At 52.1% G+C, this 230,686-nt stretch carries 205 protein-coding genes, 1 tRNA gene, 1 other RNA gene, 1 pseudogene and 1 other annotated feature (1 of these 209 running past the window's edge); of the genes and pseudogenes, 92 read left to right on the top strand and 116 right to left on the bottom strand.

Annotation, left to right across the window (positions count from 1 at the left end):
* Positions 1 to 1,048, top strand: the 3' portion of a protein-coding gene (gene fsr, locus SK34_RS13030) for a fosmidomycin MFS transporter (RefSeq protein ID WP_003021788.1). The gene continues 173 nt to the left of window position 1, outside the view; the window shows 1,048 of its 1,221 coding nt (coding positions 174-1,221); its start codon lies beyond the left edge, outside the window; the stop codon is at positions 1,046 to 1,048.
* A gap of 225 nt (positions 1,049 to 1,273) precedes the next feature.
* Positions 1,274 to 2,953, top strand: a complete 1,680-nt coding sequence (gene ybaL, locus SK34_RS13025; RefSeq protein ID WP_003835904.1) for a YbaL family putative K(+) efflux transporter — start codon at positions 1,274 to 1,276, stop codon at positions 2,951 to 2,953.
* A gap of 91 nt (positions 2,954 to 3,044) precedes the next feature.
* Here the strand turns inward: ybaL and gsk are convergent, their stop codons facing one another.
* Positions 3,045 to 4,349: an inosine/guanosine kinase gene (gsk, locus tag SK34_RS13020; protein ID WP_003021781.1), complete on the bottom strand. Its 1,305-nt coding sequence runs from the start codon at positions 4,347 to 4,349 to the stop codon at positions 3,045 to 3,047.
* A gap of 152 nt (positions 4,350 to 4,501) precedes the next feature.
* On the opposite strand from gsk, the gene aes reads away from it, so the two are divergent.
* A complete protein-coding gene (gene aes, locus SK34_RS13015) occupies positions 4,502 to 5,461 on the top strand; it encodes an acetyl esterase (protein WP_048233192.1) in 960 nt (319 codons plus the stop codon).
* Here the strand turns inward: aes and hemH are convergent.
* The 8 genes from hemH to SK34_RS12975 all read right to left on the bottom strand — a co-directional run bounded on the left by hemH (position 5,458) and on the right by SK34_RS12975 (position 13,702).
* Positions 5,458 to 6,420 carry a ferrochelatase gene (gene hemH, locus SK34_RS13010; protein WP_048233191.1) on the bottom strand — a complete coding sequence of 321 codons (963 nt, stop codon included), beginning with the start codon at positions 6,418 to 6,420 and terminating at the stop codon, positions 5,458 to 5,460. The genes aes and hemH overlap by 4 nt on opposite strands.
* Before the next feature lie 163 nt (positions 6,421 to 6,583).
* Complete coding sequence (gene adk / locus SK34_RS13005) at positions 6,584 to 7,228, bottom strand: adenylate kinase (RefSeq protein WP_003021773.1); 645 nt, start codon at positions 7,226 to 7,228, stop codon at positions 6,584 to 6,586.
* A gap of 232 nt (positions 7,229 to 7,460) precedes the next feature.
* The gene (htpG, locus tag SK34_RS13000) at positions 7,461 to 9,335 is read right to left on the bottom strand and encodes a molecular chaperone HtpG (protein ID WP_048233190.1); all 1,875 of its coding nucleotides are present in this window, start codon (positions 9,333 to 9,335) and stop codon (positions 7,461 to 7,463) included.
* Positions 9,336 to 9,445: 110 nt separating this feature from the next.
* Complete coding sequence (gene recR, locus SK34_RS12995) at positions 9,446 to 10,051, bottom strand: recombination mediator RecR (protein ID WP_003021767.1); 606 nt, start codon at positions 10,049 to 10,051, stop codon at positions 9,446 to 9,448.
* On the bottom strand, positions 10,051 to 10,380 hold the full coding sequence (locus tag SK34_RS12990) for a YbaB/EbfC family nucleoid-associated protein (protein ID WP_003021764.1): 330 nt from the start codon (positions 10,378 to 10,380) through the stop codon (positions 10,051 to 10,053). The genes recR and SK34_RS12990 overlap by 1 nt, the downstream gene beginning before the upstream one ends.
* Before the next feature lie 57 nt (positions 10,381 to 10,437).
* Positions 10,438 to 12,369 carry a DNA polymerase III subunit gamma/tau gene (gene dnaX / locus SK34_RS12985; RefSeq protein ID WP_003835912.1) on the bottom strand — a complete coding sequence of 644 codons (1,932 nt, stop codon included), beginning with the start codon at positions 12,367 to 12,369 and terminating at the stop codon, positions 10,438 to 10,440.
* Positions 11,041 to 11,105 (bottom strand) — a sequence feature (DnaX frameshifting element). (Overlaps the previous gene by 65 nt.)
* A gap of 210 nt (positions 12,370 to 12,579) precedes the next feature.
* The gene (gene apt / locus SK34_RS12980; RefSeq protein ID WP_003021759.1) at positions 12,580 to 13,131 is read right to left on the bottom strand and encodes an adenine phosphoribosyltransferase; all 552 of its coding nucleotides are present in this window, start codon (positions 13,129 to 13,131) and stop codon (positions 12,580 to 12,582) included.
* Between the two features lie 193 nt (positions 13,132 to 13,324).
* Complete coding sequence (locus tag SK34_RS12975; protein WP_003847534.1) at positions 13,325 to 13,702, bottom strand: DUF454 family protein; 378 nt, start codon at positions 13,700 to 13,702, stop codon at positions 13,325 to 13,327.
* Between the two features lie 69 nt (positions 13,703 to 13,771).
* On the opposite strand from SK34_RS12975, the gene priC reads away from it, so the two are divergent.
* Complete coding sequence (priC, locus tag SK34_RS12970) at positions 13,772 to 14,299, top strand: primosomal replication protein N'' (protein WP_048233189.1); 528 nt, start codon at positions 13,772 to 13,774, stop codon at positions 14,297 to 14,299.
* 14 nt (positions 14,300 to 14,313) lie between these two features.
* Entirely contained in the window at positions 14,314 to 14,475 is a 162-nt protein-coding gene (gene rsmS / locus SK34_RS23855) for a pleiotropic regulatory protein RsmS (RefSeq protein WP_003021750.1), read from the top strand.
* 75 nt (positions 14,476 to 14,550) lie between these two features.
* Here rsmS and mscK read toward each other — a convergent pair whose 3' ends face one another.
* Together mscK and acrR are read right to left on the bottom strand one after the other, a co-directional pair.
* Complete coding sequence (mscK, locus tag SK34_RS12965) at positions 14,551 to 17,916, bottom strand: mechanosensitive channel MscK (RefSeq protein WP_003835917.1); 3,366 nt, start codon at positions 17,914 to 17,916, stop codon at positions 14,551 to 14,553.
* 126 nt (positions 17,917 to 18,042) lie between these two features.
* Positions 18,043 to 18,693 (bottom strand): multidrug efflux transporter transcriptional repressor AcrR, encoded by a 651-nt coding sequence (gene acrR / locus SK34_RS12960; protein ID WP_003021744.1) that lies wholly within the window; start codon positions 18,691 to 18,693, stop codon positions 18,043 to 18,045.
* 141 nt (positions 18,694 to 18,834) lie between these two features.
* Here acrR and acrA point away from each other — a divergent pair, with 141 nt between their 5' ends.
* The 6 genes from acrA (at position 18,835) to SK34_RS12930 (ending at position 25,754) form a co-directional block, all read left to right on the top strand.
* A complete protein-coding gene (gene acrA, locus SK34_RS12955) occupies positions 18,835 to 20,028 on the top strand; it encodes a multidrug efflux RND transporter periplasmic adaptor subunit AcrA (protein WP_003835922.1) in 1,194 nt (397 codons plus the stop codon).
* A 22-nt stretch (positions 20,029 to 20,050) separates the two neighbouring features.
* Complete coding sequence (acrB, locus tag SK34_RS12950; RefSeq protein ID WP_003021736.1) at positions 20,051 to 23,200, top strand: efflux RND transporter permease AcrB; 3,150 nt, start codon at positions 20,051 to 20,053, stop codon at positions 23,198 to 23,200.
* 488 nt (positions 23,201 to 23,688) lie between these two features.
* Positions 23,689 to 24,063 carry an Hha toxicity modulator TomB gene (gene tomB, locus SK34_RS12945; protein WP_003021733.1) on the top strand — a complete coding sequence of 125 codons (375 nt, stop codon included), beginning with the start codon at positions 23,689 to 23,691 and terminating at the stop codon, positions 24,061 to 24,063.
* A gap of 27 nt (positions 24,064 to 24,090) precedes the next feature.
* On the top strand, positions 24,091 to 24,309 hold the full coding sequence (locus SK34_RS12940) for an HHA domain-containing protein (protein WP_002892050.1): 219 nt from the start codon (positions 24,091 to 24,093) through the stop codon (positions 24,307 to 24,309).
* A gap of 306 nt (positions 24,310 to 24,615) precedes the next feature.
* Positions 24,616 to 25,167, top strand: coding sequence for a maltose O-acetyltransferase (gene maa, locus SK34_RS12935; RefSeq protein WP_048233188.1), 552 nt, complete (start codon positions 24,616 to 24,618; stop codon positions 25,165 to 25,167).
* A gap of 116 nt (positions 25,168 to 25,283) precedes the next feature.
* On the top strand, positions 25,284 to 25,754 hold the full coding sequence (locus SK34_RS12930; RefSeq protein ID WP_003021724.1) for a YlaC family protein: 471 nt from the start codon (positions 25,284 to 25,286) through the stop codon (positions 25,752 to 25,754).
* 78 nt (positions 25,755 to 25,832) lie between these two features.
* Here the strand turns inward: SK34_RS12930 and ykgO are convergent, their stop codons facing one another.
* Together ykgO and SK34_RS12925 are read right to left on the bottom strand one after the other, a co-directional pair.
* The gene (ykgO, locus tag SK34_RS23850) at positions 25,833 to 25,973 is read right to left on the bottom strand and encodes a type B 50S ribosomal protein L36 (RefSeq protein WP_005125190.1); all 141 of its coding nucleotides are present in this window, start codon (positions 25,971 to 25,973) and stop codon (positions 25,833 to 25,835) included.
* Position 25,974: 1 nt separating this feature from the next.
* A complete protein-coding gene (locus SK34_RS12925) occupies positions 25,975 to 26,235 on the bottom strand; it encodes a type B 50S ribosomal protein L31 (RefSeq protein WP_003021719.1) in 261 nt (86 codons plus the stop codon).
* A gap of 188 nt (positions 26,236 to 26,423) precedes the next feature.
* Here SK34_RS12925 and SK34_RS12920 point away from each other — a divergent pair, with 188 nt between their 5' ends.
* Positions 26,424 to 27,977: an EAL domain-containing protein gene (locus tag SK34_RS12920; RefSeq protein WP_003835927.1), complete on the top strand. Its 1,554-nt coding sequence runs from the start codon at positions 26,424 to 26,426 to the stop codon at positions 27,975 to 27,977.
* Positions 27,978 to 28,028: 51 nt separating this feature from the next.
* Here the strand turns inward: SK34_RS12920 and SK34_RS12915 are convergent, their stop codons facing one another.
* Positions 28,029 to 28,382: a DUF1428 domain-containing protein gene (locus SK34_RS12915; RefSeq protein ID WP_003831033.1), complete on the bottom strand. Its 354-nt coding sequence runs from the start codon at positions 28,380 to 28,382 to the stop codon at positions 28,029 to 28,031.
* A gap of 64 nt (positions 28,383 to 28,446) precedes the next feature.
* Positions 28,447 to 29,076 (bottom strand): membrane protein YczE, encoded by a 630-nt coding sequence (yczE, locus tag SK34_RS12910; RefSeq protein ID WP_003021707.1) that lies wholly within the window; start codon positions 29,074 to 29,076, stop codon positions 28,447 to 28,449.
* 87 nt (positions 29,077 to 29,163) lie between these two features.
* Between yczE and yczR the strand changes: the two genes are divergently transcribed.
* Positions 29,164 to 30,591, top strand: coding sequence for a MocR-like transcription factor YczR (gene yczR, locus SK34_RS12905; RefSeq protein WP_048233187.1), 1,428 nt, complete (start codon positions 29,164 to 29,166; stop codon positions 30,589 to 30,591).
* Between the two features lie 59 nt (positions 30,592 to 30,650).
* Here yczR and SK34_RS12900 read toward each other — a convergent pair whose 3' ends face one another.
* The 3 genes from SK34_RS12900 to ffs all read right to left on the bottom strand — a co-directional run bounded on the left by SK34_RS12900 (position 30,651) and on the right by ffs (position 31,412).
* A complete protein-coding gene (locus tag SK34_RS12900; RefSeq protein WP_003021701.1) occupies positions 30,651 to 30,869 on the bottom strand; it encodes a hypothetical protein in 219 nt (72 codons plus the stop codon).
* Positions 30,866 to 31,117, bottom strand: coding sequence for a hypothetical protein (locus tag SK34_RS12895; protein ID WP_003021699.1), 252 nt, complete (start codon positions 31,115 to 31,117; stop codon positions 30,866 to 30,868). Before SK34_RS12895 ends, SK34_RS12900 begins: the two co-directional genes overlap by 4 nt.
* 198 nt (positions 31,118 to 31,315) lie before the next feature.
* Positions 31,316 to 31,412: signal recognition particle sRNA small type (gene ffs, locus SK34_RS23845), an RNA gene on the bottom strand.
* 84 nt (positions 31,413 to 31,496) lie between these two features.
* Between ffs and SK34_RS12890 the strand changes: the two are divergent.
* A pseudogene (locus SK34_RS12890) lies at positions 31,497 to 31,886 on the top strand (MGMT family protein).
* Between the two features lie 31 nt (positions 31,887 to 31,917).
* On the opposite strand, the gene SK34_RS12885 reads toward SK34_RS12890, so the two are convergent.
* Complete coding sequence (locus tag SK34_RS12885; protein WP_003021666.1) at positions 31,918 to 32,487, bottom strand: YbaY family lipoprotein; 570 nt, start codon at positions 32,485 to 32,487, stop codon at positions 31,918 to 31,920.
* Positions 32,488 to 32,699: 212 nt separating this feature from the next.
* Here SK34_RS12885 and tesB point away from each other — a divergent pair, with 212 nt between their 5' ends.
* Entirely contained in the window at positions 32,700 to 33,560 is an 861-nt protein-coding gene (tesB, locus tag SK34_RS12880) for an acyl-CoA thioesterase II (protein ID WP_003835934.1), read from the top strand.
* A gap of 50 nt (positions 33,561 to 33,610) precedes the next feature.
* On the opposite strand, the gene amtB is transcribed toward tesB, so the two are convergent.
* From amtB to SK34_RS12855, 5 genes are all read right to left on the bottom strand, one after another.
* The gene (gene amtB, locus SK34_RS12875; protein ID WP_003835936.1) at positions 33,611 to 34,897 is read right to left on the bottom strand and encodes an ammonium transporter AmtB; all 1,287 of its coding nucleotides are present in this window, start codon (positions 34,895 to 34,897) and stop codon (positions 33,611 to 33,613) included.
* A gap of 31 nt (positions 34,898 to 34,928) precedes the next feature.
* Positions 34,929 to 35,267, bottom strand: coding sequence for a P-II family nitrogen regulator (gene glnK / locus SK34_RS12870; RefSeq protein ID WP_003021657.1), 339 nt, complete (start codon positions 35,265 to 35,267; stop codon positions 34,929 to 34,931).
* Between the two features lie 256 nt (positions 35,268 to 35,523).
* Positions 35,524 to 37,302 (bottom strand): SmdB family multidrug efflux ABC transporter permease/ATP-binding protein, encoded by a 1,779-nt coding sequence (locus tag SK34_RS12865; protein WP_003847566.1) that lies wholly within the window; start codon positions 37,300 to 37,302, stop codon positions 35,524 to 35,526.
* On the bottom strand, positions 37,295 to 39,067 hold the full coding sequence (locus tag SK34_RS12860) for a SmdA family multidrug ABC transporter permease/ATP-binding protein (RefSeq protein ID WP_003835940.1): 1,773 nt from the start codon (positions 39,065 to 39,067) through the stop codon (positions 37,295 to 37,297). The genes SK34_RS12865 and SK34_RS12860 overlap by 8 nt, the downstream gene beginning before the upstream one ends.
* 44 nt (positions 39,068 to 39,111) lie before the next feature.
* Positions 39,112 to 39,570 (bottom strand): Lrp/AsnC family transcriptional regulator, encoded by a 459-nt coding sequence (locus SK34_RS12855; RefSeq protein ID WP_003021649.1) that lies wholly within the window; start codon positions 39,568 to 39,570, stop codon positions 39,112 to 39,114.
* A 116-nt stretch (positions 39,571 to 39,686) separates the two neighbouring features.
* On the opposite strand from SK34_RS12855, the gene SK34_RS12850 reads away from it, so the two are divergent.
* The gene (locus SK34_RS12850; protein ID WP_016149704.1) at positions 39,687 to 40,742 is read left to right on the top strand and encodes a PLP-dependent cysteine synthase family protein; all 1,056 of its coding nucleotides are present in this window, start codon (positions 39,687 to 39,689) and stop codon (positions 40,740 to 40,742) included.
* 50 nt (positions 40,743 to 40,792) lie between these two features.
* Here the strand turns inward: SK34_RS12850 and cof are convergent, their stop codons facing one another.
* Positions 40,793 to 41,611 (bottom strand): HMP-PP phosphatase, encoded by an 819-nt coding sequence (cof, locus tag SK34_RS12845; protein WP_003021643.1) that lies wholly within the window; start codon positions 41,609 to 41,611, stop codon positions 40,793 to 40,795.
* A gap of 100 nt (positions 41,612 to 41,711) precedes the next feature.
* On the opposite strand from cof, the gene SK34_RS12840 reads away from it, so the two are divergent.
* Positions 41,712 to 43,412, top strand: a complete 1,701-nt coding sequence (locus SK34_RS12840) for an SgrR family transcriptional regulator (protein WP_032936972.1) — start codon at positions 41,712 to 41,714, stop codon at positions 43,410 to 43,412.
* A 65-nt stretch (positions 43,413 to 43,477) separates the two neighbouring features.
* Positions 43,478 to 44,173 (top strand): 7-cyano-7-deazaguanine synthase QueC, encoded by a 696-nt coding sequence (gene queC, locus SK34_RS12835; protein WP_003835948.1) that lies wholly within the window; start codon positions 43,478 to 43,480, stop codon positions 44,171 to 44,173.
* A gap of 117 nt (positions 44,174 to 44,290) precedes the next feature.
* Here the strand turns inward: queC and fadM are convergent, their stop codons facing one another.
* The 9 genes from fadM to bolA form a co-directional block, all read right to left on the bottom strand.
* A complete protein-coding gene (fadM, locus tag SK34_RS12830) occupies positions 44,291 to 44,689 on the bottom strand; it encodes a long-chain acyl-CoA thioesterase FadM (RefSeq protein WP_003021636.1) in 399 nt (132 codons plus the stop codon).
* Positions 44,690 to 44,791: 102 nt separating this feature from the next.
* Complete coding sequence (locus SK34_RS12825) at positions 44,792 to 45,166, bottom strand: helix-hairpin-helix domain-containing protein (RefSeq protein WP_003835951.1); 375 nt, start codon at positions 45,164 to 45,166, stop codon at positions 44,792 to 44,794.
* A 146-nt stretch (positions 45,167 to 45,312) separates the two neighbouring features.
* On the bottom strand, positions 45,313 to 47,187 hold the full coding sequence (gene ppiD, locus SK34_RS12820; RefSeq protein WP_016149702.1) for a peptidylprolyl isomerase: 1,875 nt from the start codon (positions 47,185 to 47,187) through the stop codon (positions 45,313 to 45,315).
* A 267-nt stretch (positions 47,188 to 47,454) separates the two neighbouring features.
* Positions 47,455 to 47,745 (bottom strand): nucleoid-associated protein HU-beta, encoded by a 291-nt coding sequence (gene hupB / locus SK34_RS12815; protein WP_219352570.1) that lies wholly within the window; start codon positions 47,743 to 47,745, stop codon positions 47,455 to 47,457.
* Positions 47,746 to 47,935: 190 nt separating this feature from the next.
* The gene (lon, locus tag SK34_RS12810; RefSeq protein WP_003021627.1) at positions 47,936 to 50,290 is read right to left on the bottom strand and encodes an endopeptidase La; all 2,355 of its coding nucleotides are present in this window, start codon (positions 50,288 to 50,290) and stop codon (positions 47,936 to 47,938) included.
* 184 nt (positions 50,291 to 50,474) lie between these two features.
* The gene (clpX, locus tag SK34_RS12805) at positions 50,475 to 51,749 is read right to left on the bottom strand and encodes an ATP-dependent protease ATP-binding subunit ClpX (protein WP_003831013.1); all 1,275 of its coding nucleotides are present in this window, start codon (positions 51,747 to 51,749) and stop codon (positions 50,475 to 50,477) included.
* Positions 51,750 to 51,875: 126 nt separating this feature from the next.
* Positions 51,876 to 52,499, bottom strand: a complete 624-nt coding sequence (gene clpP, locus SK34_RS12800; RefSeq protein ID WP_003021624.1) for an ATP-dependent Clp endopeptidase proteolytic subunit ClpP — start codon at positions 52,497 to 52,499, stop codon at positions 51,876 to 51,878.
* Between the two features lie 247 nt (positions 52,500 to 52,746).
* Positions 52,747 to 54,045 (bottom strand): trigger factor, encoded by a 1,299-nt coding sequence (gene tig, locus SK34_RS12795; RefSeq protein WP_003021622.1) that lies wholly within the window; start codon positions 54,043 to 54,045, stop codon positions 52,747 to 52,749.
* A gap of 343 nt (positions 54,046 to 54,388) precedes the next feature.
* Positions 54,389 to 54,706 (bottom strand): transcriptional regulator BolA, encoded by a 318-nt coding sequence (gene bolA, locus SK34_RS12790; RefSeq protein ID WP_003021619.1) that lies wholly within the window; start codon positions 54,704 to 54,706, stop codon positions 54,389 to 54,391.
* 305 nt (positions 54,707 to 55,011) lie between these two features.
* On the opposite strand from bolA, the gene SK34_RS12785 reads away from it, so the two are divergent.
* The 8 genes from SK34_RS12785 (at position 55,012) to SK34_RS12750 (ending at position 63,948) form a co-directional block, all read left to right on the top strand.
* On the top strand, positions 55,012 to 55,590 hold the full coding sequence (locus tag SK34_RS12785; RefSeq protein WP_003021617.1) for a lipoprotein: 579 nt from the start codon (positions 55,012 to 55,014) through the stop codon (positions 55,588 to 55,590).
* Positions 55,591 to 55,634: 44 nt separating this feature from the next.
* Complete coding sequence (gene ampG, locus SK34_RS12780; protein ID WP_016149701.1) at positions 55,635 to 57,110, top strand: muropeptide MFS transporter AmpG; 1,476 nt, start codon at positions 55,635 to 55,637, stop codon at positions 57,108 to 57,110.
* Positions 57,111 to 57,568: 458 nt separating this feature from the next.
* Positions 57,569 to 58,516, top strand: coding sequence for a cytochrome o ubiquinol oxidase subunit II (cyoA, locus tag SK34_RS12775; protein WP_003847580.1), 948 nt, complete (start codon positions 57,569 to 57,571; stop codon positions 58,514 to 58,516).
* Positions 58,517 to 58,535: 19 nt separating this feature from the next.
* Positions 58,536 to 60,527 (top strand): cytochrome o ubiquinol oxidase subunit I, encoded by a 1,992-nt coding sequence (cyoB, locus tag SK34_RS12770; RefSeq protein ID WP_003021610.1) that lies wholly within the window; start codon positions 58,536 to 58,538, stop codon positions 60,525 to 60,527.
* Complete coding sequence (locus tag SK34_RS12765) at positions 60,517 to 61,131, top strand: cytochrome o ubiquinol oxidase subunit III (protein WP_003831007.1); 615 nt, start codon at positions 60,517 to 60,519, stop codon at positions 61,129 to 61,131. Before cyoB ends, SK34_RS12765 begins: the two co-directional genes overlap by 11 nt.
* Positions 61,131 to 61,460 carry a cytochrome o ubiquinol oxidase subunit IV gene (locus SK34_RS12760; protein ID WP_003021607.1) on the top strand — a complete coding sequence of 110 codons (330 nt, stop codon included), beginning with the start codon at positions 61,131 to 61,133 and terminating at the stop codon, positions 61,458 to 61,460. Before SK34_RS12765 ends, SK34_RS12760 begins: the two co-directional genes overlap by 1 nt.
* A gap of 11 nt (positions 61,461 to 61,471) precedes the next feature.
* Positions 61,472 to 62,362, top strand: a complete 891-nt coding sequence (cyoE, locus tag SK34_RS12755) for a heme o synthase (RefSeq protein WP_003835956.1) — start codon at positions 61,472 to 61,474, stop codon at positions 62,360 to 62,362.
* A 221-nt stretch (positions 62,363 to 62,583) separates the two neighbouring features.
* A complete protein-coding gene (locus SK34_RS12750; protein WP_032936976.1) occupies positions 62,584 to 63,948 on the top strand; it encodes an MFS transporter in 1,365 nt (454 codons plus the stop codon).
* An 80-nt stretch (positions 63,949 to 64,028) separates the two neighbouring features.
* Here the strand turns inward: SK34_RS12750 and SK34_RS12745 are convergent, their stop codons facing one another.
* Entirely contained in the window at positions 64,029 to 64,520 is a 492-nt protein-coding gene (locus SK34_RS12745; protein ID WP_003831002.1) for a YajQ family cyclic di-GMP-binding protein, read from the bottom strand.
* A gap of 174 nt (positions 64,521 to 64,694) precedes the next feature.
* On the opposite strand from SK34_RS12745, the gene panE reads away from it, so the two are divergent.
* Genes panE through SK34_RS12730 form a run of 3 tightly spaced genes read left to right on the top strand, consistent with a single transcriptional unit; the run spans position 64,695 to position 67,274 of the window.
* Positions 64,695 to 65,606, top strand: a complete 912-nt coding sequence (gene panE / locus SK34_RS12740) for a 2-dehydropantoate 2-reductase (protein WP_003021593.1) — start codon at positions 64,695 to 64,697, stop codon at positions 65,604 to 65,606.
* Positions 65,569 to 66,159: a protein deglycase YajL gene (gene yajL / locus SK34_RS12735; protein ID WP_003847587.1), complete on the top strand. Its 591-nt coding sequence runs from the start codon at positions 65,569 to 65,571 to the stop codon at positions 66,157 to 66,159. The genes panE and yajL overlap by 38 nt, the downstream gene beginning before the upstream one ends.
* A gap of 32 nt (positions 66,160 to 66,191) precedes the next feature.
* Entirely contained in the window at positions 66,192 to 67,274 is a 1,083-nt protein-coding gene (locus SK34_RS12730) for a hypothetical protein (protein WP_048233183.1), read from the top strand.
* Positions 67,275 to 67,339: 65 nt separating this feature from the next.
* Here the strand turns inward: SK34_RS12730 and thiI are convergent, their stop codons facing one another.
* On the bottom strand, positions 67,340 to 68,788 hold the full coding sequence (gene thiI, locus SK34_RS12725; RefSeq protein WP_003835961.1) for a tRNA uracil 4-sulfurtransferase ThiI: 1,449 nt from the start codon (positions 68,786 to 68,788) through the stop codon (positions 67,340 to 67,342).
* Between the two features lie 196 nt (positions 68,789 to 68,984).
* Between thiI and xseB the strand changes: the two genes are divergently transcribed.
* Genes xseB through yajO form a run of 4 tightly spaced genes read left to right on the top strand, consistent with a single transcriptional unit; the run spans position 68,985 to position 73,045 of the window.
* Positions 68,985 to 69,227, top strand: coding sequence for an exodeoxyribonuclease VII small subunit (gene xseB, locus SK34_RS12720; RefSeq protein WP_003021586.1), 243 nt, complete (start codon positions 68,985 to 68,987; stop codon positions 69,225 to 69,227).
* Positions 69,228 to 70,127 (top strand): (2E,6E)-farnesyl diphosphate synthase, encoded by a 900-nt coding sequence (gene ispA, locus SK34_RS12715; protein ID WP_003021584.1) that lies wholly within the window; start codon positions 69,228 to 69,230, stop codon positions 70,125 to 70,127. It begins immediately after the preceding gene.
* A 24-nt stretch (positions 70,128 to 70,151) separates the two neighbouring features.
* Positions 70,152 to 72,014, top strand: a complete 1,863-nt coding sequence (gene dxs / locus SK34_RS12710; protein ID WP_032936978.1) for a 1-deoxy-D-xylulose-5-phosphate synthase — start codon at positions 70,152 to 70,154, stop codon at positions 72,012 to 72,014.
* A 56-nt stretch (positions 72,015 to 72,070) separates the two neighbouring features.
* Positions 72,071 to 73,045 carry a 1-deoxyxylulose-5-phosphate synthase YajO gene (gene yajO, locus SK34_RS12705; RefSeq protein ID WP_048233182.1) on the top strand — a complete coding sequence of 325 codons (975 nt, stop codon included), beginning with the start codon at positions 72,071 to 72,073 and terminating at the stop codon, positions 73,043 to 73,045.
* Positions 73,046 to 73,148: 103 nt separating this feature from the next.
* On the opposite strand, the gene pgpA is transcribed toward yajO, so the two are convergent.
* From pgpA to nrdR, 6 genes are all read right to left on the bottom strand, one after another.
* Positions 73,149 to 73,667, bottom strand: coding sequence for a phosphatidylglycerophosphatase A (gene pgpA / locus SK34_RS12700; protein WP_003021578.1), 519 nt, complete (start codon positions 73,665 to 73,667; stop codon positions 73,149 to 73,151).
* On the bottom strand, positions 73,645 to 74,622 hold the full coding sequence (gene thiL, locus SK34_RS12695) for a thiamine-phosphate kinase (RefSeq protein WP_003835968.1): 978 nt from the start codon (positions 74,620 to 74,622) through the stop codon (positions 73,645 to 73,647). Before thiL ends, pgpA begins: the two co-directional genes overlap by 23 nt.
* A gap of 77 nt (positions 74,623 to 74,699) precedes the next feature.
* On the bottom strand, positions 74,700 to 75,119 hold the full coding sequence (gene nusB, locus SK34_RS12690; RefSeq protein ID WP_000801129.1) for a transcription antitermination factor NusB: 420 nt from the start codon (positions 75,117 to 75,119) through the stop codon (positions 74,700 to 74,702).
* A 19-nt stretch (positions 75,120 to 75,138) separates the two neighbouring features.
* Complete coding sequence (ribH, locus tag SK34_RS12685; protein ID WP_003021575.1) at positions 75,139 to 75,609, bottom strand: 6,7-dimethyl-8-ribityllumazine synthase; 471 nt, start codon at positions 75,607 to 75,609, stop codon at positions 75,139 to 75,141.
* A gap of 90 nt (positions 75,610 to 75,699) precedes the next feature.
* Entirely contained in the window at positions 75,700 to 76,803 is a 1,104-nt protein-coding gene (ribD, locus tag SK34_RS12680) for a bifunctional diaminohydroxyphosphoribosylaminopyrimidine deaminase/5-amino-6-(5-phosphoribosylamino)uracil reductase RibD (RefSeq protein ID WP_048233179.1), read from the bottom strand.
* Between the two features lie 3 nt (positions 76,804 to 76,806).
* Positions 76,807 to 77,256: a transcriptional regulator NrdR gene (nrdR, locus tag SK34_RS12675; RefSeq protein WP_003021571.1), complete on the bottom strand. Its 450-nt coding sequence runs from the start codon at positions 77,254 to 77,256 to the stop codon at positions 76,807 to 76,809.
* 153 nt (positions 77,257 to 77,409) lie between these two features.
* On the opposite strand from nrdR, the gene SK34_RS12670 reads away from it, so the two are divergent.
* On the top strand, positions 77,410 to 77,949 hold the full coding sequence (locus SK34_RS12670) for a SadB/YajI family lipoprotein (RefSeq protein ID WP_048233818.1): 540 nt from the start codon (positions 77,410 to 77,412) through the stop codon (positions 77,947 to 77,949).
* 298 nt (positions 77,950 to 78,247) lie between these two features.
* Complete coding sequence (locus tag SK34_RS12665) at positions 78,248 to 79,111, top strand: nucleoside-specific channel-forming protein Tsx (protein WP_003021561.1); 864 nt, start codon at positions 78,248 to 78,250, stop codon at positions 79,109 to 79,111.
* Positions 79,112 to 79,156: 45 nt separating this feature from the next.
* Here SK34_RS12665 and SK34_RS12660 read toward each other — a convergent pair whose 3' ends face one another.
* The 7 genes from SK34_RS12660 to queA all read right to left on the bottom strand — a co-directional run bounded on the left by SK34_RS12660 (position 79,157) and on the right by queA (position 85,873).
* Positions 79,157 to 79,849 (bottom strand): helix-turn-helix transcriptional regulator, encoded by a 693-nt coding sequence (locus SK34_RS12660; RefSeq protein ID WP_003835974.1) that lies wholly within the window; start codon positions 79,847 to 79,849, stop codon positions 79,157 to 79,159.
* 23 nt (positions 79,850 to 79,872) lie between these two features.
* Entirely contained in the window at positions 79,873 to 80,238 is a 366-nt protein-coding gene (locus tag SK34_RS12655) for a VOC family protein (RefSeq protein WP_048216763.1), read from the bottom strand.
* Positions 80,239 to 80,407: 169 nt separating this feature from the next.
* Complete coding sequence (secF, locus tag SK34_RS12650; RefSeq protein ID WP_003021550.1) at positions 80,408 to 81,379, bottom strand: protein translocase subunit SecF; 972 nt, start codon at positions 81,377 to 81,379, stop codon at positions 80,408 to 80,410.
* Between the two features lie 10 nt (positions 81,380 to 81,389).
* Positions 81,390 to 83,237, bottom strand: coding sequence for a protein translocase subunit SecD (gene secD, locus SK34_RS12645; RefSeq protein ID WP_003021547.1), 1,848 nt, complete (start codon positions 83,235 to 83,237; stop codon positions 81,390 to 81,392).
* A gap of 27 nt (positions 83,238 to 83,264) precedes the next feature.
* On the bottom strand, positions 83,265 to 83,597 hold the full coding sequence (gene yajC / locus SK34_RS12640; RefSeq protein ID WP_003021544.1) for a preprotein translocase subunit YajC: 333 nt from the start codon (positions 83,595 to 83,597) through the stop codon (positions 83,265 to 83,267).
* Positions 83,598 to 83,619: 22 nt separating this feature from the next.
* Positions 83,620 to 84,747 (bottom strand): tRNA guanosine(34) transglycosylase Tgt, encoded by a 1,128-nt coding sequence (gene tgt, locus SK34_RS12635; protein ID WP_003021535.1) that lies wholly within the window; start codon positions 84,745 to 84,747, stop codon positions 83,620 to 83,622.
* A gap of 55 nt (positions 84,748 to 84,802) precedes the next feature.
* A complete protein-coding gene (queA, locus tag SK34_RS12630; RefSeq protein ID WP_003835985.1) occupies positions 84,803 to 85,873 on the bottom strand; it encodes a tRNA preQ1(34) S-adenosylmethionine ribosyltransferase-isomerase QueA in 1,071 nt (356 codons plus the stop codon).
* A gap of 90 nt (positions 85,874 to 85,963) precedes the next feature.
* Between queA and acpH the strand changes: the two genes are divergently transcribed.
* Both acpH and SK34_RS12620 read left to right on the top strand, forming a co-directional pair.
* Positions 85,964 to 86,545 carry an ACP phosphodiesterase gene (gene acpH / locus SK34_RS12625; RefSeq protein WP_016149694.1) on the top strand — a complete coding sequence of 194 codons (582 nt, stop codon included), beginning with the start codon at positions 85,964 to 85,966 and terminating at the stop codon, positions 86,543 to 86,545.
* 168 nt (positions 86,546 to 86,713) lie between these two features.
* Positions 86,714 to 87,316, top strand: a complete 603-nt coding sequence (locus tag SK34_RS12620; RefSeq protein WP_003021524.1) for a peroxiredoxin — start codon at positions 86,714 to 86,716, stop codon at positions 87,314 to 87,316.
* Positions 87,317 to 87,481: 165 nt separating this feature from the next.
* Here the strand turns inward: SK34_RS12620 and SK34_RS12615 are convergent, their stop codons facing one another.
* From SK34_RS12615 to SK34_RS12595, 5 genes are all read right to left on the bottom strand, one after another.
* Complete coding sequence (locus SK34_RS12615; RefSeq protein WP_048233177.1) at positions 87,482 to 88,456, bottom strand: SEL1-like repeat protein; 975 nt, start codon at positions 88,454 to 88,456, stop codon at positions 87,482 to 87,484.
* 53 nt (positions 88,457 to 88,509) lie between these two features.
* The gene (locus SK34_RS12610; RefSeq protein WP_048233176.1) at positions 88,510 to 89,346 is read right to left on the bottom strand and encodes a hypothetical protein; all 837 of its coding nucleotides are present in this window, start codon (positions 89,344 to 89,346) and stop codon (positions 88,510 to 88,512) included.
* A gap of 548 nt (positions 89,347 to 89,894) precedes the next feature.
* Positions 89,895 to 91,763, bottom strand: a complete 1,869-nt coding sequence (locus tag SK34_RS12605; RefSeq protein ID WP_048233174.1) for an amidohydrolase — start codon at positions 91,761 to 91,763, stop codon at positions 89,895 to 89,897.
* A gap of 21 nt (positions 91,764 to 91,784) precedes the next feature.
* The gene (locus SK34_RS12600; RefSeq protein WP_003835991.1) at positions 91,785 to 92,330 is read right to left on the bottom strand and encodes an antibiotic biosynthesis monooxygenase; all 546 of its coding nucleotides are present in this window, start codon (positions 92,328 to 92,330) and stop codon (positions 91,785 to 91,787) included.
* Between the two features lie 173 nt (positions 92,331 to 92,503).
* The gene (locus SK34_RS12595; protein ID WP_003021513.1) at positions 92,504 to 93,145 is read right to left on the bottom strand and encodes a hydrolase; all 642 of its coding nucleotides are present in this window, start codon (positions 93,143 to 93,145) and stop codon (positions 92,504 to 92,506) included.
* A 273-nt stretch (positions 93,146 to 93,418) separates the two neighbouring features.
* On the opposite strand from SK34_RS12595, the gene SK34_RS12590 reads away from it, so the two are divergent.
* Positions 93,419 to 94,321, top strand: a complete 903-nt coding sequence (locus tag SK34_RS12590) for a LysR family transcriptional regulator (protein ID WP_003835993.1) — start codon at positions 93,419 to 93,421, stop codon at positions 94,319 to 94,321.
* Here the strand turns inward: SK34_RS12590 and malZ are convergent.
* The 5 genes from malZ to phoB form a co-directional block, all read right to left on the bottom strand.
* A complete protein-coding gene (malZ, locus tag SK34_RS12585; protein ID WP_046669809.1) occupies positions 94,315 to 96,132 on the bottom strand; it encodes a maltodextrin glucosidase in 1,818 nt (605 codons plus the stop codon). The two genes, SK34_RS12590 and malZ, sit on opposite strands and share 7 nt — an antisense overlap.
* Before the next feature lie 138 nt (positions 96,133 to 96,270).
* On the bottom strand, positions 96,271 to 97,644 hold the full coding sequence (gene proY / locus SK34_RS12580; protein ID WP_032948680.1) for a proline-specific permease ProY: 1,374 nt from the start codon (positions 97,642 to 97,644) through the stop codon (positions 96,271 to 96,273).
* Positions 97,645 to 97,725: 81 nt separating this feature from the next.
* Positions 97,726 to 99,045: a branched-chain amino acid transporter carrier protein BrnQ gene (gene brnQ, locus SK34_RS12575; RefSeq protein ID WP_003021501.1), complete on the bottom strand. Its 1,320-nt coding sequence runs from the start codon at positions 99,043 to 99,045 to the stop codon at positions 97,726 to 97,728.
* 405 nt (positions 99,046 to 99,450) lie between these two features.
* Positions 99,451 to 100,746: a phosphate regulon sensor histidine kinase PhoR gene (gene phoR, locus SK34_RS12570; RefSeq protein WP_016149692.1), complete on the bottom strand. Its 1,296-nt coding sequence runs from the start codon at positions 100,744 to 100,746 to the stop codon at positions 99,451 to 99,453.
* A gap of 50 nt (positions 100,747 to 100,796) precedes the next feature.
* Positions 100,797 to 101,486 carry a phosphate response regulator transcription factor PhoB gene (gene phoB / locus SK34_RS12565; protein WP_048233172.1) on the bottom strand — a complete coding sequence of 230 codons (690 nt, stop codon included), beginning with the start codon at positions 101,484 to 101,486 and terminating at the stop codon, positions 100,797 to 100,799.
* A gap of 190 nt (positions 101,487 to 101,676) precedes the next feature.
* On the opposite strand from phoB, the gene sbcD reads away from it, so the two are divergent.
* From sbcD to araJ, 3 genes are all read left to right on the top strand, one after another.
* Complete coding sequence (gene sbcD / locus SK34_RS12560) at positions 101,677 to 102,879, top strand: exonuclease subunit SbcD (RefSeq protein ID WP_048233170.1); 1,203 nt, start codon at positions 101,677 to 101,679, stop codon at positions 102,877 to 102,879.
* A complete protein-coding gene (gene sbcC, locus SK34_RS12555; RefSeq protein ID WP_048233168.1) occupies positions 102,876 to 106,019 on the top strand; it encodes an exonuclease subunit SbcC in 3,144 nt (1,047 codons plus the stop codon). The genes sbcD and sbcC overlap by 4 nt, the downstream gene beginning before the upstream one ends.
* Positions 106,020 to 106,211: 192 nt before the next feature.
* Complete coding sequence (araJ, locus tag SK34_RS12550) at positions 106,212 to 107,384, top strand: MFS transporter AraJ (protein ID WP_032950792.1); 1,173 nt, start codon at positions 106,212 to 106,214, stop codon at positions 107,382 to 107,384.
* Between the two features lie 7 nt (positions 107,385 to 107,391).
* Here the strand turns inward: araJ and mak are convergent, their stop codons facing one another.
* Positions 107,392 to 108,300, bottom strand: a complete 909-nt coding sequence (gene mak, locus SK34_RS12545; RefSeq protein ID WP_048233166.1) for a fructokinase — start codon at positions 108,298 to 108,300, stop codon at positions 107,392 to 107,394.
* Positions 108,301 to 108,391: 91 nt separating this feature from the next.
* On the opposite strand from mak, the gene rdgC reads away from it, so the two are divergent.
* Positions 108,392 to 109,303, top strand: coding sequence for a recombination-associated protein RdgC (rdgC, locus tag SK34_RS12540; RefSeq protein ID WP_048233163.1), 912 nt, complete (start codon positions 108,392 to 108,394; stop codon positions 109,301 to 109,303).
* A 50-nt stretch (positions 109,304 to 109,353) separates the two neighbouring features.
* On the opposite strand, the gene ppnP is transcribed toward rdgC, so the two are convergent.
* The 5 genes from ppnP to SK34_RS12515 form a co-directional block, all read right to left on the bottom strand.
* Entirely contained in the window at positions 109,354 to 109,638 is a 285-nt protein-coding gene (gene ppnP / locus SK34_RS12535; RefSeq protein ID WP_003021477.1) for a pyrimidine/purine nucleoside phosphorylase, read from the bottom strand.
* Between the two features lie 71 nt (positions 109,639 to 109,709).
* Positions 109,710 to 110,387 (bottom strand): AroM family protein, encoded by a 678-nt coding sequence (locus SK34_RS12530; RefSeq protein ID WP_048233161.1) that lies wholly within the window; start codon positions 110,385 to 110,387, stop codon positions 109,710 to 109,712.
* Positions 110,388 to 110,633: 246 nt separating this feature from the next.
* Positions 110,634 to 110,825 (bottom strand): protein YaiA, encoded by a 192-nt coding sequence (yaiA, locus tag SK34_RS12525; RefSeq protein WP_003021472.1) that lies wholly within the window; start codon positions 110,823 to 110,825, stop codon positions 110,634 to 110,636.
* Between the two features lie 26 nt (positions 110,826 to 110,851).
* Entirely contained in the window at positions 110,852 to 111,397 is a 546-nt protein-coding gene (gene aroL, locus SK34_RS12520) for a shikimate kinase AroL (protein WP_048233159.1), read from the bottom strand.
* Between the two features lie 186 nt (positions 111,398 to 111,583).
* Complete coding sequence (locus SK34_RS12515) at positions 111,584 to 112,039, bottom strand: YaiI/YqxD family protein (RefSeq protein ID WP_003021467.1); 456 nt, start codon at positions 112,037 to 112,039, stop codon at positions 111,584 to 111,586.
* Positions 112,040 to 112,228: 189 nt separating this feature from the next.
* Here SK34_RS12515 and proC point away from each other — a divergent pair, with 189 nt between their 5' ends.
* A complete protein-coding gene (proC, locus tag SK34_RS12510; RefSeq protein WP_003021462.1) occupies positions 112,229 to 113,038 on the top strand; it encodes a pyrroline-5-carboxylate reductase in 810 nt (269 codons plus the stop codon).
* A gap of 17 nt (positions 113,039 to 113,055) precedes the next feature.
* Here the strand turns inward: proC and adrA are convergent, their stop codons facing one another.
* The 5 genes from adrA to SK34_RS12485 all read right to left on the bottom strand — a co-directional run bounded on the left by adrA (position 113,056) and on the right by SK34_RS12485 (position 117,888).
* Positions 113,056 to 114,171 carry a diguanylate cyclase AdrA gene (gene adrA, locus SK34_RS12505; RefSeq protein WP_085954043.1) on the bottom strand — a complete coding sequence of 372 codons (1,116 nt, stop codon included), beginning with the start codon at positions 114,169 to 114,171 and terminating at the stop codon, positions 113,056 to 113,058.
* Positions 114,172 to 114,262: 91 nt separating this feature from the next.
* A complete protein-coding gene (gene psiF, locus SK34_RS12500; RefSeq protein ID WP_003021454.1) occupies positions 114,263 to 114,583 on the bottom strand; it encodes a phosphate starvation-inducible protein PsiF in 321 nt (106 codons plus the stop codon).
* Between the two features lie 97 nt (positions 114,584 to 114,680).
* Complete coding sequence (gene phoA / locus SK34_RS12495) at positions 114,681 to 116,096, bottom strand: alkaline phosphatase (RefSeq protein ID WP_003021451.1); 1,416 nt, start codon at positions 116,094 to 116,096, stop codon at positions 114,681 to 114,683.
* Positions 116,097 to 116,200: 104 nt separating this feature from the next.
* Positions 116,201 to 116,443: a sigma-S stabilization anti-adapter protein IraP gene (locus SK34_RS12490; RefSeq protein ID WP_003021448.1), complete on the bottom strand. Its 243-nt coding sequence runs from the start codon at positions 116,441 to 116,443 to the stop codon at positions 116,201 to 116,203.
* A 248-nt stretch (positions 116,444 to 116,691) separates the two neighbouring features.
* Positions 116,692 to 117,888 (bottom strand): multidrug efflux MFS transporter, encoded by a 1,197-nt coding sequence (locus SK34_RS12485; RefSeq protein WP_003021445.1) that lies wholly within the window; start codon positions 117,886 to 117,888, stop codon positions 116,692 to 116,694.
* 301 nt (positions 117,889 to 118,189) lie between these two features.
* Between SK34_RS12485 and ddlA the strand changes: the two genes are divergently transcribed.
* Entirely contained in the window at positions 118,190 to 119,284 is a 1,095-nt protein-coding gene (ddlA, locus tag SK34_RS12480; RefSeq protein WP_048233815.1) for a D-alanine--D-alanine ligase, read from the top strand.
* 23 nt (positions 119,285 to 119,307) lie between these two features.
* Here ddlA and SK34_RS12475 read toward each other — a convergent pair whose 3' ends face one another.
* Positions 119,308 to 119,526 (bottom strand): DUF2754 domain-containing protein, encoded by a 219-nt coding sequence (locus tag SK34_RS12475; protein ID WP_003021440.1) that lies wholly within the window; start codon positions 119,524 to 119,526, stop codon positions 119,308 to 119,310.
* A gap of 264 nt (positions 119,527 to 119,790) precedes the next feature.
* Between SK34_RS12475 and SK34_RS12470 the strand changes: the two genes are divergently transcribed.
* The gene (locus tag SK34_RS12470; RefSeq protein ID WP_003836020.1) at positions 119,791 to 120,114 is read left to right on the top strand and encodes a DUF2755 family protein; all 324 of its coding nucleotides are present in this window, start codon (positions 119,791 to 119,793) and stop codon (positions 120,112 to 120,114) included.
* Here SK34_RS12470 and SK34_RS12465 read toward each other — a convergent pair.
* Positions 120,099 to 121,202, bottom strand: a complete 1,104-nt coding sequence (locus SK34_RS12465; RefSeq protein ID WP_003847631.1) for a DUF1615 domain-containing protein — start codon at positions 121,200 to 121,202, stop codon at positions 120,099 to 120,101. The two genes, SK34_RS12470 and SK34_RS12465, sit on opposite strands and share 16 nt — an antisense overlap.
* Before the next feature lie 16 nt (positions 121,203 to 121,218).
* Positions 121,219 to 122,439, bottom strand: a complete 1,221-nt coding sequence (gene sbmA / locus SK34_RS12460) for a peptide antibiotic transporter SbmA (RefSeq protein ID WP_044699333.1) — start codon at positions 122,437 to 122,439, stop codon at positions 121,219 to 121,221.
* Positions 122,440 to 122,823: 384 nt separating this feature from the next.
* Between sbmA and ampH the strand changes: the two genes are divergently transcribed.
* Complete coding sequence (gene ampH, locus SK34_RS12455) at positions 122,824 to 123,981, top strand: D-alanyl-D-alanine-carboxypeptidase/endopeptidase AmpH (protein WP_003021428.1); 1,158 nt, start codon at positions 122,824 to 122,826, stop codon at positions 123,979 to 123,981.
* Between the two features lies 1 nt (position 123,982).
* Here ampH and iprA read toward each other — a convergent pair whose 3' ends face one another.
* Positions 123,983 to 124,606, bottom strand: coding sequence for a hydrogen peroxide resistance inhibitor IprA (gene iprA / locus SK34_RS12450; protein ID WP_003847633.1), 624 nt, complete (start codon positions 124,604 to 124,606; stop codon positions 123,983 to 123,985).
* A gap of 89 nt (positions 124,607 to 124,695) precedes the next feature.
* Positions 124,696 to 127,620 (bottom strand): autotransporter adhesin EhaB, encoded by a 2,925-nt coding sequence (gene ehaB, locus SK34_RS12445; RefSeq protein ID WP_048233156.1) that lies wholly within the window; start codon positions 127,618 to 127,620, stop codon positions 124,696 to 124,698.
* Between the two features lie 508 nt (positions 127,621 to 128,128).
* Here ehaB and hemB point away from each other — a divergent pair.
* Positions 128,129 to 129,103 (top strand): porphobilinogen synthase, encoded by a 975-nt coding sequence (gene hemB / locus SK34_RS12440; RefSeq protein ID WP_048233154.1) that lies wholly within the window; start codon positions 128,129 to 128,131, stop codon positions 129,101 to 129,103.
* Between the two features lie 59 nt (positions 129,104 to 129,162).
* Here hemB and tauD read toward each other — a convergent pair whose 3' ends face one another.
* Genes tauD through tauA form a run of 4 tightly spaced genes read right to left on the bottom strand, consistent with a single transcriptional unit; the run spans position 129,163 to position 132,579 of the window.
* Positions 129,163 to 130,011 carry a taurine dioxygenase gene (gene tauD / locus SK34_RS12435; protein ID WP_003021417.1) on the bottom strand — a complete coding sequence of 283 codons (849 nt, stop codon included), beginning with the start codon at positions 130,009 to 130,011 and terminating at the stop codon, positions 129,163 to 129,165.
* Complete coding sequence (tauC, locus tag SK34_RS12430; protein WP_048233153.1) at positions 130,008 to 130,838, bottom strand: taurine ABC transporter permease TauC; 831 nt, start codon at positions 130,836 to 130,838, stop codon at positions 130,008 to 130,010. The genes tauD and tauC overlap by 4 nt, the downstream gene beginning before the upstream one ends.
* Positions 130,835 to 131,602 (bottom strand): taurine ABC transporter ATP-binding subunit, encoded by a 768-nt coding sequence (gene tauB, locus SK34_RS12425; RefSeq protein ID WP_048233151.1) that lies wholly within the window; start codon positions 131,600 to 131,602, stop codon positions 130,835 to 130,837. Before tauB ends, tauC begins: the two co-directional genes overlap by 4 nt.
* A 14-nt stretch (positions 131,603 to 131,616) precedes the next feature.
* Positions 131,617 to 132,579 (bottom strand): taurine ABC transporter substrate-binding protein, encoded by a 963-nt coding sequence (gene tauA, locus SK34_RS12420; protein ID WP_003021410.1) that lies wholly within the window; start codon positions 132,577 to 132,579, stop codon positions 131,617 to 131,619.
* A 335-nt stretch (positions 132,580 to 132,914) separates the two neighbouring features.
* On the opposite strand from tauA, the gene SK34_RS12415 reads away from it, so the two are divergent.
* The 6 genes from SK34_RS12415 (at position 132,915) to fbpC (ending at position 140,709) form a co-directional block, all read left to right on the top strand.
* Positions 132,915 to 133,544, top strand: a complete 630-nt coding sequence (locus SK34_RS12415) for a response regulator transcription factor (RefSeq protein ID WP_046669947.1) — start codon at positions 132,915 to 132,917, stop codon at positions 133,542 to 133,544.
* Positions 133,544 to 135,085, top strand: coding sequence for an MASE1 domain-containing sensor histidine kinase (locus SK34_RS12410; RefSeq protein WP_046669802.1), 1,542 nt, complete (start codon positions 133,544 to 133,546; stop codon positions 135,083 to 135,085). Before SK34_RS12415 ends, SK34_RS12410 begins: the two co-directional genes overlap by 1 nt.
* A gap of 85 nt (positions 135,086 to 135,170) precedes the next feature.
* Positions 135,171 to 136,475: an MFS transporter family glucose-6-phosphate receptor UhpC gene (uhpC, locus tag SK34_RS12405; RefSeq protein ID WP_044714438.1), complete on the top strand. Its 1,305-nt coding sequence runs from the start codon at positions 135,171 to 135,173 to the stop codon at positions 136,473 to 136,475.
* Positions 136,472 to 137,503 (top strand): ABC transporter substrate-binding protein, encoded by a 1,032-nt coding sequence (locus tag SK34_RS12400; RefSeq protein ID WP_003021397.1) that lies wholly within the window; start codon positions 136,472 to 136,474, stop codon positions 137,501 to 137,503. The genes uhpC and SK34_RS12400 overlap by 4 nt, the downstream gene beginning before the upstream one ends.
* Positions 137,504 to 137,572: 69 nt before the next feature.
* On the top strand, positions 137,573 to 139,651 hold the full coding sequence (locus SK34_RS12395; protein ID WP_048233150.1) for an ABC transporter permease: 2,079 nt from the start codon (positions 137,573 to 137,575) through the stop codon (positions 139,649 to 139,651).
* Between the two features lie 11 nt (positions 139,652 to 139,662).
* On the top strand, positions 139,663 to 140,709 hold the full coding sequence (gene fbpC / locus SK34_RS12390) for a ferric ABC transporter ATP-binding protein (protein WP_003021390.1): 1,047 nt from the start codon (positions 139,663 to 139,665) through the stop codon (positions 140,707 to 140,709).
* A 108-nt stretch (positions 140,710 to 140,817) separates the two neighbouring features.
* Here fbpC and mmuM read toward each other — a convergent pair whose 3' ends face one another.
* The 9 genes from mmuM to SK34_RS12345 all read right to left on the bottom strand — a co-directional run bounded on the left by mmuM (position 140,818) and on the right by SK34_RS12345 (position 150,979).
* Positions 140,818 to 141,750: a homocysteine S-methyltransferase gene (mmuM, locus tag SK34_RS12385; RefSeq protein ID WP_048233148.1), complete on the bottom strand. Its 933-nt coding sequence runs from the start codon at positions 141,748 to 141,750 to the stop codon at positions 140,818 to 140,820.
* Positions 141,737 to 143,140, bottom strand: coding sequence for an S-methylmethionine permease (gene mmuP, locus SK34_RS12380; RefSeq protein WP_046669946.1), 1,404 nt, complete (start codon positions 143,138 to 143,140; stop codon positions 141,737 to 141,739). The genes mmuM and mmuP overlap by 14 nt, the downstream gene beginning before the upstream one ends.
* Before the next feature lie 274 nt (positions 143,141 to 143,414).
* Positions 143,415 to 144,629 (bottom strand): 3-(3-hydroxy-phenyl)propionate transporter MhpT, encoded by a 1,215-nt coding sequence (mhpT, locus tag SK34_RS12375; protein WP_048233813.1) that lies wholly within the window; start codon positions 144,627 to 144,629, stop codon positions 143,415 to 143,417.
* A gap of 68 nt (positions 144,630 to 144,697) precedes the next feature.
* Positions 144,698 to 145,711, bottom strand: coding sequence for a 4-hydroxy-2-oxovalerate aldolase (gene mhpE, locus SK34_RS12370; RefSeq protein WP_003021379.1), 1,014 nt, complete (start codon positions 145,709 to 145,711; stop codon positions 144,698 to 144,700).
* The gene (gene mhpF, locus SK34_RS12365; protein ID WP_003838629.1) at positions 145,708 to 146,658 is read right to left on the bottom strand and encodes an acetaldehyde dehydrogenase; all 951 of its coding nucleotides are present in this window, start codon (positions 146,656 to 146,658) and stop codon (positions 145,708 to 145,710) included. Before mhpF ends, mhpE begins: the two co-directional genes overlap by 4 nt.
* Entirely contained in the window at positions 146,655 to 147,464 is an 810-nt protein-coding gene (mhpD, locus tag SK34_RS12360) for a 2-keto-4-pentenoate hydratase (protein WP_003847652.1), read from the bottom strand. The genes mhpF and mhpD overlap by 4 nt, the downstream gene beginning before the upstream one ends.
* A 9-nt stretch (positions 147,465 to 147,473) precedes the next feature.
* Complete coding sequence (mhpC, locus tag SK34_RS12355; RefSeq protein ID WP_016149676.1) at positions 147,474 to 148,340, bottom strand: 2-hydroxy-6-oxonona-2,4-dienedioate hydrolase; 867 nt, start codon at positions 148,338 to 148,340, stop codon at positions 147,474 to 147,476.
* 28 nt (positions 148,341 to 148,368) lie between these two features.
* Positions 148,369 to 149,313 carry a 2,3-dihydroxyphenylpropionate/2,3-dihydroxicinnamic acid 1,2-dioxygenase gene (gene mhpB, locus SK34_RS12350; protein WP_048233147.1) on the bottom strand — a complete coding sequence of 315 codons (945 nt, stop codon included), beginning with the start codon at positions 149,311 to 149,313 and terminating at the stop codon, positions 148,369 to 148,371.
* Position 149,314: 1 nt separating this feature from the next.
* Positions 149,315 to 150,979 carry a bifunctional 3-(3-hydroxy-phenyl)propionate/3-hydroxycinnamic acid hydroxylase gene (locus SK34_RS12345; RefSeq protein ID WP_048233146.1) on the bottom strand — a complete coding sequence of 555 codons (1,665 nt, stop codon included), beginning with the start codon at positions 150,977 to 150,979 and terminating at the stop codon, positions 149,315 to 149,317.
* A 191-nt stretch (positions 150,980 to 151,170) separates the two neighbouring features.
* Here SK34_RS12345 and SK34_RS12340 point away from each other — a divergent pair, with 191 nt between their 5' ends.
* The 3 genes from SK34_RS12340 to SK34_RS12330 all read left to right on the top strand — a co-directional run bounded on the left by SK34_RS12340 (position 151,171) and on the right by SK34_RS12330 (position 152,965).
* Positions 151,171 to 151,983, top strand: a complete 813-nt coding sequence (locus SK34_RS12340; protein ID WP_003838640.1) for a DNA-binding transcriptional regulator — start codon at positions 151,171 to 151,173, stop codon at positions 151,981 to 151,983.
* Between the two features lie 135 nt (positions 151,984 to 152,118).
* A complete protein-coding gene (locus SK34_RS12335) occupies positions 152,119 to 152,424 on the top strand; it encodes a putative quinol monooxygenase (protein ID WP_003838643.1) in 306 nt (101 codons plus the stop codon).
* Positions 152,425 to 152,443: 19 nt separating this feature from the next.
* On the top strand, positions 152,444 to 152,965 hold the full coding sequence (locus tag SK34_RS12330; protein ID WP_003838645.1) for a hypothetical protein: 522 nt from the start codon (positions 152,444 to 152,446) through the stop codon (positions 152,963 to 152,965).
* Between the two features lie 82 nt (positions 152,966 to 153,047).
* Here the strand turns inward: SK34_RS12330 and SK34_RS12325 are convergent, their stop codons facing one another.
* The 3 genes from SK34_RS12325 to SK34_RS12315 form a co-directional block, all read right to left on the bottom strand.
* Complete coding sequence (locus SK34_RS12325; RefSeq protein WP_003838647.1) at positions 153,048 to 153,479, bottom strand: hypothetical protein; 432 nt, start codon at positions 153,477 to 153,479, stop codon at positions 153,048 to 153,050.
* Between the two features lie 237 nt (positions 153,480 to 153,716).
* Positions 153,717 to 154,193: a cold-shock protein gene (locus SK34_RS12320; RefSeq protein WP_003838649.1), complete on the bottom strand. Its 477-nt coding sequence runs from the start codon at positions 154,191 to 154,193 to the stop codon at positions 153,717 to 153,719.
* Positions 154,194 to 154,279: 86 nt separating this feature from the next.
* Positions 154,280 to 154,525, bottom strand: coding sequence for a YmjA family protein (locus tag SK34_RS12315; protein WP_003021350.1), 246 nt, complete (start codon positions 154,523 to 154,525; stop codon positions 154,280 to 154,282).
* Positions 154,526 to 154,902: 377 nt separating this feature from the next.
* Here SK34_RS12315 and SK34_RS12310 point away from each other — a divergent pair, with 377 nt between their 5' ends.
* Positions 154,903 to 155,679: an MBL fold metallo-hydrolase gene (locus tag SK34_RS12310; protein WP_048233145.1), complete on the top strand. Its 777-nt coding sequence runs from the start codon at positions 154,903 to 154,905 to the stop codon at positions 155,677 to 155,679.
* An 18-nt stretch (positions 155,680 to 155,697) separates the two neighbouring features.
* Entirely contained in the window at positions 155,698 to 156,648 is a 951-nt protein-coding gene (locus SK34_RS12305; RefSeq protein ID WP_048233144.1) for a GlxA family transcriptional regulator, read from the top strand.
* On the opposite strand, the gene SK34_RS12300 is transcribed toward SK34_RS12305, so the two are convergent.
* Positions 156,645 to 157,307 (bottom strand): class I SAM-dependent DNA methyltransferase, encoded by a 663-nt coding sequence (locus tag SK34_RS12300; protein WP_003847664.1) that lies wholly within the window; start codon positions 157,305 to 157,307, stop codon positions 156,645 to 156,647. The two genes, SK34_RS12305 and SK34_RS12300, sit on opposite strands and share 4 nt — an antisense overlap.
* A 110-nt stretch (positions 157,308 to 157,417) precedes the next feature.
* Between SK34_RS12300 and SK34_RS12295 the strand changes: the two genes are divergently transcribed.
* From SK34_RS12295 to SK34_RS12280, 4 genes are all read left to right on the top strand, one after another.
* On the top strand, positions 157,418 to 158,500 hold the full coding sequence (locus tag SK34_RS12295; RefSeq protein WP_048233142.1) for a LacI family DNA-binding transcriptional regulator: 1,083 nt from the start codon (positions 157,418 to 157,420) through the stop codon (positions 158,498 to 158,500).
* A gap of 121 nt (positions 158,501 to 158,621) precedes the next feature.
* A complete protein-coding gene (locus SK34_RS12290; RefSeq protein ID WP_048233141.1) occupies positions 158,622 to 161,705 on the top strand; it encodes a beta-galactosidase in 3,084 nt (1,027 codons plus the stop codon).
* A 51-nt stretch (positions 161,706 to 161,756) separates the two neighbouring features.
* A complete protein-coding gene (locus tag SK34_RS12285) occupies positions 161,757 to 163,010 on the top strand; it encodes an MFS transporter (RefSeq protein WP_003847667.1) in 1,254 nt (417 codons plus the stop codon).
* A gap of 152 nt (positions 163,011 to 163,162) precedes the next feature.
* A complete protein-coding gene (locus SK34_RS12280) occupies positions 163,163 to 163,435 on the top strand; it encodes a YceK/YidQ family lipoprotein (RefSeq protein WP_048233140.1) in 273 nt (90 codons plus the stop codon).
* Between the two features lie 44 nt (positions 163,436 to 163,479).
* On the opposite strand, the gene prpE is transcribed toward SK34_RS12280, so the two are convergent.
* From prpE to prpB, 4 genes are all read right to left on the bottom strand, one after another.
* The gene (gene prpE, locus SK34_RS12275) at positions 163,480 to 165,366 is read right to left on the bottom strand and encodes a propionate--CoA ligase (protein WP_048233139.1); all 1,887 of its coding nucleotides are present in this window, start codon (positions 165,364 to 165,366) and stop codon (positions 163,480 to 163,482) included.
* 40 nt (positions 165,367 to 165,406) lie between these two features.
* Complete coding sequence (locus SK34_RS12270; RefSeq protein ID WP_016149668.1) at positions 165,407 to 166,858, bottom strand: bifunctional 2-methylcitrate dehydratase/aconitate hydratase; 1,452 nt, start codon at positions 166,856 to 166,858, stop codon at positions 165,407 to 165,409.
* Positions 166,859 to 166,898: 40 nt separating this feature from the next.
* Positions 166,899 to 168,068 (bottom strand): bifunctional 2-methylcitrate synthase/citrate synthase, encoded by a 1,170-nt coding sequence (gene prpC / locus SK34_RS12265; protein ID WP_003838667.1) that lies wholly within the window; start codon positions 168,066 to 168,068, stop codon positions 166,899 to 166,901.
* Positions 168,069 to 168,148: 80 nt separating this feature from the next.
* Entirely contained in the window at positions 168,149 to 169,030 is an 882-nt protein-coding gene (prpB, locus tag SK34_RS12260; RefSeq protein ID WP_003021316.1) for a methylisocitrate lyase, read from the bottom strand.
* Between the two features lie 252 nt (positions 169,031 to 169,282).
* Here prpB and prpR point away from each other — a divergent pair, with 252 nt between their 5' ends.
* A complete protein-coding gene (gene prpR, locus SK34_RS12255) occupies positions 169,283 to 170,893 on the top strand; it encodes a propionate catabolism operon regulatory protein PrpR (RefSeq protein ID WP_048233138.1) in 1,611 nt (536 codons plus the stop codon).
* 32 nt (positions 170,894 to 170,925) lie between these two features.
* Here prpR and yahO read toward each other — a convergent pair whose 3' ends face one another.
* The gene (gene yahO, locus SK34_RS12250; protein ID WP_003021310.1) at positions 170,926 to 171,201 is read right to left on the bottom strand and encodes a DUF1471 family periplasmic protein YahO; all 276 of its coding nucleotides are present in this window, start codon (positions 171,199 to 171,201) and stop codon (positions 170,926 to 170,928) included.
* Positions 171,202 to 171,474: 273 nt separating this feature from the next.
* Between yahO and SK34_RS12245 the strand changes: the two genes are divergently transcribed.
* The 3 genes from SK34_RS12245 to SK34_RS12235 all read left to right on the top strand — a co-directional run bounded on the left by SK34_RS12245 (position 171,475) and on the right by SK34_RS12235 (position 174,901).
* Entirely contained in the window at positions 171,475 to 172,107 is a 633-nt protein-coding gene (locus SK34_RS12245; RefSeq protein WP_048233137.1) for a LysE family transporter, read from the top strand.
* Between the two features lie 79 nt (positions 172,108 to 172,186).
* Positions 172,187 to 173,575 carry a diguanylate cyclase gene (locus tag SK34_RS12240; protein WP_003847680.1) on the top strand — a complete coding sequence of 463 codons (1,389 nt, stop codon included), beginning with the start codon at positions 172,187 to 172,189 and terminating at the stop codon, positions 173,573 to 173,575.
* Positions 173,576 to 173,794: 219 nt separating this feature from the next.
* A complete protein-coding gene (locus SK34_RS12235) occupies positions 173,795 to 174,901 on the top strand; it encodes a 4Fe-4S binding protein (RefSeq protein WP_048233130.1) in 1,107 nt (368 codons plus the stop codon).
* A gap of 73 nt (positions 174,902 to 174,974) precedes the next feature.
* On the opposite strand, the gene SK34_RS12230 is transcribed toward SK34_RS12235, so the two are convergent.
* Genes SK34_RS12230 through SK34_RS12210 form a run of 5 tightly spaced genes read right to left on the bottom strand, consistent with a single transcriptional unit; the run spans position 174,975 to position 179,720 of the window.
* Positions 174,975 to 175,868, bottom strand: a complete 894-nt coding sequence (locus SK34_RS12230; protein WP_003021298.1) for a MurR/RpiR family transcriptional regulator — start codon at positions 175,866 to 175,868, stop codon at positions 174,975 to 174,977.
* A gap of 2 nt (positions 175,869 to 175,870) precedes the next feature.
* A complete protein-coding gene (locus tag SK34_RS12225; protein WP_048233129.1) occupies positions 175,871 to 176,818 on the bottom strand; it encodes an ABC transporter substrate-binding protein in 948 nt (315 codons plus the stop codon).
* 15 nt (positions 176,819 to 176,833) lie between these two features.
* The gene (locus SK34_RS12220) at positions 176,834 to 177,886 is read right to left on the bottom strand and encodes a FecCD family ABC transporter permease (protein ID WP_032948629.1); all 1,053 of its coding nucleotides are present in this window, start codon (positions 177,884 to 177,886) and stop codon (positions 176,834 to 176,836) included.
* Entirely contained in the window at positions 177,883 to 178,896 is a 1,014-nt protein-coding gene (locus SK34_RS12215) for a FecCD family ABC transporter permease (RefSeq protein WP_048233128.1), read from the bottom strand. Before SK34_RS12215 ends, SK34_RS12220 begins: the two co-directional genes overlap by 4 nt.
* Positions 178,893 to 179,720: an ABC transporter ATP-binding protein gene (locus SK34_RS12210; protein ID WP_048233126.1), complete on the bottom strand. Its 828-nt coding sequence runs from the start codon at positions 179,718 to 179,720 to the stop codon at positions 178,893 to 178,895. The genes SK34_RS12215 and SK34_RS12210 overlap by 4 nt, the downstream gene beginning before the upstream one ends.
* A gap of 446 nt (positions 179,721 to 180,166) precedes the next feature.
* On the opposite strand from SK34_RS12210, the gene SK34_RS12205 reads away from it, so the two are divergent.
* Both SK34_RS12205 and SK34_RS12200 read left to right on the top strand, forming a co-directional pair.
* Positions 180,167 to 182,329 carry a TonB-dependent siderophore receptor gene (locus tag SK34_RS12205; RefSeq protein WP_048233125.1) on the top strand — a complete coding sequence of 721 codons (2,163 nt, stop codon included), beginning with the start codon at positions 180,167 to 180,169 and terminating at the stop codon, positions 182,327 to 182,329.
* A gap of 177 nt (positions 182,330 to 182,506) precedes the next feature.
* On the top strand, positions 182,507 to 183,016 hold the full coding sequence (locus tag SK34_RS12200; RefSeq protein WP_003021281.1) for a hypothetical protein: 510 nt from the start codon (positions 182,507 to 182,509) through the stop codon (positions 183,014 to 183,016).
* 99 nt (positions 183,017 to 183,115) lie between these two features.
* On the opposite strand, the gene foxA is transcribed toward SK34_RS12200, so the two are convergent.
* The 3 genes from foxA to SK34_RS12185 form a co-directional block, all read right to left on the bottom strand.
* Positions 183,116 to 185,224, bottom strand: a complete 2,109-nt coding sequence (gene foxA, locus SK34_RS12195) for a ferrioxamine B receptor FoxA (RefSeq protein ID WP_085952509.1) — start codon at positions 185,222 to 185,224, stop codon at positions 183,116 to 183,118.
* A gap of 121 nt (positions 185,225 to 185,345) precedes the next feature.
* The gene (locus tag SK34_RS12190; RefSeq protein WP_044714399.1) at positions 185,346 to 186,329 is read right to left on the bottom strand and encodes a helix-turn-helix transcriptional regulator; all 984 of its coding nucleotides are present in this window, start codon (positions 186,327 to 186,329) and stop codon (positions 185,346 to 185,348) included.
* A gap of 124 nt (positions 186,330 to 186,453) precedes the next feature.
* Entirely contained in the window at positions 186,454 to 187,359 is a 906-nt protein-coding gene (locus tag SK34_RS12185; RefSeq protein ID WP_048233123.1) for a LysR substrate-binding domain-containing protein, read from the bottom strand.
* A 109-nt stretch (positions 187,360 to 187,468) separates the two neighbouring features.
* Here SK34_RS12185 and SK34_RS12180 point away from each other — a divergent pair, with 109 nt between their 5' ends.
* A complete protein-coding gene (locus SK34_RS12180; protein WP_048233122.1) occupies positions 187,469 to 188,098 on the top strand; it encodes a LysE family translocator in 630 nt (209 codons plus the stop codon).
* A 101-nt stretch (positions 188,099 to 188,199) separates the two neighbouring features.
* On the opposite strand, the gene SK34_RS12175 is transcribed toward SK34_RS12180, so the two are convergent.
* The 4 genes from SK34_RS12175 to pepT form a co-directional block, all read right to left on the bottom strand.
* The gene (locus SK34_RS12175) at positions 188,200 to 188,436 is read right to left on the bottom strand and encodes a hypothetical protein (protein ID WP_003847694.1); all 237 of its coding nucleotides are present in this window, start codon (positions 188,434 to 188,436) and stop codon (positions 188,200 to 188,202) included.
* A 96-nt stretch (positions 188,437 to 188,532) separates the two neighbouring features.
* The gene (locus SK34_RS12170; RefSeq protein ID WP_032937024.1) at positions 188,533 to 189,162 is read right to left on the bottom strand and encodes a DUF2913 family protein; all 630 of its coding nucleotides are present in this window, start codon (positions 189,160 to 189,162) and stop codon (positions 188,533 to 188,535) included.
* A gap of 322 nt (positions 189,163 to 189,484) precedes the next feature.
* Positions 189,485 to 190,846: a C4-dicarboxylate transporter DcuC gene (dcuC, locus tag SK34_RS12165; protein WP_003830889.1), complete on the bottom strand. Its 1,362-nt coding sequence runs from the start codon at positions 190,844 to 190,846 to the stop codon at positions 189,485 to 189,487.
* Positions 190,843 to 192,099, bottom strand: coding sequence for a peptidase T (gene pepT, locus SK34_RS12160; protein ID WP_048233120.1), 1,257 nt, complete (start codon positions 192,097 to 192,099; stop codon positions 190,843 to 190,845). Before pepT ends, dcuC begins: the two co-directional genes overlap by 4 nt.
* 1,316 nt (positions 192,100 to 193,415) lie before the next feature.
* On the opposite strand from pepT, the gene SK34_RS12155 reads away from it, so the two are divergent.
* Positions 193,416 to 193,673, top strand: a complete 258-nt coding sequence (locus SK34_RS12155; protein ID WP_003021255.1) for a YjhX family toxin — start codon at positions 193,416 to 193,418, stop codon at positions 193,671 to 193,673.
* A 10-nt stretch (positions 193,674 to 193,683) separates the two neighbouring features.
* Positions 193,684 to 194,430, top strand: coding sequence for an SAM-dependent methyltransferase (locus tag SK34_RS12150; protein ID WP_048233119.1), 747 nt, complete (start codon positions 193,684 to 193,686; stop codon positions 194,428 to 194,430).
* A 56-nt stretch (positions 194,431 to 194,486) separates the two neighbouring features.
* Here the strand turns inward: SK34_RS12150 and SK34_RS12145 are convergent, their stop codons facing one another.
* On the bottom strand, positions 194,487 to 195,050 hold the full coding sequence (locus tag SK34_RS12145; RefSeq protein WP_008320993.1) for a DJ-1/PfpI family protein: 564 nt from the start codon (positions 195,048 to 195,050) through the stop codon (positions 194,487 to 194,489).
* Positions 195,051 to 195,453: 403 nt separating this feature from the next.
* Here SK34_RS12145 and SK34_RS12140 point away from each other — a divergent pair, with 403 nt between their 5' ends.
* From SK34_RS12140 to SK34_RS12125, 4 genes are all read left to right on the top strand, one after another.
* Complete coding sequence (locus tag SK34_RS12140) at positions 195,454 to 196,032, top strand: agmatine deiminase family protein (protein ID WP_016149654.1); 579 nt, start codon at positions 195,454 to 195,456, stop codon at positions 196,030 to 196,032.
* Positions 196,033 to 196,535: 503 nt separating this feature from the next.
* Complete coding sequence (locus SK34_RS12135) at positions 196,536 to 198,758, top strand: EAL domain-containing protein (RefSeq protein ID WP_016149653.1); 2,223 nt, start codon at positions 196,536 to 196,538, stop codon at positions 198,756 to 198,758.
* 537 nt (positions 198,759 to 199,295) lie between these two features.
* Entirely contained in the window at positions 199,296 to 200,852 is a 1,557-nt protein-coding gene (locus SK34_RS12130) for a hypothetical protein (protein ID WP_032937030.1), read from the top strand.
* A gap of 6 nt (positions 200,853 to 200,858) precedes the next feature.
* Complete coding sequence (locus tag SK34_RS12125; protein ID WP_048233118.1) at positions 200,859 to 205,187, top strand: AAA family ATPase; 4,329 nt, start codon at positions 200,859 to 200,861, stop codon at positions 205,185 to 205,187.
* A gap of 159 nt (positions 205,188 to 205,346) precedes the next feature.
* Here the strand turns inward: SK34_RS12125 and SK34_RS12120 are convergent, their stop codons facing one another.
* Together SK34_RS12120 and SK34_RS12115 are read right to left on the bottom strand one after the other, a co-directional pair.
* A complete protein-coding gene (locus SK34_RS12120) occupies positions 205,347 to 206,735 on the bottom strand; it encodes an APC family permease (RefSeq protein WP_048233117.1) in 1,389 nt (462 codons plus the stop codon).
* Between the two features lie 343 nt (positions 206,736 to 207,078).
* Positions 207,079 to 208,497 carry a glutamine synthetase family protein gene (locus SK34_RS12115; RefSeq protein WP_003847712.1) on the bottom strand — a complete coding sequence of 473 codons (1,419 nt, stop codon included), beginning with the start codon at positions 208,495 to 208,497 and terminating at the stop codon, positions 207,079 to 207,081.
* A gap of 212 nt (positions 208,498 to 208,709) precedes the next feature.
* Between SK34_RS12115 and puuD the strand changes: the two genes are divergently transcribed.
* The 13 genes from puuD to cbdX all read left to right on the top strand — a co-directional run bounded on the left by puuD (position 208,710) and on the right by cbdX (position 221,572).
* A complete protein-coding gene (gene puuD, locus SK34_RS12110) occupies positions 208,710 to 209,474 on the top strand; it encodes a gamma-glutamyl-gamma-aminobutyrate hydrolase (protein ID WP_003838709.1) in 765 nt (254 codons plus the stop codon).
* 25 nt (positions 209,475 to 209,499) lie between these two features.
* Positions 209,500 to 210,057, top strand: coding sequence for an HTH-type transcriptional regulator PuuR (puuR, locus tag SK34_RS12105; protein ID WP_003830877.1), 558 nt, complete (start codon positions 209,500 to 209,502; stop codon positions 210,055 to 210,057).
* 138 nt (positions 210,058 to 210,195) lie between these two features.
* Positions 210,196 to 211,683: an aldehyde dehydrogenase PuuC gene (gene puuC, locus SK34_RS12100; RefSeq protein ID WP_003838712.1), complete on the top strand. Its 1,488-nt coding sequence runs from the start codon at positions 210,196 to 210,198 to the stop codon at positions 211,681 to 211,683.
* Positions 211,684 to 211,685: 2 nt separating this feature from the next.
* On the top strand, positions 211,686 to 212,966 hold the full coding sequence (locus SK34_RS12095; RefSeq protein ID WP_048233116.1) for an NAD(P)/FAD-dependent oxidoreductase: 1,281 nt from the start codon (positions 211,686 to 211,688) through the stop codon (positions 212,964 to 212,966).
* Between the two features lie 209 nt (positions 212,967 to 213,175).
* Positions 213,176 to 214,303 carry a hydrogenase 1 small subunit gene (gene hyaA, locus SK34_RS12090; RefSeq protein ID WP_071681424.1) on the top strand — a complete coding sequence of 376 codons (1,128 nt, stop codon included), beginning with the start codon at positions 213,176 to 213,178 and terminating at the stop codon, positions 214,301 to 214,303.
* Positions 214,300 to 216,093 carry a Ni/Fe-hydrogenase large subunit gene (gene hyaB / locus SK34_RS12085; protein ID WP_048233115.1) on the top strand — a complete coding sequence of 598 codons (1,794 nt, stop codon included), beginning with the start codon at positions 214,300 to 214,302 and terminating at the stop codon, positions 216,091 to 216,093. Before hyaA ends, hyaB begins: the two co-directional genes overlap by 4 nt.
* 18 nt (positions 216,094 to 216,111) lie before the next feature.
* Positions 216,112 to 216,846, top strand: coding sequence for a Ni/Fe-hydrogenase b-type cytochrome subunit (hyaC, locus tag SK34_RS12080; protein WP_048233114.1), 735 nt, complete (start codon positions 216,112 to 216,114; stop codon positions 216,844 to 216,846).
* On the top strand, positions 216,843 to 217,424 hold the full coding sequence (hyaD, locus tag SK34_RS12075) for a hydrogenase 1 maturation protease (RefSeq protein WP_032948613.1): 582 nt from the start codon (positions 216,843 to 216,845) through the stop codon (positions 217,422 to 217,424). The genes hyaC and hyaD overlap by 4 nt, the downstream gene beginning before the upstream one ends.
* Before the next feature lie 5 nt (positions 217,425 to 217,429).
* A complete protein-coding gene (gene hyaE, locus SK34_RS12070) occupies positions 217,430 to 217,834 on the top strand; it encodes a hydrogenase-1 operon protein HyaE (protein ID WP_048216796.1) in 405 nt (134 codons plus the stop codon).
* Positions 217,831 to 218,688, top strand: a complete 858-nt coding sequence (locus SK34_RS12065) for a hydrogenase expression/formation protein (RefSeq protein WP_048233113.1) — start codon at positions 217,831 to 217,833, stop codon at positions 218,686 to 218,688. The genes hyaE and SK34_RS12065 overlap by 4 nt, the downstream gene beginning before the upstream one ends.
* 88 nt (positions 218,689 to 218,776) lie before the next feature.
* A complete protein-coding gene (gene appC, locus SK34_RS12060; RefSeq protein ID WP_008321019.1) occupies positions 218,777 to 220,321 on the top strand; it encodes a cytochrome bd-II oxidase subunit 1 in 1,545 nt (514 codons plus the stop codon).
* An 11-nt stretch (positions 220,322 to 220,332) separates the two neighbouring features.
* A complete protein-coding gene (gene appB, locus SK34_RS12055) occupies positions 220,333 to 221,469 on the top strand; it encodes a cytochrome d ubiquinol oxidase subunit II (protein WP_048233112.1) in 1,137 nt (378 codons plus the stop codon).
* A gap of 13 nt (positions 221,470 to 221,482) precedes the next feature.
* Positions 221,483 to 221,572, top strand: a complete 90-nt coding sequence (gene cbdX, locus SK34_RS23825; RefSeq protein WP_003838732.1) for a cytochrome bd-II oxidase subunit CbdX — start codon at positions 221,483 to 221,485, stop codon at positions 221,570 to 221,572.
* 52 nt (positions 221,573 to 221,624) lie between these two features.
* Here the strand turns inward: cbdX and SK34_RS12050 are convergent, their stop codons facing one another.
* Positions 221,625 to 222,338: a GNAT family N-acetyltransferase gene (locus SK34_RS12050; protein WP_048233111.1), complete on the bottom strand. Its 714-nt coding sequence runs from the start codon at positions 222,336 to 222,338 to the stop codon at positions 221,625 to 221,627.
* A 192-nt stretch (positions 222,339 to 222,530) separates the two neighbouring features.
* Positions 222,531 to 224,000, bottom strand: coding sequence for a MocR-like pyridoxine biosynthesis transcription factor PdxR (pdxR, locus tag SK34_RS12045; RefSeq protein WP_003847730.1), 1,470 nt, complete (start codon positions 223,998 to 224,000; stop codon positions 222,531 to 222,533).
* A gap of 123 nt (positions 224,001 to 224,123) precedes the next feature.
* On the opposite strand from pdxR, the gene SK34_RS12040 reads away from it, so the two are divergent.
* The 4 genes from SK34_RS12040 to SK34_RS12025 all read left to right on the top strand — a co-directional run bounded on the left by SK34_RS12040 (position 224,124) and on the right by SK34_RS12025 (position 228,544).
* Positions 224,124 to 224,573 (top strand): GNAT family N-acetyltransferase, encoded by a 450-nt coding sequence (locus SK34_RS12040; RefSeq protein WP_048233109.1) that lies wholly within the window; start codon positions 224,124 to 224,126, stop codon positions 224,571 to 224,573.
* A 167-nt stretch (positions 224,574 to 224,740) separates the two neighbouring features.
* The gene (locus tag SK34_RS12035; protein WP_016149641.1) at positions 224,741 to 225,745 is read left to right on the top strand and encodes a LacI family DNA-binding transcriptional regulator; all 1,005 of its coding nucleotides are present in this window, start codon (positions 224,741 to 224,743) and stop codon (positions 225,743 to 225,745) included.
* Positions 225,746 to 225,898: 153 nt separating this feature from the next.
* A complete protein-coding gene (nhaC, locus tag SK34_RS12030) occupies positions 225,899 to 227,350 on the top strand; it encodes a Na+/H+ antiporter NhaC (protein ID WP_003838742.1) in 1,452 nt (483 codons plus the stop codon).
* Between the two features lie 12 nt (positions 227,351 to 227,362).
* Positions 227,363 to 228,544, top strand: a complete 1,182-nt coding sequence (locus SK34_RS12025; RefSeq protein WP_048233107.1) for a MalY/PatB family protein — start codon at positions 227,363 to 227,365, stop codon at positions 228,542 to 228,544.
* 165 nt (positions 228,545 to 228,709) lie between these two features.
* Here the strand turns inward: SK34_RS12025 and SK34_RS12020 are convergent, their stop codons facing one another.
* On the bottom strand, positions 228,710 to 230,188 hold the full coding sequence (locus tag SK34_RS12020) for a hypothetical protein (RefSeq protein ID WP_032941279.1): 1,479 nt from the start codon (positions 230,186 to 230,188) through the stop codon (positions 228,710 to 228,712).
* Positions 230,189 to 230,565: 377 nt separating this feature from the next.
* A tRNA-Thr gene (locus SK34_RS12015) sits at positions 230,566 to 230,641 on the bottom strand.
* Positions 230,642 to 230,686: the final 45 nt, after the last annotated feature.

Here is a 230,686-nt window from a genome sequence, read left to right as displayed (position 1 = left end):
GTTTATGCAGATCGGGATGATCACCCTAACCTTCCAGTTAGCTTCTTCGCTGCTGCAACCGGTGGTGGGTTACTGGACGGACAAATACCCGATGCCGTGGTCGCTGCCCATAGGAATGTGCTTCACGCTGAGCGGGCTTGTTTTGCTGGCCATGGCCGGCAGCTTCCATATGGTGCTGCTCGCCGCGGCGCTGGTTGGCACCGGCTCTTCGGTATTTCACCCGGAATCGTCCCGTGTGGCGCGTATGGCCTCCGGCGGTCGCCACGGCCTTGCCCAATCGATTTTCCAGGTTGGCGGCAACTTCGGCAGCTCACTGGGACCGTTGCTGGCGGCTGTCATCATCGCGCCATATGGTAAGGGTAATGTGGCCTGGTTTGTTCTGGCTGCGCTATTAGCGATTGTCGTCCTGGCACAAATCAGCCGTTGGTATGCCGCGCAGCATCGGATGAGTAAAGGAAAGCCGAAGGTCGCTATCGTTAATCCGTTGCCGCGTAATAAAGTGGTGCTGGCTGTAAGCATCCTGCTGGTACTGATTTTCTCCAAATACTTCTATATGGCGAGCATCAGCAGCTATTACACCTTTTATCTGATGCAAAAATTCGGATTATCGGTACAAAACGCCCAGTTTCACCTGTTTGCCTTCCTGTTTGCCGTCGCGGCCGGGACGGTGATTGGCGGACCATTAGGCGATAAAATTGGCAGAAAATATGTTATTTGGGGGTCTATCCTCGGCGTTGCGCCATTTACCCTCGTTTTACCCTACGCAACGCTGGAATGGACCGGGATTTTAACCGTGATCATTGGTTTTATCCTCGCATCGGCGTTTTCTGCCATTCTGGTTTACGCACAGGAGTTGCTTCCTGGGCGTATCGGCATGGTTTCTGGGTTATTTTTCGGTTTTGCCTTCGGCATGGGTGGCTTGGGAGCCGCGGTGTTAGGGCTGATTGCCGACCATACCAGTATCGATTTGGTCTACAAAATATGTGCTTTCCTGCCACTTTTGGGGATACTGACCATATTCTTACCTGATAACCGACATAAAGCCTGATTTTCTGACGGCCAAAGGTAAACTTTGGTCGTCATCACTTACAGTGACCATCAGCGTTTGCCTCAAACATCCCCTCGTAGTTTTCCGATCCGTGCTTTTTTTCCTTTAAAATCCTGTTTTCTTCAAAATTCAATAATTATTCATAAACATAAACATTAAAATTGTCATAAACTATTACTCGCAGTTTGGGTTTTTAGGATCATCACAGCAACCAAAGGAGACGGAATGCATCACGCCACCCCGCTTATCACCACCATTGTCGGCGGCCTTGTACTCGCTTTTATATTAGGCATGATTGCCAATAAACTACGTATTTCTCCTCTGGTGGGATATCTGTTAGCGGGCGTTCTGGCCGGTCCATTTACACCTGGTTTTGTTGCTGATACTAAGCTCGCGCCTGAACTGGCCGAGCTTGGCGTTATTCTGCTGATGTTCGGCGTCGGGCTGCACTTTTCCCTGAAGGATTTGATGGCGGTAAAGTCAATCGCCATTCCCGGCGCGATTGCCCAGATAGCAGTGGCAACGCTGCTGGGTATGGCGCTTTCAGCTGTATTAGGCTGGTCGCTGATGGTGGGGATCGTGTTTGGTCTGTGTCTTTCAACCGCCAGCACCGTGGTGCTACTGCGTGCGCTTGAAGAACGACAGCTCATTGACAGCCAGCGCGGGCAAATTGCCATTGGCTGGCTGATTGTCGAAGATCTGATGATGGTGCTGACGCTGGTTCTCCTGCCAGCCGTCGCCGGAATGTTGGAAAAAGAAGATGTCGGCTTCGCTTCGCTGGCTGTCGATATGGGCATTACCATCGGTAAGGTGGTGGCGTTTATCGCGATTATGATGCTGGTGGGTCGTCGCCTGGTACCGTGGATTATGGCCCGCAGCGCCGCAACCGGTTCACGCGAACTGTTTACCCTCTCAGTCCTCGCCCTCGCCTTAGGTATCGCCTTCGGCGCAGTAGAGCTGTTCGATGTCTCCTTTGCACTGGGCGCGTTCTTCGCCGGTATGGTGCTGAATGAATCTGAGCTGAGCCACCGTGCGGCGCATGACACCCTGCCGCTGCGCGATGCGTTCGCCGTGCTGTTCTTCGTTTCCGTCGGAATGCTGTTCGATCCGTTAGTCCTGATCCAGCAGCCGTTGGCAGTACTGGGCACGCTGGCGATTATCATCTTTGGTAAATCCCTTGCCGCCTATTTCCTGGTGCGCATGTTTGGTCACTCTCAACGCACGGCGCTCACCATTGCCACCAGTCTGGCGCAGATTGGTGAATTTGCCTTTATCCTGGCGGGTCTGGGAATGGCGTTAAACCTGCTGCCGCAGGCCGGACAGAATCTGGTGCTGGCAGGGGCAATCCTGTCCATAATGCTCAACCCGGTGCTGTTCGCGGTGTTAGAAAAATATCTCGCCAAAACAGAAACGCTGGAAGAGCAGACTCTGGAAGAGGCTATCGAAGAAGAGAAGCAAATTCCGGTGGATATCTGCAATCACGCCCTGCTGGTTGGCTTTGGTCGCGTCGGCAGCCTGCTGGGTGAGAAATTGATGGCTGCCGGGATCCCGCTGGTGGTTATCGAAACCTCACGTACCCGGGTGGATGAACTGCGCGAGCGTGGGATCCGCGCGGTGCTGGGAAATGCCGCTAACGAAGAGATTATGAATCTGGCGCATCTGGATTGCGCACGCTGGCTGTTGCTAACCATTCCGAATGGCTATGAAGCGGGTGAAATTGTCGCTTCCGCTCGTGAGAAGTGCCCGTCGATTGAGATTATCGCCCGCGCACATTATGACGATGAGGTGGAATATATTACTGAGCGCGGAGCCAATCAGGTCGTCATGGGCGAGCGTGAAATCGCCCGTACCATGCTGGAGCTAATTGAAACGCCGCCTGCCGGTGAAGTTGCTACCGCCAGTTAATGTTACGTGCCGGATGGCGGCGTAAAACGCCTTATCCGGCCTGCTATTGCTACGCGTAGGCCCGATAAGCGTAGCGCCATCGGGCAAGAACTCAGCGATCCCAGTACGACTCTTCAAGACTGTCTTCACGTTCCGGCAAACCGCGCGTCAGGCGCGGTGAATGCTGGTTCAGCACCTGGTAACTCACGCGGTTAGCATATTTACACACCTGGGCTAGAGACGAATAGGTCAGCCAGGTGAACTTGTGCTTGCTGGAGTTAGGCACGTTACTGCGGTGATAGCTGTTGGCAGTAATATCATGCAGCAATGCCGCCAGCGCGCCGTCGCCAGCACCGTTGGTATTCATTATCTTTTCTGGCCCGCCCATATACGGTGCAATGTGCGAATACACACGCAGCGGATTGGTACAGTCTTTATGGCGCATGGCGCGGCTGAATTCGTACTGATTGAATTCGGCAATCGCTCCAGGCAGCAGCGGATGCTGGGTTTTACGTTTGACTTCTTCTTCCGTAAAGCCCGCCATATACAGACCCGCCGGACCCGCAGTGCACAGCACCAGATCCACCCAGTCCAGCGCCTTGTCAGACGCCAGCAGCGGATCGTTCTCGCCGGTCAGCGCTTCAGCCTCTTCTTCATTCATCGCCAGAATAGAGACATGCTCTTTGAGGAATGCCTGCCACCATTGCGGGTTATCGGCAATGACGAATTTGGTGCCCAGCGTCAGTACCACCGGCACATTGTGTTTTTTAGCGTATTCAATCGCCTTCATGGTCGCTTCCGGCATCGGCTCGCCCGGCTCGCAGCGCACCAGATAGGACGTCAGCACCAACGCGGACGCTCCGGCAATTACCGATTCAGGGATGCTATCCGCCCGTAGCTTATTCATATGCCCAGGGCTGATTGCGAAGGTACGCTCTCCGGATTCACCAATCAGCGTAAAGCAACGACCAATCGGTCCATTAACGCCTTGTAGGTAGTTCAGATCGGTACGGCTGGAGGTATTGCATAAATAGCGGTACGCATAGCTGCCAATCTCGATATTGCTGCACATCACGCCCAGCAGCACCGAGCGGTCATCCGCCAGCACGGAGTAGTTGTGCATCGTGTTACCGATCGTACCGCCCGCAAACTGATGGGTGATCAAATTTTCACGCACCAGTTCCTGATAGAGCGCTTCCGCGACATCATCGGCAATCACCAGAGAATGCCCGGCGCTTAATCCATAACGTTTTACAAAGTCATCATCCACTTTGGCTTCAATATCCACCAGCGTCTGGTCGATGCCCACCACCCAGGCTGCGCTGGTTTCATTTTCTGGCTGAATTTGTTGCAACAACGGATCGCGCGCGCTGACGGGAAAATAGTGTTTGGATTTACGTTTACCGGGAAATTTCATGGTCGATTTTACGGGTGGTTAACTGAGCGATGCATGGTAGCACATTCCCTGCTGCGCATGCGATGCGACGCTGAGTTTCAATATCGGACGGTGAGATCGCAGTTTATCCGGGATTAATTTCTACAATAACTCACCTTCACAAGGAGCGTTTTATGAAGCCGGAAAACAAAATCCCCGTACTCGACAAAATTTCGGATGAAATGAAAAGCGTGGTGAATTTTCATCGCGACGATTTGCCGCCGTGGCCCGCTGCCGATGACTTCGTGGCCCAGCGCCAACACTACATTCATGAGCGGCGACTGTGGAATGCCGATGCCCCGCAGATGCATACCCGAGAATGCGTGATTTCTACCGCGTGCGGCCCCGTTGCCACACGCATCTACGCTCCGCAGCCCCAAAGCCAGGCCACGCTGTATTACCTGCACGGCGGCGGTTTTATTCTCGGTAATCTGGATACCCATGACCGTATTATGCGTTTACTTGCGCATTACACCCAGTGCACGGTGATCGGCATCGACTATTCGCTGGCGCCGGAGGCCCGCTACCCACAAGCCATCGAAGAGATCGTCGCCGTCTGCCAGTACTATCATCAACATGCTGGCGACTATTCCCTCAATATCAATACGATTGGTTTTGCGGGCGATTCCGCCGGAGCCATGCTGGCGCTTGCCAGTGCGCTGTGGCTGCGGGATAAACGCATTGCTTGCGGCAAGGTGGCTGGCATACTGTTGTGGTATGGGCTTTACGGGCTACAGGATTCACTGAGCCGACGGCTGATGGGCGGAGCGTGGGATGGGTTAACCCGCGAGGACTTGCAGATGTATGAAAACGCGTACCTACGTAGCGCTGACGATCGCGAGTCACCGTACTATTGCCTGTTTAATAACGACCTGACGCGTGACGTGCCGCCGTGTTTTATCGCCGGCGCGGAGTTCGATCCACTGATTGACGATAGCCGCTTATTATTCCAGACGTTACAGGCGCATCAGCAGCCCTGCCAGTACAAAATGTATCCCGGTACGCTGCACGCCTTCCTGCACTATTCGCGGGTGATGAAAACCGCCGATGAAGCTCTGCAGGACGGCGCGCGTTTCTTTAAGCAACAGCTTTAGCGGTAGGCGGCGGTCAGTTTAACCATCATTTCGATATGTTCCGGTGTGGCATTCAACGCCGGAATATACTCATATTGCTTACCGCCAGCCTCAAGGAAAATCTCCCGGTTTTGCACCGCTATCTCTTCCAGCGTTTCGAGGCAATCAGCCGCGAAGCCCGGACACATAACCTGGATATGTCGGGTTCCTTTCTCCGCCAGCATTTTTAACGTTTCGTCGGTATACGGCGTCAGCCAGGGTTCGCGGCCAAAGCGAGACTGGAAGGTCATCATGACTTTTTCCGGCGGCAGACCAAGCGCTGAAACCAGCTCACGCGTCGTATCGCGACAGCGCTGCGGGTAGTCATCGCCTTCATCGGCGTAGCGCTGCGGAATGCCGTGGTAGGAGAGCAGCAGTAAATCAGGTTCGCCATGTTGAGCGAATGAATCCCGGGCACTCTTGGCCAGCGCATCAATGTAGCTGCTGTCATCGGCGTAATCACGAATAAAAGAGACGCTGGGAATACCACGTTTACGCGCTAAGATGCGCGCCAGCTCGTCCCAGACTGCTGCAACCGTCGAACAGGAATATTGCGGGTACAGCGGTAACACCACCATGTGTTCCACTCCGCTTGCCAACAGTTCATCGACCGCGCTTTCGAGCGATGGCGAACCGTAGCTCATCCCCAGCGCGACAGGGGTATCAGGCAGACGTTGTGCCAGCGCCTGCTGTTGCGCCTTGCTGTAGACCATCAGCGGGGAACCGTCTTCCATCCAGATTGACTGGTACAGCTTTGCCACACGCGGCGCTCGCAGCGGCAAAATCACACCGCGCAGCAGCGGCCACCACAGTGCAGGGGACGTATCAACTACGCGTGGATCGCTTAAAAACTGGCGCAGGTAGCGCTTAACGGCTTCGGGAGTTGGGGCATCGGGAGTGCCGAGGTTTGCCAGCAGGATACCGGTTTTCGTCTGACGCATTACCGCCTCTTATCGATTCAAATTGTTGATAATTGTAGCGGAAAAGCGGTAAAGAAGAACTAATTGCTGTGAAAGGTAAGACGAGAATTTGCCTGATGGCGATGCGCTTATCAGGCCTACGAGATAATGGCAGACCTGATAAGAGGTTTATTACGCGAAAAAATTAGCCGAGGATTTTTTCCAGCGCTGCGCGCACGTCAGCCACGGCCTGAGTGCCATCAACTTTCGCGTATTTGGTGTTACCCGCCTGCGCTTCTTTAGAATAGTAACCGATCAGCGGAGCGGTCATCTGATGGTATTCCACCAGGCGCTTACGTACGGTCTCTTCCTGATCGTCTTTACGGGTGGTCAGCTCTTCGCCGGTCACGTCGTCTTTGCCTTCAACCTTAGGCGGGTTGAATTTGATGTGGTAAACGCGGCCAGAAGCAGCGTGTACGCGGCGACCGACGATACGGTCAACGATCAGTTCGTCAGGTACGTCAAACTCCAGAACGTAGTCCACGTTGATGCCCGCTTCTTTCATGGCGTCTGCCTGCGGAATAGTACGCGGGAAGCCATCAAGCAGGAAACCATTACGGCAGTCTTCCTGAGCAATACGCTCTTTTACCAGCGCGATCACCAGCTCATCAGTCACCAGCTTACCGGCGTCCATGATGTCTTTCGCTTGTTTGCCCAGCTCGGAGCCAGATTTCACGGCGGCACGCAGCATATCACCGGTGGAGATTTGCGGAATACCATACTTCTCCATGATGAACTGAGCCTGAGTTCCTTTACCCGCGCCCGGAGCGCCAAGCAGAATGATACGCATTACGAAAATCCCCTTAAAGGTTGTCGATATTTTTTAAAAAGCGCTAAACGATACCACCATCACGCAATTGGCTCAAGGAAGGTAGTCTGCGCTGAAACGGTTAATGGCGGGAAAATTGAAAATAAGGAAAGAAATTGCCGGATGGCGGTGTAAACACCTTATCCGGCCTACGATCAAAAAGATGTTGTAGGCCGGATAAGCGTTAGCGCCATCCGGCATTACATTACAGGTATCAGGATACCAGCAACTGGTTCATACGACGAATGAACTGGTTCGGGTCTTCCAGCGTGCCGCGCTCGGCAAACAGCGCCTGATCCAGCAGCAGCTCAACCCACTCTTTGAACTGTGCTTCGTCCTGAGTATCCGCCGTGCGTTTTACCAGCACGTGGTCCGGGTTCAGTTCAAAGATATATTTCACTTCCGGTACGGCCTGGCCCGCAGCGGCAAACAGTTTCGCCATCTGGGTGCTCATTTCATCCGCATCGGTGGTAACGATGGCTGGCGTGTCGGTCAGACGGTGAGTCAGACGCACTTCTTTCACGCGGTCACCCAACAGGGTTTTCACACGCTCAACGAACGGCGTCAGCGCTTTTTCCGCTTCTTTTGCCGATTCGTCAACTTCATCCGCCAGCTTGTCGATGGACTCGTCAGCTTTAGCAACGGACTGGAATGCCTTACCGTCGAACTCGGTCAGGTAGTTCATCATCCACTCATCGATGCGGTCAGAAAGCAGCAGCACTTCGATGCCTTTCTTACGCAGCAGTTCCAGGTGCGGGCTGCTCTTCGCCGCCGCATAGCTGTCTGCAGTGATGTAGTAGATTTTCTCCTGCCCTTCTTTCATTCGCGACACGTAATCTTCCAGCGACACGGTTTGCGCGGAGGAGTCAGTGTGCGTAGACGCGAAGCGCATCAGTTTAGCGATCGTTTCCTGGTTGGCGTGGTCTTCCGCCGGGCCTTCTTTCAGCACCAGGCCGAACTGCTTCCAGAAGGTCTGGTATTTTTCCGCGTCGTCTTTCGCCAGTTTTTCCAGCATCTGCAGTACGCGTTTGGTCAGCGCGCTGCGCAGGTTACGGGTGACGGTGCTGTCCTGCAGGATCTCGCGAGAAACGTTCAGCGGCAGATCGTTAGAATCTATCAGACCACGGACAAAGCGCAGGTAGTTCGGCATGAACTGCTCGGCATCGTCCATGATGAAGACACGCTGGACGTACAGTTTCAGACCATGCTTGTGATCGCGGTTCCACATATCCCACGGCGCCTGCGACGGGATATACAGCAGGCTGGTGTACTCCTGCTTACCTTCCACACGGTTGTGGCTCCAGGTCAGCGGGTCAGTGAAGTCGTGGGCGATGTGCTTGTAGAATTCGTTGTACTCGTCGTCTTTGATTTCCGACTTGTTACGGGTCCACAGCGCCTGCGCCTTGTTGATTTTTTCCCAGGAAACCACGGTCTCGCCGTCTTTTTCTTCGGATTTTTCGATCTCTACCGGCAGCGCGATATGGTCGGAATATTTGCTGATGATGGAACGTACGCGCCAGTCATCGAGGAACTCGTCTTCGCCTTCGCGCAGATGCAGAGTGATTTCGGTGCCGCGATCGTCTTTGCTGATGTCGGCTACGGTGTACTCGCCTTCGCCCGCAGATTCCCAGAACACGCCGTTTTCCGGCTTATCACCCGCAGCACGGGTACGCACGGTGACTTTGTCCGCCACGATGAAGGCAGAGTAGAAACCAACCCCGAACTGACCGATCAACTGACTGTCTTTCGCCTGATCGGAGCCCATGGATTCGAGGAAAGATTTGGTGCCGGATTTCGCAATGGTCCCCAGATGATCGATAACGTCATCACGGTTCATCCCCACGCCGTTATCGGCAATGGTCAACGTACGCTTATCTTTATCGAAGGAAACACGCACACGCAGCTCACCGTCACCTTCATACAGGTCCGGGTTAGACAGTGCGCGGAAACGCAGCTTGTCTGCCGCATCCGAGGCGTTAGAGATAAGCTCACGCAGGAAGATTTCTTTATTGGAATACAGAGAATGGATCATCAGGTGCAGAAGCTGTTTTACTTCTGACTGAAAACCACGAGTTTCTTGTCCTTTCATGTAGATCTACCTCAACAATGCCATATTCAATGGTAAAAACACGTTGAGGGTGAAATGGGGACAAGCGGGAAGGATTTCAAGCGGAAGCCGCCGTCGCGGCCTCCGTTTGTTCAGAATTTAATCTTGTGTCGTCCTGCCAGAGAGTGCGACAGCGTGGTGCCATCGACCATTTCCAGCTCGCCGCCTACCGGAACGCCATGGGCGATACGGCTGGCTTCAACGCCATATTGCATGCAAAGCTCAGCAATATAGTTGGCGGTCGCCTCTCCTTCGACCGTGGGATTGGTCGCCAGAATCAGTTCGTTGATTTGCTCAGACGCCAGTCGCTGTTCAAGACGATCCAGCCCGATATCATCAGGACCAATACCGTCCAGCGGCGACAGGTGTCCCATCAGCACGAAGTAACGTCCGGAAAATTGCCCGGTTTGCTCAATGGCGTAGATGTCCGCCGGACTCTCCACCACGCAAATCTGACCGTTTTCCTGGCGACGCGGGTTCGAACAGATGTTGCAGACGTCTTGCTCTGTGAAGGTGCGGCAATCGGCACAGTGGCCGATTTCCGACATCGCCTTCGTTAACGCCTGCGCCAGACGCATCCCGCCGCTGCGATCGCGCTGAAGCAGCGTGAACGCCATGCGCTGCGCCGACTTCGGGCCAACGCCCGGCAGACAGCGCAGTGCTTCCATAAGCTGAGTTAACAGCGGGCTGGTTTGCATCAGAACGGCATCTTAAAGCCAGGCGGCAGCTGCATTCCGGAAGAAACAGAGGCCATCTTCTCTTTCTGCGTCTCTTCAATGCGACGCGCCGCGTCATTGAATGCCGCAGCAACCAGGTCTTCCAGCATCTCTTTGTCGTCTTCCAGCAGGCTTGGATCGATCTCCACGCGACGGCAGTTATGCGCGCCGTTGATGGTCACTTTTACCAGACCCGCGCCAGATTCGCCGGTCACTTCCAGCTTGGCGACTTCTTCCTGCATCTGCTGCATTTTTTCTTGCATCTGCTGGGCCTGTTTCATCAGGTTACCCAGACCGCCTTTACCAAACATAGGCTTCTCTCTCAATCACGTTAAGGGATGACGACCGTCAAACCATTAGGCTGACGATCAAATGGGGCGAATACTCTCTTCGTCCAGCTCAGCATCGAAAAAACGACGCAGCGTCTGGATGTTATTATCCGCAATAATCGACTCACGCGCCTGCGCGAGCTTCTCTTCATAAATGGCCTGACGCCACTCCAGCGGCGTACGCACCGCAGGATTATCATCTTCAACGATGGTCAATTCAACCGTTGACCCCGTTAAGGAACTCAGTGCTTCGGCCAGTTTTTGCTGCGCGCCGCTGGAATTAAGGTGTCGCTGCGTGGAACGCAGGTGCAGGCAAACCACGTTGCCATTCTCTTCTTTCCAGGCATTAAGCGCCACCTGCTCTACCAGTTTAGGCAGCGAGAGCTGGCTCACCTGGGCGGCCCACGGGTCGCGTTCAATGGCTTCAGCCGCAAGCTTTGCCGCCAGTTCCGGCGTTTTTTCATGCTCGAGCGCTTTTTTCAGCGCTTTCGGCGTGGCGACGACTTCTTTGACTTCTGCAACAGGATTGGTCGCTTTCCAGCGATACGCTTCTTTCTTCGCCGGTGCTTTTTCCAGCGCAGAGACTGCCGGACGCGCCTGAACACGTTCCGACACCGAAGCCAGTCTTTCCAGCGCAGCATTATTCACCGGCCGCGCGCGGGAAGCGGCTGCCGGTTCACTCTTTTTTGCTTTGGTTGCTCCCTGAGCACGTTGCAGTTGACTGCGCGCCGCCAGCACCTGACTGGTGGCATCGGAAAGCGGCACATTCTGTTGCTGTTGCGCTGGCGCAGGTTGCTGCTGTGGCACCTGCGTCGGGGTCATTACCGCTGTGGGTGCGACCGGGGCAAACGACTGGCGCGGGACTTCAGGTTCCGGGAGTGGCATGCGCGGATGAAAAGCCAGCGCACGCAGCAGCGTCATTTCGACGCCCATTCGCCTGTCCGGCGCATACGGCAGTTCTTTGCGCCCAATTAACAGGGTCTGGTAGTAAAGCTGCACATCGGTAGGCGGTACAATTCGCGCCAGTTCACGCATACGCTGTTCAATGGCGGCCATATCGCTACCGAGAGCGGCAGGTGAAAGCTGAACCATGGCAATACGATGCAGCAAAGCCAACATCTCAACCAGCAGCGCTTCCCATTCGATACCACGCGCGGCGGCGTCGTTCACCAGCCTCATCACGCGTTCGCCGTCCGCAGCCACAACCGCTTCAACAAGCGAGAGCGCCTGGTCGTCGTCCAGCGTGCCGAGCATGGTGCTGACCGCGTCGGTCGAGACCTGACCATCGCCGCTGGCAATCGCCTGATCGGTCAGGCTTAGTGCATCGCGCAGGCTGCCGTCTGCGGCGCGAGCCAGCAGTTGCAGCGCACGCGGTTCATGGGCGATATGCTCTTCTTTGAGAATATGCTCAAGCTGATGGCGAATCTGTTCGACATCCAGCGCTTTAAGATGGAATTGCAGACAGCGCGACAGGATGGTCACCGGCAGCTTCTGCGGATCGGTGGTCGCCAGCAGGAATTTGACGTGCGCGGGCGGCTCTTCGAGCGTTTTCAGCAAGGCATTAAAACTGTGGCGCGACAGCATGTGCACTTCGTCGATCAAATAGACCTTAAAGCGACCGCGCGCGGGCGCATACTGAACGTTATCCAGCAGATCGCGAGTATCTTCGACTTTAGTGCGTGAGGCGGCATCGATTTCAATCAAATCGACAAAACGCCCCTGCTCAATTTCCCGGCAGTTATCGCACACGCCGCACGGCGTAGCGGTGATGCCAGTTTCACAGTTTAATCCCTTCGCCAGCAAGCGGGCGATAGAGGTTTTTCCGACGCCACGGGTACCGGAAAACAAATAAGCATGATGAATACGCCCTAACGACAAGCCGTTCGCCAGTGCCGTCAGCACATGTTCCTGGCCGACGACGTCAGCAAAGGTTTGTGGGCGCCATTTTCGGGCTAAGACCTGATAACTCATTGGCAGGCTCTGAAAGGCTGGAGGGTGGATTCACAGGAGGGTAATGCTAACACAACCTCGCAGCAACGGCGAGGTTGACACGTTATATTCGGGCGTTATCGTTGCAGTCAGTTTGGTTTCGGGCAGCGCACAGAAACCGGAGCGTACACGCAGTACGTGAGGATTTCGAGCACTGACCGGGGCCAAAATGGCAAAAAAGATAGCCCTAAATTAGTGGCCCGGGAATGGAACCAGGCTATAACAGGTCAGCCCCTGCTTTTCCAGACGCTGCTCGCCGCCCAGATCAAACAAGTTAATGATAAAGGCAGCATCGGTCACTTCGCCACCCAGACGGCGGATCAGCTTCACGGTCGCTTCAATCGTGCCGCCAGTTGCCAGAAGATCGTCCACAACCAGGACTTTATCACCCGGTTTGATGGCATCAACGTGGATTTCCAGCTGATCGGTGCCGTACTCCAGCTCATAGGTCTCAGCAATAACTTCACGCGGAAGCTTACGCGGTTTGCGTACCGGAACAAAGCCGACGCCCAGCCCCAACGCTACCGGCGCGCCAAACAGGAAGCCACGCGCTTCGGTGCCAACCACTTTAGTGATCCCCGCATTTTTGTAGCGCTCAACCAGCAATTCAATGCTGAGGGCGTAGGCTTTCGGATCTTCCAGTAAACTGGTGACATCACGGAAAAGAATGCCCGGTTTTGGGTAGTCGTGGATGCTTTTGATGCTATTTTTGAGAAACTCAAGCTGCTGTGCAGTCGCGGTCATAAGTTTGTGCCTGATTAATACAGTATTACTTCACGGCGCACTATACACTTCATCCTCGACGTATCTTGAATGATTTTGTGTCTATATTAGGGCCAAGGTTACACTTGGTTAACCTTTGACCATCTGCGCCTGTGCTCGAAAACGGTCGAATTTACTGGCTGCGAGAGACAATTGCAACAGCGATTATTGCGCTTTACTGCTTTTGTTGTTTTTCATCAATCACCGGGATCCGCCACATAAAAATCAGTAAACAGGCGAGAATAACCAGCAGCAGGCCGCGTACCCACATCATATTGACCAGCCAGAGGGAAATAGCAAACGTCACCAGGATCAACAAAATAGCGCGCGGTTTTGCTCCCGGCGGCATCGCGCGATGTTTTTGCCAGTGACGCAGATACCCGCCGAACCACGAACGGTAAAGCAACCAGTCGTGAAAACGCGGCGATGAGCGGGCAAAACACCAGGCGGCCAGCAGTATAAACGGCGTCGTCGGTAACAGAGGCAATACTACGCCCAGCGTACCTAGCACTACCGCTATCCAGCCAATGATGATTAGAATAATGCGTTGCATAATATCAGTACTTAACACAGAGAATCGCTACTTTAGCATAACAGTTCTCATTTTCATCGGAGTGTTGTTGTGAAAACCGCCATGCTGTTACAGACGCTCGAAAACCAGCTTAACCGCCTGCGACAGCGTTGTGCTCCGCTGGCGCACCACACAACGCTTAGCGCCCGCTTTGACAGGCATCTGTTTCACACGCGCAGCACATTGCTGCAGGCCTGCCTGGATGAAGCTGACGATAATCTTACTGCCCTACGTCGCGCCGTTGAGCAGCAACAACTACCACAAATCACCTGGCTTGCGGAACACCTTGCCTCACAGTTAGAGGCGATTTCACGTGAAACTGCCAGTTGGTCGCTACGCGAGTGGGACAGCTCATCTCCAGGTCTGGCGCGCTGGCAGCGCAAGCGGGTCCAACATCAGGAGTTTGAACGCCGTCTGGTTGAAATGACGCGTGAACGCAAAGAGCGTCTGGCTCAGGCTACCGGCTTTGCAGAACAGCAAAAACTGCATCGTGAAGTAGAAGCATTCGAGGCGCGACTGGCGCGCTGCCGTCATGCTCTGGCAAGAATAGAAAACGTGTTGGCGCGTTTAACCCGTTAATCCCCGGAGAATTTATGTCATTAGAGAACGCCCCGGACGAGGTCAAACTGGCCGTCGATTTGATTGTTTTACTTGAGGAAAATCAGGTTGCACCTGAAACCGTACTGAAGGCGCTGGAGATTGTTAAACGGGATTACGAAAAGAAACAGCTCTCTTCTTCAAAAAACGCGCTATAGCTGAAATGCCTGATAGCGTTGCACTTACCAGGCCTACGAATGAATCGAAGCTCGCAGGCCTGATGAGTTTTTCTATTAACCTACCGAAGGCGTCGGATCATCACCTTTAATGATATCACGCTTAACCTCGGTCACGGTGTCGCCCTTCGCGTTGTGCAGGTGCACTTCAAGCTGGTTAAAGGCGATATCAATGTCGTTTTCACGGCATAAACGATCGACCGCACGGTTCAGTTCATCAACAGTGTGGCTACGATCGCGCAGTTCACGCACGTATAAACGCAGTTCATGATCCAGCGTGCTGGCGCCGAAGGCGGTAAAGAACACAGCAGGCTCCGGATCGTGCATCACTTTCGGGTGTTCCATCGCCGCCTGCAGCAGCACTTTCTTCACTTTGTCCAGATCCGAACCGTAGGCCACGCCGATGCGGATCACCAGACGCGTGGTGGTATCGGAAAGCGACCAGTTGATCAAACGCTCCGTCACAAAGGCTTTGTTCGGGATGATCACCTCTTTGCGATCGAAGTCGGTAATGGTGGTGGCACGGATACGGATCTTGCTGACCGTTCCTGAGAACGTACCGATAGTCACGGTATCGCCGATGCGGACCGGGCGTTCAAACAGAATAATCAGACCCGAAACAAAGTTACCGAAGATTTCCTGCAAACCAAAACCAAGACCAACCGACAGGGCTGCTGCCAGCCACTGTAGCTTATCCCACGAAACACCGAGCGATCCGAAGACCGTCATCGCGCCGATGGCGATGATCGCGTAGTTAAGGATCGTGGTGATCGCATACGAAGCGCCCTGACGCATCTTCAGTCGCGAGAGCACCAGCACTTCCAACAGGCCGGGTAAGTTACGGATCAGCGCCCACGCGACCATTGAGGCAATAATCGCAAACAGCAGGCTACCCATGGTGACGTCTTTCACCACTGCCGCACCCGCTTCGGTACCGTTGTAATGCCAGAGCGTAATGCTGTCGAGATAGCTGAACACGGTGATCAAATCAGACCAAATGGCCCAGAACAAGACACCAAACAGGGCAACCATCACCAGCATAGTTATACGCAGCGTTTGCTGGTTAACCTGCTCAAGCGCGATGGTCGGTTCTTCCTGCGGTTCGGCACCTTCCGCTCCTTCTTTCACCAGGTTCTGACGACGCGCCAGCGCACGACGCCAGGCGATACGGCGTGCCGCGACGCTCAACCCACGCAGCACGGTCTGGTACAGCAGGTTCCAGAGAATGACCAGATAAACCGTTTCAATCCAGCGTCCCGCCAGACGCAGCGTGGTGTAGAAATAGCCGGTCGCCGTCAGCACCATTAATGCTATCGGGATAATAGACAGCACGGTAATCGTCACCAGACGCAGACCATGCGACTCTTTATCACGCCAGCTTTCGCGGCACATTGGCCATACCAGGAAGGCGATCAGCAGCAGGTTGAGGAAAATCACCACCTGACCCAGCACATCGTCCATCAGATTGAGCGGTGACAGTTCAGCAATGACCGACCAAAAATTAAGCGGCAACAGCGCCAGGCTAATACGCACGATTTGGCGGCGCCAATGGCTAGTTTGTTTTGCTGGCATACCAAAATGACGAATTGCCACGCCATCTTTTTCCAGCACCTTCCAGCACAAACCAAACACCAGCCAGAAGACTGTCATCTTCTTACTGAACGCCCACAATAGGTCGCTGATATTCAACTGCATGGTAAGCAGAATCAGACCTACCGCAAGGATAATCAGGCACGCCGGCAAGGCTCTGATGAGATCGATCAGAATCGCTTTTGGCGTATTGAGCTGACTGTCATTACGCAGGTTACCCACCGCAGCGGCTAATTTCGCCTGATACTCTTTCAACCATTTCAGACGCCAGCGGATTAACCCGGCAATGAGCAGCAGCGGCAATCCCGCCAGGAACGCAATAAATACTGCGGGCCACGCTTTTTCCCAGTTCACCGTGATTTTCATCGACTTAAACTGGTCTTTAAGCGTTTGCGGGAAAGCTTTGATCCAGTCCCAGTCCATCGGACGGTTACTGTTAACCCAGAAAATCTGCTGCGTGAGGATCCCTTTCAAGTTTTTCGACACGCTCATTAACTGCTGCTGGTTAATTTGCAGATTAATCGCCATCATCAGCTGGTTGCCCAGTTGCTTATTGAGCTGATCCAACAGTTCACGACGCATATCCACAACCTGCAGTAAGGCATCATGGACTTCGCCGTTAACTTCGTTGCTGTGCCCTTCTTCCAGTTTGGCGACAAACGCATCATTCTGGAACAGCGCGTCGCGCTGCTGGTTGACCTCGAACTGCTCCAGACGCAAGTCGGCGATCCGGTTGGTCATATCGGCAAGTTCATCCGCCGACGGCAGCGTTTGTTGTTGCTGATACAGAATACGCGACAGCAGCAGACTGCCTTTCAGAACGGCGATCTGTTCTTTAATGTTACGTTCGGATTGCAGCGCGCGGTCAAGCCAGTTTTTGACTTTGATATTTTGCTGCATCAGGCTGTTGCCGTTTTCGGTCGCGGCAATCAGACGCTGGCTGAGCTGATGGTTAACATCAAGCTCCTGCTTCACTAACGGATTGGACTGAATACGCTCGGCTTCATCCGGCGTGACTGCTTCCTGCGCCGTTTTTTCGGTTAACGTCAGTCGCTTGCTGTTCACCGCTTCCTGCAGGAGCTGGAGCTGATGCTCAAGGCGGTTACTGTTCGCCGTCACGTAATCACGTTGTTTTTGCAAGGTATCTTGCAAAATCGTATTACCTTCGAGGCTCTTTCGCTGTTGGTCGATCTGCGCATTCAGCAGCGCCTGCTGCGCCTGTAACAGCACCTGCTGGCTGGGGCGTAAAGCACCTTCGCCTACATTAGTGCCATCAAGTCGGTTGCGGATTTGCTGCATCTGCTGCGACGCGGTGTACATCGCATTTTGTACGCGCTCTGGCTGAGTCTGGAGCGACACCAGCTGGCTGTTATACGTGGCCAGATCGTTTTGCGAGCTTTGCAGGTCATCGAGCACCTGCGCGACGCGTGACTCAAGCTGTCGTAAGGAAAGCGTGCTCAGCGTTTTTCGCGTTTCGTCGTCATTGTCGACATCGCTGAGCGAATTTAGCGCATCCGTCGCCTGGCGCATTTTCTCCGGCGCCTGGGCCACTTTCTGGCGAAGCTGTACGGTCTCATCTTTCACGCGATCGATTTTATCCAGCGTGGCGATAGTATCGATGAGATCCTGTTGGACCAGCTTATCCTGCGCGGAGAGATCTTTTTGTTTACTCAGTGCGTCCAGTTGGCTCTGAATATCTGCTTTCGTCGGCAGTTCACCACTCTGTTGCGCCCGCGCAAATGCAGATGACTGGCAGGATAACAATAGAATGAAGAAAAGTATGCTAATAGCAATTACATGCTGTGAACGTTTATAGAGCTGCAACATAGTCATGAGAATGAATGTTTCTGAACCGGGAAAGTGACCGGAAATAGTCAAGCGGCAAGAATATCACGGCTGTGACCGGCAGAATAGCAGCAGGCAAAACGACCAGGAGAATTCCTGGTGCAGAATGGCAAACTAGCTTGTCTCTCCTGCCTGCAGGCGCAAGCTTGGACAAAGCAGACACATCTCCAGCAGCACCGCCACGTACTGACGAGCCTCATTCTTCAGATCAAACGATTCGGGAGCAAATAACCAGTTCTCCATGATCCCGGAAATATAGCTACGCATTAACACCGCTACACGACGTGTGTTCAGGTTTTCCGGCAACATGTTGACATCCATACAGTGGCGTAACGTTTTTTCTATACGGTCATAGTTTTCCAGACACAGGCTACGTTCGACTAACTGAACTGATGCTATTTCCCCGACAAATTCGCATTTGTGGAATATAATCTCCATCAATAAACGTCGGCGTTCTTCTGTCACGGTAGTTTCAAGAACGTAAATTAAAATTTCTCTTAATACTGATAGTGGATCGTCAGGGAATTTTGCCTGATACTCAGTCTCTAACTCATCAATGTTAGGTTTTGCTAGCTCCCAGATTTCACTGAATAAATCCGATTTGTTTTTGAAATGCCAATAGATTGCACCGCGCGTCACACCAGCGGCTTTTGCGATCTCAGCCAGCGAGGTGGATGAGACCCCTTGTTGCGAAAACATACGCAGAGCGACATCAAGAATGTGTTGTCGTGTTTCCTGTGCTTGTTGTTTGGTTTTTCGTGCCATAGGTCAGTGAATTTACAGGCGTTAGATTTACATACATTTGTGAATGTATGTACCATAGCACGACGATAATATAAACGCAGCAATGGGTTTATGGGCTTTAAGCCATTGATCAATTTGAAATCGGACACTCGAGGTTTACATATGAACAAAAACAGAGGGTTAACGCCTCTGGCAGTCGTTCTGATGCTCTCAGGCAGCTTAGCGCTAACAGGATGTGACGACAAACAGGCCCAACAAGGGGGCCAGCAAATGCCAGAGGTTGGAGTTGTTACGCTCAAAACTGAACCTCTACAGATCACAACTGAACTTCCGGGTCGCACCAGTGCGTTTCGTATTGCTGAAGTTCGTCCTCAGGTTAGCGGGATTATCCTGAAACGTAATTTCACGGAAGGTGGTGACATCGAAGCGGGTGTATCTCTCTATCAGATTGATCCTGCTACTTACCAGGCCGCTTATGAAAGTGCAAAAGGCGATCTGGCTAAAGCACAAGCCGCAGCAAACATTGCTCAACTGACGGTGAAACGTTATCAGAAACTGTTGGGTACTAAGTACATCAGCCAACAGGACTACGATAGCGCGTTGGCTGACGCACAGCAGGCAAACGCCGCCGTTGTTGCCGCGAAAGCTGCGGTAGAAACTGCACGCATCAATCTGGCTTACACCAAAGTGACGTCACCGATCAGCGGTCGCATTGGTAAATCATCCGTTACGGAAGGCGCTCTGGTGCAAAACGGTCAGGCGACCGCACTGGCGACCGTTCAGCAGTTGGACCCCATCTATGTAGACGTGACGCAGTCAAGCAACGACTTCCTGCGCCTGAAACAAGAGCTGGCCAACGGCACGCTGAAGCAAGAGAACGGTAAAGCGAAAGTCGAACTGGTGACCAATGACGGCATTAAATACCCGCAGTCCGGTACGCTGGAATTTTCTGATGTGACGGTAGATCAAACCACTGGGTCGATTACGTTACGCGCAATTTTCCCGAACCCGGATCATACCTTACTGCCGGGTATGTTCGTCCGCGCACGTCTGGAAGAAGGGATTAACCCAACTGCATTATTGGTTCCACAGCAAGGCGTTACCCGCACACCGCGTGGCGATGCCAGTGCATTGGTTATCGGTGCAGACAACAAAGTTGAAACTCGTCAAATTGTCGCCGCACAAGCGATTGGCGACAAATGGTTAGTCACTGATGGACTTAAGCCGGGCGACCGCGTGATTGTTACTGGGCTGCAGAAAGTACGTCCTGGCGCGCAGGTAAAAGCGCAGGAAATCACCGCTGATAACAACCAGCAAGGCCAAAGCGGTAGCCAGCCTGAACAGTCCAAGTCTTAACTTAAACAGGAGCCGTTAAGACATGCCTAATTTCTTTATCGATCGCCCAATATTTGCGTGGGTGATCGCCATTATTATCATGTTGGCAGGGGGGCTCGCGATCCTCAAATTGCCGGTAGCGCAATATCCGACTATTGCACCGCCAGCAGTGACGATCTCCGCGACCTATCCTGGCGCTGATGCCAAAACAGTACAGGATACTGTTACGCAGGTTATCGAACAGAATATGAACGGTATCGATAACCTGATGTACATGTCCTCAAACAGTGACTCCACGGGTACCGTGCAGATCACCCTGACCTTCCAGTCTGGTACTGATGCGGATATCGCACAGGTACAGGTGCAGAACAAACTGCAGCTGGCCATGCCGTTGCTGCCTCAGGAAGTACAGCAGCAAGGGGTTAGCGTTGAGAAGTCATCCAGCAGCTTCCTGATGGTTGTCGGTGTTATCAACACCAACGGCACCATGACGCAGGAGGATATTTCCGACTACGTTGGCGCCAACATGAAGGATGCCATTAGCCGTACTTCAGGCGTGGGCGACGTTCAGCTGTTTGGTTCTCAGTATGCGATGCGTATCTGGATGGATCCGAACAAACTGAACAACTTCCAGCTGACACCGGTTGATGTAATCAGCGCCATCAAAGCGCAGAACGCCCAGGTTGCAGCCGGTCAGTTAGGTGGTACGCCGCCGGTGAAAGGTCAGCAGCTTAACGCATCGATCATTGCGCAAACCCGTCTGACCTCCGCTGATGAGTTCGGCAAAATCCTGCTGAAAGTGAATCAGGATGGTTCCCAGGTTCGTCTGCGTGACGTAGCGAAAGTGGAACTGGGCGGTGAGAACTACGACATCATTGCGAAGTTCAACGGTAAACCGGCATCCGGTCTGGGTATCAAGCTGGCAACAGGTGCTAACGCCCTGGACACCGCAAACGCTATCCGCGAAGAACTGAAGAAGATGGAGCCGTTCTTCCCGTCAGGTCTGAAGATCGTTTACCCGTATGACACCACGCCGTTCGTGAAAATTTCTATTCACGAAGTAGTGAAAACGCTGGCAGAAGCAATCATCCTCGTGTTCCTGGTAATGTATCTGTTCCTGCAGAACTTCCGCGCGACGCTGATTCCGACTATCGCCGTGCCGGTGGTACTCTTGGGTACATTTGCCGTCCTGGCGATTTTCGGCTTCTCAATAAATACCCTGACGATGTTCGGGATGGTGCTCGCCATCGGCCTGCTGGTGGATGACGCCATCGTGGTGGTCGAGAACGTTGAACGTGTAATGGCTGAGGAAGGACTACCGCCGAAGGAAGCAACGCGAAAATCGATGGGCCAGATTCAGGGCGCATTGGTGGGTATCGCGATGGTGCTGTCAGCGGTATTTATCCCAATGGCGTTCTTCGGGGGGTCGACCGGTGCAATTTACCGTCAGTTCTCCATCACCATTGTTTCCGCGATGGCGCTGTCTGTACTGGTGGCATTGATTCTGACCCCTGCCCTGTGTGCGACCATGCTCAAACCGATTGCTAAAGGCGATCACGGAGAAGGCAAAAAAGGCTTCTTCGGCTGGTTTAACCGCATGTTCGATAAGAGCACGCATCATTATACCGATAGCGTGGGCGGTATTCTGCGCAGCACCGGTCGTTATCTGGCGCTGTATCTGATTATCGTTGTGGGCATGGCCTATCTGTTCGTTCGTCTGCCAAGTTCGTTCCTGCCAGATGAAGACCAGGGGGTATTCCTGTCTATGGCTCAGCTGCCAGCGGGTGCGACGCAAGAGCGTACCCAGAAGGTACTGGACGAAATGACGGATTACTACCTGACCAAGGAAAAAGCGAACGTTGAATCGGTGTTTGCCGTTAACGGTTTCGGTTTTGCTGGTCGTGGTCAGAACACCGGCATCGCGTTCGTTTCTCTGAAAGACTGGAGTGAACGTCCTGGCGAAGAGAACAAGGTTGAAGCGATTACTCAGCGTGCAATGGGCGCATTCTCGCAGATTAAAGACGCGATGGTCTTTGCCTTTAACCTGCCAGCGATTGTGGAGTTAGGGACCGCAACCGGTTTTGACTTCCAGTTGATTGACCAGGCGGGTCTGGGCCATGAGAAGCTGACTCAGGCGCGTAACCAACTGTTTGGTGAAGTCGCGAAGCATCCTGATCTGTTGGTCGGTGTTCGTCCTAACGGTCTGGAAGATACGCCGCAGTTCAAGATCGATATCGATCAGGAAAAAGCGCAGGCTCTGGGCGTTTCCATTAGTGATATTAATACAACGCTGGGTGCAGCATGGGGTGGAAGCTACGTGAATGACTTCATCGACCGTGGTCGTGTGAAGAAAGTTTACGTCATGTCTGAAGCGAAATACCGTATGTTGCCGGAAGATATTGGCAACTGGTATGTCCGCGGTAGCGATGGACAGATGGTACCGTTCTCCGCCTTCTCAACCTCACGTTGGGAATACGGTTCGCCGCGTCTGGAACGCTATAACGGTTTGCCTTCCATGGAAATCTTAGGCCAGGCCGCTCCGGGTAAAAGTACCGGTGAAGCCATGGCGATGATGGAGCAACTGGCCAGCAAACTGCCATCCGGTATCGGTTATGACTGGACCGGTATGTCCTACCAGGAACGACTGTCAGGCAACCAGGCTCCTGCCTTGTATGCCATTTCACTGATCGTCGTATTCTTGTGTCTGGCAGCGTTGTACGAGAGCTGGTCAATTCCGTTCTCCGTAATGCTGGTTGTACCGCTGGGTGTTATCGGTGCATTGCTGGCAGCAACGTTCCGCGGCCTGACCAACGACGTTTACTTCCAGGTAGGCCTGCTTACAACCATTGGGTTGTCGGCGAAGAACGCGATACTTATCGTCGAATTCGCCAAAGACTTGATGGATAAAGAGGGTAAAGGTCTGATAGAGGCGACGCTGGACGCAGTACGCATGCGTTTACGTCCAATCCTGATGACGTCACTGGCCTTTATTCTGGGCGTAATGCCGCTGGTCATCAGCTCCGGCGCAGGCTCCGGTGCGCAGAACGCCGTTGGTACTGGCGTAATGGGTGGGATGGTGACGGCAACCGTGTTGGCGATCTTCTTTGTTCCGGTGTTCTTTGTGGTGGTACGCCGCCGCTTTAGCCGCAAAAATGAAGATATTGAGCATAGCCACTCAGTAGAGCATCATTGATACATCTCTAAAGATAAGGCCGCGCAAGCGGCCTTTTTTCTGGAAAAATCATAAAAATCACTTATTGCCATTCCGTTTATTTTCTATCGGGTAAATAAGCGATATAATCCTTGCAGCCTTAAAGGCTATTCTTAAAAAAACAGCGAGAGTTCTTATTTACTTTAATAAATATTAAGATTAATCCTATCCACTGGTTTTCATTGTCGGTTGTTGCCTTTCGTTGCTAAACCTAAACAAGATAACCCGATGATTGCCCGAAGAATAAAGAAACTGTCCCATTTCGAATTGCGGCATTTATCTGTTAAAATGTAAAAATGACGTAGCATCATAATTTTACATAATTGTAATTTTTCGTGATATGACGATGAAATCTTTTTTAGAGTAGATTATAGTTAAATCATCAGGAGTCGCGGGCAAGTTCCAGGTAGTTGTTGTATCCATCCCGAAAGGTGTTCGGTTAGTTTAAGCCACTAAGAAGGGGATGCGTTATGGATGAATACTCACCCAAAAGACATGATATCGCGCAGCTTAAATTTCTCTGCGAAACTCTGTATCATGACTGTCTTGCAAACCTTGAACAAAGTAACCATGGCTGGGTTAATGACCCTACCTCTGCAACCAGCTTGCAGCTCAATGAACTGATAGAGCATATTGCAACCTTCGCACTTAATTATAAAATTAAGTACAATGAGGACAATAAGCTGATCGCGCAGATAGATGAATACCTGGATGACACTTTTATGTTGTTCAGCAGTTATGGTATTAATACGCAGGATCTGCAGAAATGGCGGAAGTCAGGTAATCGACTGTTTCGCTGTTTTGTCAATGCCACCAGGGCTAATCCTGTTAGTTTGTCTTGTTAAAAATTATTACAATCATAGGTAAGAGTTATGTCCGATAAACCATTAACTAAAACAGATTATTTGATGCGCCTGCGACGTTGCCAGACTATTGATACGCTAGAGCGCGTTATTGAAAAAAATAAATATGAATTGTCCGACAACGAACTGGCTGTATTTTACTCAGCAGCAGATCATCGCCTTGCTGAATTGACCATGAATAAGCTTTACGACAAGATTCCAACTTCTGTTTGGAAATTCATTCGCTAATTGCACTCAAGGTTAAGTCAGGTATAGCGGCACATTTGTCTGGCTGACCGTTTTCGTATTTATACCTGTCATACTTCAAGTTGCATGTGCGTTGGCTTTCCTCGCTCACCCTAGTCACGTACTAATGTACGCTCCCAGGGATTCGCTGCGTCGCCGCCTTCCTGCAACTCGAATTATTTAAGGTATACAATGGTTATTTAATTCAAATCACGTGACAATGATCACAGCAAAGAAGCGGGAACGTTCCCCTTGCTTGCATTACGTTTTACTGTGCTGAAATAACCTTCAGTACACAGGGAAATCGTAATGCGTAATGAAAAGCAAAAAATGATCGTCGGCGAATACTATCGCCCGGCAGATGAAACGCTGCGCAGTGACCGACTACGCGCTCGTCAGTTGATCCATCGCTACAATCTCACCGCTCCCGATGAAAAAAATGAGCGTCAGGCAATCCTGCATGATCTGTTAGGTCAGAGTGAGGGTGCCTATATTGAACCCTCTTTCCGGTGTGATTACGGTTATAACATCTATCTTGGTAAAGACTTTTACGCTAATTTCGACTGCGTTATGCTCGACGTCTGTCCAATTCATATTGGCGACAACTGCATGCTGGCACCTGGCGTTCATATCTATACCGCGACCCATCCGCTGGATGCTACCGAGCGCAACAGTGGCCTTGAGTTCGGAAAGCTCGTGACTATCGGCAATAATGTCTGGATAGGTGGCCGTGCAGTGATCAATCCTGGCGTCACGCTGGGCGATAACGTGGTTGTGGCATCAGGCGCAGTAGTCACTAAAAGCGTTCCAGCAAACACCGTGGTTGGGGGCAATCCCGCAAGGATCATCAAAACGCTGTGATCTTAAATGTAACTGTTATGCTAAATTGCGGTTAATCTGTTACTTTCTTAAAAGGGTATCCCCTTTTAAAATAGGGCGATCCCTCCTGAATTTTGCAGATATCATGAAGGCAAGAGATGACAGAAATACAGCGCCTGCTTACTGAAACAATCGACGACTTAAATATTCGCGAGAAGCGCGACAACAAACCGCGCTTTAGCATCAGCTTTATTCGCAAACACCCAGGGCTGTTTATCGGCATGTATGTTGCCTGGTTTGCCACGCTGGCGGTGATGCTACAGTCAGAAACGTTAGTCGATTCAGTATGGCTGCTGGTGGTACTGTTCGTTGTACTCAACGGCTTTTTCTTTTTCGACGTTGCGCCACGGTACCGCTTTGAAGATATCGACGTTCTGGATTTTAGAGTTTGCTATAACGGAGAATGGTACAACACGCGCTTTGTCCCCTCCTCGCTCATCGATACTATCCTGCACTCACCGTCCGTGGATAGCGAACATAAAGCACAGCTGCAAAAGATGATATCGCGCAAAGGCGAACTCTCGTTTTACGATGTCTTTACGCTTACCCGCGCCCAGACCACCCAGTAACGGCATCTCAGCGCAGATAAAAAAAGTGCGTTCCAGCCCAGGCAACGCACTTTAATCCCTGAAATGCTGGCAAAGAAACTAACGTCTCTTTTTACGCCCCTGTACTGCTTTAAAGCGCGGATTCGTTTTGCAGATAACGTACAAACGCCCTTTGCGTTTTACTATCTGGCAGTCAGGATGGCGCTGTTTTGCACTGCGAAGTGAATTGAGTACCTGCATTTTAACCCCGCTTAACGCCAATAAAATGACCAAAACGTTTTTGGAAACGTGCTGCACTACCTTCATTATCAAAGGTTTTTTGTTTCCCGGTATAATACGGATGCGATTTAGAAGAGATATCGAGGGTCACGTACGGGTACATTTCCCCCTCAAACTCAATTTCACGCTCAGTCTTAATGGTCGAACCGACCTTAAAGAATTCATTGGCACTGGTATCGTGAAACACCACGGTACGGTAAAAAGGATGGATATCCGGTTTCATGGCAACCTCGATTTGTTACGTTATAACATAACCGACAAAATACACCACTCTTGTACAAACCACAACCTGATTTACGCTAGAGGGAGTTAAACGGGATGATAAGTGGCCGTAAATATATGATGTCAATCGAATAGCTTTTCGGGGTTTCAGATATACTTTCCCTACGCTGTGTAAATAAGGATATCACTGTGACAACACGACATCTGATAAGCCTGGTGACTGGGGTACTGTTCCTTTCCATCCTCGCGCCTGTAGGTTTAAGCCTGTGGCTTGCACATCGTCAGGTCGAAACGAAATTTATCGATGAACTCGACATGTTCTCAACACGAGTCGCATTACGTACGGAACGCGTAGGCGAGCAGGCGAAAAAAGCATTACGCCATATTGAAGCATTTCAGGGGGTGCCTTGTAGTGATGAGCATCTGCTGGAAATGCGTCGTTTGTCATATAGCTATCGCTATATTCAGGAAGTGCTGTACCTCAAAGATAACGTTCCGCAATGCTCATCTCTGGAAAAAAGAAGCCAGGCAGACGCATTTCCACCCGCAATGAAAGTCACTCCTGATGGATATCGCGCATGGCTTACCACGCAAAATGATTTGGGCATCAAGCGCTTTATGGCAGCATTAGGGAGCGAACATTATATTGTGATGGTCGATCCGGGTTCTTTCATTGACGTCATCCCGTTTGGCTCATGGCCGATTGAAGTGACTATCATTGGCACCATGCGCAACGTCGTGGTTGCCAGTAGCGCCGATCTGCCATCGGACGTTTTGCAGCATATACAGCAAGAACGATCGATTACCCATTTTAACAAAGATGGCAGCATTTATAACGCCCGCCCCTTTCCTGAGTTGGGCATCACGATCGTAACCTGGGCGTCTACCCTGCCATTGCAAAAAACCTGGCACCGTCAGGCGCTGATCTGGCTCCCGGCAGGCATTCTTATCGGCTTGCTCACCGCCGCCTTTGTTTTGCGTATTTTGCGCCGCTTACAGTCGCCCCATCATCAGTTGCAGGACGCTATCCAGCATCGGGACATCAAAGTCCACTATCAACCAATTATCTCGCTCAAAACGGGGAAAGTGGTTGGGGCAGAGGCGCTGGCTCGCTGGCAGCAGGCCGATGGGAGTTATCTGTCACCTGAAATTTTCGTCGCGCTGGCGCATGAAACCGGGCTGACAGAGTCCCTCACCCGGTTGATTATTGAAAGCGTATTTGAAGATTTAGGCAAATGGCTGCGTCAGCATCCTGAGCAGCATATATCCATCAACCTTGAGTCAGCCGATCTGTCCTCCGAAACGCTTCCAGCCCTGTTAAGCCAGAAGGTGAACCACTGGCAACTTAAGCCTGCGCAAATCGCGCTGGAGCTAACTGAACGCGAATTTGCTGACCCAAAAAACAGCGCGCCGTTTATTGCCAAATACCGTCAGGCGGGTCATTCAATCTATATTGATGACTTTGGTACAGGCTATTCCAGCCTGAGTTATTTGCAGGATCTGGATGTAGACATTCTGAAGATAGACAAATCGTTCGTCGATGCACTGGAGTACAACAACGTCACGCCACATATCATCGAGATAGCAAAAGCGCTGAAACTTGAGATGGTGGCGGAAGGTATCGAAACCGAGAATCAGGAAACCTGGCTACGCAAGCACGGAGTGCAGTACGGTCAAGGCTGGCTTTACAGCAAAGCGCTGCCGAAAACGGAATTTATACTGTGGGCAGAAAAACGGCTTTAACATGGCTGTTGATGTTGAGATGGCTGGCGGCACGCCGCACAGCCAGTCACATCACTCTTCCATAATGGGCGCAAATCCACCGTAGATCATTCGCTTGCCATCAAATGGCATAGATTCACCGAATTCCTTCATACGGGGATCGGACATCATCTTCTGATTCGCCGCGTCGCGGACCTCTTTGGAAGGGTATTCAATCCAACTGAATACCACTTCTTCATGATCCTGCGCTTTCACAGCCATGCGAAAATCGGTCAATTTGCCGTCAGGGACATCATCTGCCCAGCACTCCACCACGCGCAATGCACCGAACTCCTTGAAAAGCGGAGCTGCTTTTGCCGCCATCGCAATGTACGCCTCCTTGTTTTCAGCGGGTACGGCAACCACAAAGCCATCAACATACTTCATGAGAAAAACCTCCGAAGTGTACTGCGCGGCAAGCCGATTCCGGCCGCGTCAGTCGAGGTTAAGTTTAGTCGCCAGCAGGCGATCGTGCCCCAGGCGTATTCCTGATGCGAATACGTGCCTGCGGCTGATGGCGAAACCACGGCAGGCAAAGCTGAATGAGCGGTCCGATAGCCAAGGCATACAGCACCGTACCAACCCCCACGGTTCCTCCCAGCAACCAACCGATAAGCAGCACCGACACTTCAATTGCGGTTCGAATTCGTCGTACTGGCCAGCCGGTACGTGCGTGGATACCGGTCATCAGACCATCACGCGGACCAGCGCCAAAACCGGCACCAATGTACAGGCTGGTTGCTAACGCATTCAGGATCACCGCTGACACCAACAGCCCGCTGCGCGCCAACAGGGATTCAAATCCCGGAATCACCAGCAGCGCGGCATCTGCCGCCAGCCCGATCATAATCACGTTGCTCAACGTGCCAAACCCTGGACGCTGGCGCAGCGGTATCCACGCCAGCAGTACCAACACACCCACGGCAATAATCACCACGCCGATATTCATCGACAATAAATTGGCCACGCCCAGGTGAAATACGTTCCACGGATCGGCCCCTAAATCGGCACGGACAAACATCGCCGTCGACACACCATACAGCGTCAGCCCGATGAACAGCTGAAGTAAACGACGCAGCATGCTTTTCCCCTCTCACTCTCAGATAACTTTCATCATCACCGCAATTGGCACTATGATTAATGTCCAGTTTTCAAAAAGTGGACTGCTATGTCATCACGCCGTTACGGAAGCCAGTCTTTGCAGCGCCTGCTCGGACACTGGCAGGAAAACCCCTCACGAACGCCCATCTGGCGACAGCTGGCAGAAGCGTTACGTCTGCTGATCCTTGATGGTCGACTGGCGCTGGATAGTCGCTTACCCGGCGAACGCGAGCTCGCTGCCGTTCTGCAAGTGAGCCGAACCACCGTCGCCAGCGCCATGGCGCAACTGCGTGAAGAGGGATATCTGGAAAGCCGTCATGGGAGCGGCTCACGGGTGATCCTGCCGGAACACATTCGTCATGTGCCTACACGAACCAGTACCGGTACAGCGCTGGATTTGTCCACGGCGGCGCTGAGTGCCGGTCCCGAAATTCACCATGCTTACCAACAAGCGCTGTTTGCGATGCCGCAGCATTTGCTGAGCTCCGGGTATCTACCGCAGGGACTGGCGGTTTTGCGTGAATCCATCGCCCGACATTATTGCGAACGCGGACTCCCGACGCAGCCCGATGAGATTATGGTCGTGAACGGCGCGGTCAGTGGCCTGGCGCTGATCCTGCGTTTACTCACCGGCCCAGGCGATCGCGTGGTGGTCGATCATCCCACGTATCCGCTGGCGATTGCCGCGATTCAAGGCGCATCATGTCGTCCCGTCGGTGTGTCGCTGCCCGAACACGGTTGGGATACGGCAGGTCTGGTCGCCACCATCGCGCAAACCGCACCGAGAATGGCCTATCTGATGCCGGACTTTCACAATCCGACCGGGCGTTGCATGGACGCTGCAACTCGCCAGGTCGTGGCAGATATTGCTGAAAGGACCCGCACCACATTGGTGATTGATGAGACCATGGTGAACCTGTGGTATGACGCCCCGCCACCACCGCCGCTTGCCGCATTCAACCGCAATGCACCGATCATCCTGCTGGGATCTGCCGGGAAAAGCTTTTGGGGAGGATTGCGTCTGGGCTGGATTCGGGCGTCGGCGCGAACCATCGCGGCGCTGGTACAAACTCGCGACACCTTCGATTTAGGCTCCCCGGTGCTTGAACAACTCGCCACCAGCTGGCTGCTGGATAATGCCGCCGACTTTCTTCCTGACAGAAGACGGCTACTCACATCGCAGCGAGATCTGTGCTCGGACCTGATGAACGCACATTTCCCGGAGTGGCAGTTTACCCAGCCACAGGGAGGACTCTCTTTTTGGGTTGAACTGCCCGATACGCTGGCAACGCTATTCGCTACGCGCGCCGAAATCGCAGGCATTCAGTTGGGAACCGGTACGCGTTTCGGTCTTGATGGTGCATTTGACCGCTTTTTGCGTATGCCCTTCACATTACCGGATGACACAACGCGTGCCGCCTTCCGGGTGTTGCAACCCATTTGGGATAACCTGCGTTTGCAGTCCAGCAGCGGGAAAATACGTAAAATAATCTAAACGACGAGTCAAAGGACTCGTCCTTGAATGCCGTGATGGACGAGGATGTCCCGGCAATATTAACGCTGAGGAGGAACCGGAAACCCCTTCAGAGAAATCACGAAATTCTCACCGTCTTTCTTAATTTTTGCCCCGGCATCACACCAGTCGGAGGCAATACGGAAGAACTCATCGCTGCCGACGTTCCAGCTCAGACGAACATGTTTCACATAACCGGAACGCAGCATTTCACAGGCTTCGCCATAATTACAGGCGGTTGAGAGCGGTTGTTGTTTCATTTTTTCTTCTTCAGTAGTCTTCGCAATGCTTTGATTTCTTTAGGAGTCAGTGCTTCAACCACGGATTCTTCCGTATGCTGGCTATCGATATCCTCAGCGGAGACTCCCGCCTCTTCAACGGCGGAAAACGCGATCAGCAGTAGTTTTTCCGTCGCGATACTTAAATTTTCACTATGCACTTCAGCGTAATGGCGAAGCTTTTCTTTTAGCGCCTCATCAATTTTGACATTCAATACAGCGGTCGACATCGTAGAAAATCCTTGTGGTCAGCCAAAACACACCGAATGTAAGACCCTGTCGTTACAGTGCGATGGCGGCGGCAAAAGCATCAAATAACATCCCCGAAACACATTGACAGCATTTGATGACATTAAAATGACAATACGATGACAAAGAAAAGAAGATAAACAGAAGGAAAATTGCCGGACGGCAGAATTGGGTGGGGGCCCTGCCAGCTACATCCCGGCACACACGTCATCTGCCTTGGCTGCTTCCTTCCGGACCTGACCTGGTAAACAGAGTAGTGTTGCGGGAGAACCAACAGAGCCCCCATTGAGAGCGTTGTTAACCAACGCGCAGGCGCATTATCACTGCTGCACCCTGTAATTGCAACCCATCCAGCATCGGATGCTGTTTTCTTGTGCAATGCGGCTTCACTCCTTCGCCGTTCAGCATTATGCTGGAGGATTAGCGCAGGAATAAATGATGGATATACAAGACACTTTCCCCCAACGCGTCTGGCAAATCGTCGCGTCAATCCCCGAAGGTTTCGTCACCACCTATGGCGATGTTGCCAGGCTTGCCGGTTCGCCGCGTGCTGCGCGCCAGGTAGGCGGCGTGCTTAAGCGTCTCCCCGAAGGCAGCACTTTGCCCTGGCATCGGGTGGTTAATCGTCATGGTGCCATTTCGCTGACAGGCCCCGACCTGCAACGGCAGCGCCAGGCGTTGCTGGCTGAAGGAGTAGTGGTTTCAGGAAGCGGACAGATCGATTTACAGCGCTATCGCTGGGTGTACTAACCCTCTCTGGGCGGAGAGGGTTACGACTGCCTTAGTACTGTGTGGGAGCAGGGACGGCAGAAGACGGATTCACCTGGGTTGGTGACGTTGACGGCACCGTGGTGGCAGCCCCACCGCTCGCCTGAACCGGTACTGCCGTTTGCTGTACAGGGACCAGCGTCAGGTCAGCTTTTGTCCCCCCCTGATTGATGACCGTCTGCACGGTATCAGTAATGAAGACCAGTTTGTCATTAACCGTAATTGCCGCACTTAGCAGAATACGGGCGTTAGGTTGAATATCAGCCGGGTTAAACGGTAATACAAAGCTGAATGGCGCTTGTTTACCTTCAGTACGGACCGCTTTTTGCGACAGCACTTTTGACGGCGCATCGGCCAGTGAAGCATCTGACAGCGTTACGGTCAGCACCGCATCAGGTGGCAAGGCCACTTTCTGGCGGATCCATACTGTACCGGAGACATTAGGCTGCTGAATTTTAGACTGTGTGTCAGCAATTGACGTATTAGGGCTTGGCGCAGGTGTCTGAATATCCGCGCTTTTATCGGCGCAAGCTGCCAGAGCGACCGCAACCGCTAAACCACTTACCATGTGCACGAGTTTCATTAAATTCTCCTTTTCATCTATGCACCAGCGAGAACTTTCCTCGCCAGAAGAGTGGTTAACAAAAACATAACGTGACTAAGTGTGGCACAAGATAGCTGTTTTTGCCTGTAATAGGCCTTTAATTCAGACAATTGCACCCATCGGACCACTTTCAAAATTGCGTTATACTCTGCCTACCTCGCTGCGAGAACGATATAACCTGGAGAGCACGTATGAGTCTGGCGCTGAAAAATTTGCTGACATTGTTAAATCTGGAAAAAATTGAAGAAGGACTCTTTCGGGGCCAAAGTGAAGACTTAGGGTTACGTCAGGTTTTTGGGGGACAGGTTGTCGGTCAGGCGCTGTATGCCGCAAAGGAAACCGTACCAGAAGAGCGTCTGGTCCATTCCTTTCACAGCTACTTTTTACGCCCCGGCGATAGCCAAAAGCCCATCATCTATGATGTAGAAGTCCTGCGTGATGGTAACAGCTTCAGCGCACGCCGCGTTGCCGCAATCCAGAATGGTAAACCTATTTTTTACATGACAGCCTCTTTCCAGGCGCCGGAAGACGGATTTGAACATCAGAAAACCATGCCGGATGCGCCGAGTCCCGATGAGCTTAAATCAGAAACAGAAATTGCCCGCTCAGTGGCGCATTTGCTGCCGCCGCTGTTGAAAGAAAAATTTATCAACGATCGTCCATTGGAAGTGCGTCCGGTTGAATTTCATAACCCCTTAAAAGGTCACGTCGCACCTCCGGCGCGCCAGGTTTGGATCCGCGCAAATGGCGAGCTGCAGGACGATCTGCGCGTCCATCAATATCTGCTGGGTTATGCTTCAGACCTGAACTTCCTGCCTGTTGCGCTGCAGCCGTACGGAATTGGTTTCCTGGAAAAAGGGATTCAGATCGCCACCATTGACCACTCCATGTGGTTCCATCGTCCGTTCAATATCAATGAGTGGTTGTTGTATAACGTCGAGAGTACTTCGGCCTCCGGTGCCCGGGGTTTTGTACGCGGGGAGTTTTATACGCAGGACGGCGTGCTGGTCGCCTCTACCGTGCAGGAAGGGGTAATGCGTAATCGTAATTGAGAATTACCGGATGGCGGCGCAAAAGCGTTGCCATCCGGCAGATTGAAACATCAAGCGTTGTAAGCGTTCTCGCCGTGGCTGTTCACATCCAGACCTTCGCGTTCCTGCTCTTCCGGTACACGCAGACCCACCGTCATATCCGCCAGCTTATAGCCAATGAAAGCCACCACACCGGACCAGACGATGGTAATCGCCACGCTTTCCAGTTGCACCAGCAGCTGATGCCCCATGGTCACGCCCTCGGCAAAGCCCACGCCGCCCAGAGAGCTGGCAGCGAACACCCCGGTCAGGATGCAGCCGACAATGCCGCACACGCCGTGCACGCCAAACACATCACACGGATCGTCCACGCGCAGAATACGCTTCAGGATGGTCACACCCCACAGGCCAGCCAGTCCCGCAACGACACCAATAATCAACGCGCCGCCGACACCAATATAGCCACATGCCGGTGTTACCCCCACCAGACCCGCAATAGCGCCAGAACACGCGCCCAGCAGAGACGGTTTGCCACGCAGCGCCCATTCACCGAAGATCCATCCGAGGATGGCTGCGGCGGTGGCGACCACGGTATTGACGAAGGCCAGTGCAGCAATCTCATTCGCCGTTCCCGCTGAACCGGCGTTAAAGCCAAACCAACCAATATAGAGAATAGCGGTACCGGTGAAGACCATCGGCAGGTTATGCGGTTTAAAGGCTTCTTTGCCAAAACCGACGCGTTTGCCAATCAGATACGCCCCAACCAGACCGGCAATCGCCGCGTTGATATGCACGACTGTTCCGCCGGCAAAATCCAACGCACCGTGGGAAGCCAGCAAGCCGCCGCCCCAGACCATATGGGCAATCGGTATATACGACAACGTTAACCATACCACTACAAAAATCAGCACCGCAGAGAAGCGAATACGTTCAGCCAGCGCCCCAACAATCAGCCCAACGGTGATGCAGGCGAAAGAACCCTGAAAAGCAACGTGAATGTACTGGTAGAAGCTCCCCGTGACCGCCGTCAGCGCGATGTTCTTCAGCAATACCCAGTTGAAGTTGCCGAAGAAATTATTCCCTTCGCCAAATGCCAGTGAGTAGCCATAAACCACCCATAGAATACAAACCAGAGCGAATGTCACCGTCACCTGAGTCAGCATCGACAGCACGTTCTTACCGCGAATCAAACCGCCGTAGAACAACGCAATGCCAGGGATAGTCATAAACAGCACCAGCGCGGTACAGATCATCATAAAAGCGTTATCTGCTTTATCCGCAACCGCCGGTGCCGCCATTGCCAGTCCCGGCAGTAGCGCCAGTGAAGCAATACCTGTTTTCATCGTTGCTATCTTCATTTTTTGGTTTCCTATCACTGTGTGCCAGAAGTTACAGTGCGGCTTCGTCGGCTTCGCCGGTACGAATACGAATCACACGTTGCAGCTCGGCGACGAAGATTTTGCCGTCGCCAATTTTTCCGGTGTATGCCGCTTTACTGATGACATCAATCACGCCATCCAGTTGGTCGTCGGCAATCGCCACATCAATCTTCACCTTTGGCAGAAAATTGACGCTATATTCAGCCCCACGGTACAGCTCAGCATGACCTTTCTGTCGGCCAAAGCCCTTCACTTCGGTGACGGTCAGCCCCTGAATACCAATAGACGACAGTGCTTCACGGACGTCTTCCAGTTTGAACGGTTTGATTACCACGGTAACCAGCTTCATAGATCCCCTCCAGTCAGAATTCAGTAGTGGCTGCAGATACACGAGAGGAATATTGCAAGGGGTGTGCCAGGAATGAAAAACGCGGAATAATTCAGGCTTGCAGGGTATTGCTGGGGGAGAAAAAGAAAAAACGCACTATGACGGTGCATAGTGCGTTACATTTTTGCACCAGATTGTTGATTGCCGGATGGCGGCGTAAACGCCTTATCCGGCCTACAAAACCGCGTTGACCGTAGGCCTGATAAGCGCAGCGCCATCAGGCGATAACCGAATCCTCATGTGCGCTGGCCGCCAGCTCTTCACCCGCCAGTTGCAGCTGATACATCTGCCAGTAACGGCCCTGCGCCGCCAGTAGTTGCTGGTGCGTACCACGCTCAACCGCCTGCCCGCGATGCAGCACCAGAATGGTATCCGCATCGACAATTGTCGATAACCGATGTGCAATCACCACCAGCGTGGTGTGTTCACGTACCGCCGCCAGCGCGTGCTGAATGGCCTGTTCAGTACCGGAATCAATACTGGCCGTGGCTTCATCAAGGATCAGTACCTGCGGCGTTTCCACCAATACCCGCGCCAGCGCCAGCAGCTGTTTCTGCCCAACGGAGAGATTATTGCCCTGCTCGCCCAGCCGGGTATGGATCCCCTCGCTCAGCCCCCGCGCCAGTGCTGCCAGTTGCACAGTCTCCAGAGCCTGCCATACCCGCTCTTCTGAGATATCACGACCCAGCGTGACGTTTGCCAGGAAGGTATCCGCCATCACCACCGGATCCTGCTGCACCATCGCGATGCCCTGACGTAACGCACTGTGGCTCAGAGAAGACAGCGGACGTCCGTCAAGGCGGATTTCGCCCTGCGTCAACGGGTAGTAACCCATCAGCAGACTGGCCAGCGTACTTTTGCCGCTACCGGTGTGTCCGACCAAGGCTACAAAGCTGCGCGAAGGCACGGACAGACTGATGTTTTGCAGCACCAGATTGTCGTCACGATAGGCAAATGAAACGTTATCCACCTCAATGTCCCCGCTCTTCAGCGGTCGATCATCGTCACCATAGCGCTGACGAGGCCCGTCCATCAGTTCGAACACTCGCTCGCCGGCGACAACCGCCTGCTGCAGCATGGATTGCTGGGTGGTCAGCTCGATCAGCGGTTCGTTCAAACGGCCGAGGTAGCTGATAAACGCGTACAGCACGCCAACCTCAATGGAGCTGCCAGAGGTAAAGCTGAACAACATCAGCAAACCGCAGAGGATCAGCGCCGAGAAAAGGCTCAGCAGCGGGCGCAGCAAAAAGCCATCCAGTCGCAGGGTTTGCATACGCGCCATATAGTGCGAGCGGCTGGCCTCCCCCATTCTCTCGCCAAATCGCGCCTGCTGGCGGAACTGCTGGATAACGCTCATGCCGTTGATGACTTCGTTAAAGCCATCGTTAATATCCGCCAGATAAGCGCGCACCCGACGCACAATCGGGGTGCTGTAGCGTTGATAAATCACCATCACCACCATCACCGCCGGGAAAATGGCCATCGCCACCAGCGCCATACGCCACTCGAGGCTGAACATCGCCACCAGCATGGCACCGATTAAGGCCGCGCTGCGCAGAACCGTTGCGACCACCGTCACGTACAGGTCGCGAATAACTTCGGTGTCATTGGTCACACGTGAGATAAGCTGCCCGACGGGCTGAGTATCAAAGGCGCTGAGCGGCTGGCGCAGCGCAGCGTCCATTACGTCAGTGCGTAACTGTTGTACGACGCCAACCGCCGCCTGGTTAAACAACAACGACTGCGCGTAATGCAGGCCTGCCGCCAGCAGTTGCAGACCGACATAGGCCGCAACCAGCCCGACAACCATCGCCAACGGCAGATTGTTCTTCGCCACCATGTTATCGATAAAATAGCTAATCAACAGCGGACCGCTGACTTCCGCCGCAGCCGCCACCCACAGCATAACTACCGCAATCACCAACTGTTTTCGCCATGGTGAACCATACGCCAGCAATCTTTTCAGGGTCGGCCATAGTTGCCCAAAACTACGCATTAGCCGCCTCCTCGTTTATTTCTGGCGCATCAGACAGTGCCGCTTCCAGTTGCTGATAGCGGTACATATCGCGATACCAGCCGGGCTGTTGCACTAAAGATTCATGCTCACCGCGCTGGGCAATATGCCCATGCTGCATCACGATAATCTCGTTGGCTTCCGTCAGAGCCGATAAACGGTGGGCGCTGATAATCACGGTTCTGCCTTCGCCCCACTGACGCAGGTTATGCAGGATCTGATGCTCGGTACGACCATCTACCGCCGATAACGCATCATCCAGAATCAGGATTTCAGCATTCAGCAGTAGCGCTCGGGCGATAGAAATACGCTGTTTTTGTCCACCAGACAGCATCACCCCACGTTCGCCCACTTCGGTGTCATAGCCCTGAGGAAGACGTAGAATATCTTCATGAACGCTGGCAAGGCGCGCCACATGCTCGATCTCTGCCTGGGTGGCCTGCGGGCGTCCTAAGGCGATGTTATTGCCGACCGTATCCGAGAACAAGAAAGGTGTCTGGCTGACCACTGCCAGACGGCTACGCCAGCTATCCAGCTGCAAGCGCGTTAACGGGATATCATGAAAGCGCACATCGCCCTCGGTGATATCAAAATGACGTTGGATCAGCGACAGCACCGTACTTTTCCCCGCGCCGGTTGGGCCACAGATGCCCAGCATCTGCCCTGGTTTAAGCCGAAAATTCACATTTTCCAGCGCCGGGTGGGTGGTTTGTGGGTAACAAAATTCGCGAATCGCCACCGCCAGCTCGCCGCGTCCTTCCGGCACCAGTTCAGTACCGTCATCCACTACCGGCGCTTCTGCCAGCATGGCGCGAATTCGGCTATACGCGGCGCTGCCACGCTCGACGATGTTAAACATCCATGCCAGCGCCAGCATCGGCCAAATCATCAGACCGAGATACATCATAAAGCTGGTGAGCTGGCCGAGCGTCAGCGAACCGTGCACCACCATCCAGCTTCCCCCGGCAATCGCCAGCAGGTTAGCCATCCCAATGGCGATATAAATCGTGGGATCAAAGCGAGCGTCAATGCGCGCCACGCGCAGGTTTTTCTTACCTGTATCTTCAGCATCAGCGGCAAATAATGCCGACTGCCGATCCTCCAGACCAAAGGCCTTGATCATACGAATACTGGTCAGGCTTTCCTGAGTACGATCGTTGAGGCTGGAAAACGCCGCCTGCGCCAGCTTAAAGCGGTTATGGAGTCGATCACCGTAACGTTTGATCATTATCGCCATCACCGGCATCGGCAGCAGCGCAATCAACGTAAGTTGCCAGCTTATCTGCGTTGACATCACGATCAGCACCGCACATCCCATGACCAGCGAATCTACCAGCGTCAGTACGCCTTCCCCGGCGGCGAATACCACGCGGTCAACATCGTTAGTTGCACGCGCCATCAGATCGCCCGTGCGGTGACGCAGATAAAACTCTGGATGCTGACGACTCAACTGACGGTAATAATCTTCCCGCAGCTCAACTGCCAGTTGGTAGGATGCGCCAAACAGCAGCACGCGCCAGACATAGCGCAGTAAATAAACCACCACGGCGATCAGAGCAATGGTTCCCACCCACATCAGCAGCCGCTCGGTGGTGAAGCGTTGTGTCGTTACGCCATCCACAATGATCCCCACCACTTTCGGCGGAATAAGCTGAAGGATAGCGATGATGATAAGCAGGGCCACCGCCCCGAGGTAGCGACGCCACTCCCGGCGGAAGTACCAGCTTAATTGAGCAAATAATCGCACGCGTTATGTCCTGACAAAATTTCCGGCAATAAGCGCCGGGAGAATTATTCAATAGGGAGAGCAGTTGTGTATTTAATCTGTTCCATGGCAAAGCTGGAGGTGACGTCAGACAGGCCCGGTACGCTGTTCACCAGGCGCTTATAAAATTCATCGTAGCTTTTCATATCAGCGACCTGCACTCGCATCAGGTAATCATACTCCCCTGCCATACGCCAGAACCCCAGAACCTCGGGCATTCCGGTCACTTCAGTGACAAAGCGGCAATACCATTCGCTGCTGTGATGCTGAGTTTTGATCAGCACAAACGCGGTTAAGCCCAGCCCCAGTTTTTCCGGATCCAGCAAGGCGACTCTGCCCAGCAGAACACCGTCATCCTCGAGCCGTTTGAGGCGTTTCCAACAGGGAGTGGTAGTCAGATTAACGGCATCTGCTAACGCCTGCAAAGAAAGGGTGCAGTCCTGTTGCAGTAAGCCAAGCAGCTTACGGTCAATTTTGTCTAGCATATCCACTCCACAGAGAAGAATTTTCTACTTACATTCTATTTTAAAGGCTAAATGGCAACAATTTTTTCCGTGCTTTTCGCTATTCTGGGCACAAAATGACAAATGGATATTTATTAATGATGAATAGCTCCTGGGTTAAAAACGCCATCAATGAAATCAACGCGGATTATCAGCGTTCTGCAGATACACATCTCATTCGTCTGTCGCTACCGGCGTTTCCGGGCATTCAGATCTATTTAAAAGATGAGAGCACGCATCCGACCGGGAGCCTGAAGCATCGTCTGGCGCGCTCACTGTTTCTGTACGGATTGTGCAATGGCTGGATCAAAGAAGGCACCACCATCATTGAATCATCGTCCGGTTCAACGGCGGTATCTGAGGCTTATTTCGCTCGACTGTTAGGGCTGCCGTTTATTGCCGTCATGCCTTCCTGTACGGCGAAACGTAAAGTTGAACAGATTGAATTTTACGGCGGTCGCTGTCATTTCGTGCAAAGCGCCTGCGAAATCTACGCAGCCTCTGAACAATTGGCGCGTGAACTGAACGGTCATTACATGGACCAGTTCACTTATGCTGAGCGCGCCACCGACTGGCGTGGCAATAATAATATTGCCGACAGCATCTTTCGTCAGATGCAGTGCGAGCCCAATCCCGTTCCCCGCCATATCGTGATGAGCGCTGGCACCGGCGGCACCTCAGCAACCATTGGCCGCTATATCCGCTGTCAGGGCTACGATACTCGCCTGATGGTAGTGGATCCGGAGAATTCGGTTTTTCTGCCCTTCTGGCAGGATCGCGATGCGACATTGCGCAGCCCGGTAGGAAGCAAAATTGAAGGTATCGGGCGTCCGCGCGTAGAACCCTCTTTCATTCCTGACGTGGTCGATGAAATGCTGCGCGTGCCGGATGCCGCCAGCGTGGCTACCGCGCACTGGCTGGAAACGCAGTTGGGTCGTAAAGTCGGCGCCTCAACCGGCACCAACATGTGGGGAACGCTGCAACTTGCCGCGCGCATGCGCAATGCCGGAGAAACCGGTTCACTGGTGACGCTGCTCTGCGACAGCGGTGAACGCTATCTGGAAACCTACTACAACCCGCAATGGGTTGACGCACACATCGGTGATTTAACGCCGTGGAAAGCGGAACTTGCCCAGTTGCTGAATACACACTAAGCAGACAAAAAAAAGCCAGACGCGAAGTCTGGCTTGCTGGAAGGGATCTCTCATTCGGGGGAATAAGGTAGATGCGGATTGTCCAGCCAATGCGTCAAAAAGTGTGACACCGCCTGATTACGGCAATGTCCAATCACCGATAAATGAGGCAGTTCAGCCATCAGTTGCGGCATTGCGTTACCCATAATCAGGCCGCGCCCAACGCTGCCTAACATTTCGCGATCGTTCATAGCATCGCCAAACGCCATACACTCGGACATTGAATATCCTAAGTGGTCACTCAATACCGCCAGCGCGGATCCTTTGTTACAGCCCAGCGGTAGTACCTCAAGGCAATCAACCGCGGAGAAACAGAGATTCGCCTGTTCTCCCAGCGCTTCATTCAGTTGAATGCGCAACTGGATCAGAGACTCATGATCGCCGCAGAAACAGATCTTCGTTACCTGATGAGCCGGAATACGTTTCACATCGACGATCTGGTAGCGAAATCCGCTATACACATGCGCCTGTAGCAGCGAGGGGATCTCTTGTCCGGTAAACCAACCGTTGTCATTAAAGACATGCATGCTGGCGGTGGTATCCCATTTCTGATGTAACACGATATCCGCAACATTCGGATCCAGATCCTGACGGTGCAACACATCGCCCTCAAGAGAGTGAATGCGCGTGCCGTTACCGGTGATCAAAAAGGCGTCCAATGAAATAGAACCCAAAATGTGGCGCATTTCCAGCACATGGCGGCCAGTGGCAAATGTCAGGGTGATATCGCGTTCACGCAGGCGCGCCAGCGTTGAAAGCGTTTCGTCACCTAAATGGTGATTCGGCATCAAAAGGGTGCCATCCATATCAAATGCAGCCAGACGAGCCATTTCTTTCTCCACACTGTGACGCGGTTAACTTGTGATTCAGTATCACCTGAGATATACGGAAGTAATAGTGAATAGATAAAATGAATTGTTCCGGGTTTATATGAGATTGTTGAATCGCCTGAACCAGTACCAACGCCTGTGGCAGCCTTCGAACGGCGAACCGCAGTCGGTGACCGTCGGGGAACTGGCCGAACGCTGTTTTTGCAGTGAGCGCCACGTGCGTACCCTGCTGAAGCAAGCGCAGGATGCTGGCTGGCTGGAGTGGCACGCCCAGTCTGGGCGTGGGAAACGCGGGCAATTACGCTTTTTGGTGACGCCGGATTCCCTACGCAACACCATGATGGAACAGGCGCTGCAAAAGGGAGAACAGCTTAGCGTGCTGGAACTCGCTCAGTTAGCACCGGGAGAATTAAGAACGTTGCTACAACCGTTTATGGGCGGCCAATGGCAAAACGACACGCCAACCCTGCGTATCCCCTATTATCGCCAGCTTGACCCTTTGCACCCTGGATTTCTCCCCGGTCGCGCGGAGCAACACCTTGCTGGACAAGTTTTCTCTGGCCTGACCCGATTTGACAGCACTACGCAACGTCCCTGTGGAGACTTAGCCCACCACTGGAATATCTCCGCTGACGGCCTGCGCTGGGATTTCTATATTCGTTCCACCCTGCATTGGCATAACGGCGATACGGTAAGCAGCACGCAGCTACATCAACAGTTGCTGAAGCTGTTAGAGTTACCTGCGCTGAATAAGCTATTTATCAGCGTAAAGCGCATTGAGGTGACGCATCCCCAGTGTCTGACCTTTATTCTGCATCGTCCCGACTTCTGGCTGGCACACCGTCTGGCGAGCTACAGCAGTCACCTGGCGCATCCTGAGCACCCGTTTGTGGGTACCGGCCCGTTCCGGTTGACACTGTTTACTCCTGAGCTGGTGCGTATCGAGAGTCATGATCACTACCATCTGAGTCATCCGCTGCTAAAAGCCATTGAATACTGGATAACCCCGCAGCTCTTCTCCCAGGATTTGGGCACCAGCTGCCGCCATCCGGTGCAAATTGCGATTGGTAAACCCGAAGAGTTACCTATGCTAAGCCAGGTAAGCAGCGGCATCAGCCTTGGTTTTTGCTATCTCACACTCAGAAAAAGCGCGCGCCTGAATACGCAGCAGGCTCGTCGACTGGTCGATATTATCCACCGTTCTTCCCTGCTACAAACGCTTGAAGTGGATGAAAATCTGATCACGCCAAGCAATGCACTGCTGCCCGGATGGAGTATCCCGCAATGGGATGAACTCGACGAGGTAGCATTACCGGAAAAGCTGACGCTGGCTTATCATCTGCCGGTAGAACTTCACGCTATGGCTGAACAGCTTTGCCATGCGTTGGCTCTGCTCGGCTGTGAATTAACGCTTATTTTTCATAATGCTAAAAACTGGGATGGCAATCATCCCCTAGCCCAGGCCGACCTGATGATGGGCGACAGGCTGATTGGTGAAGCACCTGAATATACTCTCGAACAGTGGTTGCGCTGCGATCAGCTCTGGTCACATGTATTGAATGCGCCAGCATACACACATTTGCAAACGACCCTGGATGCCCTACAAATCCAGGCCGATGAGGACGATCGCCACGCGGCTTTACAACAAGTTTTCGCCACGCTAATGCATGACGCTACCCTGACGCCACTGTTCAATTATCACTATCGCATCAGCGCGCCACCAGGGGTGAACGGCGTACGCCTGAATCCTCGTGGCTGGTTCGAATTTACCGAAGCCTGGTTGCCACCTCCTTCAGCGTGAAGAAGCTGGTCGGCGACACGCCCAGGCGCTACCATAAGGGCTTCGTTATTTTGTCAGGAAAAGCCATGAAACGTGCCGTTGTTGTATTCAGTGGAGGTCAGGACTCCACGACTTGTCTGGCGCAAGCGCTGCATCAGTATGATGAAGTGCACTGCGTGACCTTTGATTATGGTCAGCGCCATCGCGCTGAGATTGATGTCGCACGTGACCTGGCCTTAAAACTTGGCGCACGCGCGCACAAAGTGCTTGATGTCACGCTGCTCAGTGAACTGGCTGTCAGCAGCCTGACCCGCGATAATATTCCGGTACCCGATTACGAACCGGATGCGAACGGCATTCCCAATACCTTTGTGCCAGGACGCAATATTCTGTTCTTAACGCTGGCAGCGATTTACGCGTACCAGGTGCAGGCAGAGGCAGTCATTACCGGCGTTTGTGAAACGGATTTCTCTGGATACCCGGACTGTCGCGATGAGTTCGTCAAAGCCCTGAACCATGCCGTAAGCCTGGGGATGGCGAAAGATATTCGCTTTGAAACCCCACTGATGTGGATCGATAAAGCCGAAACCTGGGCGCTGGCTGATTACTGGGGCAAGCTGGACCTGGTACGCGAAGAAACACTAACTTGCTATAACGGCATCAAAGGTGACGGTTGCGGTCACTGTGCGGCGTGTAATCTGCGTGCCAACGGCCTGAACCATTATCTGGCGGATAAACCGGGAGTGATGGCGGCAATGAAGCAGAAAACCGGCCTGAAATAATTGAGCGAATAGTGCCGGATGGCGGCGTAAACGCCTTATCCGGCCTACCGACAGCATTCATCGTACACAATATCGCCCGTAGGCCTGATAAGCGAAGCGCCATCAGGCAACGTTGAGCTACTGCACCATCTGCTCCAGTTTTTCGCGTAACTCCCCTTCCAGCGGCAGCGCTTTTTGCGTTTTCAAATCAATACAGACGAAGGTAATCAACGCGTCGGCCACTACCTGCCCTTCCGGCTCCAGAGTAATTGTCTGGTTTAACACCCCGCTTTTGCCATTTAGCTGTTGCACCTGACTAGTGATGGTCAGCAGGTCGCTTAGCACCGCTGGACGACGGTAGTTAATATTTATATTCACGACCACAAAAGCGATGTTGTGTGCAGTCATCCATTGAAAGCTGTCGCTGTTTTCCAGACCATCCCAGCGGGCTTCTTCCAAAAACTCGAGATAGCGGGCGTTGTTGACGTGCTGATAGACATCAAGATGAAAACCACGGACTTTGATTTGTGTTTGCATAGCGCAGGAACCTTACGTTTTTATAAGAATATATTCAGGGTAGTGAGGTCATAACTGGTATGACCTCTCTAGTCTGGCAAATTTTCAGCGCTGTGCAAGTTATTAAAGTGTTAAAAATGCCAAATTACGCTCCACCAGCGAACTGCCCATACCCGGCACCTGCTTTAAGTCCTCCACCGTTTTAAACGGTCCGTACTCCTCACGATAGCTCACAATCGCCTGCGCTTTCTTCAGACCGACGCCATTCATGACTCGCGCTAAATCCTCCGCAGAAGCGCTGTTGATGCTTACCCTGGTGCCTTCATCGTCGCTTGCTTTAGCGGGCAGTGTGGCTTTGCTTTGTGCCGCCCCTGAGTTTTCCGCTTTGGTTTGAGTCGCCTGGCTTTTGGCGACAGGCTCAGCCGCCAATGCAGTTTGGGCCATACCAGCGCAGGTCAATGAAAGAGTGATAAGCAGGGCTTTGATTCCATGTTTCATACTGTTTTCTCCTTGTTTGTTAACAGTGGAATCACGATAGCGAGGTGCAGAACGGCAGACAAATAGCAAATATCAGAAATGGAAAAGGCCGCGAAAGCGGCCTTTGGTAGATACAACTTTTTGCAATTTTTTGCGAACTGCCTCGGTTATTGCTGCTGTTCCAGTGCATCACCGATTTTAATTTTTGCGGCTTTACGCAGGTTGCTCATCAGCGCTTCGAAGACAATCTGCGCGTTGTTCTGAGTGATCCCCTGAACCATCGCTTTCTTCTGCGCTTCAGGCATAGAACCGGCTTTCACCTCGTCCAGCGCCAACAGAACAACGTTACCCTGCATGTCGTTCGCTACGCCGTAGCTCGGCTTGTCTTTCGCTGGCAGGCTCAGACCAAAGGCAGCCTGGCTCAACGGATCCTGACCCGTACGGCTCAGCGTTTTTGCCTCGCCAAAGCTCAGACCCGCAGCTTTCATCGCTTCATCACCTTTACCGGCTTTCAAATCCGCCAGCAGTTTATCGGCATCAAGCTTCGCCTGCTGCTCTGCTTTATTGTGCTTAACGAGCGCAGTTACCTGCTCTTTCACTTCAGCCAGTGGCTTCACGGCTTCAGCTTTGTGCTCTGCAATACGCAGCACGAACGCGCGATCGCCATCCACGGTGATGATATCGGAGTTACTGCCAGGTGTACCGTTCTCGCCAACCAGACCACCATTGAAAATGATGTCAGCGACTGGTTTGAAATTCAGTTCTTCCGGCAGGCTGTCACGGCTAAACCAGCCCGTTTCAACCGCTTTCATACCTGCTGCCTGCTCTGCACCCGCCAGAGATTCGTTATCGTTGCTGGCCGCATCGCTGACTTTCTGTTGCAGCGCATAGTAGGCATCCAGCGCTTTTTCCTGCTTCACTTTTGCCGCAATGTCGTCACGGGCTTCGCTCAGCGGTTTAACCTGTGCAGGCTGTACGTCGTCAAGACGCGCAACGAGGAAACCAACGGAAGACTTAATTACGCCAGACAGTTGGCCTTTTTCTTTCAGACCGGCATTTTTCAGCTCATCCGGGGTGGTTGAATCTTCCAGCCATCCCATATCGCCGCCTTTACGGGCAGAGATGATATCGGCAGATTTTTCTTTCGCCAGCGCAGCAAAGTCACCGCCTTTATTCAGCTCGTCCAGTACCGCTTTGGCTTCATCTTCAGTTTTGGTCTGAATGATGCTATAGCGGTTACGCTGCGGCTGAGTGAACTGATCCTGATGCTGGTCATAGTAAGACTGAATATCAGCATCGCTGGCCGTCTCCTGCATAGCAGCAGCATCCAGCTTGATGTAGCTCACGCGGAACTGTTCCGGCGTCATAAAGTTGTTTTTATTCTGCTCGTAGTAGCTGGCAACTTCCTGCTCGGTAACAGACTGCTTCGCGGCCAGTGCGTTAACGTCAATCGTCGCCTCGCGCACGATCCGTTGCTGTGCGACCAGCGCCGCCAGTTCGTCCGTTTCGCCTTTCAGCATAAAGTCCGTACCGGCAACGCCGTTAATCAGCTGCTGGGTAGTAAGCTGATTACGTAATGCCTGAGCGTACTGGTCTGCGGTCATGCCCATCTGATTAACAATTGCGTTATAGCGGTTGTTATCAAATTTACCGTCGACCTGGAAAGCAGGCGTGGCAAAAATAGCCTGTTTAATCTGATCGTCGCTGATGTTGAGCTTAAGCTCGCGGGAATACTGATCCAGCAGCGCTTCGTCAACAAGACGATTCAGCACCTGCTGACGCAGCGTTTTCATGTAACCTTCGTTCGCGGCCAGCTCGGAGTATTGATCGCCCAGCTGTTGCTGCATGCGGTTACGTTCGCTGTTGAACGCATTCTCGAACTGCCCGCGGCTGATCTCCTGGCCATTCACTTTGGCGGCGAAGTTATTGCCCCCGCCAATCAGGTAACCACTCACGCCGGTCAAAATGAACGACACGATAATGATACCGAAAATAATCTTGAGCACGAGACTGTTAGCAGCCGTGCGTAAGCTGTCCATCATGGTGTAACCACACTCCGCTGTAGATGACTATACGCGTTATCTCTAAAGCCGCCTGCGCGTTGACACAACAACGGCGGCAAGGATTTTGAGTATATATGCTTCACGCAGCATAGCGTTTCCTGAACGCTGCGCACAAAGGCCTATTGTGACAAGAAACAGGGGTAATTGTCAGCCCACAACACGTAGAAAGTACCGGAATTACAAATAAAAAAGGCACATCAGTCGATGCGCCCTTGTACTTCGTCACATCCCCAAAGGGGAAATCACTTAGTTTACCGCGTCTTTCAGTGCTTTACCTGCACGGAAGCCCGGTACTTTAGCCGCGGCAATGGTGATCTCTTTACCTGTTTGCGGGTTGCGACCAGTACGGGCAGCACGCTCTTTAACGGCAAAAGTACCAAAACCTACCAGCGCTACGTCATCACCTTCTTTCAGAGATTCGGTAACAGAAGCAATAATTGCATCTAACGCACGTCCAGCCGCAGCTTTAGAGATATCAGCCCCTGCAGCAATTTTGTCGATCAGTTGAGATTTATTCACTCTTCTCTTCCTCTTTATAATTTATATCGCACCTGAATCCTTCAAAGTGCGACCGCGCAGCAGTTATATCAGGCCTGCCATGCCCTTACAACACCCGTTAATGATGGCAAGCCTAATCCGTCATCTAAATTAGCTATACAAAAAAAGGCTGGCAAGCCCGAAATGGCCTGCCAGCCCTGTTTTTATTAATGCTCTTTGCGCGAGGTCACTATTTTGCCGTCACAACCTGCATTCCAGAGGGTTCATTTTGCAACGCAAGAGCCAGAACTTCCTCAATGCGTTTCACCGGATGGATGTCCAGATCGGCAATTACGTTATCCGGAATCTCTTCCAGGTCACGTTTGTTCTCATCAGGAATTAAGACCGTTTTAATACCGCCACGGTGTGCCGCCAGCAGTTTTTCTTTCAAACCACCGATTGGCAGAACCTGACCACGCAGGGTGATCTCGCCGGTCATCGCCACGTCGGCGCGAACCGGGTTACCGGTAAGACAAGAAACCAGCGCGGTACACATGGCAATACCCGCACTTGGGCCATCTTTCGGCGTCGCTCCTTCAGGTACGTGAACGTGAATGTCGCGTTTTTCGTAAAAGTCCGGATTAATACCCAGTTTTTCCGCACGCGCACGTACCACGGTCAGTGCAGCCTGAATAGATTCCTGCATGACTTCACCCAGAGAACCGGTGTAGGTCAGTTTACCTTTACCCGGTACGCAGGCGGTTTCGATGGTCAACAGATCGCCGCCCACTTCCGTCCACGCCAGGCCGGTTACCTGACCAACGCGGTTTTCGTTGTCCGCGCGGCCATAATCAAAGCGCTGTACGCCCAGATAGTCGTGCAGATTATCGCCATTGATCTCGATATGTTTCAGCGACTTGTCGAGCAACAGCTGTTTCACCGCTTTACGGCACAGTTTGGAGATTTCGCGCTCCAGACTACGCACGCCCGCTTCACGGGTGTAGTAACGAATAATGCCTACAATGGCGCTATCGTCGACCGTCAGCTCACCTTTTTTCAGCGCGTTACGCTCAATCTGTTTCGGCAACAGGTGACGTTTTGCAATATTCAGCTTCTCGTCTTCGGTATAACCGGACAGACGGATCACTTCCATACGATCCAGCAACGGCGCCGGAATATTCATGGAGTTAGAGGTCGCAACGAACATCACGTCGCTGAGATCGTAGTCCACTTCCAGGTAGTGATCGCTGAACGCCACGTTCTGCTCTGGATCCAGCACCTCAAGCAGTGCGGAAGCCGGATCGCCACGCATGTCGGAAGACATTTTGTCGATCTCATCAAGCAGGAACAGCGGGTTTTTAACACCCACTTTAGCCATTTTCTGGATCAGTTTACCCGGCATAGAACCGATATAGGTCCGGCGGTGACCGCGAATTTCAGCCTCATCACGCACGCCGCCCAGCGCCATACGGATGTATTTACGCCCGGTCGCCTTGGCGATGGACTGCCCCAGAGAAGTTTTACCTACCCCCGGCGGCCCAACCAGACACAGGATCGGCCCCTTGATTTTATTCACACGGCTTTGGACCGCGAGATACTCAAGGATACGATCTTTGACGCGTTCCAGACCGTAATGGTCGGTATCGAGGATTTCCTGCGCCTGACGCAGGTCTTTTTTGACCTTGCTACGCGCATTCCACGGTACCTGAACCATCCAGTCGATGTAGCCACGCACTACGGTCGCTTCCGCCGACATCGGAGACATCATTTTCAGCTTCTGCAGTTCCGCTTCCGCTTTCTCTTTTGCCTCTTTCGGCATTTTCGCCGCGTCGATCTTACGCTTCAGCGCTTCGTTTTCGTCCGGCGCATCGTCCATCTCGCCGAGCTCTTTCTGAATAGCTTTCATCTGCTCGTTCAGATAGTACTCACGCTGGGATTTTTCCATCTGCTTTTTCACGCGGTTGCGAATGCGTTTCTCAACCTGCAGCAGATCGATTTCAGACTCCATCATCGCCATCAGATATTCCAGACGTTCGTTAACGTCGGACATCTCCAGCACGGACTGTTTGTCAGCCAGCTTCAGCGGCATGTGCGCAGCGATGGTGTCCGCCAGACGTGCAGGATCGTCGATGCTGTTCAGCGACGTCAGCACTTCTGGTGGGATTTTCTTGTTCAGCTTGATGTAACCTTCGAACTGGCTGATAGCAGTACGCACCAGCACTTCCTGTTCGCGCTCATCAATAGCAGGCGAGTCAAGGTACTCTGCTTTCGCAGAGAAATGCTCGCCGTTGTCAGACAGCGCTGAAATACGCGCGCGCTGTAACCCCTCGACCAGCACTTTTACGGTGCCGTCAGGCAGTTTCAGCATCTGCAAAATAGAGGCCACGGTCCCGACGGTGAAAAGATCGTTTACACCCGGCTCATCCGTTGACGCTTCTTTCTGTGCGACCAGCATGATTTTTTTATCATGGTCCATAGCCGCTTCCAGACAACGGATAGATTTTTCCCGCCCTACAAATAAGGGTATGACCATGTGCGGATAAACCACCACATCGCGCAACGGCAATACGGGGATTTCAATGCGTTCAGAACGCTCAGGATTCATAGAGCTCTCTCTTAGTTTAGTTTCCGCCAGGTAATCAGGTGGTACGACTGTGCTTCACACCACCTTTAACATGTATGTCAGTATATGGGGATGTTTCCCACACATTCAACGCCATGTTTACGGAAAAATAAAAGGGGAGATAAAATCCCCCCTTTTTAATTAAATGTCTGTATGAATTGATGAATTATTCGCCAGATGCCTGCTGTGCTTCCGGCTTACCGTAAATCAGCAATGGCTTGCTCTGGCCGCCAATCACCGACTCGTCGATCACCACTTTTTCGACGTCTTCCATAGAAGGCAGATCGTACATGGTGTCGAGCAGCGCGGCTTCGACGATAGAACGCAGACCACGGGCACCGGTTTTACGCGCCATCGCTTTCTTGGCGATCGCATCCAGCGCTTCCTCACGGAACTCCAGATCAACACCTTCAAGATTGAACAACGCCTGGTACTGCTTGGTCAGGGCATTTTTCGGCTCTTTGAGGATCTGAATCAGCGCTTCTTCACTCAGTTCGCTCAGGGTTGCCACAACCGGCAGACGACCGATGAACTCAGGGATCAGACCAAATTTGATCAGATCTTCCGGTTCGACCTGCGACAGCAGTTCACCTTCGCTGGCTTTATCAGACTGCGCTTTTACCGTTGCGCCAAAACCAATGCCGGAGCCAGTTTCAACACGGTTAGCAATCACTTTATCCAGACCGGCAAATGCACCACCGCAGATAAACAGGATCTTGGAGGTATCAACCTGCAGGAATTCCTGCTGAGGATGTTTACGACCACCCTGCGGCGGAACGGCGGCAACCGTACCTTCGATCAGTTTCAACAGCGCCTGCTGTACGCCTTCGCCGGAAACGTCACGGGTAATGGACGGGTTGTCAGACTTACGAGAAATCTTGTCGATTTCATCGATATAGACGATCCCACGCTGTGCTTTCTGCACGTCGTAATCGCACTTCTGCAACAGTTTCTGAATAATATTTTCAACATCTTCACCCACATAACCGGCTTCGGTCAGCGTGGTGGCGTCGGCCATAGTGAACGGAACGTCCAGCAGGCGCGCCAGCGTTTCAGCCAGCAGCGTTTTACCGGAACCCGTCGGACCAATCAGCAGGATGTTACTTTTGCCCAACTCAACCCCATTGCTGGTGTCGCCGTTGCGCAGACGTTTGTAATGGTTGTATACCGCGACCGCCAGCACTTTCTTCGCCTGCTCCTGACCGATAACGTAATCGTCCAGGTGGTTGCGAATTTCATGTGGCGTCGGCAGCGCACTGCGTTCACGGTGCGGTGCTACTTCCTTAATCTCTTCGCGAATGATGTCGTTACATAAATCAACACATTCGTCGCAGATATACACGGATGGACCGGCAATCAGCTTACGCACTTCATGCTGGCTTTTGCCGCAAAAAGAGCAGTACAACAATTTGCCCGAGCCATCTTTGCGTTTATCTGTCATGGGTCAAAACCTCTTCTTTGTTCTTTGTGCCGCACACGACGACGCAAATGCCATTCTCAGGCGCAAGACGCTAGTCAGCGTTGTGCCGCTCCAGGTAATTATAGCGGCACACCTGCGCACTGGGCATTAATTACGATGGGTCAAAATCGAGTCGACCAGACCGTACTCTACCGCTTCAGAAGCGGAGAGGAAGCGATCGCGCTCGGTATCACGTTCAATCTGCTCAAGAGATTGACCCGTATGATGCGCCATAAGTTCGTTCATGCGCCCTTTTACCTTCAGGATTTCACGGGCATGAATTTCAATATCCGTTGCCTGGCCCTGGTAACCGCCCAGAGGCTGGTGGATCATGACGCGAGAGTTAGGCAGGCAAAAACGTTTGCCTTTCGCCCCGGCGGTCAGCAGGAACGCCCCCATTGAGGCCGCCTGGCCCATACAAATGGTGCTGACGTCCGGCTTAATAAACTGCATGGTGTCATAGATAGACATCCCGGCAGTGATCACTCCACCAGGGGAGTTGATGTACAGGTAGATATCTTTTTCTGGGTTTTCTGCTTCCAGGAACAGCATCTGCGCCACGATCAGGTTGGCCATATGGTCTTCGACCTGGCCGGTCAGAAAAATGACGCGTTCCTTAAGTAGACGAGAATAGATATCAAAAGATCGCTCACCACGTGAGGTCTGTTCAATGACCATCGGCACCAGCGCCATATGGGGTGCAAAGTTATCTCGTTCGCCGCTGTATGACATTTCCGTCTCCTGGATAAAATTTGAAAAAACCTGCTGTGCTGATTGTAACCTTATGGACGGATTATCAGCTAGTCCCTCAGTAATGGGTACGACATCGCCATAATTCAAGCATAACAATCTTTTGTTGTAACGCTAACACTGAAACGCTGTTTTCGCACTCTTCCCATGCAAAATGCGTGACAAAAAAAAACCCGCCACCAAAAGGTGACGGGCTTGCGTACGAAATTCGAGCTAAAAAAGCGACGAATTACGCCTGCTGGTTCATCAGCTCGTTGAAGGAAGTGGCTTTTTCAGTCACTTTCGCTTTCGCCAGAACGGCTTCAACAGCCTGCTCTTCCAGAGCGACGTTACGCATGTTGTCCATCAGCTCTTTATTTTTGCTGTAGAACTCAACCACTTCTTTCGGATCTTCGTAAGCAGAAGCCATCTCTTCGATCAGGCCTTTAACGCGATCTTCGTCAGCTTTCAGTTCGTTGGTGCGAATCACTTCGCCCAGCAGCAGACCAACAACTACGCGACGCTTAGCCTGTTCTTCGAACAGTTCACGCGGCAGTTCCAGAGCTTGTTTCTCGTTGCCGCCGAAACGCTGTGCAGCCTGACGACGCAGAACGTCGATTTCGCTGTCGATCAGCGCAGCCGGAACGTCGATGTCGTTAGCTTTTACCAGACCTTCGATCGCCTGAGACTTAACGCGGTTACGCACAGCGCCTTTCAGCTCGCGTTCCATGTTTTTGCGTACTTCAGCGCGCAGACCTGCTACGGAACCATCTTCAACGCCGAAACGTTTGATGAATTCTTCAGTCAGTTCCGGCAGTTCGCGTTCTTCAACTTTCTTCAGGTTGATAACGAACTTAGCGGCTTTACCTTTCAGGTTTTCAGCGTGGTACTCTTCCGGGAAAGTCACGTCGATAGTGAACTCTTCGCCAGCTTTGTGGCCTTTAACGCCTTCTTCAAAGCCCGGGATCATACGACCCTGACCCATCGCCAGTACGAAGTCAGACGCTTTGCCGCCTTCGAACTCTTCGCCGTCTACAGAACCGGTGAAGTCGATGGTTACACGGTCTTCTGCATCAGCAGCGCCGTCTTTGTCTTTCCAGGTAGCCTGCTGCTTACGCAGGGTATCCAGCATCACGTCAACGTCAGCGTCGGTGACTTCAACAACCGGTTTTTCAACTTCAATTGCTTCCAGACCAGTCAGCTCAACTTCCGGGTAAACTTCGAACTCTACCGCGTAAGTAAAATCTTCACCCAGTTTGTATTCGCCCGGAACGTAGTTCGGTGCGCCAGCCGGATTGATTTTTTCTTTGATGATCGCGTCAACGAAGTTGCGGCTCATCAGGTCGCCCAGAACGTCCTGGCGAACAGATGCGCCATAACGCTGAGCAACAACATTCATCGGTACTTTTCCTTTGCGGAAACCGTCAATACGCACTTTCTTCGCTACGTTGACCAGCTCGCTTTTCACAGCGGTCTCGATGCTGTCAGCAGCGATAGTAATCGTTACACGGCGGCCAAGGCCTTGAGTGGTTTCAACTGAAACTTGCATCTTGTTACCTCAAAAAATCACAGTGCTCGGTCAACTCTTCTCCGCAAGCACAGGTTGTTGGCTTCGCGGAACTGGGATGTTCTCATAAGCAATCACATTCCCTGTCGTCAGAATCATCCCGAAGACATTCCGAAAAATAAGACGCGCATTATAGCGGCATCACTTTTATGAGTCGAGAACGGTTATCGCGCGTTGCTGCGGCTTTTTTCACAATTCCCGGCTAATTTTTGTCTGAATACTGTACGACTGCCCCAGAATTCAGACAAAACAAAACGGCCCGCAGGCCGTTTTCACATAATCTGTAGCAACATACTGGAAAAGCGTCGGTTGTTGCAAATCCGTTTTACGCGATGCTTCCCGCCCCACGACACGGAGGCGATGCAAAAATCGTATCCTGCAACGCTTCCCACTCCTTAATGGTGTAGGTATGCAGGGCAAGAGCATGAACGGTTGTGGAAAGCTCCGCCGTTAACGTGCTGTAAATCATCCGATGACGATTAAGAAAACGTTCACCTGTAAAGCGATCGCTAACCAGCACAACCTTAAAGTGGCTTTCAGAACCAGCCGGGACATTGTGACGATAGCTTTCATCCACAACTTCGAGGAACACGGGTTCGAACGCTGCCCTTAATTTTTCTTCTATTTGCTCACGAATCATCATGAAATTTTCCTCCGACAACGCTGAGATGTCACCCATCCCTTTAAATACTAGCCGCTTTTACCGTTTTCATTACACCTTAGCAACAAAAAATTAGCGCTTGTCTGATTTTCTCAGCCAAACGGATGAAGTTCACTGAATCCTCACTTCGATTTATTGCAAAAAGTCCGTTTATGGTCTCCACAAAGCCATAAAACGGACAACACAATGAATTTACATGCGTTACCCACTTCCCCTCATCGTTGGCGATGTTATGATGGCGGGAATTTTCTCCAACCATACAATTTAGATTCGCTGAGAGCCCTGGCATGTTTAAAAAAATCCTCTTCCCGTTAGTCGCGATGTTCATGTTAGCTGGATGCGCAACGCCGCCGACCACTATTGAAGTCTCCCCGAAAATTACCCTGCCACAGCAGGATCCAAGCCTGATGGGCGTGACCGTTAGCATCAACGGTGCCGACCAGCGTCAAGATCAAGCGCTGGCAAAAGTCACCCGCGACAACCAACTGGTTACGCTGACTGCGTCCCGCGATCTGCGCTTCCTGCTGCAAGAAGTACTGGAAAAACAGATGACCGCACGCGGTTATATGATTGGACCAAACGGCGCTGTAAACCTGCAAATCATTGTTAGCCAGCTGTACGCTGACGTGTCTCAGGGTAGCGTGCGCTATAACATTGCCACCAAAGCAGATATCGCCATCATTGCGACCGCTGCTAACGGCAACAAGATGACCAAAAACTACCGCGCAAGCTATTCTGTTGAAGGCGCACTGCAGGCCTCTAACAAAAATATCGCTGACGCCGTTAACAGCGTGCTGACCGACACCATCGCTGATATGTCTCAGGACACCAGCGTTCACGATTTCATCAAGCAGAACGCTCGTTAATTTCTGCCCATATGGCCCGGCGTTCGTCGGGCCTATAGAAGCCCATGTCCAGTCATTACTTACGTATTTTTCAGCAACCACGCTCAGCTATCCTGCTTATTCTGGGGTTCGCCTCCGGTTTACCGCTCGCACTCACCTCCGGTACGCTTCAGGCGTGGATGACGGTCGAGAATATCGATCTTAAAACCATCGGTTTCTTTTCCCTGGTAGGTCAGGCCTACGTATTTAAGTTTCTCTGGTCCCCGTTGATGGACCGTTACACGCCACCGTTTTTAGGTCGACGTCGCGGCTGGCTGCTGGCGACCCAGGTGCTGTTGTTAATTTCTATCGCCGCGATGGGCTTTCTGGAGCCTGGCACACAGTTACGCTGGATGGCCGCACTCGCAGTGGTGATCGCTTTTTGCTCGGCCTCGCAGGATATCGTCTTTGATGCCTGGAAAACCGACGTGTTGCCCGCAGAAGAGCGCGGCACCGGCGCGGCTATCAGCGTGCTGGGCTATCGATTAGGGATGCTGGTTTCAGGCGGACTGGCCCTGTGGATGGCCGATCGCTGGCTGGGCTGGCAAGGGATGTACTGGCTGATGGCAGCGCTGTTGATTCCTTGTATCATCGCCACCCTGTTAGCACCTGAACCGACTGATACCATTCCGGTACCTAAAACGCTGGAACAGGCGGTTGCGGCTCCGCTGCGCGACTTCTTTGGTCGTAACAACGCCTGGCTTATCCTGCTGCTTATTGTGCTGTATAAGCTCGGGGATGCCTTCGCCATGAGCCTGACCACCACCTTTTTGATCCGCGGCGTTGGATTTGACGCAGGTGAAGTTGGTGTGGTGAATAAAACGCTCGGGCTTCTGGCAACCATCGTTGGTGCATTGTACGGCGGGATCCTGATGCAGCGCCTTTCGCTGTTCCGCGCATTGCTGATATTTGGCATCCTGCAAGGGGCGTCAAATGCAGGCTACTGGCTATTGTCCATCACTGACAAACACATGTTCAGTATGGCGGCTGCCGTCTTCTTTGAAAACCTGTGTGGCGGAATGGGCACAGCGGCGTTTGTCGCTTTATTAATGACGCTGTGCAATAAGTCCTTCTCAGCGACCCAGTTCGCCCTGCTCTCCGCGCTTTCAGCCGTTGGTCGCGTTTATGTTGGCCCGGTAGCAGGTTGGTTTGTCGAAGCACACGGCTGGCCGACGTTTTATCTGTTCTCCGTGTTTGCCGCGATCCCCGGCCTCATACTGCTGCTGGTATGTCGCCAGACCCTGGAACATAGCTGGCAAAATGAAAGCTTTATTCCGCGTACGGAATTTCGTGGAGCGTACAGTCTGGCATTAATGACGTTGGTAGTAGGCTGCTGCCTGCTGCTGGCTTGGCTGCTGCTGTTAACCATGAATGCGCTGGATTACACCAACTTCTCCTTCCTGCCGGAACTGCTTGAAGTCTCGGTGGCGGTCGCGGTCTGCGGGGTGATTTTTGGCGGATTGCTGGATTATCTGGCTCTGCGCAAAAACCGTCTGGCGTAAAAAACCGTATTAATAAGCCGTTGTAATCACCTTGCGTAATTATAACGGCTAAATAAACAACAATTGATAAAAATAATATTTGTTATTTTGTGCGCCAAAGAATTTGGAAATTATTGACGCCTTTTATATATTTTATTTTCCTTACTCGATTCAGCCACTACAGATTTATTTTTTGTTCCCAAATTGTCTTTTTATTGATAATTAATTGTTAAACAATTGTTTTATTTTCGTATTGGTTATACCAATTGCCCTCAGCCTGTCCCCCACCTGCCTGCTTTCGTTATAACGTGATGTTGCAACAGGTTCTTAAAGTCAAAGCGACATATATTGCAACATATGTGACATGCACGGCAGAACCCAGTAACACAGATCCAAGGATGTTTACAGTAATGTAACCTTCCCGTAAAATGCCCTCACACTTTAAACGCCACCCGGTCCCGTGGAATTGAGGTCGTTAAATGAGACTCAGGAAATACAATAAAAGTTTGGGATGGTTGTCATTAATTGCAGGCACTGCGTTACTCAGTGGCTGTAATTCTGCGCTGCTTGACCCTAAAGGACAGATTGGACTGGAACAACGTTCACTGATACTGACGGCATTTGGCCTGATGTTGATTGTCGTTATTCCTGCCATCTTGATGGCTGTTGGTTTTGCCTGGAAGTATCGTGCAAGCAATAAAGATGCGAAGTACAGCCCGAACTGGTCACACTCCAATAAAGTGGAAGCTGTGGTCTGGACGGTGCCGATCTTAATCATCATTTTCCTTGCCGTTCTGACCTGGAAAACCACTCACGCTCTTGAGCCAAGCAAACCGCTGGCGCATGACGAGAAGCCCATTACCATCGAAGTGGTTTCCATGGACTGGAAATGGTTCTTCATCTATCCGGAACAGGGTATCGCTACCGTGAATGAAATCGCCTTCCCGGCGAATACTCCGGTTGAGTTCAAAGTGACATCCAACTCCGTGATGAACTCCTTCTTTATCCCGCGTCTGGGTAGCCAGATTTATGCCATGGCCGGTATGCAGACTCGACTGCATCTGATCGCCAACGAAGTCGGTACTTATGATGGTATCTCCGCAAGCTATAGCGGACCAGGCTTCTCTGGTATGAAGTTCAAGGCTATCGCAACAAAGGACCGCGCCGAATTCGACCAATGGGTTGCTAAAGCTAAACAGTCCACGAACACCATGAGCGACATGGCTGCGTTCGAGAAAGTGGCTGTGCCAAGCGAATACAACCAGGTGGAATACTTCTCCAACGTGAAACCCGATTTGTTTAAAGATGTTATTAACAAATTTATGGCTCACGGTAAGAGCATGGACATGACCCAACCCGAAGGTGAGCACAGCGCACACGAAGGCATGGAAGGCATGGACATGAGCCACGCGGAATCCGCTCACTAAGGGGCCGAGGAAGAATACGATGTTCGGAAAATTGACGCTGGATGCAGTGCCGTTCCATGAACCCATTGTCATGGTTACGATCGCTGCCATTATCATCGGTGGTGCGGCCTTACTGGGCCTAATCACTTACTTCGGTAAGTGGACCTACCTGTGGAAAGAGTGGCTGACTTCGGTTGACCACAAACGCCTTGGCATCATGTATGTCATCGTCGCAATCGTCATGTTGATTCGTGGCTTTGCCGACGCCATCATGATGCGTAGTCAGCAAGCGCTGGCTTCTGCAGGTGAAGCGGGCTTCTTGCCACCTCACCACTACGACCAGATCTTCACGGCTCACGGCGTGATTATGATCTTCTTCGTGGCAATGCCATTTGTTATCGGTCTGATGAACCTGGTGGTTCCACTGCAGATCGGTGCACGTGACGTTGCATTCCCGTTCCTGAACAACCTGAGCTTCTGGTTCACCGTTGTCGGCGTAATCCTGGTTAACCTGTCTCTGGGCGTGGGTGAATTCGCGCAGACCGGTTGGCTGGCGTATCCGCCGCTCTCGGGAATAGAGTACAGTCCAAGCGTCGGGGTCGATTATTGGATATGGGCAGTCCAGTTGTCCGGTATTGGTACAACCCTGACCGGTATCAACTTCTTTGTGACCATCATTAAGATGCGTGCACCAGGAATGACCATGTTCAAGATGCCGGTATTCAGCTGGGCGTCTCTGTGCGCGAACATCCTGATTATCGCCTCTTTCCCAATCCTGACGGTTACCGTCGCGTTGCTGACCCTGGATCGCTATCTGGGCACCCATTTCTTTACCAACGATATGGGCGGCAACATGATGATGTACATCAACCTGATTTGGGCCTGGGGCCATCCGGAAGTGTACATCCTGGTTCTGCCGGTCTTCGGGGTGTTCTCCGAAATCGCAGCAACCTTCTCACGTAAACGTCTGTTTGGTTACACCTCGCTGGTGTGGGCAACCGTGTGTATCACCGTTCTGTCGTTCGTTGTTTGGCTGCACCACTTCTTCACCATGGGTGCAGGCGCTAACGTAAACGCCTTCTTCGGTATTACCACCATGATTATCGCCATCCCGACCGGGGTGAAGATCTTCAACTGGCTGTTCACCATGTATCAGGGCCGTATCGTATTCCACTCAGCGATGCTGTGGACGATTGGCTTTATCGTGACCTTCTCAGTCGGCGGCATGACCGGCGTACTGTTGGCGGTTCCGGGCGCAGACTTCGTACTGCACAACAGTCTGTTCCTGATTGCGCACTTCCATAACGTTATCATCGGCGGCGTCGTATTTGGCTGCTTCGCAGGTATGACCTACTGGTGGCCAAAAGCGTTTGGCTTCACGCTGAACGAAACCTGGGGTAAACGCGCATTCTGGTTCTGGATCATCGGCTTCTTCGTGGCATTTATGCCGCTGTACGTGCTGGGCTTCATGGGTATGACCCGTCGTCTCAGCCAGCAGATTGACCCACAGTTCCATCCGATGCTGGTCGTTGCCGCCTGCGGTGCCGCGCTGATTGCATTGGGTATCCTGTGCCAGCTGATTCAGATCTACGTTTCTATTCGCGACCGCGAGCAGAACCGTGACCTGACCGGTGACCCATGGGGTGGTCGTACGCTGGAGTGGGCAACATCTTCCCCGCCTCCGTTCTATAACTTTGCCGTTGTGCCGCACGTTCACGAGCGTGATGCCTTCTGGGAAATGAAAGAAAAAGGTGAAGCGTACAAGCAGCCTGCGCACTATGAAGAAATTCATATGCCGAAGAACAGCGGTGCCGGTATCGTCATTACCGCCTTCGCAACACTGTTTGGTTTCGCCATGATCTGGCATATCTGGTGGCTGGCGATTGCAAGCTTCGCAGGCATGATCATCAGCTGGATTGTGAAAAGCTTTGATGAAGACGTCGATTACTACGTGCCGGTCCCGGAAGTCGAAAAACTGGAAAACCAGCATTTCGATGAGATTACTAAGGCAGGGCTGAAAAATGGCAACTGATACTTTAACGCACGCGACTGCCCACGCGCACGAACACGGGCACCACGATGCAGGCCAGACCAAGATCTTCGGATTCTGGGTCTACCTGATGAGCGACTGCATTCTGTTCTCTATTCTGTTTGCAACCTATGCCGTTCTGGTGAACGGCACCGCAGGTGGCCCAACAGGTAAAGACATTTTTGAACTGCCGTTCGTTCTGGTTGAAACATTCCTGCTGTTATTCAGCTCCATTACTTACGGTATGGCAGCGATTGCCATGTACAAGAACAACAAGAGCCAGGTTATCTCCTGGCTGGCGTTGACCTTCTTGTTCGGTGCCGGATTCATCGGGATGGAACTCTATGAATTCCATCACCTGATTGTTAACGGCATGGGCCCGGATCGTAGCGGTTTCCTGTCTGCGTTCTTCGCGCTGGTCGGCACGCACGGTCTGCACGTCACCTCCGGTCTTATCTGGATGGCGGTTCTGATGGTGCAAGTCGCTCGTCGCGGCCTGACCAGTACTAACCGTACCCGCATCATGTGCCTGAGCCTGTTCTGGCACTTCCTGGATGTGGTATGGATCTGTGTGTTCACTGTTGTTTATCTGATGGGGGCGATGTAATGAGTCATGCTAACGAGAGCGGCGGCGCATCCCATGGCAGCGTAAAAACCTACATGACAGGTTTTATCCTGTCGATCATCCTGACGGTTATTCCGTTCTGGATGGTGATGACAGGTTCTGCCTCTCCGGCCGTCATTCTGGGAACTATTCTGGCAATGGCAGTGGTACAGATTCTGGTGCACCTGGTGTGCTTCCTGCACATGAATAGCAAATCTGATGAAGGTTGGAACATGACGGCCTTTGTCTTTACTGTGCTAATCATCGCCATCCTGGTTGTGGGCTCCATCTGGATTATGTGGAACCTTAACTACAACATGATGATGCACTAAGAGCGGCGATTATGATGTTTAAGCAATACCTGCAAGTAACGAAACCAGGCATCATCTTTGGCAACCTGATCTCGGTGATTGGGGGGTTCCTGCTGGCCTCGAAAGGCAGCATTGATTATCCCCTGTTTATCTACACGCTGGTTGGGGTGTCACTGGTTGTGGCGTCGGGTTGTGTATTTAACAACTACATCGACAGGGATATCGACAGGAAGATGGAGAGGACCAAAAACCGCGTGCTGGTTAAAGGTCTGATTTCCCCTGCGGTCTCACTGGTATACGCCACCCTGCTGGGTATTGCTGGCTTTATGCTGCTGTGGTTTGGCGCGAACCCTCTGGCCTGCTGGCTGGGGGTAATGGGCTTCGTGGTCTATGTGGGCGTCTATAGCCTGTACATGAAGCGCCATTCCGTTTATGGCACGCTGATTGGCTCACTCTCCGGCGCTGCGCCGCCGGTGATTGGCTACTGCGCCGTAACCGGTGAGTTCGATAGCGGTGCGCTGATTCTGCTGGCTATTTTCAGCCTGTGGCAGATGCCGCACTCTTACGCGATTGCGATTTTCCGCTTTAAGGATTATCAGGCTGCCAACATCCCAGTACTGCCGGTGGTGAAAGGCATTTCAGTCGCGAAAAACCATATCACGCTGTATATCATCGCATTTGCTATCGCCACGCTGATGCTAACCCTGGGCGGCTATGCAGGTTATAAATACCTGATTGTTGCTGCGGCGGTGAGCGTCTGGTGGTTGGGCATGGCGCTGCGCGGTTATAAAGTGGAAGATGACAAAGTCTGGGCGCGCAAGCTGTTCGGTTTCTCCATCATCGCCATTACCGCGCTTTCCGTGATGATGTCCGTCGACTTTATGGTGCCAAACTCGCAGAACCTGCTGACTTACGTCTGGTAAGTTAATCGTCACATCTTCTATGCCGGATGGCGGCTGACGCCTTATCCGGCCTACAAAAAAGCACATTGCTTGTAGGCCGGATAAGATACGTGAGTATCGTCATCCGGCATTTTCGTTTCCAGCCGACTCCCCTCACAACCCCAACATTTGTTAATAAAGCGCATATTTACCCAGCCTGCTTAGCGCTTTACACTAGGCGCGAAATTAATACAGAGGTGGGAATGAACGATTACAAAATGACGCCCGGTGAGTTGCGCGCCACCTGGGGTTTAGGGACCGTATTCTCGTTGCGCATGCTTGGCATGTTTATGGTTCTACCGGTTCTGACCACGTACGGTATGGCGCTACAGGGCGCCAGCGAAGCGTTGATTGGCCTTGCCATCGGCATTTACGGCCTGGCGCAAGCCGTCTTCCAGATCCCCTTTGGTCTGCTCTCTGACCGCATTGGTCGTAAGCCGCTTATTGTCGGCGGACTGGCGGTATTCGTTCTCGGCAGCGTGATTGCTGCCCTCTCCGATTCAATCTGGGGCATTATTCTTGGTCGCGCATTGCAAGGTTCCGGAGCAATTGCCGCGGCCGTGATGGCGCTGCTTTCCGACTTAACCCGCGAGCAAAACCGCACCAAAGCGATGGCGTTTATCGGCGTCAGCTTTGGTATCACCTTTGCCATTGCGATGGTGCTGGGGCCAATCGTTACCCATGCGCTGGGGCTCCACGCGCTGTTCTGGATGATTGCCGCCCTTGCTACCACGGGTATCGTGCTGACCATTTGGGTCGTTCCCAATAGCACCAGCCACGTACTAAACCGTGAATCGGGCATGGTAAAAGATAGCTTCAGCAAAGTGCTGGCGGAGCCCAAACTGCTGAAGCTCAATTTCGGCATTATGTGCCTGCACATTTTGCTGATGTCCACTTTCGTCGCGTTACCAGGACAACTGGCGAAAGCCGGTTTCCCCGCCGCAGAACACTGGAAAATTTATCTGGTGACGATGCTGCTATCCTTTGTTTCCGTGGTGCCGTTCATCATTTACGCCGAAGTGAAGCGCAAGATGAAACGCGTGTTCCTCGCCTGCGTGTTACTAATCCTTATTGCAGAGATTGTATTGTGGAGCGCTAACATTCGTTTCTGGGGTCTGATTGCGGGCGTGCAGATTTTCTTCCTCGCCTTCAACCTGATGGAAGCCCTCCTCCCCTCGCTTATCAGCAAAGAATCGCCTGCGGGTTACAAAGGCACGGCAATGGGTGTTTACTCCACCAGCCAGTTTCTTGGTGTGGCGATTGGCGGTTCGCTCGGCGGTTGGGTGGTTGAAATGTTTGATGGTCAGGCCGTATTTCTGGCCGGTGCGCTGCTGGCGGCAGTTTGGTTGATTGTGGCAAACACAATGAAAGAGCCACCGTACGTCAGCAGCCTGCGTGTGGAAATTCCACCAGAAATTGCCGCAGATGACACGTTAAAGCAGCGCCTGCTGGCAAAAGAAGGAATAAGCGAAGTGTTAATTGTGGCGAAAGAGCATTCGGCCTACGTGAAAATCGACAGCAAAGTCACCAATCGATTTGAGGTTGAGCAGACCATCAGCCAGACGTGATGATTACCGGATGGTAACTAACGTCTCGTCCGGCCTACAAATAGCGTGTGCGACCTGTAGGCCGGATCAGGCATTACGACTTAATCACGGAAGTTTTTAAACTGGAACGGCTGGCCGAGATCGCCACCGCGAACCAGCGCCATGACGGATTGCAGATCGTCACGCGCCTTACCGGTCACACGAATTTCTTCACCCTGAATCTGCGCCTGCACCTTCAGCTTGCTGTCTTTGATCAGCTTAACGATTTTCTTTTGCACTGCGCTTTCAATGCCCTGCTTCAGCTTAGCTTCAACAAACCAGGTTTTACCGCTGTGCACGAAAGTTTCTGGTACGTCCAGCGAGGTGCCTTCAATACCGCGTTTCAGCAGCTTGGCACGCAAAATATCCAGCAGCTGATTAACCTGAAAATCAGACTCGCTCAGCACCTTAATCGTCTTATTTGACTCATTCAGCTCAAAAGTGGCTTCAACGCCACGAAAATCAAAGCGTGACTCGACTTCACGGCTGGCGTTATCCACCGCGTTACGGGCTTCCTGAAGATCAACTTCAGAGACAATATCGAAAGATGGCATCTTTTCCTCTCCCTTCATTTTTGATGCGAAGCATAATACCTGCAAAGTTACTCAACAGACAGCGCTATACTAGGCTGTATCCTTTCATTGTACGTGGTAGCGACATCTGCGAACAATAATAGGGTGCGGTCGATATGGATTAACACCTGGTGCTGTTGCAGGTGAGGAGGAAGAATGAAAATTACCGTACTGGGATGTGGAGCGTTAGGACAGCTATGGCTTACAGCGCTGTGCAAACATGGACATGAGGTGCAAGGGTGGCTGCGCGTACCGCAACCCTACTGCAGCGTAAACCTGATCGACACGGATGGCTCAGTTTTTAATGAATCCCTGACGGCAAACGACCCCGACTTTTTGGCAAAAAGCGACCTGCTGCTGGTCACTCTGAAGGCCTGGCAGGTTTCTGATGCGGTAAAAGGCCTGTCTGCAATTCTGCCTGAAACCACGCCCATTCTGCTTATTCACAACGGCATGGGGACGATTGAAGAGTTACATAACATTAAGCAACCCTTGCTGATGGGTACCACCACCCACGCAGCACGCCGTGACGGGAACGTCATCATTCATGTCGCTCAGGGAACAACGCGTATTGGGCCGGCGCGTGAGCAAGACGGCGATTTCAGCTATCTGGCTGAAACCCTGCAAGAGGTGCTGCCGGACGTCGCCTGGCACAACACTATTCGCGCCGAGCTATGGCGCAAGCTGGCCGTCAACTGCGTCATTAACCCGCTGACCGCATTATGGGATTGCCCAAACGGTGAGTTACGCCATCATCCTGAAAAAATAGCGCTCATCTGCGAGGAAGTGGCAGCGGTCATCGAACGCGAAGGCCACCACACATCAGCGGATGATTTACGCTATTATGTCGAGCAAGTGATTGACAGTACGGCGGAAAATATCTCATCTATGCTGCAGGACATTCGCGCCATGCGTCATACCGAGATCGACTACATTACCGGTTATTTGTTAAAACGTGCACGCGCGCACGGCATCGCCGTTCCGGAAAATGCCCGCCTGTTTGAAATGGTTAAAAGAAAGGAAAGTGAGTATGAGCGCTCAAGCACTGGTATGTCTCGCCCCTGGTAGTGAAGAAACCGAAGCGGTTACTACTATCGATCTACTGGTTCGCGGCGGAATTAAGGTCACAACCGCCAGCGTCGCCAGCGATGGCAACCTGACGATCGTGTGCTCGCGCGGTGTGAAACTGCTGGCGGATGCGCCATTAGTCGAAGTTGCTGACGGCGATTTCGACATTATCGTACTGCCGGGCGGTATTAAAGGCGCCGAGTGTTTTCGCGACAGCCCTCTGCTGGTCGAAACCGTGAAGCAGTTTCATCGCTCCGGACGCATTGTCGCGGCAATCTGTGCCGCGGCTGCCACCGTCCTCGTCCCGCACGATATTTTCCCCATCGGTAACATGACCGGTTTTCCGGCGCTGAAAGACCAAATCCCCGCTGATCAATGGCAGGACAAGCGCGTCGTATGGGATCCGCGCGTCAACCTGTTAACCAGCCAGGGACCGGGAACCTCAATCGATTTCGGTTTGAAAATCATTGATCTTCTGGTCAGTCGTGAAAAGGCTTACGAAGTTGCATCACAACTGGTGATGGCAGCGGGAATCTATAACTACTACGAGTAAATCTTCAGGCCACTCCCTTATAAGGAATCATAATGAAAGGATATCTGAGTGGAGTGGCTTTATTGCTCCTTTCCGGTTATGCCACAGCGACGCAACTCGACATAAAGAGTATTGAGTATCGCTATCCCGGAAGCACTGAAATGCAATATCGCGTGCCATGGTTTTCCTCGACGGATAACCCCAAGGTTGCGAAACGTATTAACGATTATATTTTCGCAAGCTTTATCAATCAGCTACCGGGTAATAATCCACAAACAACAGTGAACCAGTTTGCGAAATCAGAGAGAAACCCCACCGCAAACCTTGACTACACGGTTGAGTATCGCGACGCCAAAGTTCTAACTCTGAACATGTTTGTCGAAGGCTGCGGGGCATATTGCGAGTCGTTCAATGTGCCGATCAGCTTTGATTTAGCCAGCGGCGCAGCCATTACCCTTAACGATCTTTTCTCCCGCTCCACGATGGGTGAATTAAACACCCGTATCAGAAAAGATATCCGTGGCCAGATTGATACCTTTGTTACGGCGCATAATTCGCAAACACCAGAACAAATAAAAGAAGAGAAAGGTGAAGTTTTCAACTACATCGAATTCTACGCATCGTGCGCAACCTACACCGACGGTTTGTACTACATCGACAAATTCTCCCTGCAAAAAGACCATCTGGCTTTCCTGAACGGGCGCTGTAGCAACCACGCCAGCCGCGCACTCGACGAGTTGGGTGATTTCACCACGAAAATCCCAACCGCGGAACTGCAAAATCGGCTCACGCCGTACGGCCAGTATCTGACTGGAGCAAAGAGTACAACACAGGTTTCGCCAGCGCCCGGCATTGACGGCAAAGTCATGTACGGCACGCTGGGAAAAAGCATGCGTATTGTGTTGAAGGTGGACTGCAAATACGGTGATTTTTTTGAAGGGGCTTACTTTTACCAGAAATTTGGCGCACCGATTGAATTAACCGGCAAATGCGATACAGCCGACAATCAACATTATGAACTGAAGACATCTGCTGCTGAACAAGCGCAAGAGAAGATAACGCTGAAGTTAAAAGACGGTGTCTATCAAGGCGTCTGGGAGTCGAACGGGAAGACGCTTCCTGTGCGTTTTGAATAATATCGTTGCATTGCCGGATGGCGGCGTAACCGCCTTATCCGGCCTACAACACGGTGTTTACTCAATTACGGGCGATACACCTTCACGTTCTCAAAGCCCTGCTCGCGCAGATAAAGCGCCTGCAGGCGGCTCATCACCCCGCGTTCACACCACAGCAGCCAGGTTTTGCTCTGGTCCAGATCGCCGAATTTGGTGCTCAGCTTGTAGAACGGCAGAGAAACGACGTCCACGCCGTCAACCTTCAGCGGTTTATCATCCTGTTCATCCACAGAACGGATATCCAGGATCACATCGTTCGGGCCGAAACCGCTCACGGTTTCCACTTCTACCACGGTTTGCTGCGTCTGCTGGGCGATATCGCGAATATCAATATTATTCGCTTCTTCAACCACTTTATCGAGGATAGAGAAATCGAAGTTTTCTTCTTCGGCCTCAATCTTCGATTTGATCGCTTTCACCGTCGGGCTTTTTGAAATTACACCGCAGTATTCCGGCATGGTACGAGCAAAATCCTCGGTGCCAATTTCACGCGCCAGATTGATGATGTGCTCTTTATCATGGGAGATAAGTGGGCGCAGGATCAGGGTGTCTGATACGTTATCGATCAAACGCAGGTTGGTCAGCGTCTGACTGGACACCTGGCCCAGTGCTTCACCGGTTACCAGCGCCTGTACGCCGTAGCGCTCAGCGACTTTCGACGCCGCGCGAACCATCATACGCTTGAGAACCACGCCCATCTGGCCGTCATCAACTTTCTCCAGGATCTCACCGACCACCGGTTCAAAGTTGATAGCAACAAAACGCACGCGATGCGAACTACCGAAGCGATTCCACAGGTAATGCGCCACCTGTCGAACACCGATTTCATGCGCTGCCCCGCCAAGGTTGAAGAAGCAGTAGTGCACGCGGCAGCCGCGACGCATCAGCATGTAGCTGGACACGCCGGAGTCGAAACCACCGGAGATCAGCGACAGTACGTCTTCCTGCGTACCAATTGGGAAACCGCCAATACCTTCATAGCGGCCTTTAACCAGCAACAGACGGTCGTTTTCGATTTCAAGATTAACCGTCACGTCCGGCTTCGTCAGCTTCACGCGCGCGGATTCAATATGCTGGTTCAGTCCACCGCCAACATAACGTTCCACCTCAATGGAGCTAAACTCATGCTTACCACGACGCTTAACGCGTACGCAGAAGGTTTTACCTTCCAGTTGATCGCGATACTGCACCAGTGCTTTCTCGAAAATATCGTGCATATCGGTAAACGGCACGTCTTCTACTTCAAGAATGTGGTGGATCCCCGGAATACGGGTCAGCGCGTCGCGAATGTCCAGGCGCTGGCTTTCATCTTTAGCGCGAACCTCAACGTGATCCCAGTGACGGACAACGGCAAGGTCTTCATCATAGTGCTTTAAAACGTTACGAATGTTCCCTGTCAGAATTTTTATAAAGCGCAAACGCACAGATTGGCTTTTGATGGTGATTTCTGGGAACAATTTAATGATAAACTTCATGGCGGCAATGGTTCTTAGGCAAGTCTGAATGACTTGTAATGGAAAAAAATACAGCAGCCCATACCCGCGACTGCATCCAGGCGCGCAAGTATATCACCATCACGCGGCTACTGTGCACATTGCGCGTTATTTGCTTATCAGTGCGAGTCCGTTACCATAGTCTTGTGCTGCCAATACAGAGAGTCAGACATTCATTATGCCGAAGAAAAATGAAGCGCCCGCCAGTTTTGAAACCGCGCTGAGCGAGCTGGAACAAATTGTTACCCGTCTGGAAGGCGGCGACCTGCCGTTAGAAGAAGCGTTGAACGAATTCGAACGTGGCGTACAGTTGGCGCGTCAGGGACAGGTCAAATTGCAACAGGCTGAACAGCGCGTACAAATCCTGCTGTCAGATACTGAAGACGCGGCCCTTACGCCTTTTACACCGGATAATGAGTAAATGGATTTTACGCAGCAGTTACAGGCTTGCGTTGAGCAGGCCAACCAGGCACTGAGCCGTTTTATCGCGCCACTGCCCTTTCAGAACACTCCCGTGGTCGAAACCATGCAATATGGCGCATTATTAGGCGGTAAACGCCTGCGCCCGTTTCTGGTGTATGCGACCGGTCAGATGTTTGGTGTCAGCCTGAGTACGCTTGATGCTCCCGCTGCCGCCGTCGAATGCATTCACGCCTATTCGCTGATGCACGATGATTTACCCGCGATGGACGACGATGACCTGCGCCGCGGTCTGCCGACTTGCCACGTAAAATTTGGTGAGGCAAACGCGATCCTGGCCGGAGATGCGCTGCAAACGCTGGCATTCTCCATTATCAGCGACGCTCCAATGCCGGAAGTATCTGACCGTGACCGCATCGCGATGATCTCTGAACTGGCTCAGGCCAGCGGTATCGCCGGTATGTGCGGCGGTCAGGCGCTGGATCTGGAAGCTGAAGGTCATCAGGTTGAGCTGGATGCGCTGGAGCGTATTCACCGCCATAAAACCGGGGCATTGATTCGCGCCGCCGTACGTCTGGGAGCATTAAGCGCAGGCGATAAAGGGCGAGAATGCCTGGCAATACTCGACAAATACGCAGAAAGCATCGGTCTGGCCTTCCAGGTTCAGGATGACATCCTGGATGTGGTAGGCGATACTGCAACATTGGGTAAACGTCAGGGTGCTGACCAGCAGCTTGGCAAAAGTACCTATCCTGCACTTCTGGGTCTTGAGCAAGCCCAGAATAAAGCCCGGGATTTAATCGAGGATGCCCGCCAGTCGCTAAGTTTGCTGGCCGCACAGTCACTCGATACCTCGGCACTGGAAGCGCTAGCGGACTACATAATCCAGCGTGATAAATAAACCAACATATCCCATGAGCTTGCGATGAGTTTTGATATAGCCAAATACCCGACCCTGGCGCTGGTCGACTCCACCCAGGAGTTACGTCTGCTGCCAAAAGAGAGCCTGCCAAAGCTTTGCGACGAACTGCGCCGCTATTTGCTCGACAGCGTAAGCCGTTCCAGCGGGCACTTCGCCTCTGGTCTGGGCACGGTGGAACTCACCGTCGCGCTGCACTATGTCTACAATACCCCGTTTGACCAGTTAATCTGGGATGTAGGACATCAGGCTTACCCGCACAAAATACTGACCGGCCGCCGTGATAAAATCGGCACCATTCGTCAGAAAGGCGGTTTGCATCCGTTCCCGTGGCGCGGTGAGAGCGAGTATGACGTACTGAGCGTTGGGCACTCTTCAACCTCCATCAGCGCAGGTATCGGTATTGCGGTTGCCGCTGAGAAAGAAGGCAAAGAACGTCGTACCGTATGTGTGATTGGCGACGGCGCTATCACCGCCGGGATGGCTTTTGAAGCGATGAACCACGCAGGCGATATTAAGCCCGACATGCTGGTTATCCTCAACGACAATGAAATGTCGATTTCAGAGAACGTTGGCGCGCTGAACAATCATCTGGCGCAACTACTCTCTGGCAAACTCTACTCCTCGCTACGCGAAGGAGGGAAAAAAGTCTTCTCCGGCGTACCGCCGATTAAAGAGCTGCTCAAACGTACCGAAGAACACATCAAAGGCATGGTTGTGCCGGGTACGCTGTTTGAAGAACTGGGATTTAACTATATCGGTCCGGTGGACGGTCACGACGTGCTGGGGCTTATCACCACACTGAAGAACATGCGCGATCTGAAAGGCCCGCAGTTCCTGCACATCATGACCAAAAAAGGTCGTGGTTACGAGCCGGCAGAAAAAGATCCAATCACCTTCCACGCGGTACCAAAATTCGATCCATCCAGCGGATGCCTGCCGAAAAGCAGCGGCGGCCTGCCGAGCTATTCAAAAATCTTCGGTGACTGGCTGTGCGAAACCGCGGCGAAAGACAATAAGCTGATGGCAATCACCCCGGCGATGCGCGAAGGCTCCGGTATGGTGGAATTTTCACGTAAGTTTCCGGACCGCTACTTCGATGTGGCGATCGCCGAACAGCACGCGGTGACGTTTGCTGCCGGTCTGGCGATTGGCGGCTATAAGCCGGTCGTGGCTATTTACTCGACCTTCCTGCAGCGCGCCTACGATCAGGTGCTGCATGATGTCGCCATCCAGAAACTGCCAGTTCTGTTCGCCGTTGACCGGGCAGGAATTGTTGGCGCAGATGGCCAAACCCATCAAGGGGCGTTCGATCTTTCCTTCCTGCGCTGCATCCCGGAAATGGTCATTATGACCCCGAGTGATGAAAACGAATGCCGCCAGATGCTGTTCACCGGCTATCACTACAACGACGGTCCAACGGTCGTGCGCTACCCGCGCGGTAACGCGGTGGGCGTAGAGTTGACCCCGCTGGAACAACTGCCTATCGGGAAAGGTATAGTGAAACGTCACGGGGAGAAAGTGGCAATTCTCAACTTCGGTACCCTGATGCCGGAAGCCGCTCAGGTCGCAGAGTCGATGAACGCCACGCTGGTCGATATGCGTTTTGTGAAACCCCTGGATGAAACGTTGATCCTTGAAATGGCTGCCCAACACGAGGTGCTGGTTACCATTGAAGAGAACGCCATTATGGGTGGTGCTGGCAGCGGTGTAAACGAAGTGCTGATGGCCCATCGTAAGCCCGTCCCGGTGCTGAACATTGGCCTGCCAGACTTCTTCATCCCGCAGGGAACTCAGGATGAAGCTCGCGCCGATCTGGGTCTGAATGCCGTCGGAATTGAGGCCAAAATCAAGGCCTGGCTGGCATAAACCCCTCCCCGCTCCTGCTATGCTTAATTCATCACGAGCTAAGCAGGAGTGGATTGATGAAATACAACATCTTAGGAAAAACCGACCTACGGGTCTCCCGCCTTTGCCTGGGCTGCATGACGTTTGGCGAGCCTAATCGCGGCAATCACGCCTGGACGCTACCTGAAGAAAGCAGCCGCCCGATAATCAAACACGCCCTTGAGGGCGGCATTAACTTTTTCGATACCGCCAACAGCTACTCCGCTGGCAGTAGCGAAGAGATTGTCGGTCGCGCGCTGCGTGATTTCGCCCGCCGCGAAGATGTCGTGGTCGCTACCAAGGTTTTTCACCAGGTTGATGATTTAGCAGAAGGATTATCCCGCGCACAAATCCTGCGCTCAATCGACGATAGCCTCCGACGTCTGGGTATGGACTATGTCGACATCCTGCAAATTCACCGCTGGGATTACAACACACCTATTGAAGAAACCCTTGAGGCTCTAAACGACGTCGTGAAAGCCGGTAAAGCGCGCTATATCGGCGCCTCCTCCATGCACGCTTCGCAATTTGCTCAGGCGCTGGCCTTACAGAAGCAACACGGCTGGGCGCAGTTCGTTAGCATGCAGGATCACTACAATCTGATCTACCGCGAAGAAGAACGCGAAATGCTGCCACTGTGCTACGAGGAAGGCGTGGCAGTGATCCCCTGGAGTCCACTGGCACGTGGACGCCTGACGCGCCCATGGGGAGAAACGACAGCACGCCTGGTTTCCGATGAAGTCGGTATAAATTTGTACAACGAGAGCGATGAAAACGACGCGCAAATTGCCGCACGACTGACCGGTGTCAGTGAGGAGTTGGGTGTTACGCGGGCGCAGGTTGCGCTGGCCTGGCTGCTGAGCAAACCGGGGGTGGCAGCGCCGATTATCGGCACATCGCGCGAGGAACAGCTGGATGAGTTGCTCAATGCGGTGGATTTAACGCTGAAGCCGGAGCAGATTGCCGAGCTGGAAACGCCGTACAAACAGCATCCGGTGGTGGGATTTAAATAAGTATTGGCGATGGCTAATTGTAGGCCGGATAAGCATAGCGCATCCGGCACTGATTGCCCGATGGCGCGACGCTTATCGGGCCTACAACAGCCCCCCAAAAGGGTTAAATGATACCTACCGGCCAGTGATGACCGATAAAATACAAAATTCCGGCAGAGAGTATTCCGGCCACAATATCGTCGATCATGATCCCCGTCCCGCCATGCACGTTGCGATCGAACCAACGAATCGGCCACGGCTTCCACATATCCAGAATACGGAAAATCACAAATCCGGCGGCAACCCACTGCCAGTCATTGGTCGGCAGCGCCATCAGGGTAATCCACATCCCGACAAACTCGTCCCAGACAATGCTACCGTGATCGTGCACACCCATATCTTTCGCCGTTTGATGGCACAGATAAACGCCGATACAGATAGATAACATCACCACCAGTGAATACAGCTGCCACGGTAGAAAGGTCATTAAATACCAAAAAGGGATCGCCGCCAGCGATCCCATCGTGCCAGGAACAATTGGGCTCAACCCGCTGCCAAAACCGGTGGCTAGCAGGTGCCACGGATTGCGCATACTCAGGCGGCTTTTGGCGACATCTTTTTTAAGGCGCGGCAAAATGGTCATATCCTTTCCAGTCAAATGTGACGGATTTTCCATCGCGCGTAAAGTGAATGCCTTCCACGTCTGCGCTCATCTGCCCAATGCAGGTAAACGCTGCGCCGAGATTTCCCAGCGCCACATCCAGCGCACCACGGTTAATTTCCGGTACGGTAAAGCATAACTCATAATCTTCACCGCCCGAGAGCGCCCAGCGTAGGGCCTGTTCCGGCTCAACGTGCCGGGCGAATGCCGTGGAGTAAGGCAGCGCATCGACGTTAACCCGCGCGCCACAGCCGCTGGCATTAACGATATGCCCCAGATCGGAAATCAGGCCATCGGAGATATCGATAGCCGCACTGGCCAGATCGCGCAGGGCTTGTCCCTGCAAAATACGCGGCGTGGGACGCAGATGGCGTTTAAGCAGATAGTCTGCGTCTTTTGCATCTCCAACCTGCAACCGATTCTGTAAAATCGCCAGCCCCGCCGCGCTGTCTCCCGGCGTACCGGTAACATAAATCCAGTCCCCCGGCTTCGCACCAGAGCGTTTTAAGGCCCGTCCTACAGGAACGTAGCCATGGATACCCAACGTCATCGACAGTGGCCCACGCGTGGTGTCACCGCCAATCAGCTGCATATCATAGTAATTAAGCAGTTCAAACAGGCCATCACTGAAGGCTTCAAGCCAGGCTTCATCAACGTCAGGTAACGTGAGTGCCAGCGTCAACCACGCAGGATCGGCCCCCATCGCCGCCAGATCGCTCAAATTCACCGCCAGTGCTTTCCAGGCGAGATCGGTGGGATCAATGTCGGGGAGGAAGTGATTGCCTGCCACCAGCGTATCGGTACTGATCGCCAGCGTCTGTTTTTCAGGGATATTCAGAAGTGCGCAGTCGTCACCAATACCGGTTTCGACATCAAGACGAGACGTTCTTACGCGGTCAAAATAACGGGCAATCAGGGAAAACTCGCCGCATGCCATACGTTATGCCTCAGCAGAAAAAAAAGAAAAAGCCGGGGACAGCGGAAACAGGTTCCACCATCCAGCCGGCCTCGGGATTACTTTTTGTTGGGGCGAATCACAGGTGCTGCTTTATCCAGTACGCCGTTCACGAATTTATGGCTATCTTCAGCGCCGAAGGTTTTCGCCAGTTCAATCGCTTCGTTGATGGCCACTTTGTACGGCACATCACTACGTTTAGACAGTTCAAACAGCGCAATACGCAGTACGGCTTTTTCTACCTGACCCAGCTCTTCTAACAGACGAGACAGGTAAGGCTTCATTAATCCATCCAGGTACGCGCTGTTAGTCGCCACCCCGGACAGCAGTTCACGGAAATACAGAACGTCGACATCTTTAACGTCCTGTTCCGCCAGGAACTGGTATTCAACATCAGCGATGTCGTTCTGGGACAACTGCCAGGAGTAGAGCGCCTGGACGGCACACTCACGGGCGCGGCGACGAGCAGCAGGTTTCACGGATTTCCCCTTACAAAAATCAGGCCTTAATGGCTTTCAATACATTAATCATTTCAAGCGCAGTCAGTGCAGCTTCTGCGCCTTTGTTGCCGGCTTTAGTGCCAGCACGTTCGATGGCTTGTTCAATACTTTCGGTGGTCAGAACACCGAAGGCTACCGGAATGCCACTGTCCTGAGCGACATGCGCCAGGCCATTGCTTGCACCGCCAGCCACATATTCGAAGTGCGCGGTACCGCCACGGATCACCGTACCAAGCGCAATTACCGCGTCGTATTTACCGGTTTTTGCCAGTGCATCAGCGGCCAGCGGCAGCTCATATGCACCTGGAACCCAAACAACGGTAATGTTTTCATCTTTAACCTGGCCAATACGTTTCAGGGCGTCGATAGCCCCTTCCAGCAGGCTGTCATTGATAAAGTTGTTGAAACGCGCAATGGTGATGGCGACGCGAGCGTCCGGGGTAGCAACGTTAGCTTCAATAATGTTCATATTCTTCCTTCGGGTTCGATTTATGGCCCCGTAAGGGGGGCGGATTTTATCATAATATTCTGTGCGCTGCTTCCTCTAAATCAGAAAGCCTCACGCAGTCGTTAAATGCAGGCAAACGTCCGGGCCCACCTGGCGTATCTCATTGAATTTAAAATGGGGTGCGTCAGCCAGTTTCTCAAGGCCTGGAAGCACACATAATCCTCGCGCATCGCTGCCTAACAGTTTAGGCGCAACATACACGATTAGCTCATCGACCAAACCGGCCTGTAATAATGCCCCCGCGAGCGTTGGGCCTGCTTCAACCCAAATACTGTTAATTTGCTGTTTGCCCAGTTGCATCATCAGCACCACCAGATCCAGATGCCCGTTATGTTCCGGCACCTTCAGGCTACGAACCGTCTCCGGCCAGCTACCGGGGTCGTCTTCAGTCCGGACAATCCAGGTTTCTCCAGGCTGTTGCACAATACGGTGCTCCGGCGTGACCTGATTCTGGCTATCCAGAACAATGCGGATTGGTTGGCGCAGCTCTTCCTGCGGGTAACTCGCCTGAGTTGACTCCCCAAGCTCCGACCAACGCACGGTAAGCTGAGGGTCGTCTGCCAGCACCGTAGCACTGCTGGTTAAAATGGCATGGCTTTTCGCGCGCAAACGTTGCACATCGCGGCGCGCCTGTGGTGAGGTAATCCACTGGCTTTCACCGCTGGCCATCGCCGTACGGCCATCAAGCGACGCGCCAAGCTTAAGCTGCAGATACGGGAATCCCGTACGCATGCGCTTGAGAAAGCCTTTATTCAGTTGCTCAACTTCGCTCATCATCAGCCCGTGGCTGACGTCGATGCCCGCCTGCTGCAAACGGTAGAGCCCACGTCCTGCGACCTGCGGATTGGGATCCTGCATCGCCGCAACCACTCGCGATACACCCGCCGCAATCAGCGCATCGCAACACGGCGGCGTGCGACCATGATGACTACAGGGTTCAAGCGTCACATAGGCCGTTGCCCCTTGCGCTTTTTCTCCAGCCATCCGCAGAGCATGAACTTCGGCATGCGGTTCGCCCGCACGGTGATGATATCCTTCACCGACGATCTCCCCATCCTTCACAATCACGCAGCCTACGTTGGGGTTGGGGTGAGTGGTAAAACGTCCGCGCGCAGCAAGCTTCAGCGCACGCGCCATGTACAATTCATCCTGCATGGCTTAGTCCTGTAGGCGAGCAATCTCTTCGCCAAATTCTTTGATATCTTCGAAACTCCGGTAGACAGAGGCAAAGCGGATGTAGGCGACTTTATCGAGCTTTTTCAACTGCTCCATCACCAGGTTGCCAATCATCTTGCTCGGCACCTCACGCTCACCAGTCGCACGCAGCTGTGATTTGATATGGTTTAACGCCATTTCGACGTCATCCGCGCTAACAGGCCGTTTCTCAAGCGCTCTGAGCATGCCGCTACGCAGCTTTTCTTCATTAAAGGGTTCACGCACGTCGTTGCTTTTCACAACGCGCGGCATGACAAGTTCAGCCACTTCAAAAGTGGTGAAACGTTCGTTACAGACCAGACACTGCCGACGGCGGCGTACCGAGGAGCCCTCGCCTACAAGACGAGAGTCAATTACCTTAGTGTCTACGGCGAAACAGAATGGGCAATGCATACGGCGTCCTGTACCTCAGTGGTTAACAGAATCTATTTTACCCTGAACTGCCGTGACAACAAAGGCACTGCGCTTTTGAGACAAAGGATCGATGCCTTCGTGCTCAGTCCACACTACCATTATGCTATCGCGACAATGAAGGAAGTAATCACAATGACAAGACGTTACCTAAGAATTCTCCTAGTGGGAAGTCTCTTTAGTCTTAGTGCCTGCGCACAGCAAAGCGAAGTACGCCAGATGCATCAAAGCGTTAGCACATTGAATAAAGAGATGGCGCAGCTTAATCAGCAAACAGTAAAAATTACGCAACAAAATATGTTGAATGCAAAATCAACCAGCGGCGTCTATCTGCTACCGGGTTCCAAAACCCCGGCACGACTGGACAGCCAGATTGGCACTTTACGCATGTCGCTGGTAAACATTGCACCGAACGCGGATGGTACGCGCCTGACGCTACGGATTCAGGGTGAATCCAACACGCCTTTACCCGCCTTTAGCGCCACCGTCGAGTACGGGCAAATTCAGGGCACCACGGACAACTATCAGGAAGTGAACGTTCACAACCAGTTGGTCAACGCTCCGGCGAGTATTCTTGCTCCCAGCGACGTAGACATTCCGTTGCAGATAAATGGCCTCACTCCAGATCAGTTAGGATTTGTTCGCATCCACGACATCCAGCCTGTTAGCCAATAAACTTTTTTGCGGAACGTTTTGTGCGTTCCGCAACATCACTCCGCTCCATTTTGTTACTCCTCTGACATAACCGATATTTCTGGTAAAACTTGGCAACATTCATGAGAGCCAGTACAATTCGCCGCCTAAAGTACGCAAACGTGAACGCAATCGATTACGTAAATGATAGAACTGTGAAACAAGACATATTTTTGTGAACAATGATTTTTATAATAGGCTCCGAAGAATTACGAAATATTTAGAAACGCAAATTGCGCATTTTTCACTCCCGAAAGGGATTTCAAACAGTGGCATACATATGAAAAAAACATTACTTGCAGCCGGTGCAGTGCTGGCGCTCTCCTCGTCTTTTACTGCCAACGCAGCAGAAAATGACAAACCGCAATATCTGTCCGACTGGTGGCACCAGAGCGTTAACGTGGTGGGTAGCTATCACACCCGTTTCTCTCCGAAACTGAACAACGACGTGTATCTGGAATACGAAGCATTTGCCAAAAAAGACTGGTTTGATTTCTATGGCTACATCGATATTCCGAAAACCTTCGACTGGGGTAACGGCAACGATAAAGGTATCTGGTCTGACGGTTCCCCGTTGTTTATGGAAATCGAACCGCGTTTCTCCATCGACAAACTGACCGGCGCTGACCTGAGCTTTGGTCCGTTCAAAGAATGGTATTTCGCCAACAACTACATCTACGACATGGGTGATAACAAAGCCAGCCGCCAGAGCACCTGGTATATGGGTCTGGGTACCGATATCGATACCGGTCTGCCGATGGGTCTGTCCCTGAACGTCTATGCTAAATACCAGTGGCAGAACTATGGCGCATCCAACGAAAACGAGTGGGATGGCTACCGTTTCAAAGTGAAATACTTTGTGCCGATCACCCAGGTTTGGGGCGGCCAACTGACCTACATCGGCTTCACCAACTTCGACTGGGGCTCAGATTTGGGTGATGACCCGAACCGCACCAGCAACTCTATCGCTTCCAGCCACGTCCTGGCGCTGAACTACGATCACTGGCACTACTCTGTCGTAGCGCGTTACTTCCATAACGGCGGTCAGTGGAAAGGTGGGGATACTCTGAACTGGGGCGAAGGCGATTTCAGCGCGAAATCTACCGGTTGGGGTGGTTACCTGGTCGTAGGTTACAACTTCTAATCCAGACAATTTATCGCAAACAAGCCAGCTTAACCGCTGGCTTTTTTATGGCTGGTCTTCACAGCGTACTTTACGTAAAAAGTCACTTAGCGAACGCTCCGCAGATTCGCGAAAGTGCCTGTCGAGTGGCGTGATCTTCAGACATCGATCAACGCGAAAGCAACGATAATCATCACGCTTCTCGCACCAGCCAACCAGCAGCCAGTGCTCGCCCCAGAAAAATAATCCCAGCGGCTGAACGTCGCGCCACGAGAGGTTCCCGGACTCATCGCGATAATGCAGCGCCAGCACCTGCTGAGCTGAAACCGCGCGATGTATGAGATCGAACGCACTGCGTGAATGCGGCTGATTACCAAAATCTGGCGCGAAAATCCGCGTTTGCTCGGCTCTGCGCCGACTCTCTGGCGGCAATATCGCCAACACTTTTTCCTGTGCTGATTCCAGCGCCTGTGAGAGTGAATCCCCGCCCCATGTTTTCAGCAACCGAATCGCTACCATCAACGCTTCTGATTCGTGCTGGGTTAACATCAACGGCGGCAGATCAAACCCCGCCATTAAGCGGTATCCACTGCCCACTTCGCCTTCAATGGGCACGCCGGATAAAGAGAGATCGCGGATATCGCGATAAATCGTCCGTTCAGAAACTTCAAGACGTTCTGCCAGCAGCGCCGCCGTTGTCACTCGCCTGCCACGCAGGATTTGTACAATCTGAAACAAGCGGTCGGCGCGTCTGCTCATTTTAATCCTCAGTGCTGAAAATATTACGCGGGTTGATGTAAACCAACACGATTGCCTTCGCTGTCAGTAAATAGCGCAATCGTACCAATGTCCTGCCCCAGTTCGAGTGGGCCAAACACACACTGACCGCCAGCAGTGGCGACGCGTTCAAGCGTTGCAGCCAAATCGTCCGTATGCAGATAAATAATAGCGCCCTGCGCTGAAGGAGTAATACCGTCAAATTTAGCCAGCGCCCCGCCGGAAGCGGGATCCTGATGCGGAAATACGGCCAGCTCAGCGCAGTCCATATTTTCCCGACGCAAAGAAACCTGCATCACTGGTTCATAAAAAGCGATGGCGCGATCCATTTGTGCTACAGGGATTTCAAACCAATTAATTACGTTGCTCATACTTCCTCCTGCCTGTGTGGGTAATCTCAGAAGGACTATAAGACAGGGCTACTGACAGCATACTGTCAGTAGTGTGGCGACAGGAAAAGATAATTGCCTGTCGCTAATTCACAGGCAAAAAAAAATCCCGACCTTACGATCGGGATTCCAGTATCTTCACTCTTAATGGTTAAGGAAGAATCGACGGTTGATCCGCCCCTTCTTTCTCGACCTTCTGCTGCAGCATGTGCTCACGCTTCATACCCAGCTTCAGCGCCAGCGCTGATGCCACGTAGATAGAAGATGCGGTACCGATGGAAACACCGATCAGCATCGTCAGCGAGAAGCCTTCCAGTACCGGACCACCGAACAGGAACAGCATCAGAATAACCATCAACGTTGTACCGGACGTAATCAACGTACGGTGCAGCGTTTGAGTCAGTGACACGTTAAAGATTTCGTAAGGCGTACCGCGACGAATTTTGCGGAAGTTTTCACGAATACGGTCAGATACAACGATACTATCGTTCAGCGAGTAACCGATTACCGACATCAGTGATGCGACGATAGTCAGGTCAATCTCGATATGGAACAACGACAGGATCCCAAGTGTGATAATCACGTCGTGCGCCAGAGCGATAACCACCCCCGCCGCCAGTCGCCACTCAAAGCGGAAACCGACGTACACCAGGATGGAGATCAGCGCCGCCATCAGCGCCATCGCACCGGTTTGCGCCAGATCAGCCCCCACGCTCGGACCCACGAATTCAATTCGCTTCACCGCGGCGTTTTGGTTGGTGGATTCGTTAATCACACTCAACACTTTGCTGCCCAGCACCTGACCGCCGTCCGCACCTTCAGTTGGCGGCATACGTACCATAATGTCGTGGCTGCTGCCGAAGTTTTGCAGAAGCGGATCAACGAAGCCCGCTTTCTCCAGCGCATCGCGCATCACGTCCATATCGGCCGGTTTTTCCAGCGTGATTTCAATAACCGTACCACCGGTGAAATCGAGACCCCAGTTAAACCCGCGTACGCCCATCACCACGATGGCCGCAATCAGCAGGAAACCTGAAATGCCGAAAGCCCAGTAGTCCCAGCGCATAAAGTCCCAGACTTTACGGCCGTGGTTTAATTGTTCAACAGTATATTCCTGTGCCACTTCGCACTCCTCAGATTGACAGCTTTTTGACGCGCTTGCCGCCATACAACAGGTTTACGATGGCACGTGTACCGACAATCGCGGTAAACATCGACGTCGCCACACCAATACCGGTAGTAATCGCGAACCCTTTAATTGCCCCGGTGCCAACTGCGTACAGGATGATGACCTTGATCAGCGTCGTAATGTTCGCATCAAAGATGGAGCTAAATGCGCCCGCATAACCTTCGTTGATGGCCTGCTGCACCGAACGCCCGTTACTCAACTCTTCTTTGATACGTTCGTTGATCAGTACGTTCGCATCGACCGCGACGGCAAGGGTTAAGACAATCCCCGCAATCCCCGGCATACTTAGCGTAGCGCCCGGCAGCAACGACATAATACCGACAATCAATACCAGGTTAGCAATCAGCGCACTGGTCGCAATCAGACCGAACTTCTTATAGAAGAAGATCATGAACAGGATAGACACCACCAGACCGGCCAGACACGCTTCCAGACCCTGTTTAATGTTCTGCATACCCAGGGTTGGGCCGATGGTACGTTCTTCCACAATCTGAATCGGCGCAATCAACGCACCGGCACGTAACAGCAGAGAAAGCTGACGCGCTTCGTTCGGGTTGTTGATACCGGTGATACGGAAGCTGTTACCCAGGCGAGACTGGATATTGGCAATGTTAATCACCTCTTCCTGTTTCACCAGTACTGCACGACCGTTAGCATCTTTCTTACCGCTGTCTTTGTACTCCACGAACAGGGTCGCCATCGGCTTACCGATGTTGTCCTTGGTGAAGTTGGACATGATGTTACCACCCGCGCTATCCAGCGAGATGTTAACCTGCGGCTGATTGTATTCGTCCTGGCTGGAAGTAGAATCGGTGATATGGTCACCGGTCAGGATCACGCGCTTGTACAGCACAACAGGCTGACCTTCACGAGACTGTTTCACTTCCGAATCACCCGGAACACGACCCGATGCTGCAGCGGACTGGTCAACGTTGGTGTTTACCAGACGGAACTCCAGCGTCGCGGTTGCGCCCAGAATTTCTTTCGCACGCGCGGTATCCTGAATACCCGGCAGTTCGACCACGATGCGGTCAGCACCTTGACGTTGTACCACCGGCTCAGCAACACCCAGTTGGTTAACACGATTACGCAGAATGTTGATGTTCTGCTGTACCGCGTACTCACGGGCTTCACTCAGGCGCGCATCGGTCATTACAGCGCGCAGTGCATTGCTGCCCTGGCTGGAAATAACCAGATCCTGGTGACGTTTGCTCAAGTAAGAGATAGCTTCATCACGGGCGCTGCTATCACGGAAAGTGATGCTCAGACCGTAGTTATCTTCTTTGCGAACGGTAGTATAAGGAATGCCTTTTTCACGCAGATCGCTGCGCAGGCTATCGATATTTTGTTCCTGCAACTTACTCAGCGCGGTATCCATATCCACTTCCATCAGGAAGTGAACGCCGCCACGCAGGTCAAGACCGAGTTTCATCGGTTCTGCATGAATGGCAGCCAGCCAGCGCGGGGTTGCCGGAGCAAGGTTAAGCGCCACGACGTACTGATCGCCCAGTACGCCCATTAATACTTCACGTGCGCGCAGTTGGGTATCAGTGGAGTCGAAGCGCGCGAGAATAGCACCCTCTTCCAGAGCCACAGACTTAGGTGTGATTTTATCTTCTTGTAACGTTTTCTGGACCTGGATCAGCGTTTGCTCACTGGCGGCGGCACCGCGCACGCCAGTGATTTGAACAGCCGGATCCTCACCATACAGGTTGGGAAGCGCATAGAGCAGACCGACGACAATAACGACGATCAGCATGACATACTTCCACAAAGGATAACGGTTTAACACGGCAGTTCCCTTTGGGAAAACAATAAATTACAGCGCCTTCATGGTGCCTTTCGGCAGAACGGCAGCTACGAAATCACGTTTAATAACCACTTCAGTGGTGTCGTTCAGCGCGATAGCGATGTAGCCAGATTCTGCTACTTTGGTCACGCGACCCACCAGACCACCGTTAGTCAGCACTTCATCGCCTTTCGCAATGGAGTTCATCAGATTTTTGTGTTCTTTGGTACGCTTTTGCTGCGGGCGCAGGATCATGAAGTAGAAAATCAGACCAAACACCACCAGCATCAGAATCAGAGACATCGGGCTGCCCTGCGCCGGAGCACCTGTTGCCGCTACCGCATCAGAAATAAAAAAGCTCATTCAAATTCCCTCATTATTAAAATTAATCAACGTTCACAGGTGGAACTGGTCTACCCTGACGTTGGTAAAAATCAGTCACGAAGCTCTCTAATTTACCCTCTTCAATAGCCTTGCGTAAACCCGCCATCAAACGCTGGTAGTAGCGAAGGTTATGAATCGTGTTGAGACGCGCGCCCAATATTTCGTTGCAACGGTCGAGATGATGCAAGTAAGCGCGCGAATAATTGCGACAGGTGTAGCAATCACACTCAGCATCGAGCGGACTGGTGTCGCTTTTATGTTTCGCGTTACGAATTTTTACCACGCCGTCAGTCACAAACAAATGACCATTACGGGCATTTCGCGTTGGCATCACACAGTCAAACATATCGATACCGCGACGCACGCCTTCAACCAGATCTTCTGGTTTACCGACGCCCATCAGGTAACGCGGTTTATCTGCCGGAATCTGCGGGCAAACATGTTCCAGAATGCGGTGCATATCTTCCTTCGGCTCACCGACAGCCAAACCGCCGACAGCGTAGCCATCAAAGCCGATATCTACCAGACCTTTGACGGAGATATCACGTAAATCTTCGTAAACACTGCCCTGAATGATGCCAAAAAGCGCATTTTTGTTGCCGAGGCTATCAAAACGGTCACGGCTGCGCTTCGCCCAACGCAGAGACATCTCCATCGAGCGTTTAGCATAGTCCCAGTCGGCCGGATACGGTGTACATTCGTCGAAGATCATCACGATATCGGAACCGAGATCGTATTGAATCTCCATCGACTTCTCGGGATCGAGGAAAATCGGATCGCCGTTGATCGGGTTACGGAAATGCACGCCTTGTTCGGTTATCTTCCGGATGTCGCCCAGGCTGAACACCTGGAAGCCGCCAGAATCGGTGAGGATCGGCCCTTTCCACTGCATAAAATCGTGCAGATCGCCGTGCAGTTTCATGATTTCCTGCCCCGGGCGCAGCCACAGGTGGAAAGTGTTGCCGAGGATGATCTGTGCGCCGGTCGCTTCAACTTCTTCCGGCGTCATGCCTTTTACTGTGCCGTAAGTACCGACCGGCATAAAAGCAGGCGTTTCTACTACGCCACGATCAAAAACCAGGCGACCGCGGCGAGCGCGACCGTCTGTGGTATCCAGTTCAAATTTCATCTTCACTCCTGCGTCAGAAAAACAGTCCGACGTTTTAAACACTCATGCCGGAAACTTATTCCCCGACACGCTCAGAAATAGCCTGCGGATTGTACGTGATAAACATCGCATCCCCGTAACTAAAAAAGCGATATTCCGCTTTTACCGCTTCATGATAGGCGTGCATGGTGTTTTTATAACCAGCAAATGCGGAAACCAGCATAATCAGTGTCGATTCCGGCAGGTGGAAGTTGGTGACCAGAGCATCAATCACCTGATATTTATAGCCTGGATAAATAAAGATTTGTGTATCGCCGAAGAACGGCTCGATTAGATCGTTTTTGGCCGCCTGCGCCGCACTTTCCAGTGAACGTACGGAGGTGGTGCCCACCGCAATCACGCGGTTACCGCGCGCTTTCGCCGCCATCACCGCGTCCACCACATCCTGCGGCACTTCCGCATATTCGGAGTGCATAATGTGGTCTTCAATAGTGTCTACACGCACCGGCTGGAAAGTACCCGCTCCAACGTGCAGGGTGACGAACGCCATTTCAATGCCTTTATCGCGCAGTTTAGCCAGCAGCGGATCGTCAAAATGCAGACCCGCGGTCGGCGCAGCGACGGCACCCGGTTTTTCGCTGTACACGGTCTGGTACAGCTCGCGGTCGGCGTCTTCATCCGGACGGTCGATATACGGCGGCAACGGCATATGGCCAATCGCGTTGAGGATATCCAGCACGCTGCGTTCGTCGTTAAACTCAACTTCAAACAGCGCGTCATGGCGCGCCACCATCGTTGCTTTAATGCTTTCGTCATCGCCCAGCAGCAGCTCGGCGCCCGGTTTCGGCGCTTTCGAGGCACGAATATGCGCCAGAATACGTTTGTCATCCAGCATACGCTCGACCAGCACTTCAATTTTACCGCCGCTGGCTTTACGACCAAACAGACGCGCAGGAATGACGCGGGTGTTGTTAAAGACCAGCAAATCGCCAGGGTTGAGCTTATCGAGCAAATCGGTGAAAGTACCGTGCGTCAGCGCGCCCGTCGGCCCGTCCAAAGACAGCAAGCGACAGCTACTGCGCTCAGCTTGCGGATAGTGGGCAATCAGGGATTCGGGTAGTTCAAAGGTGAAATCGGTAACGCGCATGACACTGACTCAGACTAAAATAAGAGGCGGGTAGTCTAGTGCCGGGGCGTTCTCCCTGCAACCTTTACCCCTCTGGATAAACATTTAACTATGAATTTTCTTGCACATTTGCATCTCGCTCACCTTGCCGACAGTTCGCTTTCCGGCAATCTGCTGGCCGATTTTGTCCGGGGTAATCCGGAAACGCACTACTCGCCTGATGTGGTAGAAGGCATCTTCATGCATCGTCGTATCGACGTGATGACAGATAACCTGCCGCAGGTGCGTGAAGCCAAAGAATGGTTTCGTAGCGAAACGCGCCGCGTCGCGCCGATTACGCTGGATGTCATGTGGGATCATTTTCTGTCGCGCCACTGGTCGGAGATCTCCCCTGACTTCCCGCTTACGGACTTTGTGCGCTATGCCCGTACCCAGGTAACCACTATTTTGCCGGAATCGCCGCCACGCTTTATCAATCTGAATAACTATATATGGTCAGAGAAATGGCTTGAGCGCTACCGGGACATGGATTTTATCCAGAACGTCCTGAACGGCATGGCCAGCCGCCGTCCACGGCTCGATGCCCTACGCGACTCATGGTATGACCTCAATACGCATTACGATGCGTTAGAAGAACGATTCTGGCAGTTTTATCCGCAAATGATGGACCAGGCGCGGCGTAAAACCCTTTGATTGCAACCCGCATTCCCCGCCGGATAAGCCGTAGCCGTCATCCGGCAAAAGATTGATAGACAAAACCTGTCTCATTGATTGCCAGCGCCTCTTTGTCTTATTCACGAACACTCTCTATACTGGCCCGCGTTGCGTTCCAAAAACCCCTTAACATTGCAGGAGAATTATATGGTACTGGTAACTCGTCAGGCTCCGGATTTCACAGCAGCTGCGGTACTGGGTAGCGGTGAGATCGTTGAAAACTTCAACTTCAAACAGCATACCAACGGTAAAACTACCGTTCTGTTCTTCTGGCCGATGGACTTCACCTTCGTTTGCCCGTCTGAACTGATCGCATTCGACAAACGTTACGAAGAATTCCAGAAGCGCGGCGTTGAAGTTGTTGGCGTTTCCTTCGACTCTGAATTTGTCCACAACGCATGGCGTAACACCCCTGTCGACAAAGGCGGCATCGGTGCAGTGAAATACGCAATGGTTGCTGACATTAAACGCGAAATCCAGAAAGCCTACGGCATCGAGCACCCGGAAGCTGGCGTTGCTCTGCGCGGTTCTTTCCTGATCGACGCTAACGGCGTTGTTCGCCACCAGGTGGTTAACGATCTGCCGCTGGGTCGTAACATCGACGAAATGCTGCGCATGGTTGACGCGCTGCAGTTCCACGAAGAGCACGGCGACGTATGCCCGGCACAGTGGGAAAAGGGTAAAGAAGGTATGAACGCGTCTCCGGACGGCGTAGCAAAATACCTGACCGAGAACGTTTCCAGCCTGTAATTGGCATGAATCGACAAAAGGCCCGCTAGTGCGGGCCTTTTTCTGATGTCAGAACTCGGAATGCCCGATGGCGCTGCGCGTATTGGCCCTACGCGAGCAGACACTTGTTGTCTCATTATACGGCCGATGAATAATCGCATACAGGTACAAACCAAACGTTGAACATCAAGGCGCCGGCGGAACCGCATCCATTTGAACCTCCCAGGAATAATAGTCATCCTCAACCAACGTTTCTTTGATTTTTGACGCCAGCGCGACACTTCTCTCTATCTCTATTTTCGTCATTTGTAGCGGAATCAGATTTTTTAAGTTAACGTTGTTATATTCATTCAGAATATTTTCTTTATATCTTTCCGAAGCATGTCTTTTGTAACCTTCTTTATTAAAATAGATAAAGGAATCGTTAGCAATCATAGACCATGCATATGCCATTTCAATATCTCGTTTAACGCTAACACCATAAAAATAAAACTCACTCAATCTTATTTGTGCATACTGAGAACCGTGAATTCCACTCACCTTATAAGCAGAAAAACTATCTTCAAGCTCTTCTCTTGTTAAATTATCTATTCTGTTTTCCAGAGAATTTAGCTGCTTATTATTACTATCTTTATACGAAAAACCGGAAGGAAATAAAATGCAATCAGCCAGATAAGAATGGATATGATAGCCTCCCTTTATGGCATAACGAGTATAACGAATCAACCTTTTTCGTACATCTTGTGCTAACGGGTTGAAGGTCGAATTTGTCTCACCCGCACTCCATAAAAGGCCATTAGCAGCAAGCCTGCTCGCCAAGGGATACTGTAAATCAGCTAGTCGGGTGATAAATTCACTATAATTCATATTAAATACATCAGGCCGTCGAAGAGACAAACCATCATAACTCACTAATCTGTGAGCATTGCTCCTGATGAAATCATCTAAAACATCATCGTCACCAACTTCTTTCTGAATTCTGGCATACTGAATCATAGCATTTTTATCCCACAACCAGGCATGACGAATCAATTCAATAAGTTCTGTTTCATCCTCAATTTGTGGTATTTCTGGTGTTATAGCCTCTACCATTTTCCATGAATACTCAACTGTCCATAACTTATCTTGCGGAAGTAATGCGGCCGCGATGACATAATCCATATAAATTTCCTTTAGTCGCTATGAATGATATAATTTATCAACATCCAGAACATTCAAACAAAATTCAAATCATCATAGTTAAACACATCACTGGTAACGGTCCTATCTAACTTCTCACCATTTCGATATTTTCTGCATGGCCAGATCTGACCATCAACTAAGCTTTCATACTCTCTATCATTTGAAAATCGTTTCTTCACTTTACTTCCGGATTTATAGCCCCATAATAATAGCTCTTGCTTTCCAAACAAATCTATTACTACATAATCATTCACTGTTTTTCTATATTTGCAGTCTTCCAATCCGGGGCCATAGTTAAATGACGCATAAACCATTTGGCCAATAACATATGCTGATGATTCATGTCTGGAAAATGCGCGAGCAATACACTCCCCACCACTACGCTGATCTAAATCATCACTTTCATATCGACCAGATCGGCAACTATGTAATACCAAATAACCCTTTTCAGGATTCCAGATTAAATTTTCAAGAGATTCAACCACCTCAGCCGTAATATGCTCCCCCTTCTTAATTGATATCCTATCTGGATTGCTGTGAGCAAAAATATGAATTTCACACAAATCATATTTAGGTTGACCTGATTTATTTAGCTTGCAAATATCATAGAATATCGCGGTCCAAATTTTTTCGAAGTCGGCCAAACTCTTGAAGATCATCGGTCCTTTTACTTCACCTTTGGGATACTTAGATTCAAGCCGCTTTTTCTTGAATTCCGCCGCTTTCAACATCTCGGCACCACCGTGTCCACCATAGGCTATCATCACGTCATATCGAATAGGTCGTGAAATTGCAACATGAACAACATTGGGTTCACCATTGTCATTTGATCTTCTGGTTTTTCCTAAAGATATATCATTTACTGGCATTTCAGCTCCTACAATTACAATTACAATTACAATTACAATTACAAATGCTTTACTATCCAACTAAACGCGTCACCAATAATATTCATTTAATTAATAACAACTCATTATTGTAATTAATCACGCATTATTTTAACTTATGGTTAGTAATATTGTGTGAGCTACCTTCATATTTTGATTGATTTAATTATGCAATCAAGCTTTGATAGCCAATAATAAAAAATAAAATTTACACTTTACAAACAATACAAATAATCATAAGAACTACATTCTTACATTGAAAATATAACTATGTTGGTGCGGATAGAGAAGATCACACGGCCCCGGCTTTACGCCGTAGTAAGAATGGCATAGCGACCTTTAGGAAGATGGTTTTGTGGCAACCGTAGACAATTGGCTGTAGCAAAGCGAAATGCAGATGTATGAACCCCATTGCCTGATGGCACTCAGCATAGCAGGCTTACAAGGATTATCTAACTTATCGAAGTTGCGATTCTTTGTTGGCCGGATAAGACGCAAAGCGTCACCATCCGGCATTAAAAACGTTACAGTCAGAACGCGAAACAGGAACAGCCAAGCGCGCCCCAGAAAGCCCGGTCATCTGACACCGGAATGCCTGATTGACGCGCAATATCATGCTGATGACCGTGTACGCCACAGCTACCACAGCACTGATGCATCTGCACCATTGCGCCAATTTTTGCCGCAGCAGGCGGCGCTGAGCGATAGTGCCCCGGCACCTTCACCACCGGCGACCAGTCCGGCACAACCGGGATGGCTGGTGGTGCCAGCTGGGTGAAATGCCCTGCCGCATACACGACTTTGCCATCGACAATGGTCATCACTGACTCAATGCCTTTGATCTCTTCTTCCGCCACGTTGAAGTAATCTTTAGACAGCACCACCAGGTCGGCCAGTTGATCTTTCTCGATTCGCCCTTTCTTACCCTGCTCGCTGGAGAACCAGGCGCTGCCAGCGGTCCACAGTTCCAGCGCCACGTCACGCGGCAAGCGGTTGTTATCATCGTACATCGCCATACCGCCAACAGTGCGGCCCGAAACCAGCCAGTAGAGCGCTGTCCACGGATTGTAGCTGGCCACACGGGTGGCGTCAGTCCCCAGCCCTACCGGAACTTCAGCCGCCAGCATTTTCGCCACCGGCGGCGTGTGTTTGACCGCATCTTTGCCATAACGCTCGACAAAATATTCGCCCTGGAACGCCATTCGGTGCTGAACAGCAATCCCGCCGCCCAGCGCTTTAACGCGCTCGATATTCCGTTCAGTAATGGTTTCGGCATGATCGAAGAACCAGTGCAGGCCATTGAACGGGATATCACGATTCACCTTCTCAAACACGTCCAACATGCGGCTGATAGATTCATCGTAGGTGGCGTGCAGGCGGAACGGCCAGCGGTGCTCCACCAGGTGTCGCACCACGCGCTCCAGCTCATCTTCCATACCCTCCGGCAAGTCCGGGCGCGGCTGGAGAAAATCTTCAAAATCCGCTGCCGAAAAAACCAGCATTTCCCCGGCCCCATTGGCGCGGTAGAAGTCGGTCCCCTGCCCCGGTTTGAGCATATCGGTCCAACGTTCAAAGTCTTCCAGTTCCTGTTTTGGACGCTGGGTAAACAGGTTGTAGGCAATACGCACCGTCATCTGCTTGTTGGCGTGTAACTGCTCAATGATCTCGTAATCTTCCGGATAGTTCTGGAAGCCGCCGCCCGCATCGATGGCGCTGGTCAGCCCCAGGCGGTTCAGTTCACGCATAAACTGGCGGGTCGAGTTAACCTGCATTTCCAGCGGCAGTTTGGGTCCTTTTGCCAGCGTCGAATAAAGGATCATGGCGTTTGGTTTAGCGATCAACATCCCGGTCGGGTTGCCGTTGCTATCACGCACAATCTCACCGCCCGCCGGATCCGGCGTCGCTTTGGTGTAGCCAACGGCTTTCAGCGCAGCGCGGTTCAGCAAAGCCCGGTCGTAGAGATGCAGAACAAAAACCGGGGTATCCGGAGCAGCTTCATTCAGTTCTTCCAGGGTTGGCATGCGACGTTCGGCAAACTGGAATTCGCTCCAGCCGCCCACCACGCGTACCCATTGCGGCGACGGCGTTCTGTCCGCCTGGTCTTTGAGCATACGTAGGGCGTCCGCCAGCGACGGCACGCCTTCCCAACGTAATTCCAGGTTGTAATTCAGTCCACCACGAATAAGGTGCAGGTGCGAATCGTTCAGGCCCGGGATCACCGTATGTCCTTGCAGATCGACAACCTGCGTCCCTTCGGCAGCAAAGCTCATTACCCGCTCGTGGCTACCGGTCGCCAGGATCTTTCCGTTGGCAATCGCCACCGCCTCGACCTGCGGGCGTTGCCTATCGAGAGTATGAATTTTTCCGTGAGTCAGAATCAGTGTGGCAGTTTGAGACATAACAATCTCCTGAGATACCGGTCAGGCTTTTTTCAGCCATCCGGCAAACAGACGGGTTACGATGGGCATCCAGAACCAGACCACCAGCGCAACCACACAGGCATCATTGATGAGATGCAGGAGTAACGAGCCCTTCATTGCAGGCAGCACAATGCCGGTCAACCACGGCACCAGATTGGTGCTAGGAAATATCACCAGCAGGGTTATCAGAAACTGTTTCCAGCGTTTGGGCTGGCGTACATGGGGCGCTGGTGGCGTAAACCAGAATGCCGCTTCGGTACGAATTTCGGTTTTATCACCTTCCGCCAGCAGTGGGGCAATCTCTTCCACCAGCACACGGCGCGTATCGGACTGGGTCCAGTTATACAGATGCTCAAGCGTGTCGAAGCGAATAATGATATTCCACAGGTTGTCGCCATCCGCAGGGCGAATCACGTTCGCCCCGAGATGACCGGGAAACTCGGCCGCCACCGGCATAATTTTCCCCAGCCATTGCTCATACCGCTGCGCCTGCTCAGGCAGCAGGGTGTGGGTAATCACCAACGTCACATGTTTGTTCTGCGCCATGAAGGGTTCCTTGTTGAGAGGAAACAGGCCGCTTAGGCCAGGAAAGCAATACACAAAATCATTCATGGTGCATCGAGGCGGCAAGGTTGTGGATCCCCGGGAGCTTTCATAAGTAAGTGACCGGGGTACGCAAGCGAAGCCAACAAAGATGCAACATGAAGGATGACGTGTATTTAGGCTTTACGTTCTGGCGCGCCATGCACCATGGTATAGGCATAATCCACGCCCATACCGTAGGCACCGCTGTGCTCGCGTACCAGATCCATGACGGCGTCGTAGGTTTCTTTGCGAGACCAGTCGCGCTGGTACTCAAGAAGAACCTGTTGCCAGGTTACGGGTACGGCACCAGCCTGTACCATGCGGTCGATAGAACGCTCATGGGCATCCACGGACGTGCCGCCGGAAGTGTCGGTCACCACATATACTTCATAACCCGCTTCCAGCGCCATCAGTGCCGGGAAAGTCAGGCAGACTTCGGTCCACAGCGCGGAGATAATCAGTTTTTTACGCCCAGTCGCTTCCACGGCCTTCACAAACGCCGCATCTTCCCAGGAGTTCATTGAGGTGCGTTCAATGGGTTTTACATCAGGATGAACCGCTAACAATTCTGGCCAGATATATCCGCTAAAACTTTTCGTTTCTACAGAAGTATAAATCACCGGAACATTGAATATTTTTCCGGCTTTCGCTAATGCCACGGTATTATTTTTTAAAGTCTGGCGATCGATATTCGCTACACCAAATGACATTTGCGGCTGATGATCAATAAAAATAAGCGTAGAGTTTTGAGGGTCAATCAGTTCCCGAATAGACATATCACACCTTCTTAATCAATAAGTTAAAAGGCAACGGTCTGTATCTGCCGTCAGCAGCAGGATCCTGAATCAGAAAGCTTGTTGAGTATAGCGGGAAATTTCTAACGAGTTATTAAAGAAAACTTACCATCCTGTGAAACTATTAATTCTGTGTTGCGATATATCCTAAACAACATCAAAAAAATACGCATGATTCATCTAATTTATTCACTGGCATTGTTTTTCTTCATTCGGTACAACAGAAGGGTTTAATTTTCAGGAGCTTTTCTGCTTATGCGCATTAATCTGGATGTTTTGCTTATTCTCGACGCACTCGACAAACAGGGTTCATTTGCCGCGGCGGCCGAATCGCTGTTTAAAACGCCTGCGGCACTCAGCTATATGATTCAAAAGCTGGAAAGCGACCTGAATATCGAGTTGCTTGACCGTTCCGGACACCGGGCTAAATTTACCGACACCGGACAGATGATGCTGGAAAAGGGACGTTTATTGCTAAGTGCGGCAAAAGATCTCGAAAAACAGGCGGTACAGCTGAGTTCAGGCTGGGAAAAAGAGCTGGCGATTGCGCTGGACGACTCCTTTCCTTTCGCCTCGCTGTTACCCATTATCGATGAATTTCACGCGCTGAATAAGCAAACCCGCCTCAGTTTTACCCATCATACGCTGGCGGGTTCCTGGGAGGAGCTGACCCATAATGGAGCAGATATTATTCTGGGGGCGATTAATGAACCACCAACGTCAGCGGCCTGGTCCTACAAAATGCTCGGTACATTGGACAACGTATTTGTCGTGGCACCTGAGCATCCGCTGGCCGCAGCACCTGATGGCCTGACCAACGAGCAGTTGTGCCTGCATCGGGCGATTGTTATCAGCGACAGCGCCCGCTTCTGTCATCCGTTACAAACCAATCTGATGGAGGAGCAGGCGCAGATCCGTGTCGATGACTTCCACAGTAAAGTGATGCTACTGCGAGCCGGCATGGGCTGCGGATTTCTCCCCCGCCATATTGCCAGCCCGTGGCTTGCTACGGGCGAGCTGGTGGAAAAAACGGTTATCTCATTTCGCCAAAAAGACGTGGCCTATATGGCATGGCGTAATAACCGTGATGGGCTGGCGCAGCGCTGGTGGCGAGACGCGCTGCTGGCAAGCCCGGCGATTGCGCACTTATATCAATGACCTGACCATACCGAGGCGGAAATCGCCGGCAACGTCAGGATATCGTCGGCAAGCACACCTGTGCCCTCTTTGTGCTGCCAATGACTCACGCTCAGTAATGGCGAGGCTGGCAGGACCACTTCACAAGCCTGGCCACGGTTAATCGCCACTAACACGCGCTGGCGGTTTAGCACCCGTACAAACACCACCACGTTATCCTCGGCGTAAATCACCTGACAACCACCGTGGCGTAGCGCCTGGCTCTGGTGGCGTAATTTTGCCAGCCGCTGGTACAACGCCAGCAGGTTAGCGTCCTGTTTTTCAGGCTGCCATGGGAAAGGTTTGCGGCAAAACGGATCGTTGTTGCCATCCAGCCCCACTTCGTCGCCGTAGTAAATACAGGGCACGCCAGGCCAGGTAAATAGCCACACCACCGCCAGCGGTAAACGTGCGACGTCTTTACCGAGCAGAGACTTAAAGCGAGCGGTATCGTGGCTGTCGAGCTGGTTAAACATGCGCAATTGCTGCTGATGCGACAACCCCGCGCGGTAGTTATCCATCCACGCCATGCAGGTCTGAGCGTCAATGGATTGTGGGTCGTATGAAATATCGGTATTGGCGAGGAATCCCCAGAGAGGGAAAGTAAAACCGCGATAGTTCATGGCGGCATCTTCCGCGTCGGCCTGCAACCACTGGCGAGCATCGCCAAAATGTTCACCCACCACATACGCCTCTGGCTGGGTTTCTTTTGCCGCCTGCGTAATGCCGGCCACGTGTTGTAGGTTGTTACGTGCGCCTCCTGCTTCTCCCAGCATGTGCACCACATCAAGACGCCAGCCGTCCATACTCCACGGCGCTTTCAGCCAGTGACGGACGATACTGTCTTCGCCGCGATAAATTTCATTTACCAGGCTTTCCGAAGAAAAGTCCAGCTTGGGCAGGCTGGAATACCCCAGCCAGTCGAGCGCAACGCCGTCGGCTGAGAAATGATACCAGTCGCGCCAGGGGGATTCTGAGTTATGGCACGCCCCATCCGTTCCCCTACTATGCCGGTCAAACCAGGCGTGCGAATCGCCGCTATGGTTAAAAACACCGTCCAGAATCAAGCGCATGCCCTGCTGTTGGGTGTTGTGCCGCAGGCGTAGCAGCGCCGTGTCGCCGCCAAATTGCGGATCAACATGACGGTAATCTTCGGTATCGTATTTATGCACGCTCGGCGCGGTAAACACAGGATTCAGGTACAGCGCCGTGACCCCTAACGTTTTCAGGTACGGTAGCTTTTCGCTGATGCCGTCCAAATCACCACCATAGAACGTGGAGCCACCGGCCTGAGCCGTAAGCGGTTCGTCCCATTCGCGCCGCACGATGTCGTGCCCGGCCGCGTGGTGATAATAGACGTTATCCTGGCCCGCTTCACGCGACTGGCTGCGGGCAAAACGGTCCGGGAAAATTTGGTAAAAGACCTGGTCAGCAACCCACTGCGGACCGTTATCCGGCACATCGACGGCAAACTGCTCCAGACGCGCAGGCGGAAAACGGCTGAATCCCTGTGGGGTGAACCACAACTGACGATCGAGCCAAAGTAATTTAAAGCTATAGCGTCGACGAGGCTGCCCGCTGGAGAGATCGATCGCCGCTCGCCACGCGGTCACACCCGGCTGCGGCTGGCTGCGCTGCTTGTGCATAGCTAGCGAAATCTCTTCGTTATCGTTTTCTGCGCGTAGCGTCACCCGCTGGGGGGGATTTTCCCCCGCCAGCCATAATGTAATCGTCAGTTGATCTTTGTTTTGCTTAACAAATGGGGCAACCGGAAGGTGCCAGGCGTTCAACATCACGTATCCCCTTTGATGATAATGACGTCACCTTGCCATAGCGAAGTGCAGGATCACTCATCATCTTAACGTTTATTGGGGGAGGAGTTCGGGGGAGGAGAAAATTGCCGGGTAACGCAAAGCTACCCGGCAAAAATATTACTGTGCTTCAGCCAGTTGGCGCTCTCGACGGCGCTTGAATCCCCAGCCGACCAGCAGCAGGACAATCCACGCAAAGCCGACGTACAGCGAAATGCGGGTATCCGGATGATAGCCGATAAGCGCGATGATAAAGACCAGGAAAATCAGGCCAACAATGGTCGTCGTTACCCCACCCGGTACTTTAAATTTCAGCGCTTTGACCTCTTCTGGCGGCAGACGACGACGGAAAGCAATCTGTGACAGCAGGATCATAATCCACACCCAAACCGTGGCGAACGTTGCCAAAGAGGCGATCACCAGGAAGACGTTTTCCGGCATGATGTAGTTAAGATAAACCGCAAACAGCAGCGCAATGGTCATCACCATCACCGTAACCCACGGCACGCCACGACGCGACGTCTTGGCAAACATTTTTGGGGCACTGCCCTGCTCCGCCATGCCGTGTAGCATACGTCCCACACCGAAGACGTCAGAGTTAATCGCCGACAGCGACGCAGTCAGAACCACAAAGTTGAGGATCCCGGCAGCAAAGGTAATGCCCATATGCTGGAACGTCATAACGAACGGGCTACCGTCGGTACCCACCTGGTTCCACGGGTAGATAGACATAATGACGAACAACGTCCCCACATAAAACACCAGGATACGCATTGGTACGGAATTGATAGCGCGCGGAATAGATTTTTCCGGGTCTTTGGCTTCGCCTGCGGTAATCCCGATAATCTCAATCCCGCCGTAAGCGAACATCACCATTTGCAGCGACATCACCATGCCGAGCCAGCCGTTGCTGAAGAAGCCACCGTTGCTCCATAAGTTATGGATACCGGTCGGTTGCCCGCCGTTGCCAATCCCCCAAATGATGATACCGAAACCGGCGACAATCATGATGATAATGGTGGCGACTTTAAAGAACGAGAACCAGAACTCCAGCTCGCCAAACACCTTCACGCTCATCAGGTTGATGGCGCAGATAATCAGCACTACGCTGAGTACCCAAATCCAGTGCGGTACGGCCGGGAACCAGACGCCCATGTAAATACCAAAGGCAGTCACATCGGCAATGGCGACAATCAGGATTTCAAAACAATAGGTCCAGCCGGTGATATAGCCTGCCAGCGGTCCGAGGTTTTCCTGCGCATAGCGCGAGAAGGAGCTGGCTGCAGGGTTATGAACAGACATTTCGCCCAGCGCGCGCATAATAATATACGCCGCTACGCCGCCGATAATATAGGCCAGCAACACGCTTGGCCCCGCCATTTTGATGGCATCGGCCGAGCCATAGAACAACCCGGTACCAATTGCTGAACCTAATGCCATAAAGCGGATGTGCCGGGTGCTCAGCCCACGCTTTAGCTTGTTATTACTTTCCATCGATTCCTAACCTGTTAACACAATAAAAAAACCACGGGGCCATGTTAATAGCCCCGTGGTTAAAACTTATTGTCAGTGATATTAGTGTGCGCTGGAGGTCACTTGTCGACCCGCGGCGCGATCCCAGATAACTGCCAGGACCACCATCACGACTGTTGGCATCAACCACGCCAGCCCCTGCTCCGCCAGCGGTAAACGCTGGGTCCAGGCCGGTAACACGTCGCCAATTGCAGAAGCTTTAATGCCATCAAGGATACCAAAAATCAGGCTGATAAACATCGCAGGTGCAATGACGCGGGAAGAATTATGCCACCATGAGCGGGTAAAGCTTAATACAACCAGTGCGATACATGGCGGATAGATAGCCGTCAGCACCGGAATAGAAATCTGAATCAGATGGCTCAGACCCAGGTTAGAAACCACCATCGAGAAGCCGCCGAGGATAAATACCAGCGTACGATAAGACAGTGGAACGTACTGGGCAAAGAACTCTGCGCACGCACAGGTCAAGCCAACCGCGGTGACCAGACAGGCGATGAAAATCAGCGCCGCCAGCAGGAAGCTTCCTGCACCGCCAAAGGTGTGCTGAACATACGCATGCAGAATCGCCGCGCCGTTAGCAGACTGATCGACCAGAATCGCGCTATCTGAACCCAGACGGAACAGCGCGAGATACAGCAGCGTTAAGCCCACACCCGCCATTAAACCCGCCCAAACGGTGTAACGGGTCAGCAGACGCGCTTCAGTAACACCACGCGAGCGAGCGGCGTTAACGATAACAATACCAAACACCATCGCGCCCAGCGTATCCATGGTCAGATACCCGTTCACGAAACCATTAGAAAATGCCGCAGTTTGGTAGGCTTCCATCGCATTACTGATCGGGCCTGCTGGCCAGACGATTGCGGCGACAGACAGAACCACCAGCGCCAGGATTTTCAGCGGCGCCAGGAAATTACCCACCGTATCCAGCAGTTTGCCCGGATACAGCGAAACCAGAATCACAATCGCGAAATAGATAACGCTATAGATAAACAGCGGCAGCGCAGAGTCTCCGGTCAGCGGTGCAATCCCGACTTCGAAAGAGACCGTCGCGGTACGCGGGGTAGCAAATAACGGCCCAACGGCCAGATAGCAAACAGTCGCCAGTAGCAGACCAGCAACTTTACCGATAGGTGTGCTCAGTCGGTCCACACCACCACCGACTTTCGCCAGCGCGACAACGGTAAGTACCGGCAGGCCAACGGCGGTAATCAAAAAGCCAAAAGCCGCAGTCCAGACGTGTTCACCTGCCTGCAAACCAACCATTGGGGGGAAGATGATGTTACCTGCACCAACGAACAGTGCAAATGTCATAAATCCCAAAGCGATAATATCGCGCGATTTTAACTGATGGGTCATAAAGTCTTACTGCCTGTGGATGTGGTGTTGAAAATAGTAAATTTTTGCCTTTCCCTGGGGGACAATACAGCGGCATTTTTGCTCAATTCCAGCGGGAAACACTCCCGACCTGGCGCGGCGAAGAATAGTTTTTCGATTTACCGCGTAAATGCAGTCGGTATGACAGCACCTGGAGCGCAATTTAAACGCTTATAACGTTTTAAAGCAAGGTGGGATCCAAAAACCAGAACAATATAGCGATATGAAAAATGAGGTTAGCACAAAACACCATTCCATGGAAAAAGGTATGGGTAATAGTTCGAACAAAAAACAATCAAACGTCGTAAAATTCAGGAGTCATATATTGACCGCATAGAAAAAGCCAGCTTGTGCTGGCTTTTGGAAAGATAATCTTACGAATGTGCTTTAACCGTTACTTTTGGCAATCAAACGTTCCGGGATCACGAAACTAAATCGCGTCCCTTTGCCTGGTTCGCTTTCGATATTCAAACGGCTGTCGTGATGATGCAGCGCATGTTTCACGATGGCAAGGCCCAACCCGCTACCGCCCGTTTGCCGCGATCGCGCCTTATCTACCCGATAAAAACGCTCGGTCAGGCGTGGAATATGCTCGGCGGCAATGCCTGGACCGTTGTCTTCCACACAAAACTCCGCTCCCGAGGCCACATGCCTCCAGCGTACGGTAATGTGCGTTCCCGCAGGGGTGTGGTTCACCGCGTTATAGACGAGATTCGAGATAGCGCTACGCAACTGCTCCTCGTTGCCCCGCACGTTCAGGCTGTTATCGACATCAAAGGTAAACGTATGTTTATGCTGGCTCAGGGTTTGCGCTTCGTGCTCGATCACGCGCAGCATCATGGGCACATCGACTTTCTCATTCAGTTGCAACGTCGGAGCAGCTTCAATTTTTGACAGCGTCAGCAGCTGTTTCACCAGGCCTTCCATACGGTACGTTTGTTCGCGCATGGTATGCAGCGCTTTTTCGCGCGTTGTCCCTTCCAGCGGATGCTCCTGCATCATTTCCAGATAACCTTGCAGCACCGTCAGCGGTGTGCGCAGCTCATGGCTGGCGTTGGCGAAAAAGTTTCGCCGTGAACCTTCCAGTTGGTGCATCTGGGTAACGTCGCGCGCCACCATCAGCAGTTGCTTATCCGTGTAGGGCATCACGCGAATTTCCAGATGCCGTCCGGTATTGAGCACCAGATTGATAGGCCGGCTAAAGTCGCGCGTTTTCAGATATTGTGTGAATTCCGGGTATCGCAGCAGGTTAAGAATATTTTGCCCGCTATCGTCCGGCCAGCGCAGTCCCAGAACCTGCTGAGCCAGTCCGTTACACCAGAAGATACCGCCTTCTTCGGTGGTCAATACCACCGCGTCGGGTAGTGATTCCGCCCCGCTGCGAAAACGTTTGATCAGGTTACCCAGTTCTCGACGGCGTTTTTTGTTGCGCAGCTGCATTTGATGCAGCCCATATAACAACGGCTCCCAACTGCCTCGCCCCGGCGGCGGCGTCATGCTTCTGTCGACCCATAGCCACCAGGACAAACGTAATAGATTCCAGAAATGCCAGATAAGCAGGCCCGTTACCGACGCCAGTAAAAACCAGGGCAGGTAACCGAAAAAAGCGCTAAGGATAAATGCCGGTATGCAGCACAGGATCAGCTCCAGTACCAACCTTTTCCATGACAATCGTTCTAGCAAACGTCTTACTCCATAAACGGCCTAATCCATCAGGCCCTGATTCTTGTCAGTCAGAAGCGGGTCGAAAAACGATATCCCGTCCCGCGAACTGTCTGCACCATTCGATCGTGTCCGCTGTGCTCCAGCGCTTTACGTAAGCGGCGGATATGCACATCCACTGTCCGGTCTTCCACGTAGACATTGGTTCCCCAGACATGATTGAGGAGTTGTTCACGGCTGTAGACGCGCTCAGGGTGGGTCATAAAGAAGTGCAACAGTTTGAATTCGGTCGGCCCCATATCCAGCGGATCCTCGCCGGTCATCACGCGATGCGAGGTCGGATCAAGGCTTAGCCCCTGCATCTCAATAACCTCTTCCACCGCCATCGGTGAAATACGACGCAGAACCGCTTTAATACGCGCCACCAGCTCCTTGGGAGAAAACGGCTTGGTAATATAATCATCCGCACCGGTTTCCAGACCCCGGACGCGGTCTTCCTCTTCACCTCTCGCCGTCAGCATCATCACGGGGATATCCCGCGTCATAGCTTCGCGCTTGAGATGTTTAATAAACTGCAGACCCGAGCCGCCGGGAAGCATCCAGTCAAGCAGGACGAGGTCCGGCCAGGGTTCATTGAGTTGGTTCACAGCACTGTCATAGTCTTCGGCTTCTACGGGGTGAAAACCGTTTTGCTCGAGCACGAAGCAGACCATTTCACGAATTGGAGCTTCATCTTCTACGACCAGAATACGTCTCGCCATGATTTGCCCTGTTTATAATTAAATCGTTTGCCATCAATACGGTGCCATTATGCGTCAGTTTTATGACAGATTTATGAAAAGATAGCCCAGGTTTAACGCAGCCCGGCGAATTATGACAGCCCGGAGACAAGATATTACCGTCCTTGAAAGGTTATAATCCCCACCACTGTTTTATCGTCATGGAACTCTTATGCGCATCCTTCACACGTCTGACTGGCATCTGGGCCAAAATTTCTACAGCAAGAGCCGTGCCGCTGAACATCAGGCCTTTCTCGACTGGCTGCTGGAAACGGCACAATCCCATCAGGTGGATGCCATTATTGTGGCGGGTGATATTTTCGATACCGGCTCACCGCCAAGCTACGCTCGTGAGCTGTATAACCGTTTTGTCGTTAATTTACAGCAAACCGGGTGTCATCTGGTGGTGCTGGCAGGCAACCACGACTCCGTCGCCACACTCAATGAATCCCGCGATATACTGGCGTTTCTCAACACCACGGTCGTTGCCAGCGCCGGCCATGCTCCGCAGGTACTGCCGCAACGCGACGGCACGCCGGGGGCAATTCTGTGCCCGGTTCCTTTTTTACGTCCACGCGACATCATTACCAGCCAGGCCGGGCTAACCGGGCAAGAAAAACAGCAACATTTGCTGTCAGCCATCACCGACTATTACCAGCAGCAGTATCAGGATGCCTGCACGCTGCGTGGTGATCAGAATCTGCCCATCATCGCGACCGGGCATTTGACCACCGTCGGCGCCAGTAAAAGTGACGCCGTCCGAGACATTTATATCGGTACGCTGGACGCCTTCCCTGCACAAAACTTCCCTCCGGCGGACTACATCGCGCTGGGCCATATTCACCGGGCGCAGGTTATCGGCGGCACGGAGCATATTCGCTACTGCGGCTCGCCGATCGCTCTCAGTTTTGACGAGTGCGGCAAAAACAAATGCGTGCATCTGGTGAGCTTTGAAGCAGGGAAACTCAACGCCGTCGAGAATCTCACCGTACCGGTCACCCAGCCGCTTGCGGTACTGAAAGGCGATCTCGCCGCCATTACCGCCCAGCTTGAGCAGTGGCGCAACGTACAGCAAGAGCCGCCTGTGTGGCTGGATATTGAAATTACCACCGATGACTATCTGCATGATATGCAGCGTAAAATCCAGACCTTGACCGAAGATTTACCGGTAGAGGTGTTATTGGTGCGCCGCAGTCGGGAACAGCGCGAACGTATTATGGCCAATGAACGTCGTGAAACATTAAGCGAGCTGAGCGTGGCGGAGGTTTTTGACCGCCGCCTGGCGCTGGAAGAACTCGAAGAACCGCAGCGCGAGCGGCTTAATCAGCTGTTTAGCGCAACCGTACAGACGCTTGCCGGGGAGGCTGAAGCATGAAAATTCTCAGCCTGCGCCTGAAAAACCTCAACTCCCTGAAGGGAGAATGGAAAGTCGATTTCACGGCAGAACCTTTTGCCAGCAACGGGCTGTTCGCCATCACCGGGCCCACAGGCGCGGGGAAAACCACCCTGCTGGACGCAATTTGCCTTGCGCTGTACCACGAAACGCCGCGCCTGAATACTGTGTCACAGTCGCAAAACGACCTGATGACCCGCGACACAGCGGAGTGTCTGGCCGAGGTGGAATTTGAAGTGCGGGGCGAAGCCTACCGCGCATTCTGGAGCCAGAACCGGGCACGCAACCAGCCTGAGGGCAACCTGCAGGTCCCGCGCGTAGAGCTGGCCCGGTGCGCCGACGGTAAAATCCTCGCCGATAAAGTCAAAGACAAGCTGGAGATGACCGCCGAGCTTACCGGGCTGGATTACGGTCGTTTTACCCGTTCCATGCTGCTCTCTCAGGGCCAGTTTGCCGCATTCCTTAATGCCAAACCAAAAGAGCGCGCCGAGCTGCTCGAAGAGTTAACCGGTACTGAGATCTACGGCCAAATCTCCGCTATGGTGTTTGAAAAGCACAAATCAGCGCGTACGGAGCTGGAAAAACTGCAGGCCCAGGCCAGCGGCGTGGCGCTGTTAGCGCCAGAGCAGGTGCACTCTCTGACAGAAAGTTTGCAGGTACTTACTGACGAAGAAAAACAATACCTTACCAGCCAACAAACCCAGCAACAGCACCTCAACTGGCTCATTCGGCAAAATGAGCTACAAACGGATATAAACCATCACCAGCAGGCATTACAGGCAGCACTTCAGGCGCAAGAAGACGCGCAGCCGCAGTTGGCGGCACTGAGTCTGGCACTGCCGGCCAGGGCGTTACGCCCGCACTGGGAGCGAATTCAGGAACAAACGGCTACTATCGAGCGTACGCGCCAGAAGATTCAGGAAGTGAATGCTCGCTTACAAAGCAGCTTAACGCTACGCGGGCGTATTCGTCAGCAGGCGCAAATGCAGTCGACCTTGATGCTAGCCGAACAACAGACGTTAACCGACTGGCTTAATGAGCATGATCGCTTCCGCTTATGGAGTAGCGAACTGGCAGGATGGAAAGCGCTGCTGGCCCAACAGTCCGACGCCAGCACCCAGCTACGCCAATGGCAGCAGCTGCGAGAGAACGACACGCGTAAGCTCAATGCACTAACGCTTCCCGCGCTGACCCTTTCGCCGCAGGAGGTAACGGATGCGCTGGCGCAACATGCGCAGCTTCGTCCATTACGCCAGCGGCTGAGCAATTTACACGGACAAATCACCCCGAAGCAAAAACAACTGGCACAGTTACGCGCCACGCTTGTACAGCGTCAACAAGAGTTGACCCAGCGCAACGCGGTGCTTGCCGAAAAACGTCAGCGCTATAAAGATAAAAATCAGCAACTTACCGATGTGAGAGTCATTTGCGAGCAAGAAGCCCGCATCAAAGATCTGGAAAGCCAACGGGCATTGTTGCAATCCGGCATGCCTTGCCCGCTATGCGGCTCCACCGCACATCCGGCGATTGAACGCTATCAAACGCTCGAACTGAGCGTGAATCAGACGCGGCGTGAGGCACTGGAAAAAGAGGTCAAAACGCTGGCCGATGAGGGTTCAACGTTACGCGGCCAGCTTGAGGCGATAACCCAGCAACTTCAGCGGGATGAACGCGAAGCACAGACGCTTTCTCAGGAGGAGCAAGCACTTACTCAAGAATGGCTGACCGTCACCGCCAGCCTCAACGTCACGCTGCAACCGCAGGATGACATTGCCCCGTGGCTGGCCGCTCAGGAAGAGCACGAACAACAGCTTCACCAGTTGAGCCTGCGTCATACCTTGCAGGCGCAAATCACCGCGCATACCGAGCAGATTACCCAGCTCCAGTTGCATATTGACCAGCGCCAGGCGACGCTAACCGCCGAGCTTTCCCGTTATGGTCTGGCCCTTCCGCCTGAGGATGACGTCGCCTCATGGCTAAGCGAACGGGCGAACGAAGCACGAATGTGGCAACAGCGTCAGAATGAACTGACCGAGTTACAGGCCCGGATTGCCCAGCTTGCGCCGCTGCTGGAAACGCTGCCTGAAACCGAGGCGCTTTCTGAAAACATTGAGGATTTGTCGCTGGAAAACTGGCGTCAGGTGCACGACGATTGCCTCTCTTTACAGGGACAGTGGCAAACCTTGCAACAGCAGGAGGCGCAGGACGTTCAGCGCGCCGCGGAAATCCAGGCGCAGTTTGATGCCGCATTGCAGGCCAGCATCTTTGCCGATCGCGACGCCTTTATTGCCGCCCTGCTGGACGAAGAGACCTTTAATCGCCTGGAGCAGTTGAAACAATCACTGGAAGGCCAGCGACAGCAGGCGCAAACGCTGGTTAATCAGGCCCTGCAGGCACTGGCGGCTCATCAACAGCAGCAACCAACAGAAGTGGATCTCACGCTGACGGCGCAGCATCTGCACGACGCGCTGGCGCAGCTCACCCAACTGCTACGCGATAACACTACTCGTCAGGGCGAAATTCGCCAGCAGCTCAAACAAGATGCTGAAAACCGCCAGCAGCAGCAGGCGCTGATGCAGGAGATTGAAAAAGTCGCGCAGCAGGTCGAAGACTGGGGGTATTTGAATGCGCTGATCGGCTCGAAAGAGGGAGATAAGTTCCGCAAATTTGCCCAGGGGCTGACGCTGGATAACCTCGTCTGGCTTGCCAACAACCAGTTAACCCGTCTGCACGGTCGCTATTTGTTGCAGCGCAAGGCCAGCGAAGCGTTAGAGCTGGAAGTGGTTGATACCTGGCAGGCCGATGCCGTACGTGATACGCGTACGCTTTCCGGCGGCGAGAGCTTCCTCGTGAGTCTGGCGCTGGCGCTGGCATTATCTGATCTGGTCAGCCACAAAACGCGGATTGACTCCCTGTTCCTCGACGAAGGTTTCGGCACGCTGGACAGCGAAACGCTGGATACCGCCCTGGACGCGCTGGATGCGCTCAACGCTACCGGTAAAACCATTGGCGTCATCAGCCACGTTGAAGCGATGAAAGAGCGCATTCCGGTACAGATCAAAGTGAAAAAAATCAACGGTCTGGGCTACAGCAAACTCGACAAAATGTTTGCGGTGGAGTAATCGGCCAGCGGATGTGGTGTCACAGGCCGGATAAGCGCTAACGCTATCCGGCACGCTAGGTAGCACAATATTGCATACTCAGGGACGGATATGAAATGGCATTCCACTTCACTTATCCGCAAGCTATCGCTATTGGCGGCGAACGTTCGTCGCTATGACGCATATCCTGCGTCTTTCTTGTTGGCAGGTGGTATGAAAAAAGTCATTTTCTCTTTAGCGCTCGGAACATTTGGGCTGGGCATGGCCGAGTTTGGCATCATGGGTGTCCTCACTGAGCTGGCGCGAGACGTGGGAATTTCCATTCCTGCCGCTGGCCATATGATTTCGTTTTACGCCTTTGGCGTAGTGCTGGGCGCGCCCATTATTGCGCTCTTTTCCAATCGCTTTTCGCTCAAACATATTTTGCTGTTTCTGGTCACCCTGTGCGTGATTGGCAACGCCATCTTCACCCTCTCTTCCTCGTATTTTATGCTGGCGGTGGGCAGGCTGGTTTCCGGCTTCCCTCATGGCGCATTTTTCGGCGTGGGCGCGATTATCCTGTCGAAGCTGGCCCGTCCGGGAAAAGTCACTGCCGCCGTCGCGGGCATGATTTCGGGGATGACCGTTGCCAATCTGGTTGGCATTCCCGTCGGCACCTGGCTAAGCCAGGAATTTAGCTGGCGCTACACGTTTCTGCTGATAGCCGTCTTTAATATCGCCGTAATAGTCTCGGTCGCTTTTTGGGTCCCCAACATTAGCGATGAGGCAAAAGGGAAACTGCGCGAACAATTTCACTTTTTGAAAAGCCCCGCCCCGTGGTTCATTTTTTCCGCCACCATGTTTGGGAACGCCGGGGTTTTCGCCTGGTTCAGCTACGTCAAACCGTACATGATGTATATCTCCGGCTTCTCCGAGGCGCTAATGACCTTCATCATGATGCTGGTGGGATTGGGAATGGTGTTGGGAAATCTGCTAAGCGGTAGGCTGTCAGGCCGTTATACGCCGCTGCGAATTGCGGTAATAACCGACTTCGTCATTGTGCTGGCTCTGCTGCTGCTCTTTGCCTTTGGCGGCATCAAAGCCGCGTCGCTGACCTTCGCTTTCATTTGCTGCGCGGGTCTGTTTGCTCTGTCGGCGCCGTTGCAAATTTTGCTGCTGCAAAATGCTAAAGGGGGAGAACTACTGGGCGCGGCTGGCGGGCAAATTGCCTTCAATCTCGGCAGCGCGATTGGCGCGTACTGCGGTGGCATGATGTTGACGCTGGGATTTACCTACAACTACGTGACGCTGCCGGCTGCACTGCTGTCGTTTTCTGCGATGTCCTCGCTGCTGCTCTATGGTCGCCTGAAGCGCGGCGTGCAACAACAGGTTGCACCCGCGACATAACAACCGTTTATACGTGCGGCCACAGCCAGGCCGCGCCACGCACGCCGCTGGAGTCACCGTGCAACGCCTTGCGTAGAGGCGTTTCACACTCGCCGCCAAAAACAAATTGCTTCATCAACGTCGGAACGTTTTGATACAGTCGATCGACATTGCTCATTCCGCCACCCAGCACAATGACGTCCGGATCGAGAATATTCACCACATGTGCCAGTGATTTCGCCAGACGAAGCTCATAGCGGCTCAACGCTTGCTCCGCAAGAGTATCCTGCGCATTAACAAGGCTGATAATTTCACTGCCTTTGAGCGGCTTACCGCTCAGGCGCTGGTAGTCGGTGGCAAAACCGGTACCGGAAATGAAGGTTTCAATGCAGCCTTGTTTGCCGCAATAACAAGGTACTTCCTGTCGAAAACGCAGCTCATCTTCGTCCATCCACGGCAGCGGATTATGCCCCCACTCGCCCGCGGTACCGTTACCGCCCGTGTGCGCCCGACCATTCAGCGCCACGCCTGCGCCACATCCGGTGCCGATAATCACCGCAAACACGGTTTGCGCCCCCGCCGCCGCACCATCCACCGCTTCAGAAACCGCCAGACAGTTGGCATCATTTGCCAACCGCACTTCGCGATTCAGACGCGCACTCAGGTCTTTGTCAAAAGGTTGCCCGTTAAGCCAGGTCGAGTTGGCATTCTTTACCACCCCGGTGTAGGGCGAGATTGAACCGGGAATGCCCATTCCAACGGTTCCCGTCTGCCCGGTGGCGTTTTCCGCCATCTCCACCAGCATGGCGATGGTTTCTATCGTTTGCCGATAATCATCACGCGGCGTGGGCAGGCGATGGCGAAAAAGCTGTTCGCCCGCATCGCCAAGCGCAATAACTTCCGTTTTCGTACCGCCCAAATCGATACCTATACGCACTGTTTGCTCCTCTTCCCGATTAACAATGCAAGCATAGCGACAATTCGCTATCATGCCCGCTGGATTTAACGACAAGGCCGTGGAAATTATCATGCTGTGGTTCAAAAATTTAATGGTTTACCGTCTTAGCCGCGATGTTTCTTTGCGTGCCGAAGAGATGGAAAAACAGCTGGCATCAATGACGTTCACCCCTTGCGGTAGCCAGGATATGGCAAAAATGGGCTGGGTTCCGCCGATGGGATCGCACAGCGATGCATTAACGCATACCGCCAATGGCCAAATTATTATCTGCGCCCGCAAAGAAGAAAAAATTCTGCCGTCGCCGGTTATCAAACAGGCGCTGGAAGCCAAAATATTCAAACTGGAAGCTGAGCAAGGTCGCAAACTCAAGAAGACCGAAAAAGACTCACTGAAAGATGAAGTTCTGCACTCATTGCTGCCGCGCGCCTTTAGCCGCTTCAGCCAGACAATGATGTGGATCGACACCGTCAACGATCTGATCATGGTCGACTGTGCAAGCGCGAAAAAAGCGGAAGATACGCTGGCGCTGCTGCGTAAAAGCCTCGGTTCGCTGCCGGTCGTTCCGCTGACGATGGAGAACCCTATTGAGCTGACGCTGACCGAATGGGTTCGCTCCGGCACAACAGCACAAGGATTCCAGTTACTGGATGAAGCTGAACTGAAAGCGATCCTTGAAGACGGCGGTGTGATCCACGCGAAAAAACAGGATCTGGTCTGCGACGAAATCGCCGTGCATATTGAGGCGGGCAAACTGGTCACCAAGTTGGCCCTCGACTGGCAGCAGCGTATTCAGTTCGTTATGTGTGACGACGGCTCCATTAAGCGTCTGAAGTTCAGCGACGAGCTGCGCGATCAGAATGAAGATATCGACCGCGAAGATTATGCTCAGCGTTTTGATGCCGATTTCATCCTGATGACAGGTGAACTGGCGGCGCTGATTAAAAGTCTGGTGGAAGGATTAGGCGGCGAAGCGCAACGTTAAGCCGTGTTTAGCGAATGGCGACTCAATATCGCCATTCGTCATTTTTACGCTTACAAATAGCGGCAAAGATAGGATGTTGGCTCTGCTACCTGCAGATGAAACTCGCTGTTGCCCGGTACGTTAAACACGTCTCCTGCGGCATACACTTTCCACTCGGTTTCCCCTGGCAGCAGCACGTTCAGTGCGCCACTAACTACCGTCATCTCTTCAGGCGCCGCAGTACCAAAGGTATATTCACCTTCAGCCATCACGCCTACACTGGCGCGGCCAGTACTGCTGCTGGTAAAACCGATCGATTTTACTTTGCCGGAAAAGTATTCATTACTTTGAAGCATACAACTGGCCCTATCTCGTGATTAAGTTAGGAACCAATATAGGGGGCTGACGTTCCACCTGTCACGCAAAATTACGCCAGCAATTCCGAAGCCAGTCGAGCAATCAACACATTGGACAACAGAACCGGGACATCCAGCGACTTTTGCAGTAAATCACGATGGCGTTGATGAAAACCCAGGCAGTCCAGCATGAGAACATCAGCGCCTTGCTCAAGGAGATATTTTCCGGCATCAATCAGCTGTTGTTCAGAACCTTCTACTGGATTCGCCACGGCGTACACTGGCGGAGTTTGTAACACCAGCCACTTTTGTGTCTGGGCTTTGAGCAATTCAGCAACAGGTACAATGACCCCAACCTGATGCCCTTCGACAATTGAAGCCACTAACGGGGGAATAATGCGTATGGGTTCCAACAAGATACTATTGCGGGCGGTCAGACGGGTGATTGAGGCGGTACTCATCAGCAGGATCACATCAAATCCCTGATTATCGAGAACCTCCACAATGCTTTGCAGCGAGCGTTCCACTTTCTGACGTGAGACATGAGCAAGTTGGTGGTCGCTAAGCAGTGTTAATAACAGCTCGTCACCGGGTGAAGCCCCGTACTCGGCCATCACATCTTCTCGCTGCATCTGCCCCAGCAGACTGTGGTGAGTAATGTGCTGTTCATCAATATATTCCGTCAGGAGCGGTAACATCTCACACATCGGCACAACGCCAATCGTGAGGATAGCCAACGACGTACTCATTTGTTGCTCCACCGTCTTCTTACTTTGCTGTGAAATCCCGGATAAGTGCCGGGCGCTGACCTGTGCTACAAATGCTCAAAAGCGTAGCAGTAGATCGGCGGTGTATTGTGTAAAGATTCCAGATCATTCCAGTACTGGATTGTTATTGTTTAATTTTCAATTTTTACTGTATACGGCGAAATTTAAAATAATGTGATGCACGCACGGACTGGCACTTTTAAGACTCGTGCCAGAGCGGTCTTCACATCAGGTTTTATCGGGGTCTTCGTAGCGTTTTTTAGCATCCATCGCTTCCTGAGCTGAAGGATGCTCACTGATCAACGAATTCGGTTTAGGGTGATCGGCACGAAGTTGATACCAGGTTACCGTCTGGCCTGGCGTCCCTTTTTCAACCGTAACAATGGTCGCTTGACGTGGGTAAGGTGGTTGTGTCGGCATAGTTCTTCCTTTTCACTGGATGAACATTAAGTATAGACACCGCCCTGCAACCGTGGCGCTGCCTGCGCCAGTATTCCAAGAATGTCTTCCACCACCTGCGCAGGCGCATTGGTGGCATCAACGATATAGTGCGCGACTTCGCGATACAAAGCATCTCGCTGGGCGAGCACTTCCTGCACTTCTTCAGTCAACGGCTTGCCGGTTAAGGTAGGTCGTAATCCTTCTTCAGGCGTCGCCTCCAGACGATCAACCAGTACCGATACCGGTGCGCTTAAATAGATAACCACGCCGTGGCTGCGCATGTAGTGACGGTTAAATTCGGTAAGAATAATACCGCCGCCGGTCGCAACAACCGTTGCTGGTGCTGTGACAGCCTGCAGAGCGGTCGTTTCCTGGGCACGAAACCCTTCCCACCCTTCTCTTTCGACGATTTCCGCCACGGTCATTTGCACGTGCGATTGCAACCAGCGATCGGTATCAACGAACTGGAAATCAATAGCCTTTGCCAGCGCCATACCGGTTGTCGTCTTACCACACCCCCGGGGGCCAACAAGAAAAAGAGGTTGCGTCATCACAGAATTTCCCCAGAGAGCCGCCAACAAGCGGGATCTGATGCGGTTAAAAATATAATCATATCATCAAACTAGTACACAGCCAAAACCGTAAAGAAAAAATTACATAAAGAATGGCGAAATGAGTTAACCCCTACTATAACAAGAATTCACAACGAATAAAGTGTAAATAATAAATTACACACACTATTTTCTACGCTGAACTTCCAGCCACCACTTATCCAGTTCAGCTGCAAAATGCTGTCTGTCGCGGGACGAAAGGCTGTCCGGCCCCCCGGTCTGAATACCGCTAGCGCGTAGCGTATCCATAAAATCACGCATCATCAGACGCTCGCGGATCGTGGCTTCGGTATAACGTTCGCCACGCGGGTTAAGCGCCGCCGCACCTTTTTCAATCACTTCAGCCGCCAGCGGAATATCTGCCGTTATCACTAAATCACCAGCACTGCACTGACGCACAATCTCGTTATCAGCCACGTCAAAGCCCGCAGGCACACGTAATGTGCTGATGAAACGCGAAGGCGGGACGCGCAGGCTTTGGTTGGCCACCAAAACAAGCGGCATTTGCATGCGCTCAGAAGCGCGGTACAAAATGTCTTTAATCACATTCGGACACGCATCGGCATCCACCCATATTGTCATAACTTCTCCCCACTGTTGTGCTGCCGCACATTGTCGCGTGCTTTTACTTTCAGGCAAAGTGCTGTTTCTCCTTCTGAACATATTCATTCCGCGCTAAGCTTAGCTTTCCCAGGTTTACCCCAAATAATTCAAGTTACTTGAAGTAATTAGGGTATAAAACAATGAATATCATCCATAGGGAGTGACAAGATGGACAAGAAAATTGGTTTTATCGGCTGCGGTAATATGGGCAAAGCCATTCTTGGCGGCATGATCGCCAGCGGTCAGGTTCTCCCCGGACAAATCTGGGTCTATACCCCTTCCCCCGATAAGGTCGCCGCGCTACACGACCAGTACGGCATTAATGCGGCGCAGTCTGCACAAGAAGTCGCGCAGATCGCTGATATTGTTTTTGGGGCTGTAAAGCCAGGCATTATGATTAAGGTGCTGAGCGAAATTACCTCCAGCCTGAACAAAGACTCCCTGGTCGTCTCAATTGCCGCAGGCGTCACCCTCGATCAGCTTGCCCGCGCGCTGGGTCACGACCGTAAAATCATTCGCGCGATGCCAAACACGCCGTCGCTGGTGAACGCCGGAATGACCTCCGTCACGCCAAACGCCTTAGTCACGCCGGAAGATACGGCTGACGTGCTGAATATCTTCCGCTGCTTTGGCGAAGCTGAAGTCATTGCGGAGGCAATGATTCATCCGGTCGTTGGTGTCAGCGGTTCAGCACCGGCCTATGTATTTATGTTTATCGAAGCAATGGCAGATGCCGCCGTTCAGGGGGGAATGCCCCGCGCGCAGGCTTATAAATTTGCGGCACAAGCGGTAATGGGTTCGGCGAAGATGGTGCTGGAAACGGGTAAACATCCTGGCGAATTAAAGGATATGGTGTGCTCGCCAGGTGGAACCACCATTGAGGCGGTACGCGTCCTGGAAGAACGCGGTTTCCGTTCATCAGTAATTGAAGCGATGATTAAGTGCATGGAGCAATCGGAAAAACTCAGCCGCTCCTGAGTTAACACCGCCGGACGTCATGCCGCCGCTTCAGTGCGGTTACGTCCGGAATTCTTTGCTTTATAGAGCGCCATATCTGCTGATTTTAACCATTCTCTATAGTGTTCAGTTTCAGATGTCAGCGGCGCAACGCCCACGCTAATGCGCAGGTCAACCTGCGGCGCGCAAGATAAACGCAGTTGGGTAAGCCGTTCGTGAACACGAGACATCGCTGCAATCGCGCTGCTCGCCGACGTGCCACACATGATTACCGCAAACTCATCACCGCCAAAACGCCCAATCACATCGCTACCGCGTAAGGTCATCTGTAACTGGCGGGTCAGTGCAACAATGGCCTGATCCCCTACGTCATGGCCCCAGGTATCATTGATACTCTTAAAATGGTCGATATCGATGATAAGAAGCGTGGCATCACGCTGATGGCGGCGGCAATTATCAAATTCATTACGCAGCAACAGTTCCCAATGACGTCGGTTATACACCCCGGTCATCCCATCTCGCGTACTCATAACCTGTAAGCGACGTTTATGTTCTGCCAGCCGGATGAGCGTCTTATAACTCACCCAGGCAAACAGCAACGGGTAAACCACTAACACTGGCAGTGACAGCAGCACGCTCAGCTGCGTACTGCTAAAAGCCATGGGGATATCCGTTAACTGTAACGTCACCAGGCAGGAAACCACCATCAACACGGCGCCTGCGATGAAGACTCGCATACCTCCTGCGCCCATCAGGTTGATACAGATAATCATCAACAGCGCCGTGGATGGCAGCAAGTTTATCCCCATAATCCCCATCCACATCCCGGCGAGGATGGCATCGGCTTTTAAGTTGGTATATTCGCTATGCAGTGGATCGACAGCTTTACTTGCCAATTGCCATGCCAGATGTGGCCAGACAAATGCCCATCCCACCAGCAAAAGCCACCAGCCTCCGGTTATTGGCTGAGAAACTAATACCGACGCGATAGGGAAAAACATTCCCCCCAATCCCACTGCTCGCGGCAGCCTGATTCGTCGGGCAAATCGCAGACCGGAACGTTGGTGGTCATTTTGATGAAGCAATATAAATGCTTCATTTGAGACGACCTTCTTTTGATAAAAATTTTCATCATTCATCGTATTTGGGAATATTCTGAAACAAATTTCCCAAATTATAGGAAGGGGTCTGGCGGCGGAAGTATGATATTTCGGGTGAGCGATTTTATCTGCTCACCCGGAAGTGCTAAGCAGATTTTTTCAGGCAAGCACTCATAAACTTATTACGATCATCGCCTTTCAGAGACTGCTCCGTCGCCTTGACGTTGCATTCACGCATTTTCTGCTGCTGCGGCGTCAGACTCTTTTCCTCAGGCCCAGATTTACTGTTTTTCAGGCAATCACTCATATACGTCTTACGCGCATCCCCTTTTAAGGTTTGCGCCGTTGCCTGCTGATTGCAGGTGGTCATACGTTGTTGTTGCGGGGTTAATGTCTTCTCGGCAGCACCGACGGTAGTTAAAAAAATAAGACCAAAAAGCAACGTCATTAATAATGTAATTTTCATAGCACCATCCTTTTCTGAACGACGACACACAGGTAAGTTTGGCTGCTAACGATAAAAAAACCACCCGACGGCAAAAGTATTGCCGCCGGGCGTCGGGTTATTTCAGTCCTAACGCCGCTTTCATGGTGTAGAACAGGTCGGTTTGATCGGTCAGGCCAACCACATTCGCCGCATGAGGGCCATAGGCTGCAATACGCAGTTGGCTGCCGGTGTGCTCCTGGGACTCTTCTTCAGAGTTGCCATAGCTAATGACCATCACCGCACCATCTTTGGTGTTCAGCGCTTGCGTTAAACCGGGTGCTTTAGTATCCGGTGCGACTATCTGGCTGGCATGCGCGTGGTCAGCGGTTACCACGACCAGGGTGTTGCCATCTTTCTTCGCAAAAGCAAGCGCACGCTGCACCGCTTCATCCAGATCGACAGTTTCACCAATTTGTCCACACGGGTTAGCGGCGTGATCTTGTTTGTCGATTGACGCGCCTTCCACTTGCAGGAAGAAGCCTTTCTCATTTTTGCTTAACAGCTCAATCGCTTTATCCGTCATCTGTGCCAGAGTCGGCACGCTGTCGTTACGTTTTGGATTTGGCGTGCAGGTCACTACCGGCTTATCCAGATTTCCGTGATAAGACGCTTTCGGGCCTTCCCAACGCACTGGCATATTACCGTCAGAGAACAGACCCAACAGCGGTTTATCCTGATTCGCTTCGGTAATCGCCGCCAGCGTCGCGGTATCACTCACCATCTGGTAACCACGGGCCTGTGCTTGTTCACGCAGCGTTTTACCCTGCCACTCACCTGCCGTAGCGGTTTCAGTAAAAGTTTTTGCCCCGCCACCTAACGTAACATCCGCACGGGCATTCAATAATTGTTCGGTAATCGACCCTTTACCGCCTTTTTCCAGCGCGTTCGTCGGGCATTTTTCAGCCGTCACGCTCGGGCCATAGCATTTACGCGAAGTGACATGGGCAACCAGTGCGGCAGGCGTGGCATCCTGCAATTCAGCCGTGGAAACGTTACCTGTCGCCAGACCCGCCGCTTTGGCCATTTCCAGAATAGTAGCGTGATCTTTCTCATGAATATCAACGCCCAGAGCACCATTGTAAGTTTTAACACCGGTCGTCCACGCCGTCGCCGATGCTGCAGAATCTGTCACATAATCGGGCTTGCCGGTTTTCTTATCCAACGCATAATGTGTGTATTGTCCGGTCAACGGTAAAGCATCAATACCTTTAAAAAAGCCGCCCGCGCCTTCAGCATAATTTCGCGCTGCCGTTATTTCGGAATCACCCATCCCATCGCCAATCAGTAAAATAATATTTTTGGCCGGTTTGTCGTTCAGCGATTCGCGCAGAGCCGCGGTTTGGTCGGCAGACAATCGGCGAGCGCCACCCGGCGTGGAGATATCACCTTGAGCGGCACGATTATCCAAAACCGCTACAGTAGATGTTTCTGCATTAATAACCGGGGTAAACAGCAAAGGTAACAGGGCAATAGCGAGTGCGCTTTGTTTCACTTTATATTCTCCATGTATAAATACGGTAAAATTAAAACAAAGCGACTATAAGTATTTGATGTGACACTTTTATGATAATTTGTGGGTGCCCCGCCACAGATGGTTCAAAACGCTTTTGGTACGATCTCGCAAGCGTTATGTATGTTCGTGAGAAACGCGGGCATGCGGTTTACATCAGCCAGCGCCCCCTCAATTTGACGAATAAATATTTGCCGATCGTTCCACGCCATATTGCGCAGCATTTCGATGATTACCCGCTCTAACGTTTCGACCTGTACCGCCAAATCTTGCGACTCTTCTTCTTTTTGCGCGAGTTTAAGTAACAACTCAGTGACGAGGTTTTTCATTTGCCTATTCCCTTAACAAAATATGGGTCACGTTATCATTAAGGCTCACGACTGCCTAGAGGATGAAAGTTGTATTTTTATAAGTAATAAAACGATTTGCGAAAACAATCACAACACAAAATAAGGGTAAATGCGTCTTGACGCAGAATGATTCAATATAAAAAGGTAAGAAAATTAATAATCACACAAATATATAATACACAATTATGGATTAACAACGCTGACAGGCAGCGTTGTTAATCAGGAGCTCAACGCCCCCCGCGCCGACGTCGCAACGCAATAGCCAATTGCCAGATATTGATAAGCACAATGCTTGCTGTAGCAATGAACACCCAACGGAACCCCGCCATTGCCGAAACCGTCGCCCCCATTAATGGCCCGGCGACGTTGCCGAGATACATAAATGACTGGTTATAACCAAAGATGCGCCCGGTTATCTGATCGCTGGAGTATTTCACTAACAGCGTCTGCACCGCCGGCAACATCGCACCGTCGGCAAAGCCAAGCAGAAAACGGAGAACTCCCAACTGCAACGGCGTGGTGACCCACGACATAGCGAAAAACAGCACCACCGCGAAGATTAACGTCGCCATTAAAATCCGCTCAGTACCAATACGGTCGCCTAATTTACCAAGTCGAGGCGCGGAAATCAGAGCAGAAATGCCCGGTACTGAGGCTATCAGCCCGCTGAGAAAGGCAATATTCGAACTATCTGGGACCATTGATTTAATAAACAGCGCCAGAATTGGCCCAATTGAACCGTTACAAAGTTGAATCACCATGGTGGTAAAAAACAGGCTGATCACCAGCGCCGGATGTGAAAGCGAGGCAAATACGGCCTTCCCACTCAGACGTTCGCTTTTTTTAATCGTCGGACGAACGCCCTCTTTGATCAAAAACAGTGTGACCAGAAAACTCACTACCAGCAAAGCGGCGGTAATACAGAATACCGCCCGTAAGCCAACGTGATCGGCAATAAAGCCCCCCATTAACGGTCCACCAATGACACCGCTAATTTGCGCCGTCGACAGCGTACTCAGCGCCCAGCCGCTGCGTTCACGCGGAACCTGTGACGCGACCAGCGCCATCGCATTAGGAATATAACCGGAGGTTAACCCCATCACCCCGCGCAGCAGAAAAAGCTGCCAGACGTTAGTAGCAAATGCCTGTAGCAAAATCGCAATGGCCATACCCAGTGAGGCCCGCAGCAGCATTAGCTTGCGTCCTTTGCGGTCGGCTAAACTGCCCCACATTGGAGAGACAATAGCTGAAATCAGGAAGGTGACGCTGAACGTTAATCCGGACCACATTGAGAGCGCTTCATGCGAGGTCACGCCCAGTTGGGAGATATAGAGTGGTAAAAAAGGCAAGATTTGGCTAATCGCCAGTCCGGTAAAAAAACACCCGAACCAAACGGAAATAAGATTAACTCTCCAGGATTCCATAAGGACTCATAACGATAAGTAGCTGAAAACTGCGAGCAGCTTAACAAATTACTTAGCTGAATAAGGGTCCACAGGTGCGATAAATCACAGTTTAGTATTTTATCTTCCCGCTCATCATATTTGTGATACAGCTCACATCAAACCCATAATATAAGCAGGGGATTATGCTTCGCGTGCGGGCCTCTTGTTTGTTCTGTTCTATTCCCCTGTCGTCAGCCAAAACAATCTGCCAGAAGCCGAGGAAACCTGCGTTTTGTCGTGGTAATGTATGTGCTTTGCATTCATGGAATGGGTTTTTAAGATGGCAAAGTTGCGGGTAGGAATCGTATTTGGTGGTAAATCAGCGGAACATGAAGTGTCATTGCAATCGGCAAAAAATATTGTCGATGCCATCGACAAGACTCGCTTTGACGTTGTGCTGTTAGGTATTGATAAACAAGGGCAATGGCACGTCAGCGATGCCAGTAATTATCTGCTCAATTCAGACGACCCGGCGCATATTGCATTGCGACCTTCTGAGACCAGCCTGGCGCAGGTACCGGGTAAACAAGCGCACCAGTTGATCGATGCACAAAACGGTCAACCGCTGCCGACGGTCGATGTTATTTTCCCGATCGTACATGGCACTCTGGGTGAAGATGGCTCTCTGCAGGGCATGCTGCGCGTGGCAAACCTACCGTTCGTAGGTTCTGATGTGCTGGGTTCTGCGGCCTGTATGGATAAAGACGTGACCAAACGTCTGCTGCGTGATGCCGGATTAATCATCGCGCCATTTATTACGCTCACTCGCGCCAATCGCAACAGCATCAGCTTTAGCGAAGTGGAATCCCGCCTGGGTCTGCCGTTGTTTGTAAAACCGGCCAACCAGGGATCGTCCGTTGGCGTCAGCAAAGTAACCAGCGAAGCCCAATACGATCAGGCCGTTGCGCTGGCATTTGAATTCGATCATAAAGTCGTGGTGGAGCAAGGGATCAAAGGCCGCGAGATCGAATGTGCGGTACTGGGCAACGATCATCCGCAGGCCAGTACCTGTGGAGAGATTGTGCTGAACAGCGATTTTTACGCTTACGACACTAAATACATTGACGATAACGGTGCCACAGTTGTCGTTCCGGCAGCAATTGCACCAGAGATTAACGACAAGATCCGCGAAATCGCCATTCAGGCCTACCAGACACTGGGCTGTGCCGGCATGGCGCGCGTGGACGTTTTCTTAACTGCTGAAAACGACGTTGTGATCAATGAGATCAACACGCTGCCAGGCTTTACCAATATCAGTATGTATCCGAAGCTGTGGCAGGCGAGCGGTTTAGGCTATACCGATTTGATCACTCGCCTGATCGAACTGGCGCTGGAACGCCATGCTGCGGATAGCGCGCTGAAAACCAGTATGTAAACCCGCCAGGATGCCTGATATAGCTATTGGGCATCCTTTACTTCATCATCTTCAACGCGGCGACGGATGATTAATCCGGCCAGCCAAAAGCTAATCACCCAGGTGACCAGCCCTACCGCATAGGTTTGCCACCCCTGCGCTTCAAAACCGAGTAAGCCCACCACGCCGTTGAGAATAAAGATAAGCCCAATAGCGAAGGCATAATAGTGCCAGTCTCGGCGGATTTTAACAGGCAGGTTCATAACGGCTCCGGTGGATATACAACACAGGGAGGCATCCTCGCACATTTCCCCGTGGGCGTCTGTGGCCTGTGCGGAATTTCTTAAATGTAACTCAATTTCACTTAAGGTTACATAATTGTGACCACCAACAAAAAACCGAAATCCAGGAATAATCTCTACCTGAAATTACCATCATTCTGATATTGACATTGCCGATCACCTGTCAGACTCACTTTCAGTTACAGGCATTACGTCAAAAAAAGCAGGTTATTTCCGGAGGTCTTTATGGCTGATTTTACGCTCTCAAAATCCCTGTTTAAGGGCAAGCATCGGGATCCCTCCACCCTGCCCGGCAACATTGCGTATGCCGTATTTGTGCTGTTTTGCTTCTGGGCAGGCGCGCAGATTTTAAATCTGTTGGCCCACGCTCCCGGCATCTATGAGCAGTTGATGCAGTTGCAAATGCAAGAGACAGGGCGCCCGCGAGTTGAAATCGGCCTGGGCGTCGGAACCCTTTTTGGACTGGTCCCTTTTCTCGCCGGAAGCCTGATTCTTGGCGCCATCGCGGCATTCGCGCGTTGGCGCCGCCGTCATCATAACGATGACTGACCCATACATTTCGCCCGACGATCGTCCACGCGTTTAGCAAACCACGCGGTAGTCAGGTTACGTGTGATCTTCGGGCTTTCCAGTTGAATGCCAGGCAGCATTTCACGGGGAAGCGTTTTCCCCGCCTTCGCTTCCGCCAGCTTATAGACTTTCTCGTACAGCGCGGTCTCTTCAAAGGCCAGGCTGTCGCCTTTTTGCAGCTGACGGCGGATCTCACTCTCGCTCATGTCCAGCTTCCCGGCCAGTTTACGTACCGCCAGCTCCGTTTTGCCCGGCTCGCTGCTGCCATAGAGAATTAAATCACCGTCCATCGCCAGCTTCACGCCGCTGGCTTTACTGACCGCATTCTGGAAAGCTGCATTGCGGCTGGCATACCACCCGGCATTGAAATCGGCGAAGCGGAAAATTGGCGCACTGTAATTCGCCGGGTAGTTAAGCAGATGATACGTACCGAACCACAGCCCACCGCGGCGGCTAAATACTTCCTGGCGCACGGTTCCCGCCATTTTCCACGGGTAGCCGCTGGCATGCTGCTCAGCAAAGGCGATGCTAACCTGCATCGGCCCACCGGTATGCACCGGATTAAGCGAACCAAATAACGTCTGCCCCATCGGTACCATGTTGATAAAATCATCAAAGATCGCGCTAAGCTGTTTTTCGGTTTTCACCGTATCCAGGCGCTCGCTGTAGCTTTTCCCCGTTGGCGAGTTAATCTTCAGCGCGGTATGCACCACAAATAGCGGGATGTGCATACGCTCGGCACGACGATCGATCTCTTTCCAGGCGATTTTACTTAAGTTCGGCACGGCTGGATCCGCCTGGTAATTTGACTCCTGTTGCGCGACCGCCAGCACCGAACAGATATTTTCAACCGTCGGCGCCAGCTTCTGGCTTTCAAAAGTCTTTGCCAAATCCTGCGCCCATGCGTCCCGGTCTTTCACGCTGGCGGGCATTTTCTGGCGCACCACGCTCGCCACATCGACGGCTTTCTCCCCCTTTTTTAGCGGCTGCGCGGGTTGGCTACTACATCCCACCAGCACCAGTGCTGCCAGACCAGACAAGGGGTAAAGACGGGAAACCGTCGACATAACATCTCCTTATTATTTAACTCAGTGTATGGGTAACTTCCTGAATGTCCTGACCATCAAGCTCTCGTTCAAAGCTGCGCAGACGCTTATAAATAGACATCAGTTCCACTAACGTTGTCCAGGAGTTAATCAGATACTGGAACGAGCCGCGCACCTGGCCAAACACGTTGGTGATTTGCGTCATCAGGCCGAGCGTAATCGTACCGGCAACAATCGACGGAAACAGCAGGAACAAGCCGAAAACGTTATCAACCTGCAGGTAAAGAATACGGGCGATATTGAAGTACATATAGTGAAAATAGAGACGGAAGTAATTTTGGCGTACCGCATGAAACAGTTCACGCACCGTCGGTGGCGTCGCACGGTTGCCATCATCTTCGCCATAGACCAGTTCTTTACGATAGGCCGCTTCCACGCGCTGGTTTTTAAACTCCAGCCCAGGAAGTTTTATCCCGACCACGGCCAGCAAACCGGTTCCCATCAGCGACCAGACAATCGCGGCAATCACCAGGCCATAAGGCACATGTCCAACAATCGGCAGGTCAGGAACATGGGCAGAGAGCGTAACCAGTACAGGCAGGAAGGCAATCAGCGTCATAATCGCGTTGATAAAACTGACGCCCATATCTTCCAGCGTAGAAGCAAAACGCATGGTGTCCTCCTGCACACGCTGCGCTGCGCCTTCGATGTGACGCAAATGCTGCCAGTGCGCCATATAGTGTTCGTTCATCGCGGTACGCCAGCGGAACACGTAGTGGCTGACGAAGAAGTTGTTCATCACGCCAATGACCACGGCTATTAGCGCAATGCCGAGAAAAATGCCAACTTCATGATAGAACTGCTCAATCTTCACCTTGTGTGGTGTGCTGAGCGCAGTTTGAATTAGGTCATAAAATGGCGCGTACCAGGCGTTGACAGCGACGCCGACTTCAACCAGAAACCAGGTCACAAAAATAATCAGCGATGTGCCCAGAATAGACCAGTACTGCCAGCGGTGTGGGCTGTAGAGAAACCAGAACAGCGCGAACACTCCGACACAAAGAATGTAGTACGCATAAAAAATCAGATAATCCAACGACCAGAAACGCGCTGCGCTAATAGGTACGTCTCCCGACGCGCCGGTAATATGTGCAACCCAGGCTCCCCCACCTGCTTGCCAGAATACAACGGCGACAAATGCCCAAATAAATGCCGAAATAAAGAACGGCCCCGGCTTTGGGAAAAAAGACTTAAACATAGTGCTCTCCTGCTAACTTCTTATCGTTATGACGACTGCTGTGCATTTGCCACCGTGGAGTGCGGAGGCCAGACGGCTTACGCCCAAAAACACAAGCTGAAACCGAAAATTGTGACCAAAACCGAGGCACTTAGTTCGCACCTCGGTTATGAAGAATTGTTTCTGTGGTTTTCACACTCGACAACGTTCCAGTATGTGCAGATTATCACAGCGTGAGATCACAAAAGCGAACATCCGCAATCCAGGAAACTCCTACGTTTACTCATCGTTACGTTTTTCCCACTATCATTGGTTGATAAGCGCTTTGCAATACGCCGATGAGTAGTATAAATACGCATACGCACGACATCCTTTTTCACTTTCTCTAACTCATGGACACCACCGTTGAAACGTAGTCTGCTTTTTTCTGCCGCGCTGTGTGCGGCGTCATTGACATCAGTCCAGGCGGCACAGCCTATAACCGATCCGGTTTTCGCCTCCGATATCGTCGATCGTTATGCCGACCATATATTTTACGGCAGTGGTGCTACGGGGATGGCGCTCGTGGTGATTGATGGTAATCAGCGCGTATTTCGCAGCTTTGGCGAAACGCGTCCCGGTAACAACGTCCATCCACAGCTTGATTCCGTGATTCGAATTGCCTCAATCACTAAATTAATGACCAGCGAAATGTTGGTGAAATTGCTCGATCAGGGCACGGTCAAACTCAACGATCCATTGAGTAAATATGCACCTCCAGGTGCACGCGTGCCGACTTATCAGGGCACGCCGATTACGCTGGTGAATTTGGCGACGCATACCAGCGCGCTGCCGCGCGAACAGCCTGGCGGCGCGGCAAAGCGCCCGGTGTTTGTCTGGCCAACCCGCGAGCAGCGCTGGAGCTATCTCTCTACTGCCACGTTGAAAGCCGCACCGGGTTCACAGGCATCTTATTCCAACCTGGCGTTTGACCTGCTGGCCGATGCGCTGGGAGCGGCCTCTGGTAAGCCTTATCCGCAGCTGTTTGAAGAAAAAATCACCCGTCCGCTGGGGATGAAAGACACCACCTTTACCCCGTCCCCCGATCAATGCCGACGCCTGATGGTCGCGGAAAAAGGCGCCAGCCCCTGTAACAATACGCTGGCGGCAATGGGCAGCGGCGGTGTCTATTCTACGCCCGGCGATATGATGCGCTGGATGCAGCAGTATCTCTCTTCTGACTTTTATCATCGTAGCCAGCAGGCCGACCGGATGCAGACGCTGATTTATCAGCGTACGCAGTTAACTAAAGTGGTGGGAATGGATGTTCCAGGCAGAGCCGATGCGCTTGGTTTGGGCTGGGTCTACATGGCGCCGAAGAATGGCCGACCGGGAATTATTCAAAAAACCGGCGGCGGTGGTGGTTTCATCACCTATATGGCGATGATCCCACAACAAAACGTCGGTGCGTTTATCGTGGTGACCCGTTCTCCGCTAACCCGTTTTACCAATATGAGTGACGGTATCAACGATCTGGTTGCAGAGTTGAGCGGGAACAAACCGCAGGTTATTCCCGCATCCTGAGTTAATACTCAAAAGGCAAACGGTTAATGCTCACCAGTTTGCCTTTATTCATTTCAATGTAACCACCTTTACGCAAAGCCGCGAGAACCTCAGCGACAACCGAGCGGGAAATTCGCGTGCGTTGGTGAATATAGTTCATGACGCCGATACGCGAACGCAGTACGTCGTCCCATTTCATCATGGATATCAGCGTCGCGCGAATCTGATCGTAGGAGTTATTGCCGATCAACTGCAGATCTCGCAATTCAAGCATGGAATTTTGCCATGCCAACCAACAAAAAGCTTCACGCCAAAGCTGGCACTCTTCAATTATATTAATTGTTTGTGAGGCAGGTAGATGGTATCCCGTACAATCGCTTTCCGTGATTAATCTGTATTGTATATCTGTTTTCATCACGCCATCTGAAAGCCCCATAATAAATGGCGCCTGTGCAATACCGACCAGCACATTCTCCCCTCGCCTCAGGGAAATTACACCATTTAAAATGATAAAGGTATCGTCACTGTTTATATCACTGGAATAAATTATTTCTTTATCGTTATCACACTCAAAGTGTTTGCCATATTTCGACAAACATTTATCAAGCTTACCAAATTCCACAAGCGGTTTATTTGCAGACAACATCTGGGCATTCCTTGCAATAAATGCCCGTCAAATCCGTGACGGGCATTTTTCTGAGTTAGATTATCTTTTCTTTAACAACGAGAGATGTCTTACCAGGTATATTTAACGCCAACATTTGCAGACCAGTCTTGATCTACATCACCACCACCGAGGTAGTTAGCATCGGTGTAGGCGCTGAAGTTTTTGGTAAAGCTGAACTGAGTACCCAATCCAACACGTACCGCAGAACCTTCTACACCGTTGTCGATAGAATCGCCGTTTACGTCAGAATCGTTGTTAGAGTCGTCGTAAACGTAGGCCAGTTTGAAGTACGGAGTCAGCGCCTGATCTTCGCTATAGGCGAAGGTATAACCTGCATCTACACCGAGTTCATAGCGCATGCTGTCATAAGACTGACCGTCAACTTTCATGTCGTTGCTCAGCTTATAATCATCACCAGACTGGAACAGACCGGATACGCTGCCGTATGGCGTTACGTAGCCTGCGTCACCCAGCTTCAGGTCATAACCCAGTTTCAAGCCAAAGCCCCAGGCATCAGAAGAGGTGCTGCCATCAACATACTGACCGTTGCTCATGTTAGCAGACAGATCGTTGTTGAAGTGGGAGTAGCTTAAGTTACCGTCAACAAAGATGTTGTTGTCAAAGCGAGCAGAAGAGTAGATGTAGGCAGTCTGGCTATCCTGATCCACCTGACCGGTACGGTCGCTCATATCACCTTTCGCGAAGCCTGCTGCAGCACCGACAATCCACTTAGCGTTGTTACCATCAATTTTGGAATCAACACCAACCATGATGCCGTTAACATCCTGATCGTAGTTAATGGTGCCGTTATCTGCATCGAAGCTACCACCGAAGTAGCTTACCCATGCACCACCGTTATCAACCAGACCATGACGTGCGTTAGTCAGACGAGTACCAACGGTGTCTTGTTCCAGGTTCCAGATATTGGTGTTAGCAGACGGGATGCTCAGCGCCATGTTCGCGTAGTCTGTCAGTTCCATCTGCTGCAGAACAACGGTGTTACCCTGCTGCTGTGCCTGATAGGTGTAAGCACCGAGGTCAGCTTTGTTGGCTGCAGAGAAGGTCGCGTTGCTGTTCGTGTCGTTAACGTAGATCAGCTCGTTACCTTTGTAATCAGCAACAGAGCCTGCGCCGGTCGCGTTGTCGATACGCACTTTATAGTTACCGGTTGCTGCCGCGACATGGTCACCGTAGTTATCAACTTCAGACTGATCGCCTGAGGTGTCGGAATCGCCGTTACCGTTGATAGTCAGATGACCATCAGAGTTCATCGCGATCACGCCATAACCGTAGTTAGCCTGGGTCGTATCGTTGGTACGATCGTTGGTCAGGTCAGCATTCAGTACATAGTTAGTGCTGTTGATGTCGAAAACACCCGCATTAACATGGTTGTAAGCGTCGGTGTAGCTGGTCAGATTCAGCGTATCAACCTGCAGTGCATCACCTGTGCTGTTACCCACATCCAGAACACCGTTGTTGGTAACGTTGATGGTGTTGGCATACAGTGCAGCACTTCCTACACTCCAGCCAGCAGCAACATCATCAGCAATTGTGACGGTACTGTTGTCAATAGACAGGGTATCGGTCGCAACATGACCATCTTCGTTGATGTTCAGTGCAGAACCACCGGTCAGGCCAATAGTGTCGGAGATCAGGGTAGAATCACCCACGTTGACGACGGAACCGCTGTTGATGCTCAGGGTATCAATCAGAGACGTTTTGGTGGTATCCCACTGTGAAGCGCCGTTCAGCGTGACGTTGAACAGACCACTCTGGTAAACAGCGTTGCCAACCACATGACCATTTTCGTCATAAGAGGTCGTGTCGCTATCAATACCGTAGGTTGAATCTGGCCACAGGCTGTTAGCGGTGATGTCGATCAGCGTAGCGGTGGCTTCAGTACCCGCAGCGTAGCTGTCATAAACACCGTCACCATCAACATCAACCTGATGTACGGACATGGCCGCGCCAACCCACTTGCTGCCGTTGTTCAGAGTCAGATCGAGACGGTCAGTACCATCCCATCCGTTGGTATCCAGATCGGCATCGGTATCACGATAAGTATCAGCACCGTTCGGGAAGAAGTTCTCGTCAAAGTTGCTGGAGAACAGCACATCGCCCATCAGCGTGGAATTATTAAACGTGGCGCTGGTCTGCATCGCGTTATCAGCATTCGGATGAGCAATAACCGCTAATGCGACATCATTAGCGTTCCAGCCGTTACCGTTGTAGTCGCTCGCATTGCTGGTGTTGCCAAACCAACCGGAGGTACCTTCATCAGACCATGAGCCAGAGGTCAAGGTAGAATCGGTAACAACAATGGTGTTGTTAAACACTTCGCCGCTATTTACGCCAGTGCTGACGGTATTATCGTCAATATCTTCCCACTCATAACCCTGAGTCAGCGTAATACCCGCAACGTGAGAGTTGTTGGAGATAGACAGATCAACTTCTTGATCCAGCGTGATAGCCGTCCCCAGGTTATAAACGTCGACAACGTGCGTGTCAGCCGCGTCATTATACGTACCGTTGTAGGTATAATGTTCGTAGTTGTCATCAATCGTTGAGTTGATAACGTTCATCGCCAGACGATCGTAGTAGTAGTCGGTACCTGTACGGTTAGTACAATCCGTGGTCATACATTCGGATGTCACCATACCATGAATGGTACTGTTTTTAATCGTCAGGCTGTTGTTATTGGTGTTAGTAGACAGCCCATCATCCAGATAATAAGTAGAAATAACGCCGTTGACAGTAGCGTTATTGATTACCGGATAAATATCACCGTTATAAATACTATCGGTGTCGTAATTGTTCCACCCGACATATCCATCGTAATAGACGCCATCAGCATAAGATGCATCATTATAATGGGTAAACGTTGTGTAGGCGGTCCCAGAGATATCAGTAGAAGCATTCGCCTGAGAAGTGATTGCCAAAGTGCAAGCTAATGCTAATTGTGAGACTACGAGTTTCTTTTTCCAAGTGTGCATTTGTCATCCCTCCTCAGGGACGTAATATAGTTGATCCATCAATTATCAATGCAAAGAAAACATTTTATGTTTCGCAGGGACGATTATGCGGTTTCATTAAGGAAAGGTTCAATTATTCTTTGCCCGTTGTCCGAAAACGGACAACGTAATAAATCCAAGTTACGCCATTTAAGAAATATAAAAACCAACACTTTCAATCAATTAAAAGCTAACCAACATTCAAATCATACAATTCACTAATGAATCAGAACGCAAACAAATATATAGCTAATAAATAAACAAAATCTATACGCCACGCTATAAAAGCAAACACATAGATATTTAAAATAATAAAAAAATAATAAACAAAATAATGAATATAAATAAATTGCTATGCTTGTGAATAAATTGTGCTAATGATTCATCCCTTCGTTACAGGAAATCCAGATATAACGCCAACTTTCGTAAACCACACGCCCTCAGGTTCGGGTATACTACGGCCTTCGATTCCACAAACATCAGGCATACCATGACAGACCTAATCCAACGCCCTCGCCGCCTGCGCAAATCTCCCGCGCTGCGCGCTATGTTTGAAGAGACAACACTCAGCTTAAATGACCTGGTGTTGCCGATCTTTGTTGAAGAAGAACTCGACGATTACAAAGCTATCGACGCCATGCCAGGCGTGATGCGTATTCCAGAGAAGCACCTGGCGCGCGAAATTGAACGCATTGCTAGTGCTGGCATCCGCTCGGTGATGACTTTCGGCATTTCCCACCATACGGATGACACCGGTAGCGATGCCTGGAAAGAAGACGGCCTGGTGGCGCGCATGTCGCGTATCTGCAAACAGACCGTGCCGGAAATGATCGTCATGTCCGACACCTGCTTCTGCGAATACACCTCACACGGCCACTGCGGCGTGTTATGCGATCACGGCGTGGATAACGATTTAACCCTTACCAACCTCGGCAAGCAGGCGGTGGTTGCCGCCGCAGCGGGTGCGGACTTCATCGCACCTTCCGCCGCAATGGATGGTCAGGTACAGGCGATTCGCCAGGCGCTGGACGCCGCGGGCTTCACCGATACCGCTATCATGTCCTACTCCACTAAGTTTGCCTCATCTTTTTACGGCCCATTCCGTGAAGCCGCGGGCACCGCGCTGAAAGGCGATCGTAAAACCTATCAGATGAACCCGATGAACCGTCGGGAAGCGATTCGCGAATCGCTGCTGGATGAAGCCCAGGGCGCAGACTGCCTGATGGTCAAACCGGCTGGCGCATACCTCGATATTCTGCGTGATATCCGCGAGCGCACCGAGCTGCCGATTGGCGCTTATCAGGTCAGCGGTGAATACGCGATGATCAAATTCGCGGCGCTGGCGGGGGCTATAGATGAAGAGAAAGTGGTGCTGGAAAGCTTAGGGTCGATCAAACGCGCTGGCGCGGATCTGATCTTCAGCTACTTCGCACTGGATCTGGCTGAGAAAAAAATTCTGCGTTAATAACGCCTAACCGGGCCTACAGGTCGTAGGCCCGGCAAGTGAAGCGTCTCCGGTAATCATCACGCCCGATAAAACGGCTTATCTCCCAGAATCGTTGCCCGATGCATAATGCGCCGCTGCGGCAGATAATCCGCATTCGCATAATGCTGCGTCACGCGATTATCCCAAATCGCCACATCGTTGGGCTGCCAGCGCCAGCGCACCTGAAACTCCGGTTTGGTGATATGCGCGAACAAAAAGCTCAGTAACGCCTCGCTCTCTTTTTCCGTGACATCAACAATTCGCGTGGTAAATCCTTCATTCACGAACAGCGCCTGCTTCCCGCTCACCGGATGCGTGCGCACCACCGGATGCAGCAACGGTGGATGTTTAGCGACGGCCTCCAGCCAGCGCAGGTGCTCCTCTGGGGTCTTGCGATATTTATATTCCTGAAATGATTTACGGAAATCATGCTCTGCCCGCAGGCCACTCAGCAACTGACGGAACGGCTCAGACAATGCTTCATAAGCGGCAATCCCACTGGTCCACAGGGTGTCGCCCCCGGTTGATGGCAGCTCTTTCGCCGCTAAAATCGCCCCGGCAGGCGGTGTGTCGATAAAGGTGACATCGGTGTGCCAGTTGTCGTTATCCGGCGGATTATCGTTATGGGTATCCAGCACGATAATTTCTTCTACTCCTTCGGCATGCGGATAGACCGGGTGAATATGCAGATCGCCAAAACGCAGCGCCAGCGCCCGCTGTTGTTGCGGCGTAATCACCTGCTCGCGCAGAAACACCACCTGGTGGCGCAATACCGCATGATAAAGCTGTTCAAACTGATTATCGCTCAGCGGACGCGCCAAATCCGCACCGGAAATTTGTGCGCCAATATACGGCCCCAGCGGGGTTATGCTCAGACGTTCACTCATGGTACTTCTCCATGCCAGGGCGTCAGACGGCGCTGAAGCGCACGCAGACCCAGTTCTAAAATAAACGCGATAACAGCAATCACCGCGATCCCCGCCAGCACCACATCCGTTGCCAGAAACTCACCGGCAGACTGGACCATAAATCCTAAGCCTCGCGTGGCGGCAATCAGCTCTGCGGCCACCAGCGTCGACCAGCCCACCCCAAGTCCGATACGTAATCCGGTGAGGATCTCAGGTAATGCCCCCGGCAAAATAACAAACCACAGCACCTGCGCACGGCTGGCTCCCAGCGATTGCGCGGCGCGCACTCTCACCTGCTGCGCACTTTTCACTCCCGCCAGCGCCGACATCGCTACAGGGGCAAAAATCGCCAGATAGATAAGCAAGATCTTGGAGGTTTCACCGATGCCAAACCAAATGACCATCAGCGGTAGATAGGCCAGGGGCGGAACCGGACGATACAGCTCAATGATCGGATCGAGAATGCCGCGCATCGTCGGACTCAGCCCCATAGCGATTCCAACCGGAACGCCCAGCAGCACCGCCGCCAGCAGCGCGATAACAATACGTGTCAGACTCGCCGCCAGATGCTGCCACAGCGTGGCATCCATAAATCCCTGCGGACCGGCAATAACGATCAGCTTTTGTAAAACCTGTCCCGGTGGCGGTAAAAACAGCGGACTGACTAACTGCAGCGCCGCCACCGTCCACCACAAAGCCAAAATGACGGCCAACGTACCAAGGCTTAAGGTAATCTGCCGCGAGAACGGCCAGCGCCAGTTGAGCGCGCGCTGGCGACGGGGTTTATCATTAATCACCACGCTCATGAAAATGCCTCCCGTTGTTCAAAGACTCGACCTAACACGTACTCGCGCATGGCGATAAACTGCGGATCGGACTTAATGCTGCGACTCGACTCTCCAGCCACAAAGCGACGGGCGAAATTCAGCGGCAGACGCTCCAGTACCCGGCCAGGGCCTGGCGACAGCAATACCAGCTCTGTCGCCATAAACACCGCTTCTTCAATATCGTGCGTAATCAACAGCACCTGTTTGCCAGTCTCATGCCACAGCTTCAGCAGCAGGGTTTGCATCTGCTCACGAGTAAAGGCGTCGAGCGCGCCAAAAGGTTCATCCAGCAACAACAACTGTGGATTGGCCGCCAGCGCCCGCGCAATGCCGACGCGCTGCCGCTGTCCACCGGAAAGCTGCCAGATAAAGCGTTTGCCCGCGTCTTCCAGCCCGACTTTCTGCAACATCTCCAGGGCAATACGCTGACGCTGTGGTTTATCCACCCCCGCCAGCTGCAGACCAAAAGCCACGTTGTCCTGCACGTTACGCCAGGGCAGCAGACCTTCATTCTGGAACACGACCCCGCGATCTGCCCCCGGACCATCAACCCTGTTACCCGCCAGCGTGATGCTGCCATGCTGATACGGCACAAATCCGGCAATCAGATTTAACAATGTGGTTTTCCCGCTACCGGAAGGTCCGAGTACCACCAGCAGCTCACCGCTATCGAGCGTCAGGTTGATATCCTCCAGCGCCGGTTTTCCACCGTAGCTGGCGGCAAGATGAGAGATTTGCAGCATCAGCGCCTCCTTATTTATTGCACGAAGCGATCGGTCACATACTGGCTGTAATCCGTCGCAACAGCGGGGACTTTGCCCTGCTCTTTGAGGAACTGCGCGGTGTCGATAATGGCTTTGTTCACCGGTCCGGTCAGTTCGGCAGTCTGCTGTTGCGGCGTCAGGTAAGTATTACCTTTCACCAGTCCCGGCACATCCGCTTCCGGCACGCCGCTTAAACGCGACAATTTGCTGATATTCTCCGGCTGCTTCAGCCACTCATCGGGATTAGCGATATAAGGTTGCTGCGCATCGATAGCGCTTTTGGCAAAGGCTTTCACCACCTCAGGATGCTTCTCTGCAAAATCTTTGCGTACCACCCACACGTCTAGCGTCGGTGCGCCCCACTCACCAACCTGCGATGAGTCGGTTAACACCTTGCCGTCTTTTTCCAGCGCATTGACCGCAGGAGCCCAGACGTACGCGCCGTCAATATCCCCGCGCTGCCATGCGGCAATAATCGCAGGTGGTTGCAGGTTCACAATCTCCACCTGACCGGGTTTAATCCCCCAGTGTTTCAACGCCGCCAGTAGGCTGTAATGGGTGGTGGAGATAAACGGCACCGCAATGCGTTTGCCAATCAAATCTTCCGGTTTACTGATGTTTTTCTTCACCACTAGTGCCTCGGAGTTACCAAGCTTTGACGCCAGCAGAAAAACTTCAATGGGTACTTGCTGACTGGCGGCGACCGCCAGCGGGCTGGAGCCAAGATTACCGATCTGCACGTCGCCGGAGGCTAGCGCCCGGACGATGCTCGCGCCGCTGTCGAATTTGCGCCAGTCAACGGTAGCGCCGCTCTCTTTGGCAAAAGTATTATCCGCCTGCGCCACTTTGGCGGGTTCGGCGGAGGTCTGATAAGCGACGGTTACGTTCACCGCCTGCGCCTGAAATGCGATGAATGCCAGTGCACCGAGAAGTGCGTTACGCGATGAAATAGCCATGATTGTCTGCTCCCCTGTCTTGTTATGGAGGCAGTATTTCGTTGCGGCACAATTTGATAAAGGAATTAAAAATTCTGGCTAAGAACAAAGCGTTTTTAGAAAAAAAGCGGCAATAGTTAGCGATTTTGCTCATTACAGATGGAATTCGTAGGCCTGATAAGCGCAGCGCCATCAGGCACTGTTGCCGGATGGCGGCGCAAGCGCCTTATCCGGCCTACAACACCCGGCAAATTATTGCGATTTTGTTACATTCGTTACATAACTACACCTGGATGATTGCCAGCGCGGCGCTGACCGGCATCATAGACGCCATTATCAGGCAAGAGAGTAAAATCATGATTCATGTTGTGCTGGTGGATGACCATGTGGTGGTGCGTTCCGGCTTTGCGCAATTACTCAGTCTCGAAGACGATCTCAACGTTACCGGTCAGTACAGCAGCGCAGCGGAGGCCTGGCCTGCACTTCTGCATGATGACGTCAACGTTGCGGTGATGGATATCGCCATGCCGGATGAAAATGGTCTGAGCCTGTTAAAACGACTGCGGGCACAGAAGCCCGGTTTTCGCGCCATCATTCTCAGCATCTATGACTCACCCACGTTTGTGCAAAGTGCGCTGGATGCCGGCGCCAGTGGCTACCTGACCAAACGCTGCGGACCAGAGGAGCTGGTGCAGGCGGTACGATCGGTCGGTATGGGCGGGCATTACCTGTGCGCCGATGCGCTGCGGGCGCTACGCGGCGGCGAACAGCCCGCGCAGGTACTGGAAGTACTGACCCCACGCGAGCGCGAAGTGTTTGAGCTGTTGGTCAAAGGCGACAGCGTAAAAGAGATCGCCTTCAAGCTCGACCTCAGCCACAAGACGGTGCACGTTCATCGGGCGAACGTGCTGGGCAAACTGCAATGCCACAGCACCATCGATCTGGTGCATTTTGCCCTCGAACACCAGCTATTAACGGGGCATTAATGTCGCGTAGCCTTCGGCATTGGGTTATTTCTCTGTTTATTCTGCTGGCCTGGGGATCGGGCTGGTTGATGCTGTGGACGCTGGGGTTTTACCTGACCCACAACGGCCAGCAGGCGGCGCTGTTCCTGCCACACGGCGTCTATCTCGCGCTGCTCATCCTGCTTTCTCGCCGTTACTGGCCCGCGCTGGTATTGCCGCCGGTGCTGATGTTGTTCTGGCTGCACAGTGAGCAATTATTGAATGGCTATATCCTGCTGGCTGCGCCGTTAATTAGTCTGATTCCGGCGAGCATCGGCCAGTCATACTGGCACCGCTTCCCCCTTTACTGGCAGCGCTTAACGCTGCTGCTGGCCGCGGTGACGATCACCTCATTGCTCAATACCGCCCTGCTTTCACCGTTTATCCAAAGTCCGGCAACGTTAATTGGCCTGGCGTCATTTACCGGCGGCGTGCTGCTGACGCCGTTTGTCTATCTGATCTATGAATTTCTGCGCCAGCAGCACCGCTATCATTTGCTCGGATTGGATACCACCAATCCCCCGCTGCGCACCTCGCTTATCATCTGGTGCAGCCTGTTTTTTATTATTGGCATCGGCACCCAGATGGTGTTGTCGCCGGAGATCGAGCGCCTGTTGCTGATCGTGGTGTTCTTACCGAACGTGGTGATGGCGTGGAAATTTGGCTGGCAGGGCGGCGTGTTGTCCGGATTGCTCGGCAGTATGATGATCACCATCGCCCGGCAAATCGGCGTCGGGTTCAGTAATTTACTGGAGCTGGAGATTTTCCTCGCCACCCAGGCGCTGCTCGGCATAGGGCTGGGGATCGCCATCAGCCGCCAGCAGCATCTGGCGCAAAACCTGCACCATTATCGCCAGCGTCTGGAAACTGAACTGGCGGCGCGTCGCGCGCTGACCGAACAGCTGATCCGCACCGAAGAAAACACGCGCAAAAGCCTGGCGCGGGAACTGCACGACGAAATTGGTCAGAACATCACCGCCATTCAAATTCAATCACAACTGGTCAAACGCGCACCGGGTCGCGAGCAAACGCTTGAGGCGGCAAATCAGATCAACGACCTGGCCCGGCGTATTCACCACTCCACCCGCCAGCTGCTGCGCCAGCTGCGCCCACCCGCGCTCGATGAACTGTCTTTTAAAGATGCACTACATCATCTGGTGAATGAATTTGCTTTTGCTGAACGGGGTATTCGCTGTCGCTTTGATTATCAGCTAGAGAATACGCCAGAAAACGAAACGGTGCGCTTCACGCTGTATCGCCTGTTGCAGGAGTTACTCAATAACGTCTGTAAACATGCCGATGCCAGCGATGTGTCGATTACGCTGCGCCAGCAGGAACAGCGCTTGTTTCTGGACGTCGCTGACAACGGCGTGGGTATTCTGCCGGAAAAAATTCCCGGTTTCGGTATCCAGGGAATGCGTGAGCGGGTCAGCGCTCTTGGCGGCGAACTGACGCTCGAATCAAACGGCGGCACGCGGGTAATTGTTAACCTGCCCACAAATTTGCAACAAATCAGCCGCTAACCAGGAAAAAGTCTTAGCCACTCTGGACTTTCTCTCATCCTCTTTTGCTTTCACTTTCCTATAGTCAGCACAAACGGAGACAGCCATGCACGCACGCCCAGCCAGCGAAACAGACCAACAATACCGGGCGCTACGCCCTCGGCTGCTGATGTGTATGGTCATTGGCTATGCCGCGTTTTATCTGACGCGCAAAAGCGTTAACTACGTCCTCCCGGCGCTACAAACGGACCTCGGTCTGGATAAAGGCGATATCGGTCTGTTGGGGTCGCTGTTTTACCTGACCTATGGTCTGTCGAAATTTACCGCCGGCCTGTGGCACGACAGCCACGGACAACGCGCATTTATGGGCATTGGCCTTTTCGCCACCGGTGTTTTGAATGTGCTGTTCGCCTTTGGTGAATCGCTGACGCTACTGCTGGTGGTCTGGACGCTGAACGGATTTTTTCAGGGCTGGGGCTGGCCGCCCTGCGCCCGACTACTGACCCACTGGTACTCGCGCAACGAACGCGGATTCTGGTGGGGCTGCTGGAATATGTCGATCAACATTGGTGGGGCAGTTATCCCGCTGATTAGCGCCTTTGCCGCCCACTGGTGGGGCTGGCAGGCAGCGATGCTGGCACCGGGGATTATCAGCATGGCGTTAGGCATTTGGCTCACTCTGCAACTGAAAGGCACGCCCCGGGAAGAGGGATTACCGACGGTTGGGGAATGGCGGCATGACCCGCTGGAGCTGCGTCAGGAACAGCAAAGTCCGCCGATGGGGCTATGGCAAATGTTACGTACCACCATGCTGAAAAACCCGATGATCTGGCTGCTCGGCGTGTCGTATGTATTGGTCTATTTGATCCGCATTGCGCTCAACGACTGGGGCAACATCTGGCTGACGGAAAGCCACGGCGTGAATCTGCTCAGCGCCAATGCCACGGTGATGCTGTTTGAAGTTGGCGGTTTGCTGGGGGCGCTGTTTGCTGGATGGGGATCGGATCTGCTGTTCAGCGGTCAGCGTGCGCCGATGATTTTGCTGTTCACGCTGGGGCTGATGGTCTCCGTCGCCGCGCTGTGGCTGGCGCCGGTGCACCACTACGCGCTACTGGCAATGTGTTTCTTTACGGTGGGCTTTTTTGTGTTTGGCCCACAGATGCTAATTGGCCTCGCGGCAGTGGAGTGCGGACACAAAGCGGCAGCAGGTTCAATTACCGGTTTTCTCGGGCTGTTTGCCTATCTGGGGGCCGCGCTGGCGGGTTGGCCACTGTCGCTGGTCATAGAACACTACGGCTGGTCGGGAATGTTCAGTTTGCTCTCGGTCGCCGCTGTCTTTATGGGTTTATTGCTGATGCCACTGCTCATTGCAGGCATTACCCCTTCTCTCAGTCAAAGGATAAAACAATGAAACTGACGCTTACCTCTACACTAATTGCCTCCGCTCTGACGCTGGCAGCCTTCAGTAACGCAGCTCAGGCGCAGGGCCGTCTGGTGGTGTATTGCAGCGCCACTAACGAGATGTGCGAAACCGAAACCAAAGCCTTCGGTGAAAAATATGATGTGAAAACCTCATTCATTCGCAACGGTTCGGGCAGTACGCTGGCGAAAGTGGATGCCGAGAAGAAAAATCCGCAGGCGGATGTCTGGTACGGCGGTACGCTGGATCCGCAGTCCCAGGCCGGGGAAATGGGCCTGCTGCAGCCGTATAAATCACCCAATCTCGAACAGATCATGGAGAAATTCCGCGATCCCGCGAAGGTGAAAGGCAATCTCTCCTCAGCGGTTTACGTCGGTATTCTGGGCTTTGGCGTCAATACCCAGCGCCTGAAAGAGAAAAACCTGCCGGTGCCAAAATGCTGGAAGGATCTGACCAAACCGGAATACAAAGGTGAAATCCAGATTGCTGACCCGCAAAGCTCCGGTACCGCCTATACCGCGTTGGCGACTTTTGCCCAGCTGTGGGGTGAAGATCAGGCCTTTGACTACCTGAAACAGCTCAACGCCAACGTCTCTCAATACACTAAATCAGGCATTGCCCCAGCGCGTAACGCCGCCCGTGGCGAAACGGCGATTGGCATTGGCTTCCTGCACGACTACTCGCTGGAAAAAGAACAGGGCGCACCGCTGGAGCTAATTTCACCGTGCGAAGGTACTGGCTATGAGATCGGCGGCGTTAGCATTCTGAAAGGCGCGCGCAACCTCGATAACGCCAAACTGTTCGTTGACTGGGTACTGTCAAAAGATGCCCAGGAACTGGCGTGGAAGAAAGGTAAGTCCTATCAGATCCTGACCAACACCACCGCCGAGACGTCTCCTAACTCGCTGAAGCTCGACGACCTGAAACTTATCAATTACGACATGGATAAGTACGGCTCGACCGACGTGCGTAAAGCGTTGATCAATAAGTGGGTCAGCGAAGTGAAGATGGGTAAATAAGCCTACATCGGCGATCATTTGCCGGGTGCGGTGTAAATACCGCATCCGGCCTGGAATACCGGAACCGCTATGTCACACACACTTGCACTCCATCCCGTGAAAAAACGGGATGCGATATTTCTTTGGGTTTTGCTTGGCTGGCTGGCGTTTGCCCTGTTGCCAAGCTGGAGCCTGGACTACGGTCTGCTGGAGTCGACAGGCGAGGAAATACTCGCTGCCTACGGCTGGTCACAGTTCAATATCAGTTGGTTATGGTATCTGCTGCCGAGCCTGCTACTGGTGCGCCCGTTCCATGAGGCCAGGCGCGAACAGCGCGGCCGCCATTATCTTGATGCGGGCTGGGCTTTTTTCTGTATGGCGTTTATCGTCGCCAGCGCGACTCTTGAGGGGCGCGGCTTAGGCTATGCCACCATTGTGTTGTTTGTGGCACTTGGCGCGATCATGACCCTGGCGCTCACCCGTCTGGAATGGCTGGGCGGCGACCGTTTCGTCATCGGTTCGCTCACCGCGATTGTCGCGCTAATCGGTATTTTTATCGTCTGGCCGAGTATCGCTATTTTTATTCCGATGTTCACCAACGACGCCGGGGAATTTGCCCCGCTGGCGTTTATGAATGTGCTGTCGCAGGCACATATCATTCAGGTGATCCTCAACTCGATTATGCTGTCGATTGCCGTCGGCGTCGGCTGTACCTTCTTTGGTCTGGTACTGGCTATCTATACTACCCGTATCGCCAGACGCAGCGCCATAATCGGACGTATCTTCTCGATTTTGCCGATCGTCACCCCGCCGTTTGTCGTGGGTTTAGGCGTCACGCTGATGATGGGACGCTCCGGCTACATCACCGAATTTATGGTCGAATGGTTTGGCTTAACCAACACCAACTGGCTGTACGGTTTTACCGGCATCTGGCTGGCGCAGGTGCTGGCCTTCACTCCGATGGCGTTTATGATCCTCGACGGAGCAATCAAAACCATTCATCCGTCGCTGGAAGAAGCATCATACACCCTGCGTGCCAGCCACTGGCAGACCTTTAACGGCGTGTTTGTCCCGCTGCTGAAACCAGCGCTGGCGAACGCCTTTTTGATTGTGGTTGTGCAGTCGCTGGCTGACTTCAGTAACCCGCTGGTGCTCGGCGGAAACTTCGACGTGCTGGCAACGCAAATCTACTTCTACATCACTGGTTCGCAGCTCGACTACCAGGCCGCCAGTACGCTGGGTGCCTTCCTGCTGCTGTTCTCGCTGCTGGTGTTCTGCGTGCAATATATGTGGATTGGTAAACGCTCATACGTCACCGTTTCCGGTAAATCCTACCGGGGCGACGTGCAGCCGTTACCTGTGACGCTGGTATGGAGCGTGGTCGCGCTGCTGGCGGTGTGGATTGCCTTTAACGCCCTGCTGTACGGCAGCATTTTCTACGGCAGTTTCACCGTTAACTGGGGCGTGGACTACACCCTGACGTTAGCGAACTTTACCAAACTGTTCGGTCAGGGGATGAGCGACGGCGCATGGCCTTCACTGCTCGACACCCTGCTCTACGCCGGTATTGCCGCGCCGATCACCGCCATCTTCGGCCTGCTGATCGCCTGGGTAGTCGTGCGCCAGCAGTTTAAGGGCAAAAAGACCATCGAGTTCACCACCATGCTGTGCTTTGCCGTTCCAGGCACCGTCGCGGGCGTATCGTACATTCTGGCCTTTAACAGCGCCCCGGTTTACCTCACTGGTACGGCGGCGATTGTCATTATCTCGATGGTAATGCGTAACGTCCCGGTCGGTATTCGGGCGGGTATCGCGGGCTTAGGCCAGATCGATAAATCACTGGATGAAGCCTCGCTCAGCCTGCGCGCCGGTTCGCTGCGTACCATTACGCATATCCTGCTGCCGCTGCTACGCCCGGCGATCCTTTCGGCGCTGATTTACAGCTTTGTGCGCGCCATTACCACCGTCAGCGCCATTGTGTTCCTCGTCACGCCGGATACCCGCGTAGCGACGGCCTACATCCTTAACCGCGTGGAAGACGGCGAATACGGTGTGGCGATTGCCTACGGTTCCATTCTGATCGTGGTGATGCTGGCGATTATTTTCATCTTTGACTGGCTGATCGGTGAATCACGTACCTCCCGTTCAAAAGCCAAAAACCAGGCGTAATGGAGCGCACTATGACTCAGAAAAATTTCGTTGAACTGCGCAACGTCACCAAACGATTTGGCAGTAATACGGTAATCGACAATATCAACCTCACCATCCCGCAGGGGCAAATGGTGACGCTGCTCGGCCCGTCCGGTTGTGGCAAAACCACCATTTTGCGCCTGGTCGCCGGGCTGGAAAAACCGAGCGAAGGGCAGATTTTCATTGATGGCGAAGACGTCACCCATCGCTCAATTCAGCAGCGTGATATCTGTATGGTGTTTCAGTCCTATGCCCTGTTCCCGCATATGTCGCTGGGAGAGAACGTTGGTTACGGCCTGAAGATGCTCGGCGTGTCCCGCGCTGAGGTGAAAACCCGTGTCAAAGAGGCACTGGCGATGGTCGATCTGGAAGGATTCGAAGAGCGCTATGTTGATCAGATCTCCGGCGGTCAGCAGCAGCGCGTAGCGCTGGCCCGTGCGTTGATCCTCAAGCCGAAAGTGCTGCTGTTTGATGAGCCGTTGAGTAACCTCGACGCCAACCTGCGTCGCAGCATGCGCGACAAGATCCGCGAACTGCAAAAGCAGTTTGATATCACCTCGCTGTACGTCACCCACGATCAGAGCGAAGCCTTTGCGGTTTCCGATACCGTGCTGGTGATGAACAAGGGGCACATCATGCAGATCGGTTCACCGCAGGATCTATACCGCCAGCCCGCCTCGCGCTTTATGGCAAGTTTTATGGGTGACGCCAACCTGTTCCCGGCCACCTTCGGTGACCAATACGTTGATATCTACGGCTACCACCTGCCGCGCCCGCTGCACTTTGATACGCAAGGCGAAGGCATGGTCGGCGTGCGCCCGGAAGCGATCACGCTTAGCGATCGCGGCGAAGAGAGTCAGCGCTGCGTGATCCGCCACGTGGCCTATATGGGCCCCCAGTATGAAGTCACGGTGGAATGGCACGGGCAGGAGATCTTATTGCAGGTCAACGCTACGCGTTTACAGCCGGACGTAGGCGAGCAGTATTATCTCGAAATCCATCCGTACGGCATGTTTGTTCTGGCGGATGCGGCATAACGTTTTGTGGCTTTGTAGGCCGGATAAGGCGCTTGTGCCACCATCCGGCAATGCCTGATGCGCTGCGCTTATCAGGCCTACATTGAACGATGTAGGCCCGATAAACTCTCAGCTTCGCGCTTTTAGCGCGGCAATATCTTTCGGCGTGGTGCGACAGCACCCGCCAATCAACCGTGCGCCAGCGGCCTGCCACTGCGGCAGATAATCCGCCAGATGCGAACAATGCTCACCGTGATGATGCCAGGTTTTGCTCACGGCATCATACTGCTCGCCCGAGTTCGGATACACCACCAGCGGCAGCGCCGTTAAACTGTGTAAATGCTGCAACGCAGCGGTGGTGTTTTCCAGCGCAATGCAGTTAATACCTAGCGCCACCACCTGCGGATAATCCGCCAGCAACGCAACCACGTCACGCAGCGGCGTACCGTCGCTCAGGTGCTCGCTGTCGCGCAGGGTAAATGAGAACCACGCCCGCGCACGCGGATATGCAGTCAATAACTCAGCCAGCGCGCTAATTTCGGCAAAATTTGGCAGGGTTTCACAGGCCAGAAGATCGGCCCCGGCATCCAGCAAGGCTTCCACGCGCGGGCGGTGAAACGCCTGAAACTCTTCAGCGCTACGTTGGTAATCACCACGGTATTCAGAACCATCCGCCAGATACGCGCCGTAAGGCCCGACCGATCCTGCTACCAGCAGCGTGCCCGCCTGCGGGTTCTCTGCCAGATACGCTTCGCGGGCTTTACGCGCCAGCTCCACGCTTTTGCCAATCAGCACTTTCGACTGCGCTTCATCCAGATCTCGCGCGGCAAAGCCCGCCGGCGTCGCCTGATAGCTGGCGGTGATCGCGCACTGCGCCCCCGCCCGGTAGTAATCGAGATGGACTTCGCGGATAAGCTCCGGATTTTCGACCAGCACTTTGGCTGACCACAGACTATCGGCTAAGTTACAGCCACGCGCTTCCAGCTCCGTCGCCATCGCACCATCGAGCAGCAGGAAATCCTGTTTATCGAGGATGGCGCTTAACGGATTATTCTGCGACATGTTCGGGCTCCTGTTTGGTTTTACGCGGTTGAGTAAGGAAATAAGCACCATAACACACTGCCACAAACGGTAACCCGCACCACAGCGCAATTCTCTGCGCTGGATCGAATGCCAGCCCGACACAAGCCACCAGGCACAGCACAAATCCCAGTACCGGCACCAGCGGATACCACGGCGCGCGATAATGCAATTCACTCAATGCCTTACCCTGCTGCAGATGACGGCGGCGAAAGACGAAGTGTGAAGCGCAAATGCTCAGCCACACCGCCACCACCGCAAACCCGGAGATTGCCGACAGCGCGACAAATACCGTATCCGGGGCCACCACGCTGGAAAACAGCGCCAGTACACCACCGAGCATACTGACCGACAGCGCCGTCAGCGGCACGCCGTTTTTCGTTACTCGCGCAAAACAGGCCGGTAGCGTACGTTCATTCGACAGCGACCACAGCATGCGCCCGGAGGCATACAGCCCGGAGTTCGCCGCGGATAGAATAGCCGTCAGGATCACGAAGTTAAAAATATCGGCGGCGTAAGGAATACCCACCTTCTCAAACACCAGCACAAACGGGCTTTTCTCCACGCCCGCCTGCTGCATCGGGATCAGCGCCGCCAGCACAAACACGGTGCCGATAAAGAAAATAATCAGTCGCGCGATAGTGGTACGAATCGCTACCGGAATGACCTTGCGCGGGTTTTCTGTTTCTCCGGCGGCAATACCGATAAGCTCGGTTCCCGAAAAAGCAAAATTCACCGCCACCATCGTCATCAGGATCGGTAAGCCACCGTGTGGGAACCAGCCTTCCGCCGTGATATTACTCAGTCCAGGCGCGGGCGAGCCATCCTGCATCGGGATAAAACCAAAAATCGCCGCCCCGCCGAGGATGATAAAGGCGATGATAGTGACCACTTTTACCAGCGAGAACCAGAACTCCCCTTCGGCAAAAAAGCGCGTGGAGATGACGTTCAGGCCAAAAATAATCGCGCAGAACACCACACACCAGACCCAAACCGGCACCTGTGGAAACCAGTACTGCATACAGAATCCGGCGGCGGTAAAACTCGAACCCAGCGCTACAGTCCAGGTCAGCCAGTAGAGCCAGGCCACGGTATATCCCGTTGCGGGGCCGAGATAACGCGCAGCATAGACGTGAAACGCCCCGGTCTCCGGCATCGCGACCGACAGCTCACCCAGACACTGCATAACCAACCAGACCACCAGCGCGCCAATCAGATAAGCCAGCAGCGTTCCCGCCGCCCCGGTAGTGGAGATGATGTACCCGGTATTGAAGAATAACCCTGTGCCAATCACGCCGCCTAAGGAGAGCATTATCAGGTGACGCGTTTTCATTGTGCGCTTCAGTGGCGCATTTTGTTGTGTTGTTTGCATATAACCTTCTAAACGTATGGACATCTAAACATCCAAAGAAGGTTTGTTATACCGCGTTTGTTAACAGAATGCAAAGTCAACCCTGCACCAGGCGCAGATGCCCGCGCCGGGCGCTTAATATCGGATGGGGATTAATAATCAAATACAAAAAGGGCCGCCAGCTCATAACGCCTCCGTTGCCAGGCTTTATGTAAACTCTGGCAACGTCCTCACCGACTGGCGTTCACCCGGAAGTGGGAACCGTATCTCCCAGCTCATACTACCGAATGAGCGCTTAAGCACCGCTGGCAGGGATCGGCATCTGCGATTTGCGGCTCATCAGAATAAATACCGCCAGCCCTGCCAGCAATATCCCCGGCGCAGAAGCCGCCATCACCCCTACCGTTCCGGTGCCGAGCGCTAACATTTTTCCTGCCAGCAACGGACCACTCATCGCGCCCAGACGACCGACGGCGACGGCGGTTCCCACGCCGGTGGCGCGGATCTGCGTGCTGTAAAACAACGGTGCCAGCGCATACAACACGCTTTGCCCACCGGTGGCAAACATCCCCGCCACAAATCCCGCCATCAGCATGCCGCTCAATGACGATACCGTGCCCAGCGCCAGCAGTGATGCCAGCATCCCGGTGTAGATCAAAAGTGACATCACCACCGGACGCAGTTTGTCCATCAACGCCCCGAGAATTAACGTCCCGCTGGCCGCGCCGATTTGCAGAGCAAACATCACTCCTGCTGCCTGCGAGGGCTGAAAGCCCTGCTCGACCAGCAGCATCGGCAGCCAGTTGATCAGCATATACACCACCAGCAGGGTGAAGAAATAGCACAGCCACAGCAGCAGCGTGGCTGTCGCGGTGGTTGGCGCAAACAGAGCGCGCAGCGGCGCGGCAGCCACCTGCGTTTGTTGGGTATAAACCTGTGATTCCGGCAGCCAGCGCATTAACAGCGGTACCAGCAGCAGCGGGATCACCCCGCCAACCCAGAACACGGTTTGCCAGGCAGAGGCCAGACCGCTAAACCCGAGTGCTGCCGCCAGCGCCGCGCCAATCGGCACACCGCAGTACATCAGGCTCACCGCCGTACCACGAAAACGCGGGCCCGCCGCCTCAGAAGTCAGCGCGATCAGGTTCGGCAACGCCGCACCCAGCCCAACACCGGTCATCAGGCGAGCAAACACCAGCGATGAGAAATCCCAGGATATCGCCGTCGCCAGTGAGAACAGGCCGAACAGCGCCACGGAGGCAATAAGAATGCGTTTGCGGCCATAGCGATCGGCCAGCATGCCGCCCACCAGCGCGCCGGGCAGCAGCCCAAGAATGCCCGCGCTGAAGATCCAGCCCATCTGCATTTTATCCAATGCAAACGCATGGGCGATACCGACGGCAGCGATCCCAGCGGCCTGTAAATCCAGCCCTTCCATCAGGGCGACTAAAAAACACAGCCCGACGGTCAACGTCAGGCGGGATGAGGATGTGGGGGTACGGGTAGTCATAAGATGTACCTCTGAGGTCACGATGCAGGTGAATCGCGGCTGATACGTTGCCAGCCGCGTAATCATTTTTATTTTCTGTTGCGCAGATCCAACGCCACGTCGACGATCATATCTTCCTGGCCGCCCACCATCCGGCGTTTACCCAGTTCAACCAGAATATCTACCGCGCTCAGGCCATAACGCGCCGCCGCCACTTCACAGTGGCGCAGGAAGCTGGAGTACACGCCGGCATAGCCCAGCGCCAGCGTTTCGCGGTCCACCCGCACCGGGCGGTCCTGCAGCGGACGCACCAGATCGTCGGCGGCGTCCATCAGCGCATACAGATCGGTGCCGTGCTGCCAGCCAAGCTTATCCGCCGCGGCGATAAACACCTCCAGCGGCGCGTTGCCTGCGCCTGCGCCCATACCGGCCAGGCTGGCATCGATACGATCACAACCCTCTTCTACCGCAGCAATCGAGTTCGCCACGCCAAGGCTCAGGTTGTGGTGGGCGTGCATCCCGGTTTCTGTTTCCGGCTTCAGCACCGCTTTCAGGGCGCGGAAGCGGTCACGGATATCAGACATGTTCATCGCCCCGCCTGAATCGACCACATAGATACAGGTCGCACCGTAGTTTTCCATCAGTTTCGCCTGCTGTGCGAGGTTTTCCGGCGTGGTCATATGACTCATCATCAGAAAGCCGACGGTGTCCATGCCCAGTTCACGCGCATACTGAATATGCTGGGCCGACACGTCCGCTTCGGTGCAGTGGGTCGCCACGCGTACGACGCGCGCCCCAGCCTGATACGCATTTTTCAGGTCATGAATCGTGCCGATGCCCGGCAACAGCAGCGTGGCGATCTTGGCGTGCTTGACCACGTCCGCCGCCGCTTCAATCCACTCCAGGTCGCTGTGCGCGCCAAAGCCATAGTTAAAACTGGAACCCTGCAGACCGTCGCCGTGCGCCACTTCAATGGAATCCACCCTCGCGTCGTCCAGCGCTTTGGCAATCTGGCGCACGTTTTCCAGCGAATATTGATGACGAATGGCGTGCATGCCGTCGCGCAGGGTCACGTCAGAGATATAGAGTTTTTTACCGTTCATGCTGCTTCTCCTGCCTGACGAGTGAGTGACTGCGCCATTTTCTCAGCGGTCGCCAGCGCGCTGGAGGTCATAATGTCGAGGTTGCCCGCATAGGCAGGTAAATAGTGCGCCGCGCCTTCCACTTCCAGATACACCGCGGTTTTCAGCCCGGAGAACTGGCCGATGCCCGGCAGATTGACCGGTTTATCCTGCGGGATGACTTCAAACTGGACACGCTGTTTCAGACGATAGCCCGGCACGTACGCCTGCACCGCCGCCGCCATCTCATTAATCGATGCTTCAACTTCAACCTCAGAGGCCGCTTCGCTCAGCACATACACCGTGTCGCGCATCATCAGCGGCGGCTCGGCTGGATTAAGGACGATAATCGCTTTACCTTTTGCCGCGCCGCCAACCACTTCAATCGCCTTCGAGGTGGTTTCGGTAAACTCATCGATATTAGCGCGCGTGCCTGGACCCGCAGATTTACTGGCTATCGAGGCGATAATTTCGGCGTAATGGACTTTTGCCACGCGAGAAACTGCCGCCACCATCGGGATAGTCGCCTGCCCGCCGCAGGTCACCATATTAACGTTCTGCTGATCAACGTTGGCCTCCAGATTCACCACAGGCACGCAGTACGGGCCGATTGCCGCGGGCGTCAGGTCGATCAGGCGGATCGCTGGTTTAACGGCGCGCAGCGCGGCGTCGTTCTTCACATGCGCGCCTGCGCTGGTGGCATCAAAAACAATGTCGATGTCGGCGAATTCCGGCATGGCGATAAGCCCTGTCACCCCTTCATGGGTGGTGGCAACGCCCATGCGTCGGGCACGCGCCAGACCATCAGAATCTGGATCGATACCGACCATCACCGCCATTTCCAGATGCTTCCCGTGACGCAGAATTTTTATCATCAAATCGGTACCGATGTTGCCGGAGCCGATAATGGCGACTTTACGCTTACTCATGACTGACTTCCTCTTGTAACCGCCGCTGAAAAAGTGGCGGCAACTGAACCAATACCGTCGATATGGGCCTCGAAACGATCGCCCGCATTCACCGCCACCATCGGGCCTAACGCTCCGGTGAGAATGATATCTCCGGCACGTAGCGGCTCGCCGAGGCTGGCCATTTTGCGCGCCAGCCAGACGGCGGCGTTGATCGGATGTCCCAGGCATTCGCTGCCGCGTCCGCTGGAAACCTCTTCGTTGTTGCGCGTCATTTTCATCGCGCAGTTTTTCAGATCTAATCCTGCCGGACGCTGTGCCGGGCCGCCGACCACATACACCCCGCAGGAGGCGTTATCCGCCACGGTATCAACAAACTTGATTGACCAGTCACGGATACGGCTGCCGACCACTTCCAGCGCGGGCAGCACCCACTCGATGGCGTTATACAGCTCGTCAAAGGTAGTGTCGGCATTGGGCAGATCGCGGTTCAGCACCAGCGCGATTTCCGCTTCAATACGCGGTTGCAGCACGCGCTCAAACGCAATGGTGTCGTTATCGCCGTAGCACATGTCGGCAAACAGCGTACCGAAGTCCGGCTGATCGACGCCAAGCTGCTGCTGCACTTTCGGGTGTGTCAGCCCTACTTTGCGCCCGACCACGCGACGCCCGCGCGCCACTTCATACTGCACGTTGATGCGTTGAATGGCGTAGGCCGCTTCGCCGTTGTCCACACCAATCAATTCACGCAGTGGGGCGATAGCTTCCCCTTTTTCTTCAGCCTGACGTAAATCGGCGGCCAGCTGCTCAAGATTATGATTCGTCATGTCCGTTCCTTAAGGGCGTGCGAGGAAGTTCAGCACCAACTGGTTAAAGGCATCCGCATGCTCCCACTGCGCCCAGTGCCCGCAGTCGCGGTAGATATGCAGCTCAGAACCGGCAATTCCGGAGAGCAGGCGCAGACCGGCATCCATCGGCACAAAGCGGTCATTGCGTCCCCAGACAATCAGGGTCTGGGCTTTGATTTCACCCAGACGCGGGCTGAAATCCGGGAACTGTTTCGGGTTGGCCTCCAGACTCTGGACAAAGTTTTCCAGGTGATCGCGACGCGACAGCATGTTATTCAGTCGTGCCTCAAACAACGCCTCGGTCAGGTCGCTGGTGTCGAAGACAAAGATCTCCATCATCAGCTTCAGGTTCTCGATGGTCGGCTCGCGGTATAGCTGATTCAGGCGCTTGATACCTTCGGTCGGCATCGGGGTAAACAGACTCATGCCGCCCGTTCCGCCGCCCATTAGCACCAGTTTGCCCACGCGCTCCGGCCAGCTCAGGGTAAACGCCACAGCACTGTGACCGCCCATCGAGTTACCCAGCAGGTGGACTGTTTGAATATCCAATTGATCGACCACGCTTTTCAGGATGCGAGCGTTGAGATCAGATCGCGAACCGCGGTTAACGATCCCATCGCTTTTGCCCCAGCCAGGACAATCCAGCAGGATCACCCGGTATCCGGCCTGTACCAGCGGATCAATATTGCGGCTGAAGTTTGCCCAGCCCGTCGCGCCAGGACCGGAGCCGTGCAGCAGCACGACGGTCTCTTCGCCCTGTCCACAGTCATTGAAATGCACGCGTAGTGTTTCGCCTGCTTCCTGCACCTCCAGAAAACGACTGGTAGCGGCTTCGGTTTGCGGTTGATAAGTCATGATGTTCTCCTGCATATTCAGTTCTGTTTTAGTTCTGCGTAGTGGCACTCAGAGAGCCGAATCCGGCGATCCACTCCGGGATCGGGCGGTAATAACGACCTTCGCTGCGCCAACTGCCAAAGGCAGAAATGGCGGCAAAGGCGGCAACCCAGGTTTTAACTTCGTGCGTTGATTTGCCCGCCATCGCGGACAGCTCTTCGTTACTGACCGCGTCCATTTCCTGCAAACGCCCCTGCTCAAGCAGGCTCATAAAGCGGTTATCCCAGACAGGGTTCAGCGGATGCAGCGTGTTTTGATCGGCCACGAACTTCTCGGCGGCGCTGATCACCCGCTGCTGGCGCAGCTCGCGCTCGTTTTCAGGTAACTGTTTGCCGCTGCCGAGCAGGCGGTCACGCATATGGGCATCAGCCTTCGCCAGCTCCGGGACCGGCGGTTGATGCGATAGACCACCGGAGCCTAAAAACAGCACGCGCTTATTCAGCGAGCTGGCGAAACGGCCAATCGCTTCACCGAGCATGCGGGTACGCTGAAAGCCCGGCAGCGGCGTGGCGACGCCGTTAATAAACACCGGCAACACCGGCACCTTATCCAGACCGCCGAGCAAAAACTCCAGCGGCTGCGCGAAGCCGTGATCGACCTGCATGTTGTAGGACACGGCAAGATCGATGCCGCTTTTCATCACCGCGTGGGCGCAGGCTTCAGCGAGATCTGTCGGCACCGGCAGTTCCCCCGCCGCGCTGCCGAAATCGCCGATCGCCGTGGCTCCCACGCCTAAACAGAACGGCGGCATCACATCGTAAAAAAAACCGTTGTAGTGATCGGGGGCAAACAGAACTACAAGTTCCGGGTCGAACGCCGCAATACGCGCCCGGGCGCTGGCGATCACGCCGTTAACCTCGTCAAGCACAGCCTGAGCCGGGTCGACATAGCCCACCAGCGGCGAGTGGGAAAGACAGTGAAGATAAGCGTGCATATCAGGCAACCTTTTCAACAGGAATATCGGCAGTAGCGCGGGTAAGTGTCATCACCGACGCCAGTTTATTCAGGGTGCTGCCCAGGGTTTGCGGAATGGCGATGGCGGCCACGAAGCGGTCCGGGCGCATTACCACCAGCGCGGCGTTGTGCTGGGCAAACCACGCGCGCAGGCGGTTTTGCGTATCACCAATGCGGGTAACGCCGTCGTGGTTATCCTGATCGGTATGTATCTGCGTATCCGGCACGACCTGGATAAAACGCGTCCCCAGCGCCTGCCACTGTTGGATCTGCGACTCGCTCATGCCCCATAGCGGGTTACAGCCCCAGCCAATCACCGCGAAATTCGGTCCAATAACGTTGTCGAGCAGCGTCACTTCGCCCGATTCCAGCGTCACCTTAGGCTGGATAAACATCTTGCCGACCGGAGACGTTCTCGCCTCACCCTCACGCACCAGTGCTCCAACATGGTATTGCGGCATCGGCTTAAAGCGCATTTCGAGGAAGTAGCGTTTGACCGGCGGAATATAATTCAGCAGCCAGGAAACCCCGTCGCGCACCGCGCCGTGCCAGCGTTTTGGCGGCGCCAGCACGTTGCCAGCGGTCACGGAGAGATCGATCATCGCTTTGGCGTGGTCGCGGCGTTCCTGCTGGTAGGTATCCAGCAGCTCATCACCGGCTTTGCCCTTAATGACCAGCGCCAGTTTCCACGCCAGATTGAAAGCATCGCGCATGCCGCTGTTGTACCCCTGCCCCTGCCAGACCGGCATAATGTGCGCCGCATCGCCCGCCAGCAGCACGCGGTCAATGCGAAAACGTTCGGCCAGACGGGCGTTATGGGTATAAACGCGCTGGCGGATCAGTTCGACGTTGTCCGGGTTCGGCAGCACTTTGCTCAAAAGCTGACGCATATTCTGCGGTTCACTGAGCTGCGCTTCGGTTTCCCCCGGCATCACCATAAATTCGAAACGGCGCACTGCATGCGGCAGCGCAGCGGAGACATACGGGCGCACCGGATCGCAGCACAGATACACATGCGGTGTGCTGAGCGGATCGTTGGCAATATCCACCACAATCCACTGATTCGGCGCGGTTTTGCCTTCAAACGGCACATTCAGCGAGCGTCTGACGTTGCTGCCGCCGCCGTCGCATGCCACCAGCCACTGGGCCTTCACCGTTTCGCGCTGGCCGTCCGGAGCTTTCAGATTCAGCGTTACTTCACCGTTCTGTTGGCTAAAGGCTTCCAGTTCGCGGGAGAACAGGCAGCGCACGTTGGGAAAACGCGACAGCCCTTCCAACATCACCGCATCCACCAGTGGTTGAATAAACGCATTGCGGCGCGACCAGCCAAATTCGTCGGTCATCGGCTGGATATCAGCAAAGCAGCGGCCTTTCGGCGTGAGAAAGCGCATCGCGTGCCACGGCGTGGTGTGCGGCAAAACGCGCTCGACCAGCCCCACAGACTGCATGGTGCGCAACGCTTCATCGTCAATGCCGATGGCTCGGGGATAGTCGATCAGCGTGTCGAGCTTCTCCACCACCAGCACGTCAATGCCCATCTGGCCAAGATAGTTGGCCATCATTAGCCCCACCGGGCCGGCACCAGCAATCGCGACCTGAACGGTGTGCTGCACAGCGGGTTGGATATCCGGGTTTTTTGTTGTCATTTCAGAACCTCACGACTCGGACAAAACGCAATTGCGGATCCTGGTGAGGCGCAATTTGTTTTGTTAAAAATATGTGAATAATTTTTTGTTGTGCGGTCAGTATAGGAGTGAGTTTTTGCGCTACAATCAAAACATGCCTGGATGTGCACTAAGTGCACAACGTTGTTTTACCTGTAGATTTGTCAATGAATATGAAAAATGACGAGAGCACTGAGTACAAAACCGTACGCGGATTAACGCGCGGATTAATGTTATTAAATATGTTAAACCGGCTCGATGGTGGGGCCAGTGTTGGCTTACTTGCTGAGTTAAGCGGCCTGCATCGCACTACGGTCAGACGGCTGCTGGAAACCCTGCAGGATGAGGGTTATGTTCGGCGCAGCCTGTCCGATGACAGCTTTCGCTTAACCATTAAAGTCCGCCAGCTCAGCGAGGGATTTCGTGACGAGCAGTGGATTTCCGCACTCGCCGCCCCGCTGCTGGGGGATTTGCTGCGCGAGGTAATCTGGCCGACCGACGTTTCCACGCTGGATGTGGACGCGATGGTGGTACGTGAAACAACCCACCGCTTCAGCCGCCTGTCGTTTCACCGGGCGATGGTCGGGCGTCGTTTGCCATTACTGAAAACCGCATCCGGCCTGACCTGGCTGGCATTCTGTCCGGAGAATGAACGTCAGGAACTGATTGAAATGCTGGCCTCCCGACCAGGAGAAGAGTTCCAGCTTGCGCGCGAACCGCTGAAGCTCAATGCCATTTTAACCCGGGCGCGAAAAGACGGTTTTGGCCAGAACTTTCGCGGCTGGGATCAGGAGGAGAAAATCGCTTCTATCGCCGTCCCCATCCGCAGCGAACAACGTGTCATCGGCTGCCTGAATCTGGTGTATATGGCCAGCGCCATGACCATCGAACAGGCTGCGGAAAAGCATCTTCCGGCCTTACAAAAGGTGGCGAAACAGATAGAGGACGGCGTCGAGTCGCAGGAGATTTTGGTGGCCGGGAGGTGAAGTGGATCACAGTTATGCGGATCATCTGATTGATAGCTGGCATAATTCACTAACCGGCCGATATAACTTTGTGACGTCTTGTCCAAATGATATCTACATTACATAGTGTGAATTGTTTATTTGCCAGGAGGCTGCGTGTTAAAGGTCATTGCCGAAGATTTCATCAAACCTGAGTTTATTGAAACCGTTCTCCCGTTGTATCGTGAGCTAATATCGGCAACGAAGAAAGAACCGCATTGTATTGCTTACGACCTCTATATTGATGAAAAAGATCCGGGTCATTTTATTTTTATCGAAGAATGGCCAAACCATGCGGCTCTCGATGAACATTGTGCCAGTGAGCATTTCCGACGACTTGTACCGTTAATTGATCAATACACGCGACAGGAAGCACGTTACATATTGATGGATGGCGTGGTAAATCCAACGGTCACATCATAATTAAGAAATAGGATAGGTAATGAAGAAAGTACTTGGTTTACTATTAATTATGTTTTTAACAGGATGCTCCACGCCAGGCAAACCAGCCTTTTACTACCCCTGGACACAGTACAAAACGGGCATCGATATTCAGCTGCCAAAAGATCCTAAATATAATGATGCTTTCCATGGGACTTTACGCCTCGACGACGATGGCGATTATGCAATGATCGTTATTTATAACGGCGGTAATGTGGTTACCCAATTCGGCTATGTCACGAAAAGCAATCTTGAAAACTGGATCACACTTTATTCTGGCTTCTTAAAATGGGATCCAAATGATTCAGGTGTAACAACAACGTTCACCATTCCTGATACAGGCTCAACGTTTAACAAAGAATACGATGTTGAGTATCGTGTTGTTCAGAGCAAAAAGCTCTTTGTCATTAATAAACATAGCTCCGGTACTTGGTTTATCGACTTCTCAGAGATATCGATGGACGAGGCAAATGTGCAGAAAGCACTGGATGTCTATGAAGGATTACGAGGCAAGCTTAAGTAGCCAGATGCTGAACCTGGTCTCTTGTAAAGAGGCCAGGGCCATATCAATAAAGAGTGGCGTCAATAGTCTCTCCTTCTGCTTTTCATAATCGCAACATCAATTTTAATTTTTTAATATTTTCATCATCCGGAACCTGGTGTATGTCAACACAGTAGCTCTCTTCATACTCTTCAATTATTCTTTGGGCCTCTCCTCTACGGTTTCGGCCATTCATCCATAACTCATCTCTGGCATCCTGACCTATTCTCATCATGTCATAAGAGCTAATATGCGGTGGTGAGCGGCCAAATATAGCCGTGACACCGTTTTTTTCGTAATTTTCTTGTGCCAGGGAATTACCTATCTCATTAACTGCCAAACCACACTTTAGTAATTTTTTAACTTTCGTTTCCTGACTATCACAACCCTGCAAAACAAACAAACCCGCTATAATGATCACTATTTTATATATTTTCATCTTTCGCCCGAAAAATTCATATAAACTCATTACGAAGTGATCAATTCCGACAGACATTTATGTCCTCATAATGAGGTAAGCATCAGACCTCGGTTTAGTCACTTTCGGGATAACTGTATCATCTGGAATGCTTACAAAACAATTCAATATAATCAAAAGCATTCTTATGCTGCTGCAAGTGTGATTAGGGTTGTCAAAGAAAGCTATTCTTATTTCAACCCATTCACACAATACTAAACCGAAACCCGCTCTGAAAAGAGCAGTGTTTCGGCATTCATTCACTCTGAATGGGCTTCAGACCTTAAGCAGTTTCACCGTCTCGTCAATGTCGATTTCATCTTCAGAGAAAATCAGCGTCGTGCCCTGGAAGGTGGTGATAGCCAGCTTTTTCAGCGTGCGCATTTCACCAGGCTTGACGTCTGATTTTGGTCGGATGCTGTTCATCAGCACGCCGACAGACAGCACTGCATTTTCTTTGTCGATACGGGTCTCGGCAGGGACTTCTTCGCTGTAGACCAGAAATGACTTGATCGAGGTGAGCTTCAGACGCTCGCCTGCGATATAGATGTACTTGCTGTCTGGTATGACTTTTACCGCGTAGGCAGACAAGCCTTTGTTATTGGTGGTGGGCTCAAAAGTCACCGCCGCGTCTTTCTTGATCAACTCAGGATTAGCAACCTTAATCACATGAAAATAGCGATTGTCGCCGTTTTCATCTTTGATAAATCCAAAGCCTTTATCTTTAAACCACGTTGTGATTGTTCCGTTCATTGCTGTTTCCGCCTGATTAAACCTATTACTCGTAGAGTATACCTACTCAATTTGCGCGCAGTGTAAAACACAGGCCATACCTTTGGCTACTCGTTACCCCAACGATTGAGGAACTCCGCGATATCATCGATACGCTGAGCGTCGACACCGGCCACGGTTGCCATCTCCTGCTGCGCTTCTTCGCTGATCTCTTCGTTGTTCATCAAACGGGTAATCAACTGCTGGAAGTAATGCGCCAGCGCGTCACGTTCTGTGTCGCTCACCGGCTTTGCGGCCTCGGTCGCGTACTCGTCGGCGATATCATAATATTTAAGCGGAATGTCGTTGTTCATCAGTTGCTCCGGGGGGATATGCGTGTGCCAGCAGTTGCCTGCCGCGTCTGATGTGAATGATAGCATTCTTATTTCATGGTTCGCGATCTGTTTTATTGGTCACTATGCATTACATATATCAATAATGTTTTCTGGCACCACTTCGTATTTAATAAATTTTTCCGTATTTAAGTAACAGCACTCTTATTCATTTCGAGATAATGGCTGCGAATTAAATAACGAGCTACAAAGGAAATATTAAATTACTTTAATTACATAATTGATATATGTAATCTGCTATTGGCCCAATCCCATCGCTAGTCGCCCATTTGCCCACATTCATCTTCTGGACAACACTCTACGATGACGCCACTGATCCAACACGTGGAGCAAACATCATGAACATCACGCAAATCCGTAACGCCACGCAGCAAATCACCTTTGGCGGTAAAACTTTTCTGATTGATCCGATGCTAGCGGATAAAGGTACTTATCCGGGCTTTGCCGGAACGGCTCGCGCCGAGATCCGCAACCCGACCGTTGATCTGCCTGTCGATATCGACAGGCTGCTCAACGTTGATGCGCTGATCGTGACCCATCTGCATGAAGACCACTGGGATGAAGCAGCGGCTCGTGTCGTGCCGAAAGACAAACCGATTTATGTGCAAAACGATCGCGATGCGCAGGTACTGCGGGAACAAGGTTTCACGCAACTGACCGTACTGACGCAAAACACCGCGCTTGGTGATATCACCCTGCGTAAAACCGGCGGCCAGCACGGTTCGGATCGCGCTTACGCCATCCCGCAAATGGCTGAGCGTCTGGGTGATGCCTGCGGGGTTATCTTCCAGCATCCGGCGGAAAAAACGCTGTATCTGGTCGGGGACACCATTTGGCGCGACGAGGTGGAAACCAACATGCGGACTTTTCAACCAGGCGTGGTCATTCTGAACGCAGGCTTTGCCCACGTTATCGGGTTTGGCCCAATTATCATGGGCGCGGAAGATGTGCTAAAAACCCACTTCGTACTACCTGAGGCACAAATTGTGGCGACCCACATGGAGGCGATTAACCACTGTCTGCTGACCCGCGCGGCCTTGAAAGAGTACGCCCGCGACAACCAGATTGCGCAATTCATTAACGTGCCGGAAGATGGCGAAACCCTGACGTTTTAAACTCCACAGAGGAATCGTATGCAACCGCTTAACGTCGCCATTGTCGCCGTGGAAGATTTCAGCCCGTTTCACTTCTCAGTGCCGTGCATTATTTTCAGTGACAAAGTGGCGGCGAAAAAGCGCTTTGAGGTGCAACTGTGCGCCGAACAGCCGGGCATCGTTTCCTCGCAGGATGGCTTCGCCATTACCGCAGCCTACGGCTATGAAGCGGTGGAGGCCGCCGACATTGTAGTGATCCCCTGGTGGGGCACCACGGCACATCGACCACCACAAAGCCTGCTTGATGCGCTCAACCGCGCACGACAAAACGGCGCGCAAATTGTTGGGTTATGTCTGGGCGCGTTTGTTCTCGGCTATGCCGGTCTGCTGGATGGCAAACGGGCAGCTACGCACTGGGAGTTCGAGCAGGATTTTCAGGCGCGCTTTCCGGCGGCCCGTCTGGATATCAACGCGCTATACGTGGATGACGACGGTATTATTACCTCGGCAGGGACCGCTGCCGCGCTGGATTGCTGCCTGTACGTCATCCGCCAGCGTTTTGGCAGCACGGTGGCGAATCAGATTGCCCGACGGATGATTGTGCCGCCACATCGCGAGGGCGGCCAGGCACAGTTTATCGAACAACCGGTAGCGAAAAATACCCAGGATCAGCGCATCAACGCCCTGCTCGACTATTTGCGCCAGCATCTCCACGAACCGCATAATCTCGACGAGCTGGCGCAGCGAGTGATGATGAGCCGTCGTACCCTCACTCGTCATTTTATGAAGGCCACCGGGTCAAGCGTAGCAGAATGGTTGATTGCCGAGCGCCTGCGCCGTAGCCAGACGTTGCTGGAGTCCAGCCAGTTACCCGTTGAACGCATTGCAGAACAGGTTGGTTTTCAGTCGCCCGTCACCTGGCGTCAGCATTTTAAATCCCACTTTGGTGTTAGCCCGGCTGAATGGCGTAAAACCTTTCGCGGCGATTAGCCTCTTTTTTGCGCCAGCCAGACGGTGTGCCCGGCGCAGTGCGGGTCTTCCATCACCATCTCGACTACCGCAAAACCATGCGCTGACAGCAATGCGCGGTATTCGTCCGGCGCGAGGCTGGCGTGAAACAGCGGCTCACCCTCAAATTGCCCCATCGCGATGCCATTGTCCGTACCGCTGGTAAACATCAGCGCGCTGCCGGGATGGCTGAGGCGGTCAAAAATCGGGAACATCTTTTGCTGGTCCTGCTGAGTTAAATGGAAAAAACTGTCCCAGGCGATCAGACCATCGAAAGTCTCATTGAGTGCCAGTTCGCGCATATCCTGCTCCAGCCAGCGCTGTACGGGAAAAGTGTTTCGGGCCCGCGCCAGCATCGCCGGGGAACCATCAACACCGGTAAGCTGAAAACCTTGCTGGATAAAATAACCGGCAATCGGCTGACCGTTGCCGCAGCCAATATCCACAATGCTGCCCTGCCCGCCCATCACGGAAATGAATTTATCGAGCCAGCTTTTCTCGAACAAGGTGCGCGAGCGCTGGCTGGCAAAGGCATCCGCATGACGTCGGTAGATGGACAGAATATTATTTGCCGCAGAGTCGCTCACAATGTCCTCACTTTTTTCTTCTGTTAAGAAGAACGACGATAAATCCTCCAGCACACGATCCGCAACCCTGGAATGCGCCTCGCAGAACCTATGCGTAAATCCCCCAAAACCGTCCCGCTGTGGCATCATAGCGCGCAGATAACGTCATGACAGGGGTGATAAACGTGAAACCGGTAACGCTATACGATGTGGCAGACCATGCAGGTGTCTCTTACCAGACCGTCTCGCGCGTCGTTAATCAGGCCAGCCACGTTTCCGCAAAAACCCGACAAAAAGTTGAGGCCGCGATGGCGGAACTCAATTACATCCCTAACCGCGTCGCACAGCAGCTGGCTGGCAAACAGACGCCGCTGATTGGCGTTGTGACGGCGAACCTTGCCCTGCATGCCCCCTCACAAATCGTTGCCGCCATAAAATCCCGTGCCGACCAGTCCGGTGCCAGCGTGGTGATCGCCATGGTCGAGCGCAGCGGCGTTGAGGCATGTAAAGCCGCGGTCCACAACCTGCTTTCTCAGCGCGTAACCGGGCTTATCATCAACTATCCACTGGATGAAGAAGACGCCATTGCCGTGGCCGCCGCCTGCGGTACGGTGCCGGTGCTGTTTCTCGATGTCTCTGACCTGACGCCAATTAACAGCGTGATTTTCTCGCATGACGACGGCGCGCGCCTCGGTGTTGAACATCTGGTCCAGTACGGACATCAGCGTATCGCCCTGCTGAGCGGACCGCACACTTCCGTTTCGGCAAGGCTTCGCCGTTCGGGCTGGCACAAGTATCTGGAACATTACCAGCTACAACCCGTTGTGGAGCTGGAAGGCGACTGGAGTGCGATGTCTGGTTTTCAGCAAACGATGCATATGCTGAATAACGGTAACCTCCCTACCGCCATGCTGGTCGCTAACGATCAAATGGCGCTGGGCGCGATGCGCGCAATCAGCGAGTTCGGTCTGCGGGTGGCGGTAGATATCTCGGTGATTGGCTACGATGATACCGAAGACAGCGCCTGCTACATTCCACCGCTGACCACCATCAGGCAGGATTTTCCGTTATTGGGTGAAACCAGCGTCGACAGGCTGCTGCAACTTCCCCGTGGCGAATCAACCGTGGGCAACCAACTGCTGCCCGTCACCCTGGTTAAGCGCAAAACGGTTCTGCCACCCAACACCCAAACCACCTCACCCCAGGCGCTGGCCGATTCATTGATCCAGCTCGCGCGGCAAGTTTCTCAGCTCGCACCCAAATTGTGAACGCACAACAATTGTGTGAGTCAGTTCACTCATTGAACGCCCTATCCTTTACAGTTGGGATCGCTTATCCGTATTTTGATTGAAATTGTGAGCGAATAACAAATTCAAACAGGATACCGTTATGAACCTGAACACAGATTCACTCTCCGCTGTTCTGGCCCGACGTGACTGGGAAAATCCCGGCGTCACGCAGCTCAACCGCCTGGAGGCGCATCCACCGTTCTGTAGCTGGCGTTCAGCAGATGACGCACGTACTAATCAGCGTTCGAGTCAGTTACGCTCGCTGAATGGCCAGTGGCAATTTGCCTGGTTTGCCGCGCCGGAGGCTGTGCCGGAAAGCTGGCTTACAAGCGATCTGCCACAAGCTGATACTATCAACGTCCCCTCTAACTGGCAGATGGACGGTTACGATGCGCCAATTTATACCAACGTCACCTACCCAATCCCGGTTAACCCTCCGTACGTTCCGGCACAGAACCCGACAGGATGTTACTCGCTCACATTTAATATTGACGATATCTGGTTAGATGAGGGTCAGACGCGCATTATTTTTGACGGCGTGAACTCCGCATTTCATTTGTGGTGCAACGGCCGCTGGGTCGGCTACGGACAGGACAGCCGCCTGCCATCTGAATTCGATCTTAGCGATTATCTACAGCACGGCGAAAACCGTCTGGCGGTGATGGTGCTGCGCTGGAGCGATGGCAGCTATCTGGAAGACCAGGATATGTGGCGCATGAGCGGTATTTTTCGCGACGTATCTTTGCTGCATAAGCCCACAACGCAAATTCGCGACCTGCGCATTAATACCCGGTTTAACGACGACTTCAGCCGCGCCACGCTGGCAGCGGAAGTCAGAGTAGCGGGCAACGAGAGCGAAGATTTACGCGTAGCCCTGCAATTGTGGGAGGGAGAAACGCTCACAGCCGAAACGAATTCCCCACTCGGCAGTGAGATTATTGATGAACGCGGTGCTTATCATGACCGGGTGACTCTGTGTCTGAACGTCGAAAAACCGGCTCTGTGGAGTGCCGAAACGCCCAATCTGTACCGCGCCGTTGTGCAGTTGCGCACCGCGGACGGAGCGCTGATAGAAGCGGAGGCCTGTGACGTCGGCTTTCGTCAGGTTTGCATTGAAAACGGACTGCTGTTACTCAATGGTAAGCCGCTGTTGATTCGCGGAACCAACCGCCATGAGCACCATCCGATCAACGGTCAGGTGATGGATGAGGCGACGATGGTGCAAGACATCATCCTGATGAAGCAGAATAACTTCAACGCCGTGCGCTGCTCCCATTACCCAAATCACCCGCTGTGGTACACCCTGTGCGATCGCTACGGCTTGTATGTCGTCGACGAAGCCAACATTGAAACCCACGGCATGGTGCCGATGAATCGCCTCACCGACGATCCCGCATGGTTGCCTGCCATGAGCCAGCGCGTCACGCGCATGGTGCAGCGCGATCGCAACCATCCGAGCATTATTATCTGGTCTCTGGGCAATGAATCCGGCCATGGCGTCAATCACGACGCGCTCTACCGCTGGATAAAATCAGAAGACCCGTCACGCCCGGTACAATATGAAGGCGGCGGCGCAAATACCGCAGCGACCGATATTATTTGCCCGATGTACGCCCGCGTCGATCAAGATCAGCCCTTCCCCGCCGTCCCCAAATGGTCGATTAAAAAGTGGCTGTCGATGCCCGGCGATCACCGTCCGCTGATCCTTTGTGAATATGCCCACGCCATGGGCAACAGTTTCGGTGGCTTCGCCAAATACTGGCAAGCATTCCGTCAGTATCCGCGCCTGCAGGGCGGATTTGTCTGGGACTGGGTGGATCAGTCGCTGACCAAATATGATGAGAACGGCAAAGCATGGTCAGCCTACGGTGGCGATTTTGGCGACACACCTAACGATCGTCAGTTTTGCATGAACGGGCTGGTGTTCGCCGATCGCACCCCACACCCGGCGTTATACGAGGCCAAACATGAACAGCAGTTTTTCCAGTTCACGTTACTGCCGGGCACTGAACGCCAGATTGAAGTGACCAGCGAATATCTGTTCCGCCGCAGCGATAACGAAGTTCTGCACTGGTCTATTGCCCAGGACGGCAACCCGCTGGCCGCCGGAGAAATCGTTCTGGATATCGCTCCACAGGGTCGCCAGGTGATTACCCTGCCAGATGTCCCGATGCCGGAAACCGCAGGTCAGCTGTGGCTGACGGTACGCGTAGAACAACCTCAGGCAACCGCGTGGTCAGACGCCGGACACATCAGCGCCTGGCAGCAATGGAAGCTTCAAGAGAAGCTCAGCCTGACGCAACTGCCGTCTGCCCACACCGCGCCACAGCTCAATGTGAGCGAAAACGTCTTTACCGTTGAGAACGACAACAAGCGCTGGCAATTCGACCGTCAGTCTGGCCTGCTGACACAGTACTGGATTGGCGATTCAGCCCAACTGTTGACTCCGCTTACTGACCAGTTCACCCGCGCCCCGCTGGACAACGACATCGGCGTGAGCGAGTCAACCCGCATCGACCCTAACGCCTGGGTCGAACGCTGGAAGGCCGCCGGTCACTATCAGGCTGAAGCAACGTTACTACACTGTGCTGCCGACACGCTGAGCGATGCGGTACTGATCACCACTGAACATGCGTGGCAGTATCAGGGCGAAACGCTGTTCATTAGCCGAAAAAGCTACCGCATTGACGGCAAGGGTGAAATGCAGATAACGGTGGATGTCGACGTTGCCAGCGGTACGCCGCATCCGGCCCGCATCGGCCTGAGCTGCCAGTTAGTGCAGATCGCAGAGCGAGTGAACTGGTTAGGTCTCGGTCCACATGAGAACTACCCGGACCGTCTGGGCGCCGCCTGTTTTGATCGCTGGGATCTGTCGCTTGATGAGATGTACACCCCGTATGTTTTCCCAAGTGAAAACGGTCTGCGCTGCGGCACGCGCGAACTGCACTACGGCGCGCACCAGTGGCGTGGGGACTTCCTGTTCAACATCAGCCGCTTTAGCCAGCAGCAACTGATGGCAACCAGCCACCGCCATTTGCTGCAACCTGAGGCGGGCACCTGGCTCAATATTGATGGCTTCCATATGGGCGTTGGCGGCGATGATTCGTGGAGCCCTTCCGTGTCGCCGGAATTTCTGCTGAGCGCCGGACGCTACCACTTCCAGTTCGTCTGGGGCCAAAAATAATAATATAAGTTGGGCAGGCCCAAACCTGCCCGCATTTATAGGAAGTCTGTTATGTATTATTTAAAAAACACTAACTTTTGGATGTTCGGCTTTTTCTTCTTCTTTTACTTTTTTATTATGGGCGCGTATTTCCCCTTCTTCCCTATCTGGTTACACGAGGTAAACCATATAAGCAAAGGCGATACCGGCATCATCTTCGCTTGTATCTCACTGTTTTCTTTGTTATTCCAGCCAATTTTCGGACTACTATCCGACAAGCTTGGCCTGCGTAAACATCTACTGTGGGTAATTACCGGCATGCTGGTAATGTTTGCCCCGTTCTTTATTTACGTTTTTGGTCCGTTATTACAAGTTAATATTTTACTGGGTTCAATTGTCGGTGGGATTTACCTTGGCTTTATTTACAATGCCGGCGCTCCGGCGATTGAAGCCTATATTGAAAAAGCCAGCCGCCGAAGCAACTTTGAATTTGGTCGCGCGCGCATGTTTGGGTGCGTGGGCTGGGCGCTGTGCGCCTCGATTGCCGGCATTATGTTCACCATCAATAACCAATTTGTCTTTTGGTTAGGCTCCGGCTGCGCGGTCATTTTGGCATTGCTGCTGTTATTTTCAAAAACAGATGCCCCCTCTTCTGCAAAAGTCGCAGATGCGGTAGGCGCCAATAACTCGGCATTCAGCCTGAAGCTGGCGCTGGAGTTATTTAAACAACCAAAACTTTGGTTCCTTTCCTTGTACGTAGTTGGCGTTTCCTGTACTTACGATGTGTTTGACCAGCAGTTCGCCAACTTCTTTACCTCGTTCTTTGCCACCGGCGAACAGGGTACCCGCGTGTTTGGCTACGTCACGACGATGGGAGAATTACTCAACGCCTCAATCATGTTCTTTGCGCCGCTGATTGTGAATCGCATCGGCGGCAAGAACGCCCTGCTGCTGGCAGGTACGATCATGTCGGTAAGGATTATTGGCTCCTCATTCGCCACCACTGCGCTGGAAGTCGTTATTCTCAAAACGTTGCATATGTTTGAGATACCGTTCCTGATCGTCGGTTGCTTCAAATACATCACCAGTCAGTTTGAAGTGCGTTTCTCGGCGACGATTTATCTGGTGTGTTTCTGCTTCTTCAAACAGTTAGCAATGATTTTCATGTCAGTTCTGGCCGGGAAAATGTATGAAAGTATTGGTTTCCAGGGAGCTTATCTGGTGCTGGGGATTATTGCGCTGAGCTTCACGTTGATTTCCGTATTTACCCTAAGTGGACCGGGGCCGTTTTCCCTGCTGCGTCGTCGCGAAAGCGTCGCGCTGTGAAAGCATCTTTGCCGGATGCACCTCACGTGGTTTATCCGGCCTACAACGCGTCATCTTCACACGACCATCCTGACCTGAAGGTTTAAGTTCTGCGGGCAACAAACCGCTTTTTTACCGTTATGGTAAAACGGGGTGAGAAGCCAGGTCATAGCATGAGCAGAAAGGCAATTGCGGTAACGGCGCTCTTTATCAGCGCACTACTTTCAGGATGTGGCAGCATTGATGCACGCACGGCAGGCGAGAATTCAGATACCTATTACGTGGGTATGCATCATGATATTGATAAACTAAAAAACCCAGGCGCTTACGATTATAACTATTTCGATTTAGCGCTGTTGTTTGTTGATGTGCCGTTATCGTTCGTGGCCGATACGGTTTATGCGCCGTTTGATTACTATCACGGGCCGTATAAGAAAGTGGATTAGAACGTAGGCCCGGTAAGCATCGCGCCACCGGGCATCACACGATGTTACTCCTCGATCGCCTGACGGATTTGCTGCAGCGACGCGGGATCGTCAATGGTCGTCAGATCGCCGGGATCGCGGCCTTCGCAGATCGCCTGGATCGTCCGTCTGAGCATTTTACCGGAACGTGTTTTCGGCAACTGCGACACAAACCAGACGTGTGCCGGACGGCCAAAGTTGCCAATCTGGCTGTCCACCAGCGCCATAATCGCCTTCTCTTCCGAATGTGCGATGTCGCGATCTTCAAGGCTGTCGCTCTGTTTCGGAATAACAAACGCGACCGCTACCTGCCCCTTCAGCGCGTCCTTCACGCCGACTACCGCCACTTCCGCAACGTTCGGATAGCTGGAAATACTCTCCTCGATCTCGCGCGTCCCCAACCGGTGCCCTGCCACGTTTATCACGTCATCCGTACGCCCCAGAATGAAGTAATAGCCGTCAGCGTCACGAATGCCCCAGTCAAAGGTGGCGTACACCTGGCGAGAAAACAGCGACCAGTAGGTATTCACAAACCGCGCGTCATCCCCCCAGATAGTCTGGATACAGCCCGGCGGCAGCGGCCCTTCAATCACCAGCATGCCCTTCTCATTCGCCGCACAAGGTTCACCGGTCACCTCATTGAGCAGTTGTACGTTGTAGCCGTACATCGGCACGCCGGGACTGCCCAGACGCGACGGCCTGTCGTCCAGCCCGCGGGCAATTGCCATAATCGGCCAACCGGATTCGGTCTGCCAGTAGTTATCGATAACCGGGACGCCCAGCGTTTCCGTTACCCAACTGGCGGTTGGTTCGTCCAGCGGTTCCCCCGCCAGATACAACACCTCCAGCGAGGAGAGATCGTGATTACGGATTTGCGCGGTCGGGAATTTCTTCAGCACGCGGATGGCGGTCGGGGCGGAGAACATCCGGCAGACCTGATACTTCTCAACAATTTTCCACCATACACCACAGTCCGGATACGTTGGCAGACCTTCGTAAACCACCGTCGCCATCCCCGCCAGCAGCGGGGCATACACGATATACGAATGCCCAACTACCCAGCCGATATCCGACGCGCAGAAGAACACGCCGCCCGCTTTACCGCCGAAAATGGTGTCCATCGAGGTCGCCAGCGCGACCGCATAGCCGCCAACGTCGCGCTGGACGCCTTTCGGTTTACCGGTTGTCCCGGAGGTGTAGAGAATGCAGGACGTTTCGTTTGATTCCAGCCAGACAACTGGTACCCTCGTGCCGAGATGCTGTTGGCGCAGGGCGGCAAAGTCGAGGTCACGTCCCTCGACCCGCGCCATTTTCGCCAGACCGCGATCGACCAGCACCACATGACGCGGTCGGTGCTGCGCCTGTTCGATCGCATCATCGAGCAGCTTTTTATACGGCAGGATCTTGCCCCCGCGCGCCCCGGCATCCGCCGAGACGATAACCACCGGTCTGGCGTCGTCGATGCGCGCCGCCACGCTGTGCGAGGCGAAACCACCGAACACCACCGAATGAATTGCCCCAATGCGTGCGCAGGCCAGCAGCGTAATGTGCGCCTCGGCGATCATCGGCATATACACCAGCACCCGATCGCCACGCTGTACGCCCAGCGACAATAGCATCGCCGCCGCGACGTTCACTTCGTCATACAGCTGACGAAAGGTAAAAGTGCGTTCTTCTTCAGTTTCTGATGACACAGCAATCAGCGCCAGCGCGTCAGGCTGTTTCTCCAGCCAGCGGTCGATGGCGTTATGGCACAGATTGGTCGTGCCGCCGCAAAACCAGCGGGCAAACGGCGGGTTGCTGTGGTCCAGTGCCTTCGTATACGGCTGCTGCCAGTCAATACGCTGGGCCTGCTCGGCCCAGAACGACTCCGGTTGCGTTATGGAACGTTGATAAAACTCGCTATAAGACATAATGCTCTCCTGTTGAACTTACGCCTTGCTGCACGCTGGTTTAAATAATGAAGAGATCCATATACTCATTGACCGGCATCTGCTCCAGGCGAGTTCTGTCCAGGGAGACATCCAGGATGCGCTGCTGCTGACGGGTCGGGAACTGACGCGCCAGGTTGATTTTGAACTTCTCGACCAGCTTCGGCATGCCGTCAGTACGACGACGCGCATGGCCGATTGGGTATTCCACTACCACTTCTTCAAAGCGTGAGCCGTCGGTGAATTCCAGAGTGATGGCGTTGGCGATGGCGCGTTTTTCAGGGTCGTGGTAATCGGCGGTAAAGGCCGGATCTTCGAAGCAGTTGATCTTCTCGCGCAGTGCATCAATGCGTTTGTCCTGCGCCACGCCGTCTTCGTAATCTGCCGCCGTTAAGCGCCCGAACAGCAGCGGAATGGCCACCATATACTGGATACAGTGATCCCTGTCCGCCGGGTTATTCAGCGGGCCTTTTTTATCGATGATGCGGATACAGGCTTCGTGCGTACGAATGGTCACTTTTTCGATATCGGCAGCGGTCTTACCTGCGGCCTGTAGCTGCTCGTACAGCGTCATGGCCGCTTCTACCGCGGTCTGCGAGTGGAACTCGGCCGGGAAGGAGATTTTAAACAGCACGTTTTCCATCACATAAGAGCCGTACGGGCGCTGGAAGCGGAAAGATTCGCCTTTGAAAGAAACGTCATAGAAGCCCCAGGTTTTCGCCGTCAGCGCAGACGGATACCCCATCTCACCGGTTTTAGCCATCAATGCCAGACGTACCGCGCGCGAGGTCGCATCGCCTGCGGCCCAGGATTTACGCGTGCCGGTATTTGGCGCATGGCGATAAGTACGCAGCGACTGGCCGTCGACCCACGCCAGCGACACGGCGTTGAGAATTTCATCCCGGTTCAGGCCAAGCATCTCAGCGACCACCGCCGTGGAAGCCACTTTTACCAGCAGGACGTGATCGAGACCAACACGGTTAAACGAGTTTTCCAGTGCGATACAGCCCTGAATCTCATGAGCTTTGATCATCCCGGTCAGCACCGTTTTCATGGTCAACGGCGCTTTCCCCACCGCCACCGCATTACGCGACAGCCAGTCAGCCGTGGCCAAAATACCGCCGAGGTTATCAGAAGGATGACCCCACTCAGCGGCAAGCCAGGTATCGTTGAAGTCCAGCCAGCGGATCATCGCACCGATGTTAAACGCCGCCTGCACCGGGTCGAGCTGGAACTGGGTGCCAGGTACGCGCACGCCGTTCGGTACCACTGTACCTGGGACGACCGGCCCCAGCAGTTTTTTACAGGCCGGATATTCCAGCGCTTCCAGGCCGCAGCCTAAGGTATCAAGCAGGCAATAATGCGCAGTGTCATACGCCACCTTCGAGGTGATCTCGTAGTTCATGACGTAATCAACGATATCAACGATTTCACGGTCAAATTCGGGGCGGACGTTCGAAATATGTGCGGACATAGGGTACATTTCCTGTTTTTTATCTTTAGAGGTTTTTGAATTAGCAACGTTTTTCAATCGGGACAAATTCGCGATCTTCCGGGCCGGTATAGTTGGCGGAAGGACGGATAATTTTATTGTCCTGGCGCTGTTCGATGATGTGCGCCGCCCAGCCGGTGACGCGGGCGATAACAAACAGCGGGGTGAACATTTCGGTGGGAACGCCCATCATGTTGTAAGAGACCGCCGAGAACCAGTCGAGGTTGGGGAACATCTTTTTCGTTTCCCACATTACGTCTTCCAGACGGTCAGCGATGTTGTACATTTTCAGCGAACCACCTTCCTGAGAAAGCTGTTTCGCCACGCGCTTGATCACCTGATGGCGCGGGTCGGCGATGGTGTAAACCGGATGACCAAAGCCAATCACCACTTCTTTGTTTTCCACGCGTTTACGGATATCCGCTTCGGCTTCGTCCGGCGTTTCGTAGCGCTGTTGGATCTCCAGCGACACTTCATTCGCCCCGCCGTGTTTCGGTCCACGCAGTGCGCCAATCGCGCCGATAATCGCGGAATACATATCGGAGCCGGTCCCGGCAATCACGCGGCTGGTAAAGGTGGAGGCGTTAAATTCGTGCTCGGCGTACAGCACCAGCGAAATATGCATCGCTTTTTCCCAGCTTCGCGAAGGCTTTTCGCCATGCAGCAGGTGCAGGAAGTGACCGCCAATGGAATCATCGTCAGTTTCCGGCTGAATACGCTCGCCGTTATGGCTGTAGTGATACCAGTACAAAAGGATTGAACTGAGCGATGCCAGTAGCTTGTCGGCAATATCGCGCGCGCCGGAGACGGTATGACCTTCTTTTTCCGGCAGCGTACAGCCCAGCGCGGAGACGCCGGTGCGCATCACATCCATCGGATGCGAGGCAGCAGGCAGCGCTTCCAGCACGGTGCGTACGTTAGCAGGCAGTCCGCGCAGCGCTTTGAGTTTGCTTTTATAGGCGGTGAGTTCATCGCGGGTGGGTAATTTCCCGTGGATCAGCAGATGCGCGACTTCTTCAAATTCGCACTGCTGCGCCAGGTCGAGAATATCGTAGCCACGATAGTGCAGGTCGTTACCGCTTTTGCCTACGGTACACAGCGCGGTATTTCCGGCGGCAACGCCTGACAGCGCAACCGATTTTTTAGGTTTAATGACATGGGTACTATTTTGCAGGATCGTTGTGTCGCTCATGTTGTCCTCGTCATTTTTATAATATGTAGGGTACAAATTTATTGCCGGATGGCGGCTGTGCCTTATCCGGCCTACGACGGTTACTTTTTGCTATACAGCGCGTCGAGTTTCTCTTCGAACTGGTAATAATTGATGCTTTCGTACAGCTCGTTACGCGTCTGCATAATGTCGATCACGCTCTTTTGCGTTCCTTCCTGACGCAGCACGTTGTAAACCTTTTCCGCAGCACGGTTCATAGCGCGGAAAGCCGACAGCGGATACAGCGCCATCGCGACGTTTGCGCTGCGCAGTTCATCGGTGGTGAACAGCGGCGTAGCGCCAAATTCGGTAATGTTGGCAAGGATCGGCACCTGCACCGCGTCGGCAAACTGGCGGTACATCGCAAGCTCGGTGATGGCTTCCGGAAACAGCATGTCCGCGCCTGCTTCGACGTACGCCTGGGCACGATCGATGGCTGCCTCTAACCCTTCCACCGCCAGCGCATCGGTCCGCGCCATGATGACAAAGTTGGGATCGGTACGTGCATCCACCGCGGCGCGGATCCTGTCGACCATCTCTTCTTTAGAGACGATCGCTTTGTTCGGGCGATGGCCGCAGCGCTTAGCGCCGATCTGATCTTCAATATGCAGCGCTGCAGCACCCGCTTTGGAAATCGACTTCACGGTACGCGCCACGTTGAACGCTGACGATCCAAACCCGATATCCGCATCCACCAGCAAGGGCAGCGGGCAAACATCAGTAATGCGACGAATATCGGTCAGCACATCATCAAGGGTTGAAATACCAAGATCCGGCAGCCCCAGTGACCCCGCAGCGACGCCGCCGCCGGAGAGATAAATCGCCTGATACCCGGCACGTTGGGCCAGCAGAGCGTGATTGGCGTTGATGGTGCCCACGATTTGTAATGGATTTTCTTTGCTGAGCGCGGCGCGAAACGCCAGCCCTGGGGAGTGTAGAGACATATCCAGTCCTCTTGTTATCAACTTGTTAGCATTCGTTGATTTACTTAAAGCAAGGGGTATGCCAAAGACCTTAATTTTTAATTAATTTATACATCCCCCTTAAAAAACAATATGTTAACATAAATTACTGTATCTTTGATGCACAAAAGCGTGTCAGCTATCGTTTCATGAAACGTTCCTTCACGTTTCATTGCAACATTTATGAAACACAACTAAACCCTAATACTCAGTTCCTTACTTTTTGGGTTGGTTATGGCTGATACGCATCTTCCACCGCGGGTGAACGACGACAAACCGGTTATCTGGACGGTTTCGGTCACGCGTCTGTTCGAACTGTTTCGCGACATCAGCCTGGAGTTCGACCACCTGGCGACCATCACCCCCATTCAGCTTGGTTTCGAAAAAGCGGTGGCGTATATCCGCAAAAAACTGGCTACCGAGCGTTGTGATGCCATTATTGCGGCGGGCTCCAACGGGGCGTATCTGAAAAGCCGTTTATCGATCCCGGTGATCCTGATTAAACCCAGCGGATTTGACGTGCTACAGGCGCTGGCAAAAGCAGGAAAGCTCACCTCGTCGATTGGCGTCATTACCTATCAGGAAACCATTCCTGCGCTTCTCGCCTTTCAAAAAACCTTTAATTTGCAGCTTGAACAGCGCAGCTATATCACCGAGGAAGATGCCCGCGGGCAAATCAACGAGCTGAAGGCTGGCGGCACGCAGGCGGTAGTTGGTGCGGGATTGATTACCGATCTGGCAGAAGAAGCAGGTATGACCGGCATCTTTATCTATTCGGCGGCCACCGTGCGCCAGGCCTTTGTCGATGCGCTTGATATGACCCGCCTGACGCTGCGTAGAAACGGTCAGTACGCTTCTGGCGATACGTTACGCACCCGCTACGCGCTCGGTGATATGCGCGGTCATTCTGCGCAGATGGAACAGGTGCGACACACCATTATGCTCTACGCCCGCTCGCGTGCGCCGGTGCTAATTCAGGGTGAAACCGGTACGGGCAAAGAGCTGGCGGCACAGGCCATTCACCGTGAGTTTTTCACTCGTCAGGAGAATCGGCGCGGTAAACCCTCGCCGCCGTTTGTTGCCGTCAACTGCGGAGCAATCACCGAATCATTGCTGGAAGCGGAGCTGTTCGGCTATGAAGATGGTGCCTTTACCGGCTCTCGTCGGGGAGGACGCGCGGGCCTGTTTGAAATTGCTCATGGCGGAACCCTTTTTCTTGATGAGATAGGCGAGATGCCGCTGCCGTTACAAACCCGGCTGCTGCGCGTACTGGAAGAAAAAGAGGTCACCCGAGTCGGTGGGCATCAGCCTATTCCGGTCGATGTCCGGGTGATTAGCGCCACACACTGTAATCTGGAGCAGGAGATGAAACAGGGGGAGTTTCGTACCGATCTGTTTTATCGCCTGAGCATTTTACGCCTCAAGCTGCCGCCGCTACGCGAGCGCTTGCCCGATATCCTGCCGCTGGCAGAAGGTTTTTTAAAACAGTCGCTGGCGGAAATGGATGTGCCGTTTTCTGAGCCAGTACGCAAGGGGCTGGGTTTAAGTCAGCCGACGTTACTGAATTATGGCTGGCCGGGGAATATCCGCGAACTGCGTAATATGATGGAGCGCCTGGCACTATTTTTAAGCGTCGAGCCGCAGCCGGAGCTGAATGTTGATTTTTTACAACAGCTATTACCGGAACTGGCCATTGTTGCAGACTCACCACAATCATCGTCATTGCTGACGCCGCAGCAGGTGTTGGCACAATTCAATGGTGATAAAACCGCGGCTGCACGCTATCTCGGAATTAGCAGAACCACGTTCTGGCGCAGATTAAAAGAAAACCCGCCGGTACAATGACCGGCGGGAATCGTGATTTTTACAGCAGCGTATTATTTTTTCTTGTAGATATTGGCTGTGCCATGGATTTTATTATCCGTTTGACCGGAAGTTAATACCACAACATCGGCACCTTTCTCTTCGGCTTTCTTCAGCAGTTCTTCTTTGGCATCTGCGACAGAAACTTCATTGCTCGTTGAGATATCACCGATTTTTGTGTACTGCGACTCAACCTTTTCAAACTCAAGCTTTGTCATAAACTCCGCGGCATATGCGTTGGTCACGACAAAAGCTAACGCACCAATAAGTACTTTAATTCCAGTTTTCATAGACCAGCTCCAGGTTTTGTTATGACGCCATCATCGATCCCTGAACATGAGATAACGCGATTCAAGGATGATTAATAACTAGTCCAGCCTGGATAAAAAATCCACACTCAGCAGAAATATATAGGAATTTTGCAGCGCAGAAAAAACCGGCCGTCGAGTATCAGCACATCAACCAGATCAAAGTTTCAATAGCCAGTGTGAGTTGATCCTCAGAACAGCCAGCTCGCTGAAATTATAGTGTTAACTTTATGAATATTTGAGGAATGGTTGTCTATGGAACCGCTACACGCCGTCATGCTCACCGTCAGCCTGTTTGTTTTAACCTTTTTTAACCCCGGCGCAAATCTGTTCGTAGTGGTACAAACTAGCCTGGCATCCGGACGACGCGCAGGTGTGATGACCGGTCTGGGGGTCGCCTTAGGTGATGCGTTTTACTCCGGCCTTGGGCTTTTTGGTATGGCAACGCTAATCACCCAGTGTGAAGAGATATTTTCATTGATTAAGATTGTCGGCGGCGTCTATCTGCTGTGGTTTGCCTGGAACAGCATCCGCCATCAGGCCACGCCGCAAATGCCCACGCTACAGCAGCCGATTTCCGCCCCCTGGTATGTATTTTTCCGCCGAGGATTACTAACGGATTTATCGAACCCGCAAACCGTACTGTTTTTTATTAGTATCTTCTCGGTCACCTTAAGCGCAGACACACCTACGTGGGCCAGAGTGATGGCCTGGGCAGGTATTGTGTTGTCTTCCGTTATCTGGCGTATTTTTCTCAGCCAGGCATTTTCTTTGCCTGCAGTGCGACGGGCGTATGGTCGCATCCAATGCGTTGCCAGCCGAGTCATTGGCGCAATAATAGGTGTCTTCGCGCTCAGGCTTATTTATGAGGGTATTAGCCATCGATAAGAGAGTTTAACTTGACCATCGTGAGGTAATTGTCCGTAATACTGCCTGAATTTTTAATCGCATGTTGAGTGGCAGCGAGATGGAACAGATTGAACCGGTAAACGACACATTACTCCTTACAGAATGGCAGGCGCTGATACGACAAACATCGCCTGACGTTCACACGCTCCTCACATCGTTAAGCGATGAAGAGATCCACCATTTAGTGACCGTTTTTTATGACTATATGCTCTCTCATGCCCAGAGTGCATTGTTCCTCAATACAGAACAGGTCAGTACCCGCCTCAGCGGCAGTATGTTTGACTGGTTACGCAGCGTGCTCGGCAGCGCGCACGAAGATCTCTCACAGCTGCTGGCCAAACAACGCAAAATTGGCGTAGTGCATGCCCGTATCGGTCTGCCCATCGATCTGGTGAACCGCGGCGCGCGTAAGCTCAAAGATGAGCTGTATCGGGTGTTGAAAACCAAAGCTGACGACTCGTCTTCCCTGCTGAGCAATGCTATCTGTTTCAGCAGTCTGGCAATGGATACTGCGCTGGAGGCCATGACCGTCTCCTATTCCCCAAGCTACCAAAACTCCCTGCATACACAAGAGCAGTATCGTCTGCAGACTATTTACGATGACGTTAACGTCGAGCGCGAGCGGCAAATCCGTTCGTTTACCGACTGGGAAAACCAGTTTATCTATAACATTGCTACCGGAATGCCTTTCGGTGAAATGGTGTTTCTGGCGAACTCTGATTTTGGTATGTGGTTCTCACATAAGGGAAAACATATTCTTGGCAACAGCAATTTGCTCAAAGAAATGGAATCACTGATTGCAGAGATCGACACCCGTCTGACGACAACCCTGTCACCTCAGCATCAGCCCACAGAACCCGAGCGGATGAGCTTATTACAGGATGTTCGCCAGCTGTCGGCAAAAATCCATTTCCTGCTCGCTTCAATGTTTGAGGCGCTGGTTAAGCAGGAAAATGGTAAAGATTCGCTGACCCAGTTGCTTAATCGCCGCTTTATTCCGACCATCATGCGACGTGAAATCTCGCTGGCGTTACATGCGCGTAAGCCTTTTAGCCTGGCGATGCTGGATATCGACTACTTCAAGCAAATTAACGATAACTTCGGGCATAATATCGGCGATCTGACGCTCAAAAATGTCGCAGCGGTCATTTATGAACATATCCGTAGCAGCGATTACGTGTTCCGCTACGGTGGTGAAGAATTTATGATTCTGCTCGTCGAGTCAGATGAATCGCAGGCCAGTATTATTCTGGAAACGCTGCGCATGAAAATTGCTGAGATGCGCATGGCAGCCTCTGCGACAGAAACGTTTTCTATTACCGTCAGTATCGGTATTGCCGAATATGATTATCATCCCGACTACAAACAGCTGGTTGATAAAGCCGATCGCGCACTTTATCTGGCAAAAAGTAATGGTCGCGACCGCGTTGAGGTTTATCAGGAATAACCATTGCCCTGCAGAGAAATAAATACCCCGTTCAGGGTATTTATCTGGCTTGTGATAAATATCGAGCTGTTATTTTTATTCAGGCATATTTGCATGATGAAAATAACAGCCACGTAATAAGATGCAAATCAAATACACCAAATCTAAATAGCGCTAGCATATCCCGGTGATAACGCCTTCTGAATGCAGAAGGGGAAATATGAGGGATAGTATAAAATCATGAATGGGAAGAAGAGAACGCGCTGGCAGCGCCGTCCTGGCACGATCGGAGGCAAACTGCCGTGGAATGACTGGCGAAATGCCAGCAGTTGGCGAAAAGCCACCCAGTTTCTCCTGCTGGCTATTAATATTTATATTGGCGTAACGTTCTATTACTGGGTCCGCTATTTCGAAACCGCCGGCACCAGCGTCTATATTCCAAGGCCTGGTGGTATTGAGGGATGGCTACCGATCGCGGGCTTGATGAATATCCGTTATACGCTGGAGACTGGTTTTCTTCCTCCTATCCATGCCGCCTCCATGCTGCTGTTAGTTGCGTTTATCCTGATTAGTCTGTTGTTAAAAAAAGCCTTCTGTTCGTGGTTATGTCCAGTGGGCACACTGTCCGAACTGCTCGGCAATCTGGGGAAAAAAGTCTTTGGTCGCAACTTCACGCTGCCGCGCTGGCTGGATATCCCGCTGCTCAGTCTAAAGTATCTGTTGCTGAGTTTCTTTTTGTATATCGCCCTGTCGATGCCTGCACAGGGGATTCAGTATTTTCTAATGTCGGCCTATGGCATGATTATCGACGTGAAGATGCTCGATTTCTTTCGCCATATTGGCCCCGCTACGCTCATCTTTGTTGTCGTTATCAGCGTCCTGAGCCTGTTTATTCGCAATGCCTGGTGCCGTTATCTGTGCCCTTATGGCGCGCTGCTCGGCCTGTTCTCGCTATTCTCGCCGTTTAAAATCCGCCGTAACGCAGACAGTTGCATCGACTGCGGAAAATGCGCGAAAAACTGCCCGTCGAATATCCCTGTCGACAGACTGATTCAGGTGCGTACCGTGGAATGCACTGGCTGCATGACCTGCGTTGAATCCTGCCCGGTAGCCTCAACGCTGAGCTTTTCACTGCAGACTCCGCCTGGCGCACAATCAGGGCATAGCGCAGCGCCGACACCATGGTGGCGACAAGGTAGGTTATCAGGGTGGACAATGACGCTACTGCTGCTCGGTATTCTGTTTGCCGCCGTAGGTTATGCGGTGTACGCCAACGTCTGGCAGACGCCGGTGCCGGATCATATGTATTTCCAGCTGATCCCGAAGGCCAGAATGATCGGCCATTAATGGTTTGAACTGTCTGCATTTATGCCGGGTGGCGACGACACCCTACCCAGCCTACAAAGCGGATATCACCGGTTTATTTCTTCGCCCCGGATTTACCAATGCCCCGATACAGTTCGTTAATCCGCTTCACGGATTTAATTGATCGCTGCGGCGCAGTGGAAGCGACAGACAGCACAATCATTTCCAGACACACCAACACCGTACCGTGGAGCGGCATTTTCCCATTCTCGCCGCCGCGCGGCACGTTAATCACCACATCCGCTTCTTTACTAAAACGGGAGTCCAGCGCGTTCGTCAGTAAAATAACCGGGACACCCAACCGCCTGGCCTCGCGAATGGTCGTCAGCCCTTCACGATGCGGAGATTTCTGCGCCATCATGATCAGCACATCTCCACGCTGCAATGCGATCAGTTGCTCCGCGAGGTTAATCCCAGTGCGATTAAATGCTACCGCAGGCAGGCCAATACGGCTGAGCAGACGAACGGTATAATCCGCCAATACGCCGGATGCGCCGATACCAAAAATTCCCACCTGACGGGCTTCTACCAGTAATGCCACCGCCTGGGCAATTGCATAGCGGTTTTGCGGTGTAGAAAGCGCTTCGCAGGTACGCTGATGCCCCTGCAAGACAAAATCAATACTGGAATTAACATCGCAAGAGAGCGTATTCACCGTGGTGGTCATCTTCTCTTCTGAGGTCACGCCAGGGCCAAACCAGTGTTCAATGGTCTGCTTTAAATCGCGCAACCCGGCAAACCCCAGCGCCTGAATTGCCCTGACCACCGTCGCGTCAGATGTTTGCGTGGCGGCAGCGATTTCTATCGCTGTAAACTCCAGCACCACTTCGCGGTTTTCGTTGATATAACGCGCCACGGCCTGCATACGTGGCGAGAGTAAATGCGCCCGGGCGCGAAAACGGTCACCATAGACATCAATACGGTTTTTGGCTTTTTTCGCCGTCAGCATGGTTATTTAGCCTCCGGTAGCCATCGTCCGGCGATGTGCGTTTGCACCTGCGCCACCATCAGACTGAGCGAGGCATAGGAATTAGATATCGCCTCTTCACGGGAGAGTAAAACGTAATGTCCGCGCTGGCAGGCGGTCAGGAACTCACACCAGCCAGGCATCACCGCATCCATCGCCGCGATTTCATCCTGCGGTTTACCGCCGGTATCGCCACGCCAGGTCGCGAAGACAAAATCGGCATCCAGTTCAGGCAGACGTTCCGCACTGACATCAATGCGCCCACCCGGCGGAATACTGTCGATAATCTTCGGGAAAGTGAAACCAGCATCGCGTAAAACTCGCCCCAGGGAATGATAGGTGTGCAACGCATTGATTTTGCCCTGATTGGCCTGTATTACCGCCACAGAGATGTGCTGCGTATCGACCGTCCGCTTGAGCTGGGCTATTTCTTCACGGTAGCGCCGTTCCAGCAATGCCAGCCGGTTCTGCGTACCGGTAAGCTGCGCCAGCTTGCGGTAGATTTCCGGCGCACCGCCATCAAGATGATCGATGCTGACCGTCGGCGCTATTTTTTCCAGTTGCTCAATCGGCGTGTTACGGCTGGGTTCGGTGATAATTAAATCCGGTTTTGCCGCCACAATGGCTTCAATATCAATGTCTGCCGTACCGATATACGTCATGTTCGAATTATCAAAATCCACGCCGGTCAGCAGCACGCCGGAGCGTAAAAAATGGCTGCCATCCGGGCGCGTTCGGCCATGACTGGCCACCGGAGGCACGCCAAGTTCGATCAGCGGAATAGTGATGTCGAGATCGTGCAATGACACAATACGCTGCGGATGCAGCGGCACGTTCACCACTCGCCCGAGATCGTCAGTAAATGACTGAACAGGCACTGCCGCCTGGACGGTGCAGCCGACCAGCAGCAGCAATGAAAAGATTAAACGCATATACCCTCTTAACAATTACAAACGATCCCGGCGACGCCAGAGCAACAGCAAAAAGAACGGTCCACCGACCAGGGCAATGACGATCCCGGCGGGGATTTGCAGTGGTGCAAACGCCAGACGACCCACGGTATCGGTAACCAGCACCAGCAACGCACCGATCAACGCACTTCCCCACAGCAGCGCTGTTTGTCCGCCACGCAGCCAGAATCGTGCCATGTGTGGCGCCATCAACCCGACAAAACCGAGGCTGCCCACGCAGGCAACACTGGCGGCGGTGAGTACAACCGGCGCGAGAAAACGCAACAACGCCAGTCGGGGTAAATGGACACCCAGCCCCGTTGCCGTCGCATTGCCAAGTAGCGCCACATCCGAAGCGCGCGCCGTGGCAAATAAGATGATGGCCGCAGGCAACGTCCAGACCAGTGCCACCAGCAGCAGTGGCCAGGTGGCGGCATGAAGGCTCCCCGCCAGCCAGACCAGTGCAGTCTGTACGTCACGGACATCGGCGGTGGTCATAAATACGCCCATTCCCGCGGCAAAGAACCACGACACGCCAATGCCTATCAACACAAAGCGAGGCCGGGAGAAATCACGGGCCAGCAGCATCACCAGTGTGGCGACCAGTGCGCCGCCGGCCATTCCCGCCAGGGGCCGCCAAACCAGACTTGCTGACGGGAAAAGCAGCACCAGGGCCAGTACCACCACGCAACTCCCTTCTTTGACACCGATGAGCCCGGGATCGGCCAACCCGTTGCGGGTGATAGATTGCATCGCCGCCCCTGCCAATCCGAGCATCGCCCCGCACAGAAGCGCCATCAGCAGTCGAGGCAGTCGTACATCCCAAACGACATACTGTTGCTGAGCCGTCAACGCCTGAGGGTCAAACACCGCCCGTCCGATAGCGGAAGCCGGAACCGGGAGCGACCCCTGCATCACGCCAAACAGCAGTAATGCGATTGCCAGCACCGTCAGGCTGAGGCTGTACAGCACGGTTTTGGGACGAATGACACGAGAAAATCCACCCACCCGCCATGCACGAAGCCCTGCACGTTGCAGCATATCGTTCATTTCAAAAACCTCGACGCAATGAAAATAAACGCCGGTGCGCCCACCAGGGCGGTCATGATCCCTGTAGCCAGCTCCTGCGGAGCCAGCACCGTGCGGGCGGCAATATCCGCCAGCAGCAGCAGCGCCGCGCCCAGCAATGCCGACGTCGGTAGCATCTGACGAATATCTTTTGTTACCAGACGGCGGGTAACGTTAGGCACTAACAGGCCGATAAATCCCAGCGGCCCCACGACAGAAACTGCCGCACCGCACAACAGCGCAATGGCGATCATCGCCAGCAAGCGTATGCGCAGAATGTTCACCCCTAACCCACAGGCCATACGGTCGCCGAGAGCCAGAATATTCAGGCCCGGCGCGATAGCGATCGCCAGCACCATACCGGCAAGCGACAGGGGAACGGCACTTTTGACACTTTCCCAACGCAGACCCGCGAGATCACCCACCAGCCAGGTGCGCATTGCCAACAGGGTTTGTTCATCCAGAATCAGGATGGCCGCAGTAAGCGATGACACCATGGCCGACAGCGCCACGCCGCACAGCGTGACCTTCAGCGGCGTTAAGCCACCGCGCCCGGCAGATGCAAGCGCCATCACCAACGAAAAGAGTGCCGCAGCACCGCCTGCCGCCAGCAATGGCTGGCTTACCCCCGTCACGCCAAGCGCGGTGCACAACACAACGACAAACGCCGCACCGGCATTCAGCCCCAGAATATGCGGTTCTCCCAGCGGATTACGAATCAACGCCTGCAACAGAACCCCCGCAACACCTAACGCCGCGCCGACCAGCATCGCCGCCGTCATGCGCAGCAGACGTAAGGAGACAATAATCCGGTGGTCGAAATTTTTCGCGTCAAAGTGGAACAGCGCCTGCACGACGGTCTGCGGGCTGATAGTGCGTGCGCCCACACCCAGATGCACCACTGCCAGAACACACAACAGCAGCGTTAACACGGGGAACGCCAGCATAATCCGGCCACGGCGACGAGCCAGTGTGCTTGCCATGACCGTCATTGCTCTTGCCCGCCCAGCGCGCGGAACGGCATAAAGAACGGTTTGCCGGTGAGAGGATTCACCGACATCTGCACGTCGACGTCAAACACGTGCTTAATCAACTCGGGCGTGCAGTTTTCGCCATCATGCACGACGCCCTGCAACGTCCCCTGTTTGAGGAACACCAGCATGTCCCCGTAATTCACGGCAAAATTCAGGTCATGCAGGACCACAACCACAGTACGGCCATGATGACGAGTCAGTGAATGCAACAGTTCGAGGATCTCCACCTGATAGCGCAGATCGAGAAACGTAGTCGGCTCATCCAACAAGATGACCGGCGTTTGCTGTGCCAGCGCCATCGCAATCCAGCAGCGCTGACGTTGCCCACCGGAAAGGCTCTCTACCGGCAAATGCGCAAAATCAGCAGTTCCGGTTAACTGGAGTGCCTGCTCCACGGCGCGTTCGTCATCGTCCGTCCATTGCGAAAGCATGTTCTGCCAGGGAAAACGCCCACGCGATACCAGTTCGAAAACGGTAAGTCCTTCGGGCACCAATGGGGATTGCGGCAGGATGCCGAGCTGGCGTGAAACCGCTTTGGTAGGCTGTTGATAAATGGCTTTTCCATCCAGCAATACGCTGCCGCCGTGCGGTTTCAACATACGGGCGATAGTGCTTAACAACGTTGATTTACCCGAGCCGTTCGCCCCCACCAGTACCGTCATTTTGCCTTGCGGAATAGTGAGACAGATATCGTGGACAATGGTGTTATGGCGATAACCCGCAGAAAGCTGTTGTAGTTCAATGCCCGTTCTGTGGGCGATATTTTCCACATGCTGTGGCATGTTCACTCCTGCGCCGCCGCATGGCAAAGCCTGCATGCGTAATTCTCTAAATAAAAATAAAACTCATTCTCTTTGTGATCTTGCTGGCTTGCACTGTAGTAGTCAAGCAATTACACCCTGTAGTTACATCACCTGTCGCCAACAACTAAAGCACAAATAAAAAACGCTGAAAAATCAATAAAAATCATTCTTTTTCAATATATTGAAAATTAAACACCCTTAAAAAAACGACGGTTAAATTGCGTCAAATCGCTTGTAGTTTCTTTTTCAATTTTACGTTTACTACTACAAACACTCATGATTGAATGATTCTCAATTACACATCTGACGCCAGTAACGCTGGCTTACAGATGGATAAATGCAGGGCTGGCAAGCCGGGCAATGAATTGAATCAACTTGTTTCCCTGCCCATTTTTGGCAGGGTCTTTTGCGGAATAAATAAAATAATGGCTGAGTTAACGACTTACTTTTCGGGGATGAAAGGGCGGGCATTGTGCTCTGCTCTCTTTCTGGGCATGACAACAACACCTGCGGTATTTGCAGCGGAGAAAGAGACGACTCCGCCTAAAGGGGAAGATACCATCACCGTTCGGGCAGATGCATCGTCTGCCGATCAGGCCGTAACATCGGGTTATCAACCGCTGAGTTCGTCCACCGCGACGCTGACATCCATGCCATTGTTGGATATCCCACAAGTGGTGAACACTGTCAGCGATAAAGTTCTGGAAGATCAGCATGTCACGACGCTGGACGAAGCGCTGTATAACGTTAGTAACGTCGTGCAAACCAACACATTAGGTGGCACACAGGATGCGTTTGTCCGCCGTGGCTTCGGCGCAAACCGTGACGGTTCGGTGATGACCAATGGTCTGAAAACCGTGTTGCCGCGCAGCTTTAACGCCGCCACCTCACGCGTGGAAGTGCTGAAAGGCCCGGCCTCAACCCTGTATGGGATTCTCGATCCCGGCGGCCTGATTAATGTCGTCACCAAACGTCCGGAAACACAGTTTGGCGGGTCGATTTCAGCAACCTCCAGCAGCTTTGGCGGCGGCACAGGGCAGTTTGACGTGACCGGGCCGATTGAAGGCACGCAGTTAGCCTATCGCCTGATTGGCGAATATCAGCATGAGGATTACTGGCGTAACTTCGGCACCAATCAGAGCAGCTTCATCTCCCCGTCCCTTACCTGGTTTGGCGACAAGGCCACCGTCAACGTGCTCTATTCACATCGCGACTATAAAGCCCCGTTCGATCGCGGCACCATTTTCGATCTCAACACCAAACACGCGGTGAATGTGGATCGCAAAACCCGTTTTGATGAGCCGTTTAATATCACCGATGGCGAATCGGATCTGGCGCAGCTGAATGCCGAATACCGTTTCAACAGCGAATGGACAGCGAAATTCGACTACAGCTTTAGTCAGGATAAATACAGCGATAATCAGGCTCGCGTGATGGCTTATGATTCTGCAAGCGGAAATCTTACCCGCCGTGTTGATGCCACTCAAGGCTCCACTCAGCGCATGCACGCCACACGTGCCGATTTACAGGGCAACGTCGATATCGCTGGCTTTTATAACGAGATCCTCACCGGCGTCTCTTATGAGAACTACGATCTGCTACGCACCGACATGATCCGCTGCAAGAACGTAAAAGGGTTCAATATTTATAATCCTGTCTACGGTACGTTGGGTAAATGTACTAACGTTTCTGCCGCTGATAGCGATCAGACTATTCAACAAGAGAGCTATTCTGCGTATGTGCAGGACGCGCTGTACCTGACCGATAAATGGATCGCCGTCGCCGGGATGCGTTATCAGTACTACACCGAATACGCTGGCAAAGGCCGTCCGTTCAACGTCAACACCGACAGTACCGACCAACAGTGGGTGCCCAAATTCGGTATGGTGTACAAACTGACGCCGTCGGTATCGCTGTTCGGTAACGTGTCGCGATCCTTCATGCCGCAATATTCTATCGCCAGTTATATTGGCGAATTGCCACCTGAAACTTCAACGGCTTATGAAGTGGGGGCAAAATTCGATATCTTTGACGGTATCACCGCCAATATTGCCCTGTTTGATATTGATAAACGCAATGTGCTGTACAACGAAATGATCAATGGCGAAACTGTGGCGAAAACTGCGGGTCGCGTGCGTTCACAAGGTGTGGAAGTGGATGTCGCCGGTTCGTTGACCACCAACACCAATATCATCGCCAGCTACGGTTATACCGCCGCGAAAGTGACGGAAGATCCTGATTACAAAGGTAAGCCGCTGCCTAATGTACCGAAGCATACCGGCTCATTATTCCTCACCTACGATATTCAGAATGCCTTTATGGGCAATACCCTGACGATTGGCGGTGGGGGTCATGGGGTGAGCCGCCGTTCCGCAACCAATGGCGCAGACTATTATCTGCCGGGCTATTTTGTCGCCGATGCCTTTGCCGCTTATAAAATGAAGCTGCAGTATCCGGTCACATTGCAGCTCAATGTGAAAAACCTGTTTGATAAGACCTATTACACTTCATCCATTGCCACCAATAATCTGGGTAATCAGATTGGCGACCCACGAGAAGTGCAGTTCACGGTGAAAATGGAATTCTGATCCTCTTCATCCATTAACCCTGCCAATTCTGGCAGGGTTTCCCGTCTGTCCTGCCATTTTAAGACAATTGAACTTGTGCCATCGTGCTCTCGTTTATACAACCTTAAATATCATCCGTAATAATTTTTCTATTTTGTTATGGGCGACTGGGATCAAAATAATGAACGGGATAACATCATGACTAAAATAAAACTGGCACTGCTATTACCTCTGTTTCTGGCAGGTTGTACGATGAGTGACGGGGAATTAAGAAACGCTTACGCTCAGCATTATCAGCAACCTACCGCCTATGTAGATGCTTATAAACAGAAAATAGCCAGTATGGATATTCATGCGCTGGCCCAATATGCCGCCGCAGAAGATAAGAAAAAAATGCGTGGGCAGCCAAGACTGAAAATCGACGAATTTATTACCATTGAGAACGTACAGGCGAAAGGAAATCGGGTGGTCTACGATTACTCACTGTCCGAAAACTGGCTGGCGCTTTCCGCAGATAAACAGCGCGAGAAGCAGACCAATATGAATAAAGACCTGATCTACCGTACCTGCTCGCTGGAAACGGTACGTCTGGCGCAGGCAAAAGGGCTGGAAGAAGAGCATAACTATTACAGTCAGTACCCAGACAAAGTCGCCTTTACTCTGAGAACCAGCGCGCAGATTTGTATGCAAAACGGTTTTACACAATAACCGCAATCCACTATGCCTGATGCGCTACGCTCATCAGGCATACAATTTGCACGCTGCACCAGGCCGGATAAGGCGCCAGCGCTGCATCCGGCTAAAACATCAGAATTTCCAGGACACACTGCCGACAATGCTGCGCTCGGCGCCAAAGTAGCAGTATGAGAGAGAGTTACAGGCCGCAACGTAGCGCTTGTCGGTCAGGTTGTTAACGTTCAGCTGCGCGCTCAACCCATTAATACCGATATTCGTTAAGTCGTAACCAATCACCATATCCACCAGTGTGTATGACGGCAGGGTGTGAGTATTCAAGCGATCGCTGGTAATACCGTTAACGTAGCGCACGCCTGAACCCAACGTCAGACCGTCCAGCGGACCACTTTTTACATCGTAGCTCAGCCAGGCACTGGCCTGGTTACGCGGGGCGTACACTGCGCGCTTGCCCTGCTCTTCCGGGCTGCTTTTCTTATAGCGAATGTCGGTATAGGTATACGCCGCCTGCAAACGGAAGCTATCCGTCAGTTGGCTAATTGCCTCCAGCTCCACCCCTTCAGATTCAATTTCCCCAATCGAGCGGTATGGATCGGTCGGCTCTTCTTTAGTGGCTATATTCGTCTGATTGATACGGAACACCGACGCGCTGAACTGACTGTTAAGTCCTTCCGGCTCATATTTCAGCCCGGCTTCCCACTGCTTGCCTTTCATCGGGTCCAGCAGATTACCGTTCTCATCGGCAAAACTGGTGGGCGTAAAGGCAGTGGAGTAACTCACGTACGGCGCAAAGCCGTTATCGAACAAATAGAGCAACGCGGCGCGGGTGCTGAAGTTGTTTTTATCCAGATCGCTGCGAGTATCCTTGATCTTATCAATGTTAGAAACGCTGACCTGATCGTAGCGACCACCGAGCGTAATACGCCAGCGATCCCATGACATCTGATCCTGCAAATAGTAACCCGTCTGGCGCAGCTTGTGTTTCTCACGCGCATACATGTCGATGTAATCAGGCTTCGCGCCGTACACCGGATTAAAGGCGTCAATCGGGGGGAAAGCGCCGTAGTAGCCGGTGGTATTGTTGCTGCGATCCTGATAGTCGATCCCCACCAGCAGACGGTGGTTTACCTGCCAGGTATCAAAGCTGCCGTCGAGCTGGTTATCCAGCGTAATCGCCGACATTTTTTCATCGGAGCCGGAGTAGCCGCGATTAAGCTCGGTTTCATTCAACCAGCCCGCCGCATACACCTGGTTCAGCTCAACGTCGGTATGCAGATAGCGCAGCTTTTGCCGCACCGACCAACCGCTATCAAACATATGCTCAATGTTGTAGCCCACCATGTTTTCACGGCGATCGTATTTGTCATAATCATCCTCGCCTTCGTAAAAGGTATTGGAGATCTTTTGCCCGTAATGCGGAACCACGGTGCCGTCATACGGCAGACCGGAGTGGCTTCCGCCTTCCGGGTCACGGTGCAGATAGGCCATCAGATCCAGACGCGTCTGGTCGGTGATACGCCAGGTCAGGCTGGGCATCAGCGCGTAACGTTCTTCCTTCAATGGACCAAACTGCGAGTCCGCATAACGCGTCATCCCGCTCAATCGCGCCGCCACTCGATCGTTATCATCCAGCGCCCCGGTGACATCAAACGCCGCGCCGCGCTGGTTATTGTTGCCGGCAAACAGCTTCACTTCACCGCCCGCATCAAACGACGGCTTGCGTGAGGTCAGCGCCACAATACCGCCCGGGGAGGAACGGCCATACAGTACGGAAGCCGGGCCACGTACGACTTCGATATCTTCGAGGAACCACGGATCAACCACCAGCGAGCTGTGTGAGTTGGTGTCGCCCATCATCTTCAGACCATCGAGATAGACGTTATCCAGGCTACCGTCAGAAAAGCCACGCAGCACGATGTAGTCAAAGCGGTTGGAGGCGCCAATCTGATTGCTGTACACCCCCGGCGTATAGCTGACAGCCTGGCGCACGCTAGTTGCGCCTTGCTCTTCAAACTGTTCACGGGTAACGATCGATACCGACTGCGGCGTTTCAATATCCGGCGTGGCAAGCTTCGTGGCCCCGCTTTGCATCTGCGAGGTGACAACCACCGTATCGTTTTTTGTTGTTTCCTGCGCCAGCAGAGGAAAAGCCACGCTGCCGGTCACCCATCCCACCAGCAGCGCCAAGCGAGTCTTCGCGAACATGAATATCTCCAAAGGCATGTCTAATTGTAAGTGAGAATTATTACCTTTTTGCTTACGGAGATAGCTATGCCGGATGCCAGGTTGCCTATGCGCAGTGCCAAATTGTCAGGAAATCACGTGCGTAAAACGCAAATATGGATTAGCAAGGTTTGAGTAAATCGCCGGGCGAAAAGCCGTAACGGCGACGAAAAGCGGTAGAAAAGTTGGTGGCGTGCTGATAACCCGACATCCAGGCCGCCTGCTGTACGCTATATCCTTCCAGTAGATAGCCGCGCGCATGTTCCAGACGGCAATCGCGCAGGTAGTCGAATACCGAACAGCCATAGGCTGCACGGAACTTACTGCGCAGGCTGCTGGGGCTCATCGCCGCGCGTTGGGCCAGTTCATTAAGGGTGTAGTCATTTTCGGGACTCTCCTCCAGCAGTCGGCGAACGACCTCCAGCCGCTGCTGCTCACCGCTCGCCGCAAGACGTTTACCGCTCTCGACCTGACACATGCTGAGGCCATGACCGAACAGTTGTAATATCAGCCCTTCCAGCATCAGCTGACGAGAAACATGGCTAATCGTACTCTGCTGCGCGTACTGCAGTCCGCTGAGTAAAAACCCCGGTACCTGCCAGATAAGCGTCGGCGTCTGGCACCTTTCCCACTCGCGCATCAACGATTCAAGCAACCCCGTGCGATACGCGCCGTCGGGATATAAACCGAGCGATAATGTCCGGAGTTTACAATCAGCATGATGACGGGCACGCATCGTCTGGTGCTCACTCAGGCGTGAGCTAAACGCCATGCCGGAGCGCACCACATGCTCCTGTCCGTTAAGCGTCAGGATCACGCAGCCTTCCAGAACCACCAGCATATACAGAGGACTGTCGTGGCGAGAGGTGGTTTCGTAGGGTTGCAATACCTGTACGTCGGAGTGCGTCACGCACATCCCGCAGGGGAGAGTCATCTCCTCAATTTCACCTTGCAGAACAGGGCTGCCAGACGGCAAATCCGGTCTTTGTGCCAACAGGGGAAAGCGGTAATCGATCCCGTAGCGCTCACCAAAATCCATAAACTCGCTTACGGAGAAAGTGCGAGCGACGCGTCCGGAGGCATTCAGGGCGGTGGTGTTGTTCATGCTGTCTTCTGCACAGGAAATAGAATTAGCGGTTTATAACTGAAGCAACATTACCATTACCTGCACAATACGACAATAATAATGAGAACCATTATCAGTATGGGTAGTCAGCAAAATAAACAGCTTAATCCAGCCAGTTTAGATCTGCCGAGGAGGCACACGGCGCAGCCTCTTTTAACCAGCGATACAGCAGCTCAATATTTCTGAGCCGTGTTGAAGCCTTTGGCCAGACAAGGTAATACCCCTCGCCAGTCGCCACAGCATCTTTAAACGGTAACGCCAACATCCCTGCCTGAATGGCCGCCAGGCTTAGCAGCAGGTCGGCAACAGACACGCCATGACCACTCATCGCGGCAAGACTACCCTGCTCCAGGGTGTCGAACACTTTGCCTCGCGCAAGATTCAACGTCGGAAACTTCCCAGTGCGTTGCAGCCACCGACGCCAGTCTCGGCGATCCGCTGAGGGATGAATCAGTTCACAGGCAGAAAGATCGCGCTCCGCCTGCACCAGCAGTGCGGGTGAACACACTGGGATAAGCCACTCCTGAAACAGCAACCGGCTGTCGGTATCGTCGCCAAAATGGCCATTCCCTAACAGGATCGCACAGTCATACGGTTCACGACTGAAGGATACCGAATCGGTATCCATCCAGACGCTGGAAATTTCGATCACCGGGGTCGGATGCGCTTCACGGAAAAGACGCAGCACATCCAGAAGCCAGCGCATTGTCAACGTAGACGGCGCTTTCAGCCGTAGCTCATAACTGCTGCTGCGAAAGGCATGACACGCGTGTTCCAGACTCTGAAACCCAGCCGTCAACTGCTGCGCTAACCCTTGGCCAGAAGGTGTTATCTCGATACGCGGGCCGCTGCGGATAAATAGCTCACAGCCAAACCATGCCTCCAGCGTGCGAATATGACGGCTTACCGCGCCCGGCGTCACGTTAAGTTGAATAGCGGCTTTGCTGAACGTTCCCAGACGGGCTGCGGCTTCAAAAGCCCTCAGGGCATACAACGGAGGTAGCGTCATCGTGAGTTTCTATGTTGAGTTTTACTCACAGTAGAGCGCAGTTTTATTCGTTTTTCAATGCGCTACGTAAACGGAATACTGGTGGAAAATATCATCAGGATAATCAGGTATGAATTTCACTTTACTGGCTGCCTATAGCCTCAGCGTAGTAACCCTGCTGTTAACGCCGGGTCCTGTCGTGGCGCTGATTACCACCACCGCGGCGCAGCACGGCTATCGCCGGGCTTTTCTCACGCTGATTGGCACTAACGGCGCTTCTTTAGTACTGATTGCTCTGGCTGCACTGATGCTAGCTGGCGTGGTTTCAATCTCTGCGATATGGCTTGGCGTACTGGGTCTTGTGGGATCGTTGTATATCGGAGTGATGGCGATTAACGGCCTGCGGGCCAGGGCCTCAAACCCCGGACTGGGTGCGCGAAAACGCAATAACAGCGGGCTTATCCACGGATTTCTGACCGGGGTCGCCAACCCAAAGGACATTTTGTTTTTCGTAGCGTTTTTCCCCCAGTTCATTGCCATTACGCAAGATTTCACCACCAGCATTCTGACGCTAACGCTGGTGTGGGTTATTTTTGATCTGACGGTGCTGTCTTTTTACATCGTGGTTTTCAAACGCTGGATACCAGAGCGCTTTGCCAGATGCAGCAGTTTTATCTCCTCTCTTTTTCTGCTCGCGGTGGCGGTGTTTGGCATTATTTATAATGTACACGCACTACAAATGCTCTCACCCGCGCTGTGATCCTCAACAAATTGTTCAGCCAGACATCTCATCTTGCACCGGGAAGGATAAAATAAGAACAAATCGACATTAATATTATTAATGGATTAATAAACCCGGATTCAGAAAATATAGACGATAACATTTTCATGGCGTTCAACTGGCACCCTCACCCATGATAACGCATCAACGGCGATAGGTGCCATGTCATTTTCTAAACGAAGTAGAGGTGTATTGTCATCTGGCACAACCGTGCTTTCACCGATCTCAAGAACGCCCCGAAAAGAAATGGACATATTGTCCGACGTATCCGACAACTTTATCCATTCGGTTGTAATCACTAACTTTCGAGTAAACATTCGCTATCCTTTGCGCGTAGTATATATCTGATACTTTCACAAGTAGATCACTACTCTTTGAACAAACAGAAATTTTTCCTCTATATCAGTTAAGCATTACTTAACAGAAAGAAAATTGAAATAATGAAACTCATTCGAAATGTGTTTCACAAATTCAACCGGCAGGTTATGTTTGATGAACGTTAACTTTGCAAACTCAACATCGCCGTACACTCGAATACAGAAAGGTTTGACAATCTCGCCCTGCACGCCAAAGCACTCCTGAAGCCGGGCATCATCCATAAAGATAAAGTCACCTTTTCTGACTTTAATACTTTCATGAAGTCCTTGCCACTTCTCTGGAGTGAGCAGAAAGCTCTCCCATCCATTATTTCTCAACACTTCAATCGTATGAGTAAATTTAAAATAGTCGTTTTGCATTGTCACGTCACCACTCGACGTGGCGTACAAATATTCTATTTTAAATTTAAGTTGTGCATTGATGCTTTTTTTCTTCCCCTCATCAATTAGCCACTGAAGCTCACTGACAATGCTCTTCGAAAATATTTTTCTTTTTTTTGCAATAGCCAGCCAATGCATAATGAATAGATGCTCTGACATTTTGGAGTAGATCTTATGATCCTTTATTGCGATACCAATTGCAACTAACGCACTCCAGGTAAATGTTTCCAGATCATCCTGATAATGATGTCGTAACGTACTGACTCTTCCAGAATCCCTTACCACTTAAACCTGCCCAAATAAATCGTCATTGTTATTCCACGTTATTCTTGTATTACTCTATTAAAAAACTACTACAACTAAAATCGCCAAAATATGATCCAGGTTAACTTATCCCTATGTAATAAACGTGCAAATACAATACATCATACTTATTAATCATTAATCCAGAATAGCTCAACAATGTCCAATAAGAATAATGCGATAAAGATAAAAGTTAATAATAATCACCAGTAATCAATATCATCTGCGGTGATAAGAGCTGTAATCAGAAAAAGCAAACTACCGGGCATTTAGCAAGCCGGAAGTTTGCTTGTTACAAACGAAGTTAATAGAAAATACCGATGATCAGGGTATGAGTTACAAAGCCCACAATCAGCGGTACGGCGGTACGTTTAACCACATCAAATGGCGTTATTTTCGCCCCACTGGAAACGGCAATCACCACGCCGGAAACCGGTGAAATTGCCCGCCCCATATGTGATGCCTGCTGCATCGGCAGGATCATGGCAACAGCGTTAGCGCCCATACTTGCCGCGATTTGCGGGATCAGCTCAACGAAAGCAAGGAATGGCGCATTACCCGACCCCATAATAATAGCCGCGGCCAGCGTCACCAGCGCAAACACCACCGCCATAGCAAATGGGGGTAATCCCACGTGCTCCGCCATCAGGATTAATTGATCAATGGCACCAATAACTTTAATCCCGTGGGCAAAAACACCTGCCGCAACCAGCAGCCCAACTACCCCGGTAAAGGCAGTGCCCATGCCTTTAAGGAAATGGCTGAATCCTTCGCATACTGACTTTAAATCACGCACCCGCAGCCATTCAATCAACATACAGACAGCCATCGAAATGAGCACAATGGTGATAATATTCAGGTTAATACCACTGACAAACATTTCCGATGATCCCACCGCCATCAGTATCGGAAGCATCGGGAGCAGCGCATAAAAAGCCGGGGCTTTTCCTGAGTCAGTCACCTCAGCGCTACCGATTTCTCGTGGAAGCGTCCCCGCTTTACGGTCGCAATGCCGCTGCCAGAAGAAATGGCAGACGCCGACGACCAGCACGGTTGCCAGCGCTGCGGGTCCCTGGTGGTAAACAACGTATTCCACCACATCCATATTGACCGCTTTAGATCCCCTGATAGCATCGATGGCCGTCGGGGTATATGCCACACCAAGCGAGGTGGCAATAACCCCAGCGGCTGAGGCCGCAGAAAGCCCTAACCCCAGCATAATGGGGAACATCGTCCCCATCAGCAACACGGCTAGCCCAGTGGCGGATGGAATGGCCAACTGCAGGAGGCTGGCGAGCAGATAGGAGAAAAATAGAAGCACATAGGGCGAACGCAGCGCACGCAAAGGTTTCGTCACAACCCGCACAACCGCTTCATTTGCCCCGATATGATCCATGTAATGCGCAAATCCCATGAGCGCCATGATCATCAGGCCGAGATCGGCGGCACGCGTACTAAAGAGATCGCGCATCACCTCGAAAGGATCGAGAAATGAAATCCCCGTACTGGCAACGCCCTTCGGTAATACAGAACCCCATCCGGTTAACGCCGTACAAATCATCAACACCAGGCCAGCAATGAACAACACGGGTTCAGCGCGATAACCTTTCAGGATCAGACGCGCGACCACCACGATCACCAGTAGGGCAATTAACACCTGAATCATGACTGAGCTCTCCCCTGCGCGAACTCAGCAAAGGTTTCCTCAATGACCGCTACCACGACATCGCTGGCGGCCCGCAGTGAACGCACCGGCAGGTATTCATAAATCGAATGAAAGTTATGGGCACCGGTAAAAATATTCGGGCAAGGTAGTCCTTTCTGCGATAACACTGCGCCATCATATCCACCACGCATGGCGACAGGTTGCGGGGTAATGCCACACTTCTGATACGCGCGTAACGCAATATCAATCGGGTAGTGAGCATCGCCCTGCAATCTATTGAACACATTGGCATAGCGATCGGTTAAATGGCAGACCACGCTGTTTTCTCCCCACAGCGCGCAGGTGCTGACGGCCAGCTGGCGGATATATGCCATACGCGCCTTATACCCCTCTTCGGTAAAATCCCGGATATCCAGCTTAAGTACCGTACGGGCGCTGTTACCCTGAAGTTGTTTTACCCAGTAATACCCTTCGCGTCCTTCCGTATACTCAGGCGCCTCTCCTCCGGGCAGCATCGCAATAAACTTATGCGCCATCAGCAGAGAGTTCTTCAGCTTACCTTTGGCCGACATAGGGTGTGCGGACTGACCGGTAAAGATGATTTCCGCATCACCCGCGTTCCAGTTCTCATAGACAAATTCTCCAATGCCGCAGCAATCCAGGGTATAGCCAAAATCAGCCCCAAACGCCGCAACATCAAATGCTTTTGCACCTCGTAATCCCTGCTCTTCATCAGGAACAAAACCGACCTTCACTGGCCCATGCTTAATCTCCGGATGTGCGACAAGGTACTCCAGGGCATTCATAATCGCGGCGATGGCGGCTTTATCATCTGCCCCCAACAGACTGGTACCATCCGTCACCAGCAGGTCATCACCGATATAATTTTTCAGTTCTGGAAATTCACTTTCGCGCAGATAAATTTTTAGCTCCTGGTTCAGACACAAATCCCCACCGCTGTAGTGAAGACGTTGTGCTTTTGTGTCCGCAGTCTGTTCCGCACTGGTATCGAGATGACCAAAAAAGGCAACGACAGGGATCGCGTCGTCCGTATTTGCAGGTAATGTCGCTGTCACAATAGCGGTATCCCTGACCTCAATGTTTTCCATTCCTAATGCTTCAAGTTCTACTGCCAGCAGTTTTGCCAGTTCCATTTGACCAGGTGAAGAAGGCATTATCCCATTAGCACCATTTTCCCTTGAGGTCGTGGTATTGATTTTCGTGTAGTTAATAAAGCGTTCAACAATATCCATTCCAGGAGATCCTTTAATGTATCATTTACGAGGTACTGCAAGAGAAGACCTGCATACAGCGTGGGTTGAATAATCTGAGAACAAAATAAAATCAGCATTCATCCCAGAATGCTGATTTTATGGGCATTACGACAACGATTTATAAAAAGGAAGATAAAAAGCCAGTAATTATGCCAGTAATTAAAAGCTCCGTTCTGATTGATAAAATCATATTCCCTGTCTGTTTTTACTGCATTTTCCATGGTGTTAAGCTAACAGAAGTCATAAACGGTATTCGTATATCTAAGAGATAATAAAAATCATTTAGATTCTTGCACCCAATACCGACACAAGATATACCATCGCTATATTTTTTAATGAACGAATGCTGTAACAGCAAAATGCAACCGTTTGCACCTCTCTACAAATAGCTACTTAACGCACTAAAATCCGTGAACAAAATCACAATTATTTCAAAAGCAAGAATTAACATAACGCTGAAAAACAGGCAGTTATAAGAAAAACTATATAATACCATTATAAATAAATACAAAATTACACTATTCACTATAAAATAGATTCATAGCGATACTATTTCAATAGTACCGTATGGTTCACAGAAAAAAATCTGTCGTCATCACTAATGTAAAGCAACAAGAACAATAATATTAAACTATCTATTTATGACGACTATCAAAATAATATACAGAAAAAAACCTCTCCCCTGAGAAGAGATACAGGGCAGAGGTAATACGGGTGTTAAGGACATTTTTATAGTTTTGATGATAACAGAAGAGCTTCTTGCAGGATTGAGTATACACACTTCATGACGTTAAGAAAATTCCTAAATAGAATTAAACACAAACACCATTAAAAATTCTTTTTATAATAAAGACCTGTTTATCAAATAAAACAAAATTAAGATAAGAAAAGATTAAATATCACTAATCTATAGTGTGACGCAAGTGAGACCAACTACACATCATTACGACCAATACCGCTACTGACGATGTCTGAAAATTCAATAAATTTAATACATTCATACACCGCTCAGCTAGCTGAGAGTTAAAAAATTATAAAATAAGCTAAACGCAATTTTTCGTCATAGATCACATTTTCCCGACAGGACGATTCCCCTACTCGTCCAGGCTGGTATGATTCAGCAGGTAAATATCTATCAACTCAACCCGAGGCTTTGATGCTGGAGAATGTAATCATCAGATAATCAGCTTACCGACCTTTTCAGGCCGGACTGGTTATCAATGCGCCGAAATCGAATGCGGACACCACTGTGTGTTTGCACGTTTTGCACATGATGATTAAACAGGTTTTCCAGTATGAATTTATCCCGTCAGGAACAACGTACCTTACACGTACTCGCCAAAGGTGGCCGTATTGCTCACGTCCGTGATGCATCAGGCCGTGTCACTTCCGTCGAATGCTATAGCCGCGAAGGGTTACTGCTCTGCGACTGCACGCTCGATGTATTCAAAAAGCTCAGAACGAAAAAACTGATCAAATCCGTCAATGGTCAGCCCTACCGCATCAATACCACTGGGCTGAACAATGTTCGCGCCCAACTGGATAATCGCTAAGGAGAGAGAGATGGATATCCCGAAGATTTTTACAATCAGCGAAAGCGCACATCGCATTCATAATCCGTTCACCGCGCAGAAATATGCAACGTTAGGTCAGGTTTTACGGATGGCCCCAGGAACCCGCATCCTGGATCTCGGCAGCGGCTCTGGCGAGATGTTGTGCACCTGGGCACGCGATCATGGAATTTCCGGCGTTGGTATCGATATGAGCCAGTTATTCAGCGAGCAAGCCACCCTGCGGGCAAGTGAATTGGGCGTCACTGAGCACGTGCGTTTTATTCATGCCGATGCAACAGGTTATATCGCCGAAGAAAAATTCGATATTGCCGCCTGCATTGGTGCAACCTGGATTGCCGGCGGCGTGGCCGGAACGGTCAAACAGCTGGAACAAAGTCTCAAATCAGGCGGGATCCTGCTCATCGGCGAACCGTACTGGCGCCAGATACCCGCAACGGAGGAGATCGCTAAGTCTTGCGGCGCGACTTCAGTGACTGATTTTCTCTCTCTGCCAGAACGCATTTCGTCTTTCGACCAGCTCGGTTATGACGTGGTTGAAATGGTACTGGCGGACCAGGAGGGTTGGGACAGATACGAGGCGGCAAAATGGTTGACGATGCGCCGGTGGCTGGAGGCAAATCCGGACGATGAGTTTGCCGTCGAAGTCAGAGAGCAACTGAGAAGTTCACCAGCACGCCACGTTACCTTCACCCGGGAATATATCGGGTGGGGCGTGTTCGCACTCATGCGGAGGTAATATCTCCTGTCGGTATAGCCAGGCTGGTTATACCGACTTTTTCATCTCATCGTCGCTTACTTCATTAATACTTCAACAAATTTAGCTAACCATTGCGGATGCGCGGGCCATGCTGGTGCCGTCACCAGATTGCCATCAACGTGGGCCTGATCAATGCCAATATCGGCATAATGTCCACCGCTCAGACGGACCTCAGGCGCACAGGCCGGATAAGCGCTACAGGTCCGGTTTTCTAACACTCCCGCCGCCGCTAATAGTTGGGGCCCATGACAAACCGCAGCGATAGGCTTATCGGCAGTGTTGAAATCTTGCACCAGCTTAATGACATCTGGATTCAGTCGAAGATATTCCGGAGCACGCCCGCCGGGGATCAACAGAGCGTCGTAATCGGCGGCCCGCGCCTCGGCAAAATTCGCATTCAACGTAAAACGATGCCCCGGCTTTTCACTGTATGTCTGCGCCCCATCAAAATCGTGAATGGCGGTTTGAACGTAGTCACCCTGACTTTTCTCCGGACAGACGGCATCCACACGATGCCCAAGCATTTGCAAAGCCTGAAAAGGCACCATCGTTTCATAATCTTCGACATAATCTCCGACCAGCATCAGTATCTTCTTCATTCACATCCCCCACTCACGGTTATTAATGATGAGAAATAACGGCCATCTTTACTATAGTCCACACGGTTCATGGCATTAATAAATACAACAGAACAATCGGCCTGATCACAATCCGCGGCAAGGCCCGTCAGACGAGGCTTCAGAGCCTACGACGTGACACATGTTCATGCTGATAAATATAAATTATATATAAATATATAGTTGATAATTTTTAATAGTAGTCAGCCTCACTCATAATATAAAAAGAAGAGATTGCAACGAATATCTCCTGTGCTATATTCCGCATGAAACTTATCCGCAATCAATTTATTTATTATTCAATATTTAAAATACGCAGAACATTAATTATCTATTATTATTTTATTCATCCAATATCAGATAAATATACGCAAAGGTTAATCCTATGATGACAAGACGTTCGTTCGTCTGGCAAGGTCTGGTGACTTCAACGAGTATGCTACTCGCCGGTATGACAGGCATCAGTTTTAGCCAATTTGCCCGCGCAACAGAGGACCGCCGCTGGCAAATGCCGGATGAAGGCGCACCGCATGCGGCAACCTGGATGGCGTTTGGTGCCAGTGCCGAGATCTGGGAGCCTCATCTGCTACCGGTGGTGCAGGAAAACCTGGCGCTAGTTGCTAAAACCATCGCCGCATTTGAACCCGTAAATATGTTGGTACGCGAAGAAGACAGCGAGCTCGCCGCGCGTCTGTGCGGACCGTCGGTCAATCTTCTGGTTCACCCGATAGACGATTTGTGGATCCGCGACACCGGGCCGGTGTTTGTGATAAGCGCCAGCGGTGCGCTCGGCGGTGTGGGATTTAATTTCAACGGCTGGGGCAATAAGCAAGAGCACGAACGTAATACCCATGCTATTTTGCAGGAGCAGTTTATCGATCGTGAAATTATACAACTGAATATTGATGGCATTGCAGCTGGCGGCGGCGGCATTCACTGCGCGACACAGCAGCAATCTCGTTAATGATTAACAATTGAGTGTATTGTGGGAAGGTGGGGAAACTCACTTTCCTGCCAATATCATAATAATTCCTTTAGAAGGATGCCTGCATAGGTTAATTTTTAATAAACAAAGTGCTCAATTAACATTTATGAAATAAACACCTTTAAAAAATAACATTTTAATAGATTTTATCGATCTTTCGTGGTATTTATGATCTGCCAAACCTATCGATAAAATCTATCAAAAGATTTATATTGATCGTTTTTATCGATCGTCTATTCTGTCTTAAATAATGGCTACTGACGGAATTTTTATTATCAGTACAGTCACAAAAATTGTTCTTCCCTGCGTTGTGAAACACACGGAAATTATCGAGGTTACCTTTAAAAAATTTACATAACATATTTTAGAATGGTTTTCAATTAGCGAAAACATCCAAAAATACACATTTCAAACCTCCAGTCTAACCTTTTTTAAGTAGATGACTTAAATCGAGAACGGTGATAACTCACTGAAAATTGCGAATGATGATATTGCTAAGAAAAACTGAAAATATAAATTTCATTAATACATTTAGAGGCTATTTTTGTGTAGGCATCGCGTTTTTTGCATTACAGCTGGTCGCTGGTCATCTCAGTAAGCAAGAGGATGTTGCGGGTATAACACTGCATTTTTACGATCTCACTTTACCTCTTATTTCTGCACTGCTGGTTTTATACCGGCAAAAGGCGCTGCCAATTTTGGGTGCCTTTTTCTTGTATGCCCTTTATTCTTACTCTTTATCTTCGGTGTTCACGCTAACGGCTCAACTGCTGGCTGCTCTCATTAGCCAGACACTCTACTTTTTCTCGACAGGTAAACGAGGCGCGGTTAGCTTTGGTCGTAGCCAGCTTACAACCCTGCGTATTGTCTGGCTCGTGTGTTGCAACGCCTTACTATTCATCTCGATTGATTACTGGCTCCAGTCGAACACTGCCTCAGCACCGATCACAAACCTTTTTACACTACAAACACTAATTAACTTACAGTGGTTGATGAACTCTTGCTTGACTGGCATCCCTTTTTGTTATCTGTTGCTTAGAAGCGTTCAAAACCCTGCATGGTGCATTTTATACATCAGACAAGTGAAGACGCTGATAAAATCCGGCCCTCCTATTCTGTATCAAGTATTATGGCTGGTGCTGTTACTCTGCATTATGTCCGCTTTGATCGTCATCAGAGAAGATATTCTTATATTTACAGACTATTCATTACTGTGGTTACTTCCAGTAATGCTGTGGGGAGTGATCTGCATTGGCCATGCTTTTATATCCCCTGTATGGGTAACAATGCTCATCCTGTTGGGATATTATATAAACAGTTATATTTCGCCGGATAACTATAATAATTATTTACATAGTCTCGTGATTTCCTCCACGATAGTGTTTGTCTTTTCTCTTACGATTGTTGTTACCGGTGTACTTGTGGTCCGTAACCGAAAATATCTCCGCCGCCTCAAACAACTTTTTAGATCAGAGCCTAATACCGGACTGCCTAACTTTCAGGCCCTGCAAATGGACATCCGTAAACACGCAACAGAGTGCTTGTGTTACATCCGTTGTACAGAGTTGAATACGCTGGAGCAAACCCATGGAATAGAATTCCGTTTTGAATTTGTAAAAGCGCTAAGCTCATATGTACGTAAATTGATTAAGGATACAGGTAACATTTATTACGCACCTGGTCATGGAATAATTCTTCGCCTTAATACTGCCCCTGACATTCCTACTCTTTACAAAGACCTAAACTCTTTTCGTTTTATCTGGAAGGATTACCAATTGGGACTATCTTGTGGTGTGGCATATACCACCGAGAAAAACCTGATTAAAAATTTATCACAAGCAATTAAACATCTTAATACCCAAAGCTACATCTCGTTAATGCAGGGGCAACCGTTGTTACTCAGCCCGCAGGTGCCAGGCGATAAAATTGTCAGTCAGGCAGTCATTCGTCATATGTTGCAAAAAGCAATTGACAGAAAATCGTTTGAGCTTATGGCTCAACCCATCGTATCAACGATGCTGGTTGTTCAGCCTATCGTTTCAACTACGGGACTGACACGTTATCACGAGATACTTATTCGGATAAAAATGGTTGATGGTAAGTTAATCTTTCCAGATACCATCCTACCCGTTGCTCGTGAGGCAGGATTACTTCCTGCACTGGATATCACTGTTATAGAGCAAACATTTCGTTTTATACAGTCACGGCAGAAATCTGACCCGAGCAGTCATTTCTCCATTAATCTGACACCTGACTCGCTTAATAAAATTGATTTTCTTGATAATGTTTTCACATTGTTTAGAAAATATTCCATCACACCTAAACGTATAATTTTTGAAATCATTGAATCAGATATCATTGACAACGCTAATGTCACTGATGTTCTGAGAGCATTACGTAAAGCCGGTTCTAAAATTGCTATTGATGATTTTGGCACAGGGGCGTCAAGCTATTCACGACTCAGAACATTAGACGCAGATATTCTGAAAATTGATGGCTCCTTCATCCGTAATATACTGACAGATGAATTTAGTCGATGCGCCGTCAGATCCTTCTGCGAAGTAGCAAAACTCAAAAATATGGAAGTGGTAGCTGAGTTTGTTGAAAATGAGGAAATTGAAAAGATTCTAATTACCATGGGTATTGGTTGGTTACAGGGATACCATATAGGGAAACCCGTTCCTATTGAGTTGGCTGAATTATAATAATAATTATATTCCTACATTGTTCCACTTACCGGCTCCCGTGCCGGTTTTTTATTCCCTTAACTAAAACTGCATATTAATTAAGCAAAACACTATACAACTTAACGTCATAACATCGTGTTGTTGCTACCTATCAGTCTACAGATATTGCCATACAGCCATGAGTTGTAGAGCCTCCCCCCTCCTAAAAATAAGGTTTTTTTTAGAGGATCTTTGAAATTTATATGGAGATTAATGCTCCTCCATATGGAGGTTTTGTATTGTGCAAAAAAAACGGCGAGAAGGACTTTCCTGCATGATAGGCTGGTTTAGCCTTAAAAACGTGGTATTTCCCCGAAATTAATCCCTAATGAGAAACTGACCAAGAAGCTTTAAATCGGGTGGCAACCTGAAGATTTTGGCTACCTCAGTCATAGAGTTCATAATCAATATTAGTGATCGCTGCGCTAGTCTGCATTTAGCATTACGGCTAATATCATTTGCGTCAATTATCATAGTCATTTGATGATATATCACACAGCAGATTTAACGGTAAAAATGATGACACAACAAAATAATAATCTCGCTCAGAATATTAACGATGATGAATTTTCCTCCATCACACAGGTAGAATTGCAAGTTGTAGAGGAGATTAATGCTCCCGAGCAGACCGCATCCATTATTAGCTCTTTCGTAACCTCCTGCCAGGCTCGCGGCGATCAGCCATTGGGGCAATGGTTGGATGATGAATTTCGTAAATATCCACAGATCTGGAAAAACGAAGAAGAGTTACTAAACACTCGTCGGCAGATAATACGGTCTACGGAAGCCTTTAATCAGTCTCGCGACTCATTACAGCAGCATATGGATAAAGGTCGTAGCCGTGCCTCCTGGTTGGCTGGCGAGATAGAAAAAAATGCAGCAGTTTCCGGTTCGGTACACGTAGGCCAATACGCCAGCCTTATCGATAGCGCCTTGGTAGACGCTAACGAAAATGCGCGCAAAACAATCACCACGCTGGCCGGGAATATCAACCAAAACCCCAATCTAGATGGTCTTGTTGCGGAACAGCATCACGTCGATACATTTAATATCGATGCAACCACCAAAGGCAGTCCGTATCGTGCACGGGTTGTTGGTTCACAGGAGCTAAACTCCGTTGATATTGAGATTGTTGACGGCAACGGCAATGTGGTCTGCAAATATCAGTCGAAATATGGTGCTGACTCAAACGCCACAAATACACAGCTCAATCGGGGCGACTATAACGATCAACAAGCGCTAGTTCCTGAGGGGCAAGGCGCAGATGTGGTCAACAGCACAGAGGTTATTGAAGCTGACGGAGTGTCTTCTCAGCCACTTTCTAAAGAGAAAGCAAAAGAATTACAGAAAAAAGCTCAACAAGATGCCGAAGCGCGTCAGTACGACTGGAATGACACTAATCGTATTGATATTGCCAAGCAAATTGGTAAACAGGCTGTGCTCGGTGCCTGTATTGCGGTGGGTATGCAGGGAACCAGAATCCTTGCAAGGCGTGCCTGGAATCGCCTGAACGGTCGTGAAAATCCATCCACTAGTGAAGACCTCAACGATTTTTTCGAAAGCTCGCTGCGTACCGGTACGCAAACAGCTATACAGGTTGCTGTTTCCGGAGCGGTCGTAGTCGCTGTCAAGAACGGCTTTCTTGGCGCAGCCTTACGCAGTACACCTGCGGGCCTAATTACCAATATCGTCTGCGTGGGCATACAGAATGCAAAGGTACTTTATAAACTGGGCAAAGGTGAACTGACTGGAGAGGAAGCGCTCGATGCCATCGGTAACACCACTATAACCACGACAATGGCTATTGCTGGTGCAACGGAGGGGGCCACGTTGGGCGCAGCGATTGGTACCGTATTTGGTCCAGTCGGTACAGCCGTTGGAGGGTTTGTTGGCGGTGTCGCAGGTGGTATAGCGGGTGGGCAAATTGGTGAAATCGTCTATAACGCGGGCAAGGTTGTTGCCAAAACAGCTGCCAAAGTCATTGCCAGTGTTACTGAAAATACGAGTCATGTCATTAAGTCCTTTAGCCGGGGTATCAGTAACTTTGCCTCAAACCTTTTCTCATTCTGGTAAATACTGATGAATCTGCTCGAACTTAAGACCAAGATAAAATCCCATATCCTCGCTGGATATCCAGGGCTTTACATCCACTCCGGCGAAGAAAGCCGAGTCGATACGCTATTGCAGGAAATAAGTACAGAACTGACACTGTCTCCCAAAGAGTGGAACCTTGGATATGGCTGGGTTGATTTCCATAACAAGCAGCCTCGGAACACGCAGAGTCAGGCCACCGAACTAGCAGAAAGTTTACCTTCGCTGCTCGATGACGATTTGGACGGAAAACTCCTCATCATTAAAGATGCCCGCAGTGCACTGGAAAACCAGCCACTCGCCGTTGCACGGTTAAAGCAATTGCTCAACCGCATTCAGCGCCACCACCGGAGCAAAACGGCTGTAGTACTTGTTTCAGAAACTTTGCACATCCCAGTACAAATCGAGTCGCAAATCACCTTGCTCCCCCTGTCACTGCCCCAGGGTGAGGAAATTAACCAGCAGCTCAGCAGTTTTTGCCAGATGCTTGATCTGTTTGTCCCGGAAAATATGCATCAGCGTCTGCATACTGCGTGTTGCGGACTGAACCAGGAAGAGATCCGATCAGTATTAGCACTAGTTCGTCAACAGCATGAACAAATTAATGACGAGGCGTTGGCTCTTATCCAGCATGGGAAAGAGCAGATTATCGCAAAAAGTGGCGTGCTTGAGATGCTGCACGTAATCGAAAATGCAACTGACATCGGCGGTCTTGAGAACCTTAAAACCTGGCTCACTCGCCGCGCCCAGATTTTCCGCCGCCTGAGTGAAGCTCGCGATTCACGCGTACAGGCGCCTAAAGGTGTACTTATCGCCGGTATGCCCGGTTGTGGGAAGTCTCTTGCAGCCAAAGCAGCGTCCGGTTTATTCCAGTTGCCACTCCTACGTCTTGATATCGGCTCATTATTGGGTAAGTACGTCGGAGAAAGTGAACATAATATGCGTCGGGCGCTAACAATGGCAGAATCAATTAGCCCCTGTATTTTGTGGATCGACGAACTGGAAAAAGCCTTTGTCGGCATGAACAGTGGCAGTGGTTCGGAGGTTTCCTCACGACTTTTCGGCTATTTTTTGACCTGGATGCAAGAAAAAACCGGTGCGGTATTTGTCATTGCCACTGCTAACAATATTACCGTGCTCCCTCCAGAGTTGCTGCGTAAAGGACGGTTCGATGAGGTGTTTTACGTCGGATTCCCCAACGGCGTAGAGCGAGCAGCTATTCTGGACATCCATCTGAAAGGTGAGTCGCTTGAACTGACCCAGAATGAACGCAATAAGCTGGTAACACAGTGCCGTGATTATGCAGGTGCAGATATTCAGAATGCTATCAACGAAGCTCGAGAAATAGCATTCCTTGAAAACCGCCAGTTGGAGCTGAAAGATCTGGAAGCTGCTATCCAGCTTACAGTTCCGTTACGTGAGACCCTGCGTGAACAGGTTGCCCAATACGAAGAGTTGTTTGAGAAACTCAAGCTCAAACCAGCTTCCACCAGCGATGGTCTTAGCGTAGCGCAGATGATTCAGATGGCGGATAGTGCAAACTCGTTGCGCCGCGCAGAGGTCGCTAATAGCGAAGATTGTCCGGATGATTTACTGGAAAAACTGGCGGCAGATGCAGACCTGAACGTACGCAAAGCAGTATATCGTAACCCGAACTGTCCTGAGCAGGTACTCACCCAACGTATTAACATTGTTAATGACCAGCCTGAGTTTGACATCGATCTTTTACATCTGGCCTGTATACATGCAAATGCACCGCATGATCTGATGGCAACACAATTCGAACGGCTTCAGCTCACTATTCAACATCGACTCCAGCTCGCCAGCAACAGCACAGATAGTACATTGCTTCAACATTTAATGCGTGATCCAGAATTAGACGTTTGCGAGATGCTGATTACCAATAAAAATCTCAGTAAATTAATGCAATTACAACTTGCGAAGGATTCCAGGGTCTCTATTCGCCGACGTTTGGCGCGCAATAGCAATCTTCACCCTGAGGCGCAGGAAATACTGGCAAGGGACCGCGATTTTACCGTGCGTGAAGATCTAGCAGATCTTGATGGGCTTAGCGAAAAGGTACAGCAGATCCTGACGCTGGACAGCGATCAGGACGTGCGTGAAACACTGGCTAAACGCCGCCGTGAAGGATTACTCGCGGAAGCTGTACAACTAGAGTTAGCAAAAGATGAATGTACGGAAGTTAGGGAGTCATTAGCGTCTAACCCCAACCTGACTGCAACCGCACAGATACGGCTGACTCAGGATACGCGTGTCTCGGTTCGTCGCAAACTTGCCGAACACCCTAATCTGTCCAATCCCGCATTAAACTCTTTGCTCAAGGACACAGATGAAGTTCTTAGAGAACTCGCCGGTAGCAAACACTTTGATAGCGCCCTGTTGCAAAACAATTTGAGCCAGCATCCGTCAGAAAAAATTCGTATTGCCCTTGCCAGCAATTACGCTCTTCACCCTGAGGTTCAGGAACAACTGACCAAAGACAGCTGCACAGAAGTACGTGAGGCATTAGCTGGCAATGCTAACATTGCGGACGACACGATCTGTACCTTAATGGATGATAGCGATGATGATGTTCGTGCACGCCTGGTACACTGGCGCAATTCGCTGCCAGAGAAAGCTATACATCATCTCGCTATGGATCAAAACCATCAGGTTCGAAAATCGTTGGCTTACACTGAAAATCTACCGAGTGAAGTACAGCAGCGACTAGCCAATGATATCTACGATGTTCAAAAAGAGCTGGCAAGTAACGCCACTATAAGTGCATTAACTCAACAGCAATTACTGGATAACGGTAACCAGGAAGTGCATTACGCGTTAGCAGGTAATCGCAACCTGACGGGTCCAATCATGGCGCAGCTCGCTGAAATGCATGATAGCGAAATCCGTGTTCAACTGGCCAGGAACAATGCCCTTACCGCTCCAATCATTGGTAAATTAATAAAGGATGAAGAGGAAGTACAACTGGCGCTTGCACTAAATCAGCATCTCAATGAAGAGTACTATACGCAGCTTTACGACTCGGGCTCAGCTGCGATACGCGAGAATCTAGCGGGCAACCCACAAATCGGCGAACCGTTAATGGAACGCATCTATAAAACAGAATTGGCGGTAAACAATCTGGCCACGGCGATGGAAAGCGTACAGTCGATTTTAGCCAGCATGAGGGCAAACTCAGGTTTACCATCAACGAAGAGTGTGACAAAAATCGCGCTAGCGCTGGCTGGTAATTCCGCGCTATCGGAAGCCCTACAGAATAAAATCCTGAATCTGGAGAACTGCAGCGTAGAGATACTCGAAGCGTTAGCCAGTAACCCGGCGTTGAGTAGGGATGGGCAAGAAGAGTTGGTTACGCACAAAGAGGCCAATGTGCGTCAGAAACTGGCGGCCAACCAAAATACGAATACTAAGATTCTCCACGAGCTGCTCCTTGATGATGAAGACAAGGTTCGCATCGCCCTGTTACGTGATTGGTGGACAGATCGCGAGATCGAATGGCAACTGGCGAACGATAAATCGGTCAAAGTACGCTGCGCAGTTGCGGCCTCACAAAGCCCAGGAAAAGCAGTTCAGGTGAAATTGGCAAACGATAGAGACCAAAGAGTACGTGCCCACCTGATACCAGAGGAGGAAAACTATCTCTTTACACTGAATCCTCTAACACAAACCCTTCTTGCCAGAGATAGCGATCTGTCAATTCGCCAGAAAATGGCCTCTTATCCTAAACTGCATCCGTCGGCACAACTCATACTGGTAGAAGATGATGCCATCTGTGTTAGGGAAGCACTGGCTAGAGGTTCGGAAGGACTCTTCAATTCGCCACTGAGTGAAGAAGTGCAGCATCGGTTGATAAAAGATAACGATCTCAGAATAAGGCTCGCATTGGCGAAAAATAAAAGGTTAACGCCAGAGGTCCAGATATTGTTAGCAAAGGATATAGATAACAGCGTTAAAAGAAAGTTGATTGAAGAATCAGATCGCATGAATCCGCTCTCTCTTCTGGTGCAAGAGCAACTGGCAAATGATCCTGATGTCACGATTCGAAGCGATTTGGCTCGGTGCCTGTTTAGTGGGCTCCTTGCTCCACGAAGCAGCCAGAAAATCCGACTGAGACTTGCTAACGATCCAAATGAAGCGGTTCGCGATATTATCATTAAGATGGGGTTATTTGAATTAACCTATTCAAGTGAACAATATAACGATGCCGTTCTGGACGGTTTGTTGGTAAGGGCAACCCACGAGCAAATGGAATTGATCAATCGCATCAGGGAAAAAAATCGACTTGCGGTTCAGTAAACAACACCGCTAAGCAGGTATGCCACGACTTTCCACAGTGGCATACCGTTTTCATTTGACTAGCCGAAAGCTACGGCCGACTTTCACATCCGATGGTGTAAATCTGGCCACTGCTAAATATTAATCGTCATTACCAGATCTCTGCCGATTCCGTTTCCATCACTCCCATGCGCGCTCAGATTTCGCGGCGTCAAACTGCGGCGGCGGTTTACGAAAGCGTCCGGTCAGGTACGCGAGATACACCAGCCCAACGCCGGCCCATACCAGTCCCAGCGTCAGCGATGTCACTTCCAGATTCACCCATAGTACGGCTACCGTGGCGGCACCGATCATTGGCAATACCAGATAGTGCAACTTTTCCTGCCAGGTATGCTTACGTCCTTCACGACGCCAGAAGTGGTTAAACACGGACAGATTAACGAAGGTAAAGGCCACCAACGCGCCAAAGTTAATCAGCGCCGTAGCAGTCACCAGATCAAAAAACAGGGCCGACAGCGCCACAATCCCGACCATGATGACGTTCAACGCGGGAGTACGCCATTTGGGATGGACATAACCAAAGTACTTCTCCGGGAAGACGTTATCGCGGCCCATCACATACAGCAGGCGAGAAACGCTGGCATGCGACGCCAGACCTGACGCCAGCGTATTCACAAAGGTGGTGCACAGAAAAATAGACTGGAACAACTTGCCGCCGACGTACAGCGCAATCTCCGGCAGCGCCGCATCCGGGTCTTTGAATCGGCTAATGTCCGGGAAGAACAGTTGCATAAAGAACGAAGCGGCAATGAAGATCAGTCCACCGTACAGCGCGGTAAGAAAAATGGCTTTTGGAATGGTGCGCGCAGCATCTGGCGTCTCTTCAGAGAGAGTCGTTACCGCGTCAAACCCGAGAAACGAGAAGCAGACAATGGTCGCCCCGGTGATAATCGGAATCAAATGCGCATTCTGACTAATAAACGGTTGCAACGACCAGACGGTCCCGACCCCTTCGCCTTTGTGCAGCCCCTGCACCACGAGGAAAATAAACACCACGATGATCGCCACCTGCACCAGGACAAACAGGGCATTGAAGTTCGCCACCAGGTTAACGCTTTTCAAATTGGCCGCGGTAAGGATCGCCACGAACAGCACCACCCAAATCCATGGCGCAACCCCCGGGAATAACGCGGAAAGGTAAATTTTCGCCAATAGTACGTTAATCATCGGCAGGAAAAGGTAGTCAAGCAGTGACGACCAGCCGACCATAAACCCCACATGCGGATTAATCGCTTTTTGCGCATAGGTATAGGCCGAACCGGCCTGCGGAAACTGGCGCACCAGCTTTCCGTAACTGATGGCGGTAAACAGTACGCCCGCCAGGGCCAGCAGGTAGGAGGCTGGAACATGGCCATTGCTGATACCCGAAACAATGCCAAAGGTGTCAAACACCGTCATCGGCGTGAGATAGGCCAGCCCCATCACCACTACCTGCCACAGCTTGAGAGATTTACGCAGCTGTGCTTTGCCCGGCTGGGCTGCAAGATCCACAGAAGAATTAGTCGACATAGCTTTCCTCCCCGCGACGAGCCCAGATCTGCGTTCGAAATGTGGGAACAGCAGACCTGGGTCGTATCGGGGTAGAAAGCCATAAGAAAGGCGTCAATGTTGCACGGCACAGATGCGGTCCGTACTTACTGCGGGAGCCATGGATGCTCACGCGGGGCTGGTTTTTAAACATTGGCATCATCACATTTCCTCGTCACAAACTCTGTCGGTTATCTGAAGACCCGTTGTCGCCCGCGCTCCATTACGCGACATCCGGGAAATGGCAGGTATTCCTGCAATTTTGACGGGCTGGCTCCGCTCAGCCCGCATGATGCGACTTCTTTTTAAATGACCTGTACGACTGTCAGGCGTTTTTCAACATCCACTCAATTTCAGTGTCGGTGATAAGACGTTCAAACTGGATTAATTCATCGTTTTTACAGGCGTGATACACGTGGCTAAAACGCTCACCCAATAATTCACGCAGACTGTCGTTTTGCATAAACTCCCACAGCGCATCGCTCTGGCGGATAGGAAACGGCAAACCTTCCTGCTCCAGTCCGTTGCCTTCCACCTCTTCCTGCAACGGTAGCTCGTTATCCAGACCGTGAAGGATCCCCGCCAGGATGGTCGACATCACCAGATATGGGTTGGCATCCGCCCCCGCCACGCGATATTCAACCCGATGGTTATCACGATCGCCGCAGGGAATACGCAGCGCCACCGTACGGTTGTTATGCCCCCAGGAAGCCTGAGTCGGCACATACATACCCGGCTGGAAGCGGCGATAAGAGTTCACATTCGGCGCCAGCAGCGCCATTGACGCGGGCATCAGATCAATCATCCCGGCAAGCGCGCGCTTAAGTAACATGGAATCATCGCCATTCGCATCGGCCAGCACGTTCTCGCCTTTATTATTCATAATGCTGATGTGGATATGCATCCCGCTCCCTGCGTGTTCCTCATAAGGCTTTGCCATAAACGTGGCATGCATCTTATGTTTCTCCGCCACCAGCCGTACCAGACGTTTCAACGCCAGCGCGTCGTCGCAGGCGTCGAGCACGTTATCGGTATGGTAGAGGTTGATTTCAAACTGCCCAGGGGAGGCTTCAGCCACTGCGCCGTCAGCCGGGATCAGCTGTAAACGGGCCAGTTCATCGATATCGTTTAACACATCAGCAAAATGGTTCAGGTTATCAACCGAGTAAACCTGACTTTGGGTATTGCGATCGTCCGTACCCGGCGCGCACGGCGGCTGCAGATAACCTTCGGGATCGCGCTTACGATCGAGTAAATAGAACTCCAGCTCTACCGCTACGACGGGGAACAGACCGCGCTGGCGAAGTTTCTGCCAGAGTCGGTTCAGTACGTTCCGCGGCTCAACGTCAAAGGGAGCGCCATCTTCATCCAGCATCGTCAGCATCATCTGTGCAATAAATTCAGGATCGGCGGCCGAAGGGGTTAACGTGCCTGCCACCGGTACACAAGTCCGATCCGGTTCGCCAAGCTCCTGGCCTAATCCCGCCTCTTCAACCACATTGCCAAGAATATCCATCGCGAAAACGGATGCCGGGAAATAGCAGCCTTTCTCTAACTTATGCAATCCAGCAACCGGAAGGCGCTTACCGCGAAAACAGCCATTAAGGTCGGTTAACAGCACATCCACATACTGCGTATTAGGATAGCGTTCCAGATACTGTTTAACTTCGCGCGCAAACGCGCTACTTCGTCTCTCTTCAGAATGCTGAACAAAATTCTCAACTTCTACGATATTGGTTTCCATGATTCACCGCCGTTGGCCTGGTAAGCTGCTCTGTGATTTGACTGTTAAATATAATGTCCACCATTCGACTCTGGATGCAAACAAATTGTTTGTCAAATGTTAAATTAAGTTTGCTAGAAGGTTATTCCGCTGCTAGATTGAGAAAATAATGAACGGAATTGCACAACAAGGAACCGTTTGGCAATAATTTATTCCAAAACGTGAGGTCGATCATGGGCAATATATTTGACAAGCCAGTTATTGGTGTAGTGATGTGTAGGAACAGGCTTAAGGGTCATGAGACCCAGACTCTGCAAGAAAAGTACCTGAATGCGGTATTAAATGCCGGTGGATTACCGATAGCGCTGCCCCATGCGCTCGCGGAACCCGAATTGCTGAACGCGCTGTTACCGAAACTGGATGGTATCTTCCTGCCAGGAAGCCCAAGCAATGTGCAGCCGCACCTCTATGGTGAAAATGGCGATGAGTCTGACGCCGATCCCGGGCGTGATCTTCTGAGCATGGCGCTAATTACCGCCGGGCTCGAAAGGCGCATTCCCATTTTCGCCATCTGCCGGGGCTTACAGGAATTAGTTGTCGCCACTGGCGGGACTCTGTATCGTCGCCTGTGCGATCACTCACAGTTCCTGGAACATCGTGAAGATGCGGAACTCCCGGTGGAGCAGCAATATGCGCCATCTCATGAAGTCCAGGTTCAACAGGGAGGATTGCTATCTCAGTTAATACCAGGTTGCAGCACGTTTTGGGTTAACTCCTTGCATGGTCAGGGAGCAAAAACCCTTGGCCCGCAGCTGCGCGTGGAAGCACGCTCGCAGGATGGATTAGTGGAAGCTGCCAGCGTCCATGACCACCCTTTCGCGCTCGGCGTGCAGTGGCACCCGGAATGGAACAGTAGCGAATACGCCCTGTCGCGTTTGTTACTTGAAGGTTTTATCACCGCTTGTCAGAACCACCTCGCTGAAAAACAGCGACTCTGACCACTACAGTTAAGGAAATGCAATTATGAGCGATGACGGCCTGGCGCCGGGTAAACGTTTGTCAGAGATCCGCCAGCAATTGGGTCTTTCGCAGCGTCGTGCCGCCGAACTGTCTGGGTTAACGCATAGCGCCATCAGCACCATAGAGCAGGATAAAGTCAGTCCTGCCATCAGTACGCTGCAAAAGCTATTGAAAGTATATGGGCTGTCGCTCTCCGAGTTCTTCGCGGAACCGGAAAAGCCTGACGAACCGCAGGTGGTTATCAATCAGGATGATTTGATTGAGATCGGGAGTCAGGGAGTATCCATGAAGCTGGTACACAACGGAAATCCGAATCGTACGCTGGCAATGATGTTTGAAACCTATCAGCCAGGCACGACAACCGGGGAGAGAATTAAACATCAGGGTGAAGAGATTGGCACAATACTGGAAGGTGAAGTGATACTGACCATCAACGGTCAAACGTATCCTCTTGTTGCAGGGCAAAGCTATGCCATTAACACCGGCATACCACACAGCTTCAGCAACACTTCGGCGGGGATCTGCCGCATCATCAGTGCCCACACTCCCACCACGTTCTAATCAGTAGCGGCCTGAGTTTCTCAGGCCTTCTTAAATAACGCGCATTAACAGGGTACATCCCTGGGGCATCGTGCAGCCTGATTTTGCCTGAAAAAGATCAGCAACGAACTTTATCTTATTGATATAAAAGGAGTAGCTATGAACTTTCAGAATCTTAAATATTGGCGTGAGAAAGCCAGCCATTATTCACCGGAAACCCGTTTATTTATTAACGGCGAATATTGTGCCGCCGCCGATAACGAAACCTTTATTACCCAGGATCCGGCAGGACAACGCCCGCTCGCCAAAGTCGCCCGCGGCAAAAAAGCGGATGTTGACCGCGCGGTCACCGCAGCCCGCACCGTGTTTGAACGCGGGGACTGGTCGCAGGCATCACCCGCAGAGCGCAAAGCGGTGCTGCACAAACTCGCCGATTTAATGGAGCAGCATCACGAGGAGCTGGCGCTACTGGAAACGCTCGATACCGGTAAACCGATTCGCCATAGCCTGCGTGATGATATTCCCGGCGCGGCACGCGCCATCCGTTGGTACGCCGAGGCGATAGATAAAGTCTATGGTGAAGTTGCCACTACCTCGGTGAACGATTTAGCGCTGATTGTCCGCGAACCGGTGGGCGTGATTGCGGCCATCGTGCCGTGGAATTTTCCCCTGCTGCTGGCATGCTGGAAGCTCGGCCCGGCTCTGGCTGCGGGTAACAGCGTGATCCTCAAGCCTTCCGAAAAATCACCGCTGACCGCGATTCGCCTGGCCGCACTGGCTAAAAAAGCAGGTTTGCCCGATGGCGTGCTCAGTGTTGTGAGCGGGTACGGTCACGAGGCGGGCCAGGCACTGTCGCTGCATCCGGATGTTGATGTGATCACCTTTACCGGCTCGACCCGCACCGGCAAGCAACTGCTCAAAGATGCTGGCGACAGCAACATGAAACGCGTCTGGCTGGAGGCCGGCGGTAAAAGTGCCAACATCGTATTTGCCGACTGCCCGGATCTGCCGAAAGCCGCCGCTAATGCAGCGGCAGGTATTTTCTATAACCAGGGCCAGGTTTGTATCGCCGGTACACGTCTGCTGCTGGAAGAAAGTATTGCCGACGAGTTTATCGCGCTTTTAAAAGAGCAGGCGAAAAACTGGCAGCCGGGCAACCCGCTGGATCCGGAAACCACGATGGGCACGCTTATCGACAACACGCATGCCGACACCGTACACAGTTTTATTCGCGACGGTGAAGCGCAAGGCACGCTGGCGCTGGATGGCCGCAGCCACGTACACCCGGCGGCCATCGGCCCGACTATTTTTGTCGACACCGCGCCGCAAGCCCACGTCAGCCGCGATGAGATTTTCGGGCCGGTACTGGTCATCACCCGTTTTAGCAGTGAAGCCGAAGCTCTGGCGCTGGCCAACGACAGCGACTACGGTCTGGGCGCCGCGGTCTGGACCCGCGATTTGTCGCGCGCGCACCGCATGAGTCGCCGCCTGAAGGCCGGTTCGGTCTTCGTGAATAACTACAACGACGGTGATATGACCGTGCCATTCGGCGGCTATAAGCAAAGTGGTAACGGACGCGATAAATCCCTGCATGCGCTGGAAAAATTTAGCGAATTAAAAACCATCTGGATCTCCCTGGAGTCTTAATCATGACTGAACATACCAGCAGTTATTACGCCGCAAGCGCCAATCAATACGAACCGTTCCCGACCCTTAGCGAATCGGTAAGCTGTGATATTTGCGTCGTGGGCGGTGGTTATACCGGACTCTCCTCCGCCCTGCATTTATCAGAAATGGGTTACGACGTGGTGCTACTGGAATCCGCACGAATTGGCTTCGGAGCCAGCGGGCGCAACGGTGGTCAGTTGGTGAACTCCTACAGTCGCGATATCGACGTCATTGAACGCACCTACGGCCCGGACGCCGCTAAAATGCTTGGCAGTATGATGTTTGAAGGCGGCAATATCATTCGCGAACGTATCAAACGTTATCAGATCGACTGCGACTATCGTCCTGGCGGGCTGTTTGTGGCCCTGAACCACAAACAGATGGAAACGCTGGAGGAGCAGAAATCGAACTGGGAACGCTACGGCAATACGCAGCTTGAACTGTTGGATAGCAGCGAAATTCGCCGCGAAGTCAGCAGCGATCGTTATGTCGGCGCGCTGCTGGACCACAGCGGCGGCCATATTCATCCGCTGAACCTGGCGATTGGCGAAGCTAACGCCATTCGTCTGAACGGTGGGCGCGTCTTTGAACAGTCGCCAGTCACCCGTATTCAGCACACCAGCCCAGCGGTGGTCAGCACTGAAAAAGGTCAGGTGACGGCCCGCTTTGTGATCGTCGCGGGCAACGCCTACCTCGGCGACAAACTGGAACCTGCGCTGGCAAAAAGCAGCATGCCGTGCGGCACGCAGGTATTAACCACCGAACCGCTGTCTGCGGAGATGGCGCGTTCGCTGATCCCGAAAAACTACTGTGTGGAAGATTGTAACTACCTGCTGGATTACTACCGTCTGACCGGCGATAACCGCCTGCTGTACGGCGGTGGCGTAGTCTACGGCGCTCGCGATCCGGATGATATTGAGCGTCTGGTGATGCCGAAACTGCTGAAGACCTTCCCGCAATTGCAGGGGGTAAAAATTGATTACCGCTGGACCGGTAATTTCCTGTTAACGCTGTCTCGCATGCCGCAGTTCGGCCGTCTTGATACCAACATTTACTATATGCAGGGCTACAGCGGCCACGGCGTGACCTGTACTCACCTGGCAGGGCGCCTGATTTCCGAACTGCTGCGCGGAGATGCCGAGCGCTTTGACGCGTTTGCCAAACTGCCGCACTACCCGTTCCCGGGAGGCCGAAGCCTGCGCATTCCGTTTACCGCCATGGGGGCGGCATATTACAGCCTACGCGATCGCCTTGGGGTTTAAGTTCTTCCGCGATAAACCCGACGCACAGGGCGGTCCCCCCTGTGCGTTTTTTTATTGCCGAAAAGCGAAAAACAGATAACAGGCACGAAAATATCGCAATAGGACATAACCACACACTTTGCATTGTTTCTCCCCGCTAATCGGATAGGCTTTTTTAGATTATCGCTGGCGGCGTGCGCCAGAACTAAACGGGGGAAGAAACGCGTGTTATGAATACGAATAACGAGGAGACCTTTTATCAGGCGATGCGCCGCAAGGGCGTGAGCAGACGCAGTTTTCTTAAATATTGTAGCCTCGCGGCAACATCGCTAGGGTTGGGGGCCGGAATGACGCCCAGAATCGCCTGGGCGCTGGAAAACAAACCCCGGATCCCGGTCGTCTGGATCCACGGTCTGGAATGCACCTGCTGTACCGAATCATTTATCCGCTCCTCTCACCCACTCGCCAAAGACGTCATCCTCTCTCTGATTTCCCTTGATTACGACGACACTCTGATGGCCGCCGCCGGAACACAGGCCGAAGAGGTCTTTGAAGACATTCTAAGCCGCTACCACGGCCGATACATTCTGGCCGTCGAAGGTAATCCTCCGCTGGGAGAACAAGGGATGTTCTGCATTAGCGGCGGGCGACCGTTTATTGAAAAGCTTAAAAGAGCCGCCGCCGGTGCCAGCGCGATTATCGCCTGGGGCACCTGCGCATCCTGGGGCTGCGTGCAGGCTGCCCGGCCTAACCCAACTCAGGCAACACCGATCGATAAAGTGATTACCGATAAGCCGATCGTGAAAGTGCCCGGTTGCCCGCCGATTCCAGACGTCATGAGCGCCATCATTACCTACATGGTGACCTTTGGAAGACTGCCGGAACTCGATCGTCTGGGGCGTCCGCTGATGTTTTATGGTCAGCGTATTCATGACAAATGCTACCGCCGCGCCCACTTTGACGCCGGGGAGTTCGTTGAAAGTTGGGACGATGACGCTGCCCGCAAAGGCTATTGCCTGTACAAAATGGGCTGCAAGGGGCCAACCACCTATAACGCCTGTTCCACCACCCGCTGGAATGGTGGCGTTTCCTTCCCCATCCAGTCCGGCCACGGTTGTCTGGGATGTTCGGAGAACGGCTTCTGGGATCGCGGTTCGTTCTACAGCCGCGTGGTCGATATTCCACAGATGGGAACGCATTCTACCGCTGACACCGTGGGCCTCACCGCGCTCGGCGTAGTGGCGGCTGGCGTCGGCGTCCACGCAGTCGCCAGCGCCGTCAATCAACATAACCGCCACAAACAGCAGTTAACAGAAGCCGAACAACCGCAGCCGGACAAAGAGGATAACCAGGCATGAGCAACTCGTATCAAACCCAGGGATATACGTTAAACAATGCGGGTCGCCGCCTGGTTGTGGACCCCATAACCCGCATTGAAGGCCATATGCGTTGTGAAGTGAACATTGATGAACAGAACATCATCACCAACGCGGTTTCCTGCGGCACCATGTTCCGCGGACTGGAGATCATTCTGCAGGGGCGCGACCCGCGCGATGCCTGGGCATTTGTCGAACGTATTTGCGGAGTATGCACCGGCGTACATGCCCTGGCATCGGTGTATGCCATTGAAGATGCCATTGGCATCAAGGTGCCCGACAACGCCAACATCATTCGCAATATTATGCTGGCGACGCTGTGGTGCCACGACCATCTGGTGCACTTTTACCAGTTAGCCGGAATGGATTGGATTGACGTGCTGAATGCCCTGAAAGCAGACCCGCGCGCCACATCACAGCTGGCGCAAAGCCTTTCTGCCTGGCCGAAGTCCTCCCCTGGCTACTTTTTTGACGTCCAAAATCGCCTGAAGAAATTTGTCGACGGCGGTCAACTGGGGATTTTCCGCAACGGTTATTGGGGTCATCCGCAGTACAAACTGTCGCCTGAGGCTAACCTGATGGGCTTTGCCCATTATCTGGAAGCACTCGATTTTCAGCGCGAGATCATCAAAATCCATACGGTGTTTGGCGGTAAGAACCCGCATCCTAACTGGATTGTCGGCGGTATGCCGTGCGCGATTAATATCGATCAGCGCGGCGCGGTTGGCGCAGTCGATATGGAACGCCTGAACCTGGTGCAGTCGATCATCACCCGCACCGCTGATTTCATCAACAACGTCATGGTGCCTGACGCGCTGGCTATCGGCCAGTTCAATAAGTCCTGGAGCCAGATTGGTACCGGGCTTTCTGATAAGTGCGTCCTGAGCTACGGCGCGTTCCCGGATATCGCCAATGACTTCAGCGCGAAGAGCCTGTTGATGCCAGGCGGTGCGGTGATTAACGGTGATTTTAAAAACGTGCTGCCAGTGGATCTGGCCGATCCGCAACAAATTCAGGAGTTTGTCGATCATGCCTGGTACCGTTATCCGGACGATCAATTAGGTCGTCACCCGTTCGAAGGGATTACTGAACCCTGGTATAACCCGGGCGATGTCAAAGGCAGCGATATTGATATCAAACAGCTCAACGAACAGGAACGCTATTCGTGGATTAAAGCCCCGCGCTGGCGCGGACACGCCATGGAAGTTGGACCACTGGCGCGCACGCTGATTGCCTATCACAAAGGGGATGCCGCCACGATTGAATCCGTCGATCGCATGATGTCTGCCCTCAAGCTGCCGCTTTCGGGTATGCAGTCGACGCTGGGGCGTATTCTGTGCCGCGCGCACGAAGCCCAGTGGGCCGTGAGCAAACTGCAATATTTCTTCGACAAGCTAATGACAAACCTGAAAAACGGCAATCTGGCGACCGCAAACACCGAAAAATGGGAGCCTGAAAGCTGGCCGCAGCAGTGCCGCGGGATCGGTTTTACCGAAGCACCGCGCGGCGCGTTAGGTCACTGGGCATCAATTCGCGACGGGAAAATCGATCTCTACCAGTGCGTGGTGCCAACCACCTGGAATGCCAGCCCGCGCGATCCGAAGGGACAAATTGGCGCTTACGAGGCGGCGCTGATGGGCACCCAAATGGCGATACCGGATCAACCGCTGGAGATCCTGCGCACCTTGCACAGCTTCGACCCCTGCCTGGCATGTTCAACCCACGTACTCGGCGACGACGGCAGCGAACTTATCGCCGTCCAGGTTCGCTAAGCGTTAAGGAACGGAACGATGACTGGAAAAACATCCCCACGCGTCGGGGAGGCGCGTGATACCGCTATCAGCCACTATGTATTTGAAGCGCCTGTGCGCTTGTGGCACTGGCTGACAGTGGGCTGCATGTTGGTGTTGATGGTGACCGGATACTTCATTGGCCGACCGCTGCCGTCGGTCAGCGGTGAGGCCACTTATCTGTTCTATATGGGTGACATCCGATTGGTGCATTTCTCCGCCGCCATGGTATTCACGGTGATACTGCTGATGCGCATTTACTGGGCCTTCGTCGGTAACCGCTATTCACGTGAACTTTTTATCGTGCCGATCTGGCGGCGCAGCTGGTGGCGAGGCGCGTTTTCGGTGGTGCGCTGGTATCTGTTTCTGGAAAAAAAACCGGGAGATGATATCGGTCATAACCCCATCGCGCAGGCGGCGATGTTCGGCTATTTCCTGCTCTCCGTTTTTATGATCCTCACCGGCTTCGCCTTATACAGCGAGCACAGCCAGTACGCCATTTTTACCCCCTTTCGTTATGTGACGGAGTTTTTCTACTGGACCGGCGGGAACTCTCTCGACATCCATAGCTGGCATCGGTTGGGGATGTGGTTCATCGCCGCCTTCATCGTAGGCCATGTGTATATGGCGATTCGTGAGGACATCATGTCTGACGATACCGTCATCTCCACCATGGTCAATGGCTACCGTAGCCACAAATTTACCCGACGTCAGCACGACAAGGAGGCGTCATGAGCGAACCACACGTCATCGTGATGGGTCTAGGCAACCTGCTGTGGGCAGACGAAGGCTTTGGCATTCGCGTCGCCGAACGCCTGTACGCCCATTATCACTGGCCGGAATACGTTGAGATCGTCGACGGCGGCACGCAGGGGCTGAATCTGCTGGGTTACGTTGAACAGGCCAGTCATCTGCTGCTGCTGGACGCCATCGACTACGGTCTCGCGCCGGGCACCCTGCAAACCTACGCCGGTGAAAAAGTCCCCAGTTACCTCAGCGCCAAAAAAATGAGTCTGCACCAGAACAGCTTCTCCGAAGTACTGGCGCTGGCGGATATTCGCGGCCATCTGCCCGCACACATCGCTCTGGTGGGACTACAGCCGGTACAGCTGGATGACTATGGCGGCAGCCTGACCGACATCGCGCGCGCTCAGCTTCCGGCGGCGGAGCAGGCCGCACTTACGCAACTGGCTGCATGGGGGATTGTGCCACAGACCAACGATGAAACGCGTTGCCTGAACTATGAATGCCTGTCGATGGAAAACTATGAAGGTGTACGTATTCGCCAGTATCGCGTAACGCTGGAGAGATAAGCAACGTGTTGAATAACAACCCTTTTCCTGCTCTATGGCAACGTATGCTGGCACGAGGCTGGCAGCCGCTAACCGCACCCGAACTGGATGACTGGGTAACCCAGGTTCGCGACGGTGTGGTGTTACTCAGTAGCGATCCCCGCCGGACACCGGAAGTCAGCGATAACCCGGTGATGATTGCCGAGTTGCTCCGCGAGTTTCCCCAGTTTGACTGGCACATCGCCATGGCGGATCTCGAGCATAGCGAGGCGATTGGCGATCGTTTTAGCGTATTCCGCTTCCCGGCCACACTGGTGTTTATCCACGGCGAACTGAGCGGCATTCTCAGCGGCATCCACCCGTGGGCCGATCTGCTCAACCTGATGCGCCCCTTAGTTGAACCACGCACGCCGCCGGAGTCTGAACGATGAGCGACACTTTTTTTCATCTGCTGGGGCCGGGAACGCAGCCGGACGATGACAGCTTCAGCATGAATCCCTTACCCCTCACCTGCCAGGTCAACAGCGACCCCAGCATGGCATCACTGGAAAACTGCCCGCACAGTCCGGCGGTGATGGCATTGTTAGCCGATGTGCGCCACCAGCTCAGGAGGCGCATTCCCGCCAAACAGGACGTGCTGGGATGGGATTTATCCGCGCTCAACGCAGACGATCTCACGTTTTTGAATACGCTGCTCGGCGAAGGCGAAGTTTCAGTGCGCATCCAGCATGCTGACGGCAGAGCATGCGAGATCCAGGAGTCGATTTTCTGCGGTATCTGGCGGGTGCGTTGTCAGAATGACAACGGGCAGTGGGAGGAGCATCTGGAAGCAGGCAGCGCGCCGCGGGCACTGTGGCTGGCGGCAACGTTCAATACACTGCCGGACGACAGCCTGTTGCCCCCGCCGGTGGACGGGCTAATGAATGGCCTGACACTGGCTCAGGAACTGCTGGCGCACGTGCGCGATCCGGCCTTGCAACCCCATAGCATTAACCTCACACAACTGCCAATTAGCGATGCGGATCGCCTGTTTCTTGCTCGGTTATGTGGCGAAGGACACATCCAGATCCGCACTATCGGCTACGGCGAGAGCCAAATCGACGCCACGGCGCTGCGCCATGTCTGGCATGTGCGCTGTCTGGATACCCTGAAAGGGCTTCTGCTCGAAAGTTATGAGATCTGTCCATTACCGGAACTGGTGCAGGCTGCGCCGGAAGATCTTCGCGACTCGCTCCAGCGTCTGGATGAAGTCTGCGGCTGGCTGACATCTGGTCCACCGGCCTGACCCTCTCTCCCGGCCCGCATGCTTTTATGCTGCGGGTCTGGCGTTTTCTACCTTATCTATTCACTCTCTAATGCCTGATGGAGTTCGCATGTGGGACGTCATTGACTTATCGCGTTGGCAGTTTGCGCTGACCGCGCTGTACCATTTTCTGTTTGTTCCCCTGACGCTGGGGCTAATTTTTATGCTGGCCATCATGGAAACCATTTATGTGGTGACCGGCAAAACAGTCTACCGCGACATGACGCGTTTCTGGGGCAAGTTATTCGGGATTAACTTTGCGCTCGGCGTGGCAACCGGCCTGACCATGGAGTTTCAGTTCGGTACTAACTGGTCGCTCTATTCTAACTATGTGGGCGATATTTTTGGCGCGCCTCTGGCAATGGAAGCCCTGCTGGCCTTCTTCCTCGAATCCACGTTCGTTGGTCTGTTCTTCTTCGGCTGGCAACGCTTAACCAAATACCAACACCTGATGGTCACCTGGCTGGTCGCGTTTGGTTCCAATATCTCGGCCCTGTGGATCCTCAACGCCAACGGCTGGATGCAATATCCAACCGGCGCTCACTTTAATATTGATACCCTACGTATGGAGATGAGCAGCTTTAGCGAGCTGGTCTTTAACCCCATCAGCCAGGTGAAATTTGTGCATACCGTGATGTCCGGTTATGTCACCGGCGCCATGTTTGTGATGTCCATCAGCGCCTGGTATTTACTGCGCGGTCGCAATCGCGAGTTCGCCCGGCGTTCCTTCGCGGTGGGTTCCGTTTTTGGCACGCTGGCTATCCTCGGCACTCTACAACTGGGTGATAGCTCAGCCTATGAGGTTGCCCAACGCCAGCCGGTAAAACTGGCGGCAATGGAAGGCGAATGGCAAACCGAACCGGCACCCGCGCCCTTTCATGTCATCGCCTGGCCGCAGCAGGAGCAAGAACGTAACGCCTTTGCTGTGAAGATACCGGCTCTGCTGGGCATCCTGGCCACGCACTCTTTAGACACGCCGGTTCCGGGGCTGAAAAATCTGATGGAGGATGCTCTCCCCCGCCTGCAACGAGGTCGGGAAGCGTGGCTGCTGATGCAGGAAATCGCCAAAGGTAACCGCACGCCTCAGGTACTGAACGCTTTTCACGCTGTGGAGAAAGATCTGGGTTACGGCATCCTGCTGGCGAACTACGCGCCTGATATGAACCATGTCACTCCGGAGCAATATCAGGCCGCACAACGCGGTGCGATCCCGCAAGTAGCACCGGTATTCTGGAGTTTTCGCATCATGATTGCATGCGGTTCACTTCTGCTGCTGGTGATGGCGATTGCCCTGATACAGACCTTACGCTGGCGTATCGACCAGCATCGCTGGGTACTGCACATGACGCTGTGGAGCCTGCCGCTACCGTGGATTGCCATTGAAGCCGGCTGGTTTATGACGGAGTTTGGCCGCCAGCCGTGGGCGATTCAGGATATTTTGCCGACCTGGTACGCCCACTCCGCGTTAAGCGCAGGCCAACTGGCCTTCTCCATGGGGCTAATTCTCACGCTTTACACCTTGTTTTTAATTGCCGAAGTCTACCTGATGCAGAAATACGCGCGCCTTGGCCCGGATGCAATGCATAACCAACAACCAGCGCAACAACAGGGATAAAGGAGATAATCATGTTGGATTATGAAACGTTACGGCTCATCTGGTGGCTGCTGATTGGCATCATCCTGGTGGCATTTATGGTCACCGACGGGTTTGATATGGGGGTTGGCTGCCTGTTGCCGCTGATCGCGCGTAACGATGATGAGCGTCGGGTACTAATCAATAGCGTCGGAGCGCACTGGGAAGGTAACCAGGTGTGGCTCATTCTGGCGGGCGGTGCATTATTCGCGGCCTGGCCGCGGGTCTATGCCGCGGCATTTTCAGGGTTTTATGTGGCGATGATTCTGGTGTTGTGCGCCCTTTTCTTTCGCCCGTTGGCCTTTGATTATCGTGGAAAAATAGCCAATGCACGCTGGCGCGCCATGTGGGATACCGGGTTGGTGATTGGCAGTCTGGTCCCTCCAGTTATCTTCGGCGTTGCATTCGGTAACTTGTTTTTGGGCGTGCCTTTTATCTTCACACCACAGCTTCATGTGCAATACCTGGGCACCTTCTGGCAGTTACTCTCACCCTTTGCCCTGCTGTGCGGCGCATTAAGCCTGATGCTGGTTATTCTGCAAGGAGGCGTGTGGCTCCAGTTGAAGACCGACGGCATTCTTCACCAACGTGCGCTGTCTGCTACCCGCCGCAGCGCGATGCTGGTCGTGCTCTGCTTTCTGTTAGCCGGTTACTGGCTATGGACGGGGATCGATGGCTATGTGTTGCTAAGCCAGGATCCTAATGGTCCTTCCAACCCGCTATTAAAAGCAGTAACTACCTCGCCGGGCGCGTGGATGGCGCACTTTTATCAGTCGCCACTGCTGTTAATTATTCCGCTGCTTGGCATGATTTTCCCGATGCTCGCGATCTATGCCTGCGGACAACGTCGGGCCATATGGGGATTTTTGTTTGCTTCACTGGGCCAGGCCTGCGTGATCTTCACAGCTGGAATCACCCTGTTTCCGTTTGTGATGCCTTCAAGCGCGTATCCGCTCTCCAGCCTGACGGTGTGGGACAGCACCTCCAGCCAGATGACACTCAGTATCATGCTGGTTATTGTGCTGATTTTTCTACCGATCGTTCTGCTTTATACCGTGTGGAGTTATTACAAAATGCTCGGGCGCATCAATGTAGAAACGATCCGCCGCCACAACCACGAACTTTATTAAGGAGGACTGTACGATGTGGTATCTGTTTTGGTTTGTCGGCATTCTGCTGATGTGCGGACTCTCCACGCTGGCGCTGGTCTGGCTTGAGTCGCGGCAGAGATAATTCTACACGGGCGCTACGCTTTCTGGCTCCCCGGTTTATTCGGGGAGCTTTTTTATCCCCTTTCCATCAGCTCGCCAAGACGCCTAATCTGCCGTCCCTGATTATCGAAATTACGCTCATCGAGCCACATATCGTAGGCCGGTCGAAGTGACGGATACTCACCGTCAATGATTGAGTACCATGCGGTATCTCGATTACGCCCCCGCGTGACGACAGCCTGACGAAATATGCCTTCAAAACTGAAGCCAAATCGCTCCGCCGCCCCACGGGAAGGAGCATTGAGAGCATCGCATTTCCATTCAAAACGGCGATAGCCCAGATCCTCAAAAACGTACTTTAAAAGCAATGAGATGACTTCTGTTGAGATTCGCGAACGTTTCATGCGTACGGAGTAGGAAACATGGCCAACCTCGATCACGCCATTTGAGGTATCAATCCGCATCAGTGCAAACGTACCAACAGGTTTCATACTGGTTAAATCGATCACAGCAAAATGCATCGGATCGGTCTGTTCTTCCATCTTTTTTACATAATCCAGGAAGGTATCGAAGGTCTCAAAAGGCCCGACCGCCAGATATGTCCAGTCACGACAATCGCTTGCTTCGCAGTACGCTTCATACAACTCTTTTGCATGGCGTTCGGCGTTAATACGTTCAAGCTTACAATAGCGACCTGTAATTTGCTGAGCCTGTGGAAAGGGTGCGCCTTTCCAGTCAGACAAAGTCATACCAACGGGTTGATGAAATTGATTAAAGATGCCCGACATATCCATACCTCTTACAAAACAGGGCTAAACCAGCGCAGAGTATGATCAAACTGGGCAGTCCAAAAGAACCACAATGCGTGTTTTTAACAGATCCACACTATTTATCTGTACAAAAAACAGGCGCAATATTTTTACACGTAGCAAAAGAAACGTATTTACTGCATTAATGCTTAGAGCTGAATAAATTATAAGTTAAATAACCTGAGCCAGACGGCGAATCCCATCAACAATTGCCTCTACCGGATGATTTGCAAAACCAATCAAAATTCCCTGTCGTGAAACATCGCTCTGGTAATAACGACTTAGTGATAGTATTCCCATCCCTAGTAATCTGGCTTTCTCTTCAACTTCACTTCCAGTCATCCCATTTTGCAACCAACATACGATATGAACGCCTGAGTCTGAAGGTTGAATAATCATTTTATCAGCAAGATAGTATTGAATAGCATTGACCAACGCAGTTCTTCTTTCATAGCATGCTTTGCGAATTCGACGCACATGACTGGCATAGTGCCCCTCCTCAATAAAATTTGCCATCACTGCTTGTTCAAGATAACTGGTACCGAGATCGGAATAATATTTGGTCACCATAATCTGTTCTTGTAAACCCGGCGGAACAACTAAAAAACCTAAACGGAATTCCGGGTACATCATTTTAGAAAATGTTCCGGCATAGATTACGCGTTGATTCTGATCTAATCCTTGCAGAGCTTGTAAAGAACGGTCGGCATAACGGAACTCACTATTATAATCATCTTCAAATATCCATGCCTGATTCGACTTCGCCCATTCCAGCAACTCAAAACGCCGGGATAAACTCAACGTTCCACTTAATGGATATTGATCCGACGGGACGACATAGGCCAGCCTGGCGTCAGGAAAATGATCAATACCATAGCGGACGTTCATTCCTTCGCTATCTACCGGTACCGGCCTCACCATAGCACCAACAGACATGAAGGTTCCGCGGGCGCCTTTGTAACCCGGGTCGTCCAGCCAAACGTCATTTCCTGCCGACAGCAATGCTCGTGCAGTAATGTTCAATGCCTGCTGAATACCATTTACGATGATTATTTGATCTTCGTTACAGTTCACTCCACGCGTTGTTTTAATGTAGCGGCAAACCGCTTTTCTCAAAGGAAGGTACCCGCAAGGATGAGTGTGAGCTCCCAGTTGATGCCGGGATTGTCTCCAGACACGTTGCAGTAGCTTTCCCCATAACGCATGCGGGAAGAGATCCGTACACCCGACACCAACCGCAAATAGACGGTTCATGCCGCGCCCTTCATACTCATTTGACCATAAATCGCGAACAGGATTATTTCGGCTGTGAACCTGCTCATCAGGCGATACGACGTCCCCCAACGCCATCTCTGGAAAGCTATTGCTGATACTCCGATCCGGAATATTATGTGAGACATATGTTCCAGACCCTTTACGAGTCAGGATATACCCTTCATCTAATAGCCGGTCATAACCAGCGATCGCTGAGTTTCGTGAAATTGACATCATTTCGGACAACGCCCTGGTTGACGGCATTTTTGTTCCTGGCGGCAATCGCCCTTCGAGGATGTGATCGCGGAGGATGTGGTAAACCTGCTCCTTAACCGCACCTTTTCCTAAAACAAATCCTTGAAATAAAGGCGCATTGTTTTTCTTCATTGTATTAACCTTTATACTAAAGTGGATCCTATCAATATATCGAAAGTGTCTCTTTACGAGAGTTTATAAAATTCTTAGTATCATCATACTAACACATTACTCGTATAAAATATCAGGATATATATGACTAACATGAATGCTGTTACTATTGAAAGTGCAGAACAAAAAGACTACGCCAGCTGGCTTCCTTTATGGATAAACTATCAAACATTTTACCGCACTATAATTTCAGATGAAGTAACAAAATTAACGTGGGAGCGTTTCTTTACCCCGAGCGAACCTGTTTATTGTGCTGTTGCAAAATATGATGGGAAAATAGTGGGACTGGTTCATTATCTCTTTCACCGCTCAACCTGGGCAGAATCAAACTATTGCTATCTCGAAGATTTATTTGTTAGCGAAGATGTACGCGGCCAACACATCGGTAAACAACTTATCGAATATGTCCAACAACAAGCCAAAAAACATCACGCGTCAAGATTATACTGGCATACGCATGAAACCAACCTCCGTGGGCAACGTCTGTATGACTGGGTGGCCAAAAAGAGCGGAATGATCGAATATCGCATGTAAGTGTAATAATACTCAGGATAGTATTGAATAATTAAACACTAAAAATAAGCCTCTGAGTATATCTACTCAGAGGATGTATCGGTGACAAATCCCCCCAACCTGAATAAGATAAGGAAAAAAACCAGCGATAAGCAAATTCTTAAGAATTAAAAAGGTAAAGAGCCAGCATGGCAACGATAAAAGATGTTGCAGAGTCAGCGGGAGTGTCCACCGCAACAGTTTCACGTGTTATTAATCAAACCGCATGGGTTGAACCCGTGACGCGTGAACGTGTTGAAAAAGCCATGCGCGAACTGAACTATCATCGCAATGCTGCCGCTATTGCATTAGCGAAACGCAGCGGTGACATGCTCGGGTTATTGACCGGCAATCTTGCCGATCCCTTTTTTGCCAGGCTTGCACGAGGCGTGGAAGAAGTATCACGCCAGCAGCAATTTCGGCTGATGGTATGCAGCGGCGGTCACGATGAAGGAATGGAGAAATCAGGACTCGATTTCCTGATAAACCAGGGCTGCGAAGCTATTGTGGTCCATGCCAGTAGACTGTCTGAAAAGGAACTGTTGCGATATGCCGCTCATTTTCCTGCCATGGTGGTCGTAAATCGCTATATTGCCGGGATGGCCAATCGCTGCGTGTGGCTGGAAAATAGTCAAGCAGCTAAAACAGCCACGCTACACCTCCTGGAGCAAGGACACCGTTGTATTGCCTGCGTGACAAGTGACTTACCGATTATCGATCGCCGTGAGCGGCTGGAAGGTTATCGCCAGGCGCTGGCTGAATATGGTATTACGCCAGATAAAAATTGGGTGATTAGCGTGCCCTTTAATGAAGAAGGTGGCGAACGCGCTGCACATCAACTGCTTAATTGCGGCATTCCTTTCACCGCAGCGGTGACGTTTAATGATGTGATGGCCGCCGGGATTATGCGCATCCTCCATCAGCAGGGAATTACACTTCCGCAACAGCTTTCGATCGTTGGATTTGATGATGTGGTGATGGCCCGCTATCTCTACCCTGCACTCACAACAATGCATTATCCCGTTGAGCGCATGGCTCGCTGCGCTTCGCAGCTGGCGATACAGCTTTTTAAGGGCGCAACTCAGCGTCCCAGCGTGAATAGTTTCACTGCAGAGCTGGTGATCCGCGATTCTGTTCTTCCCCCCTCTCTCTGAAATCAATGCGTAAATCGTCAAGACCCTGAGTTGTGATCGACTTCAAATTTAGCGCCCTCATGTAATCGCTTACATGAGGGCCAATGAACGATCACAGTCAGACAAAAGAGTGTTCTCTACTCTTGAGCGACCTTACAGACTGGAGATTCATGAATGAATGCCTCTCAAAATCAGAAAAAAGCACTCTCATTTGGACTGGCAGTGATCCCTATTTTAGCCATGCTACTGCTGTTAATTATTGGCTACGGCATCATGGGGCTACGTATTGAACCTTTATTGCTTTGTTCTGCTGCAGTCGCCGCGGGCATGGCCTGGTGGCAAGGGTATTGCTGGGAAGACATCATTAATTCGGTGGTGGATAAACTCGCCAAAGCAATGCCGGTTATCATGATTCTTATCTGTGTTGGCGGCCTGATTGGTACATGGATGTTCAGCGGCACCATCCCTTACATGGTGTACTGGGGACTTAAACTCATCAGCCCCGAATACATTCTCATCGCCGCGTTCTTTTTGACCAGCGTCGTATCGGTGTGTACCGGAACCTCCTGGGGTTCCGCCGGAACGGTTGGCGTAGCGCTGATGGGGGTTGCCGCCGGGCTGGATGTCTCATTGGCAGCAGCGGCAGGTGCCGTTGTTTCTGGCGCTTACTTCGGTGACAAGATATCGCCGCTGTCAGACTCCACCAACTTTGCGGCCATTGTCGCAGATACCACCCTTTTCGAGCATATCCAGCACTTATTGTGGACCACTATTCCCAGCTTTCTGCTTGCCGCCGTGGTTTATCTTATTGCGGGCCACAGCAATATGCTCGGCGAGGTCGCCACACCGCAACGGGTTACAGATATTGTCAACGCTCTGGAGTCGCTATACCACTTCAATATCATTCTGATTTTGCCGCCGGTTATTGTGTTGTGGGGCGCGATTCGTAAAAAGCCGGTCATTCCTTTAATGCTGAGCGCATGCGTATTAGCCCTGATTCTGGGCGTTGTCATGCAAGGACTCAGCATCAAGCAGGGGCTGGATGCCTTTATAGATGGGTTCAACATTACTATGTTCCCGCAAGGGAGTGAGGGCATTATTGCTGATGTTCCGCGCCTGCTGAACCGTGGCGGAATGTTCTCAATGATGAGCACTATTCTTCTGGTATTTTGCGCATTTTCTTTTGCCGGTGCCTTAACGTTAACGGGCGCACTCAACATTATCATTAACCGCTTACTGACGGTCATTCACAGCGTCGGTCAGTTAATTGCGGCAACCATTGGTACCACCCTTCTTGTTACCGGAGCGACAAGCGACGGCAAGCTGGCTCTTCTGGTTCCAGCTGAATTATTTAAAGACGCATACCGCCGCATGGGACTGGATACCAAAAATCTGTCCCGCACAATTGAAGACGCTGGCACCGTCATTGAGCCGTTGTTGCCATGGACCGCCGCCGGAGTTTATATGGCCACAACATTAGGAGTGAGCACACTGGATTTATTGCCATGGGCGATTCAGTGCTATGCCGCAATCTTCTTCGCCTTGATTTACGGCTTCACGGGAATCGGTATTGCGAAGGCGCCATCAGTGACAGAAACAGAAAAAAATATTACGGCAACAGAATAGGGAGAGCATGTAATGGGTTTTAATAAGATTATCGATCGCCACGATACAGCCTCGCTGAAATGGGACTTTATGGCGCGATATTTCGGCGAGGATACACATCAACTGTTGCCAATGTGGGTGTCTGATTTTGACTTCACTTGCCCGCCCGCTGTTCAGGAGGCTTTAACTCACCGCGTCGGGCACGGTATTTTTGGTTACAGCGAACGGCCACAAAGCTACTTTGATTCATTAATCTCATGGCTCTCAACCCGGCATCAGCTGGAAATCAAGCAAGAGTGGATCTGCAGTATTGAAGGTGTTGTTCCGGGATTATCGCTACTCGTACAAATGCTGAGTCAACCCGGTGAAGGTGTGGTCGTTCAGGGGCCTTATTATGGCTCATTCGCTAAAATTATCTCTTTGAACGGCAGACAGTTGCTGGAAAATCCGTTGTATGAGGACCCGGCTACCGGTTATCAAATGGATTTTGCTCACCTGGAAATGTTATTCCGGACTGAACGTCCACCGTTGATGATTTTATGTAATCCGCATAATCCAACCGGCCGTTGTTGGTCTGTACAGGAGCTGGAACAGCTACTTACGCTGTGCGAAACCTATGATGTGACGTTGCTGTCTGATGAAATATGGGCAGATTTATTGCTTCCTGGAGAACAATTTACTTCAGTTCTGCATCTGGGAGAACGCTGGCATTCGCGTGTAATTTCAGCCACTTCAGCCAGTAAAACGTTTGGTTTGTCGACATTGCGTATTGCTAATTTTCTGATACCGGCACCGGCATTGCGTGAACACTTTTTACGCCGTCTGGATGCACATGGGCTGGATGTATTCAATGCGCTATCCGTCGAAGCGAGTACGGCAGCATGGCAACATGGTGCACCATGGTTAGACGAGTTACTTGGCTATCTGGCTGAAAATCGACGCTGGTTTATTCAACAAATTGATGAACATCTCCCGTGGGCTCGGGTTGTTCCTTCCCAGGCAACTTATCTACTGTGGATAGATTGCAAAGCGCTTGGACTGGATGATGAGCAGCTCAAATGGGTAATGCTTGATGTTGCCGGTATTGCGCCTTCAATGGGAAATAGCTTTGGTCCTGCTGGAAAAGGTTTTATCCGCCTGAACATGGGATGTCCACGCGCCTACCTCGAAAAAGCGGTAGAGGGGTTGAAGCGTATTGCATTTACATCTTGCTAAATCTGCTCAGTAAACGAATCGGCCCTGGCGCAGGGCCGCTCGATATTATCAGCCATTTTAATGAAAAACCAAGTGATATAGTACCAGTTAGCCACCAACAGACAGGGGCGTCTAAGCGCGTTTTTGCTATTACAAGCTAAAACGAGGATTCAGGCACTATTATTTTCATTCACTATCCTCTTGTTTCATTTTCATTAAAAAATGCAACACATTAGGATTATTATCCACAATATTTGTGAATTTTCTCAATAACCTTGAAGCATCTTTTTTTCGATTATGATTAACATACCAGGTATGGCATACACCGTATAACAATGCGCTTTTTAACTCAATGAATTCATCATCCATGCCAGGATGTTGATAAAGAAAATTATCCGTATAATCTTCTATTTCTTTAATTTCATGAATTTGTTTAACTGGTATATCAAGCAGTGAATTACTGGTTTTGATCATTTCTAACATTGAATAAAAAATCGTAGGCGATTGGTTTTGAAGAAAAACCTGATTTTTAAAGTCATCAATGATCTTTTCTTTTTCCTTAGTATCTTCGATAAAATATGTCAACTGCGCCAGGTGGCTCAATAAAGTCACATCATTTTCAGCGTCATTAGTTAGTTTCCATTTATCATAACTATTTTTGACATAAGCGCGTTGAAAACTCTCCTTATCTGGATAAGGATAATAAGGATGAAAGCTGAGTGCCTGCACTAAAAACCCAGCAGCGACGTCATCAGATAGTTCTGCACTATAAACATCTACGAAAGAAGCTGTCAGACCAGCCATCAAAAAGTTGAGCTCATCGTCTATAAAAGGATATCTCCCTTTTAAATCAATGACCTCACTCCTTATCTTAACGACCAGGTTAGCCATACCAATAGCGTCCATTTCATCTTTTCGGGCACTTAGTGTACGGGCATTTATATCAATGAAGAGGATCTTAGCTATTATCTCTCGCTTTTGAGCATCAGTTAACTGTGATTGCGAAATAATTTTATCAAAAATCTGATTAAACCATCTACTCTCTAAATTAATGCTATGCGCATTGGGTGATAACAACTTCCCGTTCAAACTATAGTGGATTTTCTCTATTTTATTATCACGTGTAAACCCTACCAACGTTACGACTGAGCGAGAATTCGCTTCAGCCAAATTAATTATTTGCTGTTTAGAACGATGAGTCAAAAACAATGTCGGAAATTGCCAGTTCTCAACCGCAAACGGGGGCACAAATTGGAATGAAGGATTCTCTTTAGATGTGGCCCTTTTCCATGTCTCCTCCATCTGGTGAGTGATGTCATAAGCATTTTCATCTGTATTACTACTGTTCCACCCCCCATCTTTTTCATTATAGAAGCCAGAAATGCTTATCTGTGCAAATTCAGGATATGGTTGGTAGAAAATCGCACAACCCATTGCAAAAAACAACACAAGCAATGAGAAACAACTCGACTTGTTGGGATAACGTCTTTTTTTTCGATGATAAATTAATGTAGTTATTAGAATGACAACAGAACCACATATGAAAGGAATCTTCCATTCATTCAGAAAAAACAAAAAAGAGGAAAAATTAAAAAAAATCAGTGCTGGCAATCCCAAAAAGGTGAGAATATTTCCGGAAAAAGTAGCAATGTCCTGGAATTTCATGAGGGGCCTATCTTCTGGTAGATATTGAAGATAGATTAAAAAATACAGCGCAAGATGACAAGGATTTCTGCCAAGAAGTTTATGTTAGTCGCTTGTTTTTTCTAGGTAAATGTTCTTATTCATGTAAAATCACCCCATCCCTAAGTAAAATTGTGGTTTTCATGTAATTCGGAGCTAAAACCTCCGCTCACAGAATGGCGAGGACCTGCGATTGCACGTCTTACAAAACTCCCACTTTGCATTGTTCAACTCATTGAAACAAATATATTGATCATCAGTTGCCTCAATTTTGTCACATCCGCAACGCGCAAAATGCACATTAGTGCTGAACAAAGCAAAACACTGCAATAGTAACTTGATGATTTTACGAGAAAAGGTGGTGCCGATAATAGGAGTCGAACCTACGACCTTCGCATTACGAATGCGCTGCTCTACCAACTGAGCTATATCGGCCCTGAAAAGGACATGTCCACGAATGTGAGCACGGGGTAGAAGGTT

The organism is Citrobacter sp. MGH104 (assembly GCF_001034485.1).
Taxonomy (GTDB): domain Bacteria; phylum Pseudomonadota; class Gammaproteobacteria; order Enterobacterales; family Enterobacteriaceae; genus Citrobacter; species Citrobacter freundii.
This window is presented reverse-complemented; position numbering and strand designations above follow the sequence as displayed.

Coding starts and splice junctions, on each gene's coding strand:
- hyaA (WP_071681424.1), top strand. CDS start 213,176: ATGAATACGAATAACGAGGAGACCTTTTATCAGGCGATGCGCCGCAAG.
- cyoE (WP_003835956.1), top strand. CDS start 61,472: ATGATGTTTAAGCAATACCTGCAAGTAACGAAACCAGGCATCATCTTT.
- thiI (WP_003835961.1), bottom strand. CDS start 68,788: ATGAAGTTTATCATTAAATTGTTCCCAGAAATCACCATCAAAAGCCAA.
- SK34_RS12205 (WP_048233125.1), top strand. CDS start 180,167: ATGGCTGAGTTAACGACTTACTTTTCGGGGATGAAAGGGCGGGCATTG.
- SK34_RS12745 (WP_003831002.1), bottom strand. CDS start 64,520: ATGCCATCTTTCGATATTGTCTCTGAAGTTGATCTTCAGGAAGCCCGT.
- SK34_RS12595 (WP_003021513.1), bottom strand. CDS start 93,145: ATGTCTATTCGGGAACTGATTGACCCTCAAAACTCTACGCTTATTTTT.
- ehaB (WP_048233156.1), bottom strand. CDS start 127,620: ATGCACACTTGGAAAAAGAAACTCGTAGTCTCACAATTAGCATTAGCT.
- proY (WP_032948680.1), bottom strand. CDS start 97,644: ATGGAAAGTAATAACAAGCTAAAGCGTGGGCTGAGCACCCGGCACATC.
- fadM (WP_003021636.1), bottom strand. CDS start 44,689: ATGCAAACACAAATCAAAGTCCGTGGTTTTCATCTTGATGTCTATCAG.
- SK34_RS12410 (WP_046669802.1), top strand. CDS start 133,544: ATGTCGCGTAGCCTTCGGCATTGGGTTATTTCTCTGTTTATTCTGCTG.
- SK34_RS12320 (WP_003838649.1), bottom strand. CDS start 154,193: ATGAACGGAACAATCACAACGTGGTTTAAAGATAAAGGCTTTGGATTT.
- hemB (WP_048233154.1), top strand. CDS start 128,129: ATGACAGACCTAATCCAACGCCCTCGCCGCCTGCGCAAATCTCCCGCG.
- cyoA (WP_003847580.1), top strand. CDS start 57,569: ATGAGACTCAGGAAATACAATAAAAGTTTGGGATGGTTGTCATTAATT.
- SK34_RS12670 (WP_048233818.1), top strand. CDS start 77,410: ATGACAAGACGTTACCTAAGAATTCTCCTAGTGGGAAGTCTCTTTAGT.
- tauD (WP_003021417.1), bottom strand. CDS start 130,011: ATGAGTGAACGTCTGAGCATAACCCCGCTGGGGCCGTATATTGGCGCA.
- SK34_RS12785 (WP_003021617.1), top strand. CDS start 55,012: ATGTTTAAAAAAATCCTCTTCCCGTTAGTCGCGATGTTCATGTTAGCT.
- proC (WP_003021462.1), top strand. CDS start 112,229: ATGGACAAGAAAATTGGTTTTATCGGCTGCGGTAATATGGGCAAAGCC.
- SK34_RS12900 (WP_003021701.1), bottom strand. CDS start 30,869: ATGAAACAACAACCGCTCTCAACCGCCTGTAATTATGGCGAAGCCTGT.
- ybaL (WP_003835904.1), top strand. CDS start 1,274: ATGCATCACGCCACCCCGCTTATCACCACCATTGTCGGCGGCCTTGTA.
- malZ (WP_046669809.1), bottom strand. CDS start 96,132: ATGTTGAACGCCTGGCACCTTCCGGTTGCCCCATTTGTTAAGCAAAAC.
- SK34_RS12515 (WP_003021467.1), bottom strand. CDS start 112,039: ATGACAATATGGGTGGATGCCGATGCGTGTCCGAATGTGATTAAAGAC.
- yczE (WP_003021707.1), bottom strand. CDS start 29,076: ATGCTGCGTCGTTTACTTCAGCTGTTCATCGGGCTGACGCTGTATGGT.
- mhpB (WP_048233147.1), bottom strand. CDS start 149,313: ATGCACGCTTATCTTCACTGTCTTTCCCACTCGCCGCTGGTGGGCTAT.
- SK34_RS12285 (WP_003847667.1), top strand. CDS start 161,757: ATGTATTATTTAAAAAACACTAACTTTTGGATGTTCGGCTTTTTCTTC.
- tomB (WP_003021733.1), top strand. CDS start 23,689: ATGGATGAATACTCACCCAAAAGACATGATATCGCGCAGCTTAAATTT.
- cof (WP_003021643.1), bottom strand. CDS start 41,611: ATGGCTCGTCTGGCTGCATTTGATATGGATGGCACCCTTTTGATGCCG.
- thiL (WP_003835968.1), bottom strand. CDS start 74,622: ATGGCATGCGGCGAGTTTTCCCTGATTGCCCGTTATTTTGACCGCGTA.
- mhpD (WP_003847652.1), bottom strand. CDS start 147,464: ATGACGAATCATAATCTTGAGCAGCTGGCCGCCGATTTACGTCAGGCT.
- SK34_RS12210 (WP_048233126.1), bottom strand. CDS start 179,720: ATGCCACAGCATGTGGAAAATATCGCCCACAGAACGGGCATTGAACTA.
- dxs (WP_032936978.1), top strand. CDS start 70,152: ATGAGTTTTGATATAGCCAAATACCCGACCCTGGCGCTGGTCGACTCC.
- apt (WP_003021759.1), bottom strand. CDS start 13,131: ATGACCGCGACTGCACAGCAGCTTGAGTTTCTCAAAAATAGCATCAAA.
- SK34_RS12035 (WP_016149641.1), top strand. CDS start 224,741: ATGGCAACGATAAAAGATGTTGCAGAGTCAGCGGGAGTGTCCACCGCA.
- yajO (WP_048233182.1), top strand. CDS start 72,071: ATGAAATACAACATCTTAGGAAAAACCGACCTACGGGTCTCCCGCCTT.
- tauA (WP_003021410.1), bottom strand. CDS start 132,579: ATGGCTATTTCATCGCGTAACGCACTTCTCGGTGCACTGGCATTCATC.
- yahO (WP_003021310.1), bottom strand. CDS start 171,201: ATGAAAACTGGAATTAAAGTACTTATTGGTGCGTTAGCTTTTGTCGTG.
- SK34_RS12325 (WP_003838647.1), bottom strand. CDS start 153,479: ATGTCTGTCGGAATTGATCACTTCGTAATGAGTTTATATGAATTTTTC.
- clpX (WP_003831013.1), bottom strand. CDS start 51,749: ATGACAGATAAACGCAAAGATGGCTCGGGCAAATTGTTGTACTGCTCT.
- foxA (WP_085952509.1), bottom strand. CDS start 185,224: ATGCCTTTGGAGATATTCATGTTCGCGAAGACTCGCTTGGCGCTGCTG.
- prpR (WP_048233138.1), top strand. CDS start 169,283: ATGGCTGATACGCATCTTCCACCGCGGGTGAACGACGACAAACCGGTT.
- SK34_RS12340 (WP_003838640.1), top strand. CDS start 151,171: ATGAAAAATGACGAGAGCACTGAGTACAAAACCGTACGCGGATTAACG.
- clpP (WP_003021624.1), bottom strand. CDS start 52,499: ATGTCATACAGCGGCGAACGAGATAACTTTGCACCCCATATGGCGCTG.
- SK34_RS12050 (WP_048233111.1), bottom strand. CDS start 222,338: ATGTCGGGCATCTTTAATCAATTTCATCAACCCGTTGGTATGACTTTG.
- SK34_RS12530 (WP_048233161.1), bottom strand. CDS start 110,387: ATGAGTACGTCGTTGGCTATCCTCACGATTGGCGTTGTGCCGATGTGT.
- rdgC (WP_048233163.1), top strand. CDS start 108,392: ATGCTGTGGTTCAAAAATTTAATGGTTTACCGTCTTAGCCGCGATGTT.
- bolA (WP_003021619.1), bottom strand. CDS start 54,706: ATGATGATTCGTGAGCAAATAGAAGAAAAATTAAGGGCAGCGTTCGAA.
- SK34_RS12605 (WP_048233174.1), bottom strand. CDS start 91,763: ATGTCTCAAACTGCCACACTGATTCTGACTCACGGAAAAATTCATACT.
- SK34_RS12020 (WP_032941279.1), bottom strand. CDS start 230,188: ATGAAATTCCAGGACATTGCTACTTTTTCCGGAAATATTCTCACCTTT.
- gsk (WP_003021781.1), bottom strand. CDS start 4,349: ATGAAATTTCCCGGTAAACGTAAATCCAAACACTATTTTCCCGTCAGC.
- ispA (WP_003021584.1), top strand. CDS start 69,228: ATGGATTTTACGCAGCAGTTACAGGCTTGCGTTGAGCAGGCCAACCAG.
- puuD (WP_003838709.1), top strand. CDS start 208,710: ATGGGCAATATATTTGACAAGCCAGTTATTGGTGTAGTGATGTGTAGG.
- acrR (WP_003021744.1), bottom strand. CDS start 18,693: ATGGCACGAAAAACCAAACAACAAGCACAGGAAACACGACAACACATT.
- pgpA (WP_003021578.1), bottom strand. CDS start 73,667: ATGACCATTTTGCCGCGCCTTAAAAAAGATGTCGCCAAAAGCCGCCTG.
- SK34_RS12270 (WP_016149668.1), bottom strand. CDS start 166,858: ATGTCCGCACATATTTCGAACGTCCGCCCCGAATTTGACCGTGAAATC.
- cbdX (WP_003838732.1), top strand. CDS start 221,483: ATGTGGTATCTGTTTTGGTTTGTCGGCATTCTGCTGATGTGCGGACTC.
- xseB (WP_003021586.1), top strand. CDS start 68,985: ATGCCGAAGAAAAATGAAGCGCCCGCCAGTTTTGAAACCGCGCTGAGC.
- SK34_RS12190 (WP_044714399.1), bottom strand. CDS start 186,329: ATGAACAACACCACCGCCCTGAATGCCTCCGGACGCGTCGCTCGCACT.
- aes (WP_048233192.1), top strand. CDS start 4,502: ATGAAGCCGGAAAACAAAATCCCCGTACTCGACAAAATTTCGGATGAA.
- tauB (WP_048233151.1), bottom strand. CDS start 131,602: ATGCTGCAAATCTCTCATCTTGCCGCCAGCTACGGTGGAAAACCGGCG.
- mscK (WP_003835917.1), bottom strand. CDS start 17,916: ATGACTATGTTGCAGCTCTATAAACGTTCACAGCATGTAATTGCTATT.
- hyaB (WP_048233115.1), top strand. CDS start 214,300: ATGAGCAACTCGTATCAAACCCAGGGATATACGTTAAACAATGCGGGT.
- appC (WP_008321019.1), top strand. CDS start 218,777: ATGTGGGACGTCATTGACTTATCGCGTTGGCAGTTTGCGCTGACCGCG.
- ykgO (WP_005125190.1), bottom strand. CDS start 25,973: ATGCAGGTACTCAATTCACTTCGCAGTGCAAAACAGCGCCATCCTGAC.
- hyaC (WP_048233114.1), top strand. CDS start 216,112: ATGACTGGAAAAACATCCCCACGCGTCGGGGAGGCGCGTGATACCGCT.
- SK34_RS12230 (WP_003021298.1), bottom strand. CDS start 175,868: ATGCTGACGGCGAAAAAAGCCAAAAACCGTATTGATGTCTATGGTGAC.
- SK34_RS12855 (WP_003021649.1), bottom strand. CDS start 39,570: ATGCTAGACAAAATTGACCGTAAGCTGCTTGGCTTACTGCAACAGGAC.
- acpH (WP_016149694.1), top strand. CDS start 85,964: ATGAATTTTCTTGCACATTTGCATCTCGCTCACCTTGCCGACAGTTCG.
- fbpC (WP_003021390.1), top strand. CDS start 139,663: ATGACTCAGAAAAATTTCGTTGAACTGCGCAACGTCACCAAACGATTT.
- SK34_RS12245 (WP_048233137.1), top strand. CDS start 171,475: ATGGAACCGCTACACGCCGTCATGCTCACCGTCAGCCTGTTTGTTTTA.
- SK34_RS12940 (WP_002892050.1), top strand. CDS start 24,091: ATGTCCGATAAACCATTAACTAAAACAGATTATTTGATGCGCCTGCGA.
- rsmS (WP_003021750.1), top strand. CDS start 14,314: ATGTCATTAGAGAACGCCCCGGACGAGGTCAAACTGGCCGTCGATTTG.
- SK34_RS12840 (WP_032936972.1), top strand. CDS start 41,712: ATGAGATTGTTGAATCGCCTGAACCAGTACCAACGCCTGTGGCAGCCT.
- yajL (WP_003847587.1), top strand. CDS start 65,569: ATGAGCGCTCAAGCACTGGTATGTCTCGCCCCTGGTAGTGAAGAAACC.
- SK34_RS12475 (WP_003021440.1), bottom strand. CDS start 119,526: ATGAACCTGCCTGTTAAAATCCGCCGAGACTGGCACTATTATGCCTTC.
- SK34_RS12305 (WP_048233144.1), top strand. CDS start 155,698: ATGCAACCGCTTAACGTCGCCATTGTCGCCGTGGAAGATTTCAGCCCG.
- SK34_RS12025 (WP_048233107.1), top strand. CDS start 227,363: ATGGGTTTTAATAAGATTATCGATCGCCACGATACAGCCTCGCTGAAA.
- SK34_RS12915 (WP_003831033.1), bottom strand. CDS start 28,382: ATGAAGTATGTTGATGGCTTTGTGGTTGCCGTACCCGCTGAAAACAAG.
- tauC (WP_048233153.1), bottom strand. CDS start 130,838: ATGAGCGTGGTGATTAATGATAAACCCCGTCGCCAGCGCGCGCTCAAC.
- SK34_RS12990 (WP_003021764.1), bottom strand. CDS start 10,380: ATGTTTGGTAAAGGCGGTCTGGGTAACCTGATGAAACAGGCCCAGCAG.
- SK34_RS12200 (WP_003021281.1), top strand. CDS start 182,507: ATGACTAAAATAAAACTGGCACTGCTATTACCTCTGTTTCTGGCAGGT.
- yajC (WP_003021544.1), bottom strand. CDS start 83,597: ATGAGCTTTTTTATTTCTGATGCGGTAGCGGCAACAGGTGCTCCGGCG.
- SK34_RS12865 (WP_003847566.1), bottom strand. CDS start 37,302: ATGCGTAGTTTTGGGCAACTATGGCCGACCCTGAAAAGATTGCTGGCG.
- SK34_RS12290 (WP_048233141.1), top strand. CDS start 158,622: ATGAACCTGAACACAGATTCACTCTCCGCTGTTCTGGCCCGACGTGAC.
- SK34_RS12120 (WP_048233117.1), bottom strand. CDS start 206,735: ATGTCGACTAATTCTTCTGTGGATCTTGCAGCCCAGCCGGGCAAAGCA.
- nrdR (WP_003021571.1), bottom strand. CDS start 77,256: ATGCATTGCCCATTCTGTTTCGCCGTAGACACTAAGGTAATTGACTCT.
- dcuC (WP_003830889.1), bottom strand. CDS start 190,846: ATGATTCAGGTGTTAATTGCCCTACTGGTGATCGTGGTGGTCGCGCGT.
- SK34_RS12345 (WP_048233146.1), bottom strand. CDS start 150,979: ATGACAACAAAAAACCCGGATATCCAACCCGCTGTGCAGCACACCGTT.
- SK34_RS12330 (WP_003838645.1), top strand. CDS start 152,444: ATGAAGAAAGTACTTGGTTTACTATTAATTATGTTTTTAACAGGATGC.
- SK34_RS12125 (WP_048233118.1), top strand. CDS start 200,859: ATGAATCTGCTCGAACTTAAGACCAAGATAAAATCCCATATCCTCGCT.
- queA (WP_003835985.1), bottom strand. CDS start 85,873: ATGCGCGTTACCGATTTCACCTTTGAACTACCCGAATCCCTGATTGCC.
- mhpF (WP_003838629.1), bottom strand. CDS start 146,658: ATGAGTAAGCGTAAAGTCGCCATTATCGGCTCCGGCAACATCGGTACC.
- ddlA (WP_048233815.1), top strand. CDS start 118,190: ATGGCAAAGTTGCGGGTAGGAATCGTATTTGGTGGTAAATCAGCGGAA.
- tig (WP_003021622.1), bottom strand. CDS start 54,045: ATGCAAGTTTCAGTTGAAACCACTCAAGGCCTTGGCCGCCGTGTAACG.
- SK34_RS12395 (WP_048233150.1), top strand. CDS start 137,573: ATGTCACACACACTTGCACTCCATCCCGTGAAAAAACGGGATGCGATA.
- SK34_RS12180 (WP_048233122.1), top strand. CDS start 187,469: ATGAATTTCACTTTACTGGCTGCCTATAGCCTCAGCGTAGTAACCCTG.
- SK34_RS12825 (WP_003835951.1), bottom strand. CDS start 45,166: ATGAAACATGGAATCAAAGCCCTGCTTATCACTCTTTCATTGACCTGC.
- mhpE (WP_003021379.1), bottom strand. CDS start 145,711: ATGAACGGTAAAAAACTCTATATCTCTGACGTGACCCTGCGCGACGGC.
- SK34_RS12310 (WP_048233145.1), top strand. CDS start 154,903: ATGAACATCACGCAAATCCGTAACGCCACGCAGCAAATCACCTTTGGC.
- sbcC (WP_048233168.1), top strand. CDS start 102,876: ATGAAAATTCTCAGCCTGCGCCTGAAAAACCTCAACTCCCTGAAGGGA.
- SK34_RS12130 (WP_032937030.1), top strand. CDS start 199,296: ATGATGACACAACAAAATAATAATCTCGCTCAGAATATTAACGATGAT.
- prpC (WP_003838667.1), bottom strand. CDS start 168,068: ATGAGCGACACAACGATCCTGCAAAATAGTACCCATGTCATTAAACCT.
- SK34_RS12885 (WP_003021666.1), bottom strand. CDS start 32,487: ATGAAACTCGTGCACATGGTAAGTGGTTTAGCGGTTGCGGTCGCTCTG.
- SK34_RS12280 (WP_048233140.1), top strand. CDS start 163,163: ATGAGCAGAAAGGCAATTGCGGTAACGGCGCTCTTTATCAGCGCACTA.
- phoB (WP_048233172.1), bottom strand. CDS start 101,486: ATGGCGAGACGTATTCTGGTCGTAGAAGATGAAGCTCCAATTCGTGAA.
- iprA (WP_003847633.1), bottom strand. CDS start 124,606: ATGTTGTCTGCAAATAAACCGCTTGTGGAATTTGGTAAGCTTGATAAA.
- uhpC (WP_044714438.1), top strand. CDS start 135,171: ATGCACGCACGCCCAGCCAGCGAAACAGACCAACAATACCGGGCGCTA.
- puuR (WP_003830877.1), top strand. CDS start 209,500: ATGAGCGATGACGGCCTGGCGCCGGGTAAACGTTTGTCAGAGATCCGC.
- ppnP (WP_003021477.1), bottom strand. CDS start 109,638: ATGCTTCAAAGTAATGAATACTTTTCCGGCAAAGTAAAATCGATCGGT.
- SK34_RS12615 (WP_048233177.1), bottom strand. CDS start 88,456: ATGGATTATGTCATCGCGGCCGCATTACTTCCGCAAGATAAGTTATGG.
- SK34_RS12215 (WP_048233128.1), bottom strand. CDS start 178,896: ATGACGGTCATGGCAAGCACACTGGCTCGTCGCCGTGGCCGGATTATG.
- SK34_RS12400 (WP_003021397.1), top strand. CDS start 136,472: ATGAAACTGACGCTTACCTCTACACTAATTGCCTCCGCTCTGACGCTG.
- yaiA (WP_003021472.1), bottom strand. CDS start 110,825: ATGCCGACACAACCACCTTACCCACGTCAAGCGACCATTGTTACGGTT.
- adk (WP_003021773.1), bottom strand. CDS start 7,228: ATGCGTATCATTCTGCTTGGCGCTCCGGGCGCGGGTAAAGGAACTCAG.
- psiF (WP_003021454.1), bottom strand. CDS start 114,583: ATGAAAATTACATTATTAATGACGTTGCTTTTTGGTCTTATTTTTTTA.
- dnaX (WP_003835912.1), bottom strand. CDS start 12,369: ATGAGTTATCAGGTCTTAGCCCGAAAATGGCGCCCACAAACCTTTGCT.
- araJ (WP_032950792.1), top strand. CDS start 106,212: ATGAAAAAAGTCATTTTCTCTTTAGCGCTCGGAACATTTGGGCTGGGC.
- SK34_RS12730 (WP_048233183.1), top strand. CDS start 66,192: ATGAAAGGATATCTGAGTGGAGTGGCTTTATTGCTCCTTTCCGGTTAT.
- acrA (WP_003835922.1), top strand. CDS start 18,835: ATGAACAAAAACAGAGGGTTAACGCCTCTGGCAGTCGTTCTGATGCTC.
- prpE (WP_048233139.1), bottom strand. CDS start 165,366: ATGTCTTATAGCGAGTTTTATCAACGTTCCATAACGCAACCGGAGTCG.
- queC (WP_003835948.1), top strand. CDS start 43,478: ATGAAACGTGCCGTTGTTGTATTCAGTGGAGGTCAGGACTCCACGACT.
- SK34_RS12750 (WP_032936976.1), top strand. CDS start 62,584: ATGAACGATTACAAAATGACGCCCGGTGAGTTGCGCGCCACCTGGGGT.
- SK34_RS12620 (WP_003021524.1), top strand. CDS start 86,714: ATGGTACTGGTAACTCGTCAGGCTCCGGATTTCACAGCAGCTGCGGTA.
- SK34_RS12925 (WP_003021719.1), bottom strand. CDS start 26,235: ATGAAACCGGATATCCATCCTTTTTACCGTACCGTGGTGTTTCACGAT.
- tesB (WP_003835934.1), top strand. CDS start 32,700: ATGAGTCTGGCGCTGAAAAATTTGCTGACATTGTTAAATCTGGAAAAA.
- puuC (WP_003838712.1), top strand. CDS start 210,196: ATGAACTTTCAGAATCTTAAATATTGGCGTGAGAAAGCCAGCCATTAT.
- SK34_RS12240 (WP_003847680.1), top strand. CDS start 172,187: ATGGAACAGATTGAACCGGTAAACGACACATTACTCCTTACAGAATGG.
- recR (WP_003021767.1), bottom strand. CDS start 10,051: ATGCAAACCAGCCCGCTGTTAACTCAGCTTATGGAAGCACTGCGCTGT.
- hyaD (WP_032948613.1), top strand. CDS start 216,843: ATGAGCGAACCACACGTCATCGTGATGGGTCTAGGCAACCTGCTGTGG.
- SK34_RS12895 (WP_003021699.1), bottom strand. CDS start 31,117: ATGTCGACCGCTGTATTGAATGTCAAAATTGATGAGGCGCTAAAAGAA.
- SK34_RS12175 (WP_003847694.1), bottom strand. CDS start 188,436: ATGTTTACTCGAAAGTTAGTGATTACAACCGAATGGATAAAGTTGTCG.
- SK34_RS12665 (WP_003021561.1), top strand. CDS start 78,248: ATGAAAAAAACATTACTTGCAGCCGGTGCAGTGCTGGCGCTCTCCTCG.
- pdxR (WP_003847730.1), bottom strand. CDS start 224,000: ATGAAGAAAAACAATGCGCCTTTATTTCAAGGATTTGTTTTAGGAAAA.
- SK34_RS12850 (WP_016149704.1), top strand. CDS start 39,687: ATGATGAATAGCTCCTGGGTTAAAAACGCCATCAATGAAATCAACGCG.
- sbcD (WP_048233170.1), top strand. CDS start 101,677: ATGCGCATCCTTCACACGTCTGACTGGCATCTGGGCCAAAATTTCTAC.
- prpB (WP_003021316.1), bottom strand. CDS start 169,030: ATGTCTCTACACTCCCCAGGGCTGGCGTTTCGCGCCGCGCTCAGCAAA.
- pepT (WP_048233120.1), bottom strand. CDS start 192,099: ATGGATATTGTTGAACGCTTTATTAACTACACGAAAATCAATACCACG.
- SK34_RS12470 (WP_003836020.1), top strand. CDS start 119,791: ATGGCTGATTTTACGCTCTCAAAATCCCTGTTTAAGGGCAAGCATCGG.
- SK34_RS12485 (WP_003021445.1), bottom strand. CDS start 117,888: ATGGAATCCTGGAGAGTTAATCTTATTTCCGTTTGGTTCGGGTGTTTT.
- SK34_RS12220 (WP_032948629.1), bottom strand. CDS start 177,886: ATGAACGATATGCTGCAACGTGCAGGGCTTCGTGCATGGCGGGTGGGT.
- yczR (WP_048233187.1), top strand. CDS start 29,164: ATGTCATCACGCCGTTACGGAAGCCAGTCTTTGCAGCGCCTGCTCGGA.
- SK34_RS12140 (WP_016149654.1), top strand. CDS start 195,454: ATGATGACAAGACGTTCGTTCGTCTGGCAAGGTCTGGTGACTTCAACG.
- ribH (WP_003021575.1), bottom strand. CDS start 75,609: ATGAACATTATTGAAGCTAACGTTGCTACCCCGGACGCTCGCGTCGCC.
- htpG (WP_048233190.1), bottom strand. CDS start 9,335: ATGAAAGGACAAGAAACTCGTGGTTTTCAGTCAGAAGTAAAACAGCTT.
- acrB (WP_003021736.1), top strand. CDS start 20,051: ATGCCTAATTTCTTTATCGATCGCCCAATATTTGCGTGGGTGATCGCC.
- ampG (WP_016149701.1), top strand. CDS start 55,635: ATGTCCAGTCATTACTTACGTATTTTTCAGCAACCACGCTCAGCTATC.
- aroL (WP_048233159.1), bottom strand. CDS start 111,397: ATGACGCAACCTCTTTTTCTTGTTGGCCCCCGGGGGTGTGGTAAGACG.
- SK34_RS12610 (WP_048233176.1), bottom strand. CDS start 89,346: ATGCCAGTAAATGATATATCTTTAGGAAAAACCAGAAGATCAAATGAC.
- SK34_RS12600 (WP_003835991.1), bottom strand. CDS start 92,330: ATGGCGCAGAACAAACATGTGACGTTGGTGATTACCCACACCCTGCTG.
- SK34_RS12760 (WP_003021607.1), top strand. CDS start 61,131: ATGAGTCATGCTAACGAGAGCGGCGGCGCATCCCATGGCAGCGTAAAA.
- SK34_RS12135 (WP_016149653.1), top strand. CDS start 196,536: ATGATGATATTGCTAAGAAAAACTGAAAATATAAATTTCATTAATACA.
- SK34_RS12930 (WP_003021724.1), top strand. CDS start 25,284: ATGACAGAAATACAGCGCCTGCTTACTGAAACAATCGACGACTTAAAT.
- panE (WP_003021593.1), top strand. CDS start 64,695: ATGAAAATTACCGTACTGGGATGTGGAGCGTTAGGACAGCTATGGCTT.
- ribD (WP_048233179.1), bottom strand. CDS start 76,803: ATGCAGGATGAATTGTACATGGCGCGTGCGCTGAAGCTTGCTGCGCGC.
- SK34_RS12065 (WP_048233113.1), top strand. CDS start 217,831: ATGAGCGACACTTTTTTTCATCTGCTGGGGCCGGGAACGCAGCCGGAC.
- cyoB (WP_003021610.1), top strand. CDS start 58,536: ATGTTCGGAAAATTGACGCTGGATGCAGTGCCGTTCCATGAACCCATT.
- SK34_RS12655 (WP_048216763.1), bottom strand. CDS start 80,238: ATGAGCAACGTAATTAATTGGTTTGAAATCCCTGTAGCACAAATGGAT.
- ppiD (WP_016149702.1), bottom strand. CDS start 47,187: ATGATGGACAGCTTACGCACGGCTGCTAACAGTCTCGTGCTCAAGATT.
- SK34_RS12040 (WP_048233109.1), top strand. CDS start 224,124: ATGACTAACATGAATGCTGTTACTATTGAAAGTGCAGAACAAAAAGAC.
- SK34_RS12185 (WP_048233123.1), bottom strand. CDS start 187,359: ATGACGCTACCTCCGTTGTATGCCCTGAGGGCTTTTGAAGCCGCAGCC.
- amtB (WP_003835936.1), bottom strand. CDS start 34,897: ATGAAGATAGCAACGATGAAAACAGGTATTGCTTCACTGGCGCTACTG.
- SK34_RS12490 (WP_003021448.1), bottom strand. CDS start 116,443: ATGAAAAACCTCGTCACTGAGTTGTTACTTAAACTCGCGCAAAAAGAA.
- mhpC (WP_016149676.1), bottom strand. CDS start 148,340: ATGACTTATCAACCGCAAACCGAAGCCGCTACCAGTCGTTTTCTGGAG.
- tgt (WP_003021535.1), bottom strand. CDS start 84,747: ATGAAATTTGAACTGGATACCACAGACGGTCGCGCTCGCCGCGGTCGC.
- SK34_RS12765 (WP_003831007.1), top strand. CDS start 60,517: ATGGCAACTGATACTTTAACGCACGCGACTGCCCACGCGCACGAACAC.
- mmuP (WP_046669946.1), bottom strand. CDS start 143,140: ATGCAAACAACACAACAAAATGCGCCACTGAAGCGCACAATGAAAACG.
- mmuM (WP_048233148.1), bottom strand. CDS start 141,750: ATGTCGCAGAATAATCCGTTAAGCGCCATCCTCGATAAACAGGATTTC.
- mhpT (WP_048233813.1), bottom strand. CDS start 144,629: ATGACTACCCGTACCCCCACATCCTCATCCCGCCTGACGTTGACCGTC.
- SK34_RS12975 (WP_003847534.1), bottom strand. CDS start 13,702: ATGCAACGCATTATTCTAATCATCATTGGCTGGATAGCGGTAGTGCTA.
- SK34_RS12150 (WP_048233119.1), top strand. CDS start 193,684: ATGGATATCCCGAAGATTTTTACAATCAGCGAAAGCGCACATCGCATT.
- SK34_RS12145 (WP_008320993.1), bottom strand. CDS start 195,050: ATGAAGAAGATACTGATGCTGGTCGGAGATTATGTCGAAGATTATGAA.
- lon (WP_003021627.1), bottom strand. CDS start 50,290: ATGAATCCTGAGCGTTCTGAACGCATTGAAATCCCCGTATTGCCGTTG.
- glnK (WP_003021657.1), bottom strand. CDS start 35,267: ATGAAGCTGGTTACCGTGGTAATCAAACCGTTCAAACTGGAAGACGTC.
- nhaC (WP_003838742.1), top strand. CDS start 225,899: ATGAATGCCTCTCAAAATCAGAAAAAAGCACTCTCATTTGGACTGGCA.
- hemH (WP_048233191.1), bottom strand. CDS start 6,420: ATGCGTCAGACGAAAACCGGTATCCTGCTGGCAAACCTCGGCACTCCC.
- SK34_RS12115 (WP_003847712.1), bottom strand. CDS start 208,497: ATGGAAACCAATATCGTAGAAGTTGAGAATTTTGTTCAGCATTCTGAA.
- maa (WP_048233188.1), top strand. CDS start 24,616: ATGCGTAATGAAAAGCAAAAAATGATCGTCGGCGAATACTATCGCCCG.
- sbmA (WP_044699333.1), bottom strand. CDS start 122,439: ATGTTTAAGTCTTTTTTCCCAAAGCCGGGGCCGTTCTTTATTTCGGCA.
- SK34_RS12315 (WP_003021350.1), bottom strand. CDS start 154,525: ATGAACAACGACATTCCGCTTAAATATTATGATATCGCCGACGAGTAC.
- SK34_RS12590 (WP_003835993.1), top strand. CDS start 93,419: ATGCGCATTAATCTGGATGTTTTGCTTATTCTCGACGCACTCGACAAA.
- SK34_RS12415 (WP_046669947.1), top strand. CDS start 132,915: ATGATTCATGTTGTGCTGGTGGATGACCATGTGGTGGTGCGTTCCGGC.
- SK34_RS12155 (WP_003021255.1), top strand. CDS start 193,416: ATGAATTTATCCCGTCAGGAACAACGTACCTTACACGTACTCGCCAAA.
- SK34_RS12235 (WP_048233130.1), top strand. CDS start 173,795: ATGAATGGGAAGAAGAGAACGCGCTGGCAGCGCCGTCCTGGCACGATC.
- appB (WP_048233112.1), top strand. CDS start 220,333: ATGTTGGATTATGAAACGTTACGGCTCATCTGGTGGCTGCTGATTGGC.
- SK34_RS12225 (WP_048233129.1), bottom strand. CDS start 176,818: ATGCGTTTAATCTTTTCATTGCTGCTGCTGGTCGGCTGCACCGTCCAG.
- SK34_RS12660 (WP_003835974.1), bottom strand. CDS start 79,849: ATGAGCAGACGCGCCGACCGCTTGTTTCAGATTGTACAAATCCTGCGT.
- brnQ (WP_003021501.1), bottom strand. CDS start 99,045: ATGACCCATCAGTTAAAATCGCGCGATATTATCGCTTTGGGATTTATG.
- SK34_RS12095 (WP_048233116.1), top strand. CDS start 211,686: ATGACTGAACATACCAGCAGTTATTACGCCGCAAGCGCCAATCAATAC.
- SK34_RS12465 (WP_003847631.1), bottom strand. CDS start 121,202: ATGTCGACGGTTTCCCGTCTTTACCCCTTGTCTGGTCTGGCAGCACTG.